161 protein-coding genes, 5 tRNA genes and 1 riboswitch (1 of these 167 cut by a window edge) are annotated in these 166,019 nt (G+C 66.6%); of the genes, 85 read left to right on the forward strand and 81 right to left on the reverse strand.

The genetic code is table 11. The features are described 5' to 3' along the window. On the reverse strand, positions 1 to 25 hold the beginning of the coding sequence (locus tag RDCOP1_RS14490) for a DUF3027 domain-containing protein (protein ID WP_072701739.1). The gene continues 1,022 nt to the left of window position 1, outside the view; only the first 25 of its 1,047 coding nucleotides appear in the window; it begins with the start codon at positions 23 to 25; the stop codon falls past the left edge of the window. A 62-nt stretch (positions 26 to 87) separates the two neighbouring features. On the opposite strand from RDCOP1_RS14490, the gene RDCOP1_RS14495 reads away from it, so the two are divergent. From RDCOP1_RS14495 to RDCOP1_RS14505, 3 genes are all read left to right on the forward strand, one after another. After that, positions 88 to 909, forward strand: coding sequence for a glutaminyl-peptide cyclotransferase (locus tag RDCOP1_RS14495; RefSeq protein WP_072701741.1), 822 nt, complete (start codon positions 88 to 90; stop codon positions 907 to 909). Between the two features lie 97 nt (positions 910 to 1,006). Beyond that, complete coding sequence (locus RDCOP1_RS14500; protein ID WP_072701743.1) at positions 1,007 to 2,689, forward strand: MFS transporter; 1,683 nt, start codon at positions 1,007 to 1,009, stop codon at positions 2,687 to 2,689. Beyond that, a complete protein-coding gene (locus RDCOP1_RS14505) occupies positions 2,686 to 3,180 on the forward strand; it encodes a DUF2771 domain-containing protein (protein WP_072701745.1) in 495 nt (164 codons plus the stop codon). Before RDCOP1_RS14500 ends, RDCOP1_RS14505 begins: the two co-directional genes overlap by 4 nt. Before the next feature lie 76 nt (positions 3,181 to 3,256). Here RDCOP1_RS14505 and RDCOP1_RS14510 read toward each other — a convergent pair whose 3' ends face one another. After that, a complete protein-coding gene (locus RDCOP1_RS14510; RefSeq protein ID WP_174555820.1) occupies positions 3,257 to 3,673 on the reverse strand; it encodes a cold-shock protein in 417 nt (138 codons plus the stop codon). 169 nt (positions 3,674 to 3,842) lie between these two features. On the opposite strand from RDCOP1_RS14510, the gene RDCOP1_RS14515 reads away from it, so the two are divergent. The 3 genes from RDCOP1_RS14515 to RDCOP1_RS14525 all read left to right on the forward strand — a co-directional run bounded on the left by RDCOP1_RS14515 (position 3,843) and on the right by RDCOP1_RS14525 (position 5,553). Continuing rightward, positions 3,843 to 4,085, forward strand: a complete 243-nt coding sequence (locus RDCOP1_RS14515; protein ID WP_072701749.1) for a hypothetical protein — start codon at positions 3,843 to 3,845, stop codon at positions 4,083 to 4,085. Further along, positions 4,082 to 4,474 (forward strand): YccF domain-containing protein, encoded by a 393-nt coding sequence (locus tag RDCOP1_RS14520; RefSeq protein WP_072701751.1) that lies wholly within the window; start codon positions 4,082 to 4,084, stop codon positions 4,472 to 4,474. The genes RDCOP1_RS14515 and RDCOP1_RS14520 overlap by 4 nt, the downstream gene beginning before the upstream one ends. Before the next feature lie 247 nt (positions 4,475 to 4,721). Beyond that, positions 4,722 to 4,955: riboswitch (cyclic di-AMP (ydaO/yuaA leader) on the forward strand. Positions 4,956 to 4,962: 7 nt separating this feature from the next. Further along, positions 4,963 to 5,553, forward strand: a complete 591-nt coding sequence (locus RDCOP1_RS14525; protein WP_072702022.1) for a transglycosylase family protein — start codon at positions 4,963 to 4,965, stop codon at positions 5,551 to 5,553. Between the two features lie 129 nt (positions 5,554 to 5,682). Here the strand turns inward: RDCOP1_RS14525 and RDCOP1_RS14530 are convergent, their stop codons facing one another. Beyond that, positions 5,683 to 5,871: a hypothetical protein gene (locus RDCOP1_RS14530; protein ID WP_072702024.1), complete on the reverse strand. Its 189-nt coding sequence runs from the start codon at positions 5,869 to 5,871 to the stop codon at positions 5,683 to 5,685. 60 nt (positions 5,872 to 5,931) lie between these two features. On the opposite strand from RDCOP1_RS14530, the gene RDCOP1_RS14535 reads away from it, so the two are divergent. Then, a complete protein-coding gene (locus tag RDCOP1_RS14535; RefSeq protein WP_072701753.1) occupies positions 5,932 to 8,214 on the forward strand; it encodes a helicase-associated domain-containing protein in 2,283 nt (760 codons plus the stop codon). Between the two features lie 61 nt (positions 8,215 to 8,275). Here RDCOP1_RS14535 and RDCOP1_RS14540 read toward each other — a convergent pair whose 3' ends face one another. Continuing rightward, positions 8,276 to 8,776, reverse strand: coding sequence for a hypothetical protein (locus tag RDCOP1_RS14540; protein WP_231922998.1), 501 nt, complete (start codon positions 8,774 to 8,776; stop codon positions 8,276 to 8,278). An 86-nt stretch (positions 8,777 to 8,862) separates the two neighbouring features. Between RDCOP1_RS14540 and RDCOP1_RS21365 the strand changes: the two genes are divergently transcribed. From RDCOP1_RS21365 to RDCOP1_RS14555, 4 genes are all read left to right on the forward strand, one after another. Beyond that, a complete protein-coding gene (locus RDCOP1_RS21365) occupies positions 8,863 to 9,078 on the forward strand; it encodes a hypothetical protein (RefSeq protein ID WP_143152198.1) in 216 nt (71 codons plus the stop codon). Positions 9,079 to 9,359: 281 nt separating this feature from the next. After that, positions 9,360 to 9,506 (forward strand): hypothetical protein, encoded by a 147-nt coding sequence (locus RDCOP1_RS21535; RefSeq protein ID WP_169848902.1) that lies wholly within the window; start codon positions 9,360 to 9,362, stop codon positions 9,504 to 9,506. An 89-nt stretch (positions 9,507 to 9,595) separates the two neighbouring features. Then, a complete protein-coding gene (locus tag RDCOP1_RS14550; RefSeq protein WP_072701757.1) occupies positions 9,596 to 11,254 on the forward strand; it encodes a DNA repair helicase XPB in 1,659 nt (552 codons plus the stop codon). 68 nt (positions 11,255 to 11,322) lie between these two features. Then, positions 11,323 to 12,009: a DUF3239 domain-containing protein gene (locus RDCOP1_RS14555; protein WP_072702027.1), complete on the forward strand. Its 687-nt coding sequence runs from the start codon at positions 11,323 to 11,325 to the stop codon at positions 12,007 to 12,009. An 83-nt stretch (positions 12,010 to 12,092) separates the two neighbouring features. On the opposite strand, the gene RDCOP1_RS14560 is transcribed toward RDCOP1_RS14555, so the two are convergent. Then, complete coding sequence (locus RDCOP1_RS14560) at positions 12,093 to 13,079, reverse strand: LLM class F420-dependent oxidoreductase (protein ID WP_072701759.1); 987 nt, start codon at positions 13,077 to 13,079, stop codon at positions 12,093 to 12,095. A 182-nt stretch (positions 13,080 to 13,261) separates the two neighbouring features. After that, on the reverse strand, positions 13,262 to 13,753 hold the full coding sequence (locus tag RDCOP1_RS14565) for an NUDIX hydrolase (protein ID WP_072701761.1): 492 nt from the start codon (positions 13,751 to 13,753) through the stop codon (positions 13,262 to 13,264). Between the two features lie 79 nt (positions 13,754 to 13,832). On the opposite strand from RDCOP1_RS14565, the gene RDCOP1_RS14570 reads away from it, so the two are divergent. Continuing rightward, a complete protein-coding gene (locus RDCOP1_RS14570) occupies positions 13,833 to 14,756 on the forward strand; it encodes a sigma-70 family RNA polymerase sigma factor (protein WP_072701763.1) in 924 nt (307 codons plus the stop codon). A gap of 42 nt (positions 14,757 to 14,798) precedes the next feature. Further along, entirely contained in the window at positions 14,799 to 15,215 is a 417-nt protein-coding gene (locus tag RDCOP1_RS14575; protein ID WP_072701765.1) for a VOC family protein, read from the forward strand. Between the two features lies 1 nt (position 15,216). Here RDCOP1_RS14575 and RDCOP1_RS14580 read toward each other — a convergent pair whose 3' ends face one another. Further along, complete coding sequence (locus tag RDCOP1_RS14580) at positions 15,217 to 15,807, reverse strand: carboxymuconolactone decarboxylase family protein (protein ID WP_072701767.1); 591 nt, start codon at positions 15,805 to 15,807, stop codon at positions 15,217 to 15,219. 117 nt (positions 15,808 to 15,924) lie between these two features. Here RDCOP1_RS14580 and RDCOP1_RS14585 point away from each other — a divergent pair, with 117 nt between their 5' ends. From RDCOP1_RS14585 to RDCOP1_RS14605, 5 genes are all read left to right on the forward strand, one after another. Beyond that, a complete protein-coding gene (locus tag RDCOP1_RS14585) occupies positions 15,925 to 17,118 on the forward strand; it encodes a pyridoxal phosphate-dependent aminotransferase (protein ID WP_072701769.1) in 1,194 nt (397 codons plus the stop codon). Between the two features lie 3 nt (positions 17,119 to 17,121). After that, entirely contained in the window at positions 17,122 to 18,126 is a 1,005-nt protein-coding gene (locus tag RDCOP1_RS14590; protein ID WP_072701771.1) for an AraC family transcriptional regulator, read from the forward strand. Between the two features lie 159 nt (positions 18,127 to 18,285). Beyond that, positions 18,286 to 19,176 (forward strand): ectoine hydroxylase, encoded by an 891-nt coding sequence (thpD, locus tag RDCOP1_RS14595; protein WP_072701773.1) that lies wholly within the window; start codon positions 18,286 to 18,288, stop codon positions 19,174 to 19,176. A gap of 315 nt (positions 19,177 to 19,491) precedes the next feature. After that, complete coding sequence (locus RDCOP1_RS14600) at positions 19,492 to 19,998, forward strand: hypothetical protein (RefSeq protein ID WP_072701775.1); 507 nt, start codon at positions 19,492 to 19,494, stop codon at positions 19,996 to 19,998. A gap of 118 nt (positions 19,999 to 20,116) precedes the next feature. Next, entirely contained in the window at positions 20,117 to 20,635 is a 519-nt protein-coding gene (locus RDCOP1_RS14605) for an RES family NAD+ phosphorylase (protein ID WP_231923048.1), read from the forward strand. A 127-nt stretch (positions 20,636 to 20,762) separates the two neighbouring features. Here RDCOP1_RS14605 and RDCOP1_RS22025 read toward each other — a convergent pair whose 3' ends face one another. The 4 genes from RDCOP1_RS22025 to RDCOP1_RS14630 all read right to left on the reverse strand — a co-directional run bounded on the left by RDCOP1_RS22025 (position 20,763) and on the right by RDCOP1_RS14630 (position 24,635). Continuing rightward, positions 20,763 to 21,515: a DUF2510 domain-containing protein gene (locus tag RDCOP1_RS22025; RefSeq protein ID WP_111731599.1), complete on the reverse strand. Its 753-nt coding sequence runs from the start codon at positions 21,513 to 21,515 to the stop codon at positions 20,763 to 20,765. Positions 21,516 to 21,678: 163 nt separating this feature from the next. Then, complete coding sequence (locus RDCOP1_RS14620; RefSeq protein WP_072701779.1) at positions 21,679 to 22,764, reverse strand: 3-deoxy-7-phosphoheptulonate synthase; 1,086 nt, start codon at positions 22,762 to 22,764, stop codon at positions 21,679 to 21,681. Between the two features lie 326 nt (positions 22,765 to 23,090). Then, entirely contained in the window at positions 23,091 to 23,414 is a 324-nt protein-coding gene (locus tag RDCOP1_RS14625) for a hypothetical protein (protein WP_143152199.1), read from the reverse strand. A 36-nt stretch (positions 23,415 to 23,450) separates the two neighbouring features. Beyond that, entirely contained in the window at positions 23,451 to 24,635 is a 1,185-nt protein-coding gene (locus RDCOP1_RS14630; RefSeq protein ID WP_174555818.1) for an acyl-CoA dehydrogenase family protein, read from the reverse strand. Between the two features lie 121 nt (positions 24,636 to 24,756). Here RDCOP1_RS14630 and treS point away from each other — a divergent pair, with 121 nt between their 5' ends. Further along, positions 24,757 to 26,595 (forward strand): maltose alpha-D-glucosyltransferase, encoded by a 1,839-nt coding sequence (treS, locus tag RDCOP1_RS14635; RefSeq protein WP_072701783.1) that lies wholly within the window; start codon positions 24,757 to 24,759, stop codon positions 26,593 to 26,595. Beyond that, positions 26,592 to 27,980, forward strand: a complete 1,389-nt coding sequence (locus tag RDCOP1_RS14640; RefSeq protein ID WP_072701785.1) for a maltokinase N-terminal cap-like domain-containing protein — start codon at positions 26,592 to 26,594, stop codon at positions 27,978 to 27,980. The genes treS and RDCOP1_RS14640 overlap by 4 nt, the downstream gene beginning before the upstream one ends. A gap of 64 nt (positions 27,981 to 28,044) precedes the next feature. On the opposite strand, the gene RDCOP1_RS14645 is transcribed toward RDCOP1_RS14640, so the two are convergent. Next, on the reverse strand, positions 28,045 to 30,471 hold the full coding sequence (locus RDCOP1_RS14645) for an ATP-dependent Clp protease ATP-binding subunit (protein WP_072701787.1): 2,427 nt from the start codon (positions 30,469 to 30,471) through the stop codon (positions 28,045 to 28,047). Between the two features lie 160 nt (positions 30,472 to 30,631). Between RDCOP1_RS14645 and RDCOP1_RS14650 the strand changes: the two genes are divergently transcribed. From RDCOP1_RS14650 to RDCOP1_RS14660, 3 genes are all read left to right on the forward strand, one after another. Then, positions 30,632 to 31,087: a MarR family winged helix-turn-helix transcriptional regulator gene (locus RDCOP1_RS14650; protein ID WP_072701789.1), complete on the forward strand. Its 456-nt coding sequence runs from the start codon at positions 30,632 to 30,634 to the stop codon at positions 31,085 to 31,087. 7 nt (positions 31,088 to 31,094) lie between these two features. Beyond that, the gene (locus tag RDCOP1_RS14655) at positions 31,095 to 31,517 is read left to right on the forward strand and encodes an organic hydroperoxide resistance protein (RefSeq protein ID WP_072701791.1); all 423 of its coding nucleotides are present in this window, start codon (positions 31,095 to 31,097) and stop codon (positions 31,515 to 31,517) included. A gap of 67 nt (positions 31,518 to 31,584) precedes the next feature. Next, positions 31,585 to 33,900 carry a DEAD/DEAH box helicase gene (locus RDCOP1_RS14660; protein WP_072701793.1) on the forward strand — a complete coding sequence of 772 codons (2,316 nt, stop codon included), beginning with the start codon at positions 31,585 to 31,587 and terminating at the stop codon, positions 33,898 to 33,900. Here the strand turns inward: RDCOP1_RS14660 and RDCOP1_RS14665 are convergent. After that, on the reverse strand, positions 33,887 to 34,783 hold the full coding sequence (locus RDCOP1_RS14665; RefSeq protein WP_072701795.1) for an oxidoreductase: 897 nt from the start codon (positions 34,781 to 34,783) through the stop codon (positions 33,887 to 33,889). The genes RDCOP1_RS14660 and RDCOP1_RS14665 overlap by 14 nt on opposite strands. Before the next feature lie 216 nt (positions 34,784 to 34,999). Between RDCOP1_RS14665 and RDCOP1_RS14670 the strand changes: the two genes are divergently transcribed. The 4 genes from RDCOP1_RS14670 (at position 35,000) to RDCOP1_RS14685 (ending at position 39,354) form a co-directional block, all read left to right on the forward strand. Beyond that, entirely contained in the window at positions 35,000 to 36,187 is a 1,188-nt protein-coding gene (locus tag RDCOP1_RS14670; RefSeq protein WP_072701797.1) for an RNA polymerase sigma factor, read from the forward strand. Between the two features lie 126 nt (positions 36,188 to 36,313). Continuing rightward, positions 36,314 to 37,036 (forward strand): GntR family transcriptional regulator, encoded by a 723-nt coding sequence (locus RDCOP1_RS14675; RefSeq protein WP_072701799.1) that lies wholly within the window; start codon positions 36,314 to 36,316, stop codon positions 37,034 to 37,036. A gap of 64 nt (positions 37,037 to 37,100) precedes the next feature. Next, on the forward strand, positions 37,101 to 38,612 hold the full coding sequence (locus tag RDCOP1_RS14680) for an NCS1 family nucleobase:cation symporter-1 (protein ID WP_072701801.1): 1,512 nt from the start codon (positions 37,101 to 37,103) through the stop codon (positions 38,610 to 38,612). Between the two features lie 4 nt (positions 38,613 to 38,616). Then, positions 38,617 to 39,354 carry an aspartate/glutamate racemase family protein gene (locus tag RDCOP1_RS14685; protein WP_072701803.1) on the forward strand — a complete coding sequence of 246 codons (738 nt, stop codon included), beginning with the start codon at positions 38,617 to 38,619 and terminating at the stop codon, positions 39,352 to 39,354. Here the strand turns inward: RDCOP1_RS14685 and RDCOP1_RS14690 are convergent. Together RDCOP1_RS14690 and RDCOP1_RS14695 are read right to left on the reverse strand one after the other, a co-directional pair. Then, on the reverse strand, positions 39,338 to 40,090 hold the full coding sequence (locus tag RDCOP1_RS14690) for an IclR family transcriptional regulator (RefSeq protein ID WP_072701805.1): 753 nt from the start codon (positions 40,088 to 40,090) through the stop codon (positions 39,338 to 39,340). The genes RDCOP1_RS14685 and RDCOP1_RS14690 overlap by 17 nt on opposite strands. Continuing rightward, entirely contained in the window at positions 40,087 to 41,490 is a 1,404-nt protein-coding gene (locus RDCOP1_RS14695) for an APC family permease (RefSeq protein WP_231922999.1), read from the reverse strand. The genes RDCOP1_RS14690 and RDCOP1_RS14695 overlap by 4 nt, the downstream gene beginning before the upstream one ends. A 519-nt stretch (positions 41,491 to 42,009) precedes the next feature. On the opposite strand from RDCOP1_RS14695, the gene RDCOP1_RS14700 reads away from it, so the two are divergent. The 8 genes from RDCOP1_RS14700 to RDCOP1_RS14735 are packed head-to-tail and all read left to right on the forward strand — an operon-like array spanning position 42,010 to position 48,423. Then, a complete protein-coding gene (locus RDCOP1_RS14700) occupies positions 42,010 to 42,585 on the forward strand; it encodes a MauE/DoxX family redox-associated membrane protein (protein ID WP_231923000.1) in 576 nt (191 codons plus the stop codon). Between the two features lie 43 nt (positions 42,586 to 42,628). Further along, complete coding sequence (locus RDCOP1_RS14705) at positions 42,629 to 43,228, forward strand: redoxin domain-containing protein (protein WP_072701809.1); 600 nt, start codon at positions 42,629 to 42,631, stop codon at positions 43,226 to 43,228. 30 nt (positions 43,229 to 43,258) lie between these two features. Continuing rightward, complete coding sequence (locus RDCOP1_RS14710) at positions 43,259 to 43,948, forward strand: methylamine dehydrogenase light chain (RefSeq protein WP_174555819.1); 690 nt, start codon at positions 43,259 to 43,261, stop codon at positions 43,946 to 43,948. Then, positions 43,945 to 45,258, forward strand: a complete 1,314-nt coding sequence (locus RDCOP1_RS14715; protein WP_072701811.1) for a hypothetical protein — start codon at positions 43,945 to 43,947, stop codon at positions 45,256 to 45,258. The genes RDCOP1_RS14710 and RDCOP1_RS14715 overlap by 4 nt, the downstream gene beginning before the upstream one ends. Continuing rightward, on the forward strand, positions 45,255 to 46,841 hold the full coding sequence (locus tag RDCOP1_RS14720) for a multicopper oxidase family protein (protein ID WP_072701812.1): 1,587 nt from the start codon (positions 45,255 to 45,257) through the stop codon (positions 46,839 to 46,841). The genes RDCOP1_RS14715 and RDCOP1_RS14720 overlap by 4 nt, the downstream gene beginning before the upstream one ends. 25 nt (positions 46,842 to 46,866) lie before the next feature. Further along, entirely contained in the window at positions 46,867 to 47,193 is a 327-nt protein-coding gene (locus RDCOP1_RS14725) for a cupredoxin domain-containing protein (protein ID WP_111731667.1), read from the forward strand. A gap of 14 nt (positions 47,194 to 47,207) precedes the next feature. Beyond that, positions 47,208 to 47,540: a cupredoxin domain-containing protein gene (locus RDCOP1_RS14730; protein ID WP_072702035.1), complete on the forward strand. Its 333-nt coding sequence runs from the start codon at positions 47,208 to 47,210 to the stop codon at positions 47,538 to 47,540. Positions 47,541 to 47,586: 46 nt separating this feature from the next. Further along, a complete protein-coding gene (locus tag RDCOP1_RS14735; protein WP_072701816.1) occupies positions 47,587 to 48,423 on the forward strand; it encodes a methylamine utilization protein in 837 nt (278 codons plus the stop codon). 88 nt (positions 48,424 to 48,511) lie between these two features. On the opposite strand, the gene RDCOP1_RS14740 is transcribed toward RDCOP1_RS14735, so the two are convergent. Together RDCOP1_RS14740 and RDCOP1_RS14745 are read right to left on the reverse strand one after the other, a co-directional pair. Continuing rightward, entirely contained in the window at positions 48,512 to 49,387 is an 876-nt protein-coding gene (locus RDCOP1_RS14740) for an oxidoreductase (protein WP_072701818.1), read from the reverse strand. After that, on the reverse strand, positions 49,377 to 50,387 hold the full coding sequence (locus RDCOP1_RS14745; RefSeq protein ID WP_084722630.1) for an alpha/beta hydrolase: 1,011 nt from the start codon (positions 50,385 to 50,387) through the stop codon (positions 49,377 to 49,379). Before RDCOP1_RS14745 ends, RDCOP1_RS14740 begins: the two co-directional genes overlap by 11 nt. A 147-nt stretch (positions 50,388 to 50,534) precedes the next feature. Here RDCOP1_RS14745 and RDCOP1_RS14750 point away from each other — a divergent pair, with 147 nt between their 5' ends. Both RDCOP1_RS14750 and RDCOP1_RS14755 read left to right on the forward strand, forming a co-directional pair. Next, positions 50,535 to 51,455 (forward strand): pseudouridine synthase, encoded by a 921-nt coding sequence (locus tag RDCOP1_RS14750; protein WP_072702036.1) that lies wholly within the window; start codon positions 50,535 to 50,537, stop codon positions 51,453 to 51,455. A 29-nt stretch (positions 51,456 to 51,484) separates the two neighbouring features. After that, positions 51,485 to 51,988 carry an SRPBCC domain-containing protein gene (locus RDCOP1_RS14755; protein WP_072701822.1) on the forward strand — a complete coding sequence of 168 codons (504 nt, stop codon included), beginning with the start codon at positions 51,485 to 51,487 and terminating at the stop codon, positions 51,986 to 51,988. Here the strand turns inward: RDCOP1_RS14755 and RDCOP1_RS14760 are convergent. Beyond that, positions 51,967 to 52,509 (reverse strand): flavodoxin domain-containing protein, encoded by a 543-nt coding sequence (locus RDCOP1_RS14760; RefSeq protein ID WP_072702038.1) that lies wholly within the window; start codon positions 52,507 to 52,509, stop codon positions 51,967 to 51,969. The two genes, RDCOP1_RS14755 and RDCOP1_RS14760, sit on opposite strands and share 22 nt — an antisense overlap. Before the next feature lie 189 nt (positions 52,510 to 52,698). Here RDCOP1_RS14760 and RDCOP1_RS14765 point away from each other — a divergent pair, with 189 nt between their 5' ends. From RDCOP1_RS14765 to RDCOP1_RS14775, 3 genes are all read left to right on the forward strand, one after another. After that, positions 52,699 to 54,237 (forward strand): CYTH and CHAD domain-containing protein, encoded by a 1,539-nt coding sequence (locus tag RDCOP1_RS14765; protein WP_072701824.1) that lies wholly within the window; start codon positions 52,699 to 52,701, stop codon positions 54,235 to 54,237. 92 nt (positions 54,238 to 54,329) lie between these two features. Then, the gene (locus RDCOP1_RS14770) at positions 54,330 to 55,322 is read left to right on the forward strand and encodes a zinc-binding alcohol dehydrogenase family protein (protein WP_197713492.1); all 993 of its coding nucleotides are present in this window, start codon (positions 54,330 to 54,332) and stop codon (positions 55,320 to 55,322) included. Between the two features lie 92 nt (positions 55,323 to 55,414). After that, positions 55,415 to 56,308 carry a universal stress protein gene (locus RDCOP1_RS14775; protein ID WP_072701828.1) on the forward strand — a complete coding sequence of 298 codons (894 nt, stop codon included), beginning with the start codon at positions 55,415 to 55,417 and terminating at the stop codon, positions 56,306 to 56,308. 78 nt (positions 56,309 to 56,386) lie between these two features. Here RDCOP1_RS14775 and RDCOP1_RS14780 read toward each other — a convergent pair whose 3' ends face one another. Continuing rightward, entirely contained in the window at positions 56,387 to 57,877 is a 1,491-nt protein-coding gene (locus RDCOP1_RS14780) for a bifunctional aminoglycoside phosphotransferase/ATP-binding protein (protein ID WP_231923002.1), read from the reverse strand. Between the two features lie 161 nt (positions 57,878 to 58,038). Here RDCOP1_RS14780 and RDCOP1_RS14785 point away from each other — a divergent pair, with 161 nt between their 5' ends. The 5 genes from RDCOP1_RS14785 to RDCOP1_RS14805 all read left to right on the forward strand — a co-directional run bounded on the left by RDCOP1_RS14785 (position 58,039) and on the right by RDCOP1_RS14805 (position 64,792). Further along, a complete protein-coding gene (locus tag RDCOP1_RS14785; protein WP_072701830.1) occupies positions 58,039 to 60,399 on the forward strand; it encodes a glycerol-3-phosphate 1-O-acyltransferase in 2,361 nt (786 codons plus the stop codon). After that, complete coding sequence (locus tag RDCOP1_RS14790) at positions 60,396 to 61,829, forward strand: HAD-IB family hydrolase (RefSeq protein WP_072701832.1); 1,434 nt, start codon at positions 60,396 to 60,398, stop codon at positions 61,827 to 61,829. Before RDCOP1_RS14785 ends, RDCOP1_RS14790 begins: the two co-directional genes overlap by 4 nt. Next, positions 61,826 to 62,950, forward strand: a complete 1,125-nt coding sequence (locus RDCOP1_RS14795; protein WP_084722631.1) for a lysylphosphatidylglycerol synthase transmembrane domain-containing protein — start codon at positions 61,826 to 61,828, stop codon at positions 62,948 to 62,950. Before RDCOP1_RS14790 ends, RDCOP1_RS14795 begins: the two co-directional genes overlap by 4 nt. Before the next feature lie 142 nt (positions 62,951 to 63,092). Then, positions 63,093 to 64,688 (forward strand): sodium-dependent transporter, encoded by a 1,596-nt coding sequence (locus RDCOP1_RS14800; RefSeq protein WP_072701834.1) that lies wholly within the window; start codon positions 63,093 to 63,095, stop codon positions 64,686 to 64,688. Next, positions 64,685 to 64,792, forward strand: coding sequence for a methionine/alanine import family NSS transporter small subunit (locus tag RDCOP1_RS14805; protein WP_072701836.1), 108 nt, complete (start codon positions 64,685 to 64,687; stop codon positions 64,790 to 64,792). Before RDCOP1_RS14800 ends, RDCOP1_RS14805 begins: the two co-directional genes overlap by 4 nt. 173 nt (positions 64,793 to 64,965) lie before the next feature. Here RDCOP1_RS14805 and RDCOP1_RS14810 read toward each other — a convergent pair whose 3' ends face one another. After that, a complete protein-coding gene (locus tag RDCOP1_RS14810) occupies positions 64,966 to 65,619 on the reverse strand; it encodes a TetR family transcriptional regulator (RefSeq protein ID WP_072701838.1) in 654 nt (217 codons plus the stop codon). A gap of 157 nt (positions 65,620 to 65,776) precedes the next feature. Between RDCOP1_RS14810 and RDCOP1_RS14815 the strand changes: the two genes are divergently transcribed. After that, positions 65,777 to 66,622: an LLM class F420-dependent oxidoreductase gene (locus tag RDCOP1_RS14815; protein WP_072701840.1), complete on the forward strand. Its 846-nt coding sequence runs from the start codon at positions 65,777 to 65,779 to the stop codon at positions 66,620 to 66,622. Positions 66,623 to 66,647: 25 nt separating this feature from the next. Then, positions 66,648 to 68,111: an FAD-dependent oxidoreductase gene (locus tag RDCOP1_RS14820; RefSeq protein WP_072701842.1), complete on the forward strand. Its 1,464-nt coding sequence runs from the start codon at positions 66,648 to 66,650 to the stop codon at positions 68,109 to 68,111. 34 nt (positions 68,112 to 68,145) lie between these two features. Here the strand turns inward: RDCOP1_RS14820 and RDCOP1_RS14825 are convergent, their stop codons facing one another. The 9 genes from RDCOP1_RS14825 to RDCOP1_RS14865 form a co-directional block, all read right to left on the reverse strand. After that, positions 68,146 to 69,714 carry a GMC oxidoreductase gene (locus tag RDCOP1_RS14825; protein WP_072701844.1) on the reverse strand — a complete coding sequence of 523 codons (1,569 nt, stop codon included), beginning with the start codon at positions 69,712 to 69,714 and terminating at the stop codon, positions 68,146 to 68,148. 62 nt (positions 69,715 to 69,776) lie between these two features. Then, the gene (locus tag RDCOP1_RS14830) at positions 69,777 to 71,036 is read right to left on the reverse strand and encodes a hypothetical protein (RefSeq protein ID WP_072701846.1); all 1,260 of its coding nucleotides are present in this window, start codon (positions 71,034 to 71,036) and stop codon (positions 69,777 to 69,779) included. Next, positions 71,030 to 71,581, reverse strand: a complete 552-nt coding sequence (locus RDCOP1_RS14835; protein WP_072701848.1) for a Cif family virulence factor — start codon at positions 71,579 to 71,581, stop codon at positions 71,030 to 71,032. Before RDCOP1_RS14835 ends, RDCOP1_RS14830 begins: the two co-directional genes overlap by 7 nt. Before the next feature lie 17 nt (positions 71,582 to 71,598). Continuing rightward, the gene (locus RDCOP1_RS14840; RefSeq protein WP_072701850.1) at positions 71,599 to 71,793 is read right to left on the reverse strand and encodes a ferredoxin; all 195 of its coding nucleotides are present in this window, start codon (positions 71,791 to 71,793) and stop codon (positions 71,599 to 71,601) included. After that, positions 71,790 to 73,163, reverse strand: a complete 1,374-nt coding sequence (cyp51, locus tag RDCOP1_RS14845) for a lanosterol 14-alpha demethylase (RefSeq protein WP_072701852.1) — start codon at positions 73,161 to 73,163, stop codon at positions 71,790 to 71,792. The genes RDCOP1_RS14840 and cyp51 overlap by 4 nt, the downstream gene beginning before the upstream one ends. Further along, positions 73,163 to 73,945, reverse strand: coding sequence for an SDR family oxidoreductase (locus tag RDCOP1_RS14850; RefSeq protein ID WP_072701854.1), 783 nt, complete (start codon positions 73,943 to 73,945; stop codon positions 73,163 to 73,165). Before RDCOP1_RS14850 ends, cyp51 begins: the two co-directional genes overlap by 1 nt. Next, on the reverse strand, positions 73,938 to 75,164 hold the full coding sequence (locus RDCOP1_RS14855; RefSeq protein ID WP_072701856.1) for a cytochrome P450: 1,227 nt from the start codon (positions 75,162 to 75,164) through the stop codon (positions 73,938 to 73,940). Before RDCOP1_RS14855 ends, RDCOP1_RS14850 begins: the two co-directional genes overlap by 8 nt. 3 nt (positions 75,165 to 75,167) lie before the next feature. Next, a complete protein-coding gene (locus RDCOP1_RS14860) occupies positions 75,168 to 75,740 on the reverse strand; it encodes a TetR/AcrR family transcriptional regulator (protein ID WP_072701858.1) in 573 nt (190 codons plus the stop codon). A gap of 80 nt (positions 75,741 to 75,820) precedes the next feature. Next, the gene (locus RDCOP1_RS14865; RefSeq protein ID WP_072701860.1) at positions 75,821 to 77,044 is read right to left on the reverse strand and encodes a cytochrome P450; all 1,224 of its coding nucleotides are present in this window, start codon (positions 77,042 to 77,044) and stop codon (positions 75,821 to 75,823) included. Positions 77,045 to 77,132: 88 nt separating this feature from the next. Between RDCOP1_RS14865 and RDCOP1_RS14870 the strand changes: the two genes are divergently transcribed. Further along, entirely contained in the window at positions 77,133 to 77,744 is a 612-nt protein-coding gene (locus tag RDCOP1_RS14870) for a TetR/AcrR family transcriptional regulator (protein WP_072701862.1), read from the forward strand. A gap of 32 nt (positions 77,745 to 77,776) precedes the next feature. Next, the gene (locus RDCOP1_RS14875) at positions 77,777 to 78,607 is read left to right on the forward strand and encodes an oxygenase MpaB family protein (RefSeq protein WP_072702045.1); all 831 of its coding nucleotides are present in this window, start codon (positions 77,777 to 77,779) and stop codon (positions 78,605 to 78,607) included. Between the two features lie 14 nt (positions 78,608 to 78,621). Here the strand turns inward: RDCOP1_RS14875 and RDCOP1_RS14880 are convergent, their stop codons facing one another. Further along, entirely contained in the window at positions 78,622 to 79,512 is an 891-nt protein-coding gene (locus tag RDCOP1_RS14880) for an SDR family NAD(P)-dependent oxidoreductase (protein WP_072701864.1), read from the reverse strand. An 82-nt stretch (positions 79,513 to 79,594) separates the two neighbouring features. Here RDCOP1_RS14880 and RDCOP1_RS14885 point away from each other — a divergent pair, with 82 nt between their 5' ends. The 7 genes from RDCOP1_RS14885 (at position 79,595) to RDCOP1_RS14915 (ending at position 86,010) form a co-directional block, all read left to right on the forward strand. Further along, positions 79,595 to 81,064, forward strand: coding sequence for an aldehyde dehydrogenase (locus RDCOP1_RS14885; RefSeq protein ID WP_072701866.1), 1,470 nt, complete (start codon positions 79,595 to 79,597; stop codon positions 81,062 to 81,064). A gap of 34 nt (positions 81,065 to 81,098) precedes the next feature. Further along, a complete protein-coding gene (locus RDCOP1_RS14890) occupies positions 81,099 to 81,848 on the forward strand; it encodes an SDR family oxidoreductase (protein WP_072701868.1) in 750 nt (249 codons plus the stop codon). Beyond that, positions 81,845 to 82,744 carry an NAD(P)-dependent oxidoreductase gene (locus RDCOP1_RS14895; RefSeq protein WP_072701870.1) on the forward strand — a complete coding sequence of 300 codons (900 nt, stop codon included), beginning with the start codon at positions 81,845 to 81,847 and terminating at the stop codon, positions 82,742 to 82,744. The genes RDCOP1_RS14890 and RDCOP1_RS14895 overlap by 4 nt, the downstream gene beginning before the upstream one ends. Continuing rightward, positions 82,741 to 83,112 carry a carboxymuconolactone decarboxylase family protein gene (locus RDCOP1_RS14900; protein ID WP_072701872.1) on the forward strand — a complete coding sequence of 124 codons (372 nt, stop codon included), beginning with the start codon at positions 82,741 to 82,743 and terminating at the stop codon, positions 83,110 to 83,112. The genes RDCOP1_RS14895 and RDCOP1_RS14900 overlap by 4 nt, the downstream gene beginning before the upstream one ends. After that, on the forward strand, positions 83,109 to 84,221 hold the full coding sequence (locus RDCOP1_RS14905; protein WP_072701874.1) for a TIGR03857 family LLM class F420-dependent oxidoreductase: 1,113 nt from the start codon (positions 83,109 to 83,111) through the stop codon (positions 84,219 to 84,221). The genes RDCOP1_RS14900 and RDCOP1_RS14905 overlap by 4 nt, the downstream gene beginning before the upstream one ends. Beyond that, positions 84,218 to 85,282 carry a phosphotransferase gene (locus RDCOP1_RS14910; protein ID WP_072702048.1) on the forward strand — a complete coding sequence of 355 codons (1,065 nt, stop codon included), beginning with the start codon at positions 84,218 to 84,220 and terminating at the stop codon, positions 85,280 to 85,282. The genes RDCOP1_RS14905 and RDCOP1_RS14910 overlap by 4 nt, the downstream gene beginning before the upstream one ends. Positions 85,283 to 85,344: 62 nt before the next feature. Beyond that, positions 85,345 to 86,010 carry a class I SAM-dependent methyltransferase gene (locus tag RDCOP1_RS14915; RefSeq protein ID WP_072702050.1) on the forward strand — a complete coding sequence of 222 codons (666 nt, stop codon included), beginning with the start codon at positions 85,345 to 85,347 and terminating at the stop codon, positions 86,008 to 86,010. Between the two features lie 17 nt (positions 86,011 to 86,027). Here RDCOP1_RS14915 and RDCOP1_RS14920 read toward each other — a convergent pair whose 3' ends face one another. From RDCOP1_RS14920 to RDCOP1_RS14955, 8 genes are all read right to left on the reverse strand, one after another. Beyond that, the gene (locus RDCOP1_RS14920; RefSeq protein WP_072702052.1) at positions 86,028 to 87,086 is read right to left on the reverse strand and encodes a glucosidase family protein; all 1,059 of its coding nucleotides are present in this window, start codon (positions 87,084 to 87,086) and stop codon (positions 86,028 to 86,030) included. 16 nt (positions 87,087 to 87,102) lie between these two features. After that, positions 87,103 to 87,834 (reverse strand): class I SAM-dependent methyltransferase, encoded by a 732-nt coding sequence (locus RDCOP1_RS14925; protein WP_072701876.1) that lies wholly within the window; start codon positions 87,832 to 87,834, stop codon positions 87,103 to 87,105. After that, on the reverse strand, positions 87,834 to 89,225 hold the full coding sequence (locus RDCOP1_RS21540) for a glycosyltransferase family 4 protein (RefSeq protein WP_084722633.1): 1,392 nt from the start codon (positions 89,223 to 89,225) through the stop codon (positions 87,834 to 87,836). The genes RDCOP1_RS14925 and RDCOP1_RS21540 overlap by 1 nt, the downstream gene beginning before the upstream one ends. Positions 89,226 to 89,268: 43 nt before the next feature. Next, a tRNA-Asp gene (locus RDCOP1_RS14935) sits at positions 89,269 to 89,342 on the reverse strand. 92 nt (positions 89,343 to 89,434) lie between these two features. Further along, positions 89,435 to 89,508: transfer RNA gene (locus RDCOP1_RS14940), tRNA-Phe, on the reverse strand. Between the two features lie 40 nt (positions 89,509 to 89,548). Then, positions 89,549 to 89,622, reverse strand: a tRNA-Asp gene (locus tag RDCOP1_RS14945). A gap of 54 nt (positions 89,623 to 89,676) precedes the next feature. Beyond that, a tRNA-Glu gene (locus RDCOP1_RS14950) sits at positions 89,677 to 89,749 on the reverse strand. A 110-nt stretch (positions 89,750 to 89,859) separates the two neighbouring features. Continuing rightward, positions 89,860 to 90,510 carry a TetR family transcriptional regulator gene (locus RDCOP1_RS14955; RefSeq protein ID WP_072701880.1) on the reverse strand — a complete coding sequence of 217 codons (651 nt, stop codon included), beginning with the start codon at positions 90,508 to 90,510 and terminating at the stop codon, positions 89,860 to 89,862. A gap of 307 nt (positions 90,511 to 90,817) precedes the next feature. Between RDCOP1_RS14955 and RDCOP1_RS14960 the strand changes: the two genes are divergently transcribed. Both RDCOP1_RS14960 and RDCOP1_RS14965 read left to right on the forward strand, forming a co-directional pair. Continuing rightward, positions 90,818 to 90,893: transfer RNA gene (locus RDCOP1_RS14960), tRNA-Lys, on the forward strand. 100 nt (positions 90,894 to 90,993) lie between these two features. Beyond that, positions 90,994 to 91,419, forward strand: coding sequence for a hypothetical protein (locus RDCOP1_RS14965; RefSeq protein ID WP_072701882.1), 426 nt, complete (start codon positions 90,994 to 90,996; stop codon positions 91,417 to 91,419). Between the two features lie 16 nt (positions 91,420 to 91,435). On the opposite strand, the gene RDCOP1_RS14970 is transcribed toward RDCOP1_RS14965, so the two are convergent. Continuing rightward, positions 91,436 to 92,080, reverse strand: coding sequence for a hypothetical protein (locus tag RDCOP1_RS14970; RefSeq protein ID WP_072701884.1), 645 nt, complete (start codon positions 92,078 to 92,080; stop codon positions 91,436 to 91,438). Between the two features lie 170 nt (positions 92,081 to 92,250). Between RDCOP1_RS14970 and RDCOP1_RS14975 the strand changes: the two genes are divergently transcribed. From RDCOP1_RS14975 to dusB, 4 genes are all read left to right on the forward strand, one after another. Next, the gene (locus tag RDCOP1_RS14975; protein WP_072701886.1) at positions 92,251 to 92,712 is read left to right on the forward strand and encodes a hypothetical protein; all 462 of its coding nucleotides are present in this window, start codon (positions 92,251 to 92,253) and stop codon (positions 92,710 to 92,712) included. Between the two features lie 84 nt (positions 92,713 to 92,796). After that, complete coding sequence (locus RDCOP1_RS14980) at positions 92,797 to 93,402, forward strand: DUF937 domain-containing protein (RefSeq protein ID WP_072702054.1); 606 nt, start codon at positions 92,797 to 92,799, stop codon at positions 93,400 to 93,402. Positions 93,403 to 93,612: 210 nt separating this feature from the next. After that, on the forward strand, positions 93,613 to 94,566 hold the full coding sequence (locus tag RDCOP1_RS14985) for an acyl-ACP desaturase (RefSeq protein ID WP_072701888.1): 954 nt from the start codon (positions 93,613 to 93,615) through the stop codon (positions 94,564 to 94,566). A gap of 161 nt (positions 94,567 to 94,727) precedes the next feature. Next, entirely contained in the window at positions 94,728 to 95,870 is a 1,143-nt protein-coding gene (gene dusB / locus RDCOP1_RS14990) for a tRNA dihydrouridine synthase DusB (RefSeq protein WP_072701890.1), read from the forward strand. Positions 95,871 to 96,425: 555 nt separating this feature from the next. On the opposite strand, the gene RDCOP1_RS21855 is transcribed toward dusB, so the two are convergent. Beyond that, the gene (locus tag RDCOP1_RS21855; RefSeq protein WP_231923103.1) at positions 96,426 to 96,767 is read right to left on the reverse strand and encodes a hypothetical protein; all 342 of its coding nucleotides are present in this window, start codon (positions 96,765 to 96,767) and stop codon (positions 96,426 to 96,428) included. Between RDCOP1_RS21855 and RDCOP1_RS14995 the strand changes: the two genes are divergently transcribed. Together RDCOP1_RS14995 and phoU are read left to right on the forward strand one after the other, a co-directional pair. After that, complete coding sequence (locus RDCOP1_RS14995) at positions 96,653 to 98,494, forward strand: LCP family protein (protein ID WP_072701892.1); 1,842 nt, start codon at positions 96,653 to 96,655, stop codon at positions 98,492 to 98,494. The two genes, RDCOP1_RS21855 and RDCOP1_RS14995, sit on opposite strands and share 115 nt — an antisense overlap. An 82-nt stretch (positions 98,495 to 98,576) precedes the next feature. Next, the gene (gene phoU, locus RDCOP1_RS15000; protein WP_072701894.1) at positions 98,577 to 99,284 is read left to right on the forward strand and encodes a phosphate signaling complex protein PhoU; all 708 of its coding nucleotides are present in this window, start codon (positions 98,577 to 98,579) and stop codon (positions 99,282 to 99,284) included. A 73-nt stretch (positions 99,285 to 99,357) separates the two neighbouring features. On the opposite strand, the gene pstB is transcribed toward phoU, so the two are convergent. The 6 genes from pstB to RDCOP1_RS15030 form a co-directional block, all read right to left on the reverse strand. Continuing rightward, on the reverse strand, positions 99,358 to 100,134 hold the full coding sequence (gene pstB / locus RDCOP1_RS15005) for a phosphate ABC transporter ATP-binding protein PstB (protein ID WP_072701896.1): 777 nt from the start codon (positions 100,132 to 100,134) through the stop codon (positions 99,358 to 99,360). A 50-nt stretch (positions 100,135 to 100,184) separates the two neighbouring features. Further along, positions 100,185 to 101,096, reverse strand: a complete 912-nt coding sequence (gene pstA, locus RDCOP1_RS15010) for a phosphate ABC transporter permease PstA (RefSeq protein ID WP_072701898.1) — start codon at positions 101,094 to 101,096, stop codon at positions 100,185 to 100,187. Between the two features lies 1 nt (position 101,097). Continuing rightward, positions 101,098 to 102,150 carry a phosphate ABC transporter permease subunit PstC gene (gene pstC, locus RDCOP1_RS15015; protein WP_072701900.1) on the reverse strand — a complete coding sequence of 351 codons (1,053 nt, stop codon included), beginning with the start codon at positions 102,148 to 102,150 and terminating at the stop codon, positions 101,098 to 101,100. 53 nt (positions 102,151 to 102,203) lie between these two features. Continuing rightward, positions 102,204 to 103,328, reverse strand: a complete 1,125-nt coding sequence (pstS, locus tag RDCOP1_RS15020) for a phosphate ABC transporter substrate-binding protein PstS (RefSeq protein ID WP_072702056.1) — start codon at positions 103,326 to 103,328, stop codon at positions 102,204 to 102,206. A 228-nt stretch (positions 103,329 to 103,556) separates the two neighbouring features. Further along, on the reverse strand, positions 103,557 to 104,465 hold the full coding sequence (gene mshD, locus RDCOP1_RS15025) for a mycothiol synthase (protein ID WP_072701902.1): 909 nt from the start codon (positions 104,463 to 104,465) through the stop codon (positions 103,557 to 103,559). Then, entirely contained in the window at positions 104,462 to 105,193 is a 732-nt protein-coding gene (locus RDCOP1_RS15030) for a winged helix-turn-helix transcriptional regulator (RefSeq protein ID WP_072701904.1), read from the reverse strand. Before RDCOP1_RS15030 ends, mshD begins: the two co-directional genes overlap by 4 nt. Before the next feature lie 185 nt (positions 105,194 to 105,378). Here RDCOP1_RS15030 and RDCOP1_RS15035 point away from each other — a divergent pair, with 185 nt between their 5' ends. The 7 genes from RDCOP1_RS15035 (at position 105,379) to RDCOP1_RS15060 (ending at position 109,392) form a co-directional block, all read left to right on the forward strand. After that, complete coding sequence (locus RDCOP1_RS15035; protein WP_084722646.1) at positions 105,379 to 106,161, forward strand: LmeA family phospholipid-binding protein; 783 nt, start codon at positions 105,379 to 105,381, stop codon at positions 106,159 to 106,161. Further along, the gene (locus tag RDCOP1_RS15040; protein WP_072701908.1) at positions 106,158 to 106,577 is read left to right on the forward strand and encodes a thioredoxin family protein; all 420 of its coding nucleotides are present in this window, start codon (positions 106,158 to 106,160) and stop codon (positions 106,575 to 106,577) included. The genes RDCOP1_RS15035 and RDCOP1_RS15040 overlap by 4 nt, the downstream gene beginning before the upstream one ends. 44 nt (positions 106,578 to 106,621) lie before the next feature. Then, the gene (locus tag RDCOP1_RS22030; RefSeq protein ID WP_358474330.1) at positions 106,622 to 106,708 is read left to right on the forward strand and encodes a putative leader peptide; all 87 of its coding nucleotides are present in this window, start codon (positions 106,622 to 106,624) and stop codon (positions 106,706 to 106,708) included. Between the two features lie 168 nt (positions 106,709 to 106,876). Next, positions 106,877 to 107,341: a DUF4395 domain-containing protein gene (locus tag RDCOP1_RS15045; RefSeq protein ID WP_072702058.1), complete on the forward strand. Its 465-nt coding sequence runs from the start codon at positions 106,877 to 106,879 to the stop codon at positions 107,339 to 107,341. A gap of 52 nt (positions 107,342 to 107,393) precedes the next feature. Continuing rightward, positions 107,394 to 108,227, forward strand: coding sequence for a sulfurtransferase (locus tag RDCOP1_RS15050; RefSeq protein WP_072701910.1), 834 nt, complete (start codon positions 107,394 to 107,396; stop codon positions 108,225 to 108,227). A gap of 2 nt (positions 108,228 to 108,229) precedes the next feature. After that, positions 108,230 to 108,535 (forward strand): DUF1416 domain-containing protein, encoded by a 306-nt coding sequence (locus RDCOP1_RS15055; RefSeq protein ID WP_072701912.1) that lies wholly within the window; start codon positions 108,230 to 108,232, stop codon positions 108,533 to 108,535. A 191-nt stretch (positions 108,536 to 108,726) separates the two neighbouring features. Then, complete coding sequence (locus RDCOP1_RS15060) at positions 108,727 to 109,392, forward strand: heme-binding beta-barrel domain-containing protein (RefSeq protein ID WP_072701914.1); 666 nt, start codon at positions 108,727 to 108,729, stop codon at positions 109,390 to 109,392. Here the strand turns inward: RDCOP1_RS15060 and RDCOP1_RS15065 are convergent. Beyond that, entirely contained in the window at positions 109,389 to 111,149 is a 1,761-nt protein-coding gene (locus tag RDCOP1_RS15065; protein WP_072702060.1) for a BCCT family transporter, read from the reverse strand. The genes RDCOP1_RS15060 and RDCOP1_RS15065 overlap by 4 nt on opposite strands. Positions 111,150 to 111,277: 128 nt before the next feature. Further along, on the reverse strand, positions 111,278 to 114,472 hold the full coding sequence (locus RDCOP1_RS15070) for a type I restriction endonuclease subunit R (protein WP_072701916.1): 3,195 nt from the start codon (positions 114,470 to 114,472) through the stop codon (positions 111,278 to 111,280). Positions 114,473 to 114,606: 134 nt separating this feature from the next. Between RDCOP1_RS15070 and RDCOP1_RS15075 the strand changes: the two genes are divergently transcribed. From RDCOP1_RS15075 to RDCOP1_RS15085, 3 genes are all read left to right on the forward strand, one after another. Beyond that, entirely contained in the window at positions 114,607 to 115,101 is a 495-nt protein-coding gene (locus RDCOP1_RS15075; RefSeq protein ID WP_084722635.1) for a hypothetical protein, read from the forward strand. A 38-nt stretch (positions 115,102 to 115,139) separates the two neighbouring features. After that, positions 115,140 to 115,841, forward strand: coding sequence for a DUF4352 domain-containing protein (locus tag RDCOP1_RS15080; RefSeq protein ID WP_231923003.1), 702 nt, complete (start codon positions 115,140 to 115,142; stop codon positions 115,839 to 115,841). A gap of 79 nt (positions 115,842 to 115,920) precedes the next feature. After that, entirely contained in the window at positions 115,921 to 116,526 is a 606-nt protein-coding gene (locus RDCOP1_RS15085; protein ID WP_072701918.1) for a DUF2510 domain-containing protein, read from the forward strand. A gap of 728 nt (positions 116,527 to 117,254) precedes the next feature. Here RDCOP1_RS15085 and RDCOP1_RS15090 read toward each other — a convergent pair. Continuing rightward, positions 117,255 to 118,043, reverse strand: a complete 789-nt coding sequence (locus RDCOP1_RS15090; RefSeq protein ID WP_072701920.1) for a PASTA domain-containing protein — start codon at positions 118,041 to 118,043, stop codon at positions 117,255 to 117,257. A 464-nt stretch (positions 118,044 to 118,507) separates the two neighbouring features. On the opposite strand from RDCOP1_RS15090, the gene RDCOP1_RS21545 reads away from it, so the two are divergent. Continuing rightward, positions 118,508 to 118,672, forward strand: coding sequence for a hypothetical protein (locus RDCOP1_RS21545; protein WP_169848905.1), 165 nt, complete (start codon positions 118,508 to 118,510; stop codon positions 118,670 to 118,672). A gap of 135 nt (positions 118,673 to 118,807) precedes the next feature. Here the strand turns inward: RDCOP1_RS21545 and RDCOP1_RS15095 are convergent, their stop codons facing one another. From RDCOP1_RS15095 to RDCOP1_RS15110, 4 genes are all read right to left on the reverse strand, one after another. After that, positions 118,808 to 119,749: an SMI1/KNR4 family protein gene (locus RDCOP1_RS15095; protein ID WP_072701922.1), complete on the reverse strand. Its 942-nt coding sequence runs from the start codon at positions 119,747 to 119,749 to the stop codon at positions 118,808 to 118,810. A gap of 197 nt (positions 119,750 to 119,946) precedes the next feature. Beyond that, entirely contained in the window at positions 119,947 to 121,074 is a 1,128-nt protein-coding gene (locus RDCOP1_RS15100) for a restriction endonuclease subunit S (protein ID WP_072701924.1), read from the reverse strand. Further along, positions 121,071 to 122,684: a class I SAM-dependent DNA methyltransferase gene (locus RDCOP1_RS15105; RefSeq protein ID WP_072702066.1), complete on the reverse strand. Its 1,614-nt coding sequence runs from the start codon at positions 122,682 to 122,684 to the stop codon at positions 121,071 to 121,073. Before RDCOP1_RS15105 ends, RDCOP1_RS15100 begins: the two co-directional genes overlap by 4 nt. 2 nt (positions 122,685 to 122,686) lie before the next feature. Beyond that, entirely contained in the window at positions 122,687 to 124,756 is a 2,070-nt protein-coding gene (locus RDCOP1_RS15110) for a hypothetical protein (RefSeq protein ID WP_072701926.1), read from the reverse strand. A 145-nt stretch (positions 124,757 to 124,901) separates the two neighbouring features. Here RDCOP1_RS15110 and RDCOP1_RS15115 point away from each other — a divergent pair, with 145 nt between their 5' ends. Both RDCOP1_RS15115 and RDCOP1_RS15125 read left to right on the forward strand, forming a co-directional pair. After that, positions 124,902 to 125,783 (forward strand): ribonuclease HI, encoded by an 882-nt coding sequence (locus tag RDCOP1_RS15115; RefSeq protein ID WP_072701928.1) that lies wholly within the window; start codon positions 124,902 to 124,904, stop codon positions 125,781 to 125,783. 50 nt (positions 125,784 to 125,833) lie between these two features. Continuing rightward, positions 125,834 to 126,361 carry a DUF2510 domain-containing protein gene (locus RDCOP1_RS15125; RefSeq protein WP_231923004.1) on the forward strand — a complete coding sequence of 176 codons (528 nt, stop codon included), beginning with the start codon at positions 125,834 to 125,836 and terminating at the stop codon, positions 126,359 to 126,361. A gap of 376 nt (positions 126,362 to 126,737) precedes the next feature. On the opposite strand, the gene cydC is transcribed toward RDCOP1_RS15125, so the two are convergent. The 5 genes from cydC to RDCOP1_RS15150 all read right to left on the reverse strand — a co-directional run bounded on the left by cydC (position 126,738) and on the right by RDCOP1_RS15150 (position 133,874). After that, on the reverse strand, positions 126,738 to 128,483 hold the full coding sequence (gene cydC, locus RDCOP1_RS15130; RefSeq protein ID WP_072701930.1) for a thiol reductant ABC exporter subunit CydC: 1,746 nt from the start codon (positions 128,481 to 128,483) through the stop codon (positions 126,738 to 126,740). Next, a complete protein-coding gene (cydD, locus tag RDCOP1_RS15135; protein WP_072701932.1) occupies positions 128,480 to 130,207 on the reverse strand; it encodes a thiol reductant ABC exporter subunit CydD in 1,728 nt (575 codons plus the stop codon). The genes cydC and cydD overlap by 4 nt, the downstream gene beginning before the upstream one ends. After that, positions 130,204 to 131,241 carry a cytochrome d ubiquinol oxidase subunit II gene (gene cydB / locus RDCOP1_RS15140; RefSeq protein ID WP_072701934.1) on the reverse strand — a complete coding sequence of 346 codons (1,038 nt, stop codon included), beginning with the start codon at positions 131,239 to 131,241 and terminating at the stop codon, positions 130,204 to 130,206. The genes cydD and cydB overlap by 4 nt, the downstream gene beginning before the upstream one ends. A gap of 12 nt (positions 131,242 to 131,253) precedes the next feature. Further along, positions 131,254 to 132,756: a cytochrome ubiquinol oxidase subunit I gene (locus tag RDCOP1_RS15145; protein WP_072701936.1), complete on the reverse strand. Its 1,503-nt coding sequence runs from the start codon at positions 132,754 to 132,756 to the stop codon at positions 131,254 to 131,256. A gap of 263 nt (positions 132,757 to 133,019) precedes the next feature. Further along, positions 133,020 to 133,874, reverse strand: coding sequence for an aminodeoxychorismate lyase (locus tag RDCOP1_RS15150; RefSeq protein ID WP_072701938.1), 855 nt, complete (start codon positions 133,872 to 133,874; stop codon positions 133,020 to 133,022). A gap of 54 nt (positions 133,875 to 133,928) precedes the next feature. On the opposite strand from RDCOP1_RS15150, the gene ygfZ reads away from it, so the two are divergent. The 4 genes from ygfZ (at position 133,929) to RDCOP1_RS15170 (ending at position 137,052) form a co-directional block, all read left to right on the forward strand. Next, entirely contained in the window at positions 133,929 to 135,059 is a 1,131-nt protein-coding gene (gene ygfZ / locus RDCOP1_RS15155) for a CAF17-like 4Fe-4S cluster assembly/insertion protein YgfZ (RefSeq protein WP_072701939.1), read from the forward strand. Next, on the forward strand, positions 135,056 to 135,712 hold the full coding sequence (locus tag RDCOP1_RS15160; protein WP_072701941.1) for an MOSC domain-containing protein: 657 nt from the start codon (positions 135,056 to 135,058) through the stop codon (positions 135,710 to 135,712). Before ygfZ ends, RDCOP1_RS15160 begins: the two co-directional genes overlap by 4 nt. After that, the gene (locus RDCOP1_RS15165) at positions 135,709 to 136,665 is read left to right on the forward strand and encodes an asparaginase (RefSeq protein ID WP_072701944.1); all 957 of its coding nucleotides are present in this window, start codon (positions 135,709 to 135,711) and stop codon (positions 136,663 to 136,665) included. Before RDCOP1_RS15160 ends, RDCOP1_RS15165 begins: the two co-directional genes overlap by 4 nt. 195 nt (positions 136,666 to 136,860) lie before the next feature. Further along, a complete protein-coding gene (locus RDCOP1_RS15170) occupies positions 136,861 to 137,052 on the forward strand; it encodes a DUF3073 domain-containing protein (RefSeq protein ID WP_072701946.1) in 192 nt (63 codons plus the stop codon). A gap of 253 nt (positions 137,053 to 137,305) precedes the next feature. Here the strand turns inward: RDCOP1_RS15170 and purM are convergent, their stop codons facing one another. From purM to purS, 14 genes are all read right to left on the reverse strand, one after another. Next, complete coding sequence (gene purM / locus RDCOP1_RS15175; RefSeq protein ID WP_072701948.1) at positions 137,306 to 138,379, reverse strand: phosphoribosylformylglycinamidine cyclo-ligase; 1,074 nt, start codon at positions 138,377 to 138,379, stop codon at positions 137,306 to 137,308. Positions 138,380 to 138,504: 125 nt separating this feature from the next. Beyond that, on the reverse strand, positions 138,505 to 140,091 hold the full coding sequence (purF, locus tag RDCOP1_RS15180; protein ID WP_072701950.1) for an amidophosphoribosyltransferase: 1,587 nt from the start codon (positions 140,089 to 140,091) through the stop codon (positions 138,505 to 138,507). A gap of 111 nt (positions 140,092 to 140,202) precedes the next feature. Continuing rightward, positions 140,203 to 140,589 (reverse strand): sterol carrier family protein, encoded by a 387-nt coding sequence (locus RDCOP1_RS15185; RefSeq protein WP_072701952.1) that lies wholly within the window; start codon positions 140,587 to 140,589, stop codon positions 140,203 to 140,205. Between the two features lie 11 nt (positions 140,590 to 140,600). Further along, positions 140,601 to 141,251, reverse strand: coding sequence for a CPBP family intramembrane glutamic endopeptidase (locus RDCOP1_RS15190; RefSeq protein ID WP_072701954.1), 651 nt, complete (start codon positions 141,249 to 141,251; stop codon positions 140,601 to 140,603). Next, the gene (locus RDCOP1_RS15195; RefSeq protein WP_072701956.1) at positions 141,248 to 143,023 is read right to left on the reverse strand and encodes an alpha/beta hydrolase; all 1,776 of its coding nucleotides are present in this window, start codon (positions 143,021 to 143,023) and stop codon (positions 141,248 to 141,250) included. Before RDCOP1_RS15195 ends, RDCOP1_RS15190 begins: the two co-directional genes overlap by 4 nt. Positions 143,024 to 143,025: 2 nt before the next feature. Next, positions 143,026 to 145,305, reverse strand: a complete 2,280-nt coding sequence (gene purL, locus RDCOP1_RS15200) for a phosphoribosylformylglycinamidine synthase subunit PurL (protein WP_072701958.1) — start codon at positions 145,303 to 145,305, stop codon at positions 143,026 to 143,028. Positions 145,306 to 145,372: 67 nt separating this feature from the next. Beyond that, the gene (locus tag RDCOP1_RS15205; protein WP_072701960.1) at positions 145,373 to 145,963 is read right to left on the reverse strand and encodes a Uma2 family endonuclease; all 591 of its coding nucleotides are present in this window, start codon (positions 145,961 to 145,963) and stop codon (positions 145,373 to 145,375) included. Between the two features lie 79 nt (positions 145,964 to 146,042). Further along, a complete protein-coding gene (locus RDCOP1_RS15210) occupies positions 146,043 to 147,341 on the reverse strand; it encodes a M18 family aminopeptidase (RefSeq protein WP_072701962.1) in 1,299 nt (432 codons plus the stop codon). Between the two features lie 289 nt (positions 147,342 to 147,630). Further along, entirely contained in the window at positions 147,631 to 148,245 is a 615-nt protein-coding gene (locus RDCOP1_RS15215) for a TetR/AcrR family transcriptional regulator (protein ID WP_072701964.1), read from the reverse strand. Between the two features lie 72 nt (positions 148,246 to 148,317). Further along, entirely contained in the window at positions 148,318 to 150,567 is a 2,250-nt protein-coding gene (locus RDCOP1_RS15220) for a cytochrome P450 (RefSeq protein ID WP_072701965.1), read from the reverse strand. A 20-nt stretch (positions 150,568 to 150,587) separates the two neighbouring features. Further along, on the reverse strand, positions 150,588 to 151,745 hold the full coding sequence (locus RDCOP1_RS15225) for a serine hydrolase domain-containing protein (RefSeq protein ID WP_072701967.1): 1,158 nt from the start codon (positions 151,743 to 151,745) through the stop codon (positions 150,588 to 150,590). Positions 151,746 to 151,790: 45 nt separating this feature from the next. Continuing rightward, on the reverse strand, positions 151,791 to 152,636 hold the full coding sequence (locus tag RDCOP1_RS15230; RefSeq protein WP_231923005.1) for an SDR family NAD(P)-dependent oxidoreductase: 846 nt from the start codon (positions 152,634 to 152,636) through the stop codon (positions 151,791 to 151,793). A gap of 180 nt (positions 152,637 to 152,816) precedes the next feature. Then, positions 152,817 to 153,494, reverse strand: a complete 678-nt coding sequence (gene purQ, locus RDCOP1_RS15235; protein WP_072701969.1) for a phosphoribosylformylglycinamidine synthase subunit PurQ — start codon at positions 153,492 to 153,494, stop codon at positions 152,817 to 152,819. Beyond that, positions 153,491 to 153,736: a phosphoribosylformylglycinamidine synthase subunit PurS gene (purS, locus tag RDCOP1_RS15240; RefSeq protein ID WP_072701971.1), complete on the reverse strand. Its 246-nt coding sequence runs from the start codon at positions 153,734 to 153,736 to the stop codon at positions 153,491 to 153,493. The genes purQ and purS overlap by 4 nt, the downstream gene beginning before the upstream one ends. 181 nt (positions 153,737 to 153,917) lie before the next feature. Here purS and RDCOP1_RS15245 point away from each other — a divergent pair, with 181 nt between their 5' ends. Further along, the gene (locus tag RDCOP1_RS15245; RefSeq protein WP_072701973.1) at positions 153,918 to 156,164 is read left to right on the forward strand and encodes a heavy metal translocating P-type ATPase; all 2,247 of its coding nucleotides are present in this window, start codon (positions 153,918 to 153,920) and stop codon (positions 156,162 to 156,164) included. A gap of 9 nt (positions 156,165 to 156,173) precedes the next feature. Here the strand turns inward: RDCOP1_RS15245 and RDCOP1_RS15250 are convergent, their stop codons facing one another. Further along, complete coding sequence (locus RDCOP1_RS15250; protein WP_072701975.1) at positions 156,174 to 157,088, reverse strand: LLM class flavin-dependent oxidoreductase; 915 nt, start codon at positions 157,086 to 157,088, stop codon at positions 156,174 to 156,176. Positions 157,089 to 157,092: 4 nt separating this feature from the next. Further along, on the reverse strand, positions 157,093 to 157,572 hold the full coding sequence (locus RDCOP1_RS15255; protein ID WP_072701977.1) for a carboxymuconolactone decarboxylase family protein: 480 nt from the start codon (positions 157,570 to 157,572) through the stop codon (positions 157,093 to 157,095). A 175-nt stretch (positions 157,573 to 157,747) separates the two neighbouring features. Here RDCOP1_RS15255 and RDCOP1_RS15260 point away from each other — a divergent pair, with 175 nt between their 5' ends. After that, the gene (locus RDCOP1_RS15260; RefSeq protein WP_072701979.1) at positions 157,748 to 158,392 is read left to right on the forward strand and encodes an MBL fold metallo-hydrolase; all 645 of its coding nucleotides are present in this window, start codon (positions 157,748 to 157,750) and stop codon (positions 158,390 to 158,392) included. 27 nt (positions 158,393 to 158,419) lie between these two features. On the opposite strand, the gene RDCOP1_RS15265 is transcribed toward RDCOP1_RS15260, so the two are convergent. The 7 genes from RDCOP1_RS15265 to RDCOP1_RS15295 form a co-directional block, all read right to left on the reverse strand. Next, positions 158,420 to 160,063, reverse strand: a complete 1,644-nt coding sequence (locus RDCOP1_RS15265) for an FAD-binding dehydrogenase (RefSeq protein WP_072701982.1) — start codon at positions 160,061 to 160,063, stop codon at positions 158,420 to 158,422. A gap of 59 nt (positions 160,064 to 160,122) precedes the next feature. Further along, the gene (locus RDCOP1_RS15270) at positions 160,123 to 160,827 is read right to left on the reverse strand and encodes a DUF2334 domain-containing protein (RefSeq protein WP_072701984.1); all 705 of its coding nucleotides are present in this window, start codon (positions 160,825 to 160,827) and stop codon (positions 160,123 to 160,125) included. A gap of 110 nt (positions 160,828 to 160,937) precedes the next feature. Next, positions 160,938 to 161,576 (reverse strand): 5,6-dimethylbenzimidazole synthase, encoded by a 639-nt coding sequence (bluB, locus tag RDCOP1_RS15275; protein ID WP_072701986.1) that lies wholly within the window; start codon positions 161,574 to 161,576, stop codon positions 160,938 to 160,940. Positions 161,577 to 161,581: 5 nt separating this feature from the next. Next, on the reverse strand, positions 161,582 to 162,076 hold the full coding sequence (locus RDCOP1_RS15280) for a glutathione peroxidase (protein WP_072701988.1): 495 nt from the start codon (positions 162,074 to 162,076) through the stop codon (positions 161,582 to 161,584). A 256-nt stretch (positions 162,077 to 162,332) separates the two neighbouring features. Further along, positions 162,333 to 162,602 carry a metal-sensitive transcriptional regulator gene (locus tag RDCOP1_RS15285; RefSeq protein WP_072701990.1) on the reverse strand — a complete coding sequence of 90 codons (270 nt, stop codon included), beginning with the start codon at positions 162,600 to 162,602 and terminating at the stop codon, positions 162,333 to 162,335. 72 nt (positions 162,603 to 162,674) lie between these two features. Then, positions 162,675 to 163,541 carry a sulfite exporter TauE/SafE family protein gene (locus RDCOP1_RS15290; protein ID WP_072701993.1) on the reverse strand — a complete coding sequence of 289 codons (867 nt, stop codon included), beginning with the start codon at positions 163,539 to 163,541 and terminating at the stop codon, positions 162,675 to 162,677. A 2-nt stretch (positions 163,542 to 163,543) separates the two neighbouring features. Then, the gene (locus RDCOP1_RS15295; protein ID WP_072701995.1) at positions 163,544 to 164,143 is read right to left on the reverse strand and encodes a rhodanese-like domain-containing protein; all 600 of its coding nucleotides are present in this window, start codon (positions 164,141 to 164,143) and stop codon (positions 163,544 to 163,546) included. A 281-nt stretch (positions 164,144 to 164,424) separates the two neighbouring features. On the opposite strand from RDCOP1_RS15295, the gene RDCOP1_RS15300 reads away from it, so the two are divergent. Continuing rightward, entirely contained in the window at positions 164,425 to 165,804 is a 1,380-nt protein-coding gene (locus RDCOP1_RS15300) for an MBL fold metallo-hydrolase (RefSeq protein ID WP_072702072.1), read from the forward strand. A gap of 82 nt (positions 165,805 to 165,886) precedes the next feature. Then, positions 165,887 to 166,019 (forward strand): DUF8730 family Cys-rich protein (locus RDCOP1_RS22060; protein ID WP_503826034.1); only part of this gene is annotated, 133 nt, incomplete at its 3' end.

Here is a 166,019-nt window from a genome sequence, read left to right on the forward strand (position 1 = left end):
AAGGCGCAGCACTCACGCAGCCCATTCTGCCGCACCAGCCCGGCGACGCGCCCCCGGGTAGCGGGAACCTGATGCCATGATGAGCGCGTGCGCCGCCTTTTCCTCTTCGCCACGCTCGCCCTGACGGCGTGCACAGCAACGGTGGGATGTGCGGACCGGCAGATCGCGGAACCGGGCCCACCGGCAGAACAGCTCCGGGTGGAGGTCGTCGCAACCCATCCGCACGACCCCGGCGCGTTCACCCAGGGACTCGAAGTGGACGGGAACGAACTGCTGGAAGGGACCGGCCTCGAAGGGCGGTCATGGCTTTCGGCCCGCCCGATCGACACCTCGGATGTGCCGGCGATGATCGCGCAGTCCGACCGCGCCCGCGTCGATCTCGACGACGATCTGTTCGGTGAGGGCATCACCGTCACCGGCGATACCGTCTGGCAGCTGACATGGCAGGACGGCGTCGCGCTCGCCCGCGACCGGGACACGCTCGCCGAACGCCGCCGGGTCGGCATCGACGGAGAGGGCTGGGGACTGTGCGCCCGCTCGGAGGATCTGGTGATGAGCGACGGATCCGCGGAGCTGACCTTCCGTGACCCGGTCACCTTCGCCGAACGCGACCGCGTCACCGTGCATCGCGACGGGCGCGCGGTGCCGCAGCTCAACGAACTCGAATGTGCCGACGACGGAACGGTCTACGCGAACGTGTGGAAGACCGATGAGATCCTCCGCATCGATCCCGCGACCGGGCGGGTGGAGGCGCAGATCGACGCGTCTGCCTTGCGCGACGAGTTACCGGACGGGGTCTCCGGTGACATCGACGTCCTCAACGGGATCGCACAGATTCCGGGCACGGACCGCTTTCTGGTGACAGGCAAGTACTGGCCGTCACTGTTCGAAGTGCGGTTCGTAGCGTGATCGCATACGCAGAGGCGGGGAGCGCGCCGCCACCGGTGGACGACCGGACCCCATGCCCGCCTGCACGCAAGGGGTCTCGTGGTGAAGAATCGGTGACGTGACCGAGCCGGACGAGCAACCTACCCCCGACAGGGCGGGCGGCCGTGCCCCGGGATCCCGGCATCCGGGGTACAGCAACTATCCGCCGCCTCGGCGTGTCTCGGGACGACGCACGCCGCTTCCTCCGCTTCACCCCGTCGACGACGCCGCCCGGCCACCGGCCGGAGCGAGGGCGGCGGACGCCCGGAGTACCGATCGGCCTTCGTCCGACGCGTCACCGCGGGCTCCGCGGATCCCCCGCAAGCTCACCGTCACCCGGGTCGCCGCGCTGCGCAGCCGGGAACTGACCCACAAGGGCATCGCGACCTTCAGGCGGGCCGCGACGGCGGACGGAGCAGACAAGTCGGGTCTGACCGCCCTGACTTACGCGACGATGGCGAATTTCGCCTCCGACGCGGCCATTGCGGTTGCGCTCGCGAACACCCTGTTCTTCTCGGCGGCGACCGGCGAGGACAAGACGAAAGTCGCCCTTTATCTGCTCATCACCATCGCGCCCTTCGCGATCATCGCCCCGCTGATCGGGCCGTTGCTCGACAGGCTGCAGCACGGGCGTCGACTCGCGCTGGCGACGTCGTTCGCGCTGCGTGCGGTGCTCGCGGTAACCCTCGTGTTCAACTTCGACAGCTGGGCGCTGTATCCCGCGGCGCTGGCGATGATGGTGCTGAGCAAATCGTTCGCCGTGCTCAAATCCGCCGTGACGCCCCGGGTGCTGCCACCGGAAATCGACCTCGTGCGGGTCAATTCCCGCCTGACCGTCTTCGGCCTGGTGGGCGGCACCATCGGTGCGGGCGCGGTCGCTGCGGCCGCTGCATGGGCGTTCGGTTCGTCCGGTGCGTTGTGGCTCTGCGCCGCCATCGCCGCTTTCGGCGCCTATCTCAGCATGCGGATTCCCGCGTGGGTGGAGGTCACCGAAGGCGAAGTGCCTGCGACGCTGTCGTACCGGGGTTCGGAGGCACCCACCGAGGTGCTCGACACGAGAACCGAAGTCATTTACTCCGGCAACGGCAAACGCAAGCAGCCCCTGGGCAGGACGGTGGTGACCGGACTCTGGGGCAACGGCACGATCCGGGTTCTCACCGGTTTCCTCACGTTGTTCATGGCGTTCGTCGCGAAAGCGCACACCGACCACGATCCGATCATGCAAGCGGCGACCCTCGGTCTGGTCGGCGCCGCGGCCGCGATCGGCAACTTCGCCGGCAATGCGACAGGCGCGCGGTTGATGCTGGGGCGGCCCGCGCTCATCGTCGTGCGTTGCGCCGCTGCCGTGGTGGTCGTGGCCGCAATCGTCGCCGCGACCGATCATGTGCTCGCAGCGGCGCTTGCGGCGTTGGTCGCCGCTTGCGCGAGCGCGCTGGCAAAAGTGTCGCTGGACGCGTCGCTGCAACAGGACCTGCCCGAAGAGTCGATCGCATCCGGATTCGGCCGTTCCGAAACCGTGCTTCAGCTCAGCTGGGTCTTCGGCGGCGCGCTCGGCGTACTGCTCCCCACCGAATTGTGGCTGGGTTTCTCCGTGGTCACGGTGATCCTGATCGCCGGTTTCGTGCAGACACTGCTCACATACCGTGGGGGGACGCTCCTGCCGGGATTCGGCGGACGCAGACCAGAACATGTCTCCACCGAGACAGGCACCGGACGGACCGTTCGTCCCGGTGGACACGCAACCGGAAATGGGAATCGATGAACCTGCAAGCTCGGACGAAGAAGACGATCGCACTGATCGCGGGGGCCCTCGTGGTCGTCGCGGCGGTCTTCACCGCGGTGGTGTGGAAGCTCGTCGACTCGGCCGAGCCCACGCCGCCCCAGGTCACTGCGTACGCAGCCGGGACCTCGGTGACGGCGAACCCGACGCAGTACTGCAACCTCTACCTCGAGGATTGCGTCGAGCAGGAGATCACGACGCTCGACGTGCCCGCGGGTTACCCGCTCCAGCTGTCGGTCCCCGCGGAGATCGCCGACGCGCCGTGGCGGCTCATCGTGGTGTACGGCGACACCGAGACCGGGCAGACGTACTTGGACGGCGTGATGTTCGAGTCCGGCGCGCAGCGCGCGGTCACCGTCCCGAGCGACCCGTCGATGCAGTTGCTCGGTGTCGAGATCCAGCTTCCGTCGGCTGTCGTCGACGAAGCGGGCGAACCGATCGCGCACGCCGTGTGGGCCATCCAGACCTTCTGACCGGAACTCGAAGCCCCGAACGACCGATGGCGCGTGGGTCCGGAATCCGGACCCACGCGCCATCGTGTTCAGCAGATCAGTGATCGAGCTCGCGGGCGATGGCTCGCATGACCTCGGAGATCGTCTGCCCGGCCTTGCGGTCCGGGTAGCGACCGCGCTGCAGGTTCGGCTGGACCGTCGCCTCGAGCAGCTTGATCATGTCTTCGACCATGCCGTGCAACTCGTCGGGCGAGCGCCGCTGCTTCTGTTGCGGTGCCGACTCCCGGCGGCCGGCGTTCTGGCGGAGTGTCGGCTGCTCGAGCAGTTCGACCTTGAGCGCTTGCGGGCCGCGGCGTCCGACGGCCATACCGAATTCGACGCGCTGCCCGGGCTTGAGCGCCTCGACGCCTTCGGGCAGCGCGGAGGCGCGGACGTAGACGTCCTCACCGTCGTCCTGGGACAGGAATCCGAATCCCTTTTCGACGTCGTACCACTTCACCTTGCCGGTTGGCACCGCGCTCACCCGCTCCTCGACAGCCGCGCCCCGTGGGCACGCGTGGATTGCACAACAACTGGACATGCACAACGCGCCCCGACTCGGATGGAGCGGGACGCGTAGACGATTGCCAGTGTACCCCGAGTCATTTGCCCGGTTCCGTTCGCAGAGGACTACCGTGGAAGGCGTGGGTACTTCTTCCTCCGCTTCCTCCAAAGCTCCCGGCAACGGCCTCCTCAAGGCCGCCGTTGCGTGTTTCGTCGTCGGTGTCGTCGCAGTCGTCGCCATCTTCCTGGTCCCTGCGCTGACGGACGGAACGCCGGGCCTGCTGCTGTATCTGCTCACGCTCGCGTGGCCGCTCGGTTTCGCCCTGGCTGTCGCATTCGCCCTGAAGTCGGGCCGTCGCGCCCGGGACGGAAGGAACACATGAGGATTCTGCTCAACATCATCTGGCTGATCTTCGGTGGCCTGTGGCTCGCGCTCGGCTACTTCGTGGCCGGCGTGATCTGCTGCATCCTCATCATCACGATCCCCTTCGGGATCGCGTCGTTCCGGATCGGCGTCTATGCGCTGTGGCCGTTCGGCAAAACGACCGTCGAAAAGCCCGGTGCAGGTGCCGCGTCACTGATCGGAAACGTCATCTGGATCCTCGTGGCGGGTATCTGGCTGGCGATCGCCCACATCACCACTGCAGTCGCCATGGCGATCACGATCATCGGCATTCCCCTCGCCGTCGCCAACCTGAAAATGGTCCCGATCTCGCTGATGCCTCTCGGCAGGGAAATCGTTTCGGTGGACGCACGCCCCCAGTACATGTGAGCTTTGTCACATAACGGTGCAGTAACGAACAAGGCTCGAAAGAGGATTAAGTCCCGCCGCCCGTGGCTACCTGCACGTTCGTTCCCGTGACCTTTTCATTACCCATTCTGTGACGCGCCCAGTCGCGCGTTATCAAATGGTGACACTCGACCATCGAACAGTTACGGTCATGACCGGTCGAACCGCCTGGCTCGGCCGGTCCGAATCCGCCGCGCCAAATTCCTGTCCCGCGGACTCGGAGGTCCCGACGAAAGATCCACGGGGACAGGAAACGGGGGACCCAACCGGTCTCCCAGGGAATCGCCCGGCTCGCCGAGCAATTTCCAGGAGGCCCGGGCCGACGCGCGAGCGACGGTCCTAGGGGTGAAGCCGTACCGCTCTTCAAGAGCATGCGATCCGTCACCGACGGAGAGCGACGGCCGGGCTACCTCTTCAGCCCGAACCCGACAGCTGACCTCGTAGGTGCGTACGGAGAGGAAATCACGATCATGAGCGGACGCCATCGCAAGCCCTCCAACACCGGTCGTACCGTCGCGAAGTTCGCGCTGACCGGCGCAGTCCTCGGTGTCACCGGCGTCGCCTTCAGCGGCACCGCTGCGGCAGCCCCCGATTCGGACTGGGACCGCCTCGCACAGTGCGAATCCGGCGGCAACTGGGCCATCAACACCGGCAACGGCTACCACGGTGGCCTGCAGTTCTCCCCGAGCACCTGGAATGCGTACGGCGGCAACGAGTACGCCCCCACCGCAGCGCAGGCCAGCCGCGAGCAGCAGATTGCTGTTGCCGAGCGCGTCCTCGCCGGCCAGGGATGGGGCGCATGGCCGTCCTGCTCCTCGAGCCTGGGCCTGTCCAGCGCCGCCACCCAGCGCGCTGTCGACGCGACCCCGAGCACGCCGGCTACCCCCGCTGCCCCGAGCGTCAGCAACGCCGTGCCGCAGCTTCCCGAGACCGCCGCACTGCCCGTCGAAGCCCAGAACATCATCGCCGGCTTCGAGCAGGGCGTCGAAGCCCTCCAGGACGCAGGCATCCAGCTCGACCCGAGCGTCCTCGACGCCGTCCGCGCCGTTCTTCCCCAGTAGTTTCCACAAAGTCGGCAAAAGAGCCCCGCACCGATGCCGGTGCGGGGCTCTTTGCTGTGCCGTGCGGGCGAACGAGTCGTCCACCTCCGGTACGCCCGGCCCCTTCCGGAGCCGGGCTCGATCGAAGAATCAGCGGTTGATGACCGTCCGGGGATGCGTGTAGGGCAGGTCCTCGACCGGCAGAGGGAAGTGCATGTCCTCGCCGTAGGGCGAGAGCGGGCCGGTGCGCGTGGAGGACAGCTCGGTGACCGCATGGTCTCCGTCCGCCAGCTCCGGCCATCCGCGGTCGACGTACTGTTTCTTCGAAGAGGTAGCCATGCCGCCCATTTTGGCAGGTGAGTTCGTGGTGGGCCACCTCAGGTCTCTAATCTGAAACGGATGACCTCGACCACCCCCGCGCCCGACACCGCACCGGACTCACTCGCCCGGTGGTTGTCGAGCCGACGCGACACCGAACTCGCCGCTGCACTGCACGCGCGACCCGACCTCGTCGTGCCGCCACCTGCGACGATGGCCGTCCTGGCAAGCCGCGCGCAGCAACGGGCATCGGTGTTCCGGGCCGCAGACGACCTGACGACCGCCGACTTCGGCATCATCGCCGCTCTCGCGCGCCTCGGCGCGGTCGAGGCGGCCGTGTCCCGCTCCGAGTTGCTGGGCGTGCTCGACGGCCGCATCCCCGTCAAGTCGACCGACCGGATACTCGGCAAGCTGCGGGGGCTGCTGCTCGTGTGGGGACCCCCCGAGAGTCTCCGGCTCGTCCCCGCCGCGGTGGACACCGTTCCGTGGCGGATCGGCCGCACCGGCGATTCCGACCTGCCGTCGCGGGAAGAACTCGAGGTGATGCTCGACGAACTCGAGCCCGCGCAGCGCGGCATCCTCGACACGCTTGCCCGGACGTCGCCGGTGGGGCGCACCCGTGACGCGGCTCCGGGCACTCCCGAGGACCGGCCCGTCCAGAAGCTTCTCGCCGCGGGACTGCTTCTCCGGGTCGACGACGAGACCGTGGAACTCCCCCATCGCGTGGGCCAGGCGCTCCGTGGCGACGCGCCGTTCGATCCCGGCTCGCTGACCCCTCCCCGCGCACCCAAGGCCGTTCGCGCACTCCCCGACGTCAACGCCACCGCCGGTGGCGCCGCACTCGAACTCCTCCGTCACTGCGAGGACCTTCTGTCGACGCTGAGCCGGCAACCCGCACCCGTTCTCAAGGCCGGAGGTCTGGGGGTACGGGAACTGCACCGGCTGGCGAAGACCGTCGGTATCGACGACCAGCATGCCGCGTTGCTCGTCGAGGTGCTTTCGGCTGCCGGACTTCTCGCCCGCGGAATCCCCGACCCTCCGCCCCCGGGCGATATCGACGACCACTGGGCCCCCACCACATCTGCCGATGCCTGGCTCACGGCCCCCACCGCCCACCGCTGGGCGGTTCTGGCGGGGGCGTGGCTGCAGACGCCCCGCCGACCGTGGATGGCGGGACGGCGCGACCAGGGCGACAAGCCGATCGCCGCGTTGTCCGACGAGGTGAAATCCACGACCGCGGTCCGCGACCGGCACCTGCTGCTGGAGGTGCTCGCCGACGTTCCCGGGTCCGCACCGGGCATCGCCGAGATACGGGCCACCGCAGCGTGGCGGCGGCCGCGCTGGGCGGGCCGCTTCGACCTCGACTCGGTGACCGAGACGATCCGGGAGGCCACCGCGCTCGCTCTGGTCGCCCACGGCAGCCTCTCCTCCGCCGGTAAGGCACTTCTGCACGGTGGTGACGCCGAGTCGGAGATCGCCGCGGCGCTGCCCGAGCCGGTCGACTACGTGCTCGTACAGGCGGACCTGACGATCGTCGCACCCGGCCCGCTCGTGCCCGAGCTTTCCGACCGGATGTCCCTCGTCGCCGACATCGAATCCGCGGGCGCCGCGTCGGTGTACCGCATCAGCGACGCCAGCGTCCGGCGCGCGCTCGACGCCGGAGTAAGCGCCGGCGATCTGCACGCACTGTTCGCCGCCCATTCCCGGACCCCGGTGCCGCAGGCGCTCACCTATCTGATCGACGACGTCGCGCGCCGGCACGGCCGTCTGCGCGCCGGAGTGGCGAGTTCGTTCGTCCGCGCCGACGACCCGGCGCTGCTCGCGGAGGTTCTTTCGGCACCTGTTGCGGCGACGCTGGCCCTTCGTGCCGTCGCCCCGACGGTCGCGATATCGCAGGCACCACTCGCCGAGGTGCTCTCGGAGTTACGCGCTGCGGGGTTCGCGCCCGCGGGTGAGGACTCGTCGGGTGCGGTAGTCGATCTGCGTCCCCGTGGAGCGCGGGTGACGGTGCCGCGCACCCGAGCTCGGTACGCGGGTCCCACGCCTCCGAACGACGAACAACTCGCGACTCTCGTGCGCACGTTGCGCGCCGGGGACCGCACGGAGTCCGCGTCGTCCGGCGCCTCCGCCCGCGGAGACGGCAGCCGTACCGGCGGTGCCGCGACGCTTGCGCTTCTGCAACTCGCGCTGCACGCACACCGCAGCATCACCCTCGGTTACGTGGATGCGCAGGGCGTCGCGACGCGTCGCATCGTCGATCCGGTGGCAGTCGGAGGTGGACAGCTCGAGGCCTTCGATCCGGCTACGGGGTCCGTTCGGAGTTTCGTGCTGCACCGGGTCACCTCGGTCGCGCTCGTCGACTGAGAGCCCGGCATCGGTCGAACGCTCGAAAGCCCGTGCATTCGAGACGGATTCGGCAAAGGTCCTAAACGGCGCCGGCGTCGTCACGGACGAGCACGAACGGTGACGCCGCGATCCGCGACCATGCACCGCCGGCGAACGTCATCCCGAGCAGCGTGCCGTCGTCGAGAGCGCGGAACTCGTCGCGAACCCACCGCCAGGGCACCGGCGCAGACTGTCGCGGGCCGGCGCCGTAGGACACGATCAGCGCGTTCCCGCCATCCAGCCAGGATGCGTCCGGATACGTTCGCGCCGGCAGGATGTCGCGCACGGCGCCGTCGGCGTTCCGCACCAGATTGACCGCGCCACCCGCGCCGTCGAAGCGCTTGCCGTACCAGCGCCGCATGCCCGCGAGAGCGATAGCGCGGGGGGCGACGACACGCAGGACCGCAGGACCGACGAAGACGGCGCGGTACGTCCCCCGTACCGCGTCCGGGGCGGGAGCCCGAAGCTCGGTGAACCGCGCGCGCAGTTGCCCCAGGGACTGCGGCAGTGTGTCGATCGCACTTGCCTGTTCACCGTGCACGAGATCCTCCTTCGCCCGGCCGCGCCCTGCGCGGCAAGTGTTCGCCGTCACAACCTACCGTCGCCCCGTTCTGCACGACAATCGCGGTGCCGATCGAGTTCTACGGCGCGACTGGCTTTTTTCCTGAAATCGGTTATGGTCTGGACTTGTCGAATGTTCGACCATTCCGAAAGGATCGAAAAATGGCCGACAAGGGCAAAAGTCTCAAGAAACCGTCGCAGTCCCTGAAGGAGCGTCGGGCAGAAAAGCGTCAGAAGCAGATCGAGGGGACCGAGTTCATCAAGAAGCGCAAGCGGTACTGAGCGCTCCCCTGCCCCCACGAACTCGGAACACGAAGTGAACACATCCTCAGCCACACTGCTCGATGACCTGTACGAGCAGTTCACAGCTCTAGCCGACCGCACAGGAGCCGATAGCTCCGCGCCTCCTTTCACGCACGGGTTCCGGTCGGCCCTTGCACGCGCACGACTGTTCGTGCTCGACGCACAGGCCCGCGAGTCGTCCCGGACCGTGTAATTCCGGAGTTTCCGGATAGTCGGCGAAAAAGAAATCGAAAGACGGGAACAGAAAAGTGAAAAGGACGATGGCGGCCCTGGACAGAATTCAGGAACGCCTCGAACACGAATTGGATTCTTCACCCGCGCTGTCCGAAAAGGACGCGGGTTACCGGGCCGGTATTTCCGAAGCGCTGGTGTGTCTGATGGAGGTTCGCCGCTCGCTCACAGGGTGAGCCCCACCGCTCCCGCGGCGCGTGGGTGGCGGACTGTGCCTCCGGTCAGGAGAATAGGAGAGTTCTACTCTCGATCCCAGGAGGCATTCGTGGCCGACGGACCCTTGATCGTCCAGTCCGACAAGACCGTGTTGCTCGAGGTCGACCACCCACGTGCCGCCGAAGCCCGACAGGCCATCGCGCCGTTCGCCGAACTCGAGCGGGCCCCCGAGCACATCCACACCTATCGGGTGACACCGCTCGCCCTCTGGAATGCACGGGCGGCCGGCCACGACGCGGAGCAGGTGGTCGATGCGCTGGTCAGCCACTCACGGTTCGCCGTTCCGCAGCCGTTGCTCGTCGACATCGTCGACACGATGGGCCGGTACGGGCGACTGCAACTGGTGAAGAGTCCCGTCCACGGCCTCACGCTGGTGAGCCTGGATCGCGCCGTGCTCGAAGAGGTGCTGCGAAACAAGAAGATCGCGCCCATGCTCGGCGCCCGCATCGACGACGACACCGTAGCGGTGCATCCCAGCGAGCGCGGCCGCGTCAAGCAGATGCTGCTCAAGATCGGCTGGCCGGCCGAGGACCTCGCGGGCTACGTGGACGGTGAGGCACACCCGATCACCCTCGACATGGAGTCGAACCCCTGGCACCTGCGCGACTACCAGGAGATGGCCGCCGATGCCTTCTGGGCGGGCGGATCGGGCGTGGTGGTCCTGCCGTGCGGGGCCGGAAAGACGATGGTCGGTGCTGCCGCCATGGCCAAGGCCGGGGCCACGACGCTGATCCTGGTCACCAACACCGTCGCCGGGCGGCAGTGGAAGCGTGAACTGATCGCACGTACCTCCCTCACCGAGGAGGAGATCGGCGAGTACTCCGGCGAGAAGAAGGAGATCCGCCCGGTCACGATCGCCACCTATCAGGTGATCACCCGCAAGACCAAGGGCGAGTACCGCAACCTCGAGCTGTTCGACTCCCGCGACTGGGGGCTGATGATCTACGACGAGGTGCACCTGCTTCCCGCACCGGTGTTCCGGATGACCGCCGATCTGCAGTCGCGGCGACGCCTGGGCCTCACCGCGACCCTCGTGCGCGAGGACGGCCGGGAAGGTGACGTGTTCTCCCTCATCGGCCCCAAGCGCTACGACGCGCCGTGGAAGGACATCGAGGCGCAGGGGTGGATCGCCCCGGCGGACTGCGTGGAAGTGCGGGTCACGCTCACCGACGCGGAGCGGATGGCCTACGCGGTCGCCGAACCGGAGGAGCGGTACAAGCTGTGCTCGACCGCACGCACCAAGATTCCGGTGGTCGAGTCGATTCTCGCGAAACACGCGGGCGCTCCGACTCTGGTCATCGGTGCCTACATCGACCAGCTCGACGAGCTCGGTGCCGCCCTCGACGCCCCCGTCATCAAGGGGTCGACGCGCAACAAGGAACGCGAGGCGCTGTTCGACCGGTTCCGTGCCGGCGAACTGGGTGTGCTCGTGGTGTCGAAGGTCGCGAACTTCTCCATCGATCTGCCCGAGGCGTCGGTCGCCGTGCAGGTGTCCGGAACGTTCGGCTCACGCCAAGAGGAAGCTCAGCGTCTCGGTCGGTTGCTGCGGCCCAAGCACGACGGCGGGCAGGCGCACTTCTACTCGGTGGTCTCCCGCGACACGCTCGACGCCGAATACGCGGCTCACCGGCAGCGGTTCCTGGCGGAGCAAGGGTACGCGTACCGCATCACCGACGCCGACGACCTGCTCGGACCGCAGATCGGCTGAGGCCACTCGCGCGCGCCGGGACGGTTCCGCCGGGTTGCGGCGCACCCGCGTCCAATATGCTGGACAACGTGCGCCGATTCGAGTTTCCCGTCGACCTGTCCCATGCCAAGGCCGTGAACCAGACACTCGCGGAGGTGCGCAGTCTGCGCCGGTCCGCGGTGGTCGTGGCTCTGTTGTGCGGCGCGGGTGCGGTGTGGCTGTTCGTCCTCGGAAACACCTGGTCGTACATCGTCGGTTCGGTACTCGTCGTCGCTGCGGCAACGTCGGTGTGGGTCGCGTTGTGGGCCCCCCGCAAGGTCGGGACGATCGAGGAGCTCTACCACGACAGTCCGCTGGTTCCGGCGCTGGTCGCGAGGACACGCGCCCGCGGGCTCACCCTCCTTGCACTGATCGATATCGCCAAACCCACCGAGGACGCGCCGGACGGCGCGCAGCGGCATCATTACGCCCTGGTCACCCGCGACGTCCAGGCGATCCCCGGACACCGGGCCAAGGTGGGCGAACGCGTGCCGTGCGTCGCCGTCCTGTCCGACCGCACCACCCGCAACAAGTCCGGCGTGTGGCAGATGGTCAGCCCCATGCCGATCGCCTGGGCCACCCGCGATGCGGCGGTCCTGGCAAAGGCCACCGCAGCGATCGACGAAGCGGAGTGGTCTCTGCTCAAGTCCAAGCTGTCGTCCGCGGACGAGATCAACGCCAGCGACGAGCGCCGCGTCGAACTGGACCTGAAAGAGCTTCCCCCCGGACTGCGCTGAGGTCCGGCCCTCGCTGCTCACCGATGGCACGATCGTCCTCTCCGTGCCCGGACGCGGAGAGGACGACGCGATCGAATCGCGCGCTACGCGAGGTGCGGAAGCACTTCCTTCTCGAGCAGTTCGATGCCTGTCGTGTCGTACGCCGCCTCGGGGAAGTAGAAGATCGCGTATTCCAGGCCCTGCTTCTGCAGCGCAGTGAGGTTCTCGACGATCTGCTCGGGTGTGCCCACCGCGGGCATCCCACGGAACGCACTCAGCGCGCCGTCCGCCTTCTCCGCACCGACGATCGGTTCGAGTCGTGCCCGCAGCGCGTCGAGCCTGTCCTGCACCTCGGCCTCGGTACGGCCGATCGCGACGTTGTAGTTCGCCGACCGCACGATCGCATCGAAATCCGTACCGACATCGGCGCAATGCTCCCGCAGGATTCTCGATTTGTGGGCGAAGCCTTCGGGGGTGCCGTCGAAGTTGGTGTACTGCGCGTATTTTGCCGCAATCTTCAACGTGACCTTCTCGCCGCCGCCGGCGATCCACAGCGGGATGCCGCCCTCCTGGAGAGGCAGCGGCCGCACGATCGCGCCGTCGACCTGGTAGTGCTTGCCGTCGAGGGTCGCCTTCCCCGTGGTCCAGGCCTGCTTGAAGATCTGCACCCCTTCGTCGAGGCGGCGTAGGCGTTCGCCGGCGGACGGGAAACCGTAACCGTAGGCGCGCCATTCCTGCTCGTACCATCCGCCGCCGATACCCATCTCCACTCGCCCACCGGAGATGATGTCGGCGGTCGCCGCCACCTTCGCGAGGTAGGCAGGGTTCCGGTAGCTCATCGCGGTGCACATCTGGCCGAGTCGCACCCGGTCGGTAACCGCACCGAACGCGGACACCAGCGTCCACGCCTCGTGGGTGGCTTCGTCGGTGGGTTCGGGAACGGTGTGGAAGTGGTCGTACACCCAGATCGATTCCCACGGGCCGCGGTCGGCGCGCAGCGCGAGATCGCGCATGACCGGCCACTGCTCGGCAGGATCGATACCGACGAGGTCCAATCTCCAGCCCTGAGGAACGAAAAGTCCGAAGCGCATGTGGGTCCTTCACTCGAATCGAGGGTCTGTGCCCCTTGTTACCCGGCCAAGTATTCAGCTACCCGGCCAAGTATTCAGCTACCCGGCCAAGTATTCCGGAACGGTGCGAGCGCCGCCCGCCGATCCGCCGGGCGGGAACGCGACGACCAGGTGAAGGATTCGTATCCCTCTGCCGGATAGCGTTATTCGGTTCTGTACTGCCGGCCCGCGTCGTCGAGCCTCGCCCGTAACGACACGAGGAGCGGACGTTGCCCCTTGACCAGCTTGGTCTCTGCATCGGACATCCCGATCCAGCGCGCGTCGTCGACTTCGGGGATCGTCAGCGTCTTCCCCGAGCGCGGCGGCCACTCGATTTCACACGTGTTGCTCCCGACGAACTCGAGTTCGGCCGACGTCTCGCCCACGTAGATGCTCACGACCTTGCCGGACGCCTGGCGATAGCGACCGAGCAACGACAACGGCACGTCCGGGGCGGGAAAGCCGCATTCCTCCTCGAACTCGCGCAACGCGATCTCCCGAGGCTCCTCTTCGAGGCCGTATTCGCCTTTGGGCACCGACCACGCCGCGGTGTCCTTGCCCGTCCAGTACGGACCACCGGGATGCACGAGCCACAGTTCCAGCAGTCCGGTGGCGTCGATGCGGTAGAGCAGCAGACCTGCGCTCGTCGCCGGCATCGCTCACCTCCCTGGACCGTCCGGTTCACACCCCCGGACTCCGGTCCGCGACGGTGATCCGGCTCGTAGCATCGAGAATATGCGCGCTTCCGGCCTCGCGGAATCATTCGAGCAACACCGCGTCCACCTCCTGTCGGTCGCGTATCGCCTGACCGGCAGTGTCGCGGACGCCGAGGATGCCGTGCAGGACTCCTGGCTCCGGCTCGCCACCGTCGACGCCTCGGAGATCGGCGATCTGCGCGCATGGCTCACCACCGTGGTGGGCCGGCTGTGCCTCGACAAGCTCCGGTCCGCAGCAGTGCGACGCGAGAAGTACGTGGGGCAGTGGCTGCCCGAACCGATCGTGACCCCGCTGTCCGGTACAGGACCGGTCGATCCGCTCGAACAGGTGGTCCGGAACGAGGACAACCGGCTTGCCGCGCTGATCGTCCTCGACGTGCTCCCACCTTCACAGCGCATCGCATTCGTGTTGCACGACGGATTCGGGATGCCGTTCGACGAGATCGCGCGCATGCTCGGTATCTCGTCGCCGGCAGCACGGCAACTCGCCTCCCGCGCTCGTCGCACCGTGGCCGATACACCGCCCCCGACGCCGGCCGCCGAGCACGACAACGCCGTCGCGGTGCTGATGGCGGCGTTCGCCGCAGGCGACATCGACAGCGTGATCGCGGCGCTGCACCCCGAGGCCAGACTGGTCGCCGACGCCGGCGGTACCACCTCGACCGCCCTCAACGTCGTGGTCGGTGCGAACAAGTTCGCTCGCTTCTTCATTGGGTTGACGCGCCGCTACGGGGCGGGGTCGTTCGCGGCGTTCGAACCGGTCCGTGTCAACGGTGAACTGGGGCTGCTCAACCACGGGCTGCGCGCGGACGACACCCACCGCGGATATCCGGCGCGGGTGACGGCGTGCACTGTCCGAGACGGCCGCGTGTGGGCCGCCTACGACCTCGCCAACCCGGAGAAACTCCGGCGCGGTGTCCTCGTGCCTTTGGGGCACAGCTGAATCCGCGCCCGGGCGCGGGCGACCACCCCTAGGCTCGGGAACATGGAACAACGCCTCAGCTTCGTGACTCTCGCCGTGGAGGACGTCGACCGGGCCCGCGAATTCTATGTGGACGGACTGGGCTGGTCCGCGTTCATCGAAGAACCCGACGAGGTCGTGATGATCCGTGTCGGCGCCCACGTGATCCTGTCGCTTTGGGCCCGAACGGAATTCGAATCGGAGGTGGGCCCGATCTCCCGCACCGGGGTTCCGCCCGTCACGCTCGCCCACAACGTCGCGACCCGCGGCGAGGTGGACGACGTGCTCGAGACGGCTCGACGGGCGGGCGCCGATCCGGTCGGCGAGGGCACCGAGCGTGTGTGGGGCGGCTACACGGGCTACTTCGCCGACCCGGACGGCTTTCGGTGGGAGATCGCCTGGAATCCCGGCTCGATCGCCGAGATCGTCGTACCCGAGTAACTCACTTTCCCGTCGCGTCGGCTTCGTCCGCCCACGGCACACGGCACGCATCGGTACTGAACCCCTGCTCGTGGATGCCGAGGGCCGAGTTCATGCGACCGCGCAGGTTCTCGAGCGCGATCTGGTAGGTCAATTCGACCACGCCCGCAGACCCGAATCTGCGTTGGAGATCGGCGACCTGATCGTCGGTCACCGTGGCGGCGACGTCACCGGTCATCGCGTCCGCATATTCGATCGCTGCCCTCTCGTCGTCGCTGTACAGGTCAGATGTCGCGTAGTCGGCGATGTGGGCGAGCCGGTCGGTGTCGAGACCGTCGAGCCGTTGCAGCATGGTTCCGAAGTCGATGCACCAGGAACATCCGAGCGTCCACGCGACTCGGTACACCGCGATCTCCCGTACGTTCGCCGGCAGCACCTTCGAAGCCCGCTCGACGAGCATCTCGTGCACCGCGCTCGCCCGCATCAGTGCGGGGTGGTGCGCGAGGACCGTGAAGGGTTCGGGAACCACCCCGAAGCGGCGCGCGGCATAGGTGTAGCTCGCGCGGGTCATCAGGTTCGCGTGCTCCGGAGTCACCGGTTCGATTCGTGGCATGACGTCCTCCTGGGTCGGTCGCGGCCCGGAACTCCTCGCCGGTTCCGGAAGAGCCGTTCTCGGGGGAGACGAGATAGCCGTCCCGAATGTGACGCGCCGGACGCTAGGCTTCACGGCGTGGCTGATTCGAGGAGACCGGGGGCAGTACGCACCGTCGCCCGGTTACGACCGTTCGCGTCGACGATCTTCGCCGAGATGACCGAACTCGCGGTCCGGCACGAGGCCATCAATCTGGGCCAGGGGTTCCCGGACGTCGACGGCCCCCCGGAAATGCTCGAAGTCGCACGGCAGGCCATCGCGGACGGTGTCAACCAGTACCCGCCGGGGTCGGGTATCCCGGCGCTGCGTCGGGCCGTCGCCACCGATCGTGCCGCCCGTTACGGACTCGAGCACGATCCCGACGGTGAAGTCCTCGTCACCGTCGGAGCGACGGAAGCGATCAGCGCGGCCATCCTCGGCCTGGTCGAGCCGGGCCAGGAGGTCCTGCTGACCGAGCCGTACTACGACTCCTACGCCGCGGCGGTCGCACTGGCCGGGGCGACGCGCCGGACCGTCGCACTGACTCGCGACGGGGCCGGTTTCGTCCTCGATGTCGACGCGTTGCGCGCCGCGATCACCGACCGCACGCGCATGCTCGTCGTCAACACGCCGCACAACCCCACCGGGACCGTGTACGACGAGGAGTCGCTGATCGCTCTCGCCGAACTCGCATGCGAACACGACCTGCTGGTGCTGTCGGACGAGGTGTACGAGCACCTGGTCTTCGACGGGCGGCGGCACATCCCGCTCGCGTCGCTGCCGGGTATGGCGCAGCGTACGGTGACCGTGTCGAGCGCGGCGAAGACGTTCAACGTCACCGGATGGAAAATCGGCTGGGCACTCGGCCCCCGCGAGTTGATCGACGGGGTGCGTGCCGCGAAGCAATTCCTGACCTTCGTGGGCGGGGCGCCGTTCCAGCCCGCCGTCGCCCACGCCCTGACCCACGAACAGGCGTGGATCGGCTCGATGCGCGACGACCTGCAACGCAAACGCACCTTGCTGTCCAGTGCACTGAAAGATGCAGGATTCGGTGTACTCGACTCGGCGGGAACCTATTTCGTGTGCGCCGACCTGACACCGCTCGGTTACCGCGACGGCATCGCGTTCTGCCGCGAACTCCCGGAACGGATCGGGGTCGCCGCGGTGCCGGTCAGCGTGTTCGTCGACGACACGAAGGCGTGGAACCACCTGGTGCGATTCGCGTTCTGCAAGCGGGACGACGTACTCGAGGAAGCGGTAGGCCGGTTGCGCACACTGCCCGAGGCCGTCTAGACCATGTCGCGGCCCACCATTCCGTCCGATTTCGTGTCGCGGGCGGTCCGCACCGGCGCCGACGCCGGAATCGACCTGCAGCCTGCCCTGGATGCGGCCCGCATCAGCCGCGCGGTCCTCGCACACCCCCATGCGCGGCTCACGCCGGCGCAGGTCAGCCGGTTCACGCAGATGGCATGGCAGATCACGGACGACGAATTGTTCGGGCTCGCACCGGGCCCGGTGCCTCGCGGAATGTTCCGTGTGATGTGCCTGACCTTGATCCACTCTCCCGACCTGTCTCGCGCGCTCAGCCGCATGGTCGAGGTCAACCACGTGGTGCGTTCGCTTCCCCAGTTGTCGCTGACCCCGGGTGAGACGACCACCTATCTCGATATAGCTCTGCCCGAGGTGGTCGACGAGAAGACACGCGTGACCGTCGACTTTTTGTTGATGCTCCTGCACCGGTTCGCGGCGTGGCTGGTCGGCGGCAGAGTCCGGTTGGAGTCGGTGATGATGCCGTACGCCGAACCCGACCACGTGCTCGCCCGGAGTTACGACGCGATGTTCGGCGTCCCAGTGACATTCGGTGCCGGGCGCGCAGCACTGGAGATCCACAATTCGGCACTCACGTCGCCACTCGTGCAATCCGAGGAATCACTCGACGAATATCTCCGTGACTCCCCCAATTTGATTCTCTCCGAACGGGACTACGAGTCGACCGTGTCCGCGCAGGTTCGTCGCATCTTCGAATCCGGGATCAACGGACGCACCGCGACGGCGGAGGACATCGCGGGGATGCTCACGGTGAGCCCACCGCACCTACGCCGATTGCTGCGCCAGGAGGGCACATCGCTCGGGCAGCTGCGTGAGGAAGTGCTCCGCGATCTCGCGATTGCCGGATTGCGACGCGGCGAGCCCGTCGACGACCTGTCGGCCCGCCTCGGGTTCTCCGAGCCGAGCGCGTTCCGGCGCGCATTCAAACGGTGGACGGGCAACACCCCCAGCACCTATCGCGCACACCGATGACGAGCCGCTTTCGCGACGACCGGCCCTGAGGAGTACACCCTCTCAGGTCGCCGATAACGGAATCTGCACGGCATCCGCCCAGCTTGCATAACCGCACGGGGAATGGGAACGTCGGAAGAAGTGAAACTCTGTCGACGCGGGAGAGGGTGAAGCTCCGTTATGTTCGCTGCGGTAAAGGACCAGTATCCGACCCGAAGCCGGACCACGTGTGAATCCTTCGAGAGACCGGATCCGGTTGTGTGGGGTGCGGCCACCGGCGGACCATTGGCCGCAGAGGCCGTCGCCGAATACGATCGCCGAGGATTCCATACCGCAGAAGCACTTCTCCCCGCGAACGACGTCGGAAACCTCCTGGAGGAGACGTCGCGACTCGGTCTCGAACTGGGTGACGACGAGCGCGTGATCCGCGAACAGGGTAGCGGAGATGTGCGTTCGGTCTTCGACGTCCATCTTCTCAGCGATCTCGTTACCTCCATCATCCGACGTCCCGAAATCGCCGGAATTGCAAGACAATTGCTCGGCTCCGAGGTCTACGTCCATCAGTCCCGCCTCAACGTCAAACCGGGATTCCGTGGCGGCCCGTTCTATTGGCACTCGGATTTCGAGACCTGGCACGCCGAGGACGGCATGCCGCGACCGCGGGCGTTGAGCATCTCACTCGCCCTTACCGAAAACTACGGCTACAACGGCGGATTGATGATCATGCCGGGATCGCACCGGACTTTCGTCTCGTGCGCCGGCGATACTCCGGAGAACTACTTCCGCGAGTCGCTCGTCACGCATGTGCCGCCGACGGGATCGCCCGACGAAGACCATCTCACCCGGATGGCCGCCGAATTCGGCATCTCGACCTTCACGGGATCGGCTGGTTCGGCAACGGTATTCGATTCGAACTGCATGCACGGCTCCAACGGAAACATCACCCCGTTCCCGCGCTCGAATCTCTTCGTGGTGTTCAACAGCGTGGAGAACACGCTCGTCGAGCCATTCGCCGCGCAGAGCCCGCGTCCGTCCTATCTCGGAAGCCGCGACTTCACACCGCTGCCCTGATCGGCAGACCGCTCGGGACCGTACCCGCGCGAACCGAGCGCCCGCCGTCCCTGGAAGATCCTCCTCGACCGGGTGCGTCGGGGCGATCTCCGCCGTCACCGCCGCCGTCGAGGGTGCAATCACGACCGCACTCGAACGAGCCCACATAGGTAACGAGCCCACATAGGTGGCAGCACACGTCGAAGGTCCCTGTTGATGGAGTGCTTGATCGAGGAATAACGCCTTGAGCGTCTGCCCGTAATGCCCGGCTGCCTATGGGTACCTACGTCAGGTTGACCACTTGACTTGACCTAATTGACCAAGGACGATCAAGGTATGAGCACGCCACTGAAGAAGGTCGTCGACGATCAGCTGGACGCCAGCGGGATGGCGGCGGAACAGCTCAGCATCGACGACGCACGGTACGTAGCCGAGGGTGTCAAAAATGTGCTGTCGAACCTCAAAGCGCGCCGAACTTGGGAAAAGCACATCGGCCCGATCCTGACCCATAAGCAGACCCTCGACCTGACCGGATGGACCAAGCAGGCTCTCAGCCAAGCGGTCAAAGACAAACGAGTACTGCGCTTGACGGCCAACGACGGCAGTGTCGGGTATTGGTCGGGAGGATTCACCGACACAGCCCCGTACCGTCCGATCCTGGGGATCAAAAACGTTCTTGGCGCGTGGGCTCACTCTGGCGTCGAAGCCTGGACCATTGCCTCATGGATGTCGAGCGCACAGCCGGAGCTCGACGGCCGGACACCTCGACAAGCCCTGCTCGACGGCGACACTGCAGACGTCGAGACGCTGGCCCGTGAAGCTTCGGGACGGCTCGCTTCGTGAGTGCTCCCCGCGCTCGGCAACATCTGAAACCACCGCCGTCCCCGGATGAACTCCGGGGACGGTTCCCGCGATCACCCTGGCCGCACACACGACGATCTACCGCAATCACGCCTCCGGCCTGGGGGCGTGGTGGTTCAGCAGTAACGGCGCCGGACGATTCGACCTCGCAGGATCCGAAGGGACCTGCTACACCGCTGAAAGCGAACTCGTCACTGTGCTCGAGACGTGGAGCGGGATCGACATCATCCCACGTCCGGACACCGCGAAGCGGGACATCTCGGCCGTGACCGTTGACAGGGATCTGCGCCTGGCCGATACAACTTCGAATCAGGCGATCCAGTTCGGCGTGACGGCGGAGATGTTCACTACCTCCGACTATCCGCTGACCCAGCAGTGGTCGAAAGCGTTGCGCAAAGCGGGATTCGACGGAATCCGATACTGGGCACGACACGACTTGGCCCACGTCGACGCATGTATCGCTGTGTTTGCGCCCAGTGGTGACCACACCAGCACCGCAAAGAAGCCTAGTGACTTCGGAGTACTCGGCACCGAGAACCTGCTCGACCGTCCGGATCTGTGGAAGGCATTGGAGCATGAGTCAGGGATTGTGGTCCTCGATATCCCTGGAAGCCTCTGACCACATGCGAGGCGTCGGAAACGGCCCATACGGTCTGTGGACATGACGTTGCAGCTTGCAGTCAGCTCAAGATAATAAACGTCGCTGACCGCTGCGATTGCGAGTGATGCGCGATGGGACGGGACGGTCAGTTACCCGATTGCCACCGGTCCCTGCCGTCGGATCCGGGAGCACACACCATCGGGACACCCTTGACCGTGATCCCCACAGCGCCCGGCGTGCTGCAGAAAGATCCGGGGTGCACGGTCCCTCCCGATTGCTCAGGCGGAGCAGGTGGCGGCGGCGTGTACTCCGGAGCAGGTGGCGGCGGCGTGTACTCCGGAGCGGGTGGCGGCGGCGTGTACTCCGGGGTCTGCGCTCGCGTCGGGGGCGTCCACGGTGCTCCACACAACCTGTCACCCTCGGCACCCATCGATTCCCTCCAGGCCGCGTCGCTGCAAGAGAACTCGAGGGACGCAGCGCTGGTAGGGGCTGGCGTGAATTCCGACATACGTTCGGATGTGCCAGGTGCTTGCGAAGCAGGAACTGTACTCGTAACAGGAGGGGACGTGGTGGTTTGGGGTGCGGTCGCGCTCGCCGAAGGAGTGACCGAATCAGATGTGCGCGTTTGGTCCGACTCCGGGTTCCGTGTCTCGTCCTCGCCGAAGATCGCCCCGAATGCTATGAATCCCACGAGGATGACCGCAACGATCCACGGCCACTTTCGGTGTTTCTTCCCTTTACCTCGGGACGGATCACCACCCTGAGTGGCGGCGGCGGAGCCTTGCGCAGGGGTTTGTGTACCTCTCGGCCTGATTCGGTCTGTCCACTGATTGCCATCCCAGAAACGGTCGATTGACGGGTCATAGGGATCTGGATGCCAGCCTGCAGGGGGATTCATCGTCGGTCCGTTCGGAAGGTGCGTTCCGTCAGGACTTCGCAAACGCCAACCGGTTTGTTACAGGCGGGGAGGAAAGACGGTGAGGCACCCTCGTGATCCTCCAGCGGATACCCGCGGTATCCGCTGGAGGACTTTCACCCTTCGGGCACGGTGCCGAGAGCGGTCAGGCGCGACGCGCCCGAACCGCCTCGGCGAGGCGGTCGAGCTGAACGACGGTGGTCGACCAGTCGATGCACGCATCGGTGATGGACTTGCCGTAGTCGAGCTTGTCGGCCTCACCCAACGTCAGGTCCTGGCGACCTGCCTCGATGAAGCTCTCCAGCATCAGCCCGACGATGCCTTCTTCCCCTGCTTCGAGGCGCTCCGCGATGTCGGTCACGACGTCGACCTGCTTCTCATGGTTCTTGCTGCTGTTTCCGTGGCTCGCGTCGATGACGACGCGCTCCGGCAACCCACCCTTGCGGAGGCGTGCCATCGTGTCGGCGACGGTCTCGGCGTCGTAGTTCGGGCCGGCGCTGCCACCGCGGAGGATGACGTGGCAGTCGGGGTTGCCGACGGTCTGGACGAGTGCGGCCTGTCCGTCGAGGTCGGTGCCGGGGAATACGTGACTGGCAGCCGCGGCACGGGTGCCGTCGACCGCGACCTGCACGTCGCCTTCGGTGGAGTTCTTGATCCCGACCGGCATCGACAGGGCGCTGCACAACTGGCGGTGCACCTGGCTCGCGGCGGTGCGGGCGCCGATCGCACCGTAGGTGACGAGGTCGGCGTAGTACTGCGGGAGGATCGGATCGAGGAATTCGCATCCGACGGGCAGACCGAGGCTCGACACGTCGAGCAGCAGCTTCCGGCCGATCCGCAGGCCGGTGTTGATGTCGTAGCTGCCGTCGAGGTGCGGGTCGTTGAGCAGACCCTTCCAGCCGAGCGTGGTGCGCGGCTTTTCGAAGTACACGCGCATCACGATGTGCAGGTCGTCGCGCAGTTCGTCGGCCTTCGCGGCGAGGCGCCGTGCGTAGTCCATGGCGGCGGCGGGATCGTGGACCGAGCACGGGCCGACGACCACGACGAGGCGGTCGTCGGTGCCGTTCAGGATGTTCACGGTATCGGCGCGACCGGAGCGCACGGTGGCAGCGACGACAGTATCGGGAGCGTATTCGGCGCGGATCTCCGACGGCGCGACCAACGGGCTGATCCGTACGGTGCGCTGCTCGTCGAGGTCGGTGGTGGAGATTCCGGTGGTGGCAGAACTCATCGGGTTGCGTTCCTGTTCTCGGTGAAGGAAGCCGACCCGGAAGAACCCTGAGATCCCGTCGAGCCGGTCTGTATCCGGCTCGTGGGTGAGAAAGTCAGCGCGCGGTCACGCCGACCGACCCACCCAGGGCCGGCCCGCTAAACCAAAAATAGGTGCGCTGCATAGCGACGGACTCTACCAGACGACTCCGAAACGGCTTTCGCGAGCGGCCTCCCGGTCCACCGCGCACGAACCTCGACTCACGGAGCCATGCCGGTATCCTGCTGTGCTGCAACGTAATACATGTCGATCCGGGGGACGGCTCCAGCCGTTTCCTCACGGTGCCCTCACCTGCCCCTGGGCCATCGCCCGTCGCGCAGGATGTCGCTTATCGTGTCGGCGAGCGGCCCGGGCTCGCCTGCGAGCAGGGCGAGGTGGATCGCTTCGAGGGTCGCGTTGCGTTTCCGGATGACGTCGGTCATGCACCCCTTGGTGAAATCACTGGCGAGGAGGGCGGCGTCCTGAATGTCGTACAACTCGAGGATTCGGGCGAGTTCGTAAACGCCCAGCTCCACCGTGCCCGAGAGCGAATCGGCCTCGGTGGCATCCGCGAGGCGGCGACGGATGCCGGCGAGAAGCACATCGTCGGCGGGAGAGTCGTCTCTGTTCACCACCGGATCCTAGATTCCCGGCGCCGGCATGCTCGCCTACCGCCACGGCACGCGCTCCGGGTCGCGCAGCATCCGGCGGGCCGTCGACATGCGATGCACCTCGTCGGGGCCGTCGTAGATCCGGGCGTACCGAGCGCGCCGGTACATCGCCTCGAGCGGTGTGTCCGCGGTCAGCCCCAGCGCGCCGTGCACCTGGATCGCCCGGTCGACGACGTCGTGGAGCATTCGCGCTCCCCAGAACTTGATGAGGCCGATCTGCACCCGGGCGTCGTCACCTGCATCCATGACGCGGGCGGCGTCCAATGTCATGAGGCGCGCCGCCTGGATCTGCGCGGCCGATTCGGCGACGTACCGCTGGATCTCCCCTTTGTCGGCGAGCACGGACCCGTGCGCGAAGCGGCTGTTCGCGCGGTCACACATCAATTCGAATGCGCGTTGCGCCTGCCCGAGCCAGCGCATGCAGTGGAATATCCGGCCGGGACCGAGCCGATCCTGCGCGACCAGGAACCCGTTGCCGCGCCCACCGAGCACGTTGCCCATGGGAACTATGACGTCGGTGTAGCGCACCTCGTAGTGGTCGCTGGGGTCGTACCCCATCGTCGGAACGGACCTGACGATCTCGAATCCCGGTGTATCGGTCGGGACGATGACAGCGCTGATGCTGCGATGGAGCGGTGTGGAGTCGGGCTCGGTGCGCGCGAACACCGTGCAGAAAGCGGCCTGCCGCGCACCGGTGGTGAACCACTTGTGACCGTTGATCACCCACTCGTCTCCGTCCTGCCGGGCGGTGGTCTGCACCAGCACCGGATCGGACCCGGCCACCTCGGGCTCGGTCATGCCGACCGACGGCAGGATCTCACCGGAGACGAGGCCGGGAACCCATCGCCGGCGCTGTTCCTCGGTGCCGTGTCGATGCAGCATCAGTGCGTCCTGCATCGACACCGATCCGACGGCGAGCTGACCGAACTCGGACCGGCCGATGATCTCGTTGAGATAGACGAAGTCCAGGAACGGAACTCCCCCGCCCCCGATCTCCTCGGGGTGCCCGAGCGCCCATAGTCCGAGTTCCTTCGCGCGCCTCTTCAATCCGTCCAGTGCTGCGGCGCCGTCGTCGTCCTGTCGCGACAACTCGGCCTCGAGCGGGATAACCTCGTCGTCGACAAACGAACGCATCCGGGTGCACAGTTCGGCCACCCGCCCCTCCGGCCGATTCGCAGTCATGGGCGCCAATGTATCCGCACACATGCGCCCTCACATCGCTTTCAGCTGGGCAGGGTGTGGAGCGCCCGCCGCCGGGGAACCCTGATGATCCGCCCTGCAATGTGACGAGCCCGGAGGTTTCATGCCAGCAGAAGGCCCAGCCGATCCGACCGCCCCAGCCGTGGAACACGAGCACACCTCGGACGGGCACATCGTCGAGACACGGTCGGAGGATTTCGCACATGCACGCAACCTTCCCGTCGACCCCGACTGGTTCAAGACCGCGGTGTTCTACGAGGTACTGGTGCGTGCGTTCAACGACTCGAACCACGACGGGACCGGTGACATACGCGGGCTGACGGAGAAGCTCGACTACATCGCATGGCTCGGTGCCGATTGCATCTGGTTGCCTCCGTTCTACGACTCCCCGCTCCGGGACGGCGGGTACGACATCCGCGACTTCCGTGCCGTATTACCGGAATTCGGGACGGTCGACGATTTCGTGACGTTCCTCGACGAAGCACACAAGCGGGGCATCCGTGTCGTAACCGACCTCGTCATGAACCACACCTCGGATACACACGCCTGGTTCCAGGAGTCCCGCAACGAACCCGACGGGCCGTACGGCGATTTCTACGTGTGGTCCGACACCGAGGACATGTACAAGGACGCCCGCATCATCTTCGTCGACACGGAGACCTCGAACTGGACGTGGGATCCCGTACGCAAGCAGTACTACTGGCACCGCTTCTTCTCGCATCAGCCGGACCTGAACTACGACAACCCCGAGGTTCAGGACGCCATGCTCGACGTCCTCCGCTTCTGGCTGGACCTCGGCATCGACGGCTTCCGTCTCGACGCAGTGCCGTACCTGTTCGAGCGCGAGGGCACCAACTGTGAAAACCTCCCCGAGACGCACGCTTTCTTGAAGAAGTGCCGCGCGGTGATCGATGCCGAGTATCCCGGCCGTGTCATGTTGGCCGAGGCCAACCAGTGGCCGACGGACGTCGTCGAATACTTCGGCGAACCCGAGATCGGCGACGAGTGCCACATGGCATTCCACTTCCCGTTGATGCCCAGGATCTTCATGGCGGTGCGTCGCCAGAACCGTTTCCCGATCTCGGAGATCCTCGCGCAGACCCCGTCGATCCCGCGCACCGCGCAGTGGGGAATCTTCCTGCGCAACCACGACGAACTCACGCTCGAGATGGTCACCGACGAAGAGCGCGACTACATGTACTCCGAGTACGTCACCGATCCCCGGATGCGGGCGAACATCGGCATCCGGCGACGTCTCGCGCCTCTGCTCGAGAACGACCGGAACCAGCTCGAATTGTTCACCGCGCTTCTGCTGAGTCTGCCCGGGTCTCCGGTGCTGTACTACGGCGACGAGATCGGTATGGGCGACAACATCTGGCTCGGCGACCGCGACGCGGTGCGCACGCCGATGCAGTGGACACCCGACCGCAATGCGGGTTTCTCCCGCGCTGATCCGGCGCGGCTGTATCTTCCGACCATCATGGATCCCACGTACGGATACCAAGCGGTCAACATCGAGTCGCAGCTCAACTCGACGAACTCGCTGCTGCATTGGACTCGCCGGATGATCCAGGTGCGAAAGCAGCATCCGGCTTTCGGCAAGGCCGCATTCACCGAACTCGGCAGCGCCAACCCCGCTGTCCTGTCGTATCTCCGCGAGATGGAATCCGGGCCGGATCGCAACTACAGCGACGTGATCCTCTGCGTGAACAACCTGTCCCGGTATCCGCAGGCCGTCGTACTGGATCTGTCGAGGTTCGCCGGGTGGATCCCGGTGGAGCTCACCGGATCCGTACCGTTCCCATCGATCACCGAGGAGGGCTACATGCTCACGCTCCCGGGACACGGGTTCTTCTGGTTCGCTCTGCAACCCGATCCCACGACGGAAGGTGCGGGCACACATCCTGTCAGCAGCGAAGCGGAAGCCGCGGTAAAGCCATGACCGAGAACGACAGCCGTTACCCGGGCGCCGACCTCGAAGCCGCTCTGGCGCGGTGGCTCCCCCGTCAGCGATGGTTTGCCGCCAAGGGGCACACCGTCACCGGTGTCCGGATCGTATTACGGCAGGCGCTCGCCGAAGGGCCCGGGTTCGGCGCCGAACATGTGCTGGTGGCGGTCGACTTCGAGGACACACCCGAGCAGATCTACCAGGTGCCGTTGGGCTATCGATCCCACCTGCCCGACGAACTGACCCCGTGGACGGTGGCGACGCCCGACGATGCCGGGCACAGCGTGTTCGTCTACGACGGTTTGCGCGATCAGGAGATCATCGGCCTGTACGCCCGGAGCTTGAGCAGCGGCAAGCCGAAGGGCACCGTCGACCTGCACACCGTCCCGGGGTCCGAATTCGAGATGGACGTACGTGGACGCCCGCTCGGTGCGGAACAGTCGAACACGTCGGTGGTCCTCGGGGAACGTCTCCTGCTCAAGATGTTCCGTCGGCTCACTCTCGGTATCAATCCGGACGTCGAACTGCACCTCGCGCTGAGCGAGGTGGGATGCCGGTCGGTGGCGCCACTTCGGGCCTGGATCGACGCCGACGTCGAAGGGGTCCGCACGACGCTCGCGATGGCGCAGGATTTCGCCGCCAACTCCGCCGACGGATGGGCGATGGCGCTCGGAAGCATCCGTGATCTGCTCATCGAAGGCGATCTGCGAGCCGACGAAGTCGGTACGGATTTCGCCGGTGAGTCGTATCGGATGGGTACGGCCGTCGCCGAGGTCCATTCGGATCTCGCTGCCGCACTGGGGGAATCACAGCGTCCCGCGTCCGGACTCGCCGCTGCGATGTCCCGCAGGCTCGAGGCTGCCGCCGCCGAAGTCGAGGAACTGGCCGAATTCGTGCCCGCGATACAAGCACGATTCGACGAGGCCGCCGCGGTCGGCCCTGTGACGGTGCAGCGCATTCACGGCGACCTCCATCTCGGACAGGTGTTGCGCACACCGGAACGGTGGTTGCTCATCGACTTCGAGGGCGAACCCGCGAAGTCGCTGGTCGAGCGGCGGCACCCCGACACTCCCCTGCGCGACGTCGCCGGGATGCTGCGTTCTTTCGATTACGCCGCGCACCACTCGGTGCGAGAGCGGGAACCCGACACTGCCACAGCGCAGCGCGAGTTCCGGGCGCGCGAATGGGCAGAACGCAACTCTGCCGCGTTCTGCGACGGATACGCCGCGTCGTCGGGATCCGATCCGCGGGACATCGGGGCGCTGTTGCGGGCATACGAGATCGACAAGGCCGTGTACGAGGTGGTGTACGAGGCGAGACACCGTCCGGCGTGGCTGAGGCTGCCTCTCAACGCCATTCGGCGGTTGTCGCAGGACTGAGCTCCACGTACACGAAGGGGCGGGTGTGTGCACTGCACACACCCGCCCCTTTTTCGGCGAACCGTCAGCTCACCTGCAACTCCAGTTCGTCGCCGGCGACATCGACCTCGACTCGCCCACCCTCGACGAGGGTGTCGTCGAGAAGAAGGTCCGCGATCCGGTCGTCGACGACCCGAGCGATGGACCGGCGCAACGGACGGGCACCGAACTCGGGCTGATGTCCGTGCCGGGCGATCCACTCCACGGCCTCGGGGCTGATGTCGATCTCGATGCCCTTGGCCTGGAGCCGCTTCCGGCTCTCGTCGAGCAGGAGATCGGCGATCCGGTGCAGCTGCTCGTCGTCGAGCCGGCGGAAGACGACGATCTCGTCGATGCGGTTGAGGAACTCCGGCCGCATCGATTCGCGCAGCCGCGCCATCACCTTGTCGCGCAGTGGCTTTTCTGCCGCCTCCGCGTCGCCGGTGGTGAACCCGATCGCTCCACCGCGGCTGGAAATGATGTCCGAACCCAGGTTGCTGGTCATGATGACGACGGTGTTCGTGAAATCCACCGTCCGGCCTTCACCGTCGGTGAGGCGACCGTCGTCGAGCACCTGCAACAGGGTATTGAACACATCCGGGTGCGCCTTCTCGATCTCGTCGAGCAGCACGACCGAATACGGGTTGCGCTTGACCTGCTCGGTCAGCTGTCCGGACTCCCCGTAGCCCACGTATCCGGGCGGGGCACCGACGAGCCGGCTCACGGTGTGTCGTTCGCCGAACTCGCTCATGTCGACACGCACCATCTTGCGCTCGTCACCGAACAAGACCTCTGCCAGCGCCTTCGCCAACTCCGTCTTGCCCACGCCGGTCGGGCCGAGGAACAGGAAGCTGCCCACCGGACGATGCGGGTCGCTCATGCCCGAGCGGCTCCGGCGGACGGAACGCGCGACCGCGCGCACCGCCTCGTCCTGACCGATGACGCGCTTGTGCAGCTCGTCCTCGAGTGTGCGGAGGCGTTCCTTCTCCACCCGGGTCATCTGCGTGACGGGGATGCCCGTCGCGCGCGAGACGACCTCGGCGATCAGTTCGGTGTCCACAACCGGCAGGTCCGAATCAGCCGACGTTCCGGAGTCGATGCGCTCCTGGATACGGACGATCTCGTCACGGACGCGCGAAGCCTTCTCGTAGTCTTCGGCTTGCACCGCGCGGTCCTTCTCGGCTTCGAGTTCGACGAGACGATCCCGTAGCTGTGCATCGTCGACGCGCGGAGTGTGCAGACGCAGCCGCGCACCGGCTTGGTCCACGAGGTCGATCGCCTTGTCCGGCAGATGCCGATCCGGCAGGTACCGCACCGACAGCTCGACTGCGGCGTCGAGAGCCTCGTCCGTGTAGCGGACGCCGTGGAACTCGGCGTACCGGTCACGCAACCCGTGAAGGATGGCGACCGTGTCCTGCCGGCTCGGTTCACCGACCGTCACCGGACCGAAGCGCCGCTCGAGCGCCGGGTCCTTCTCGATGTGCTTGCGGTATTCGTCGAGCGTCGTCGCACCGACGATGTGCAGTTCGCCACGGGCCAGCTTGGGCTTGAGGATGTTGCCCGCGTCCATCGCGCCGTCGTTGCCGCCACCGGCGCCCACGACGGTGTGGAGTTCGTCGATGAACACGATCAGTGAGCCCGACTGCGCGGTGATCTCGTCGAGCACCTTGGTCAGACGTTCCTCGAAGTCGCCGCGGTAGCGGGTGCCCGCCACCATGCCCGTCAGGTCGAGCTGGACGATTCGCTTGTCGCGCAGGTTTTCCGGTACCTCGCCGTCGACGATGCGCTGGGCGAGCCCCTCGACGATGGCGGTCTTGCCCACGCCTGCCTCACCCAGCAGGACCGGGTTGTTCTTGGTCCGGCGGGACAGGATCTCGAGCGTCTGCTCGATCTCCTCGGCGCGGCCGACGACGGGGTCGATGCCACCGCCGCGAGCACGCTCGGTCAGATCGACACCGAACTTGTCGAGTGTCGGGGTCGCGGAGTCGCCACCACCTGCCTCGGCCGGCGGCACCGGCTGGAGGGCCGTCTGAAGCGACTGCGGGGTGACGCCGAGGGATGCGAGCAACCGACCCGGGGCACGGGTCTGGTCCGCGGCGAGCGCGAAGAACACATGCTCGGGGTCGATGTAGGTCGAGCCCAGGGCGCGCGAGAGCTGATGCGCTTCGAGAAGCGCCGTCTTGACTGCACCGCTGAGGGCGGGCGCCGGAACACCGGAGTCCGGGTTGCTCTGTGGCAACCGCTGGTCCACGGCCTCGACGACTGCGGCCGGGTCGGCTCCGGAGCGGGTCATGACGGTGCGGGCCGGATCGGTTTCCGCCATGGCGCGGAGTAGGTGCAGCGCATCGAGGTCGGCGTCGCCACGTTCTGCGGCGAAGCGAGCCGCGACCGCCATCAGTTCCTGCGTTCCGCGGCTCATGAAGCGGGAGAGGTCGATTCGGCCGGGTCCGCCAGGCCCGAAGAATGCCGTCATTCCGAAGCCTTTCTCTTGACTTGAGCCTTACTCACTCAACTAACGTGCCGAACACTTCATCAATTCCGATGCCCGGGGGCAAATGATAGTGAGGTACGTCACCCACGACGAGAAGGCATTTCTATTGTGCACAACAGAACGGGGCGCTACTTTATTTCACGTGTCGGATCCATTCGCTCTCGATCAGCAGGTGTGCTTCGCGCTCTACCGAGCGTCGCGCGCCACCACCGCGATATATCGACCGCTCCTGGACCGACTCGGCGTCACCTACCCGCAGTACCTGGTGCTTCTTGCACTGTGGGAACGCGACGCGCGCGGAGTGCACGACCTGTGCGACGCGCTCGACCTCGACACCGGGACGCTTTCACCTCTCCTGAAACGACTCGAGTCGGCCGGGCTCGTCGAACGGAAACGGCAACGCGACGACGAGAGACGCGTCGTCGTCCACCTCACCGACGCCGGCAGCGCTCTCCGAAAGGAAGCCGAGGACATCCCCGGCTGCGTGGCCCGGGCCGGACGGCTCGAACTCGACGAACTCGTCGAACTCCGCGACACGCTCCACCGCCTGACCGCCGCGCTGCAGAACGCAGCCGGCGACATCTCCGAGGAAAGGTAGGACCGCCATGAAGATCCTGTACACCGCAGAAGCCCTCGCCACCGGAGCCGGGCGTAACGGCCACGCGCGCACCAGCGACGGCAAGCTCGACGTCGACCTCGCCATGCCCGTCGAGATGGGCGGCAACGGTGAGGGCACCAACCCCGAGCAGCTGTTCGCGGCGGGCTATGCGGCGTGCTTCCATTCCGCACTCCAGATGATCGCGCGGCAGGAGAAGGCGGACATCAGCGATTCGGCCGTCGGCGCCCGCGTCGGCATCGGCCCGACCGACGCAGGCGGATTCGGTCTCGCGGTCACCCTCGAGGTCACCCTGCCGAAGCTTTCCGCCGAGCAGGCACGCGAACTCACGGAAAAGGCGCACCAGGTGTGCCCGTACTCCAACGCGACCCGCGGCAACATCGAGGTCACTCTCGAGGTCTCCGAGGACTGATCGGCCGTCCCGCCGACCGGCCTCACCACGTGTCCACGCTGCGCCCGCGTAGCGTGGACACGTGCGTATGCAGGACGGGTCGCGGCTGGCGAAGTTCGCGGCCGAACTCGGATTCACCCTCGACGACTTCCAGGTCCGGTCCTGTCGCGCACTCGAAGACGATCGGGACGTGCTCGTGTGCGCGCCGACCGGGGCAGGCAAGACCGTCGTCGGTGAATTCGCGGCCTATCTCGCCCTCGAGAAGCGCCACACCCGGACCTCCCCGTCGCACGGAACGTGCTTCTACACCACGCCCATCAAGGCGTTGAGCAACCAGAAATACAACGATCTCGTCGAACGATTCGGCGAGGGCGAGGTTGGCCTCCTCACCGGCGACATCACTCTCCACCCGCACGCCCCCGTCGTCGTCATGACGACGGAAGTGCTCCGCAGCATGCTGCACTCCCGCTCCCCGCTCCTCGACGGGCTCACCCACGTCGTGATGGACGAGGTGCACTATCTGGCGGACCGGGAGCGGGGAGCGGTCTGGGAAGAGACGATCCTCTATCTTCCGGCCCAGGTGCGGCTGGCCAGCCTATCCGCGACGGTGAGCAATGCCGAGGAATTCGGAGAGTGGATCCGCAGGGTGCGCGGCGAGACGACGGTGGTCGTCGACGAGGTCCGGCCCGTACCGCTCACCCAGCACATGCTGGCCGGTGGCCGCCTGTTCAATCTCTTCTCCCCCACCACCGGCATCGTCGACGACACACTCGACCGCTACATCGCCCATCGGCAGCTTGCCGACGCGGCCCCTCCACCCGGCGGAAGAAGAGGCCGCAGACGCCGCAGCACCACGCCGGTTCCGGCCGGCGGCGACCGTCCGGAGATCGTGGCGCGGCTCGAAGCCGAACAGCTTCTGCCGGCGATCTGGTTCCGCTTCAGCCGTTCCGGGTGCGACGCGGCGGTCACCGAATGCCTCGACTCGTCGCTGCGTCTCACCGAGGCGGCAGAGATTCCGCAGATCCGGGAGATCGCCGACCAGCACACCGCTGCCCTTCCCCCCGCAGACCTCGACGCGGTGGGCTATTCCGACTGGATCGAGGGCCTCGAGCGAGGGTTCGCCGCCCACCACGCCGGCCTCGTACCGGCATTCCGGCACGCGGTGGAGGACCTGTTCTCCCGCGGGCTCGTGCGGGTCGTGTTCGCGACGGAGACACTCGCGGTGGGCGTCAACATGCCTGCCCGCACGGTCGTGCTCGAGCGTCTCGTCAAACCGACTGCATCCGGGCCGGTGCGCCTGACGCCCGGCGAATATACCCAGCTCACCGGCCGGGCGGGGCGACGCGGGATCGACGAGCAGGGCCACGCGGTGGTCCTGTGGAACCCTGATACTCTTCCCGCTGCCGTCGCCGGACTCGCCTCGACCCGCGCCTACCCGTTGCACAGCTCGCTTCGTGTCGGTTACAACACCTGCGTCAACCTCGTCGATCGACTCGGTCTCGAAGGGGCACGGAAACTTCTGGATCGCTCGTTCGCGCAATTCGAAGCGGAACGATCGGTGAGTGCGTTGTCCGATGCGGTGCGGGCGAACACGACGGTGATCGACGATCTCGAAGCGGAACTCGCCGATGCAGCAGGATTCGCCGAGTATCGGAGCCTGTACGAACGACTCACCGTCGCACGCACCACCGCCTCCGCCGAGACCGTCACCGCACTCGCCCGCGCGGTGCGCTCGCATCCCGGTCACCGCCGGGCGGACCGCGTCCACCTCCTGGCGACAGCGGGCCGGCTGGCCGAACTGCGTACCGACACCCGTCGCATGCGCGCCGAGATCGACGCGGTCACCGGGCGTCTGCGCGACACGTTCGATCGCACACTCGCGGTGCTCGAGGAACGCGGTTATCTCCACCTCGATCCGGCCGGAAAGTCCGCCTACGTCACGGACGAAGGCAGGAGACTCGGCCGGATCTACTGCACCAGTGATCTTCTCGTCGCCGAGTGTGTGCGGACCGGCGCGTGGGCGGGGCTCGAGCCCTGTGAACTCGCCGCGGTGACGTCGAGCGTGCTCGGGGAGAGCCGGCAGCGGAGCACAGGAGCCTCCGGATCCACCACTCCCGCGGTGGACGAGGCGCTTCGCGCCACCACGCGGTTGTGGGGTGAGCTTGCCGCGACCGAGGAACGACACGGGCTGACGGTGACTCCCGATCCCGATCCGGTGGCCGTGAAAGCCGTCCACCGGTGGGCTCGGGGGGACGGACTCGCGGCGTCTCTTCGCGTCGCGGCGGAATCCGGACTCTCGCCGGGCGATCTGGTACGCCGCTACCTGCGCACCCTGGATCTGGTCGACCAGACCGGCCTTTGCCGGCGCGACGCCCTGCCCCCGGTGTCGTTCACGTTGACGTGAGCGGGGTCTGCACGTCGCAGAGCCTCTCCGACAGCTCCCACAGACGCGAAGCGACGTACTCGTCGTGCGACCGCGCGTTGGAACTCACCTTCTTGGGGTGCCCGCGCATCTCGAACAGTCCACCCGGCCCGTAGAAACCGCCCGGCTCCGCGTCGGGCGACGTCGCGGCGTACAGCGACGGCAGCGCGCCCATCTTCGCGGACTGCCCGATCACCGGTGTCACGAGTTCGACGAGCTTTCCGTAACGGGACTCGCTGCGGTACTGCAGGTTCGTCGAGGAGTATCCCGGGTGTACCGCGATGGACTTCACCGGTGACCCGTGTGCAGCGAGGCGCCGCTGCAGTTCGTAGGCGAAGAGCAGATTCGCGAGTTTCGACTGGCCGTAGGCGGGCCACCGCTCGTAACGTCGCCGCTCCCAGTTCACGTCGTCCAGGTCGATCTTGCCGATCCGGTGCATGGTGCTGCTCACGGTGACGACCCGATCGGTGATGCGTCCGAGAAGAAGTGCGGTCAGCGCGAAGTGCCCGAAGTGATTGGTGCCGATCTGCATCTCGAATCCGTCGGCCGTGCGGCGGAACGGCACCGCCATCACACCGGCGTTGTTCACCAGTACATCGATCGTCTCGTGGGTGGCGGCGAGACCCGCGGCGAATTCGCGTACCGAGGACAGATCGGCGAGATCCAGCCTGCGTACCTGAGCGTTCTCCCCGATACCGTCGGCAACCTCCTGTCCCTTCGCGACGTCGCGGCACGCCAGCACCACTTGCGCGCCGGCGCGCGCGAGCGCCCGGGCCGTCTCGGCTCCGAGGCCGCTGTTCGCCCCCGTCACCACCACGGTGCGGTTGCTCTGATCCGGGATGTCGTTCGTTGTCCATGCCGCCATAACAGGCACCCTACGTACGTAGCGGCATCGGAAACAGGGGGTCACGGTGTTCCCGGCGAACCTGGCCGGACACCGTCGGGCGGGCGCGATCCACCGCGGCATCGCACTCTGTACCGGTGATCGTTCCCTGTCTGCCTTCCGACTCGTAGAGTGCACCGGGACGCGAGTCCCGCAGGGGCCGCACGGGGGCGCGGACGACAGGGGAGGTTTGCATCGATGGCGTACCGGAACGGGTCCAACGACCGCGAGGTCGGCGAGGCACTGCGGCAGGGAGATCCGGCCGCGACGAGGCGGCTGTACGACCTCTACGCGCCCGGATTGTTCGCGTACGCGTGTGGCTTCGTCGACGTATCGACCGCTTCCGACGTCGTGTACGACTCGGTCTGGATCGCGGCGCGGCGAATCGACGCTCTTCGGGACCTCGGGTTGTTGCGTGCCTGGGTCTACGCGATCGTCCGTTCCGAGTGCGCCCGGCCGGGGCGCGCAACCGGCTCCGTCGGCTTCGTACCCGCGACGGATCCTGCCGCGCCGCCACTTCGTCCCGAGGTGTACGCCGTCCGCGAGGCGGTGGGCAACCTCGGTGCGACCGAACGCGAAGTCCTGGAACTGGCGGTGCGACACCATTTCACCGCGCAGGACATCGACGCGATTCTCGGATCCGTGGCCGGTGACGGCCGCTCCTTCGCCCGCGCTCAGGAAGCGGTGGACCTGGCCGTGCCGACGGTCCCGAACGCCACCGGCTTGTTCGCGTCCCTGCCGCCCGTCCCCCTCCCCCCGCGCCTGCGCGACCGCGTGTTCTCGGCGGAGCCACTCGCCACCGAACTCGCCGACATGGGTCGGCGCATCGAACCGCTGAACCGGAACGGGTTTCCTACCGTTCGCCGTTCGCGCGGGAAGAGGTCGGCGATCGTCGTCGCCGCGATGGCAGCAGTTCTTGCGACCGCCGTCATCGCAGTGGCTGCCCAACCCGGCCCGGACTCCGCGGACCCGCCCGTGCCTCCGTCTTCGGCGTCGCGCCCGGTGACGCTGCCGCAGTCACCCGCGGCCGCCGTCACGGTCACCCCCACGAGCGAGACCACCACGAGCGAGACCACCAATCCGCCCACGACAACCGAACCGTCTCCCGAACCGATGACTCCGGTGGCCGAAACGACGGTCCCCCTCTTCGATCCGATTCCCACCCTCAGTTCCTCTTCCCCTTCCACCTCGACATCCACTTCGTCGCCACCGGCGGTGTCCAGCACCTCCACCACCGACGAAAGGACGCGTTACCCCCGGCGGACGAGACCGACGGACGACTCGCGGGAAGAGGAGAAGGAACGCGACCAGAGTCCGACCACCGCCGTCCCCACTCCGACCCGAACCGCGCCACCGACGACCACCGCGCGGGCGGCTGCTCCCTAGCCGCCCGGCACCGGGCCGACGTTCGACTCGGTGCCGTCACACGGGTGAGATGCGGCGGACACATTACGGGCCTACCGTCACGCCGTCGGCCACTCGTGTTCGCCGGGAAAGAGGGGAGACGCCGCCGTGGCGCCACGTCGCAGATCGGTGCTTCTCGACCGGCTCCGTGTGGACGCACCCGGACGACCACAGGACGCCATCCTCGACGAACTCCGGCGCGTCTTCCTCTCCGGCGCAGCGCCGCCCGGCACGCCGATACCGCTGGGCGATGTGGCGGAACTCTTCGGTGTCAGCCGCATCCCCGTACGCGAAGCGCTCAAGACCCTGATCGGGGAGGGACTGGTCACCCATCGGCAGAATCACGGATACATCGTCGCCCAGTTGACGGCCGCAGAACTGCGCGAGCTGTACCTCGTCCGCGAGACACTCGAATCCGCGTCCCTCGCGGCAGCACTCCACAACGCCACCCCCGAGGACGACCGGCTCGCCGAGCTTTCACACGAGATTCTCGAACGTGCTGTACGGGAACATGACTCGCACACCTATCACCGGGAGAGTCGCATCTTCCACATGACGCTCGCGCGTCCGTCCCGGATGCACCGGCTACTGCACATGCTCGAATACGCCTGGAACATCACCGAGCCGGTCCAGCCGATGGTCCACGTGAGCGACGCAGAACGCGCCGAACTGCACCACGAACACAAGGCAATGCTCGACGCCTTCCTCGCACGTGACACCGAAAAGCTGCTTGCAGCGTACGAACACCACAATCGGCGGCTCGACGCGGCGATCTCGACGCTTGCCGCGGACGCAGGCCTGCTGAGCCCGGAAGATATACAGTTCGGGTAATCCTGCGGCAATGTCGCGCGGTTAGCGTCGGTTCATCGAAATCGCTCACCGCACAGGAGAACCCATGACCGAAGTGCTGACACCGCGCGACGATGCACCCGTACCGGGCCCGTCCGCGGCCTACGATCCGCGGCTCACCAACGACGATCTGGCCCCTTTGAAGAACCAGCGATGGGGCTCGTACAACATCTTCGCGTTCTGGATGTCCGACGTGCACAGCGTCGGTGGTTACGTCACGGCCGGCAGCCTGTTCGCACTCGGTTTGGCGAGCTGGCAGGTGCTGGTCGCACTGCTGGTGGGCATCACCATCGTCTACTTCTTCTGCAACCTCGTCGCCAAACCCAGCCAGGTCACCGGGGTACCCTATCCGGTCATCTGCCGCAGCGTCTTCGGGGTGCTGGGTGCGAACATTCCCGCCATCATCCGGGGCGTCATCGCCGTGGCCTGGTACGGAATCCAGACGTTCCTCGCGTCGGCCGCACTGGACGTGGTGCTGATCAAACTCTTCCCCTCGCTCGCGCCGTACGCGGTCGTCGCGGACTACGGGTTCGCCGGGCTGTCCGCACTCGGCTGGGCCAGCTTCCTGACGCTGTGGGTACTCCAGGCATGCGTGTTCTGGCGGGGCATGGAATCGATCCGGCGGTTCATCGACTTCTGCGGTCCCGCAGTCTATGTCGTGATGTTCCTGCTCTGCGGCTACCTGATATCCCAGGCCGGGTGGAGTGCGATCGACCTGACGCTCGGCGCCGTCACCCACACGGGCTGGTCCTCGGTGCCCGTCATGCTCGGTGCGATCGCGCTGGTGGTCTCGTACTTCTCCGGACCGATGCTCAACTTCGGTGACTTCTCCCGGTACGGAAAGTCCTTCGGTGCAGTGAAGAAGGGGAACCTCCTCGGACTTCCGGTCAATTTTCTGGTTTTCTCGCTGCTCGTGGTGATCACCGCCTCGCTGACCCTTCCGGTCTACGGCGAACTGATCACCGACCCGGTCGAGACCGTCGCCCGCATCGATTCGACCTTCGCGATCGTCCTCGGCGCGCTCACCTTCGCGATCGCCACCATCGGTATCAACATCGTCGCGAACTTCATCGCGCCGGCGTTCGACTTCTCCAACGTCAGCCCCCAGCGGATCAGCTGGCGGGCAGGCGGCATGATCGCCGCGGTCGGATCGATTCTCATCACCCCGTGGAACCTGTACAACAACCCGGAAGTCATCCACTACACACTCGAGACCCTCGGCGCGTTCATCGGCCCGCTGTTCGGCATCCTCATCGCCGACTACTACCTGGTGCGCAAGCAGAAGGTGATCGTCGACGACCTTTTCACGATGTCCGAGAAAGGTGCCTACTGGTACCGCAAGGGATACAACCCCGCCGCCGTGGTCGCCACGGTCGTCGGTGCCGCCGTCGCGATGACCCCGGTGCTGTTCAACAGTGCTCCCGGCATGAGCACCGCGGCGCAGTACAGCTGGTTCATCGGGTGCGGACTCGGTTTCGCCGTCTACTACCTGCTGGCCACCCGTACCCGGTTTGCGGTGCACGTCCCCGAGCCCGCCCCCACGCAGGAAGCCGTCTGATCGAATGTTCCTCCAGGTCGTCAACCCGAACACCACGTGGGCGATGACCGCCAAGATCGAGGCGTGTGCCCGGGCCGTCGCCGGTCCGGGCACACGCGTCGAGGCGGTCAGCCCGGCGATGGGACCACCGTCCATCGAAAGTCACTACGACGAGGCTCTTGCCGTCCCCGGGCTTCTCGCCGAGATCGAGAAGGGTGAACGCGCCGGCGCCGACGGGCACGTCATCGCATGTTTCGGCGACCCGGGCCTCGACGCGGCCCGCGAGATAGCGACCGGACCGGTCGTGGGGATCGCCGAAGCCGCGATGCACACCGCGACGCTGCTGGGCAGAAGTTTCTCCGTGGTCACGACGCTCGGGCGCACGACCGGCCGGGCCTGGGATCTGGCAGAGCGCTACGGAATGCGCGGGAAGTGCCGGGGGGTACACGCGTGCGAGGTGCCCGTGCTGTCGCTCGACACCGATCCGGACGCGCGCAAGATCATCACGGAGGCATGTGCCGACGCGCTGTCCGAAGACGGATCCGACGTCGTCGTGCTCGGGTGTGCCGGAATGGCCGACCTGTGTACCCGGATCTCCGCCGATCTCGGTGTTCCCGTCGTCGACGGTGTCACCGCGGCGACGCTCGCGGTGCAGTCGCTCGTCACGATGGGACTGGCGACCGGAGGCAAGCGCGGCGAGTTCGCACCACCGCCCCCGAAACTCTATTCCGGTCTGCTGCAGGATTTCACAACAAGCCGGTGAGACGCCGTGATCCGTCGTGGAGGAAGGCCAGCTGCTCGTACTCTGCGGGCGACACGCGCAGAGGCGAACCCTGCAGGCAGAGCCCCCCGACCACTTCTGCCCCGTGGTTGCGAATCGGGACGGCCAGAGCCGACCGGCCCATCCTGCACTCCTGGTTCTCGAATGCGTGGCCGACGAGCCGGATCCTCGACAGCTCGGCTTCGAGCGTCTCGGAGTCGCACACGGTGTTGTCGGTCAGCTTGCGCAGTTCGAGCCCCACACTCATTTCGGTGTTGTGCGCGAGCATGATCTTTCCCAGCGCGTTGGAGTGGAGGTTCTTGGCAAGCAGGGCGATTCCGACGATCTCGTGATCGGGATCCTGGTCGACGAAACGCAATCGGCCACCCGCGAACGACGCCACGTGCAATCCGAAACGGGTGTGCGACCGGAGATCCTCGACCGTCTCGTGGAGGGTGGGCGAGGTATCCGTCTCCACCGCGGCCCGGGACAACTCGACGGTGCGTCGCCCGAGGGCGAAGCCGGACAGGTCGGGTACGCGCACCAGAAAGCCCTCCGCGACGAGCAGATTGAGCATCCGATACGCGGTCGTCGGTGCCACCCCGGCGAAGTGGGCGATCTCCTTCGCGGTGGCGCCGGGGCCGAGATGCGCCACTGCCTCGAGCATCCCCAGTGCCTTCCGTACGGCCTTGGGCTGCTGGCCGCCGAATCCCACTTCGGCGTCCGCCTGGGTGGTCATCGCGGGTCTCCCGGCAGCGGACAGGCCGATGCGAGTTGGGGCCGTCCGGCGTCGTCGAGCACCAGTTCGCCCGCGCCGGGCAACAGGTCGGCGGTTTCCGGGCTGTCGAAAGCACCCATCGTCGCGAGTGACGCCGGCCGGACCCGCTTCAGCACGGTCGCCCACACCACGCCGGCCAGCGCGACGACGAGCACGGCGGACGGTATCCCCCACTGCCCGTCGACGATCCCGGAGAACGTGAGATACCCGAGCAGTCCGGCTCCCACGCAGGCGATGCCCACCGCGATCACGGTGGTCGAGCGCGCATCCTCGCCGATACGCCGCAGGAACCGCAGACACGACACGGCGAGCAACGTGTAGGCACCGACCACGGCGACCTCGACGAAACCGTCGAACACGACCGAGTCGCCGAGGAAGATCAGCAGGTACAGCCACGCGCCGATCACCACCGCGGCGGTGAAGGCGATCACCGCGACGTACGGTGTGCGGAATCGTGGATGGACACGGGACAGGCGCCGCGGAACGGTGCCCTCGATGCCCATCGCCAGCAACAGCCGCGAACCGGCCTGCGCACATCCCAGGGCGGATGCGAACCAGGAGAAGGTCACACCGACTTTGACCGCCACCACCATCGCAGTGCTCGCTCCCGAGGAAGTGCCCTCGAAATACGCGGCCACGACCACGTCCGCGTGCCCGGTCAGTGCGGCCCATCCGGCGAAGACGAAAACTGCTCCGCACAGGATCGGGGTGACGAGTACTGCCCGGGTCACTGTGATCAGGGGGCGCCTGGCCTCGGCCCCGAAGAACGCCGCGCTCTCGAATCCCGCCATCCCGAACACCACGATCAGCGCCAGGAACGGCAACGTTGCGGCGGCGCCGGGTGTGACCGAGGAGGTGGGAGTACCGGAGTCGGTGACCATCAGTGCGCAGATGACCACCAGCGAACACAGTTCCACGACGAGGATTGCCCGCGTCGCGAGACGGACACCGCGCACCGCAATGGTCGCGACGACACCTGCGACGAGCACTGCGCACACCAGCAGCGGTACAGTCCCGGACACGGCACTGCCGAGAGCGGTGGCGATTCCCAGCAGGCTCACCGCCGAGTTGGCCAGAACCGAAATCGCGATACCGAGATAACCGAGCAGCAGGGCCGCGCCCATGGTGAGGGTGGCACGCCGGGGAAGTCCCTGGAACGCGAAGCTGTACAACGACCCCGCGGCAGCGAGCCGACGGGTGAACTGGGAGATGCAGAAGGCGACCGCGACGACCACCGCGGTGGTGCCGACGATCGCGCCCAGCCCCGCGACACCGGGATCGGCCGAGATGATCCACGACGCGATGAAGATCATTCCCGTCGCGGGGGCCACCGTCGACAACGATTGGCCGATCAGGTCCATCTGCGAAAGTTGACGTCGGTTCAGCGCCCGCAGGGGAGAAAACACCGGTGCGGCGGCCGGAGCGGCATTTCGGGAACGCGCGATCGCCGCTCCTAACGCACCACCGGTCCGCGACCCGCCACTGCCACGTCTGCCGCTCGTCACGGGCACTCCGATCGTCCGTCGGCCCGTCTTCGGACCCGGGCCATCCAGCGGAAACCGTAGAACGTCTGTGTTTCCTCTTGGTTTCTTCGTCTCACCAGCCCCACGAGTTTCAGGGTCGTCATGAATGTGACGGTGATGTAAATCCGAGTGGAAATCTGGACAGCGAACGGTGCCTTCACAATTGCCGCGCTTCCGCTCCGTGAGGTGGCATGCCTCACACGACGCGCGGATGACCAGCACGAACAGGCCGGAAACGACCCGAAGTCGTTTTCCACTCGGTGACCGCACAGTGTTTTCCTGCGCGAAGCAGAAGTGCCGCATCTGCTCATCAGGATTGGCCCGACGACAGAGAGGGCGTGATCCATGTTCTGGGCGATGGTCGCATCGATACTCGGTGGAACGCTCCTGCTCGCGGGCATTCCGAAGCTCCGCGATCGGGACGGGCTTCTGACCGTGGTGAAGGGATACCGGCTGCTGCCGGACCGGATGGAACGTGTGGTGGCGGGTTCGCTGCCGCTCGTCGAGGTTCTGGTGGGAACCGCATTGATCCTCGGGATCGCCGGTGTGTGGGCGGCCTCGGGCGCCGCACTGCTGTTCGCCGCCTTCACGTTCGGGCTGACCGTGAACCTGGCTCGTGGCCGGCGTGACCTCGACTGCGGATGCTTCGCGTTCTCCGCCCACGAAGTGCCACGCATCGGGTGGTTCCACGCGGCCCGCGCGGCATCGTTCGCCGTCACCGCACTCGTCCTCGCGGCGACCCACCCGTCGGGGATCGCTCCGCTCGAACAGCTCATCGGTGCGTCGGCCGGCTTGCTGATCGTGCTCGCCGTGGTCGCGGTCGTGCAGATCCGATCGGTCGTGCACTTCGGCCGCCGTCCCGTCGACGACTACCTGACCTCCGCCTCGATCAGATTGCGCGCAGTGAGCACCGAGTCGAAGTACGGCTCGTAATCCCCTCTCCGCCGACCCTTTTGCACAGATAGGACTGATTTCGATGACAACATTTCTCCTGGTGGCCGTCGTGGTGCTCACCGTGGCGGTCGCACTGCTGTTCCTCATGACCCTGGCGCTGGCCCGTGAGATCGGTCGTGTTCAGGTGCGCCTCGGGCCGCTGGGCGCGCGGATGATGGACACCGGCCCGAAGGTCGATCAGGCCGGCCCCTCGTTCGCCGGACTGGTCGATCACGTCGGGCGGTCGGTGCGCGTCGGAGGTCACCGCGACAAGGCGCAGCTGCTCATGTTCACCGCTCCCAGCTGCAGCACCTGCAAGAGCCTGCTTCCCGGTCTGCGTGCAATGGCCCGCGCGGAAACGGATCTCGACGTCGTCATCGTGTCCGACGGCACCCCCGAGGAACACCGGGAGTTCCTGGCCGGCAGCAACATCGGCGACGAACTGAGCTACGTCGACGCTCGCGACGTCGGAATCGCCTACCAGGTGGGCACCACACCGTACGGGGTGATCCTCGACGAGCACGGCAAGATCCGCGGTAAGGGCCTGTGCAACCACATGGCCCAGGTCGAGAGTCTGCTCAACGCTCTCGAGTCCGGCACTCCGTCCCTCCAGCACCTGCATGCGCAGGCGAAGTCTGCCTGACCCGTCCCGAGAGAGAGAAGGAGCCAAGCCATGGAAGAACACAACATGACCGAGAACCGATATCCGGTCGATGAGGAAACCGTCCGCGCACAAGCGGACTGGATGGCAGGCAAGGGCGGATCATTCGTCAGCCGCACGGGACGCAAACTGTCCGAGAGCACCTCTCGCCGTTCGATGCTCAGCAAGATCGGCCGATGGACGATGGGCGTGTCCGGTGTCGCGCTGATCAGCTCGCTGCCGGTCACCCGCAGCGCAATGGCACAGGACCTGCCGCCGGAGCCTGCGACGCCCGAGGTACCGGATCCGCAGTTCATCACGTTCGACGGCAAGGATCCGGCCGAGTGTGAGTACTGGCGCTGGTGCAACATGGACGGCACCTCGTGTGCGGCCTGCAATGGCGGCGGCGTGACGACATGTGCTCCCGGCAGCCGTCCGGGCGCCGAGTTCTGGGTGGGTTGCTGCACCAACCCGGATACCGGAAAGACCTACCTGATCGCCTATTACGACTGCTGTGGCGCACCGTCGTGCTCCAACGCTTTCTGCGGCGAACCCGACATGCAGGCCATCATGTACAACCCCGTCTCCGGCAGCTACGACCAGGAGATCATCTGGTGCGTCTCGGACGAGTCCCAGGCGTACACGTGCACGATGGCGCCCATCATCGGCGAGGACTGCCAGACCCGCCCCGCAGCTCGTCCGAAGGTCGGTGCCGGAGCATGACATCTCGATCCAGCAAGCGCTTTCCCCGTACCGCCGCGATCGCCGTTCCGCTCGCCGCCGCGATCGTTCTCACCGGATGCAGTTCGGACGACGAGAGTCCGGCCGCCGGCGAGGTCACCTATCCGACCGTGCCTTTCACGACACCCGGTGAGGGCATCGGTCTCGGTAGCGAGGACCAGGAAATCGGTTCGACCTTCCCGGAACCGGTACACGTCGCCGAGATCGAGCCGATCAAGTCGACGGAATTGCTCGCCGTAGCAGGCGGTTTCGGCAATCTCGAGCTCGGTGTCAACACCCTCGACCCTGTGACCGGCGTGGCAGGAAACCGCTTCGTCGTGGGCCCGGGCATTTGGGATCCGGTGATCCACGGCTTCGTCGGCGAGACTTCCGCCGACCCTGCCGTTCTCGCGGCCGAGGTGTGGCGTCCCCGCGGGTCACGCGGTGCCGCGGACTTCACCGTCAGCACCTACTCGGGCAACCTGCTCGAGCCCTCGGAGGTCGTCCTCCCCGACTACGCGCGTGTCCACTCGCGGCCGGGATCCAATGCGGTGACCTCGGACGGCAAGTACTTCGTGACCTGGGACGACGGCCTGTACGGCGTGCGGGTCGTCGACCTCGAGGCGAAGAAGGAGAGCGGGGCACTCCAGATCATCGGCTGCGGGCCGTTCACCTGGCTGGTCGGGCACGAGCTCTACAGCGTCTGCGAGGACACCCGGGAGTTGATCCAGATCTCGATCGACGATGCGGGTGTTCCCACCGAGACCGCGCGGGCCAAGGTCCTCCCCGACGATTTCGTCAGCAATCGCACAGTCACCTGGGCCGACGAGAGTGACCAGGCGCTGCTGGTGGGTGCGAACGGCGACGTGTACGTCCTCGATTTCTCGAACGGCCTCCCGTCGGAAGCGGTGACACCGATCGGAAATGCCGGCCAGGACTCCGGCCGGTTCGCGGGCAACGCCATCAACAACACCGGCACCCGGATCGCGATCGAGTACACCGACTCGGTGGTCCACCCCCACTCCGCTCGCGGTGGCGACGTGGTGAAGATCGACCTGTTCGACGCGGCCACGTTCGCACCCGTGAAGACCCTCGATCTGGCGGCGCTCGGGCTCACCGGCATCTCCAGCATGGCCTTCTCGGTCGACGGTGAGACGCTGTACGTCGTCGGCGACGGGCCCGAGGTGGAAGGCGAATCGGCACAGACGATCGTCGGAATCTCCGCCGAGACCGGCGACAAGGTCAGTTCGGTGGAAATCACCGGGACCGTCGACGACGTGAGCAATCTCTTGACCCCACAGGTGCTGGAATGATTCGTTCGGGCCCGACCCTCGACCGCCGCGGTTTCCTCCGCGTCGGCTCCCTCGGAGCCGGCGCGGTGGGACTCGGAGTACTGGGTCTCGGTGCAGCATCCTGCAGTTCGGGCTCGGCGGCGGACCCCGCTACCCCGCTGGACTACATCACCGCTACCGATCCCGAGATCGCGGCTGCGGAGCAGGCGCGCGGGTGGAACGGACGCGAAGTCACTGCCGCTCTGACGGCAGCGGTGGCCACCGTCGACCTCGGCGGACGACTCGTCGACACGTGGTCGTACGGCGGTCGTGCGGTGGCTCCCGAACTGCGGGCGAGCGTGCGCGACAAGATGCTGGTGTCCGTACGCAACGAACTCCCGACGGATACCACGGTTCACTGGCACGGCATCCGGATCCGCAACGACATGGACGGAGCAGCACCGGCAACTCAGGATCCGATCGGACAGGGCGGCGACTTCCTCTACGACTTCGTCGTTCCCGACCCGGGCACCCACTGGTATCACTCACACAGTGGGCTGCAGGCCGACCGCGGCCTTTTCGGGGCACTCGTGGTGGAGGATCCGAACGACACCTCCGGCGCCGACGTCGACGTCACGCTGGTCCTCGACGACTGGGTCGACGGCCTCGGGACGACACCCGAGGCAGTCCTGGCGGCCCTCAATCCCGCGATTTCGGGAGGCCACGGCGGGCACGGCGGGCACGGCGGCGGCGCACCGGCCGAACCCACTCCGGAGGAATCGTCGGTCGCGCAGGCACTGGTGAACGGGGGGCACGGGTCGTCCGTTCCTCTCGGGGGCATGACCCAGCACATCGGGTACCCGCTGCACCTGATCAACGGGCGGCCGCCAAACGACCCCGAGGTCGTCACGGCGGCACCTGGTAGCCGCGTGCGGCTGCGGATCGTCAACGCTGCCGCGGAGACGCCGTACCGGTTCGCGGTCGCGGGCCACGAACTCACTGTCATCGCAGCCGACGGGTTCGACGTCACCCCGGCGACCACCGACACGCTGATCATCGGGATGGCGCAACGCTACGACGTTCTCGTCACGCTGAAGTCGGGCGCATGGCCGGTGGTCGCGAAGGTCGAAGGGCGAGACGGATACGCGTCGACGGTGCTGCGCTCGACCGACGCCGCACCCCTGTCCGCCCCCGACGTCGGAGGCGTCCTGCCGGAACTCGGAGGGCGATTGCTCGCCGAGAGCGAATTGCGTCCGGCGGAGTCCGTCCGCTTGGAGACCCGTTCCCCGGACCGGGATTACCGAGTGGAACTGATCCAGGCCGGCGACCGCTACGTGTGGGGCATGGCCGGGGCCGACGCCGGGAAACTCGTGATGCGCCAGGGTGAACGGATCCGCATCACGATGGCGAACACCAGCACGATGTGGCATCCGATGCACACACACGGGCACACGTTCGCAGTACCGGACTACGGCGGACTCCGGCGCGACACCGTGAACGTGCTACCCGGCACCGAACTCGCGATCGAGTTCGACGCCGACAACCCTGGTGAGTGGATGTTCCACTGCCACAATGCCTATCACTTCGAGGCAGGGATGACCGCGAACCTGCGGTACATCCGATGAGAGGACAGCTGTGAAGAAACTGACAATGCTTGCCGTGGCGCTCGCCACCTCCGCCGCCCTGACCGCGTGCGGTTCGGAGGACACGTCCGACGAACCCGCCGTGGTCATCGACGTGGCGAACATGGCCTATTCGCCCGCTTCCGTCACGATCGAGGCGGGACAGACCGTGCAGTGGCGTTTCGACGACAACGGTCTCCCCCACGACGTCGCGGGTGACGGTCCGCTCGAAGGCCTGCTGCAGAGCGAGTTGCTCACCGAGGGCACCTACGAGTACACCTTCGACGACCCCGGCACGTACACCTACCACTGCACGCCCCACGCGTCGATGGTCGGCACCGTCATCGTCGAGTAGTGGAGCATTCGGTAATGCTGCGCCGCAGCCGAATCGGCAGCTGGGCGATCACAGGCGGGATCGCCGCGGCGACGCTGACCGGATGTGCCGGCGCGGACGTTCCCGATGCCGTGATCGAGATCAGCAACGTCCAGTTCAGTCCGATGGACGCCACCGTCGAGGTCGGCGACACCGTCGAATGGCGGTTCGACGACGGTGGTCTCCTGCACCACGTGGAATCACCCGGTGAGTTCGACAGCGGGATCACCGGCGAAGGCACCTTTTCGTACACGTTCGACCGTCCCGGCACCTACACCTATACCTGCTCGATCCACCCGTACATGACCGGAACGGTCACCGTCCGCTGAGAAACGAGCGGGACTTCTTACACAGCAACGACTCTGGAGGTTACCGATGACCACCGTCCTCACCCACGAACCGATCGCAACCGACTTACCCGACATCCGCCCGACGCTCTCGGGCGCCGTATCCACCACGGCACGACTCGGGCTGGCTGCCGGTGCTGCAGTAGCCGGCGCGGGCGTCGCGACGCTCGCCGCACCGACGACGGCGACGGCTCTGACCGCGGCCGTGGTCGGCGCCGGGCTCGTCACCTCACTCGCCGCGAACTGGTCCACCTGCGGAATGTCCGTGGCCGGCGTCGTCGCGGCCCCGAAGCAGCCCGGCCGCAAGGGAGCATCGACCCCGCTCCGACGACTGGGCTGGCACGCGCTCGGATCGGTGAGCACCGGTGCTGTCACCGGCGCCGTCCTCGGTGCACTCGGTTCGGTCACCGCCGCGAGCCTGTCGCCGTTGTGGCTGCTGTTCGGATGGGCCGTATTCGCCCTCGCCTACGGCCTCCACGAGATCGGCGTCTTGTCGATGCCCGCTCCCATGCGACGGCAGCAGTTGCCCCGGCACCTGCGGCGGACGATGGCGCCGTGGAAGGTGTCGTTGCTGTTCGGCGCGATCATCGGTCCCGGATTCCTCATCTTCATCCGGTCCAGCGCGTATTACCTGCTGGTGCTCGGCGTGCTCGCCGTCGGATCTCCCGCGCTCGGCGCCGCGATGTTCACAGTCGTTTCTCTCGGCCGGTGCATGCCGAGTGTCGCTGCGATCGCCCACACCCGCCGCGGTGGCTCGATGCCGGGCTTCCTGTCGGTGATGTGCGTCGTCGACCGCCGTGTGCAGGCCGTCACCGGTGCAGCCCTCGTCGGGCTTGCCGCATTCGCGGTCTTCTCGCTGATCTGACACGGGCGGCGATCCGACGCGATCCTCCCCCGACGCGTGTGCCCCGGTCCGGAGCGGACCGGGGCACACGCGTTTCGAGCCCGAGGGATCAGAGACCGAATCGGACGCCCGTGATGCACTCGGACAGCTCCCACAACCGGCGTGCCGTCTCGGGGTCGCGTGCCCGCGCGGAGCACCCGGCGCTGTGCGGCGATCCGTACAGTTCGAGGAATCCGTCGGGGCCGATGTAACCGCCCCGCAACCCCGGCTCGGTGGCGGCGCAGAGCACGGATTCGGCACCCCGTTCCGGGGTGCGCTGCAGAATCTTCTTGCCGAATCCGAAGAGCCGGTCGAACCAGGTACCGGTGTGGCTGCCCACGTTGGTGGCCGCATAGCCCGGGTGCGCGGCGAGCGACCGTACCGGAGACCCTGTCGCATCGAGTCGTCGCGCCAGTTCGAAACTGAACATCAGGTTCGCGAGCTTCGACTGGGCGTAGGCGGCCGCGCGGTTGTAGCGGCGGCGCTCCCAGTTCGGATCGTCGAGATCGATGCGTCCGAAGCGATGTGCGGCGCTCGAGACGGTCACGACCCGATCGGTGACGCGGTCGAGGAGCAGACCCGTCAGTGCGAAATGCCCGAAGTAGTTCGTCCCCATCTGCATCTCGAACCCGTCGGCGGTCCGCTGCAACGGCACGGCCATCACGCCGGCATTGTTGATCAGCACGTCGATAGTCTCGTGGGTCGCTCGCAGACCCGATGCGAACTCCCGCACCGACGCCAGATCCGACAGATCCAACCGGTGCACCGACGCCGTCGGCCCGATCTTCTCCGCGACCAGTTTGCCCTTGTCGACGTTGCGGCACGCCAGGACGACGTGCGCCCCGGCAGCACCCAGCGCCAAGGCGGTCGATTCCCCCACCCCGCCGGTCGGACCGGTCACCACGAAGGTGCGGCCGGCCGGCGAGAGGGACGGCTCAGGCGCCAATCGAGTTCTTCATCATGGGGAGCATCGCCCAGAGTTCGTCCTGCCAGTAGCCCCACGAGTGGGTACCGGCGACCGGGAACGAGAAGTAGGCGGTGTCGATGCCGAGCGTGGCGAGCCGCACCTGGAAGGCACGGTTCTGGACCCGAGCAAGGGACTCGAGGCCCATCGCGTTGGCGGTGTTGAAGACGCCGATCGCCGAGTCGGGGCGGTCGTGCTGGCCGGGCAACCCGCTCGATGCCGCGATCCACATGGGCAGTCCCCGCAGGTTCGGCGCGGCGACGAACGGATCGTGCCGCAGCCACGCGGCGTCCCACGGCGGACCCCACATCGCGTCGGAGTTGAAGCCGCCGGAGTCGAGCATCGCGACCCGGATCGCTTCGCGCATACCGGGCGCCGACAGGTTCAGATAACCGGACATGGACCCGGCGAAGGTGAACTGGTCGCGGTGGTAGGCGGCGAGGATCAGCGCCGCGTTGCCGCCCATCGACAAACCGACGACGGCGTTGCTGTTGCGGCTGATGCCGTATACGGCCGCGAGATGATCGGGCAGGTTCCGGGTGAGGAACGATTCCCACTTGTACGTGTACGGCTGGGCGTTGAAGTTGCTCGGGGCGTACCAGTCCGCATAGAAGCTCGACTGCCCGCCGACCGGCATGATCACGTTGACGCCGTGGTCGGAGAGCCAGGCGGCATTGGTTTCATGCTCCCAGCCGCTGACGTCGTTGGTGGCACGCAGGCCGTCGAGCAGGTAGACGGCCTTGTTGCTGCCGTTGTTCGCGCGCCAGATGCGGACCTTGATCTGGCCGACACCGCCGGGCGCTGCAACCCAGTCTTCGTGGAAGCGCGAATACGGGTCGGCGGATGCGGTGCCTGCGCTCACCCCGGTGAAGACGAGGGCGAGCGGGAGAACCACGGCCACGAGGAGACGGACGAGAGTACGACCTGGTCGCCGTCTCGCAGTTCCGGACGAGTTCGTCACACCAAGATCCCCCTTGCACATTAGTAACAACTGTCACTTCCGCCTCAGGCTAAATTGCGGGCGGAAGCCCGTTGAAGGCTTACACACAATCGTTATCCTGCAAAGCGGAAGCGTTATCCCGGCGACGCGGAACTTTGCCCGAGAGCACCACCGGCTACCGTGGAAGTCGTGCCCGACGTGCCCCTTCCCGTCCGCGACGGCCTGAACCCGTCTCGCCTCCGGCTCCCGGAAAACGGCAGGTGGACGACGGTCGCGGAGTACCTCCTCGAACGATTCCCGGACGATGCCCGTCGCGTCTCCGAGAAGATCCGTGCGGGCGAGGTCGTCGGCGGAGACGGCGTCGCAGTCACCGTCGACACCCCGTACCGCGCGCGCTCGTTCGTGTATCTCTACCGTGATCCGCCGATAGAAGCGCGGGTTCCGTTCGATATCGAGATCCTCTACCGCGACGACACGTTGCTCGTCGTCGACAAGCCCCACTTCCTGGCGACCACTCCTCGCGGATCGTGGATCACCGAGACCGCTTTGGTCCGGCTTCGCCGGGAACTCGATCTGCCCGAACTCTCACCCGTCCACCGCCTCGACCGGCTGACCGCGGGCGTCCTCCTCTTCACCGTCCGCCGGGAGGCTCGCCGGACGTATCAGATGATGTTCGATCAGCGTCTCGTCGAGAAGGAGTACGAGGCGATCGCACCGCGATCCTCACGACTCGAGTTTCCGCGGGAGGTGGCGAGCCGCATCCTCAAGGAGCCCGGCGTCCTCCAGGCACGGGAGGTGCCCGGGCCGGTCAATGCGGTGACGCAGATCGGACTCCTCGACACCGACGGGGACATCGCTCGCTACCGGCTTCGGCCCCGGACAGGAAAAACGCACCAGCTTCGGGTGCACATGAACTCGTCGGGCATCCCGATTCTGGGCGACAACCTCTATCCCGAGGTGTACGAGGTTGCGCCACAGGACTATTCGAATCCGTTGCAACTTCTCGCCACCGCGATCGAATTCGACGACCCCGTCACGGGCCACCGGACACGCTTCGCGAGCCGCCGAAACCTGTCAGCATGGAGGCACAACACACCAGGACCCCGTTGACGGTACGGGTTCACGTCTTGGAGGATCCCATGGACATCGGCTCCGTTTCGCGTACCTACGACGGCCGCGTCGCCCTGCGATTCCAGTGTGGCTTCCCATATTCACCCGACGAGGTGTGGACGGTGCTCACCGATCCCGAGCGCCTCCGGTACTGGTTCCCGGCCTGCGTCGTCGAGCTCGCCCCCGGTACACCTCTCGAGTTCGGTTCCTCCGATGACCAGGACGGGCGCCCGGGAGTGCCCGCCGGCCACGCCACCACCGGCAGCGTTCTCGTGGTCCGACGGGGCCATGTCCTGGAGTACCTGTGGGACTCCGAGATACTCCATTGGGAGATCACCCCGGACGGCTCCGGTGGGTGCTGGCTGACCCTCACCCACACCACGGACGACGAAGACGACGCCCTCGCGCACGGCGCGGGATGGCACGCCGGCTTCGAGGTGATAGAAGCCCAGCTCGAGGGCCGGCCGATCGACTGGTCACCTCGCGACCGGGTGGCCGAACTGGCCGAGCACTACCGTCGGCCGTCCGCCTGACCGGCCGTCACGGTGCCGTCTTCCTCCGCACCGCGCTCCGACACTCGGTCGACGATTTCGGTGGCAAACGATCCGATCGCGTCCCAGTCGCGGAAGTCACCGGCCCGGACACCGCACATGCGCGCCATCGCACGCTCACCGGCCCCGAGCCTGGACGGATCGAGCTTGCCCGTCAGCAACCGGTGTCCCCGGGCACCTGTGCGGTTCTCCACGGACGCGACCCCGTACGAGTTGTGCGCCGCGCGAATGCCCTTGGTGACCGGGACGGACGAGAACAGGAAGACGTCCCGGCGACGCAACGACTCCTCGTGCGCGCGCACGAACGCCCGTGCGGCGCGCAGCCACCGGAACCGATACACCGCGCTTCCGACCACGACGGCGTTGTACTCGTCGACGCTTCCCACCTGTTCGGGCGGCACCACATCCACTTGCGCACCGCGGTGCCGCATCGCGGCCGCCAGCGCCGTGGCGATCTCCGCCGTGGAGCCGTGTTTGCTCGCCGCCGCCACCAGAATCCTCATGCCCATCCTCCGCTACTCGCGAGTACGAACCATGATCACGTGACATATTTCGCTCGGCCAGGGCCGAAGGACCCTTCGAAAGCTCATTTCACGTCACACCTGCCCGCGATTTGCGACATACCGGACAGGTGGTGGCAAGGTGGGATGCGGGTACCCACCGAAGACCCGAACAGCAACAGGAGTCCATCGATGCCCCAACGCTCCGCCGTGTCCTCGGCCACGGAAACCGAACGGAAGTACACCGCCGCCGACTCCGGGTCGCTGCCCGACCTGGCGGGACTTCCTCGAGTCGCCGGGATCGACGTCGACACGGTGGAACTGTCCGCGCAGTACTACGACACAGCGGACCTGCGACTGCTGCAATCGAAGATCACCCTCCGGCGTCGCGAGGGCGGAGACGATGCCGGCTGGCACGTCAAACTCCCCGGCGGCGTCGACACCCGCACCGAACTGCACTTTCCGCTCGACGGTGCCGGAGCGTCGTCGGACGAGCCCCCCGCCGAATTGATGAACCTTCTGCTCGGAGTGCGACGGGGAATGCCGGTTTCCCTGGCGGCGCTTCTGACGACCTCGCGGCATCGCCACCGACTCCAGGGCAGCGACGGCACCTTGCTCGCCGAGGTCGTCGAGGACGACGTCGTGGCGGTGCGCGGCAGCGACGGTGCCGAAGTGAACTGGCGTGAGATCGAAGTGGAAATCGCTCCTTCTGCGGGCAGCCACGACATGGCAACTCTTTTCGAAGCCATCGAGCAGCGCCTCGCGGCCGGGGGGATCAGCCGGTCGTTCAGCCCGTCGAAGGTCCACCGCGTACTCGGCGATCTTCTTCCGGCCGCACCCGAACTCGCCGAGGGTGCCCGTTACCTGCGCGACTATCTCGTGCACGAACTCCACACGCTCGACCTGTCCGACATCGCCGTGCGCCGGAACGAACCCGACGCCGTCCACAGCATGCGCAAGGCGTCGCGGCGCATCCGGAGCGCCGTCCAGACCTATGCCGCCGATTTCGGCCTCGACGAGGCACTCGTCGACGAACTCCGCTGGTTCGGCCGGCGGCTCAGCCCGTCGCGCGACCTCGAAGTTCAATGGGAACGCCTGGCCGAGCGCGTGAGCGAGATCCCGGTCGATCCCTACCGCGAAGCCACGAAAACACGTATCGACGAATACTTTTCGGCCAAGAGCGAGACTGCCCGCATAGAAGCGCTCGCAGCGCTCGATTCGCAGCGGTATCTCTCGCTGCTGCATTCCCTCGACACGCTCGTCGACGAGTTGGGGAAAACCCTTCCGGCACGGCGGCGCAAGTCGGAACTGAATCCGGAGAAACTGGCACAGAGCGTCGCGGCGGTCGCGAAGAACGTCGACAAACGTGTTGCCCGGGTACTGAAGGCAGACGATCCACACGAACGTGACGAACGGATGCATCGTGCTCGGAAGGGCGCAAAGCGGATGCGGTACGCCATCGAAGTGATCGCACCTCTGCATCCGAAACGCACGACACGAATCCTCGCGAGATTCGACGACTTCCAGGACATGCTGGGCGAGTTCCAGGATTCGGTCGTCTCGCGAGAACACCTGCTGGACATACTGTCCGAACAGGGTCACGCCGCCGAGTCCAGCTTCGGCCTCGGAATCCTCTACCGTCTCGAGGGCGAAATCGGCCGACAGCAGGCCGCGCACCTCGAGCCCGCATGGAAAAAGGCCCTCCGATCGGCCGAGAAGCTCTGGGCATGAGAAGGTCCTCCGGCCCTGGTCCGGCACCCGGGCAGCGGACATGATGGAGGACAGGCGACACAGGAGGTAGCCAGATGGGCGTCCCCGGCACGATGCGGGCGTGGCGTGTCGAGTCTCCGGCTCCGATCGCGGCGCACCCCCTGAAACCCGTGCGCATTCCGATACCCGAACCGCAACCGGGCGAACTGCTCGTGCGCGTCCTCTCGTGCGGCGTGTGCCGAACCGACCTGCACGTCGCCGAAGGTGACCTTCCCGTCCACCGCCCCGGCGTCGTACCGGGGCACGAAATCGTGGGCGAGATCGTCGGCGGCGACCTAAGCGACCACCACATCGGAGACCGGGTGGGGATTCCGTGGTTGCGCAGCACCTGCGGACGCTGCCGTTACTGCGTCCGCGGAGACGAGAACCTGTGTCCTCGTTCGACCTACACCGGCTGGGATGCCGACGGGGGTTTCGCCGAATACGCCACCGTGCTGCGCGACTACGCACTCGCCCTGCCCGAGGGCTACACCGACGCGGAACTCGCTCCCCTCTTGTGCGCGGGCATCATCGGGTACCGCGCGTTGCAGCGCGCAGCCGTTCCCGAATCGGGGGTGCTCGGGGTCTACGGTTTCGGCGGCAGCGCCCACCTGGCCTCCCAGGTCGCGATAGCGCGCGGCGCGCGCGTGCACGTGATGACGCGCGGCGCTGACGCCAAGGCTCTGGCGCTCGAACTCGGAGCCGCCTCTGCCCAGGGTGCCTACGACAGCCCGCCCGAACCACTCGATTCGGCGATCCTGTTCGCGCCCGTGGGCGAGATGGTGCCGCTGGCCCTGTCCGCACTCGATTCCGGGGGAACCCTCGCGATCGCCGGGATTCATCTGAGCGACGTTCCCCCACTGAAGTATCAGCAACATCTGTTCAGAGAAAGGCAGATTCGCAGTGTCACCGCGAACACCCGGTCCGATGCGCGGGCATTCCTCGAGTTCGCCGGAGAACACAGAATGCACGTGACCACGACGCCCTACCCGCTCGAACACGCAGACCGTGCCCTCGCCGATCTGGAGGCGGGCCGATTCGCCGGAGCCGCGGTCATCGTGGCGTAGCGTGAGCCCGTAGTCGATCAAGGGTGCGGTCCGGCCGGACACGGCACCGCCCGGTCGTCACACGCACAAGAAGAACGAACAAGGAGACATCGATGAGCACACCGAGCAACCGCAACGCCGTCGTCGCAGGCGTCGACGGTTCCGAAACCTCGGCGGCAGCCGCCCGGTGGGCAGGCGCTCTCGCCGCACGTCTCGAGGCACCACTGCATCTGGTGCACTCGCTGCCCAGCGAGGGCATCTTCTACAGCGAGGCCGCAGTCCTGATCCAGTCGCAGATGTTCGAGCAGCTCAAGAGCGACGGTGAGACGCTCCTACGCGATCTCACCGCCAAGGTGCGTGCCGACCAGCCCGATCTCGAGATCAAGAGCTTCATCGGTCCCGGACCCGCCGCCACGTCGCTGCTCGAAGCAGCCGACGACGCGCGCATCGTGGTGCTCGGTGCCACCGGCGCCGGTGCCATCGAGAACTTCCTGCTCGGCTCAACCGTGCTGCGCGTCGCGAACAACGCGCCGTGCCCGGTCGTGGTGTGGCGCGGCGACACCGCCAACCCGCTGCCGGACGACCGTCCCATCGTCGTCGGTGTCGACGGAAGCGAATTGTCTTCCGCTGCTGTTCGTTACGCGTTCCAGGTTGCCTCGTTCCTCGGTGCGCCGGTCATGGCAGTGCACTCCTGGATCGGCGACGCCGCCCTCGGTGTGGGCGCCACTGCCGCGCTCGTCGACTGGGATGCCGTCGCCGAATCCGAGTCGGCTGTACTCGCCGAGGCCCTCGCGGGCCTGCAGGAGGAGTACCCCGACGTCGAGGTCCGGCGCGTGCTCGACCGCGGTCCTGCGGCACGGGTGCTGCTCAAGCATCTCGGCGACGCCCAGCTCGCCGTCGTCGGCAGCCACGGCCGCGGTCAGTTCCGGGCCGCGCTGCTCGGTTCGACGAGCCAGAACCTGCTCCACAAGGCTCCGTGCCCGGTGCTCATCGCCCGTAAGGCCTGATTCCCCGCCCCGACGCGGAGCCGCTCTTGTTCGTGCGGCTCCGCGTCGTCGCTTGTCGAGGGCACCCGCCGGCCCGGCTCACCAGGGCGCGAGGCCGAGTTCCCTCTCCGACCACGCGTCGTCGACGGCGCCGGGACCGGTCGTGTCGACCACGACCGCGGCGGGCCACTCGTCCCGGCGATCGAGTTGCGCGGCGAGCACGGCGGGCGTCGCGTCGGACGGGTCGTCGTCGCGTTCCGCGCGGGCGCGAATGCGGTCTACCAGCACCGCCGTATCCGCACGGCATTCGATTTCGACGACCTCGGCAGCTGCCGCGACCGCCACCTCCCGGGCGCGGACGCGTTGCACCTCCGACAGCCATGTCGCGTCCAGGACAACCGAGCGTCCGTGGGCGAGTTCGGCCGACGCCCTCGCCATCATCTCCTCGTAGGTCGCGTCGGTGTGCACAGACGAATACAGTCCGCTGTCGACGTCGTCGCCGGTGCGGTCCGTGGGGCCGATGCCCGCGAGTTCTTTGCGGATGACGTCACTGCGCAGCACCGATGCACCCAGATACCCACCGATCGTCCGGGAGAGCGTGGACTTGCCGGTGCCCGCGACACCGCCCACCAGCACGAGTCGCACCCGCGCGCGTTCGAGATGACGTTCGACCTGCGCCAAGAACTCCATCGCAACCGCGCCGGACGCCTCGTCGCCCTGCTCGTGCCGAAGCGCGGTCACCTTGGCGCGCACCAGCGCGCGGTAGGCGATGTAGTGGTGCACCAGCGAGCGTGGGGGCTCGTCACCGGTGGCGACCGCGTAGGAGTGCAACAGTTTCCGGGCGGCACCCTCGGCGCCGGCTCTTTCAAGATCCATTGCGAGAAAAGCGATGTCGAGAAGACCGTCGCCGTACCGGAGCTCGTCGTCGAATTCCAGGCAATCGATGATGCGGGGCCCGTCGTCGAGGCAGAAGATGTCGTCCGCCAGAAGATCCCCGTGGCCGTCGACCGCGCGTCCCGCCTCGATCCTCGCGGCGAACAGCGGGGCCCGCCCCTCGATGTAGCGGGTCGCGGCGGTCCGGATACGCACGACGGCAGATGCAGCCCGTATGCCCACCGGCAATCGTTCGAGGTGGTCGAGGCTCAGAGCCCACAGGTTCGAGAGGAAGTCCGCGGACGCACACCTGTCGATGGCCGCATCGCGGGGCGACGACGCGTGCAGTCGTGCCACCTGCCGGGCGACGGAGTCGAGGATCGGATCGATCTCGTCCCCGCGCCGGGCAAGCATCGCAAGCCGGCGGTCGTCGGGTAGCCGCACCATCTCGACGAGGTGTTCGCATACCTGCCCGTCGGGTCCGTGCACATCGGCGACGCCCAGATACACGTCGGGTGCCATCCGCCGGTTGAGGTCCACCTCGCGATGACACGCGCGCTCGCGCGCTGCCCGCGTCCGGTTGTCGAGGAAGCCCAGATCGAGCGGCTTCTTCATCTTGTGTACGCGATCGCCGACGAGAAAGAGCACCGACGTGTGGGTCTCCCGCACCGCGGCGTATCCGGCACCGTCGACTTCGGCCGAACCTGGCACAGCCACTCTCCCGTCCGCACGGTTCCGGATCCCCGCGCCCCTTCACAGTCTGGTCCCGACCGCCGCACGGTACACCTGTTCGTACCGGGTTTCTCCCGCAGATGCGCCGAGTAAACCCGCCTCGCCGGGGTACTTTTCAGATCGGAGGACCGAACGAACGGGGCGACATGAGGGACGACGGGAAAAGCGGCGCGCACACACCGGCACGTCCGACGGTGGTGGTTGCGGCGACGACCACCCCGATCGAGCAGAGACTCATCGCGGACTGGCTCCGGTCCGATCGTGTGCCCGCCGAATACCGTGCGGCCGCGCCCCCCGAGTCGCTCGACCTCGATTCGCGGATTCTCGCGACCGACCTGCTCTGCCGCACCGACGACCCGCTCGTACTGCCGGTCCGGGTGGTCTGGCTACCCGCCGAACGCGGCGGCGCGCGCCGCGTCCGATTCTCCGACGTCCTCGCACTCACAAATCCCCGGAATCCGAACCGGGTGATCCAGAAATGGCTCGTGGGGAGAGGCGCCGACCGATACCGGATCGTAGTGGCGCGGCCCGCGTCACTGAACGAACTGCGTGACCAGTTCGCTGCGGAGCACGGGTCCGACGCGGCCGAGGCAGCGAATCTGGCCCGCTACATCACGCGACGGGCGGTGGTGGCGCTCGAACGTGCCGAGCGCGCCGTGATCGGCGACCGCTACAAGGTGCCGAGACTCGTCGCCGAGCAGATCATGGATTCGTCGGCGTTCCGGCGCCGGCTCGACTCCCTCGCCTCCGACCTGGGCCTGTCCCGCAGCGAAGTGGACACACGCGCACGCACTGCGCTCGGCGAACTCGTAGCGGTGCAGTCGCGTCTGGTCAGCGACCTGTTCACCCAGGCGATGCGACCGCTGCACACATCCGCCTGGACGGTGCATGCCGACGAATCCGGATTGCGTGCCCTGCGGGGACTCAACCGGACACGCCCCCTGGTGTTCCTCCCGTCGCACCGCTCGTACGCCGACGCCCTCGTGCTCGGCAACATCCTCGCCGCCAACGAGTTCCCCCGCAATCATCTGATGGGCGGAGCGAACCTGACGTTCTGGCCGATCGGCCCGATGGCGCGCCGCACCGGAACGGTGTTCATCCGCCGCAGTTTTCACGACGACGTGGTCTACAAGGCCGCACTCGAAGAGTACTTCGCGTTTCTCCTCGGCAAACGGTTCAACCTCGAGTGGTACTTCGAGGGCGGACGCACGCGTACCGGGAAGCTGCGGCCACCGCGGTACGGGCTGCTCAACTACGTCGCCAACGCGATCCGCGGCGGGCGGGTCGAGGACGCGATGCTGGTGCCCGTCTCCATCACCTACGAGGCACTGGCGGAGGTGGCTGCGGTCGCCGCCGAGCAGACCGGGAGCGCGAAGAAACCCGAGGGACTGACGTGGCTGTTCGGGTACATGCGCAATCAGCAGCGCAGCGCCGGCAACGTGTACGTGCGATTCGGTGATCCGCTCTCGATGCGTTCGCGACTCGCGGCGAGCGGTGACCCCGATCTGTCCGGCGAACCCCCCGCCGACGACACCGAACGGTCCGACCGCCGCCGCAAAGCACTCCAGAAGGTCGCGTTCGAAATCGCCGTCGGAATCAACAACGAAACACCGGTGACGGTGAACTCCCTCGTCACACTCGCCCTGCTCGGTGTTCGCGACCGTTCGCTCACCCTCGAGGAGGTGCGCGCGGTGATCGCGCCGGTGCGGCACTATCTCGACCGGCGTCGTATCCCCCACGGAGAATTGAGGATTCTCGACATCGAGGGAGGACTCGACAAGGTGCTCGCGTCCCTCACCGACGCGGGGGTGGTGACCACCTACGCCGGTGGCGAGGAACCGGTGTATTCGATCCATCGCGGCCAGCACCTCGTCGCCGCGTTCTACCGCAACAGCGGCGTCCACTGGTTCGTCAACCGGTCCATCCTCGAACTCGCGGTGCTCTACGCGCACGACAGCCCGGGAGAAGGCGACCCCGTGCGCGTCGCGTGGGAGGAGGCCAAGCGGCTCCGGGATCTGCTGAAGTTCGAGTTCTTCTTCCCCGACCGGGACACCTTCGAAGCGCAGATGCGCGAGGAACTCGAACTCCTCGTACCCGAGTGGGGCGATTCGCTGCCCACCAAGGAACAAGCACTCACCGGGCTCGTCGAAACCGGCTTCTTCATGTCGCATCGAACGTTGCGTTCCTTCTTCGACGCGCAACTCGTCGTCGCCGAGAGACTCACGAAACGGGACCCGTCGCTGGAGATCGCGGAGGGTCCTTTCCTCGACGAGTGCGTGTCGGTGGGCCAGCAAATGCTGTTGCAGGGCAGGTTGCACGGTCCCGAATCGGTGTCGTCGGAGTTGTTCGCCTCCGCACTGGCTCTGGCGCGTAACCGCGGACTGCTCGACCGCGACGAGTCCGCGTACGAGAAAAGACGTACATTTGCGGCGCAACTGCTGGCAGTGGGTGAACGGATCGCGCTCGCCGAATCGCTCGACGTGTCGAACAGGAAGGCGCAACGGTGAACATCGAGACGGCACTCGAACGGGTACGCACCGGGCCGCAGGGCCCGGAGACCGCGGCGTTCTTCGACTTCGACGGCACGATCGTGCACGGATTCTCCGGTCTCCATTTCTTTCGTGACCGTCTCCTCTCCGGCAACGTCGGCGCAACCGAACTCGCGGCGGCCATGCTCAACGGCATGCGCGGTACGGAAACCGAGGACGACTTCGATCGGTTCGCCGCCACCGTCTTCAAGGCGTGGCGCGGCCACTCCGAACAAGAGTTGTACGACCTGGGCAACCGTCTGTTCATGTCCACCATCGCCGGCCACCTCTATCCCGAGGCGTGGCAACTCGTCGGGGCACACCAGAACGCCGGCCACACCGTGGTGATCGCGTCGTCGGCGTCCCGGTACCAGATCCAGGCGTGCAGCGACGCGCTCGGAGTGGACCACGTGCTGTACACCCCGCTCGAGGTCCGGGACGGTGTCCTCACCGGCCGTGTCGACGGCAGGTCGCTGTGGCGCAGCGGGAAGGCGCGGGCCGCCCGCGCTTTCATGGACACACACGGTATCGACAGCGACACGAGTTACTCGTACTCCAACGGTGGTGAGGACGCCGGTTTCCTCGCGGAGACGGCGAATCCCACGGCGACGAATCCCGATCGCACACTGCAGCGCATCGCGCTCGAAAAAGGCTGGCCCATATTGCGTTTCCGCCCTCGTGGCACTCCGGGGGCGAAGGAGCTCGTCCGCACCGCCGCGGCATACGGCGGGCTGATCGGCTCGGTATGGACCGGGCTCGGGCTCGGACTGCTCAACGGGAGCAGGAAGGTCGCGCTCGAATCCATCCTGAACCTCGGCCCGGAAGTGTCGCTCGCACTCGCCGGAATCGATGTGCGGGTCGTCGGACAGGCGAATGCGTGGGCAACCCGTCCGGCGGTCTTCATCTTCAACCATCAGAGCCAACTCGATCCGATGATCCTCGCGAAGGTGCTGCGCAAGGACTTCACCGGCGTCGCGAAGCAGGAGATCGCGCACGACCCGCTCTTCGGCCCCCTCCTGCGCTTCGGCGGCGTCACGTTCGTGGACCGGGGCAACACCGAGCGAGCCGTCGCCGCGCTCGGCCCGGTTGTCGAGACATTGCGCGAAGGAACCTCGGTGGTCATCGCGCCCGAGGGCACCCGTTCGCTGACCCCGGCGATCGGCGGTTTCAAGAAGGGAGCGTTCCGCATCGCGATCGAGGCCGGAGTCCCGATCGTTCCCATCGTGATCCGCAATTCCGGAGAGATGCTGTGGAAGCACTCCACACTCCTGCGGTCGGGCACCGTCGACGTCGCAGTGCTCGATCCGATCGACGTCGGAGACTGGTCCCCCGACGACCTCGGTGACCACATCGCCGAGGTCGAAGACCTCTACCGTCACACGCTCGGCCGCTGGCCGGTCGCTCCATGACCGACGACGAGAACCACGGCGACCGACCACCCGAGGACGCGGCAGACCACGAGAAGACCGACGGGACCGGCCACACGGGGGCGTTGACCCCGAACCGTCGCAGGAAGCTCAAGTGGATCGTCGGCGTGCTCCTCGTGGTGGTGCTCACCGTCGAGGTGATCCTGATCTGGCCGGAGTTGTCGAGCAGCGTCCGCGATCTCGGCGATCTGAAGTGGTTGTGGGTCGCGGCCGCGATCGTCGCCTCCATGGCGGAGATGTCGAGTTTTGCGCGCGTACAGCGGGCCCTGCTGTCCGCTGCCGGGGTGAAGGTGACCCAGCGCCAGTCGCTCTCGGTTGCCCTGGCGGCGAATTCGATGAGCGTGACACTCCCCGGCGGACCGGTGGTGGCGACCACGTTCACTTACCGCCGGATGCGCGTGTGGGGCGCCCCGCCGGTGGTCGCGACATGGCAGCTCGTCATGGCAGGTGTGTTGCAGGCAGCAGGTCTCGCACTGCTCGGACTCATCGGCGCCCTGCTGGTCGGAGCGACCAGCAATCCGTTCTCCTTGATCTTCTCCATCGGCGCACTCGTCCTGATCGTCGTGCTGATCCAGTACGCGGCCAGCAACCCCGGCTCACTCGACTCCATCGGCCTGATCGTGTTGCACAGCGTCAACCGGATGCGCAAGAAGCCGGAGCAGACCGGGGCCGGCGCGTGGAAGAAGATCGTGGACCAGATCGGCGCCGTCCAGCTCGACCGGCCTCACGCCGCGCGCGCCTTCGGCTGGTCGTTGTTCAACTGGTTGTGCGACGGAGCGTGCCTTATGTTCGCCGCATACGCGGTCGGGGGACACCCGAGCATCGCCGGGATCGCGGTGGCGTACGCGGCGGGTACCGCCGCGAGCCGGGCGATACCCCTGCTGCCCGCGGGTCTGGGTGTGATGGATGCGGTACTCGTACCCGCCCTGACGGCCAGTGGCATGAGCGGGGCGGAGGCGTTGTCCGCAGTCGTCGTCTACCGGCTGATCAGTTTCGTGCTCGTCGCTGTGGTGGGCTGGGTCGTGTTCGCTCTCCGCTACCGCGGTGCGTCCACCGACGACTCCGAGCCACCGCCGGACCTGCATCTCTGGCGCGACGAGTAGCTACTGCCGAGCGCGCTCGCCGGCGCACGCGCTGTGCGCCGGCGGTGACGGTGCGACGAATCCCACGACGCCGGGGCAAGTACGCTGCTCCAGGGCCACGCGCCAGCGTGACCCCATTCCGTCGAGTGGAGGGACGTCGTTCGTGGCACAGCAAGAGGGAGCCAAGAAACGGGAGGTCTGGTCCGGCCGATCGGTGTTCATCATGGCTGCCATCGGCTCCGCAGTGGGGTTGGGCAACATCTGGCGCTTTCCGTACATCGCGTACGAGAACGGCGGCGGCGCGTTCCTGATCCCGTATCTGGTCGCCCTGCTCACCGCCGGCCTCCCACTGCTGTTCGTCGACTACGCGATCGGACACAAGTTCCGGGGATCGCCGCCGTTGGCATTCCGTCGGCTCGCCCGCCGCGCCGAGTTCCTCGGATGGTGGCAGGTGCTGGTCTGCTTCGTCATCGGTGTGTATTACGCGGTCATCATCGCGTGGGCCGCGCGTTACACGTTCTTCTCCCTCAGCGAAGCCTGGGGTGACGACGCGGAGGGGTTCTTCCTCGAATCCTTCCTGCAGGTCGACGGCGATTCCTCGTTCGGAATGAGTTTCGTGCCCGGCGTCGCGTGGCCGCTGCTTGCTGTCTGGATCCTCACGCTGGGTGTTCTCGCCCTCGGTGTGCAGCGCGGTATCGGTAATGCGAACAGGTTCTTCGTCCCCCTGCTCGTGATCCTCTTCGGCGCACTGGTCGTGCGTGCGCTGACGCTCGAGGGAGCCACCGTCGGACTCGACGCCTTCTTCACACCCAACTGGTCCGCACTGACCGACACGAGCGTGTGGATCGCGGCGTACGCGCAGATCTTCTTCTCGCTCTCCGTCGCGTTCGGCATCATGATCACGTACTCGTCGTATCTCAAGCGCAAGACCAACCTCACCGGTTCGGGCCTGGTCGTCGGCTTCTCGAATTCGAGTTTCGAGGTCCTGGCCGGCATCGGCGTGTTCTCCGCGCTGGGCTTCATGGCTCAGGCGCAAGGCGTGGCGGTCGACGAGGTGGTCGCCGGTGGAATCGGACTGGCCTTCATCGCGTTCCCGACCATCGTCTCCGAGATGCCCGGCGGCCCGATCTTCGGTGTGCTGTTCTTCGGGTCCCTGGTCTTCGCGGGATTCACGTCCTTGATCAGCATCATCCAGGTGGCCGTCTCCGCGTTCGAGGACAAGACCGGTCTCGGCCGGGTGCCCGCGGTCCTGACCATCGGCGGTGTGTCGGCGATCGTGTCGCTGCTGCTGTTCCCGACCACCACCGGACTCAACACGCTCGACGTGGTGGACCGCTTCGCCAACCAGTTCGGCATAGTCGGTGTCGCCTTCGTGGCGCTCATCGTGGTCGCGTGGATGTTGCGGCGCCTGCCCGACCTGCGGGACCACCTCAATTCGGTGTCGTCCTTCAAGGTCGGCAAGGGGTGGCTGTTGTTCACCGGGGGCGTGACACCGATCGTTCTGGGATACATGCTGTTCAGCGAGATCCGCGACCGGCTCGCCGAGGGTTACGGCGGCCTGCCCGACGATCTGGTCGTCGTGTTCGGGTGGGGCGTCCAGGCCGCGGTGATCGTGGCGGCTGTCGCACTGTCGTTCGTCCCGTGGCGCAAGAGCATCGACCTGAGTTACGACCTCTCGGACGACCTACCCGCCACCACCGGTACCAGCGGCACGACCGACCCCGATCCCGTCACCGTCCCCTCCGGAGGTACGAAGTGAGCACATCCGCCATTGCCCTGATGGTTCTCGCACTGGTGACGCTGTGGGGCGGCCTCGCACGGAGCATCGTGCATCTGCGTAACCACCCCGACGAATCGGAGTGATCGGCCGGTAGCCCGGCGAACCTCGAAATTCCGCGCACAGGGGCGGCGCTTCCGACGGAAGCGCCGCCCCTGCCGCATTTCAGGTCGCACCGCGTTTCGGGTCGTCACCGCGTTCGAATCGTCGGGCTGCACGCAAGATCGCAGGAACGTCTGCCGACGCATCGCGCAGTCACTCAGCTCGCGCGCTGCAACCGTTCCAGGCGGTCGAACACCAAGGTCACAGCCGTATCGGTGTGTGCGAGCACCTCCCGCGTGCCCTGCCGGCCCGCGGCCCAGCTCACGAGGGCCGACATCCACACGTCGGCGATGATGTGCACGGCATTGAGGACTTCCTCGGTGACGGTGTCTATGCCGGCTGCCCGGGCGAACAACTCCGTCAGGACGTTCCCGAGGTGGTCGAGTTCGGGCGCGGACGAGGCATCGGCGAACATGGTCGCCCGCACCAGAGCGTCGTACAGACGGGGCTTGTCCTCGAGATGCTCGACCGATGCGCGGAACACCACCATGAGGCGGTCGTGGGGCGTTTCACCGGGAAGTTCGACGTCGGCAAACCGCCGGCGGGCGGCTTCGAACTCGAGCACGAGTGCAACCACCAGCAGGTGATTCTTCGACGGGAAGTAGCGGTACACGGTGCCGAGAGCCACTCCCGACCGATCGGCGACAGCACGCATCTGCACGGCCTCGTACCCGCCTTCGGTGGCGAGTTCTTTCGCCGTCCCGATGATGCGCATGTAGCGGGCTCGCTGGGCGGGCCGCAGATCTGCACCCGGCGTGGAAACAACCCGCTCCGTCGCGCGCGCAACCTCTGGGGTCCGCTCCTCCGCCATTACGTCACCTTCCGTTCTTCCTTGTCGAGGATAGTTCAGGCGCGGTCGCCCCCTTCCCACGCGCCTGACCACCCCATCTAGACAGGTGTCCGGAAACCCTTCCCTCGAGAGGTAGAACGCGTTACATTTTCTTCGTCATCCGACGAGAGGGGCCGCAGTGCGCCACGGAATCACCCTGTTCACCAGCGACCGGGGAATCCGACCCCAAGTTGCCGCGTCGACCGCGGAGAGCCGCGGGTTCGACAGTTTCTACGTTCCCGAACACACCCACATCCCCATCCGGCGCGAATCCGCCCATCCCGGGACGGGCGACGAAACGCTGCCCGACGACCGGTACATGCGCACCCTCGACCCCTGGGTCTCGCTGGGGCTCGCCGCTGCCGTGACCTCGACCATCAGTCTGGGCACATCCGTCGCGCTGCCCCTGGAGCACGACCCGATCACGCTGGCGAAGACCATCGCCACCCTCGATCACCTCTCCGGTGGACGGGTGGTCCTCGGGGCCGGATTCGGCTGGAACGCAGAAGAACTCGCAGACCACGGCGTGCCCCCGGGCAAACGCCGCACCGCCCTGCGGGAATACCTCGAGGCGATGCAGGCACTGTGGAACCAGGAGGAAGCCTCCTACGAGGGCACCTTCGTCTCCTTCGGACCGAGTTGGGCGTGGCCCAAACCGGTCCAGCAGCCCCGGCCACCGGTGCTCATCGGTGCGGGCGCGACCGAGCGGAACTTCGCTTGGATCGTCCGCTCGGCCGACGGCTGGATCACCACACCCACCGAACACGACCCCGTCGACAACGTGCACCGGCTCCACAAGATGTGGGCGGACGCAGGTCGCGCCGGAACCCCGAAGGTCGTCGCGCTGGCAGGACGACCCGACACCGAGCAGCTGAGCCGGTGGAGCGACGCGGGTGTGGACGAGGTCATCTTCGGCCTCCCCGACCGCACGGAGGACGAAGTCGTCGCCTACATCGACCGGCTCGCCGGCAAACTCGACCACTGATCGACGCACCAGAACGGGACCGACATTGAACACCGATTTGCATCCCCTCCAGGCCGACCGGATCACCACCTGGCACCACGAGGCCGACGTGGTGATCGCCGGATACGGCATCGCCGGCGTCTCCGCGGCCGTCGAAGCCGCTCGCGCCGGTGCGGAAGTGCTGGTCCTCGAACGCACCGGCGGCTGGGGCGGAGCCGCCTCCTTGTCCGGGGGCATCGTCTACCTCGGCGGCGGGACAGGCCTGCAGAAAGCGCTCGGGTTCGAGGACACCCCCGAGAACATGAAGGCGTTCATGCTAGCCGCGCTCGGACCCGGTGCCGACGAGGCGAAGATCAGCGAGTACTGCGAGGGCAGCGTCGAGCACTACGACTGGCTCGTCGCCAACGGCGTCGTCTTCAAGGAGAGCTTCTGGGGTGAGCCAGGCTGGGAGATCCCCGGTGACGACGGCCTGATGTATTCGGGCGGCGAGAACGCGGCACCCTTCAACGAGATCGCGACCCCCGCTCCGCGCGGCCATGTTCCCCAGATGGCGGACAAGCGCACCGGCGAGAAGGGCGGCGGGTTCATGCTCATGCAACCGCTGTCGCAGGTAGCCGAAAACCTCGGTGTCCGAGCCGAGTACGACGTCCGGGTGCAGCGCCTCATCGTCGACGGGGACGGCCGCGTCGTCGGTATCGCCGCCAAGCAGTACGGCAACGAGGTGTACGTCCGGGCACGTCGGGGTGTCGTCCTCGCAACCGGCAGCTTCGCGTACAACAAGGAGATGGTCTCGGCCTACGCGCCGCAACTCGACGGACGGCCGGGTGCTGCGATCGAGGAACACGACGGACGCGCGATCCGGATGGCCCAGGCACTCGGCGCGGACCTCGCCCACATGGACGCCACCGAGGTCGCGTTCTTCGGCGATCCGCAGTTGATGGCGCGCGGCATCCTCGTCAACGGCCGGGGAAACCGGTACGTGCCGGAAGACACCTACCCCGGCCGGATCGGTCAGCTGACCCTGCTCAAGAACGACAATCAGGCCTTCCTGGTCATCGACGAGGAGGCCTACGAACAGGGTTGTGCCGCTACCAGTTCGACGCCGTTCTTCCGTTTCCGCCCGAAATGGGTCGCGGAGACCGTCGAGGAACTCGAATCCGACATGGGGTTGCCGGCGGGCACGTTGCAGGCCACCGTCGAGGTCTACAACCGGCATGCGGCGGCGGGAACCGACCCGGTGCTCGGGAAGAAGAGCGAGTGGTGCGTGCCGATCGGGTCGCCGATCGCCGCGCTCGATCTGCGCAACTGCACCGCGGGCTTCACACTCGGCGGGCTGCGCACGACCGTCGACTCCGAGGTTCTGCACGTCTCCGGCGAACCGATCCCGGGACTGTTCGCGGCGGGTCGCTGCACGTCCGGGGTCTGCGCGTGGGGATATGCGAGCGGCACCTCGCTGGGCGACGGGAGCTTCTTCGGCCGTCGGGCAGGTATCGCCGCGGCCAAGGGCTGACGACCCAGGGCTGACGACCCAGGACCGCCCTGGTTCAGAACACCACGCCGGCGTCGCGGCGGACGATCTCGTCCGCCGCGTACTCGGCGAGCGCGGCGATCGTCATCGACGGATTGCAGGCCCCGGTCGAGCCCGGGATCTTCGCCCCGTCCACCACGTACAGTCCCCGCTGCCCGAGCACACGCCCCGCCTCGTCGCATACCGATCCCATCGGCGCTCCCCCGAGCGGATGGAACGTATTGACGTCGACAGAATTGATGTCGACCACGAGTGCGGCAGGGCCGGCGACCCTCCGGATGCGTGTTTCGATGGCCTGGGTCAGCGCACGATCGTATTTCTGATCCCAGTGCAGCACAGCATCGTCGACGGCGCTGTCGTAACGCCACCGGCCGAGGCCGGGCACGACCCCCAGCCCGATGACCGACGTGGTGCCGATGTCGGCCGGCCACGGCACCGGGCCGGTCACGATCATCAACGCACCAGCCGGGTCGGAATAGTCCTTCATCCCGACGCATGCCGGACCGCCCTGGAACTCCCCCGGACTCGACAGCGGCGTGGTCACCGAGAACACCCGGTCGCCGTTGTTGCCCCATCCCGTTCCCACCTCGTCCGGCAGGTCGGGCACGAGGCTCTTCCCCTGGGCCTTCATCAGCAACCGCGTCGTGCCTGCCGATCCCGCCCCGAGGAACAGTGCCTCCGAGAGGAGCCTCTTGCGTTCGAGAACCTTTCCGTCGGTGTGGATCCGGTCGACGTGGGTGACCCACGAACCGTCCGATGCCCGTTCGATATCGGTGACGCGATGCAACGGAGCGACATTCACGTTTCCGGTGTTCTCTGCTGCCGCCAGGTAGGTCACGTCCACCGAGAACTTCCCACCGTTGTTGACGCCGTAGATCACGTCGCCGGTGGTGTACGACGGTTTCAGTTCGCCGGTGAGTTCACGCCGGGCGAAGTCCCAGTCGATCGACATGGGCACGCGGAAGGTCTCGAATCCCTCGCGCGCGGCCCGGTCGAGGAACTCCCGAGACGACCGGTAGCGCACGTGGCCGAGCAGATCGTCGGGGATCTCGGCCACGCGCAGCATCCGGGCGACACGCGGGAAGTATTCGCGGTCGAGAAGGTCGTAGTCGATGCCGGCCGACACCGATTCCGCGAACCGTTCCGCGTCCGGTTGCAGCGTCATCCCGTGATACATCAGCGAACTGCCACCCACGCCGGCACCGCAGAGAATGTCGATCCCGTTGCCGCGCACCCGTTCCATCAGGCCGGTGTACGGCTCCGACGGAATCGGGGGCGCGCCGGTCATCACCGGCATCGGCGACAGCCACGACGCACGCCGGTCGGGTGCGAACATGCGGGGGAAGGTCTCCGCGTTCGGCCCGGTGGGCCAGCGAATCCCCCGCTCGAGCACGATGGTCTGCACACCGGCACGCCCCAGGTGCATCGCGGTGATGGCGCCGCCGAAACCGCTCCCGATCACCACCGCCCGGTGACGTTCTTCGGTCACCTCGGCTCTGGCACGCGGCACCGCCACCACCGTGAATGCGAGTGCTGCGGCGGCAGCGGTGCCCAGAAAAGTACGACGCGACAGAGCGGTATCCACATGATCTCCTGAACGAAAGGTTTCGATCGTGAAGAGCGGGAAAGCCTGGCAGAGCGCAAAATTCAGATGACAGTGAGCGGTAACGGAATCCCACGGTCGGCGAAGACGAAATCGGTACCCGAACTGAAACGCGTGACGGCCACTTCGCCACACTCCTTCGCCGGCGTGTCCTCGCGCACGACACCCACGACGAGAGCGTCCGGTGTCTCGGACTCCACACGCACGGAGAAATGTGCGTCGACCCCGCGCACGAGTGCGTCGAGGGCGCCCAGGTGGTCGGAGTCGACGAGCGTCGGCCATGCGCCGTCGACGTGGGCGCCGCCACGCCTGCGGATCTCCAGCGTCAGACCGTCGGAATCGTGACGGATGCTGCGGTCGACGTACTGGTACGGCGAGATCACCGGGTGGACGTCGAGGACGGCCGCGAGTCCCTCGAACGAACGCGGTGCTCCGAGCGCCCGCATGATGCGCTCCGAGGCGATACCGGCAATCCCGGTGAGTTGTTTCCTGGTGAGTTCGAGCGCCGACGCCTCGTCGGTGCGCTTGCGTACGCCCATCAGGAATCCGAGGGTCAGCATGTGCTGTTGCAGGCAGACTTCCTCGGCGATCCGGACCAGCGCGGACTTAGAGAAGTCCGCGAAACGCAGGTCTGCGAGCAGCGGGCCGGAATAGTCGTGCGCTCCTTCACCTTCACCGTCGATCTCGCTCAGCACTGTGTCCACGGCTGCGGTGCGCCCCAGGGCTTCGGTGTGAGGTTCCGTCCGCGGAGGCACATGTGACGGGTCGATGGTGACGGTCCACGCGCAGTGCGGATGCCTGTCCTCCGGCACCCGAGGCGGCCGGTGGATCGGCCGGACCTGCGCGTGCGGATTGGTGGCCAGTGCTGTCGCGTCGAACGTCGGATCCTCGATGTCGTGACACATGGCCTTGACGTACGCGTCGCCGAGCGGTTCGACGTCCATGAGTGCGCCACAGTGGTCGAGGTGGAACTCGCCGTGGTCGCGGTCGTCGACGCGGTACCGGAAGTCCATGAACTGAGGCGGTGCACCGATGTCGAGTTGCAGCCCCTTGAAGATCGTGACGACGTCGTCACCCTCGTACTTCAATGCGCGTTGCATCCGCCGGGTGTACCAGGGCGAGGAAGCCTGCCACTCCTCGATCGCGACCTGAGCCATCCCCTCGCGGCCGAAGGCAGAGATGAGATGGGCCATTCCCGAACGGTCGATGAGTTGTCCGCAGAGCAGCAACTCGGGCACCAGCGCTGCAAGGTCGGCGCGGGAGAGCGCAGCGAACGATCCGCCCGTACGCGCGGCGGTCACCACAGCGGAACCGGCGACTGTCCGACTCGGTACCAGCCGGGCAGCGGTGTCTTGGACGTGGATCGCTCGATCCGCTTGTTCATCCCGTCCGACAGTTTGTTGTCGGTGATCATCTGCATGAAGAGGTGGGAGACGTTTCCGAAGTCGAAGAAGTCACGCTGCCAGGACCACTGGAAGTTCCCGCCGTACCGGAACCAGCTGCCACCGATGCCCTGCACGATGTAGGGCTCGCCGTTCTCGCGGGTCTCGTCGGCGGTCTGCTTCCAGAAACCGATGACGTCGCCGGAACGGTCGTCGACGACGAACTGCTGGTACGGATACTGCCACCCCTCGAGGCCTTCCATCTCCTGCCCCAGTGCCAGGTCGCGGATCTCGTCCCGGCCGACCGCCATGAACTCCTGCTTGGGCCCGTAGTTCCATCCGTATGTGGCGTCCTCGGTGTACATCTCCGCCAGCGGCTTCCAGTTTCCCTCCGCCTCGGCACGCTTGTTGGCGTCGGTCCAGCGGGCGATCATCTCGTCGAGCTCGGCGCGGTCGAACGTTGCCATAGGGGCGTCTCCTGGTCTCAGTCTTCGACGATGCGAAGGGCTTGGGTCGGGCAGTACTTCACGGCGGCCTGGGTGTCGCTGCGCAACTCCTCCGGCACCGGGTCCAGCAGAATCTCTACTTCGCCGTGCTTTGCCACGGCGAACACATCCGGGGCCTCCATCGCGCACATGGCGTGGCCCTGGCACAGATCGAGATCGGCTTCGACTCTCACGGTCGGCCACCTCCGTCCCGGTTGCGGCGCCGGTACCGCACCGCGCACGGCTGCGCGAGCTGCACCACCATCTTCGAGTGATCGTTGCGGTAGGTATCGGACGGCTGCGCCAACTCGAACTCGTAGTCGCGCAGCAGGATCGAGAAGATCGCCTTGAGCTGCATGAGAGCGAAGGCGGCGCCGACGCACCGGTGCCGGCCGGCACCGAACGGAATCCACGTCCAGCGGTTGACGATGTCTTCCTGGTTGGGATCGATGTAGCGACCCGGGTCGAATGCGTCGGGATCGGGGAAGTCCTCGGGGATGCGGTTGGACACCGCGGGTGTGGCGCCGACGAGGTCTCCCCGGCGGATCCGGTATCCGGCGACCTCGAAGTCGTCGCGCGCGACACGCAGCAGCAGGATCAGCGGCGGATGCAGCCGCAACGTCTCCTTGAGAACCGCTTCGAGCACCGGGATCTGGCGGAGCGCATGGAAACTCACATCCGCACCGTCGGCGTACAGCGTGTCGAGTTCGTCCGTCACCTCGTGCAGGTATCCGGGGTGGCGCAGCAGTTCGATCAGCGCCCACGCGGCGGTGCCCGACGTGGTGTGGTGCCCGGCGAACATCATCGAGATGAAGATTCCGGTGATCTCGTCTGCGCTGAACCGTTCGGTTCCGTCCTCGTTCTTGATCGACACGAGGACATCGAGCATGTCGCGGTCCTCTTTGCCCTTCGGCGGATTCGCGATGCGCCCGGTCATGATGTCCTGTACGAGCGAGACGAGACCACGCCGCGCTTCGTCACGCCGACGGAAGCTCTCGATCGGCGCATACGGATCGACGAAAGCCAAAGCGTCGGTGCCTTTTTCGAGATCGTGGTAGAGCCGCGCGAAGCGGTCGTCGAGCTGGTCCCGGAACTTCTTGCCGATCAGGCACGCCGACGAGGTGTAGATCGTCAGCTCGGCGAAGAACTCGAGCAGGTCGATCTCGCCCTCGTCGCCCCAGTGCGCGATCATGTCCTGCACTTCCCGGTCGATCGTCGCGGCGTGGCCTTTCATCTGTTCGCCGCGAAGCGCGGAGTTGTGCAGCATCTCCTTGCGCCGCTCGGGGCTCGCATCGAACACGACACCTTCCCCGAACACCGGTGTCATGAACGGATATGCGGCCTGCTGGTCGAGTTCCTCGTCCGCGGCCCGGAAGAAGAACTCGTTCGCCTCGGCGCCCGAGAGCAGCACGACATTCTTGTCGGCGAGTTGGAAGACGCCCACGTTTCCGCATTCGTCCCGGACGCGTCGCATGAGTGCGATCGGGTCGGTGCGCAACTCTTCGAGGTGGCCGTGTTCTTGCTCGCCACCGGACACCCGCCTGGGTTCGGCGATCGTGGTCATCAGGAATCCTTCTTCAGTGGGGCCTCGGGTTGTACCTCGATGAGCACGATGTGGGCGCCCCGCGGAGCCGAGACGACCGCCACGGCAGCATCCGCGATGTCCGACGGCCGGAGGAAGTAGGGGTGGCGCGCGAGTCCCCACTTCTCCCAGTCCGCGAGTAGCGGTTCGAGGATTTCCACGGGCGCGCTCATCCCCGCCGCGGTCTGGGTGGGGCCCGGACGCACCACCGACGCACGCACTCCGGTGCCCTCGAGTTCCATGCGCATCTCCCGCGCCAGGGCTTCCAGACCGGTCTTGGCCGCGACGTAGGCGCCCATCCAGGGGCGTGCCACGTCGGCGCAGTCGGAACCGATCACGACGAAATCGCCGCGGCGTCGTTCGATCATTCCGGGAAGCACCCGGTGGGCCAGTCGCTGGGTGCCCATGAGATGCACGCTGACCTGGAACGCGAACCGGTCGGGGTCCATTTCGTGAGCGAGAGAGAAGTCCATGTCGCCGGCGCCCGAGACGACGATCTCGGTGGGGCCGAGCGCGTCCTCCGCGGCAGTGACGAACCGATCGACCGAGTCGGTCGACGACACGTCGAGATGATGAGCGAACGCTTCACCGCCCTCGCCGCGGATCTTCTCTGCGACGGCCTCGCACTCGTCGACGCGTCGAGCACCGAGAGCGACGGGGTGCCCGAGTTCGGCGAGCGCGTAGGCGGTGGCGGTGCCGATGCCGGACGACGCGCCGGTCACGATCGCCGGGCGCCGGCCGGGGTGGGGTTCGAATCTAGGCATGTCGATCGGTGACCTTCATGGGCAGGGCCGCGAAGCCTCGGACGTTGGTGGAGTGCACGCGTTCGCAGCGGTCGACGTCGACGTCGTAGTCGGTGACGCGCCGGGCGAACTGTTCGAGCGCGATGGTCGCCTCGAGACGCGCGAGGTGGGCGCCGAGGCAGAAGTGCACCCCGCCGCCGAAACTCGCGATCTTCTGGGAACTGTTGCGGCCGATGCGGAAGGTGTCGGCATCGTCGAACACTTCCGAGTCGCGGTTGGCGGACCCGATGAGCAGAAGCACCTTGTCGCCGGCGGGGATGGTGGAGCCGTGCAGTTCGATGTCCTCCGCCGCAGTGCGGGCGACGAGCTGGCTCGACGTGTCGTACCGCAGTGTCTCCTCGACCCATTCCGGCGTGCGCGAGGGATCGGACAATACTTGCCGCACTTCCGATTTGTTCTCGGCTCCCCAGAACATCGCGTTGCCGAGCAGCTTCGTGGTCGTTTCGTTCCCGGCCACCACCATGAGGAACATGAATCCGATGATCTCGTCGTCCGACAATCGGTCGCCGTCGATCTCCGCCCCGAGCAGAGCCGAGGTGAGATCGGCTGTTTCCTTCGCACGGCGCTCGGTGATCATCCGGGCGAAGTAGCCGACGAGATTCAACGAGGCGTCCATCGCGGCGACCGGCACGTCGAGCACGCCCTCCTCGCGGTGCACGACGAGGTCGGCGAGCCTGCGGATCTCGGCGCGGTCGGATTTGGGAACGCCCATCAGTTCGGAGATCACGTCCATGGGCAGCTTGCCGGCAACGTCCGAAATCCAATCGAACTCGCCTGCCGCCAAAGCCGGTTCGAGGTATTCGAGGGTGATTTCCAGAATGCGTCCCTCGAGATCGGCGACGCGGCGCGGAGTGAAACCTTTGGATACCAACTGGCGCATGCGCATGTGCCGCGGGTCGTCCATCGCGAGGAAGGACATGACCTTGTGCGCGTTCGGCCCGTACGCGGAGGGATCGAGCGAGACTCCGTTGGCGCTCGAGAGCCGCGTGCTGTCACGAAACGCGGCCACCACGTCGGCATGACGCGACAGTGCCCAGAACTCCAGTTCGGGGTTGTAGTACAGCGGCGCTTCCTCGCGCAGCCGGCGGTAGGTGGGATACGGGTCCTCGTGGAAGGAGTAGTCGTACGGGTTGAACGTCGGCGGGTCGAGCGATGAGGACTCCCGGGAGGCCTGAATCATGCTTCACTCCAGTAAAAGTCGGGCTGAGACTTCCAACCTGTCGGCGAGCTTTTCGTATGTCCCGTATCCCATGCCGGCGCGCACGAGGGCACCGGCGTAGAGAAGTTCGAGTGCTTCGAGTTCGTCGGGGTCCGCGCCCGGTCCGAGCGCGGCGGAGAGCCGCTCTCGAATGTCGAGCCCGATACGTGCGCGCAGATGCTCGACGTCCGGATCCTGACCGAGCAGGGCACTCGTGACGGCCGCCGCGAGTTCCGGTTCGTCGGCCATGAGCAGCGCGATCCCCCGGAGTACTGCCGCCACCCGATCCACACGGTCCGATTCGGCCGGACCGGCTGTGGACTCGACCGCGGGCTCGGTGGCGAGCCGCCGCCAGAACACCTCCGCAACGAGATGTTCCTTCGACGAGAAGTACGTGTACGCCGTTGCCGGCGCGACGCCCGCGCGCGAGGCAACCATCCGGACGGTCAGTCCTGCAAACCCCTCTTCGCGCAGCACCTCGACCGCGGCCTGTGTGAGCCGCTGGACGGTATCCGCCTGCCTCTCGGTCAGGCGCCGGCGAGTCGATTCGAGGTTCACATTTCTGGACACGTGTCTGGACATTACTACGGCAATACCCGTCCGGCAATGCCGACGACAGGCATTGCGCACCGAATTCGTCACCCGCGCGGGTAGATCCGGACGGGCATCGCCTTGATCCCGTTGATGAAGTTCGACCTCAACCGGCGCGCGGGCCCGGCAGATTCGACGCGGTCGAGACGCGACGCCAGAGTCTCGAACATCACGCGCAGTTCGAGACGCGCAAGATGCGCCCCGACGCAGAAATGGACCCCGCTCCCCCCGAAGGCGACGTGCGGGTTGTGTTCACGCCCGATATCGAAGACCTGTGCGTTCTCGAAGACCTCCTCGTCCCGATTCGCGCTGGGGTAGTACACGACGACCTTGTCGCCGCGCTCGACGGCCTGACCCCCGACCGACGCCGGACAGGTCGGGGTGCGGCGGAACCCCAGCACGGGGCTCACCCAGCGCAAGACCTCCTCCACCGCGCTGTCGATCAGTTCCGGCCGCTCCTGCAGTCGCCGCCACTGCTCGGGATGATCCATGAATGCCTGCATGCCGCCGGAGATCGCGTTGCGGGTCGTCTCGTTGCCCGCGATCACGAGCAACACGAAGAACATGTCGAACTCGACCTCCGACAAGGTGTCGCCGTTCTCGTCGGGACGAACCAGTTTCGAGATGATGTCGTCGCGTGGTTCGACACGTCTTCTGGCCGCAATCTCGTTGGCGTACAAGAACACCTCCGCTGCTGCCAGCTCCCCGTCCTCCTGGGAACTCCCGTACTCCGGGTCGTCCCAGCCGATCATCCGGTTCGACCAGTCGTACAGCTTGCCGACGTCCTCCGCCGGCGCGCCGAGCAGTTCGGCGATCACCTCGAGAGGCAGGGGCGCTGCCACCAGAGGAACGAAATCGACGACCATGCCGTCGCGGCCGGCCTCGATCACCTCGTCGACGATCCGGTTGCAGACCTCCCGGATGTGCGCTTCGAGGGTCTTGACCATCCGGGGCGTGAACCCGCGACTCACCAGCTGCCGCAGCCTGGTGTGGTCCGGCGGATCGAGATTGATGAGCATCGTCGCCTGCTTGAGGCGTGTCTCCTCGTCGAAATCATCGATCTGGGTCGTACCCAGCGCCGACGAGAAAGTCACACTGTCGCGGGAGACGGCCACGACGTCGGCATGCTTGGTGACCGCCCAGAAACCGGCGCCACCGTCCTCCAGCTGCCGAGGCACCGGACATTCGCGGCGCATCTGGGAGAAGTACGCGTGTGGAACTCCCTCGAGATAGAGGTCGGGGTTCTTGAGATCGATACGGGAGGTGGTCATGCCGTCACCCTCGTCGTGAATATCCGAATGTGTGTGACCTTCAAACTACAGGCCTTCGTTTGATGCGGAAGACCCTTAGAATAACTTCATGGCACGTGACAATTCCCGGCCCGTCCGGCGACGCACCCTCACGCGTGAGAAGGTGATCGGCGCTGCGCTCGGGATCGTCGAGGATGCCGGCTGGGAACAACTCACCATGAGCACCCTGTCGGGCAGTCTGGGGATCGCCGCAGCCTCCCTCTACAACCACGTCCGCAACCTCGACGACGTCCGCTCAGCGATCCAGGTCCGCGCCATGACCGATCTCGGCCTCCACCTCCGCGAGGTGGCGATGGGCCGCAGCGGGATCGACGGCCTGCGCGCCCTGATCGACGCCCACCGGGCCTGGGCGGTAGAGCACCCCCGCCTCTACCGGGCACTCACCGCGGCACCGGTGGACCGCGATGCGCTCGTCGGCGCGGCACTCGATGCCAACGTCGCCCTGCGGACGATGCTGTCGTCGTGCGGAGTGCCCGAGGACGAGTCGCTCGAGGTCGCCATCAGCATGTTCGCGGCGCTGCACGGGTTCGCGACGCTCGAAGGCAGCGGATTTCTCGGCAGCGAACCGGATCTCGACCAGATCTACGAGACCGTGGTGCGCGGGGTCCTCGCGAGCGTTCCCCTCGGAGATGCGCGCACGGGTCGAAACGAGCCGGTATAACTGGATTCAACCGTCGTCAGATGGAGGACCTCATGCCTGCCATCCGCTCCCTCGGGGATCTGGTCTCGCCGCTCGGCGGCACGATCAATGCGGCGAACGTGATCATGCAGTTGGCTCTCCCGAGCGTCGGACAGGGCGTGCTCGACAGCACCGTGGATTCCGGTCGCGCCGACCTGCATCCCCTCAAACGCGCCCGCACCACCGGCGCATACCTTGCCGTCGCGGCATACGGTAACGACGACGACCGCGCCTACGTCCGAGAATCCGTGCGGCGCATCCACGCTCACGTGGTGTCCCCGCCGGGCGCCGCTGTGGGTTACAGCGCCAACTCCCCCGCACTCCAGCTGTGGGTCGCCGTGTGTCTACTGAAGTACTTCGTCGACCAGCACGAATTGCTGCACGGACCGCTGCGCGAGGACGAGTTCCGGCGCGTGCTGCACGACGGCGCGACACTCGGCACCACACTGAACGTGCGCCCGGAGTCCTGGCCCACCACACGCGCGGAGTACGACGATCTCTGGCGGGCCGGAGTCGGCAGCATCTCCATGAACGACGACGTCCGCACCTACCTCACCCACCTCGCCGAACTCAGCTTCCTCGAAATCCGGCTGGGCCGCCTCGGCCGCCTGATCCACCGCGTGTTCGGACGATCGTTCGAGTTGATCACGCGCGGAGCCCTCCCCCCGGAATTCCGGGAGCTCATGCACTACGAGTGGACCGCCACCGACCAGCGCAGATTCGACCGTTACCTGGGCAACCTCCGCCGGGTGCATCGCGTCACCCCGGGACTGTGGGGCCTGCCGTGGAGGGTGTATCTGCTGGACATGCGACTGCGGCGGCGCCTCGGACTGCGCGTCTTCTGAAGTTCCCCCGCGGGTTATCGCACCGGAGCGCCCCGGACGAATTCGGAGATCTCCTCGGGTGTCCACGGCGGCGCCTCATCGTGATCGCGCCACGCGAGCAGAGCCGGCGTCTGCTTGCCGAACCGGCCGACGAAACACCCCGAACCCGCGAAGATTCCGCCGGTGTCCGGCGACAGCGCACTCGCGAGGTAGACGTAGAGAGGCGCGACGTACTCGGGTGGAGCAGGATTTCGCGAGGCCTCGTATGAGACGTCGTCGAGCAGACCGCGGTCGTGCAGGCGCGTGAGCTGCCGCTCGTAGTCGCCACCTGTCGACAAGCGCGTGCGCGCTCCCGGACACACGACGTTGGCGCGCACACCGTGTTCGCGCAGCTCTGCGGCAATCGCCATGGTCAAGCTGTTCACGGCACCCTTGCCGGCTGGGTATCCCGTCCCGCCGTAATCGCCCAGAAAAGCGAACGAGCCCGTGTTGACGATCGCACCACCGCCCTGCCCGACGAAGTACGGGGCGAGGACCCGGCAGGTGCGGAAGGTGCCCGTCAAATGGGCGTCGATCAGGTCGTGCCACTGCCGATCGTCGATATCGAGAATGGACGATCCGGCCGGCTCCGCCGTACCGGCGCAGTTGACGAGCGCTGCCACCGAACCGAATTGCGCGAGTGCCGTCTCGAGCAGCCGCTCCGCTACTCCCGGGGCCGCGGATGATCCCGCGACACCGACCGCCCGTACGCCTTCCGCGACCATCTCGGCGACCGTCGCGTCCACCGCGGCGGGATCGCGGCCGTTGACCACCACACCCGCTCCCCTCGCGGCGAACTCCCGCGCGACCGCCCGGCCGATGCCCCGGCTCGACCCGGTCACGATCACGCCCCTACCGGACAGCCCGGTCGAATCCGGCTCCCCCATAACGTTCCCCGTTCCGGCCATTGCGTCGTACATCTGCCCGAACTATAGTCCAGACACCTGTCCAGAACCGAGGGAACGTCTGATGACACTTCGCCCCACCGACAGCTCCACCCTTCTGATCGACGGCAAGCTCGTACCCGGCAGCGGCGGCACCTTCGAGGTGTTCGACCCGAGCACCGAAGAACTGCTCGGGCATGCGGCCGACGCCACCGCCGACGACATGGACACCGCGATCGCGGCCGCGCGTCGCGCGTTCGACGACACCGACTGGTCGCGCGATCACGCGTTCCGCGCCCGATGCCTGCGCCAGTTGCGCGACGCCCTGCGCGGCCACATCGAGGAACTGCGCGAGATCACCGTCGCCGAGGTCGGGGCTCCCCTGTTCCTCACGTCCGCGGCGCATCTCGAAGGGCCGATCGACGACCTGCTCTACTTCGCCGACCTCGCCGAGAGCTACTCGTGGAAACAGGATCTCGGCAATGCCGAGCCGATGGGCATCCCCACGCATCGCTACCTGCTGAAAGAAGCCACCGGTGTGGTCGGCGCGATCACGCCGTGGAACTTCCCGCACCAGATCAACTTCGCGAAGATCGGGCCGGCGCTCGCGGCAGGCAATACCGTTGTGCTCAAACCCGCCCCCGATACCCCGTGGTGTGCGGCGCTCGTCGGAAAGGTCCTCGCCGAGGAGACCGATTTTCCGCCGGGTGTCCTCAATATTGTGACGTCGAGCGATCATCGCCTCGGTGCGCAGCTCGCCGAAGACCCGCGGGTCGACCTGATCTCGTTCACCGGATCCACCGCGACCGGCCGCTCCGTGATGCGGGCCGCCGCCGAAACCCTCAAGAAGGTCTTCCTCGAACTCGGCGGCAAATCGGCATTCCTCGTGCTCGACGACGCAGACCTGCGCAGCGCATGCTCCATGGCAGCGTTCACCGTGTCCACCCACGCGGGCCAGGGCTGCGCCATCACGACCCGCCTCGTCGTTCCCCGCGACAAGTACGACGAGGCGGTGGCTGCCACCGCGAAGACGATGCGCAATCTGCGACCGGGCGATCCCCGCGATCCCGGCACCGTCTGCGGACCCTTGATCTCCGAGCGCCAGCGCGCGCGGGTCGAGAGTTACCTCAGGCTCGCCGTCGACGAGGGCGGCACCATCGTGGTGGGTGGTGGGCGACCGGCCGAACATGCGCGCGGATACTTCGTCGAACCCACACTGATCTCCGGTCTGGACAACACATCCCGGACCGCACAGGAAGAGATCTTCGGTCCCGTGCTCGTCGTGATTCCGCACGACGGTGACGACGACGCGGTGCGCATCGCCAACGATTCCCCCTACGGCCTGTCCGGTGCGGTGTACGGCACCGATCCCGAACGCATCGCTCGCGTCGTCTCGGGGGTGCGCACCGGCACCCTCGGCGTCAACGGTGGCATCTGGTACGCGGCGGATGCACCGTTCGGCGGATACAAGCAGTCCGGAATCGGCCGGGAGATGGGCGTCGCCGGTTTCGAGGAATACCTGGAAACCAAGCTGGTCGCGGAGCCCGCGAGCTGATCGCCGCACCCACAGAATCGAAAGGACCGACAGCATGGCCAGATTCACAGACCGTACGGCGATCGTCACCGGCGCAGCGCAGGGCATCGGGGAGGCCTACGCCCGCGCGCTCGCGTCCGAAGGCGCGAACGTTGTGGTCGCCGATCTGAACACCGAACTCGGTGTGCAGGTCGCCAAGCAGATCGTCACCGACGGCGGCAGCGCGACCTTCGTCCCCGTCGACGTATCCGACCCGGTGTCCACGGAGGCCCTGGCCGCGGCGACCGTCGAAAAATACGGCCGCATCGACCACGTGGTCAACAATGCCGCGATCTACGGCGGCATGAAACTCGATCTGCTCCTCACCGTCCCGTGGGACTACTACAAGAAATTCATGAGCGTCAACCTCGACGGCGCCCTCAACGTCACCCGTGCGGTATGGCCGCACATGTCGGCCGAGGGCGGGTCGATCGTCAACCAATCATCAACGGCCGCATGGGTATATTCCGGTTTCTACGGCCTCGCGAAAGTCGGGATCAACGGTCTGACCCAGCAGCTCGCCGTGGAACTCGGCGGGTCGAACATCCGGATCAACGCGATCGCACCCGGCCCCACCGATACCGAGGCCACCCGCAGCACCACGCCGCCCAAGATGGTCGCCGACATGATCAAGCGTCTGCCCCTCAAACGAATGGGTACCCCGGACGACCTGGTCGGCATGTGCCTGTTCCTGCTGTCGGACGAGGCGAGCTGGGTGACCGGGCAGATCTTCAACGTGGACGGCGGGCAGGTGATCCGGTCGTGAGCGACCCCGGGGGCCTCCGGATCGGGTACATCGGGCTCGGCAACATGGGCGCGCCGATGGCACAACGCCTGCTCGGCCGGCCCGGTGGACTCACCGTGCTCGACACCCGTCCCGAAGCCGTCGCCCCGTTCGTCGAGGCCGGCGCCACTGCCGCTACCGACACGGCAGAACTCGCCGCCGCCTGCGACCTGATCTGCGTGACCGTGCTCGACGACGCCCAGGTACGCGACGTCGTCGCAGGTACGGGCGGTCTCCTCTCCACCGCGCGCCCCGGAACGGTGATCGCGGTGCACTCCACGATCTCCGACACCACCGCCACCGAACTCGCGGCCCAGTGCGCCGAGGCCGGCGTCGACCTCGTCGATGCGCCCGTCAGCGGTGGTGCTCCCGGCGCCCGCAACGGCACCCTCGCAGTCATGGTCGGTGCGACGGACGAGGCGTTCGCGAAGGTCGCCGAGCCGTTCGGGCACTTCGCGGAGATCGTGATCCACGCCGGTCCGGTGGGTTCCGGTACCCGTATGAAGCTGGCCCGCAATCTTCTGCACTTCATCTCGTTCACCGCGGCGACCGAGGCACAACGGCTCGCGGAGGCGGCCGGGATCGACATCACCGAACTCGGCAAAGTCGTCCGCCACACCGATGCCATCACCGGCGGTGCGGGGGCGATCATGTGGCGCGACAACACATCCCAGCTCGGCGCCGCGGATTCGTGGTTCCCCATCTTCTCCCACGTGCGGGACCTCGGAGAGAAGGACCTGTCGCTCGCACTCGACCTCGGCGAGCGGCTCGGCGTCGAACTACCGCTCGCCACACGAGCATTGGCCGGACTCGGCGTCGGACTCGGCGTCGGTACCGGCAGCACCGCACAAGCCCACGCCAGCGAGGAGCACGCATGACCGACGAGACCCGCCGCCGCGGACTGGACATGATGACCGCGGTCTACGGCTGGGAAATGCAGGACGGGCCCGGCGACCACTTCGCGGTGACGGCAGATCATCTGTTCGCCGACATCTGGTCGCGTCCCGGGCTGAGCATCCGGGATCGGCGGCTCCTTCTGCTGGGCGCCCTCACGGCACAGGGGCTCACCGACGTCGCGGAGATCCAGATCGGTGCGGCTCTGCACAACGAGGAACTGGACGAAGAGCAGTTGAGAGAGATCTCGCTCTTCCTGTGCCACTACGTGGGGTGGCCACTGGGCACCAAACTGGATGCGACGATCGGGAGCGTGCTGCACAAGCGGCGGCGCGCATCCGACCGCTCGTGAGCATTGCCGGACGGGCCGGTTCGGCGCCCGAGTTCCCCGAACTCGGGTTCTATGGCCTGGCCGGGCACTCTCCCGAGCCGCGGGATCTGCTCGACGAGGTCCGCAGTGCCGAACGACTCGGCCTCGGAGCGGTATTCCTGTCCGAGCGCTTCGACACGAAGGACGCCGCGGCGCTCGCCGGAGCTGCAGCGGCGGTAAGCGAAACGATCGGAATAGGCACCGCTGCAACGAATCCGCACACCCGTCACCCGCTCGTCACTGCGACGATGGCGACCACCCTGCACCGGTTGAGCGGCGGCCGGTACGCGTTCGGCCTCGGGCGTGGGTTCGATGCCCTCTTCGACCTCATGGGCCTGCCGCGCGTCACGTCGGCGAGGCTCGAGGACTCGGCCGGGATCCTCCGCGCCCTGTGGAACGGTGATGCGGTCGCGGGACACGACGGCCCGGCCGGGTCGTTCCCTTATCTGCGCCGCATCTCCGACGGATCCGATCGCATCCCGATCCTCGCGGTGGCCCTCGGCGACAGGACGCTCGAACTCGCCGGTCGGATCGCCGACGGCGTCGTCCTGCACACCTTCTTCGCGGATGCCACCGTCGCCCGCGCCGTGAAGATCGTCCGCGACGCGGCGGACGCGGCCGGAAGAGACCCCGCGTCCGTACGGATCTGGTCGGTGATCGCCACGGTCGAGGACTCGATAGCCGAAGACCGGCAACTGCGCATGCTGGCCGGGCGTCTCGCCACGTACCTCCAGGGTTACGGCGACGTGCTGATCCGGGCCAACGACTGGGATCCCGCCGTCCTTCGCCGGTTCCGCGACGACCCCGTCGTGCGCGAGCACCATGGTGCGTTCGATGCGTCCGGCAACCCCGACGTTCTGCGGCACATACGCACCCTGCTGCCCGACGAGTGGCTCGCCGCGTCCGCCACCGGTTCGGCCCGGACCTGCGCGACACGCATCGCGGATCAGTTCGACGCGGGTGCGGACAGCGTGATTCTGCACGGCGCAACACCCACGGAACTCGCACCCGTCGTGGGAGCATGGCGCGAGATACGCAAACCCGACAGCGTCTCACGGCTGCCCGCGAATCCCGGATGGAGCGCTCGATGACCTCCCCTCTCCCCGAACCGGCGCTGATGCTCGACGTCGAAGACCTGACGCCGACTCGACTGGGAGAGGTCCTCGGAGGAACCGTGCGTTCGGTACGGACGGAGGAGATCGGGACCGGTCAGATCGGTCGGTGTCTGCGCCTCGAACTGACCGGCGACGAGATACCGGCTTCGATCGTCGCGAAACTTCCGGCGGCCGACGCGGCAACGCGAGCGATGCTCGCCGGTGCCTACCGGGGGGAAGTCCGGTTCTACACCGACATCGCGGACACCGTGTCGGTCCGGGTGCCCGTCTGCTACTACGCCGCCCTCGGCGACCACGGTGATTTCACGCTGCTCCTCGAAGATCTCGCGCCCGCGCAGCAGGGCGACCAGGTCGCCGGTTGCACGCCGGCGCAGGCACACGACGCGGTACGCAACCTCGCGGGTCTGCACGGGCCGCGCTGGTGCGACCCCGCCCTCCTCGGCCTGTCCTGGGTCGGCCGCACCGACGAGGCGGAAGCCCGGATGCTGGGCGAGTTGTACGGCCCGGCGGTCGAGACGTTCCTGGACGGTCTCGGTGACCTCGTGGTGGACGGCGATCGGGACACACTGCGGGCGTGCGTCGAGGTCACCGAACGGTGGATCAGTGCACGACCGGAGCGGTTCGCGTTGGTACACGGCGACTACCGGCTCGACAATCTTCTGTTCCCGTCGGACCCGGACACCGGCGTCACCGCGGTGGACTGGCAGACGCTGACGGTCGGGCTTCCCGCCCGCGACCTCGCGTACTTCGTCGGCACCTCGCTGGCACCCACGGTACGGCGCGAACACGAGTGCGACCTCGTCGCGACGTACCACCGGGCGCTGCTCGGTCACGGCGTCGAGAAGTACAGCCTGACCGATTGCTGGGACGACTACCGATTCTCGATGCTCCAGGGTCCCCTGGTTGCCGTCTTCGGATGCGCGTACGGCACGCGCACGGAGCGCGGCGACCGGATGTTCGCCACGATGGTGGCGAGAGCATGTGCCGCGATCCGCGACCTCGACAGTCTCACCCTGGCAGCCCGCACCGCCGGGTGAGAGGGCATCTCGGTAAGGTGGCGCACCTGACACCGCAGTTCGCGATCGAACGGAGAGCCCGGATGACCCGCACCACCCTTCCCCGCGAGGTAGTCGAACTGGCCGAGGCCACCCAGGGTTTCATGCCCGAAGACGAAGGAACCGCGTTGCACGACGCGGCCCTGCGGTACCTCGGCGAGGGAGTCGGTGTCGAGATCGGCACGTACTGCGGCCGCTCGACGATCTACCTCGGTGCCGCTGCCCGCGCGACCGGCGGCACCATCGTGACGATCGATCACCACCGCGGTTCCGAGGAGCACCAGCCGGGCTGGGAATACCACGATCCCGCGCTCGTCGACTCCCACACCGGGCGCATCGACACCGCCGGCAAATTGCGGCACACGCTCGCCGACGCCGACCTCGAATCGCACGTCGTGACGGTGATCGGCAATTCGCCTCAGGTGGCGGCATTCTGGCGCACGCCGGTGTCCTTCGTGTTCATCGACGGCGGCCACAGCAGCGAAGCCGCTCAGTCCGACTATGCGGGATGGTCACCGTGGGTGGAGGTCGGGGGTGCCCTGATCATCCACGACGTCTTTCCCGACCCGAAGGACGGCGGCCGGCCTCCGTACGAAATCTATTGTCGCGCACTGGAGAGCGGTGACTTCACCGAGAAGTCGGCGACGGGCACCCTCCGCGTGCTCGAACGCACCGGAGGAACCGTCGGAACCCTGCCCGGTCGTCGCTAGCGGGCAGGCACGGCGCGTCAGACCAGGACGGGGCAGTCCTCGGTGCACGGATCGCTACCCGCGTATCGGGTGGGCGTCCCCGCATCGCGGAACACCCCGTTCCCTCCCGTCGTGCGCGAGAGGGCATCGGCCGCCAGGATCACCGCCGCACTGGTCCACGAGCTGACTTCGACAGGCCAGCGCTTGCCGTCGGTGTAGACCAGGCCGGTCCAGTAGGAGCCGTCGGGATCGCGGAGATGCTGCATGTCCGCGAACAGTTCACGGGCACGCGCGCTGTCTCCGAGGCAATCGAGTGCGAGGACAAGTTCGCAGGTCTCGGCGCCGGTCACCCAGGGACGGTGATCGACGCAGCGTATGCCCAGCCCGTCGACGACGAAGTCCGTCCAGCGATCCCGGATCCGTTCGTGCGCCTCGGGTCCGCGGAGGGCGCCGCCCAGGATCGGGTAGTACCAGTCCATCGAGAACTCCGGCTTGGGGGTGAACACCTCGATGTGCCGTCGTAACGTGTGGCCCAACCGGAACAACGCCACTTCCCATTCGGGCTGCGGATCACCGACGAGATCGGCGAGACGCATTCCGCAGTACAAGCTTTGGTGAATACTCGAGCATCCCGTGAGCAACGCCTCGTCGAACATGCCGCCCGCGCCGCGTGCCCACGAGATCGAACCGTCGGCCAGTTGCATGTCGAGTACGAGATCGAGCGCACGCCGTACCGTCGGCCACATGCCTTCGAGGAAGCTCCGGTCACCGGTGACCAGGTGGTGGTGCCACACCCCCACCGCGATGTATGCGGTGAAGTTGCTGTCGATGTCGCCGCTTTCGGGCACTCCCCCGTCGAATCGCACCGGCCACGAGCCGTCCTGACGCTGCGTTCGGCGCAACCAATGGAAGGCGGCATCCGCTTCGTCCCGAAGCCCGGTCACGGTCAATGCCATTGCGGATTCGACGTGGTCCCACGGATCGGTGTGACCTCCCGGAAACCACGGGATCGCGCCGGACCGCTCCTGCATCGCCGCGATGGCATGTCCGGTCGCGAGGCACTGCTCCTCCGACAGAACTCCCTCGACAGAGGGCATCACCGGCACACGGGAACTACTGGGCCGCACCGGAGATACCCGGCTTTTCGAGATAGAACACGACGCTCTTGCCCATCACCGGGTCGAGCAGCCGCTCTGCGGTCCGGGTGATCCACGGACCCTTCATCAGATCCCACACCAGCATCCGGTGATACGCCTTGGTCAGCGGATTGTCGTTGTTGTCGACGCCGACCGCGCACTTGAGCCACCAGTACGGAGCATGCAGAGCGTGGGCGAATCCGGTTCCGGACACCTTCAGTCCGGCAGAGGTGAGTTTGCCCGCGAGCTCGTCGGCCTTGTAGATGCGGACGTGGCCACCCTCGACCTCGTGATACGCGTCGGACAGTGCCCAGCACACCTTTTCGGGGAACCAGCGCGGCACGGTGACCGCGGCGACGCCGCCCGGCTTGAGCACCCGCACCAGTTCGGCGATGGCACGCTCGTCCTCGGGCACATGCTCGAGGACCTCGGAAATCAGGACGATATCGAACGAGGAATCCTCGTAAGGCAGCGCGAGCGCGTCACCGACCTCCGCGCGGGCGAGGGTGCCCTCGGGGACCTGCCCCTCGAGTTCCATGGCGACGAACATGTCGGCGACCGCCTTCATATCCTCGGCACTGCGATCGAACGCCACCACGTCCACGCCGCGTCGATACAACTCGAACGAGTGCCGCCCGGCACCCGCTCCGATATCGATGGCGCGCTGTCCTGGTGCGATTCCCAGCCGGTCGAAGTCGACGGTGAGCATCAGTTCGTCCTTCCTTCGTGTGCGGCGACGGCCTGTTCGTACACGCGCGCGGTCTGCGCGGCCACCGCGGCCCAGCTGTACTTGTCGAGCACCCGTGCGCGCGCCTTGATCCCGAGGTCCTCGCGTGCGCCGGGATCTTCGAGGAGATCGGCCAGGGCGCCGGCCAACTGCGCGGCGTCACCCGGCGTGACGAGGACACCCGCGTCGCCGACCACCTCGGGGATCGCGCCGGCGCGACTCGCGACCAGCGGCGTTCCACACGACATCGCCTCCACAGCAGGCAACGAAAAGCCTTCGTAGAGAGACGGAACCGCCGCGACCTCCGCGGACGCGAGAAGCGCTGCCAGCTCGGCGTCCTCGATACCGGACACGGTACGCACGACGTCGCCGATCGCGAGAGCGTCAATGAGACGCTCGGTGGCTCCTCCCGGAGCCAGCTTGGACACGAGAACGAGCTCGACCTCTCGCTCCGTCCGCAGTTTCGCCACCGCCTCGAGCAGGGTCGGCACTCCCTTGAGCGGAGCGTCCGCGCTGGCGACACACACGATCCGACCCGCGACCCGCGGCGTGGACGGCGGTGCGAAGAGTTCGGTGTCCACCCCCAGCGGGATGGTGTGGATGCGTTCCGGCCGGATCCCGAAGGCGGCGCGGATGTCGTCGGCGGAGTTCGCGGACACGGTCAGCAGGGTGCCGATCCGCCGGGCCACCCGCTCCTGCATGCGGAGGAAGCCGTACCAGCGACGCAAGGTGATCTTCCGGCGCCACGTGCCGGCGGACGCAAGATCGAGTTCGCGGTCGCGGGTAATCGGATGGTGGATCGTCGCGACCAGCGGAAACCGCTCGGCGATCTTCAGCAGGCCGGAGCCGAGGGACTGGTTGTCGTGCACGACGTCGAAATCGCCGAGTCGCTCGCGCAGGAGCCTGGCCGCGCGCAGGCCGAACGTCCGGGGTTCCGGAAATCCTGCCGTCCACATGGTGGCGACCTCGAGAACATCGATCAGATCGCGATATTCGCCGGGACGGGGTGTCCGGAAAGGGTCCTCGTCCCGATACAGGTCGAGACTGGGCACCTTGGTGAGGGAAACGCCCGGATCGAGTTCCGGGTACGGCTGCCCGGAGAACACCTCGACCGTGTGGCCCTGCGCGACGAGTTCGCGACTGAGATGCCGCACGTAGACCCCTTGGCCCCCACAGTGCGGCTTGCTCCGGTACGACAACAGAGCTATTCGCACATTCCACCTCGGGTTGATTCGGACGGGCGTGGACCAGACGGGCACCTGACCGTCGGGTCGCGTAGAGCACCCTAGAACAAGTTCCGCCGTGTCACGATAGCGGCACGAACCGGATCGAGCCGACCGGCGGGATGCGAATGGGACCGCCGACGACAACACGACGAAGGCCCGGTATCCGTAGATACCGGGCCTTCGCCTGATGCGACCCTGACGGGACTCGAACCCGCGACCTCCGCCGTGACAGGGCGGCGCGCTAACCAACTGCGCCACAGGGCCATGCAGAACCCCGGGGGTTCCCATAGCAGGACCCACCGCATGCGGTGGGTCCGTCATATGTAATTGAGCGGTTGTTTGCCGGACAACCTCTGTGGCCAGGGCCGGGATCGAACCGGCGACCTTCCGCTTTTCAGGCGGACGCTCGTACCAACTGAGCTACCTGGCCGGACGGCACCCGAACCCGAATGCCGATCGTATGTGCTTTGCGACCCTGACGGGACTCGAACCCGCGACCTCCGCCGTGACAGGGCGGCGCGCTAACCAACTGCGCTACAGGGCCATACTTATTCAGTTCTTTCACCAAAGTACTGCACACTCCGACAGAGTCGAAGCGTACCCCCTACGGGATTCGAACCCGCGCTACCGCCTTGAAAGGGCGGCGTCCTAGGCCGCTAGACGAAGGGGGCCCGATCGGATCTCTCCGAACCGCACCCTCAACGGGTTTGGCGTTTCCGTTGGGAGCTTGGACAGCTTATGCCACGGCATTCGAGAATCACAAATCGCCAGGTCACACCCATTATTGAGCACTCGGGTGGGCACTGGGCCAACCACGCTCACGCCACCGTGCGAGCCACTCCTCGGACGCCGTCGCCTCCAGGGGAACCTCGAGGCAACTTTCGAACCGGGAGCGCACATCCACCCCCGGTGCAGTGAGGTCGGCGAGATAACGCTGACCGGCGAGAGACGAACCGACGGCGCCGACGAAACGCCGCAGATCCACCCCCGGCCGGAACAGCCCGAGCTCTCGGGCCTGCTCTGCCAACTGGTAGCCGGCCCGCCCCCACACGGCAGTTCCACGCAGACGCGCTTCGTCGACGAATTCCGGATCGATGACGAGACGGAACTCCGCTGCGATGACGACGTCGTTGTGGAGCGCCTCTCCCAGATCACAGATCATGCCGTGGAGTCGCTCGAAAGGATCGAGCTCCGTGAAGTCGACCCACCGGTCGACGATGGCCTGGTAATGGTCGAGCCCCTCCTCGAGGACTGCCCGGGCAAGGTCTTCCTTCGACTTGAAGTGGAAGTACATCGCACCCTTGGTGGCACCCGAATGTTCGAGGATCAGATTGATCGACGCCGCCGCGAATCCCCTCTTGGCGAATTCGGCCGCGGCCGACTCGACGATCGCGGCCCGGGTGCGCCGCGCACGCTCCTGCTGAAGTGGCATGGGGATTACAGCCTTCCGAGTACCTGTCGCCCCCCTCCGACAACTTTAGACTGCTCCGGCCCCTCAGGGCGGTGACTCCGGGCGAGAGCATCGCGTTCTCACGGCGTCGTCGGAGCACGTGTTCCGTCGGTGTCCCAAGAACACACCGAGTGGTATTCTTCGTCCGGCTCGGGTGCGAAGCAGGGGGTGAGCACCCGAGCCGTTTCGTGTTCCGGGCCGGTCGCCACGTCGGCGGGAGGGTGCCGGAACCCGGGACGGTCGGTCCGATACCATCGAGACGCTCGATGTGGTTACATTGTGCGCCCACGCCCCTATAGCTCAGTTGGTAGAGCTACGGACTTTTAATCCGCAGGTCGTAGGTTCGAGCCCTACTGGGGGCACCATGCACGACCCGGCGTCCGGATTTCCCGGACGCCGGGTCGTGCTGCTTTTCATGGGCACCGAGCCCGTAACGAATTTCGCGACAAATGGGATCAACGGGTCATGAGACTTCGCGTGCTTGCTCTCGCACCCGCCCTGGTTCTGCTCGCCGCCTGCGGAGGTGGCGACGGCGGCACCGCCGGCGCGGGGTCCCAGGTCGACTGGAACTACCTCCGTTCCCACCACGCGAACACTCTCGCGAACACCTCTTGCCTGAGCGATGCGACGACGTCTGCCGTGGACTGCAACCGCGAGCGCCATGAAGGCCTCACCGCCCTGCGCATCGATGCCGAGCGGCTCCCTGAAAGCGCGTCGAGACGCGACATGCTCGGCAGCATCGACCGCTGGCAGGAGAAGTACGCCGGTTACACCGGCGACGACTGCATGGGACCGTCCGGCACGCAAGGGGTCACGTGCGCGCTCGACGAGAGCCTTCTCAACATGACGATGGTGAACATCGAGTCCATCGCGAAGACGTCGGCGAACTGATTCTGCCCCGGGCCGTTCACCTGCCGGTTCGGTGGGAGCCCGGGGGCACGTCCTCCGGACCGGTACCCAACTCGTCGGCCGCCCGACGTCGCTCTCGCGCGCGCTGTTCCTCGAGTCGCTGCCGCTCGAGGTCCTCACGCACGTGGTGGAGGTCGCGGCCCCGCTTGCGGTAGCGGTCGACGGCGACGAAAAAAATCACGCACGCCAAGGCCCCGACGATCGCGCCCACCAATGATGCGCCCCGGAAACCCGGTGCATCGACATCGAGGATGCGCTCACCGGCGTGTGCGGCGTTGCTGCCACCGAGCACGATGCTCAGGGTCATGAGGTTGGGCAGCGCGATGACCAGCGCCGCCACGGCGAGAAGGATTTGCAGAGCCCGGTGGTGCTTCCATCGTCGGACCTGCCAGATACAAGCGAACAGGACGAGCGGGATCGCGGTGGAGAGAAGACCGAACGCGAGTCCCCACATAATGCCGCGGCCGAATCCACCCTCCGCGAGGCCGGCGATCCGTTGCGCCCACCATCTCGGGACGAATGCGGCGAGCACGAAATACGCAATGACGAGCACGGCCAGCGTGGCGACGACGACGAGCGTCTTCTTCGCCCACGGGGGCAAGCCCTGCCGTGCCTCCCCCGACCGAGTACTTGCGTCCGACATCCTGCGGCCCTCCCTGGGTCCTCGATAGACGCGCATCAGCCTACGGATCAGCCGACTTGCCGGCCGTGAATTCGCTCCCCTGCGTTTCCATCCGGTGACACAGCGCTTCTTTGGATACGGTGAGTCCGCAAAAACGGATTGTCTCGGTTCGTTTCGTTTCGGGGAGGAACATGCGCAGCTTCGTGGACCTGGGCCTGTTTCTGGCCGCAGTAGCACTGGGCATCGGGGCGGTGCTGCCCGTCGTCGGAGGTGTGCCGCCGACGCAGATACCGTTGTCGGGACTGCGTGACGGGTTCGCGAGCGGCGATCTGTCGAGCGTCGCCTCCCCCGGGCTACCGCTGTACCAGTCTCTTGCGGTGCCGCTGGCTGTGTCGGCCGTCCTGTTGTTGCTCGCGGCATTGTTCGACTCGGTCGTCACCGGGTGGGTCGGAACGATTCTGGGACTCGTCACGGCCATGGCGTTCTGGGTCCAGATCCTTTCTGCCCACGGCGAATACGTCCAGGAGAACCGCCGGACGGCGCTGACCAACCAGAACGGGACGGTGTTGTTGCTGAGCGGGATCCTGGTGGCCCTGCTGTGCTGTCTCGTCGCACTGCGCCGGCCACCGGGCGGCCGCAACACTTTCGACTGACCGGCCGCCACGCGCACCGCCCGAGTCGTTAACCTCGGCCGCACAGGCGGCCGCGACGGGACGCCCATGACCAGGCAGGTACTCATGGCAAGTCTCGACGAACTCCTCTCCCGGATCCCCATCGACAGCGTGGCCGAACGTCTCGGCGTCGACAGGCAGACCGCGGACACCGCGGTCCGGGCTGCGCTCCCCACCCTCGTCGGCGGGTTGGGCGCCAATGCCCGAAATCCGGAGGGAGCGGCCTCACTGATGTCGGCGCTCGACGAGCATTCCCGTTCGGGCCTGCTCGACGGCGTAGTGAACGTGGACAAGGTCGACACCGATGACGGCGGAAGAATTGTCTCCAACGTGTTCGGAGAGAAGAAGGACCAGGTCATCAGCACCCTGGGGACGGTGAACGGCTCCGGCGGGAGCACGCTCGTCGCCGATCTGCTCCCGATCCTCGCGCCGATCGTGCTGTCGTACCTGGCCGAACAGATAAAGGGCGCCGGCGCATCCGCCTCAGGAGGCGAACCTCGCGAGGGGGGCGCGCTCGGCGACCTTCTCGGCGGTCTGCTCGAGGGAGCATCCGGCCGCTCGGGCGGCGGCGGGGGCGGTATCGGCGACATCCTCGGCAGTGTTCTGGGCGGCAGTTCGGGCGGCGGACTCGGCGGTCTTCTCGGGGGTCTTCTCGGGGGCGGCAAGCGCTGAGGGCTCGCAGACGCGGACGTCGCCGGCACTCACGTCCGACGACATGCCCGGCTCGGCCTGTACGGTGACCGGCGGACGATTGTGATCGGCGACACCGATCGGCCCTGATCACGACAGGGCGTTGTACCGCACGACAGGCCGGTACGACATTTACCTACGGATCCGTAGGCTGACAGAGATCATGTGAAACCACAGGGAGGGTACGAAGGTATGACGCGAGTCCTGACACAGCTGGAGTTGCTGCGAGAGCTGGAGCCCGTGGCCGAAGCGAACGTCAACCGGCATCTCTCGATGGCGAAGGACTGGCATCCCCACGACTACGTCCCGTGGGACGAAGGACGCAACTTCGCCGCGATGGGCGGAGTCGACTGGGAACCCGAACAGTCGCAGCTCGGTGAGGTGGCCAAGGCCGCGATGATCACCAATCTGCTCACCGAGGACAACCTGCCCTCCTACCACCGCGAGATCGCCGAGGCGTTCAGCCGGGACGGCGCGTGGGGCACCTGGGTGGGTCGCTGGACTGCCGAGGAGAACCGCCACGGCATCGTCATGCGCGACTATCTCGTCGTCACCCGGGGCGTCGACCCCGTCGCACTCGAGAACGCACGCATGGAGCACATGACGAACGGCTTCGGTTCTCCCAACGAGACGGGCATGCTGCACTCGGTCGCGTACGTGACCTTCCAGGAGCTCGCCACACGCGTGTCGCATCGCAACACGGGTATCGCGTGCAACGATTCCGTCGCCGACAAGATGCTGCAACGCATCGCAGCCGACGAGAACCTGCACATGATCTTCTATCGCAACATCTGCGACGCCGCGCTGGACGTCGCTCCCCAGCAGACCCTGGAAGCGATCGTCGAGGTTCTCCGCACCTTCCAGATGCCCGGAGCGGGAATGCCCAATTTCCGCCGCAACGGTGTGCTCATGGCGAAGCACGGCATCTACGACCTGCGTCAGCACCTCGACGACGTGGTCATGCCGGTGCTGCGCAAGTGGCGGATCTTCGAACGCGATTTCGGCACCGGCGGCGCCCAGGCCCTCGACCAGCTGGGGACGCACCTCGAAGAACTCGAGCGTCAGGCCGTGAAGTTCGAGGAGATGCGCGACCGGTCGCTCGCGCGCGAGGCAGCCAAGCTCGAGCGCGCAGGCGCCCTGTCCTGAGTCCCGGCGCCCGGTAGGTCCCTGCGGATTCGGGGCCTACGTCGGCAAACGGTTATCCTGTGCCCGGTGCCCCTGTCGGTACCGGGCACAGCCGTCTTCCCGGTGAGATACCACGGGAGACCGCAATTTCACTGAAACACAACTCTTTCCAGAGGTTCCTTATGTCACCCCTTCGCATCGGCTCGCTCGAACTGAACAGCCCGGTCGTGCTGGCGCCGATGGCAGGCGTGACGAACGTCGCATTTCGCACACTCTGCCGTGAACTCGAACTCGAACGCGCCGGAAGCACCTCCGGGCTCTACGTGTGCGAGATGGTCACTGCACGCGCACTGGTCGAGCGGCATCCGGTCACCATGCACATGACGACGTTCGGTCCCACGGAAACACCCCGTTCCCTGCAGCTGTATACCGTCGATCCCGACACCACGTATGCGGCGGCGAAGATGATCGTCGACGAGAACATGGCCGACCACATCGACATGAACTTCGGCTGCCCGGTGCCCAAGGTCACCCGGAAGGGTGGCGGGTCGGCTCTCCCCTACAAGCGTCGCCTCTTCGGGCAGATCGTCGCCGCAGCGGTCCGGGCCACCGAGGGAACCGACATCCCGGTGACGGTCAAGTTCCGGGTCGGCATCGACGACGAGCACCACACCCACCTGGACGCGGGCCGGATCGCTGCAGAAGAGGGCGCGGCCGCCGTGGCCCTGCATGCCCGGACCGCCGCGCAGCGCTACTCGGGCAACGCCGACTGGAACGAGATCGCCCGGCTCAAGGAACACGTCACCACTGTCCCGGTGCTCGGCAACGGAGACATCTTCGACGCCGGCGACGCGGAGAAGATGATGACGCAGACCGGTTGCGACGGTGTCGTAGTCGGGCGCGGCTGCCTCGGCCGGCCGTGGTTGTTCGCAGAACTCAGTGCCGCGCTCAACGGGCGGGAGATTCCCACTCCCCCTTCCCTGGGAGAAGTGACGCAGATCATGCGCCGCCACGCAGAGCTTCTTGCCGACCATCACGGCGAAGATCGCGGCACACGCGAACTCCGCAAGCACATCGCGTGGTACCTGCGCGGCTTCCCCGCCGGATCCGAAGTTCGCAGCGGTCTCGCGCGAGTGTCCTCGCTCGCCGAACTCGACGATCTTCTCGGAAAACTCGACGCCGACGTGCCTTTTCCAGCTGACGCGGAAGGCCCCCGTGGGCGCCAGGGTTCGCCGAGCACCGTCGCTCTGCCCGAAGGGTGGCTCGACGATCCGGAGGACACCTGCGTCCCGGTAGGTGCCGACATCATGCACTCGGGCGGGTAATACTCCTTACCCTTCCCACCGTCGGCGCCTCCACATAGTGGAGCCGCCACCGGCCGCGTGTACCGCTTCGGTAACAGACGGTCAGTATCATGACGGGATCATTGCGCTCCGCCCGTTCGCGGGCGGGGCGCGCGAATGCGGTCGACCCGCGGAGAGGCAAGGCACCGGTGGACGAAGGGCACGACTCGGGCCTGCCCGACAATCGCGCTCCCTGGGAACGTCCTATCGCAGATCCGTCCAGCCGGGAAGTTCCGATCTACCGAGAGGCTCCACCGGCTCATCGAGAGATTCCGGGCGACCGGCGCCCCCGTAGCCGATCCCGTCACTCGGACGCCCCTGCCGCCGACCCGCGCCCCGCACATTCGGACGATGGGTATTCCGGCGGTGCCCACTCCGCGGAAGCCCGTTCCGAGCGCGACCACGGCGGAGGACGCCGCGCCGATTCCGGCCGCAATCGCCGTGCCGCCGCCGACGGCGACCCCGATCGGCTCACCGTTGCGGACCTCGTGGACAAGGTGTCCCGCCGGGACGGTCCGCCTCCCCCCGAACCGCCGGTCACAGCGTCGTCGTCGCTGCCACCCGCGCATCCCCGTGTCCCGTCGGCCCGCCCGGTGTCTCCACCGACTCCACCGACTCCACCGCCGCCTCCACCGCCGCCCGTGGGACGGCCGGTACCCCCGTCTCTCCCGTCTGTGCCCCCGGCGGTAACGCCGCCCGCAATGCAGCCGCCCGCAATGCAGCCGCCCGCGGTATCCCCGTCTCTTCCGCCCGCGCCCCCCGCGGTGCCCCCGCGCGCAGTGCCGCCTGTGCCGCCTGCGCCCCCTGCTCCGGCACGGAGTCCACAACCGACACCACAGCGACCGCCTGCCGTTCCCGTTCGTCCCGCGGGAGCGCCACCCGGCCCTCCCGCACCGCGGAGAGCCCCGCGCCCCCCGGTCGCGGACAATCCCACCGAGCTCATCGAGCCGGTCGATGACGAATTCGAAACCGACCTGCCGGACGCCGAAGACATTTACGAGGAGCCCGCCGATCTCCGGGACGGCCGTACGCAGGCCGCACCTCGGGCCGTCGGCACCGACGGGCTGACCCGGCTCGAATCGAGCAAGAGACGGAAGAACCGGAAACTGCGGGCCGCGGCCCGGACGGCCGTCGCCGCCTTCTCGGTGCTCGCCCTCGTCGGCACCGGATCGGTGTGGGGTTACGTGAAGTCGACCGAAGCGGGTTTCTCGCAGATTGCCGCGCTCGACACCGAGTCTTCCGACATCGTCGACGCGGCCGGGCAGACGGGTGACGAGACCTACCTGATCGTCGGAACGGACACGCGCGCGGGAGCAAGCGGGGCGGTCGGTGCCGGAACCACCGCAGATGCGGAGGGCGCCCGCGCCGACACCGTGATCCTCGTCAACATCCCCGCAGACCGCAGCCGTGTGGTCGCGGTGTCGTTCCCCCGCGACCTCGATGTGGAGCGACCGGTGTGCCGCGGCTGGGACAGCTCGACCGGCGACTACAGCTCGGACACCTACCCCGCGGCGGAGGGCGACAAGCTCAACGCCACGTATGCACTCGGCGGCCCGAAGTGCCTGGTGAAGGTGATCCAGAAGATGTCCGGTCTGAAGATCGGGCATTTCGTCGGCATCGACTTCGCCGGGTTCGAAGCAATGGTCGACAAGGTGGGCGGTGTGGAGGTGTGCACGCCGACGCCCCTCGAGGACGGTGAGCTGGGCACCATTCTGGACTCGCCCGGCAAGCACACCCTGAGCGGGAACAAGGCACTCGACTACGTCCGAGCCCGCTACGTGTTCACCGAGGGCAACGGCGACTACGGCCGGATCACCCGGCAGCAGAAGTTCCTGTCGTCCCTGCTGCGCTCCGCCTTGTCGAACAAGGTTCTGCTCGATCCGGGCAAGCTCAACGGCTTCATCGGCGCCTTCACCAGCGCCACATTCGTCGAGAACGTCAACACCGAGTCGCTGGTCAAGCTCGGTCGCTCCCTCCAGAACGTCGACGCGGGGGCCGTCACCTTCCTGACGGTGCCGACGGCGGGCACGAACGACTGGGGCAACGAGATCCCCCGGCTCGACGACATCGAATCGATCTTCACCGCCATCATCGACGACCTTCCGCTCCCCGGCGAGAAGCGCGAGGAGCCCCAGGACGACGCCGCTCCCGTAGCCCCTGAACCGATACCGGTCGCGCCGGGACAGACGGCTGTCGACCCGGGCACTGTGAGCGTGCAGGTCTCCAACGCGTCCGGCGAGTCGGGTCTGGCAGCACGGATCGCCGAAACTGTCGGAGCATACGGCTTCCCCGTCTACTCGGTGGGGAACTACACCAGCACCAGCACCAAGACGGTGATCCGATTCACGCCCGGTCAGGAGACCGAAGCCATGACGGTCGCCTCCTCTTTCCCGGACGCGGTGCTGCAGGAGGCTCCGCCGTCCGCACAGCTCGGCTCTCTCGTCGAGATCGTGCTCGGCACCAGCTTCGACGGCACCGTCGTCGCACCCACCCCCGCAGGAACCGAACTCGAGCCGGTGGCGATCGAAGCGTCGTCGAGCAAGGATGCCATCGAGCTGCCCTCCGACCTTTACATCACCAATGCCGGTGACGACCTGTGTAGCTGAGGGCTTCCCGCATCCGCCAGTTCACCCCCGGTTCACCCGATGCTCGTGACCTGTACTTTTCCGCACCGTAGGCTTTGCCGTTATGCGCGTCGTCTACAACGTACAAATGAGCGAACTCGGTGACCTTCTCGGAGAGATGGCCGGGCTCGCCGGACTTGCAATGGAGCGGTCCACCCAAGCTCTCCTCACCGCCGATCTCGGCCTCGCCGAGCAGGTGATCGAAGAGCACGACAAGATCACCGACCTCGCGGTGGTCTGCGAGGAGAAGGCGTTCCAGCTCCTCGCCCTCCAGGGGCCGGTGGCGGGTGACCTGCGAGCAGTGGTGAGCGGCATCCAGATCGTCGCCGATATCGATCGTATGGGTGCTCTCGCCCTGCACATCGCGAAGGCGACCCGTCGCCGGCATCCCAACCACGTCCTTCCGGACGAGGTCAAGGGATACTTCGCCGAGATGGGCCGCATCGCCGTCGCCCTCGGCGGAGCAACACGGGAGATCCTCGAAACCCGCGACCCCGAGCGCGCGGCGCGTCTGCACCACGAGGACGAAGCGATGGACGATCTGCATCGCCACCTCTTCAAGGTGCTCATGAATCCGGAATGGAAGCACGGCGTCGCAGCGGCCGTCGACGTCACGCTGCTGGGCCGCTTCTACGAGCGGTTCGCAGACCACGCGGTCGAGGTGGGACGCCGAGTCATCTTCCTGGTCACCGGAAAGCTCCCCACCGAAGAAGAGATCCGCGCACTCGGCACCAAGGTCGACAAGCTGACGGTGTACCCGACCGAATCCTGATCATCATCCGAACAAGGCGAAGCCCCGGCCGGGATTTCCGGCCGGGGCTTCCGTACATCACATGCTGGTCGGCTCAGCCGAAGCGGCCCGAGATGTAGTCCTCGGTGGCCTTCTGGGTCGGGTTGGAGAAGATCTTCTCGGTGTCGTCGATCTCCACGAGCCTGCCCGGCCGGCCCGTGGCCTCGAGGTTGAAGAACGCGGTCTGGTCGCTCACCCGCGCAGCCTGCTGCATGTTGTGGGTGACGATGACGATCGTGAAGTCCTGCTTGAGCTCCGCGATGAGGTCCTCGATCGCGAGGGTGGAGATCGGATCGAGCGCGGAGCAGGGCTCGTCCATCAACAGCACATCGGGCTGGACCGCGATCGCGCGCGCGATGCACAGCCGCTGCTGCTGACCGCCGGAGAGACCGCCGCCGGGCTTGTCGAGACGGTCCTTGACCTCGTTCCACAGGTTCGCGCCACGCAACGACTTCTCTGCGACCTCGTCGAGGAACTTCTTGTCGCGCATGCCCTGCAACTTCAATCCCGCGACCACGTTGTCCCGAATGGACATGGTGGGAAACGGATTCGGGCGCTGGAAGACCATGCCGATCGTCTTGCGCACACCGACCGGGTCGACGTCCGCGCCGTAGATGTCCTCGCCGTCGAGCAGCACGGACCCCTCGACGCGGGCGCCGGGGGTGACCTCGTGCATGCGGTTGAGCGAGCGCAGCACAGTGGACTTGCCGCAGCCCGACGGGCCGATGAACGCGGTGACGCTCCGCGGGGGCACGGAAAGCGTCACGTCGGCTACGGCGTGGAACTTGCCGTAGTAGATGTTGACGTCCTTGAGATCCAGACGCTTTGCCATTACAGGCTCCCTAATGGTGAATCGATGTCGTGAGAGAAGTTCATGGGTCGCTACTTCCTGGAGCCGACCTGCGAGTAATGGCTGATCACCTTGGCCGCGACGTTCAGCACCGCGATCACAAGAATCAGTGTGAGGGCGGCGCCCCAGATTCGTTGCGAACCGGCGGCGGTCGGGTTGTTCATCTCGGCGACCATCACGCCGGGAAGCGAACCCTGCTCGCCACCGAACAGATCGAAATTGATGAACGGCGCGTAGCCGACGAGGATCAGCAACGGTGCGGTCTCCCCCATGACGCGGGCGAGCGCGAGCATGATGCCGGTGATGATGCCGGCGATCGAGGTGGGAAGAACGATGCGTGCGATGGTCTTCCACTTCGGGACGCCCAGCGCGTACGACGCTTCACGCAGGTCCTGCGGCACGATGCGGAGCATCTCCTCCGTGCTGCGTACCACCACGGGCACCATCAGCAGGACGAGCGCGAGGGACACCGCGAAGCCCGACTTGGGCATTCCGAACGTGGACACCCACAGGGCGTAGATGAAGAGGGCCGCGACGATCGACGGCACGCCGCTGAGGATGTCGACCATGAAGGTCGTGATCTTGCCGAGCTTCGACCGGCCCGCGTACTCCACGAGGTAGATCGCGACGAAGACCCCGAGCGGAATCGAGATGATCGCGCAGACGAGGCCTTGCAGCAGTGTGCCGACCAGCGCGTGGTAGATGCCGCCGCCGGTCGACGAGGCTGTCAGCCCGCTCAGCGAATGGGTGAACCACGTCGCGGACATCAGGGCCGGGAGCCCCTTGGTGACGACTGTGGCGAGAACCCAGATGAGCGGCACGAGAGCGACGAGGACCGATAGGGTCACCAGCACCGTCGCACCGGCATCGGTGATACGGCGGCGGACGCTGACCCGCTGGAAGGTGGGTGCCTTGACGGGCGAGTCGAGGGTGGTGGTCGACATATCAGTCCCTCTTTCCTGCGACGACCATGCGAGCCGCGGCGTTGACCAAGAAGGTCAGTACGAAGAGCACCAGGCCTGCGGCGATGTAGGCGCCTGCCTGGATCTCGTTGTTGAACTCGGCGTACCCGAGGGCGATCTTGGACGCGATCGTCGCACCGCCGTCGAACAAGGACCACGAGAACCCCGACGACGTGGTGCGCAGGATCAGGTACAGCGCCATCGTCTCGCCGAGGGCACGGCCGAGGCCGAGCATCGAACCGCTGACGTAACCGGACTTGCCGAACGGGATGATGGTCGTCTTGACGACCTCCCAGCGGGTGGCACCGAGTGCGAGTGCGGCTTCGATGTGCGCGACGGGCGTCTGCACGAACACTTCGCGGCTGACCGCCGCGATCGTCGGCAGGATCATCACCGCCAGGACGATCCCCGCGGTGAAGATCGTGCCGCCGCCCATGATCGAACCGCTGCCCGTCGCGAACAGCGGGAACCAGCCGAACGTGGTGTTCAGCCAGGTGGCGACCGGGCGAAGGAACGGCGCGAGGACGAGGACGCCCCACAGCCCGTACACGATCGAGGGGACCGCGGCGAGCAGATCGATCACGTAGGCGAGCGGCTTCTTGATCCGGGCCGGGCAGTAGGTGGTCAAGAAGATTGCGATACCGAGGGCGACGGGCATCGCGAGGGCGAGCGCGAACAGCGAGACCAGCACCGTGACCTGGAACAGGTCGAGGACGCCGAAGGCCATGTCCTCGATGTCCTGGGTGATCCACTGGTCGCTCGTGAGGAAGTTGACGGTGTTGCGTTGCAGGGCGGGCACGGCACGCCACACGAGGAATACCGCGATCGCGCCGATGATCACCGAGATCAGGATCGCGGACCCGGTGGCCAGCGAACCGAAGATGCGATCGCCCGGCCGCACGACAGTCTTCTGCGTGCGTTCCGAGGGTGGTGTGGTGCTAATCGTTGCCTCCGTAGTACCGGGGTGACCGCCCGTTCCTGACCGGGTCGGGCCGTCCGACTCCGTCCGAGCCGTTGTCGTGGGCGCGTCACTCATATGCGCTCATATTCTCTCTGGGCTTGTTCATCGGGAACGGGCGGCCCACCGATCTACTCGGACGCGATGGCGTCGATCGACTCGGTCAGGCGCTCCTTGAAGGTATCCGGCAGCGGCACGTAGCCCTGTTCCCCGAGGCCGTCCTGGCCCTCGTTCGCCGCCGAGGTGAGGAAGGACTTGAGCGCGGCAGCGGTATCGGCGTCGTATCCGGCGGAGCAGACGATCTCGTAGGTCGCCAGCACCAGCGGGTACGTCCCCTCCTCGGTGGTACCGAAGATCGAGGACAGGTCCAGTGTCAGGTCACCTTCGCCGGAGGGCGAGAACCCGGCACCCTCGATCGCTTTGGCAGCGGAGTCCTCGGTGAGTTCCACCGGGCCCGAACCGTTGTCGAGCAGTGCCATGCTCAGGCCGTTCTGATCGGCGAACGACTTCTCGACGTAGGTGATGGACCCCGGCGAACCGCTGACCGCCTGCGCGACACCGGCCGAGCCCTTCGCGCCTTCGCCGACGCCGCCGGTGAAGTCGGACCCGGTACCGCTGGTCCATGCGCCGTCCGACGCGACCTCGAGGTACTGCTGGAAGTTGTCCGTGGTGCCCGACGAGTCGGAGCGCACGATCGGCGTGACGGCGGTGTCGGGCAGGTCCACTCCCTCGTTCAGCGCGGCGATCGCCGGGTCGTTCCAGGTGGTGATCGAGCCGTTGAAGATCTTGGCGGTGGTCTGCGCGTCGAGCACCAGATTGTCGACGCCTTCCAGGTTGTAGGCCAGCGCGACCGGGCCGAACACCAGCGGAAGGTTCCAGGCCGGGCTGCCCGCGCAACGCGTGAGCGCCTGCTCGGCCTGGTCACCCTTGATCGCGGAATCCGAACCGGCGAAGTCGATCTGGCTCGCGATGAACTGTGTGCGGCCGTCACCCGAACCGGTCGGGTTGTAGGCCACGTTGACCGTCTTGCCCTTCTGCGAGCACACGGCGATGTAGATGGCGACGAACTCGTCCATCGCATTCTTCTGCGCGGACGAGCCGGCAGCCGACAGGTTGGGCTTGCCCTCGCAGGTCGCGCGGGACGCGGAAGCATCGACGTCGATCGAACCCGAGTTGTCGTCGGATCCACACGCGGTGAGCGTGAGAGCGCCGACAGCCAATGCGCCCAGCAGGGCACCATTGCGCTTGAGGTTCACCTGTAGTCCTCCGGAGTTCACCACCGCTGACCGAAGGCAGCGGAATCGAGGCGCGGGTGATCCCTGCGCCGGGCCGTCGCAGCGACCCGTATGGAAAAACTAGGTGCTCCCGGTTGACTGAGGGACGACCGAAGGTGAACGGAGGATGAACAGACCGGATACACCTGGCAGGCTGTTGCGACCGTCACTCCGGCATTGCTCCGCCGCTGTGATGCGACACACGGGCGGTCAAGGTCGGGCGTAGGCGACGTCAACGTGGAAGCGCTCGAATCCCAGCTTGCCGTAGGTGTTGAGTGCGGCGGTGTTGTCGCCTTCGACGTACAGCAACACGGTGCGGAGACCCCGGTCGCGGAGATGATGCAGTCCGGCCAGGGTGAGCAGCCGGCCCAGTCCCCGGCCCTGTGCGGACGGGTCGATGCCGACGACGTAGACCTCGCCCAGCGCGTCGTCCGTCTCGGTGGCCGGATGCACCTTGGTCCAGTGGAAGCCCAGAAGGACGTCGGGCTCGGCGGCGTCGAACGCGAGGAACAGACCTTCGGGATCGAACCACGCCTCGGCGCGCCGTTCCTCGACATCTACTTCGGCCCAGCGTCCTTGCTCGGGATGCCATGCGAAGGCTGCTGCGTTGACCCGGAGAAGTTCCGCGTCGTCGCTCGGCCCGCGATAGGTGCGCAGCACGATCGAGTCGGGTACCTCGACGGCGGGAAGTGCGGGAACGTCCAGGGGGCGGCGCAGTTGCAGTAGTTCGCGTACCCCCGTCAATCCGAGTCGGTGCGCTACCGCGCGGGCGGCCGGGAGATCCCCGTGGGCCCAGACCCGGGCGCCGTCACCGCCGGCTGTCAGCGCGGCCTCGACCAGTTCGCCCCCGAGGCCCCGACCCCGGTGTCCGGGATCGACCACCACTTCGGCCATCGCGGGATGCTCGTCGTGCCCTGGCACGAGATTGGCGTATCCGACGACTACATCGTCGGAGACCTCGACGAGGTGCAGGGCGTCGCCGTCGCGGGTGAGCGAATGAATCACTTGTTCCGAGACCGGTGCGGTCCCGTCCACGGCGTCGGCTCGGCCGATGAGGTCGCGCACCGCCTGCGCTCGTTCGGAGGACGGACGACCGGAGAACTCGGAGACGATGCTCATTCGGCGAATTCTGCCTCGGCCTCTTCCGTTTCCACAGCCATACCCCCGCCTTTGTTGCGGGACGACGGTCGAACAGCCTTGTAACCGACGTTCCGCACCGTGCCGATCAGGGATTCGTACTCGGGCCCGAGCTTCGCGCGCAGTCGCCGGACATGCACGTCGACCGTGCGAGTGCCACCGAAGAAGTCGTAACCCCACACCTCCTGAAGGAGTTGCGCGCGGGTGAACACGCGGCCCGCGTGCTGAGCGAGGTACTTGAGTAGCTCGAATTCCTTGTAGGTGAGGTCGAGGGGACGGCCGCGCAACCGGGCGGTGTAGGTGCCTTCGTCGATCGACAGCTCGCCGAGCGTGATCTTGCCCGAGCTCTCGGTGCTGACGAGGCCGCCTGCCCGCCCGACGAGGAGACGCAACCGCGCATCCAGCTCGGCGGGGCCGGTGGTCGTCAGCAAGATGTCGTCGAGGCCCCATTCGGGATTTACTGCGACGAGCCCACCCTCGGTGAGCACCGCGATAACCGGAATTGCCGACCCTGTACTGCCCAGTAGACGACACAGTCCACGTGCTGCCGCGAGGTCGCTGCGGGCGTCGACGATCGCGATATCGGCAGAACTGGCCTCGAGCAGCGACGATACCTCCGTCGGGGCCGGCCGGACCGAGTGTGCCAGCAATGCCAGCGCCGGCAGGACTGCGTCCGGGTTCGGGTCGGAGGTCAGAAGGAGAAGCTCCACTGGGCCTCCAGTTCCTCGCGCTACCAGCGCGGATCAGGTGCGTAAACGACGTGCTACAGATTAACGCCCTATTTGTTACCGACATGTAAGCAGGACGTCGCAGGTAGAGCGATTCCCACATTCCGGACACGCTGCTCATGGGCGCGGGCGGCAAACCCGGGGCTTCGTCGGCCACAATGGTGGGCGTGCGCAAACTGATCTTCGGTCTCGTGGTCCTGCTCGGAGTCGCCGTTCTCACCGACTTCGGCGCGGCAGCGTGGTCCGAGTACCGCGTCTCCCGCGCGCTGCGCGAGGGCGGTGTACTCGAGTCCGATCCCGCGGTCACCATCCACGGTTTCCCGTTCCTCCTGCAGGCCCGCAACGGCCACTACGAGAACGTCGAAATCGTCGCCGACGGTGTCCACACCGACATGCTCGGGGACATCACCGTCGAAGCGAACCTCATCGGGGCGCATGCCGCCGCGGGCGAATTGCTCGACGGGTCGATCCGCACCGTGCCGGTGGACCTGCTGTACGGCCGCGTCATGATCGACGCGACCGAACTCGGGCAGCTTTACAACATCCCTGACCTGCAGATTTCTGCTCCCCCGGAGAGCAAGTCCGACGGAACGGGCGGGTCGGGAGGGTCCGGCCCGACGACGGCCGGTGGCGTCGTGCTCACCGGCACCGTGCCGATCGGGCCCGAGCCTGCGACGGTGAGCGTGCAGGCCGACCTGGTCCTCGACGGAGACCGCGTGCACATCGTGGCGTCGGACCTGTATTTCGGCCGGGAAGGACGCGCGGACTTCACCGTGCCCGACGCGCTGAAGCCGGTCGTGCTCGGCCTGTTCACCACGACGATCGAACCGCAGGATCTTCCGTTCGGCGTCAAGCCGACATTCGTGGAGGCACGCGGGTCGCGCATCGTCATCGAAGGCGAGGCCCACGACACCGTCATCGATCTCACCGAGGTACAGACCGCGCCATGACCGCACTCGCAGTACTGGTCCTAGTGATCGTGGCCACACTTGCCGTCGGGGTGACGATGCGCACACGATCCGGCAAGGTCCGTGCGACGGCGTCGGACGATTCCGCGCGCGGCGTCGACCCCGCCCTCACGGCGGTCGGGGTCGGCAACGGCGTACCCGTGATCCTGCATTTCTCCGCTCCCTGGTGCGGACCGTGCGCGTCGGTGCGACGCGTGGTCGCCCGGGTTCTCGAAGACCGGCCCGACGGCGCGCTCGACGTCGAGCTCGACCTGGACGACAATCCCGTTCCCGCAAGACAACTCGGTGTGATGTCGTTGCCGACGACGTTCGTGTTCGACGCTGCCGGGCGCGAGCGTTATCGCGTGTCGGGGGTGCCCGAAGTCGCCGACCTCCGCACCGCCCTCGCAGCGCTGTAGACCCGCTGGTCCTATTTCCCCGAATCTTCGGTTAAACTCCTCGCGTGCCCACACGCCAGGAGCTGATGCTCACACGACGCCGCGCAGTCGATCTGTGCCGCCTCGGCGCGTGTTGTTGTACCTGCTGCTGACCTGTAGCTACTGACCCCGCACCAGCGACCTCCGTTCCGTCGATCGACGGACCCCGTCCCGCCCGGTCACTGCTGCCGTCGTCACCGATGCGATTCCCCGCGGTCGTTCGCCTTTTCGGCGAACCCGAATTCCGCTCGACAATCTCGGATCACAGCAGGAGCACTCTCATGTCCGTTCCCGATTCCACCCGTACCGGTCACCAGGTCGACGTCCGCGGTCCACGCTTCGCCGCGTGGGTCACCACCGCCGTGCTGACCGTGGTGCTGCTCGTCGCGACCGCCTCGGACACCGTCGCGGGCATCGTGCTCGGTGTGCAGGCCGTCGTCTTCGCGCTCGGTGCAGCGTTCGGTCCGCGGCGCAGCCCCTACGGAGCAGTGTTCGCCCGCCTCGTCGCACCCCGCCTGAGTGCACCCACCGACGTCGAACCCGTTGCACCCCTGCGTTTTGCGCAGTTGGTCGGGTTCGTTTTCGCGGCGATCGGCACCGTCGCCTTTCTTCTCGGAGCCGGAACGGTCGGGATCGTGGCCACCGGTTTCGCGCTGTTCGCGGCTCTCCTGAACGCCGCCTTCGGATTCTGCCTCGGTTGCCAGATCTACCCGCTGGTCGCCCGGTTGCGTCCGATCGCCGCCTGATTCTCTTCACCGGCTTCACCCACTTCACGTACCACCACCGAAAGGACTATCCATGGCTCGCTCCGACGTCCTGGTCTCCGCCGACTGGGCAGAGCAGAACCTTCATGCACCGAAGACGGTGTTCATCGAGGTCGACGAGGACACCAGCGCCTACGACGGCGGCCATATCGAAGGCGCCATCCGGCTCGACTGGCGCAAGGATCTGCAGGACGGGATCCGCCGCGACTTCCTGAACCAGGAACAGTTCTCGGCGCTGCTGTCCGCCAGGGGTGTCGCCAACGACGACACCGTCGTGCTCTACGGCGGCAACAACAACTGGTTCGCCGCGTACGCGTACTGGTACTTCAAGCTGTACGGCCACCAGGACATCAAGCTGATCGACGGCGGTCGCAAGAAGTGGGAACTCGACGGCCGTCCGCTGTCGAAGGACGAGGTCACCCGCCCCACCACCGAGTACAAGGCGCAGGCGCCCGACAACTCGATCCGCGCCTTCCGCGACGAGGTCATCGCCGCGATCGGCACCAAGAATCTCGTCGACGTGCGGTCGCCCGACGAGTTCGCCGGCAAGATCCTCGCCCCGGCACATCTTCCGCAGGAGCAGGCGCAGCAGCGTGGCCACGTGCCCGGCGCCGTCAACATCCCGTGGAGCACCACCGCCAACGAGGACGGCACCTTCAAGTCCGACGAACAACTCACTGCGCTCTACGCGGAGAAGGGATTCGACGACAGCAGGGAAACCATCGCCTACTGCCGGATCGGCGAGCGCTCGAGCCACACCTGGTTCGTGTTGCAGGAGATCCTCGGCAAGCAGAACGTCAAGAACTACGACGGCAGCTGGGTGGAGTACGGCTCGCTCGTCGGCGCACCGATCGAGTTGGGAGCATAAATATGTGCGGAGCACCTGTTCAGAGCCAGAACCTGCCTGCGGGCGTGGATGTCGAGAAGGAAACGGTCATCACCGGTCGCGTCCTCGACGCCTCCGGTGAGCCCGTCGGTGGCGCGTTCGTGCGTCTGCTCGACGGCACCGACGAATTCACTGCCGAGGTCGTCGCCTCCGCTACCGGCGACTTCCGCTTCTTCGCCGCACCCGGGGACTGGAAGATCCGCGCGCTGTCGAGCACCGGCAACGGCACCTCGACCGTGAGCCCGACCGCTCCCGGCGTGCACAACGTCGACGTGACGGTCGCCAAGTAGCGCGTCCGGCACGAGCCACGAAGGGCCTCGCTCCCCGATCGCCGGGAGCGGGGCCCTTTGTCGTGGAGCGGAGGGCGTGCAGTCTAGAATGGCGCCGTGGTCATCTTCTTCGAAGTTTTGCTGGTCCTGGCAGCGGTGCTCATCACCTGGTTCGCGCTGTACACCATCTATCGCCTGGTCTCCGACGGGTCATGACGGACCAGTCGGACGGCGGCACTCGGCGTAGCGGCGACGAGGCGATTGCGCGCGCAGCAGAGCGGGCGCAGGTCACCTCCGAGCTGAACATCCCCGTCCTGTCGGGTCTGCCCGGCGCCGACGACACCGCGAATCTGCGGCACGGCGCCGATCTGAACCCTGCCCTGCTCGCGCTCCTCCCGCTGGTGGGCGTGTGGCGCGGCGAGGGTGAGGCACACGACCCGGAGACCGCCACCGACTATCCGTTCGGGCAGCAGATCGTCGTCGCGCACAACGGCGGCGACTATCTCGTATGGGAAGCCCGCTCGTGGCGTCTCGACGAGAACGGCGAATTCGTCGCCGAGGATCGCCGGGAGAGCGGGTTCTGGCGCGTCGCCGGCACCGGTGGCCCCGACAGCGACGATCCCGAAACCCTCGAGTTGCTGCTCACCCACAGTTCCGGTGTCGTCGAGTTGTACTACGGCACGGCGCTGACCCAGTCGTCCTGGGAGCTCGCCACCGACGTGGTCATTCGCACCCGTTCCGGTGAAGTCGTGGGTGGCGCGAAGCGCCTGTACGGCATCGTCGAGGGCGGCGACCTCGCCTACGTCGAGGAACGAGTCACCCCGGACGGCGACATGCGGCCGCGCATGTCTGCGCGGCTCGCCCGCCACGTCGGCTAACGAGCCGACTCCACTTCCTCGCCCGCGCGGATCTCCGCCCCGGGCGCCGATCCGTTGCCTGCGCCCGCCGAGGAGCTTTCACGCTCGTCTCGTCCGCCGTCGTCTCCGTCGGTCTCGTCCGGAATCGCACGTGTCACGACCACGACTTCCGGCGCCGGTCGGCTTTCGGCAGCCTCGAGGTCTTCGGCGGTGTTCACTTCGGTCCACTGCCGAGTTACCGGCTCGGGAAGCTCCCCGAGGTCCTCACGGATACCGCGCACCAGGCTGTACATCATCACGAAGCCCATCACGAAGAAGGGCAGACCGACCACGGTGATCACCTGCTGTAACGCGTCCAGACCGTCTTTGCCGGTCGCGACGAGCATGGTGGCAGCGACCAGGCCCATGAGCGCGGCCCAGAACAGACGCTGATGGATCGGGGCCTTCTCTTCTTTGCCTCCGGCCATCATGTCCAGCACCATGGCGGTGGAATCGACCGAGGTGACGAAGAAGATCACCACGAGCACGATCGCGAGTCCCGACACCAGGCCCGCGAGCGGGAAGTTGCCCAGGAACTCGAACAGCGCGCCGGGAATGTCGCCGGAGTCGACGACCCGTTCGACGAGTCCACCCTCGCCCTGAAGCTCGATGTGGAACGCGCCCATGCCGAAGATGCTGAACCAGACGACGGAGAAGAGCACCGGCAGAGCCAGCACACCCGCGACGAATTCCCGCACGGTCCGGCCACGGGAGATACGGGCGATGAAGATACCCACGAACGGCGACCAGGTGATGGTCCAGGCCCAGTAGAACACCGTCCAGGTGTTCTGCCAGCCGGAGTCGGCGAACGTGTCGTTCCAGAATGCAAGACTCGGAAGAGCTTCGGCGTAGATGCCGACCGACTCGATCATCCCTTTGAGCAGGAACAGGCTCGGGCCGGTGACGAGAACGAAGGCCAGCAACATCATCGCCATGCCGATGTTGAGGTTCGACAGCCGCTTGATGCCCTTGTCGAGTCCGAGAGCCACCGAGATGCCCGCCATGACGGTGACGACGGCGATGAGGGCGATCTGGATGATGCCGGATTCCTCGAGACCGAAGAGCTGCGCCAGGCCGGCGTTGATCTGCAACGTGCCGAGCCCGACCGACGTCGCGACGCCGAAGATCGTGCCGACGATCGCGACCACGTCGATCGTCTTGCCGATCGGTCCGTAGATGCGCCCGCCGAGTACCGGCGCGAAGATCGAGCTGACACGGGGTGGGAGCTTGCGCTTGTAGATGAAGTAGCCGAAGCACAGGCCGGGCAGGGCGAAGATCGCCCACGTGTGGAATCCGAAGTGGTAGAGCGTGAAGCCCATCGCCTCGCGGGCGGCCGCTTCGGACTCCGGAGCTGCCTCCTGAAGCGGGGGGTTCGCGAAGTGGGAGATGGGTTCTGCAACGCCCCAGAACATCAGGATCGAGCCGATCCCTGCCGCGAAGAGCATCGAGAACCACGCGAGCGTGGAGTGCTCGGGACGTTCCTCGTCACCACCCAGCCGGACGCGCCCGTAGTGCGTCAGCGCGATGACCACCAAGAAGATCAGGAACGTGGTGACGCCCAGGATGTAGAACCATCCGAGGTTGGTCATGATCCAACCGGAAGCGGTGCTGAACACGTCGTCGACCGTGGTGGTGAAGGCAACCGTGACCACGACGAACAGCAGAGATATCAGCGCGGAAGTGAAGAAGACACCCGGTGAGGTGCGAAGACGCAGTGCGTCATGGGCTTTTGTCAGGATCGGCACGTCAGGGGTTACCCCCGATTAGTCCGAATCTACACATGCGACGCTCGTCACCACCGCGACTGCGCCCCGGCGTCACCTGCGATGCGGGGAACTCAGCGGCACGCGGGCTCGCACCGACCCGGTCACGCCGCCATCGTCGGTGCGATCGCCTCCATCTGTTCGAGCACCAACTTGATTGCCCCGGTCTGCTTGTCCGGCGGGTACTTGTAACGCGTCAGCAGTCGCTTCACCTGTGACCGCAACTTCGCTTTGACGTCCTCGCGCACCTTCCAGTCGGTCTTGACGTCACGCCGCATGACGCCGACGAGTTCGCGCGCGATCTGGGCGAGAGTGTCCTCCCCCATCCCGTCCAGTGCCGATTCGTTCTGAGAGACAGCGTCGTAGAAGGACAATTCGTGATCGCCGAGAGGAGGATCGAAGCGTTGCCCACGCTGCGACTCGGCCTGCACTTCTTTGGCAACCTCGACGAGCGCTGCGATCACCTCGGCCGAAGTGAGTTGACTGTTGGTGTACTTGATCATCAGTTCCTGCAGTTTCTGTGAGAACGCCCGCTGACGAACCAGGTTGTGGCGTGCCACCTTGCGGGATTCCTCAGAGACCAGTTTACGCAGCGCCTCGATCGCCAGGACGGGGTTCTTCGCCTGCACGGCGCGATCGAGGAAGTCGGCATTGAGATCGGCGAGCGACGGCTTCGGCATACCTGCCGCGTCGTAGATGTCCAGTACCTCACCGGATTCCACCGATGCAGCCATGAGTGCGCGGAGAGCACGCTTGACATCCTCGGGCACCGCGGCGCCACTCGCCTGCCTGTCTGCGGCGTCGAACTTGGCCATGTACACGCGCACTTCTTCGAAGAAGCGCGCATCGGCCGCAAGTGGGCGGACCTCCTCGTGTGTACCGCAGATGGCCCACACGCGCGACAACTGTGACGCGTTCTCCCGGTATCGGGTTGCGAGCGTCTTCTGCCCTTCGCCGACCTTGTTCTCGGGGTTCTTCGGATCGCGAAGGTAGGCAACGGTTGCCAGCACCGCGTCCAGCCATCCGCGTGGCCCCGGTGCCCGGCGGCGTTCGCGCCAGTCGAAACCGTGAAGCATGTTGCCCAGGACCGTCATGAGGTTCTTGACAGCGTCCACCGCTTCTTCGACAGGCCGGCCGAGAGGTTTGGTGGTGCGGTCCGACGCGGTGTACTCGGCCAGTGCATCCGCAAGATTGTCGGCGACCGGCGCGTAGGCGACGAGCAGACCGTCACTCTTGCCGCGGAAGGTGCGATTGACGCGGGCAAGCGTCTGCATCAGCAACGCACCTTTGAGTGGACGGTCGAGATACAGCGTGTGAAGCGGGGGTGCGTCGAAACCGGTGAGCATCATGTCCTTGACGATCACCAGTTCGAGTTCGTCGTCGATGTCCTTGAGCCGCTTCTTGATTGCTGCGTTCTCGGAGTCGCGTCGCACATGATTGCTGACCGGCGGCCGGTCACTGGCGTCACCGGAATACACCACCTTGATGCGGCCGGCGGAAAGATCGTCGGAATGCCAGTCGGGGCGAAGCTTGGTGATCTCGCCGTAGAGATTGGCGCAGATCTCCCGTGTCGCGCAGACGATCATCGCTTTTCCGGGTGCAGTCGGGTTCTCCTCCGACCCCACGAACTTCGCCATCTGGGAGCGGCGATTCTCCCAGTGCGCGACGAGATCCTCCGCGAGCATCTGCAGCCTGGCCGGCGTGCCGTACACGGCGTTGATGACCGCCACGGACTTTTCGATGCGGGTGCGTTCGGTGTCGTCGAGACCGGCCGTGAGTTCGTCGGCCGACGCGTCGATCTGCTCCTCGGTGATCTCTCCCGCGAACGCCACCTTCACGAGACGGCTCTCGAAATGGACGGGCACGGTCGCTCCGTCGTCCACGGCGCGGGTGAGGTCGTAGATGTCGATGTAGTCACCGAACACGGCTCGCGTGTTGCGGTCCTCGAACGAGATCGGTGTTCCGGTGAAGGCGATGAGGGTGGCGTGCGGAAGCGCGTCGCGCAGGTGGCGCGCGTATCCGTCGAGATCGTCGTAGTGGCTGCGGTGCGCTTCGTCGACGACCACGATGATGTTGCGTCGTGCGGACAACTCGGGGTGGCTGAGCCCCGCTTCGCGTTCGTCGCGACTCTTCCCGAACTTCTGGAGGGTCGTGAAGTAGATGCCACCGGTGGTACGTCCGGAGAGTTCCTGGCGGAGTTCTTCTCGTCGGCGAATCTGTTTGGGCTGCTCGGGAAGCAGCTGCGAGCGGGCGAAGGTTTCGTAGAGTTGGCCGTCGAGTTCGTTGCGGTCCGTGATCACAACGATTGTCGGATTGGCGAGCGCTGGATGGCGGATCACCTGATTCGCATAGAGCTCCATCTCCATCGACTTTCCGGAGCCCTGCGTATGCCACACGACCCCGGCCTTGCCTCCGGAGCCCACGGCGACCACCGTGGATCCCACCGCTTTGGCAACGGCGAAGTACTGGTGCGGTTTGGCAATTCGCTTGACGAGGCCGTTCTCGCTCTCGTCGAACGCGGTGTAGTTGCGGAGAAGTTGCAGAAACCGCTCCTGGTTGAACAACCCGTACAGTGCGGTGTCGAGGGGATGGTGCTCGCCGCTGGGTTCGACGGGAGCACCGTCGTCGTCGACGTTCCATGGTGAGAAATGCTCGAAGGGCGTGAACGGGGTGCCGTAGGACGCGGTGATCCCGTCCGACACCAACGCCATCACTGCGTATCGGAAGGCCAGAGGAAATTCGCGCAGGTAGGTCTGGAGCTGGGCATGGGCGTCGGTGAGGCTCGCGTACTGGCTGCCTGCGTTCTTCAGTTCCACGACGGCGACCGGCATACCGTTCATGTACAACACGAGATCGAAGCGACGCTCGTAGTCGCTGCGGATCACGGTGACCTGGTTGGCGACGAACCAGTCGTTGTCGTCGGGCTCGACGGAAACGAGCCGGATGGTGGGGGTGACCTCGACGCCCGCGTCGTCGGTGTAGGAGATCTTGCGTAAACCTTCGGTCAGGTACTCGTGGACGGTCCGGTTCTCCGCGATGGCGTCGGTCGACCCGGCAGTCGCCACGAGTGCGACCGCATCGTCGACAGCGCCGGCAGGCAGTTTCGGATTCAGATTCACGATGGCCGCGCGCAAGCGTGAAGGGATGAGGAGATCGTCCCACGACGTGCGCTCACCCGAGCCGGGTGCGATCTCCGCACCGGGGATGTATCGCCATCCGAGCTCGCCCAACGTATCGAGGGCCATCTGCTCCCACGCCGATTCGGTGAGGCGGCCGGGGAATTCCAAAACGTCTGCCATGCACACAACTTAGAAGCTCCGGTGAGCGGGAGCGAGAGCATTTTCGATAACAGGGGTTATCGACGAAGAAATGGTGACTGATACCCGGTCCGGCGCACGATTCGAGCGTTCCGATTACCGAGCAGGAGATCGCCGTGACCCTTCAGTTCCTCCCCGCGACCAGCACATCCGGCCGTCGCACCGACGACCACGGCCACGGCACCCGTTTCTGGCCGGGATTCTCGGTGGGCGTGTGCGCCGCGACGGTGACCGGGGCGCTCATCGCGACCGGTTCCCTCGTGGCAGATCGCGTAGCGAGCGTTCCCCTGTTCGAGATCGGAGGCACCGTCACCCTCGTCGACGGCTCCACCCACAGCGACACACCGGGATTCGAATGCGAAGGCGACCGCGGGTACGACGACATCTCGCCCGCCGCCGCCGTTCGTGTGACCGCGGAAACCGGAAAGTTGCTTGCGGAAGGGTCGCTCACCCGCAGTGTGCGCGAAGGCGACTTCTGCACATTCTTCTTCACCGTCCCCGACGTGCCGCGCGGCGCGACGTTCTACGACGTGGAGATCTCCTATCGCGGATCGATCTCGTTCGACGAGAACGAGGCCCGATCGGGAGTGCACCTCACTCTCGGCCGTTGATCCGCATTCCCCGCCTCACCTACGAAACGAGACCTGTCATGACCATGCCCAACCATCCCGACCCGCAGATTCAGCAGCCGGCCCCGCAGTACCCGATGCAGCCGGCCGGCGGGTTCGCGCCTCCCGAGCCGAAGAAGCGCAAGAAGTGGCCGTGGATCGTCGGCGCGTTCGTTGCACTGTTCGTCGTCACCTCCGTGGCGGGCGGTGGCAACGAGGACGAGCCGACCGCAACGGCGTCGCGCGGTGCGGATTCGGGCAACGCCGCGCCCCTGGCCGAGTCGCCTGCCGCCGATTCGGGCAACGCCGCGCCTCCGGTCGAACCGCCTGCCGCCGAGGAATCCTCGGCAACGATGAACATGCCGGTTCGCGACGGGAAGTTCGAATTCGTCGTGACCGGTGTCGAGGCCGGGCTGACGTCGCTCGGCGACAATCCGTTCCTCGCGGAGGACGCACAGGGTCAGTTCGTGATCGTCACGATGACGGTCAGCAACATCGCCGATGAGCCGAAGGGGCTGAGCCCGAGCAATCAGAAACTGATCGACGCGCAGGGCCGAAGCTTCAGCCCGGATACGGCTGCGGCACTGAACCTCGACTCGGATGTGACGTTCTGGGACGAGATAAATCCCGGTAACACCGTCACGATGCCGCTCGTGTTCGACATGCCCGTGGACGCCGTTCCCTCGGCGATCGAACTGCACGACTCCATGTTCTCCGGCGGCGTCACCGTCTCACTGCGCTAGTTCCACCCCGAACCGCTGGTGCGCCCGACGAGGGGCCGGGCGCACCAGCCTTTTCACCCGTCCTGGAAGGACCTTTTCGATGTCGAACGAGAATTCTCCGGCACCTGCCGGTTGGTATCCGAATCCTGCTGGAGGACAGCGCTACTGGGACGGCGCGTCCTGGCTTGCCCTGCCCGATCCCGACGACGACCAGGACCCCACTCCGAAGCGGAAGATCCCCACGAAGGCGATCGTGGCCACGCTCATCGTCCTGGCGCTCGCCGCGGTAGGCGGTACGGTGACCTGGAAGGTCAACCACGACGCACAGGTCGCCGCACAGGTTGCTGCAGCGGAAGAGGCTGCCGACCTGGAAGCGGAACGCATCGCAGCGGAGAAGGCCGAACAGGAACGCCAGGATTCCGCTGAGCGCGCGTCGCGGGCGCGGAGCGTGTCGGGCATCGAATCGAGCATCGAGGAGATGGCGACCGACCACATCGCCGACGGCATGTACGAGGGTCCGGTGCTGTCCGTGACCTGCTCACCGGTCAACGGCGGTTCCACCGACAACCTGAACGAAACCACCACTGTATTCGAATGTTTCGTGGGGACCGAGGACCTCGGTAACGGACGTATGCGCGGTCGCACGTACCACGCGACGATGAACTGGACCAGCGGCGAATACACGTACGGGTTCGGAGCGCCGTAACCCTCCCGCCGAGCACAACTAGAACGTTCGTTCGAGTTGACGGTATCCGGCACTCATGGGAATATCCCTCCACCGACCTTGAAAATAGGTCGACCCCGGCAGGTGCTACCAACACCGAACCGGGGTCTGGGCACACGACAGAAAGAGCTGTCATGCACCGTAGGGTGGATTCTATCCACACGCCCCATAGAGGCGTACACCAGCAACAGGCCCCGAGCGCGTTCTCCTGCGCCGGCCCTCATCTCGCCTGGCCACCAGGTTCGTCAGCGACGTCCTGACCTTCACGCCCCTCGATCCTGCTCCGGCAGGCGATCGAGGGGCTCGAAGCGTTTTCCCGTCTGCATCGGTGTGAGCAAGGGCCGTTTCGGCAACCACGGCACACCGGGTAGGCGTCGTCGCTCGTCTCCCACAGTCCGACGTCAGCGCATCGACGCTGCGGACCCGGGTGCCATTCCCGCGGTCCGAAACCGACTGGGCGCCAGTATCCCTCGTCTCCACAGCTGGTGGTGGAGCACCCGATCGTGAGGGTCGACACGAACGACCGGGTCCAGTACACGCCACACGTCGTTTCCGACGTGGGGCCAGAAGTGCTGGCCGAGACGGTCTATCGGGGTATGGCGACCGGGCAGCGTTGGGGAAGGGGCCGAAGGCAAGCTCAGGGACCCGTAGGGTCTCCATACGGTCGAGGGCAGCCGCCCGCAGGGCGCCCTACTTCTGACGTAGGCATCTCAGCGACAGCCTGCGAACTCGACTTCCTTGACGACCGACAGCAAAGCCTCACCCTCGCCGACCACCGCGCCCGCAGAAGGTTGCTGTCCGACGACGATCCAGTTGCGGTCCTGCACCTGCATCCGGCCTTCACCCGTCGCATCGACACTTCTCGAATAGAACACGCCCGCAGCCTGAATCGTGTCCTGCGCTGTTTGAAGATCCATGCACTCCACATCCGGCATGACGGCGCTGGTGCCCGCGGCCGCTGCGTTCGCCGTTGTTGTCGATACTGCCGCGGGCGCGGACGTCACGACCGGAACTGTGGCGGCAGCACTCGTCGCCGACGGGGCCGGAGTGGTCGAGCCCGGCGTAACTCGCGCGGAGGTCTGCGGCGTCGTCGTCGCGTCGTTCCCGGACGGCGCGTCGAGCCCATCCGAGATGTCGCCGATGATCCCGATGAGCACGAACGCCGCTGCGACCAACGCGGCGATCAAGACTCCACGTCGCATTTTCGGAGGTGGCGACGGCTCCGGCGGGGGTGCGAACGCGGCCGACCGGTCGCCGGCAAGGAACGCCTGATGGCCCGCTTCGGCACGTGCCGCGAGCGCAGCGCGATCTGCCTCGACGCGTGCATGCCGGTCGCGCAAGGGTTTACCGATGGCCAAGTAACCGAGCCCGACGAAGAACAGCAGCTGGATGAGCGACTCGGCGACGTTACCGTGGATGATCTCGACGATCGCGAGCCACAACGTGACACCGGCGAACAGCCCCGCGAGAACCCTCAGATAGGGGACGACGGGCTTCATTTGCATTCCTCCAACTCGTGCGCACTACGCGGTGCTAAGTGCCTGACGCCCACTAGTCGGATTCGAGCATTCGGTTGTTACACCCGGGCTCGGCAGAGCGGGGGTTGGTGTCGAACGAATCGTCGGGAGTGGTACCAGAACGCCGGGACGTCGAAGAAATGGTGGGTTATTGCCCGGCTACCGGGCAATAACCCACCATCTTTGCCAAAGCACTCGCTACAACACGTTTTCCACGACCCTCTCCGCGTCGCGCACGCGGAGTTCGCCGGACATCAGAGGTGGGAGGAGGGTATCGCGCATCGCGACGAGGCTCATCGATTCCGAATCCACAGATTCCTGTAGCTTAATGTGACCAGAGCAAACGACACATCCCGGGGGATTTGGACCTGCGTGCGAGGTCGAAATGCGTCCCACTATGGCCGCAGGGTGCGTGCCGATCATGATCGAGACTTCAAGGAGGTGCGATGTCGCTACAGACACACGCGCCGCGCGCGTGGGCGAATGCCGTGCTCGCGGACGGTGCGGCCTGCATCGTCCATGTGGAAACCAGCGGGCTGGACAGGTCTGTCGAGATACATCGATTTCGTCACGGGGTCGTCAATGCCCAGGGACAGTGCACCGCACAGTGAAGATCGACAAGATACGCCACAGATTGACGAACAATGGGCGCGGCGGCGGTGCATGTCAATATAGGGATACATCGCAGTAGTGGTCGTTGCGGGGTTCGACCACATGAAGCGTGGTGGTCGAACCCCGCTAGGCGTTCACCTTGTGCGTGACCAGGTCAGACCTTCGCGGAGCTCTGGTCGGTACTTCCCCTGTAGCAGGGATTCGTCCGAAGTCAGGACGGTGATCACATCACCTACCATCACTCCGATCGACGGCCACAACGCCTCGGATCCCCCCATGCTGGTGCTGAATTCACTGACGCAGCCATTCAGCTTGCCGTCACGAGTATCCACGACCAAAACAGCACCGGTGTTGTCTTCGGCAATCGGGATGAATTGCGGAAGAAAGCGATCCGCCGGTGATCCCGCTGGACGCTCGGCATCGGCTGCGGCTGGAGGGATCTCTGCGTCCTGTTCCTCTACGAACTCCTCCGCATCGAAGAACAACTGCTGGACCTCGAGTACGCGATCCAGACCCAACAGCTCGAATCCAGGGACCAATTGAAGTCCACCGCTTTGCTGCGTGAACAGCATCCGCACTTCGGGCGTCCACCGCGTTCCCGTCTCACCCTCCACTCTCGCAACGTCCTGCAGGGATGCACCACTGTCTATAGAGACATCTGCGACCAAGCCTCGCAACGTCTGCCACGCTGTTGCGAAATCCACAGACTCAGCCCTGCCTCGGGAAGACGCCTCAGCCCGCCACTTGACCAATCGTTCAGGTTGGCCCAACGGCCGCTGCTTCTGGGATTGACGATGCGCCCGCTCCAGGGCTGCCTGCTCTACCATCTCGTCGAGCGACAGCGATCCGTCGAGACCGATGATCCTGTAGTAGTCGTCCTCGTTGTCGAGCTGAAGAGTTGCATTGCTACCCAGGGTCCTGCCGAACTTCTCGGCCCAGGCCCGCGCACTGGCTAGGGCATCACCGATGAAATCCCGCAGTGTGCTTGGGGATGTGCTGCCCTCCAGTGTCACGAGTCGTTGTTGGGAAACACCTTCCTGGATGGTATTGATGGTGATCCGCCAGTTTGTTGTCACGTGGTCGAGTCTCCTCAGCCGGCTGGAGGTGTTCCGGTGGCCGGCGACACGTAGAATGGGTCGTCCTTCAGGACACGATTCCAATGGTAGAACCAGCGAACGGAAGACCCTCGTACCAGAACGCCGGGACGTCGAAGAAATGGTGGGTTATTGCCCGGCTACCGGGCAATAACCCACCATCTTTGCCAAAGCACTCGCTACAACACGTTCTCCACGACCCTCTCCGCATCGCGCACGCGGAGTTCGCCGGACATCAGAGGTGGGAGGAGGGTATCGCGCATCGCGACGAGGCTCATCGATTCCGAATCCACAGATTCCTGTAGCTTAAGCAATGGTTGAACATCCGATGTAAACCTCTCGATCTCGCGGATCGAAGGCATCAAGACCTTTCTCTTTAGAGCCTGCGATCGATTCAATCCCGGTACGGCCGAATCTGAATTGAAGTCTGCCCAGTCGAGTGATCGCAGGAGGTAATAGCAATACTCCAACGTCACCCGCTCAGAATTTGGTCGCACAAAGAATGTGGTATCGATGGGAAAACACGGCCCATTGGACCAGTGAACAGCACCAATGGTCCCCTTGCGTCCGACGATTACCGCCGGACCTTCCAACAAGGACTCATTGTGCGAACCAACGACGCCGCCGCTGCCATAGACAGCACTCAGTCCATGAACCCTCTGCGAGGCAGGAAGAGCCTTCCCATATTCGAGCGAAAGCACTTCACCCATAAGTTCCGCGGGTGAATTAACGTTATCAAGTCGTGCAAATAGAGACGTAGCCAATGCGTCAGCAGTTGTGGCCAACTTGCGGTTTGCGGCGATCTTATCGTCGAGGGCGCCGAGGACCTCGGCGATCGCGCACTGCGTTTCAAGCCCCGGCAGTGGCGGAAGTTCGAAGGCTCTAATGTCCGCGACGTTCAGATGCGCAACCGTCGAACCTGCTGCACGCTCCAGGACTCGCCTCTGCACTACCGGAGATCCAAGAAGGTAAAACAAGAAGGTCGAGTTTACGACTTCAGGATTCGGACGCATAAGAACTGTGCGCTGCCCTGGCGCCACATTCTCCTCAATCGGAATTCTCACGAGCGGTCCAACTGGAGCTTCGCGAGCGAAGAGTAAATCACCGTGGCGAGGCGCCAACCGACGGGTCCACTTCATGAATGTCTCTTTGGAAATTCGGCGAGCTTGAGAAAAGTCAATCACACCGTCTCGCATTGCGGGCGTCCCGACGGCAAAAAAGTCGCCGGATTCGTCGATCGGAGCAGTTCTATGCTCGCAGTCGACGATATAATCGCAGGCTTCGTACAGGGGCACCGACTCCTTCATCCCACCCTCCCCAACTGCTCACGCACAACAGCCTGGAGCCGGGTCGACTCGTCGAACTGCTCGAACAGTTCCTTCGTCAACCGCGCAATCTTCTCCTCGATCGGCTCGCCGTCATCTTCGATCGCAGCCGCACCGACGTAGCGACCAGGGGTCAGCGCATAATCAGCCTCCTTGATCTCGGCGAGGGTCGCCGAATAGCAGAACCCCGCCTCATTCGCGTACTCGGCGCCCTTCGCGGATTCCGTTCCCCGCCAGGCATGGAACGTGCCGGCGATCTTCGCGATGTCGTCGTCCGACAACGCCCGCTCCGCACGATCGACCATGTAGCCGAGGTTGCGGGCGTCGATGAACAGCACCTGCCCACGACGGTCGATCGAACCCTTCACGCCCGCCGACTTGTCTTTCGCGAAGAACCACGTGCACACCGGAATACCGGTGCTGCGGAACAACTGGGTCGGCAGTGCCACCATGCACGACACCAGATCGGCCTCGACCAACCGCGCGCGGATGTCGCCCTCACCACCGGAGTTCGACGACATCGTTCCGTTCGCCATCACCACACCGGCACTGCCCTTTTCGGCAAGCTTCGAGATGATGTGCTGAATCCACGCATAGTTGGCGTTGCCTACCGGCGGGACACCGTACTTCCAGCGCTTGTCGTCCTCCCGGCGCGTCCAGTCCTTGATGTTGAACGGCGGGTTGGCCATCACGTAGTCGGCCAGGAGGTCCGGGTGCTTGTCTTGGGAGAACGTGTCTTCCCAACGGTCACCGAGTTGCGCGTTGATGCCGTGGATCGCGAGGTTCATCTTCGCCATCCGCCACGTGCGCTCGTTGTGTTCCTGGCCGTAGACAGCAATATCCGTCGCGTTGCCACCGTGGTGTTCGATGAACTTCTCGGCCTGGACGAACATGCCGCCCGAGCCACAGCACGGGTCGTACACGCGTCCGTTGTACGGCTCGAGCATCTCCACCAGCACGCGCACAACACCTGCGGGAGTGTAGAACTCGCCACCGCGCTTACCCTCCGCGCGGGCGAACTTCTCCAGGAAGTATTCGTACACCTCCCCCAGGAGGTCCCGGGCTCGGCGTGCGCCGTCACCGGTGAACCGGGTGTCGTTGAACAGATCGAGCAGCTCGCCGAGACGGCGCTGATCAATGTTGTCCTTGTTGAACATCGTCGGCAACGTGCCGGCGAGGGTGGGGTTTTCGTCCATCAATCCGCGCATGGCGGCGTCGATCAGCTGGCCGATGGTTCGGAATTCGACCCCGGACGATTCCTGGATGCCCTTTGCGTTCTGCGCAAGGTACTCCCACCGGGCTTCCTCCGGCACCCAGAAGACGGTGGAACCGAGGTATTCGTCGCGGTCGTCGATGAGCGACGCGACACCTTCCTCATCCAGCCCGTCTGCGATCAACTCGGCTTCGAGTTGCCGGCGACGCTCGTCGAACGCGTCCGAGACGTACTTGAGGAACACCAACCCGAGGATGACGTCCTTGTACTGGGACGCATCCATGGAGCCGCGCAGTTTGTCGGCGGCCTTCCACAGCGTGTCCTTCAGTTCCTTCATGGTCGACGGTGCTGTGTCCGTCGCCCTCTTCCTCGGTGGCATCTTCACTCTTCCTCTGGGACGTGCGGGTTGCGCGATGTGACGGACAGGACTCCGCGAGTCACGCCGTCGATCATTGTGTCGGTCAGTTCGTTCACGCTGTCGAGCAGGTTCTGGGCTTCGCGGCGTCGCGCGTCGAGTTCCCTCAGGGCTTCGCGGATTGCATCGACGCGAGCCGGGGCGATCGCCGGGACGGTCCAATCCTTCCATCGCCGTCCGGAGCGAATCGCACCCGATGGCTTCTCCACCTCCGCGAGTTGCTTCAGGTGCCGGGCGATCACTTCGGGTATGAGACCGTCGGCATCCGCGTTGCGAACCCGCAGCACCCGGGCCGGAGCGAGGACGAGGGAACCGCCGTCGCTGTCGACGGCGATTCCGAACCGCGGCGACGTGCAGAAAACGATGTCGCCAGGCTTCGTGCGTCGGCTGCCCGAGTATCTCTCGGCATGCACCAGTCGGTCGATCCCTCGGTCGCCGATTACTCTCTCCCCCAGCAATTCTGCGGGCCCTATCACCCGCACCTGTCCGCCGGTTTCGATATCGTCCGGGTCGACCCGAGTACCGGGAAGCAGCGCGAGCTTCCGCTGCGAGACGAGTTCGCCCGCGGTGGGCAGGACGGGCGCTTCCGAACGGTGGTGGGCGACCGCCACACGAAGGTCACCCCTGAGACTCTGTGCGTGGCGGTTCGCATCGTCGACCAGCGACGTCACCCGGCTTGCGACGTCGACTCCGCGCCCGGCGGGTCGCGCGGATCTGGTTGCGACGAGCCCTCGGGCGGTGTCGGCCAGCAGATCCGCGGTCCGGTGGACCGCTCCGAAGTGAAATGCGTGCGCGCGAACCGAATCCGCTGTGCCCATCGATGCGACGACATCGGACACGACACCGTCGATCGCAGCGTTGTCGAGAGCCCGATGGCTGATGTCGGCGAGCACCGTCCAGCGGTCCGTGGGTGCGATGCGCACGTCGGCCGCGCCCAGCACCCATAAGGCCATCGACGTTCCGGGCTTCGTCACGAGCAGGCCCTCCGGAAGCCGGATCGCCGCGCAGAGGCGGCCGGACTGCACAATCCCAGACCGGATCGACAGCGTGTGGCGGTCGGGCAGCGGATCGACGAGGACCGCTGCCGGCGCGATCACCACGGCGTAATGCTCGCCGCTCATCTGCACGGTGATGTTGTCGATCTCGGTGAGCACCTCGGCCGGCGAGGCCCCCAGCGTTGACGGCGACGGGTACTGGGTGAGGAACAGAGCGAGCCGATCGATCGAGAAATCTGCGTCGAACCCTTCGGCGGGTGCCGGGTGGCGTCGCCACCGATGCACCGCGAGACGACGACGCGCGAGCCTCGCAGACGGGGTGTCGGCTCGTCCGGTGATCGCGATCGGCTCGGTGTCTTCGGACAGTTCCTTCCGCAGGGCGACGAACAGATCGCTGCCGTCGACCGACGGGTCGACGAAGAACGCGCGGTCGTCGCACACCAGCGCCGTCGCCACCCGGGTGCACAACTCGATGGCACCGCCGGCGAGCGTCGAAGCAGCCAACTCCCGCATCGGAATCCGAAAACGCTGCGCCATCAAGGCTTCGAAGGCCCGCTCGGTGGTGTACGCAGCGTCGGCCATGCGGTCGGCGTGCCGGGCATAGGTGACGAGATACCCGCCGAGGGCCTCGAGTTCGCGATACAGATACGCGTCGTCGGGATCGACGTCGTCGGCCTCGTCGAGAATGTCGTCGTGGTCGAGATCGGTCAGCGGGATTCCGAGCTGCGATTTGAGGCACAGTAGCGCCGTGAGGCCCGTGAGCGCTGCGTCAGGGCCGGCGCCGGTGGGATGGTCGAGCGCGGCATGGATCGCCACGTCTTCGGCGAGGGTGTCGCTGTTGCCGAGCTTTCGCTCTCGAAGCCAGCCGACCACGTCGTCGGCAGCAAACTTCTCCTGTTGGGCGTCGATGCGGACGGGTTCCGGAAAGGGCCGGTCGGTGCCGGCGTAGCGGCTACGCCACACGGAGACGACCGGTCTTTTCACTCCCGCGAGCGATGCGATATCGCTCTTGGTGAGGAGGAGGGCCGGTTCGTCGGTCACGTTGCAGGCCCTTCCAGTAGTTGCGGCAGCACTCCGCCGAGTTCGTTCCAAGAATCTATCGGTGCGATCGGACACGAACATTACGCATTGCGATAACCCCCATTATCGGGGTATTGCTCGCCCTCCTCCGCTGGTCCCGCGCACGATGACGGCAGCCGATCACGAGGAGGAACACCACATGCTCGCCGCCATCCACATCCGCCAGATCCACGCCGGTCCCAAGCCGATGACCTGTGCTGCACTCGCCACCGACACCGATTCGGCACTGTTCCTCCGGGAGGGCCACGACCAGACCGACCGGAGTCTGGCCGGCCTCGAAGCCTTCGCCGCCCTGTACGAGCAGGCGAAGTGTTCTCCGGTTCGGCTCCATATCTCGGATGCCGGTCTCCGCAGCACCCTCGAAGCGGTATCGGACTCCTTCCCCGCCGTCGACTTCGTCGCCACCCCGTTCGGCCCGCTCGGCACTCTTCTGCGCCGGGCGTCCGACACCATCGGCGCACACGTCGTCACCCTCGCCGCCGAAGAAGAGGCGCGGCGTGACACCGAACGCGCCCAGCTTCCGCCCCTGGCTGTTGCCACCGATGCCTCCAAGGCCAGGAGATTTCGGGGAACCGGTCTCGGCTGCGTTTCCGAGAAGGGCGTCCACCGGATGCTCATGGCGCCCGACGCGCGCTCGATCCTGGAGGGCGAACTGCTCGCCATCGAGATGGCCACGACAAAGTTCCCCGACCGCGACCTGCACATCCTCACCGACAGCCGCCTCGCGATCGCTTGCCTCGCAGGCACATACAAGGGACGGCCCGCTGTTTCCGGGGTAGTCGACCGCATCCACCGCTCGATTCAGGGTCGATCGGTGCGATTCGACTGGGTGCGCGGTCACGACGGACACCCGCTCAACGAAGCCGCACACCGGCTCGCGGTAGCGGCACGGCGTTGCTACGACGCGAAGGTTTCGCCCGCAGTGGCAGCAGAGATCGCGAGAAACATCGTTGCGTCGCTCGACGAATCGCGCACGCTATCAGCATGAGCACGCCCGAACCGACCCCCGGTCGGTCCACGAATTCGAAAGGATCTCCCATGAATGCACCTGCAGGCTGGCACCCTGACCCTCAGAACCCCAGCATCGAACGTTGGTGGGACGGTCAGCAGTGGGCCGAGCAGACTCGACCTGCCCCCACGCTCCGGGCGTCTGCCGGCGACCGACGGTACACAGCCAATCTGATCGCTGCGCTCGTCGCGAGCCTCGGCATCATCATCGGCAGCCTCGGCCCGTGGGCGAGCTTCTTCGCGTTCACCAAGAACGGAGTGGAAGGCGACGGCGTCATCACGCTGGTTCTGGGTGTGATCGCTGCGGTTGCGTTGTTCGTGCGGCTCTCCCGAGGTTTGGGTGGATGGGCAGCACTTCGATGGGGTGTCCCCGTCATCGGGGTCGTCTGTGTGGCGATCTCCGTCTACGACCTGTTCGACGTCACCTCGATCACCGCCGAGTTCTTCGGAGAGCCCGTCGGCGTCCAGGTCGGGTGGGGATTGTGGCTGCTGCTGATTTCCTCTGCGGTGCTGTGCCTGACTTCCTCCAGCGTCGTGAAGCGCCCACGGAAGCCGTGATCGGGTTTTCCCACCATTGGTAACTCGCAGACGCGGAGACGCGGACTGCCCCACGCGACTCATGACGTTCGTCATCGAGCAAGGCCTTTGCCCCCCGCGCGATCGCCGCCGGAGAGAACTACCGCGTGGACGCCGACGAACTCCACCGGATCGCGATCAACTGAACGAGTAGGGCGGCGAAGCGTCACTTCGCTGACTGAGGAGGGTCCGATACACGAACGACCCCCGAGTCGTCTCGGCGAGCCGGTGAGAGCCGGAACTCGGCGAGCCCGGTGGGACTATCCGGGGACTCGGGGGTCGGGTGACTACCTGGTATTCGCCGGCCGCTCGCGGTCGGAGAATGCTGTGGTCGACGAGCGGCTAGCGGGTAGCCACCTCACATGTCCGAAGATAACTCAATTTCAGACCACCTCCTTCCTCGTGTACCAGCGAAGGTACGCCCGGCATCGGCGGTCGGCAACGTATTTTTCTCGACGTGCACCACGGCGTCCGCTGCGGTGTCCGGAGGCAGCTGATGCGTCACCACCACGACGGTGCGTGCCGGGTCGACGAGTCCGGCGTTGCGGTCCAGAAGGCGGCGTTGCAACTGCGCTCCGTCGTCCGCGTCGAGATGTTCGGCCGGTTCGTCGAGCAGCAGTATCTGCGCAGGTGAGAGCAGCGCACGCGCAAGCAGGAGTCGTCGGCGCTGGCCTCCGGAGAGTGCTCGCGCGCCCGAATCGAGCACGGTGTGGACGCCGTCCGGCAACGCTGCGATCCAGGGGCCGAGCCCCACTGCGTCGAGCATCGCGGACGCCTCCGCCTCGTCGATGTCGCCGCGCGCCACACGCAGGTTCTCGAGCACGGACGTGCCGAAGATGTGCGCGTCCTCGGCGAAGAACCCCACACGACGGCGCAGCGCTTCGGGATCGAGTTCGGCGAGCGGCACTCCGTCGAGCGTCACGCTTCCGGAGACCGGAGTGAGCAACCCTGCCAGGGTCATGAGGGTGGTGGTCTTGCCGCTGCCGCTCGCCCCGACCAGGGCCACGCGGGCACCGGGGGGCAGGTCGAGGCTCACGGGACTGGTAGCAGCGCCGCCTGGCCATCCGCTGCGCACAGCGTCCGCGCGCAGCCGGCCGGGGCCGTCGACAACCTTGTCGCCCCGCGGGACTGGCCGGTCGGCCCGGTCGAGCAGGTCGTCGATTCGCCGAGCCGCGATCCGCGCCCGCACGAGGGTCTGCGCGGCCGCGGGCAGCACCGAGGTCGCTTCGAACGCCGCGAGCGGAAGCAGCACGAGCACCCCGAGCGTGGTGGGGCTCATCGCGTCCGGACCGGAACCGAACACGGTGATGCCGATGAGCAGTGCCCCGAGGACACTCGCTCCGACCGCGAGCGGCGCGGCGGCGTCGGCGAACGCCGAGGGCACGGCGGATCGGTCGATCGCGCGCACTGCGGCGACACCCGACGAACGCGCGCGGCGCGTGGCACGGTCGAGTTGCCCGGACACCCGCAGTTCCGCGGCGTGATCGAGAACGGTGACCGCGTCGTGGGTGAAGCGGTTGCGCGCGGCATCGCTGTCCGTCTCCGCCTGCGTGGCGGCACGAGCAGACAGCCACGGAGCGAGCACCCCCGCGACGAGCAATGCGACGGCGAGCACGACCCCTGCGGCCGGGACGATCACCGCGAGGGTGACGACGGCGGCGAGAGAGAGCACGACCGCGACGGCGATCGGGACCAGCGCCCGCACCACGACGTCACCGAGCGCATCGACGTCTGCTCCGGTGCGGGCGAGCAGATCTCCACGTCGCAGTCCCGCCGACGCCGCGGGGTCTCCGTCGGCGAGACGCTGATACAGCCGCGCACGTGCGGATGTCATTCCCCGCAAGGCGGTTTCGTGTGTCGCGAGGCGTTCGAGGTACCGGAAGAGTCCGCGTGCGACGCCCAGTGCACGCACCGCGACGACCGCGACCGTCAGATCGAGCACCGGGGGCATCTCCCACGCCCTGATGATCAGCCACGCCGACAGTCCGGACAGCAGAAGTGCACTGCCGAGCGTCGCGACGCCCGCCAGAATCGCCCGGGCCACCCGGCGCGGTTCGAGTTCGAGAAGGGTCATTGCCCGGCGCAGGTCGGACGTAGCACTCATGACGCCACTTCCCGGTGAACCTCGACGATGCGGTCGGCGATGGCGAGCAGACTCGGCCGGTGAGCCACGACGACCACCGTGCGACCTTCGCGGGCGCGTGCGCGCAGGCCGTCGAGCACCGTCGCCTCGGTCTCCGGGTCGAGGTGCGCGGTGGGCTCGTCGAGCAACAACACCGGGCGGGGCGACGCGAGCGTGCGGGTCAGGGCGAGTCGTTGCCGCTGTCCCAGCGACAATCCGGTTCCGCCGGCGCCGACCACGGTGTCCCACCGGTTCGGCAACTCCGCCAGAACTGTGTCGAATCCTGTTGCTGCGCACACTCTGTCGAGCGCAGGAGATTCGGGGTCGACGCCAGTCAACCGAAGATTGTCCGCGAGCGGGCCCGGCAGCAGCACCGGGTGCTGCGGGAGCCAGGCCACCTCACCCCACCACGACTCGTCGCCCGTGACAGGGCGTCCGTCCACGGTGATGGTTCCTTCGGAGAGATCGGTCAGCCCGAGAAGGGCGAGCAAGGCGGTGGATTTCCCGGAGCCGTTCTCACCGGTCAGGACGGTGATCTCACCGGGTCGGCACACCGCGTCGAGTCGGTGCGGAGCGCAGCCGTCGCGACCGGCGACGCCCACTCCCCGGAAGACGATTTCGTGCCCGCCTGCGACGGGTTCGTCACGTCGTTCGTCCGGATTCGTTGCCGACGACGCGTGTTCGGTGACGGTTCGCCGCTGAGGGGCGACGGCCAGGATCGCGAATGCTCGTTCCGCTGCGGCGGTGCCGTTCTCCGCGGCGTGGAACTTGGCTCCGACGGTGCGGAGCGGGAAATATGCCTCCGGCGCGAGGATCAGAGCGATGATGCCGGCTTCCAGCGGCATTCCGCCGTAGACCAGTCGCATGCCGATCGTCACCGCGACGAGAGCCACCGAGAGCGTTGCAAGAAATTCCAGCACCGTGCCGGACAGGAACGCCACGCGCAGCGCCGACATGGTGGTGCGCCGGTGATCCTCCCCGAGTTCGCGCACCCGTTCGGCGGGACCTTGCTCGCGGCCGAGCGCGCGCAAGGTGGGCAGTCCGGCGACCAGGTCGAGCAACTGGGACGAGAGGGTGGTCATCGCGTCGAGCGTGCGGTCGGCTTTGCCCTTGGTGAGCAGTCCGATGAGGATCATGAAGATCGGGATCAGCGGCAGGGTGACGACGATGATGATCGCCGACGTGAGGTCGTGCAGGGCGATGACGACGATCGTGACCGGTGTGAGCACGACGGCGAGCACCAGCGCCGGCAGGTAGCCGGTGAGGTAGTCGCGCAGGCCGTCGAGGCCCCGGGTCAGGACCGTGGCGATCTCGTCGCGGCGCGGATCGAGTTCACGGGGCGGCAGCGTGGCGGCCGCGTCGAGAACTTCGCTTTCGAGTTCGGCGATGACCCGGCTCGCCGAACGGTGCGCGTACCGGGAGTGCAGCCAGGTGGCGACCGCACGAACGGCCACGGCCCCGGCGAGGACGGTGAGTTCGGTGCGCCAGTCGCCTAGGTTGCGAGCGTCGGTGGTGATGACCCCTGCCAGCACGGTGCCGATCATCAGTGCGCTGACGACCACCATCACGACGTCGACCAGCGACGTCAGAACCGTGAGGACGAGGTATCCGCGTGCCGATGCCGAGTAGCGCCACAGCCGGGGGTCGATCGGTCCCCGCCGGCGCTTCTCGGCGCCGGCGGGGACGGTGACAGCGGCAGCCGTCACTTCGTGCCTATCTTCAATCCGATGGACGGCGGGATGTGCGACGTCGAGATCCGCTGGCGGAACACCCAGTACGTCCACCCCTGGTAGAGCAGGACCACAGGCGTGACCGCCACGGCAGCCCACGTCATGATCTTCAGCGTGTAGGCGCTCGACGATGCGTTCTCGATGGTGAGCGACCACGCCGGATCGAGCGTGGACGGCATGACGTTCGGGAACAACACGGAGAACAGCAGCGCGATCGTCGCCGCGATGGCCACGGTGGTGAACACGAAAGCCCAGCCCTCGCGCTCGGCGGCGGCCAGCGCGACAACCGCGAGCAGTGCGGCCGCAGCGACTGCGACGAGGATCAGCGTCCACGTCTTGCCGTAGGCGAGCTGGGTCCACACCACGAACGCCCCCGCGACCAGAACGGTCGGGATGGACAGCCGGCGCGACAGCTTCACCGCGTCGGTGCGGATGTCACCGGAGGTCTTCAGCGCGATGAACACCGCGCCGTGCAACGCGAACACCAGGGCCGTGGTGGCACCGCCCAGGAGCGCGTACGGGTTGAGGAGCGCGAAGAAGCCGCCCACGTACTGCTTGTCGGCGTCGATCGCCACGCCGCGCACGATGTTCGCGAACGCCACGCCCCACAGCACCGCCGGCACCCAGGAGCCGAAGATGATGCCCCAGTCGCAGCGGCGACGCCATACCGGATCGTCGATCTTGCCGCGCCACTCGATCGCGCAGACGCGCACGATCAGCGCCAGCAGGATCAGCAGCAACGGAAGGTAGAACCCGGAGAACAGGGTTGCGTACCACTCGGGGAACGCGGCGAACAAGGCACCGCCGGCGGTGATGAGCCACACTTCGTTGCCGTCCCACACCGGCCCGATGGTGTTGAGCAGCACACGCCGACGGGTGTCCGCGCTCTCGGTCTTACCGCGGCCGAGCACAGGGAAATGCATACCGACACCGAAGTCGAAGCCTTCGAGGATGAAGTATCCCGTGAACAGAACCGCGATCAGGATGAACCAGACTTCTTGGAGTCCCATCAGAGATCTCTCCTAGTACGCGAAGGACAACTGCTTCGGCTGTGTGTCGTCGTCGGATCCGTCGTCGGAACCGGGTGGTTGCGCGTCGTGCGGCTGCGGGCCTTCCTTCGCGTACTTACGGATCAGCCAGAACCAGACGACACCGAGTGCCGCATAGACGGCGGTGAATGCGATCAGCGACGCCAGGACGGTAGCGGGGGCATGGTCGGAGACACCCTGTTCGACGGTGAGCCGGATCATGTCCACTCCCGTGGGGTTCGGGTGCACGACCCAGGGCTGACGCCCCATCTCGGTGAAGATCCAGCCCGCACTGTTCGCCAGGAACGGGGTGGGAATCGCGACGAGCGACAGCACCGAGAACCACTTCTGGTCGGGCACGCGGCCGCGTCTCGTCACCCACAATCCCGCGAGTGCGAGTGCGGCGGAGCCGGCGGCGAGGCCGATCATCGCGCGGAAGGACCAGTAGGTGACGAACAGGTTGGGGGTGTAGTTGCCCGGGCCGAACTGTTCCTCGTACTGCGCCTGGAGGTCTTCGACACCCTGCAGCGTCACGCCCGAGAATTCGCCCTGGGCGAGGTACGGCAGCACGTAGGGCACCTCGAGCACGTGGACGACGCCGTCACAGTTGTTGTGCGTGCCGAGCGTCAGAATCGAGAAGTTCGGGTCAGTTTCGGTGTTGCACAACGACTCTGCCGAGGCCATCTTCATCGGCTGCTGCTCGAACATCAGCTTTGCCTGGATGTCTCCGGTGACGAACAGGGCGACACCCGAGATGAGCATCACCACCAGGCCGAGACGCGTCACCGGGCGGAACAGTCCCCGGGCGTCGTTCTCGAGTCGCTGGGCTTCCTCCGGCTCGGACGACCTGATCTGCTTGGCACGTCGCATGTTTCGTACCATCCACCAACCGCCGATGCCGGCGATGAATGTGGCGGCAGTGAGGAACCCACCGGCCACGGCGTGCGGATATGCCGCCAGCGCGGTGTTGTTGGTGAGCAGTTCCCAGATACTCGTCAGCTCGGCGCGCCCGGTTTCCGGGTTGTAGGTCGCGCCGACCGGATGCTGCATGAACGAGTTGGCAACGATGATGAAGTACGCGGAGGCGTTCACACCGATGGCGACGAGCCAGATGGTCGCCAGGTGGACGAGTTTGGGCAGGCGCGACCAGCCGAAGATCCACAGTCCGAGGAAGGTGGATTCCAGGAAGAAGGCCACCAGGCCCTCGAGGGCGAGTGGTGCCCCGAAGACGTCACCGACGAACCGAGAGTATTCGCTCCAGTTCATGCCGAACTGGAACTCCTGCACGATGCCGGTGGCGACGCCGAGCGCGAAGTTGATCAGGAACATTTTCCCGAAGAACTTGGTGAGCCGGTACCAGTGATCCTTCTTGGTCACCACCCACATCGTCTGCATGATCGCGACCAGCGGCGCGAGACCGATGGTGAGCGGGACGAGGATGAAGTGATACACCGTCGTGATCCCGAACTGCCACCGGGACAGATCCAAGACATCCATTGCCACTCCGAGGTAAGGCCCGAATACGAGGAAGTCCGGATGCAGGGCGCGGGTCGCTCCTATTCCCGGACACATGGCCGCGCAGAAAGCACCACTCGGCCCTGTTACTACGAAATGTAGTAAAGGTTTCGGGGTCCGGCCAGCGGCCGTGTCGTCGGACACACAAGATCCATCTCACACTACGCCGCGAAGGTGGTTCTCTCCACGAAAAATTGGTGCAATTGTGCCTTTCGGCGCAGGTAGAAGGGCCTTTCTGCCTTCACTCAGGGCGCGGCGTCCACGGCCTTGTCGACCAATTCCTCAACCGTGCCGACGAGTGAACCCACCGACAGCGGGTGCCCGTCGAGCGTGTGCACCCGGGCGGCGCGCGCCACACTCGAAACAAGCCACACTCCGTCCGCCACGATCAGGTCGGCGGGACGCAACGGCTCGTAGCGCACGGAGAAGTCGTAGTCTCCCGCGAGGTCGAACAGCGCCCGCTGCGTGGTGCCCGGCAGGACACCCATCTCGGGGGGCGGAGTGAGAAGGGTGCGTCCCCGTGCGATCACGACCGTCGACCGGGGACCTTCGAGCACGTACCTCTCACTGCTCGTATAGATCACATCGTCGACGCCCAGCGCCTCCGCGTGACGCAAAGCCGCCATGTTCGTCGCATAGGACAAGGTCTTGGCCCCGACTAGCTGCCACGGGGCGGTCCGCGCGATGTCGACGGAGAATCCGCGTTCGAGTGTCACCACCGACACGCCCTCGCGGCGAGTCCGCTGCACCCGCTCGGGGACTTCGGTCACCAAGAGGAACGCCGTCGGCGAGCCGGCCCCTTCACGACCGCGCGTGTAGATGAGCCGGAGGATCCCCTCCCGGTCGCTGCCCCACTCCTCCGCAGCGAGGTCGACTGCTGCGCGCCACTCCTCGGGGTCGGGTTCGGGGAGGTCGAGGGCATCTGCGGACGCGGCCAGCCGGGCAAGGTGCAGTTCGACCGCGCATGCGCGTCCCCCGCGCACGAGCAGCGTCTCGAACACCCCGTCGCCCCGCAGGACTCCGATGTCGTCTGCGTGGACCAGAGGCGCATCGGGGTCCCGCGCCTCACCGTCCAGCGTCATCAGCACCCGGTCAGCCATGGTCTTACCCTAGCGAGTGGCGATCCCCCGGCGACTTCCCCATAGACTGGGAGCGTGACCGAGATTCCGATCGTGTCAAAGAGCCGTCTCCTCACCGTTCCCGATGCTGTCGCGTCACCCCCCGGTTCCCCCGACGAAGGCGTCGCCTGGCATTACGGCGATCCACTGGGTGAACAGCGCGCCGCACTCACCGGCGCTGCGATCGTCGACCGGTCCGACCGATTCGTCATCGCCGTCTCCGGTCCGGAACGGTTGTCGTGGCTGCACACCATTTCGAGCCAGCATGTCGCAGCGCTCCCACCCGGCAGCTCGGCCGAGAACCTCAGCCTCGACGTGAACGGCCGCGTCGAACACCACTTCGTGCTCACCGACCTGGACGACGTCACCTGGATCGACACCGAACCGGACCGCGGACCCGATCTCCTCGGGTTCCTGACCAAGATGGTGTTCTGGGCCAAGGCCGAACCGCGAGCCGGAAACGAACTGGCCGTCCTCTCACTCCTGGGGCCCGACGCAGGGAGCCCGGCGATACTCGGAGCGCTCGGCATCGACGCGCTGCCCGCGACGCCCTACGCCGCGGCCGCCTTGCCGGGCGGCGGGTTCGTCCGGCGCATGCCGTGGCCGACCGACGACTCCTACGACCTGCTGGTGCCTCGTGATCGCCTCGTCGAGATCTTCACCGCGCTCCAGTCCGCCGGCGCGCGCCCGGCGGGAACGTGGGCCTTCGAGGCGCTCCGCGTGGTCGCCCTGAGTCCCCGCATCGGCATCGACACCGACGACCGCACCATCCCGCACGAGGTGCGCTGGATCGGCGGGCCCGACGAGCACGGCGCCGTCCATCTCGACAAGGGCTGCTACCGCGGCCAGGAGACCGTGGCGCGCGTCCACAATCTCGGCAAGCCGCCGCGCCACCTCGTGCTGCTGCACCTCGACGGATCGGCGGACGGCCGGCCCGAGACCGGCGATGCCGTTACCGCCGAGGGCAGGACGGTCGGACGGATCGGCACCATCGTCGATCACTTCGAACTCGGCCCGATCGCGCTCGCCCTCGTCAAGCGCACGATCACGCCGGAGACACCGCTCGTCGCAGGCCCGTGCGCGGCGGCGATCGATCCCGACTCGATACCCGCAGACGACGCCGTGCAGGCCGGAAGGCAGGCCGTCGAGCGACTGCGCGGCCGGTGACCACCGGCCGAGTCGACGCCGTGTGTGTCGTCCATGCCCTCCGCGACACCGGGTTGCGACGCGTTCCGCTCACCGGCATCGACAAGCGTCCCGTCGGCGGTGCGGTCCACGTCGGCGAATCCGGCCTGGCCGGTGACCGCCAGTGCGACACCGCCTACCACGGCGGCCGGTACAAAGCGGTCTACGCGTACGGCGAAGACGAGGCGCTGCGCTGGGCGGCCGAACTCGGCCGGGACCTTCCCGTCGGGTGGTTCGGCGAGAACCTCCGGGTGAGCGGCCTGTCGCCCACCGACGCCGTCATCGGTGAGCGGTGGCGGGTCGGCGACGACGGACTGCTGCTCGAGGTGACCGGGCCGCGCACGCCCTGCCGCACGTTCCGCAACTGGTCCGGCGAACCGAACTGGGGGGCGCGGTTCACCGAGCGCGCGGACACCGGCGCATATCTGAAGGTCGTCACCGAAGGATCGGTGCGGGCATCCGACACGATCACCGTCGAATCCGTCCCCGGGCACGGCGTGACGGTCCGGGACCTGTTCACCGGGCGGGACCCGGAGCGACTCGCCACGATGCTCGAGCAGCAGGAAGATCTTCCGCCGAAAGTGGCGGAGAAGGCACGCCGGCGGATCGCCGGCCGGAAGGCGGAACAGCAGTGAGCGTGGAACTGGTCGAGGTCGTGCGCTCCGGATTCCGGGAGTGCGTCCACCGCGGGTCGTTGATCGTGCTCGACCCGCGTGGCGAGGTGGTGATCTCCCTCGGAGAGGTGCACACCCCGATCTACCCGCGCTCGTCGAACAAGCCGCTGCAGGCTGTCGCGATGCTGCGGGCGGGTTTCTTGCCGCGCACCTCAGCGGAACTGGCAATCGCCACGGCGTCGCACGAGGGTCAGGCCGACCACATCGAACTGGTCGAGGACCTGCTCACCGAGCACGGGTTCGACGAGCAGGCGCTGCAGTGCCCCGCGGATCTGCCCGGCAACGAACTCGCCCGCGCCGAGGTGCTCGCCGCCGGACGCGCGCCCCGCGCCGCATACATGAACTGCTCCGGAAAGCACGCGGCGATGCTGGCCGTGTGCGCCGCCCGGGGCTGGGACACCGAGACGTATCTCGACCCCGGCCACCCGCTGCAGGAAGGTGTCGTCGAGACCATCGCCGATCTGACCGGGGACATCGAGGAGACGGATCTGGGCATCGACGGGTGCGGTCTTCCGATCGTCCCGGTGCCGCTGATCAATCTGGCCCGCGCCTACGCGCGTCTCGCGATCGCGGAACCCGGCACCCCCGAACGCGCCGTGGCCGACGCGATCCGCGAGCATCCCTTCCTCATCTCGGGCACCGGGAAGGACGATCTGCGTCTGATGCGTGCTGTGCCCGGTCTGTTCTGCAAGGCGGGCGCCGACGGCGTCCACGCCGGTGCACTCCCGGACGGAACCGCTTTCGCTTTCAAGATCGACGACGGGCACGAGCGTGCACGACTGCCGCTCTCCGCAGCCCTCCTGCACCGGCTCGGCGCGGGCGACGCGGAGGTCCTCGCGACCCTCGCTTCGCAGCCAGTTTCGGGTGGAGGAGCGCGCGTCGGCACAGTTCGGGCCGTCCCGGGGGTGTTCTGAAGGGCACATTCGACGACGTTCGATCCTCATTGCTGCAGGTCGGGTCCGTTTGAGACGTAAAGGACACCGGCCCGGACAGGTGCGTGGAAGCGCAACCGACTTTTCCACGCTAAAGTGGGCCACAGGAAAATACTCAACTCACCGGGGCCGCCAAATTTCCCCAGGCCGCCCCGTCAAAGCGCGAGGGGGTTAGTCATGGGCCGCGGCCGGGCTAAGGCAAAGCAGACCAAGGTTGCACGGCAACTCAAGTACAGCTCGCCGTCCACCGACTTCGAGAACCTCCAACGAGAGTTGTCTGGTGGTGTAACCAACTCGCAGCGTGACGAGGTCTTTGCAGACCAGCGTTCCGGTTGGGACGACGATTACGACGACGATTTTCGTCGTTGACTCACCTTTCTCTCTGACGGAGGGGGCAGCCGAGAATTCGGCACCCCCTCCGTCAGTGGTGTAGTCGGCTTTTCATCGAGTGGGCCTCGGCGGTGGTGACACCGCGGCGGTCCACCCATTTTTCGACCCTCCCCGCCCACTCTGTCGCTCGGATCGATCGGGGCGGGAACTGTAGCCGTAGAACATATTTCACACAGACACGTCCGGTCCCCCACCCCGCAGGGTGAGGGACCGGACGTGTGTCTGTCGAGCCTCAGAAGCGCGGGTGGTCGCCGGCCAGGATCGCGCGATCGTCGGTGCCGTCCTGTGCCCGGCGGACCGTGCCGAGGGTCCAGCAATCGATGTGGCGGGCGGTCAGCACCGCGAGGGCCCGATCGACGTCCTCGGGAGCCACGATCGCCACCATGCCCACGCCCATGTTGAACGTCTTTTCCATCTCCGCGCGCTCCACGCGACCGCGCTGCGCGATGAGACCGAAGACCGGTGCCGGGCTCCACGTCGTGCGGTCGAGTTCGGCGACGAGACCCTTCGGCATCACACGCGCGAGGTTGGCGGCGAGACCGCCACCCGTGACGTGGCAGAACGTGCGCACCTCGGTCTCGGCAGCGAGCGCGAGGCAGTCCTTGGCGTAGATGCGGGTCGGCTCGAGCAGTTCCTCACCGAGCGTGCGGCCGAACTCGTCGACATGCGCGGTCAGGCTCATCTTGCCGATCTCGAGCAGCACCTTGCGGGCGAGCGAGTACCCGTTGGAATGCAGGCCCGAGGCGCCCATGGCGATGACGACGTCACCGGGACGGACCCGTTCGGGTCCGAGCAGCTTGTCGGCCTCGACGACACCCACGCCGGTCGCTGAGATGTCGTAGTCGCCGTCGGCCATCACACCGGGGTGCTCCGCGGTCTCGCCGCCGAGCAGCGCGCAACCGGCCTGGACGCACCCTTCGGCGATGCCCGCGACGATCTCGGCGACCCGCTCCGGGACGACGCGTCCCACGGCGATGTAATCCTGCAGGAACAACGGTTCCGCGCCGCACACCACGAGGTCGTCGACGACCATCGCGACAAGGTCGAGCCCGACCGTGTCGTGCTTGTCGAGCGCCTGCGCCACGGCAAGTTTGGTGCCCACGCCGTCGGTGGACGCGGCGAGCAGCGGCTCCTTGTAATCGCGCTTGAGCGCGAACAGGCCGGCGAACCCACCCAGACCGCCGAGCACCTCCGGGCGCGTGGCCCTTTTCGCGTGCGGCGCGAACAGTTCGATGGCACGGTCACCGGCCTCGATGTCCACGCCCGCCGCGGCGTAGGAAGCTCCGGGGGTTGTCTCCTCGGTCATGGGATGTCGGCTCCAGCCTCGAGTTGTCGATCTACTGATTTGAAGGTGGCCGGTATCCGTCACGGGACATGCTGAACGCACGCCGAACAGTGCCGACCGCGGGACTTACGGTACCCGACCAGGTTCTACGGACGACTCAGAACGTCTGCGTTGACGTTCTCGAGGACCGTCGGGGTCGGGGAATCGGTGTCGACGACGCCGTCGAGAGCGTCCTCGAGGACCGCATGCCCGTGGGGTAGCGGGATCGGGTAGTGGCCGTCGAAACACGCCGCGCACAAACGCGTTGCGGGCTGTTCGGTGGCACCGATCATCCCGTCGATCGAGATGTAGCCGAGCGAGTCGGCTCCGATCGACCGCCGCACCATCTCGACCATCAGGTCGTAATCGTGCTCGTCGTCGTTGTCACGATCGCGGGTACCGCCACCGTTCGCGATGAGTTCGGCCGGCGACGCGAAATCGATCCCGTAGAAGCACGGCCACTTCACCGGCGGCGACGCGATCCGGACGTGGATCTCGAGGGCACCGGCTTCGCGGAGCATGCGGATGAGGGCGCGCTGGGTGTTGCCCCGCACGATCGAGTCGTCGACGACGACGAGGCGCTTGCCGCGGATGACCTCACGCAGCGGGTTGAGCTTGAGCCGGATCCCGAGCTGGCGGATCGTCTGGCTCGGCTGGATGAAGGTGCGGCCCACGTAGGCGTTCTTCATCAGGCCCTGGCCGTACGGCAGGCCCGAGCCCTGCGCGTACCCGACCGCGGCAGGCGTGCCCGACTCGGGTACCGGGATGACGAGGTCACCGTCGACCGGGTGCTCCTTGGCCAGCCGGCGACCGATCTCGACGCGCGTCGCGTGGACCGACCGACCGGCGATGGTGGAGTCCGGGCGGGCGAGGTACACGTATTCGAACACGCATCCCTTGGGCTCGGGCGCGGCGAACCGCGACGAGCGCACGCCGTTCGCATCGATCGCGAGAAGCTCACCGGGTTCGATGTCGCGGACGAACGATGCGCCGACGATGTCGAGGGCCGCTGTCTCGCTCGCAACCACCCAGCCGCGATCGAGGCGACCCAGGCACAGAGGCCGGATGCCCCACGGATCACGCGCCGCGTAGAGGGTGTGTTCATCCATGAAGGTCAGGCAGAACGCGCCCTGGAGGGTCGGCAGCAACTGCATGGCCGCTTCTTCGACGGTGCTGTCCCGTGCGCCGTGCGCCAGCAGCGCCCCGACGGTATCGGAGTCCGAGTTCGCCGCGCCCGGACGCTTCGGGTCGAGTACGCCGAGCCGGCGGCCGCGCTCGGCCAGAACCGCCGTGTTCACGAGGTTGCCGTTGTGACCCAGAGCGACACCGGATCCGGACGCGGTGGTCCGGAAGATGGGCTGCGCGTTCTCCCACGTCGTCGAACCCGTGGTCGAGTACCGGCAGTGCCCGATGGCGATGTGGCCGGGCATCGCGGCGAGGGTCTGCTCGTCGAAGACCTGGCTCACGAGACCCAGGTCCTTGAACACGAGTACCTGCGAACCGTCCGCGACGGCGATGCCGGCGGCCTCCTGACCGCGGTGCTGCAGGGCATAGAGGCCGTAATAAGTGAGTTTGGCCACGTCCTCACCCGGAGCCCAGACTCCGAAGACACCGCACTCCTCGCGCGGCTCGTTCTCGGGTTCGTCGGCGGCGAGAAGATTACGTGTGTGAACCGACAGATCGGCACTGGTCACGGAGGTGCTCCCTGAGGCTGGACAAGGGCGGGGCGGTTTCATTCTACGGGCCACGGGACGGGACTCCGACCGTCGTCCCCGCTTCGACGTCCGGACCGCACGATTCGGACATCACAAACGCAGCAACGGCAGCCAGTGCGCGATCTCCCCGGCTCGGCTTCCCGATGCGTCGATCGCCCCGGCCGCGACCGCCTCGTCGAAGGTGAGCCGGCCCACCGCGAGACGCAGCCACGTGAGCGCGTCGGTTTCCACCACGTTGGGAGGTGTCCCCCGGGTGTGCCGGGGCCCCTCGACGCATTGCACCGCGACGAACGGCGGCACCCGCACCTCGACGCTCGAGCCCGGTGCGATCTGTTCGAGGGTGCGGGCGCTGAGCCGTACCGCGGCCGCGAGGTCGGCGCGGGTGGGCGTCGCGTCGTCGAGACCCGACAACCACGGCTCGACGCGGCCGAGGGCGGTTCTCAGCTCGGCGGGATCGACGGTTCTACGCGGTGCCATGTCCCCGGAGCCTAATCACGACGCTCGTGGGTGCCTTTCGCTGCCCGGCCGGTCGCCACCCGGACCGCGACGGCGCCGCCCACATTGACGGCGAGATGAGCCAGGGCAGGTGCGAGCACGCTGCCGCTGCGGCCACGCAGCCACGCGAACACCAGACCCGACAGGCCGGTCACGACGACGGTGCCGGCGACGCTGTCACCCTCGATCATCGCCGGGCGGACGTGCCACAGGCCGAAGACCAGCGCTTGCGGGACAGGACCGATGAGAGCTGTCAGCATGCTGCGGAACAGCAACTCTTCCGCGAGGACCGTGCCGACAGGGATGTGCACGCCGATCCACTCGTAGAAGTCGGCGCGATTCCCCCGCACCTCGTCGACGAAGTGCGTGCGCAATCCGGGCACCGTCACGGCGACGACATACCCGGCCGCCACTGCCGTGGCGGCACCGATGCCCCAGCGCAGTCCGTCCCGGACGCGGGCGGGATCGAATCCGAGCGCAGCCGCGTCCACTCCGGATGCCCGGGTGAGGAGCACCGCCCCCGTTCCCGCCGCCGCGGAGAGCATCCCGCGACCGCGAGGTCCCGTCCGGACAGCGGGCAGCGCGGCCCCGAGCGCGAGAGTCGCGGCGGACGCGACCACGCCCCGCCACGTTCCCGTCGTCACTTCTCGGGTCCTTGTTCGGATCGCAACTCTTCCAGTGCGACACGTGCCCGCTCGGTATCGGCATCGGTCCACCCGGCCGGCCGCGCGACAGCCAGCCAGCCGTCGAGCACCGCCGTGCCGTAGTTGTGTCCGTGCCCGTCCGGAACTCCGGCCGCATTCGTCAGATCTGCGGACACCTGCCAGAACGTGACGAACGGAAACCAGCGCATCTGCGGGAGACGGTCGGGTCCCGGCGGCTCCTCGAGCCAGTCGGGCCGGGCGAACAGCAGGTCGGGCGACCACCACACCACCGGGTCCGACGTGTGCTGGATATAGAGCACGCGAGGTGCGAGCCACGACGAGTCTGGTTCCGGAACGGAATCACCGCCACCGGCGAAGCGCACGACGAGGCCGTCCGCGTATACGGGCAGCACCTCGGGCGTGCCGGGATCTCGCCGGTCGACGATCTGCCGCCACAGGCGATTCGAGTTGGGCGGCCCCACCCACAGCACCCCGTCGACGGTCGAGCGGATCTCCCCGATGCTCTCGAACGCCCCCTCGCCGGACTGGGTGCCCAGGCTCTCCCCGTAGATGTACAGTTTCGGGCGGTCGTTCTCGGGCAATTGCGACCAGCGCTCGTGCACCCGGTCGATGAGCAGTTCGCCTGCTGCCGCGGCCTTTTCGCGGTCGGCCAGGAACGAGATCCAGCTCGGCAGGTACGAGTACTGCCATGCCACCATCGCGAGGTCACCGTTGTGGACGAGTTCCATCGCCTGCGCAGCGGTCGGATTCACCCACCCCGTTCCGGTGGTGGGAATCAGCGCGAGCACCGATCGGTCGAACGCGCCGGTCCGTTCCAGCTCGTCCACGACGAGATCTGCTCGCGCTTCGGGTGTTTCGGCGGAGTCGAGCCCGACGTACACGCGGATCGGATCCAGTGCGGGGGTGCCGCTGATGGCGCTCAGCCTGTCGGAATCGAGTCCTCGAGAGACGAAATCCCGGCCTTGGTAACCGAGCGACTCCCACGAGGCCTGCGAGTCGGGACTGCCCGACTTCGTCGGATCGGTCGGCTGAACGGTCCCCTCGCGGGTGGTGTCGTCTTTCAGGCTGAACGCCTGGTTGGTGAAGAAATACGCGCCGCGCAGCAGTACACCGTCGATGAGCATGAAGGTGGCGAGCACGACGACCAGCACACCGAGTGTGCGGGCCAGACCCAGCGGTACGCGGGCCCGCCGGATCAGCTGCCCTGCGACCCAGCGTCCGACGTCGTGCCCGAAGCGCCAGAGGCCGACCAAACCGGCGAAGACGCCGAGACTGAGCCCGAGGGTGCGGAGGTATCCGCTGGTGGTGGTGCCTTCCGCTCCCATCAGTGCCGCCAGCTGACGCTGGTCGTCCACCGCGAGGACGAGGGCGACGAGAGCAGCGATGATTGCCGCGACCGGCACCGCCACCTTCAAACCCCGGGTGACGGGCAACGGCGGCGGCCACCATCGTCTGCCGGCGAGCAGGAAGCGGTGGACCGCCCAGCCCACCGCGCACCCGACGCCGTAACCGATCGCGGCGTTGATGCCGCCGACGATGCCCTGGAACAACCAGTCCCGGGGCAGCAACGACGGCGTCAACGACCAGCAGAAGAACAACGACGCGAAGGCGATACCGGTGAAATCCAGACTCAGCCGTCCCCACACCCGTACGGGAAGGGGATAGCGCTCACCGAAGTCGGTGACCGCAGCGATGATTCGGCCCCTCCGGGCCGCGATCGCCGCCAGCCGATCGACCTGGCTCGCCGGCATACCTACCCGAACAGAGCCGGGAGGGTGCCTTCCCACACCTCACGAAGTTCGTCCATCGGGATCGAGAACTGACCCTGGATCTCGATGGAGTCGGACCCTTCGTCGACGACACCGATACGCACCCACGGCATGTTGCGCGCGGTGCACATCCCGGTGAACCGGGACTCTTCGGTGCGCGGCACGGCGACGAGCACGCGGCCGGCGGACTCGGAGAACAACGTGACGAACGGATCGGCGCCCTCGGGCAGGAGAATCCGGCAGCCCGTCTCACCTGCGAGAGCCGCTTCGACGACGGCCTGCGCGAGACCACCCTCGGACAGATCGTGGGCAGCCGAGATCAGTCCGTCGCGCGAACCGGCGAGGAGGATCTCCGAGAGCAGGCGCTCCCGCTCGAGGTCGACCTTCGGGGGCACGCCACCGAGATGATCGTGCTCGACCTGAGCCCAGATCGAACCGTCGAACTCGTCGCGGGTCTCCCCCAGCAGGATCAGGGTCTCCCCCGGTTCGAGTCCGAGGCCGGTGGGAATGCGGCGGTGCACGTCGTCGATCACGCCCAGTACGGCGACGACCGGCGTCGGCAGGATCGGGGTCGAGCCGGTCTGGTTGTAGAAGCTGACGTTGCCGCCGGTGACCGGAATCCCGAGCTGCGCGCAACCGTCGGCGAGACCACGCACGGCCTGCTGGAACTGCCACATGACACCCGGGTCCTCCGGCGAACCGAAGTTCAGGCAGTTCGACACGGCCTTGGGGGTCGCACCGGTGGTGGCGACGTTGCGGTAGGCCTCGGCCAGCGCGAGCTGCGCGCCCGTGTACGGATCGAGCTGGGTGTACCGGCCCGACGCGTCGGTGGCCAGCGCGATACCGCGACCGGTCTCCTCGTCGATGCGGACGACGCCGGCGTCGGCGTTCTCCGCGAGCACGGTGTTGCCGCGGACGTAGCGGTCGTACTGCTCGGTGATCCACTTGCGGCTGCACAACGCCGGCGACGCGAGCATCTTCCGCAGCGTGGCCTCGAGTTCGGCGGCCGTCTCGGGGCGCTTCAGACCGGCGGTGGTGTTCGCGACCAGCGCGTCCTGGCTTTCGGGCCGCTGGACGGGACGCTCGTAGACCGGGCCTTCGTGGGCGACGGTGCGCGGCGGCACGTCCACCACGGTTTCCCCGTGCCAGTTGATGACGAGGCGGTCCCCGTCGGTGACCTCACCGATGACGGTCGCGAGCACGTCCCACTTCTTGCAGACCGCCATGAACGCGTCGACGTTCTCGGGGGTGACCACCGCGCACATGCGTTCCTGCGACTCGGACGAGAGCACCTCGGCGGGCGTCATTCCGGTGGCGCGCATGGGGACGCGTTCGAGATCGATGTGCATCCCGCCGTCACCCGCGGCAGCGAGTTCGGATGTCGCACAAGACAATCCGGCGCCGCCAAGGTCCTGGATCCCGACGACCAGCTTCTCGCGGTACAGATCGAGGCAGCACTCGATGAGCACCTTCTCGGTGAACGGGTCACCGACCTGCACGCTCGGCAGCTTCTTCGGCCGGCCACCCGCGCTGTCGTCGAAGGTCTCGGATGCGAGCACCGATACGCCGCCGATTCCGTCGAGACCGGTGCGTGCGCCGAACAGGATGATCTTGTTGCCGGTTCCGGACGCGAACGCCAGGTGCAGATCCTCGACGCGCATCGCGCCCGCACACAGAGCGTTGACGAGCGGGTTGCCCTGGTAGGAGGGGTCGAAGACCGTCTCGCCACCGACGTTGGGCAGGCCCAGCGAGTTGCCGTAACCACCGACGCCACGCACGACACCGTCGACGACGCGCCGGGTGTCGGAATGAGCCGGGTCGCCGAACCGCAACTGGTCCATGACCGCGATCGGCCGTGCTCCCATCGCCATGATGTCGCGGACGATGCCGCCGACACCGGTGGCCGCACCTTGGTACGGCTCGACGTAGGACGGATGGTTGTGGGATTCGACCTTGAAGGTGACGGCCCAGCCGTCTCCGATGTCGACGACGCCTGCGTTCTCACCGATGCCGGCGAGCATCGAGGCTCGCATCTCGTCGGTGGTGGTCTCGCCGAAGTACTTCAGATGCACCTTGGACGACTTGTACGAGCAGTGCTCGGACCACATGATCGAGTACATCGCGAGTTCGGCATCCGTGGGGCGACGCCCCAGAATCTCCTTGATGCGCGCGTACTCGTCTTCCTTGAGTCCCAGCTCCCGGAAGGGCTGGTCGACATCAGGGGATTCGGCGGCGTGGGTGACGGTATCCACGTGCGGTGACACTGGGCGTCGGGTCCCTTCACTCTGGGATCGAAAACAGCAGGCCGGGCGGGCACTGCCAGGGGCCAGTCTATCGGGGCGAAGGCTCGACAGGGTCCACCGGTGCGGGCACGAGGTCCGTCAGCGCGAGGGTGACGTCGGAACCCACCGCTTTCAGGGTGGTCGTACCGATGCGATCACCGTCGTAGCGGTACCAGCCGTCCTCGAGCGCGAACACCGCCATCATCGGCGGTCCGTCGAGATCGACGATCCAGTACTGCGGCACTCCCGCCTCGGCGTACTCGGAGAATTTGGTGACCCGGTCGGTGCGCGCGGTGCCCGGCACCGTGATTTCGACGACAAGCCGCACCTCCCCGACGGGAGCGCGATCCGGGTCGGCGTCGACGAGCGACCGGTCGACGACGATGACGTCCGGCACCCGCACGGTCAGCGGGTTGTCGGAGACCAGCACCTCGACGCCTCCGAGCACGCACAGGTCGTCGGGTAGCTGGTCGTCGAGCTGCATCGCCAGCATCATCTCGGCGTGATCGTGCCGGGATCCCGGTGGCGGAGACGCGATGAGCACGCCTTCGCACACTTCGATGTGGTGCTGCTCGTGGTCCGGCAGCGCAACCCAGTCGTCGAGGGTCAGCAGGTGATCGGGGTACGTCGGGCTGCTCACGCCAGCACTCCCGTTCGTTCGGGCCGGACAGGTCCACCCCAGTCTGTCACCGGCGGACGCGGGTGGTGTCGGGAACAGCTCAGGCTGTGGGCGTCAGGAACGCCGCGAGCGCATCGGCGTAGCTCCTCACGTCGGCCGCACCCATGAGTTCGCGCGCCGAGTGCATCGCGAGCTGGGGTGCGCCGACATCGACGGTGGTCAGCCCCGTGCGCGACGCGGTGATGGGCCCGATGGTCGAGCCGCACGGCAGGTCCGCGCGATGCACGTAGCGCTGCAGCGGGACGCCCGCTTGCTCGCAGGCGAGCGCGAACGCGGCGGCGCCGGCCGCGTCGGTCGCGTAACGCAGGTTCTGGTTGACCTTGAGCACCGGTCCCCCGCCGACCGCGATCCGGTGGGCGGGTTCGTGACGGTCCGGATAGTTGGGATGGGTCGCGTGGGCCATGTCCCCCGAGGCGACCACCGATCCGGCCAGAGCTCGCAGGTATTCCTCGCGTCCGTCACCGCGGACCAGTGCAATGCGCTCGAGCACGGTGTTGAGCAGGTCGGAGAAGGCTCCCCGGTCGGACATGCTCCCGACCTCTTCGTGGTCGAACAGGGCGAGCAGCGGCACCGGTCCCGACTGCGCGGCCACGTGATCGGCTGCGTGGAGCATCGCCTGCAGCCCGGCGTAGCACGTGGCCTGGTTGTCCAGGCGCGGTGCGCTGACCAGATCACGGTCTGCGCCGACGAGCGAACTCGGGGCCAGATCGTGTGTCATCAGCTCCCATCCGAGCACGTCGCCTGGCTCGACCCCCGCGTGCTCGGCGACGTATGCCATGAACGAGCGCGGCTCGGTGCCGATGCCCCACACCCCGCTGAGGTGCCGCTGCGGATCGAGGTGAACGCCCTTGCGGTCCTCCGACAAGTGGATCGCGAGTTGCGGCACGCGCAGGACGGGGTCGTCGATGCGGGCCAGCACGTCGGTGGTCCCGGACCCCGATCGCACGGTCAACCGTCCGGACACACCGAGGTCACGATCGAGCCAGGAGTTGAGCCATGCTCCGCCGTACGGCTCGAGGCCGACGAGCCGCCACCCTGCCGAGATCAGGTCGGGATGCTGCTTCACCCGCAGGTTGGGGCTGTCGGTGTGACCGCCGACGATGCGGAAGGGCCGTGCCGGGTCGCCGTCGTCGCCTTCGGTGCTCCACGCGACGAGCGACCCTCCGCGGATGAGGAAGTAGCGTCCCGGCTCGGCGGGCCAGGGCTGCGATTCCTCGAGTTGGACGAAGCCGGCCTCGCCGAGTGCGGCGGCTGCCGTCGCACACACGTGGAACGGAGACGGCGACAGGTCGACGAAATTACACAGGCCGGGGGCATCCGCTCGCGTCATCGAAGGCATGCCTGCATCCTCGCACCTCCGGGGACCGGCGACGCGAGAGACCGTTCGGCGCGGGGTGCGCGTGACCTTTTCGGCGCTTTCCCGCGACAAAACCGGGCGAGCCGGGCACACTGATGGTCGGCACTACCACCGATGAGGACGGCGGTGCCGGCTCGGGACTCGATCGGGGGGTTGAGCTCCGGGTTACACGGACGAGGGATCTCGTCGCCGATCGGGACGGCGATGGGATCCCTCGTTCCGTGTTCCAGCTCCGCGTGTTCCAGCTCCGTGTTTTCCAGCTCCGTGCGGGTCAGTCCACGCGGGTCAGGCAGTACAGCCACTGCTCGGCGAGCACCGAGATGAGCCGCTCGAAATTCTCGTCGTGCCCCTGCACCAGGGCGAAATGGAAGTTGCGGTCGGTCGACATCAACATCGACGTCACATGCAACCGCGCCCTCAGACGCGCGTCGTCGCTCGACTGCCGCCCCAGCAGGTTGTCCATACCCGACGCGACACGGCGCAACATGGCGAACCATTCGTCGGACACGAGAGGCTCGTGGGAGAGCGCCTGCTCCATGCTGGCGAACTCGGCCCGGTGCGCCCGCCAGAACAGCGCGTGCTCGTTCAACCAGGCCGTGACTTCGCCGAGCGACGGGTCCTCGAACGCGTCGAGCCGCCGGTAGGCGTCCCGGATCGGCTGTTCGAGCGCCGACATGTGCCACTGCACGATCTCCGCCTTGGACCGGAAGTGCAGGTAGAACGTCGCGCGGGACACGCCTGCGGCCTTGGCGATCGCCTCTGCCGTGGTGGAGGTGTATCCCGATTCGACGAACAGTGCCCGCGCCGATTCGATTAGTGCCTCACGCGTCGCGCGTTTCTGCTCGACCCGCGTCATCTTCGGCACAACCGCCGTTCTCGGTGCCACTCGCCCTCCCGCATCTCGTCGCACGAAACCCTACCGGTCCCGCCGCCGGAATCCGTTCGAGTTTTCGCACGGTCAGGCATCGAGCACGAGCTTCGAGCACCCCTTCTCCGCGCGCGAGACACACATCATCATCGTCTCGTTCCGCTCCTGCTCACCGGGGGTGAGGATCGAGTCCCGATGGTCGGCGCGTCCCGCAAGAATCCGGACCTCGCAGGTGCCGCACGTCCCTTCCTTGCACGACGACAACGCCTCGATACCGATCTCCTCCGCCACGTCCAGCACCGATTTCCCGGCGGGCACCGTGGCGGTGATCCCGGATCGGGAGAAGTCGACGTCGAACGCCACGTCCGGTTCGGTGCGCACAATCTTCTTCGCGGCGAAGCGTTCCGTAACCAGCGACCCGACCGGCCAGTGCGCGCTCGCGGCTTCGATCGCCTGGAGGAGCGGCTCGGGACCGCAACAGTAGATCAGCGTGTCCTCGGTGGGCTCGGCGAGCAACGCACGCAGATCCAGCAGACCGGTTTCGTCCTGTGGGCACACGGTGATCTTGTCGCCGAACCGCTCGAGTTCGGAGAGAAAGGCCATCGACGCGCGGGTGCGGCCGCCGTAGAGCAGCTCCCAGCGGGCACCGTCGGCCTCGGCCTGCGCGATCATCGGCAGGATCGGGGTGATGCCGATTCCTCCGGCTACGAAGACGTACCGCGCGGCGGGGCGGAGACGGAAGTTGTTGCGGGGGAAGCCCACCGTGACGGTCGCGCCGTCCCGCAGCCGGTCGTGTACGTACTGAGATCCACCGCGCGAATCCGGTTCGCGGAGCACACCGATCCGCCAGCGGGTGCTGTCCTGCGGAGACGACGACAGCGAGTACTGTCGCAGCAGAGCGTCGTCACCGTCGCCGAGCCGAACTTCGATGTGCGCGCCCGGCTTCCACGTGGGCAGTGCGCCGCCGTCGGGGTGGCCGAGGGTCAGCGACACCACCCCGTCGGATTCGTCGCAGCGCTCGAGCACCGTGAGTTCCATGTGCCGGGCGGTCTTGGTTTTCGCCCGCTCGATGTCGGCGACATCCCAGGTCACCGGCAGGGTCCGGCGCACCGGAAGCAGCGCGATCGGCAGGAAGTCGAGGGGAACCTCCGCCGCGGGACGCAACGACGGGAGCCGTTCGAAGAGCACCTTCAGTGCCGTCGCACCCTGGACCCGCGCGAGTGCCTGGCCGAGGCAGGTGTGCCGGCCCTGGGTGAACGCGAGGTGGTTCTCGGGTTCGGGGCGGTGGATGTCGAACTCGAACGGGTGCGGGCACCGCGCCGGGTCGGTGTTGGCGCTGGCCAGCGCCAGCCACACCATGTCGCCCTTCCGGATGTGCGCGCCGCCCAGTTCGATGTCCTGCTGCGCCTGACGCGCGGCGAACGGTGACGACGGCCTGCGTCGCACGGTCTCCTCGAACACTCGCTGCCAGAGTCCGGGATCCTCGATCGCCTCGGCGAGGGTCTCCGGGTTCCGCGCGAGGAACAACACCGCGTTGGAGACCGCCTGGGTGGTCGAATCGACGCCGGCCATTGCGAATTCGGTGAGATGCACGGCGATCTGGGCAGCCGACAGCATCCGGTTGCCGTCCTTGTCGTTCACGATCGCCATATCGGAAATCAGATCGGCGCCGGGGTTCTCACGACGCTCGTCGATGATGCGACGCAGTACGAGGGTCGCATCGATGTAGCGCTGCCAGACCTGGGTTCGCAGCGGCTCGGCCATCGGTTCGGCAGCCGACGCGAGGATCATCGCGAAGTCGTCCCGGAGTTGGCGCATCATCGCGTCGTGCTCGTACCCGAGACCCATGTGCGCCATGATCGTCTGCGTGGTGAGTTCGAGCGCGTAGTCCGTCACGAGGTTGCCGGAGCCGCGTGCCTCGAAGCCGTCGACGACGCGGTGTGCGCGCGCCTCGATCTCCGGCTGCAGTGCCTCCATGCGTTCTTTGGTGAACCCGCGCTGCGCGACGAACCGGTGGTCGGTGTGGCTCGGCGGATCGGATCCCACCAGCATCTGTGTGATCAGGTCCGGGGGCACGATCGCCCGGAACTGTTCGGGGACGTCGATGGTGCCGCTGTTGCCGCCGGAGGTGAACCGCTGCCAGTCGGCGAGCACCGTCTCGACGTCTTCGCGGCGGTTGACGATCCACGCGTTGAGGTACGGGTAGAAGAACACGGGCGTCTCGTCCCGGAACTTCGCGAAATGTGCTGCGGGGTCGGTGAAGTAGTCGTCGCTCAGTGCGTCGAAACCGTGCGCGACAGGGCACCGGGAAGCGGAGGGAGCTTCGGGCGTAAGGGTCATGTCAGGTCTTCCCGGAGGAGTCAGAGGGCGGCCGCGGCGGCCATGGTGGAGAGCTTCTGGAATCGCGCGACGTTGTCGCCTTCGTCCATGCAGCCGGCCGACAGGAATACGAACGTCATGTCGAGTTCAGGGTCGACCCAGAACAGGGACGACCCGGCACCGTAGTTTCCGAAGGTACGAGGTGAGGTGAAGGGTCCGAAGAACGATGCGTGGGGACCCGTGCCGGACAAGGAAAATCCGAGACCGAAGTTTCCGGGCGGGGTTTCCCATCCGCGACTCGCGGCGATGCCCGCGTAGAGATCATTGGGCATGTCACCGGTCTGCAGGGTCGTGGCGTGGTCGACGACCACGGGAGCGACGAGGTGCTGTCCGTTCACTTCGCCCTTGCGGCGGAACATCTCGGCGAAGGCGAAGATGTCCTCCGCGGTGCTGACCGCACCGACCCACGGGATCTCCGCGGCCTCGGTGATGGTGTCGTTGAGGTTTTCGATGTCCGCCGGCGACAGCCAGCCGTTGTCGGGTACGTATGCCTTGAGCGGCACCGCGTCCGCGCGCCAGGCGTCGGGCATGCCGAACGCCGTCCGCGTCATCCCGAGCGGCTCGAAGACGAGATCCCGCGCGAGGTCCCGGAAGTGTTCGTAACCGTAGGCACGACGGACCATTTCACCCATGAGGGCGTGGTTGATCGACGGCGCGTAGTTGAGGTTGGTCCCGGGTTCGTTGACGACGTCCACGGAGCACAGCGCGTCGATCACGTCGGCGAGTACCCCGAAGCGCTCCGGTCCGAGGCCGGGATTGGGGGTGGCGGGCATTCCCGAGCGGTGTGTGAGGAGGTGGTGGAGGTTGATGCGGTCCTTGCGCACCGAGCGGAAGACGTCGGTGCCGAAGAACTCCGGGATGATGTCGACGACCCGTGTCGATAGCGCGAGCTTGCCTTCGCCGAGGGCGCGGTACGCGAGCGTGTTGGTGAACGCCTTCGACATCGAGAGGATGCGGAAGACGCTGTCCGGGCGCAGGGCTGCGTCCGTGGCTCGTTCCGCGTAACCGATCGTCTCGTGCACAGCGATGTCGCCGTGACGGGCAACGATGATGTTGACGCCGTCGTAGTCGCCGCGGTCGATGTCGCGGCGGATCTCGTCGGTGAGCCGGGTCAGTGCGGTGGGGTCCAGAGCGGGCATGGTGGCGGTCCTGTTTCTCTCGGTGCGGCGGGGATCAGCGGTGGGTCACATGACCAATCCGCCGGACGGCGAGAACGTCTGACCGGTGTAGTAGGAGCCCTCTGCACCCGCGAGGAACAGCACCGTCTTGGCGATCTCCTCGGGGGTGGCGGGCCGCTTGATGGGCTGCATCGAAATGAGGAAGTCGGAGAACTCCTCGTCGCTCTGGCGGAACAGTGGCGTGTCGACGGCCCCGGGCGCAAGAGAGTTGACACGGATGTTGAAGGGAGCCAGTTCGGTCGCAGCCTCCCGGGTCAGGCCGAGCACACCGGCTTTGGATGCCGGGTAGTACGCGGGCATCGCCACCGACATCAGCGCGGCGGCCGAGGAGAAGTTGATGATCGCGCCGCCGCCTGCCTTCTTGAGCAGCGGCACCGCGGAACGCATCGTGTAGAAGGGGCCGTACAGGTTGATCTTCAGGACGCGGTCGAAATCCTCGTCGGTGATGGTTTCGTAGAACTCCGGGTTGTGCTGCCGGCCTTCCTTCATCGCCTCGAAGCCCTTGTAGTTCTCGGCGTTGAGGGCGTCGAGCGCCGCCTTGTTGGGAGCGTTGACGCCTGCCGCGTTGACGAGCACGTCGAGCCGGCCGTGCTCATGCTCGACGGTGGCGAAGGCTTCGCGCACGGCGGCACTGTCGGCGATGTCGAGGGGAACGGCGTGGGCTCCGGGGAGCGCCGCGAAGTCGCGAGCGAGGTTCTCGGCCGAGATGTCGGCGCCGTAAACGACGGCGCCCTGGTCGGCGAATGCCTGCGCGGTGGCAAGACCCATGCCCGACGCGGCACCGGTGATGAAAACGACCTTGTCCTGGAACTGCATACGAATCTCCTCGGGGATGTGCGGCAGCTGGCTCACTCGACCTCCGCCACCGGTGACGCAGAGCATGACACTTTGGGTAGACGTATGTCTAGTGAAACTTTTCCGCCGCAGGTGAGGATAGGTATTTCGACGAGAGAACGACCGGAACGAGAGGCCCGACCAACAGAAAAACCCCCGCCGTCCGATGGACGGCGGGGGTTTCGGTGGATCAGGAGATCAGGCGTTGACCACGGCGTCGAGCGCGCTGTAGAACATGCCGAGCCCGTCGTCGCTGGGTCCGGTGAGCGCCTCGGTCGCGTGCTCGGGGTGCGGCATCAGGCCGACGACCCGGCCGTTCGCCGACGCAATGCCCGCGATGCCGCGCTGCGATCCGTTCGGGTTCTCGCCGACGTAGCGGAACACGACCCGGCCCTCGCCCTCGAGTTCGTCGAGCACTTCCTGCGAAGCCTGGTAACGGCCCTCGCCCGACTTGAGCGGTACCAGGATCTCGGCACCCTGCTCGTAGCGCGACGTCCACGCGGTGGAGTTCGATTCGACCTTCAGCCACTGGTCGCGGCACACGAAGTGCAGACCCGCGTTGCGGGTCAGCGCGCCGGGCAGCAAGCCCGCTTCCGCGAGCACCTGGAAGCCGTTGCAGATGCCGAGGACCGGCATTCCGCCGCGCGCCGCCTCCACGACCTTGGTCATCACGGGAGCGAACCGCGCGATGGCTCCGCACCGCAGGTAGTCGCCGTAGGAAAACCCGCCGGGCACGACGACAGCGTCGACACCCTTGAGGTCGGCGTCACCGTGCCACAGGCTCACGGCCTCGCCGCCGGCGAGCTTCACGGCCCGGGCTGCGTCGATGTCGTCGAGCGTGCCGGGGAACGTGATGACCCCGATGCGTGCGTTCATGCGTCACCGTCGATCCGGCGAACCGCCCAGTCCTCGATGACGGTGTTTGCGAGGAGTGCTTCGGCGATCTTCTCCACCTGAGCGTCGTCGACGCTGCCGTCGACCTCGAGTTCGAATCGCTTTCCCTGGCGGACGTCGGTCACGCCCGCGAAGCCCAGCCGCGACAACGCGCCGGCAATGGCCTGACCCTGGGGGTCGAGAATCTCGGCCTTGGGCATGACTTCGACGACGACACGCGCCACGTGCTGCTCCTCGGTAGTAGTGCTGGCGCCCAGGGAACGGACACCGGACCCATCGAAGTTTACCGGCTCAGGCCCTCTTGTCCGGAACCGGCCGCTGCCTCGCCGGAGACCGTGCGCGAGGAGTAGCGGCCCCATACCCCCTAGGGGTATAAAGGAGGGACGACATCGAAGGAGCATCCACATGACCACCGCTGACACGACGCGTGACGTCGAACTCACCATCGGTGGGATGACCTGCGCCTCCTGCGCCGCGCGCGTCGAGAAGAAGCTCAACCGCATGGAGGGCGTCACCGCGTCGGTCAACTACGCGACCGAAAAGGCGAAGGTCAGCTACAGCGGCGACATCACGCCCGAAGACCTCGTCGCGACCGTCGAAGCCACCGGCTACACCGCGGCAGTGCCCGCACCTCCGCAGCCCCGGGACGCTGCCGCCGAAGACACCGGACCCGAGTCCGACGAAGCAGCGCAATGGAAGCAGCGCCTGACGGTCTCGGCCCTGCTCACCGTCCCCGTGGTCGCGCTGTCGATGATCCCGGCCCTGCAGTTCGACAACTGGCAGTGGCTGTGCCTGACACTCGCGTCGCCGGTCGTCGTGTGGGGCGCCCTCCCCTTCCATCGCGCCGCATGGACCAACCTGCGGCACGGCGCCGCGACGATGGACACGCTCATCTCCGTCGGCGTCATCGCCGCGTACCTGTGGTCGCTGTGGGCGCTGTTCTTCACCCACGCCGGCATGCCCGGCATGAAGATGACCTTCGAACTGTTCGCGTCCGGCGGCGGTGAGGAGCACATCTATCTGGAGGTCGCCGCGGCCGTCACCACCTTCATCGCCGCCGGCCGGTGGTTCGAAGCGCGGGCGAAGCGCCGCTCCGGCGCTGCCCTGCGGGCGCTGCTCGACATGGGAGCCAAAGACGTCGCGGTGCTGCGTGGCGGCACCGAAACCCGCATCCCGGTGGACCAGCTCGCCGTCGGCGACGTGTTCGTGGTGCGTCCCGGCGAAAAGATCGCGACGGACGGCGTCGTCGAATCGGGTTCGTCCGCCGTCGACGAGTCGATGCTCACCGGCGAGTCGATGCCCGTGGAGGTCGCGCCCGGCCACGCCGTGGTCGGTGCGACCGTCAACGCGGGCGGGCGCCTCACCGTCCGCGCTACCCGCGTCGGCTCCGACACCCAGCTCGCCCAGATGGCGCGCCTCGTCGAGGACGCGCAGAACGGGAAGGCGGAGGTCCAGCGCCTCGCCGACCGGATTTCCGCGGTGTTCGTCCCGATCGTGATCGGGCTGTCGCTGCTGACCCTCGCCGCGTGGCTGTTGTTCACCGACGATCCCGTCTCGGCTGCCTTCACCTCGGCGGTCGCGGTGCTGATCATCGCGTGCCCGTGCGCGCTGGGTCTCGCGACGCCCACGGCGCTGCTCGTGGGCACGGGACGCGGGGCGCAACTCGGCATCCTCATCAAGGGCCCGCAGATCCTCGAATCCACGCGACGCGTCGACACTGTCGTTCTCGACAAGACCGGAACCGTGACCACCGGCGAGATGACCGTCGCCTCCGTTCATGTGGCGCCGAACGAATCCGCCGACGAGGTATTGCATCTCGCGGGGTCGCTCGAACACGCATCCGAGCATCCGATCGCGCGTGCGATTGCCGACCACGCCGCACAGACGCGTCCGTTGTCCGGTGTCGAGAGCTTCGAAAACCACGGCGGGCGCGGGGTTTCCGGTGTGGTCGACGGACGTGCCGTGCTCGCCGGGCGGCTGGCCTGGTTGCGCGACGAATGGTCGCCCACACCGCCGTCCAGCCTCCGACACGACGCGCAAGCGGCGGAATCCGAAGGCCGGACACCGATCTGGGTGGCCTGGGACGGTGCGGTACGTGCGGTCGTCGTGGTGTCCGACACGGTCAAGGACGGTTCTCGTGCGGCCGTATCCGAACTCCGCGAACTGGGTCTTCGTCCCGTGCTGCTCACGGGAGACAATCGCGGCGCGGCCGAGGCGGTCGCGCAGGAGGTCGGCATCGACGAGGTCATCGCGGAAGTGATGCCCGCAGACAAGGTGCAGGTGATCGAGCGGCTTCAGTCCGAGGGCAGGGTCGTCGCAATGGTCGGAGACGGCGTCAACGACGCGGCAGCGCTGGCCCAGGCCGACCTCGGGCTTGCCATGGGCACGGGAACGGACGTCGCCATCGAGGCGTCGGATCTGACCCTGGTTCGAGGCGATCTGCGCGCCGCCCCCGACGCCATCCGTCTCGCGCGGGCGACACTGCGCACCATCAAGGGCAATTTGTTCTGGGCGTTCGCCTACAACGTCGCTGCCCTGCCGCTCGCCGCGCTGGGTCTGCTCAATCCGCTGATCGCTGGTGCGGCAATGGCATTCAGCTCGGTGTTCGTGGTGAGCAACAGCCTGCGCCTGCGAAGGTTCGCGCCCCGCTGACACAACCCGCTATTCCGGACGAGCCGAATCCTTCTCGCCGCGTTCGGCGCCGACGAGTTCGCGCACCCGCGGCGCGACCTCGGCCGCGAAGCGTTCGAGGTCTGCCGAGTCGTCGCTCGCAAGAACGAACGTGCTCGTTCCGTGCTGCAGAGTCAGATCGGCCAACTGCTCGGCCCACACCCCTGCCGGGCCGTGCAGGAACGAACCGTCGGCAACATCGGCGAAAGTTCCGGCGATGTTGTACAGGCGGCGGATCTCTGCAGGATCCCGTCCGGCATCGCGAGCGGCGTCGTCGACCCGCGCACTCATCTCTCCCAGGGCGTCGGGCCCGGCGGCGAACGAACTCGGCAGCCAGCCGTCGGCGAGCCGTCCGGTCAGTCCGAGCATGCGTGAGCCGTAGGCGCCGACCCAGATTCCGAGATCGTGTGCAGGGGCTGGGCCGCGTTTCGCACCGGACAGCGAGTAATACTCTCCGTCGACCTTCGCCCCGCCCTTGTCGTCCGACCACAAGGCCCGAATCACCGCGATCGCGTCGACGAGAGCGGTCACCGCCTCGCCCGCGCTGCGCTGCGGTCCTCCGTTGGCAGCCACCGCATCCCAGAAGGCACCCGCACCGAGCCCGAGTTCGACCCGGCCGCCGCTGAGCCGGTCCAGCGACGCCGCGCTGCGCGCGAGGATCACCGGTCCGCGCAAGGGAAGGTTCGCGACGTTCGGCGCGACCGTGACGGTCGTGGTGCGCGCCGCGATCCAGCTGAGCAGCGTCCAGGTGTCGAGGAAGCGCGACTGGTACGGATGGTCCTGAATCGTCACCAGGTCGAGCCCCGCACGTTCGGACACCACCGCGAGGTCGACCACGTGCGCCGGGTCTTCAGCGGACGGCGTGAGGAAACTACCGAAACTCAGGGGCTGTCCGTAGTCGGGCACGGCGTCACGACCCTTCCGCCGTGGCGCGTGGCGTGTGGCTGCTGACGATGGAAACGCGATTGAACGCGTTCATCGCGACAGTCACCCAGGCGATCGCGGAGAGTTGCTCGTCGGTGAGGTGCCGGCGCGCCTCGGCGTAGTCGAGTTCCTGTTCGCGGGTCGAGGGCAATACTGTCAGCGACTCGGCGAGTGTGAGTGCCGCGCGCTCGAGGTCGCTGAACGACTCGGTGTCGCGCCAGGCGGACAGAACAGCGAGCCGCGTCGTCGAGACGCCCTCCTTCAACGCGGCGCCGACGTGGATGTCGAGGCAGTAGGCGCAGCCGTTGATCTGGGAGACCCGGATGTTGACCAGTTCGACGAGGGACCGGTCCAGACCCGCCTCCGCGACCGCCTTCCGCACCGCTTCGGCGACCGCGATCTGCGCTCGGTAGACGGACCGGTGTTGCTTGTCGATCAGGACGCGGGATGCCCCGGTTTCGGTCATTTCTGCTCCTCGGGCCGGTCGGTCATCCGTCGTACTCGGTGACACTGCGAAAACTCGGGGCACTGCGAAAGTCATTGCCGGGCAGGCACTAGTTGACTGCGCAACCATAACACCGAGTTCGGGCGCGCACCGGGGATCGAGCGACTGTCGCGGTCGCGAACGGCATACTCGGTGCATGCGACTGACCCACTTCGGCCACTCCTGCATCCTCGTGGAACACCTCGGGAAGAAGATCCTTTTCGACCCGGGAAATTTCTCTCACGGGTTCGAGGGAATCACCGGCCTCGACGCCATCCTGATCACACACCAGCATCCCGACCACGCCGACCCGGCGCGCCTGCCGGCACTGCTCGACGCCAACCCCGGCGCGGCCCTGTACTCGGATCCGCAGTCGGCAAACCTTCTCGAAGGCGATTGGTCGCCGGTGCGGCCGGGCGACCGGTTCACGGTCGGCGACCTGACGATCCGGGGCAGCGGCGGACGGCACGCTGTGATCCACCCCGACCTGCCTGTCATCGACAACACGGTGTTCATCGTCGGCGACGCCGAGAACCCCGCGCGGCTGATGCACCCGGGGGATTCGCTGTACATCCCCAACGAGAAGGTGGACGTGCTCGCCCTCCCGGCGGCAGCACCGTGGCTCAAGATCTGGGAAGCCGTCGACTACCTCCGAGCTGTGAACCCCCGCCTGGCAGTGCCGATCCACCAGGGCATCATCACCGATCAGGCAAACGGCATCTTCTACGGCCGGTACTCCGACATGGCACCCGAGGGCACCGAGTTCCGCGTGCTCGAACACGAGAGCGACGTCGAGGTCTGATCTCCCGGCGGCGGGTGGCGGGCGGGGTTACCGCGCCGCCGCACGCCCCGCAGCGCGGCCGGAGAAGATGCATCCACCGAGGAACGTGCCTTCCAGCGAGCGGTATCCGTGGACACCGCCACCACCGAAGCCCGCGACCTCCCCGGCTGCGTACAACCCTTCGAACACCGATCCGTCCGCGCGCAGCACCCGCGACGACAGGTCGGTCTCGAGGCCCCCGAGCGTCTTCCGGGTGAGAAGGTGCAGCTTCACCGCGACCAGCGGCCCGGCCTTCGGATCGAGGATCCGGTGCGGCGACGCGATCCGGGCGATTCGGTCCGGCTTGTAGGCGCGGGCCGCGCGCATCGCGGCGACCTGCAGGTCCTTTGTGTACTTGTTGGTCATCTCCCGATCGCGCGATTCGACGACGCCACGCACGGTTTCGTAGTCCAGCGGCGTCTCGGGGGTCAGTTCGTTCATCCCGGCCACGAGATCGGCGAGGTTGTCGCGAACGACGAAGTCGACCCCGCGGCGCATGAACGCATCCACCGGGCCGGGAGCGCCCGAGCGTATCCGCTGCAGGAGCAATCCGATGTTGCGGCCCGTGAGGTCGGGATTCTGTTCCGAGCCGGAGAGGCTGAACTCCTTCTCGATGATCTTCTGGTCGAGCAGGAACCACGTGTGGTCGTGCCCGGTGCGGGTGATGTGCTCGAGCGTGCCGAGCGTGTCGAATCCGGGGAACAGCGGGACGGGCAGACGCGCGCCGGTGGCGTCGAGCCACAGCGACGACGGTCCCGGCAGAATGCGGATGCCGTGGTTGGGCCACACGGGGTCGAAGTTCGTGATGCCTTCGGTGTAGTGCCACATCCGGTCGCGGTTGACGATGTGACCACCGGCGTTCTCGGTGATCTCGAGCATTCGGCCGTCGACGTGCGCGGGCACACCGGTGAGCATCCGCTTCGGGGGTGCGCCCAGACGCGCGGGCCAGTTCTTCTTCACGAGGTCGAAGTTGCCGCCGATGCCCCCGGACGTGACGATGACGGCCCCCGCGGCGAACTCGAACTCACCCACAGCCGTCCGGGACGATGCCACGCCGCGAGCGGCGTCGGTGGGCTCGAGGACGGTGCCCCGGACGCCGGTGACCGCTCCATCGGTGATCACGAGATCGTCGACCTGGTGACGATGCTCGAGCCTGACCAGTCCCCGCTCGACACCCTCCCGGACCTTACGGGCGAAGATCTCGACGAGCGCCGGGCCGGTGCCCCAGGTGATGTGGAACCGCGGTACCGAATTACCGTGTCCGGCAGCGTCGTAACCGCCACGTTCTGCCCAGTTGACCATCGGGAAGATCTTGAGTCCGCGCTGCTTGAGCCACGCGTGCTTCTCCCCTGTCGCGAACTCGACGTACGCCTGTGCCCATTTGCGCGGCCAGCGATCGTCGACCTCGCGGTCGAAGCCCGCGGTACCCATCCAGTCCTGGAGAGCCAGCTCGTACGAATCCTCGATCCCGAGACGACGCTGCTCGGGGCTGTCGACGAAGAACAACCCCCCGAAGGACCAGAACGCCTGTCCCCCGAGGTTGTTCGCATTCTCCTGGTCGATCAGGAGCACCTTCCGGCCGGCGTCGACGAGCTCTCCCGTCGCTACGAGTCCCGCAAGGCCCGCCCCCACCACGATCACATCTGCGTCCATGCCGCAAACAGTACCGAGCGAGAGCGCCGCACGGGACAAACAGTCGCCGACGCAACTCTTCAGACGGCCACACGCCTCTTCGGAGCACTCCTCCGGCTATAGACGGTGGGCTCCGCGCCGTGGCGCAGTGCCACATCGATCGCGGCGAGGACTGCCCGCCGGAGACCGGGCGCGGCCAGGGTCGGGGCGGAGACGGCAAGCCGGAACAACTCCCCCCGTCGCGTCACCCGCTGTGACTCGGCGACCACGGCTCGGCACCACCAATGCCCCGACGGAGCACCGTCACCGATGCCGTACACTTGAGATTTCATCACGGCGTCGACGCTCAGATCACGGATAACGTTGTGTTCCAATATCATCCGGAATCCAACCTGCGGAAGCGCTGCGACGGCCCCGGCCGACGCGCGCCACCGGGGCGGGGCGAAGAGCCGGGTGCGCAGCCCGGTCTCCTCGAGGACCCTGTCTGCGGCGAGCAGTCGCAGGCGTGCCTCGTGCCGTGGCAGGCGCGCAAACTCGGGGTGCCGTCCGACAGCCGACGAGGGGTCGTATCCGTGCAACACGATGGCGTCTCCCCCTTCACGCCGTTCGAGCAACCATTCCTGGGTGCCCGGATCGCTCAGCAGCGTGTAGCGCCCTCCGAGTCGCGGCGCCACGCACAGGGACAGCGGTACCCCGCGAACATCCATCTCCCGCGCAAATCCTTCGACGACCTCCCGGGTGGTGTCCCTGATTCCGGTGAGCGACACGACCAGTTGTCCGTTCACGATTCCACCGTCGCACCCGGAGGTGAACGCCGGACATCACCCGGTTGAAGACTGCCCGGCCGCCCCGGGTCGGCACCGTGACGGCCGGCAGGAGTTCACGCAGTCACGGGCTACCGCAGGGATTCGAGGTGGACCGCCTCGTCGAGCGGACGCCCCTGCCGCCAACCGAATCGTTCGAGGTCGGGAACCTCCTGCAGACGCGAGACCGGGCCGACGCACAGCCATGCGATCGGACGGACGGGGTCGTGCGCGCCGACGAAATCCCGAAGGAACTCTTCCTCGTAGAACGACACCCATCCGACGCCCAGCCCCTCCGCCGTGGCCGCGAGCCACAGGTTCTGGATGGCCAGCACCGCCGAGAACAATCCCGACTCGTCGACGGTATGCCGCCCGAGGATGTGCTTTCCACCGCGCGCCGGATCGTAGGTGACCACGATGCCGGTTCGCGATTCGGTGATGCCTTCGACCTTGATCGGGTCGAAGGTGCGTCGCCTGTCCTCGGGGAGGGACTCGGCGAACGCCCGGCGGCACCCGGCGACGTGTTCCGCGAACGCGGCCAGTCGCTCCGGGTCGCGGACGACCACGAAATCCCACGGTTGGGTATTGCCCACGCTCGGTGCGTGATGCGCAGCGGCGAGGACGCGGTGGAGTACGTCCTCGGCGATCTCCTCACCGCTGAACTCGGCACGCACGTCGCGGCGCATGCGGATGATGTCGTACAGCGCGTCGCGCGCTTGGGCCGTGAACATGATCGTCAGGCCGGCACGACAGCTTCGATTGCCTCGATGACCTCGGGTGCGTCGGGTTCGGTCCGGGGCCGGAAGCGTGCTGCGACGGTGCCGTCCGGTGCGATCAGGAACTTCTCGAAGTTCCACTGGATGTCGCCGGCTTCGCCGGATGCGTCGGGGTGCCTGGTGAGCTCGGCATACAGCGGGTGCCGGTTGTCGCCGTTGACCTCGATCTTCTCCATCAGCGGGAAGGTCACCCCGTAGGTGGCGGAGCAGAACTCCTGGATCTCCTCGGCGGTGCCCGGTTCCTGCCCCATGAACTGGTTGCACGGCACACCGATCACGATGAGCCCACGGTCGGCGTAGTCGTTCGCGAGCTGCTCGAGCGCACCGTATTGGGGGGTCAGACCGCACTTCGACGCAACGTTGACGACAAGGAGAGCGTGCCCCTCGTAGGCCTTCAGGCTTGTGGGCTCACCCGAAAGGGTGTTGATGGTGATGTTCTGCAGTTCGTTGGTCATGCCTACAAGCTAGCCTGCCCGGTGTTCAGTGCCCGGGAACAGCGGCGCCGGACGGCATCCCGGCAGTTCGTCCGCTTCGGTGACCGCGCGTTACAGGCGTTCCACCGGGTGGGGCAGGTCCGTTCGGACCGCACCGCGGGCCGTCCGTCGACTTCGATATGTGTATTCCAGTCAAGGAATACTTCGGGGCGCGCGGGGTGCCGACACCTCCCCCAGGGAGGACTTCAGGCATCGAAACCCTGCAGCGCCTCGGTTCTTACGCGAGTGCGAGGAAGAGCTTCTCGAGTTCCGCCTCGGTCATCGGCTCCTTGTTTCCTTCGGCCGTCTCGGTGAGGCACTCGCGCAACCCACTGGCGACGATCTTGAAACCGGCGCGGTCGAGCGCTTTCGACACCGCAGCAAGCTGCGTGACGACGTCCTTGCACTCGCGCCCCTGCTCGATCATCGAGATCACCCCGGCGAGCTGCCCCTGGGCGCGGCGCAACCGGTTGAGTACCAGTGCGATGCTTTCGTCGTCGCCGACCATGTGGATTTCCTTTCACGTATGTCTCGCCATCGTACCCCTAGGGGTATCGAAACTGTGGAACGCACGCCGCCGTCACGCAGGGGCGGCGGCAACTCGCCTCCATCGCCGCAACGGGCAATGCGCCGAACGGGTGCACGCATACGTGGTACCACCCGCAATCAGAGTCAGCACCGCCGCGGCGATCCCGACCACCGGGTGGAGTTCCTGCGCGAGGATCACCGACGACATCAGCAGAACGAACCAGCCGAACCCCTTGCGCAGGGCATCGGGGTCGACCATCGAAGTCAAACGGCCACCGATCAGGCTTCCGACGACCGCGGCCCCGGTGACCATCGCCGCAAGGCGCCAGTCGATCTGCACCGCGGAGAGGTAACCGCCCAGGCCCGCGAAGGACTTCATGGCGATCACGATCAGTGATGTGCCGACGGCAATGGGCATCGGGAGACCGCCGAGCAGAGCCAACGCGGGCACGACGAGGAATCCGCCCCCGGCACCGACCAGACCGGTGACCAGACCGACAACGACGCCGTCGATCAGAATCTTGCCCACCGGCATGGAAGAACCGTCACCCGCTGCGGCCTTGTTCTTGCGTCCGCGCAGCATCGCGACGGCGGTGGCGATCATCATCGCGGCGAACGCGAGCAGCAGGATGCCGCCGGGAATGAAACGGGACAGCAGTCCGCCGGCATAGGCGCCCACCATTCCGGCCAGACCGAACAGGATGCCCGTCCGCCACTGGACGCGGCCTGCTCGAGCGTGGGAGATCGCGCCGACCGCGCTGGTGACGCCGACGACGAGCAGGGAGGTGGCGATGGCTTCTTTGGCATCCATTCCCGCGACGTAGGCGAGCAGCGGGACGGTCAGAATCGAACCTCCGCCGCCGAGCAGGCCGAGGGTGACGCCGACAAGGACCGCCAGTGACACGGTCAGCGCGATCATGATCAGTTCCCTTCGGCCGGTGCGGTTTTCGACTCGGTCAGCTGCGCGACGATCGTCTGCGGATCACAGCCGGCGCCGCGGTTGTAGGGGAGCTTGGACAACACCGCGCCCATGGCGCACGTGTTCGACAGTGCCGCGAAGGTCAGACCGCCACCGATACCGGCTGCGAGCCACTTGAGCCGAGGAACCGCGATGCTGCCCAGGACGGAGGTCAGCACCAGCGACCCCGCGACGAGCCGAACCTGACGTTCGAGGTCCCAGCGCTGGGCACCGCGATTGACCGGCAGGCCCTGCGCGTCCCAGGCTGTCATCCCGCCTTCGAGGATGTGCACGTTGCACAGCCCAGCAATGCGCAGAGTCTCCTCGGCCTGGCTGGCCCGCTGCCCGGACCGGCATACCAAAACGATGTCCTCGTCGAGGTGGGCAAGGAATTCGTCGCGGTGTTCCCGCAGCAGGTCCAGGGGCACGTTGTATGCGCCGGGGATGTGCACGGTTTCGAACTCTCCGGGCGTCCGCACGTCGATGACGCGCACGTTCTTTCCTGCGTCCACCAGTTCCTGGAGGGCGATCGGGTCGAGGGTTTCGGGGCCGGGCGTACTCATGGAGAGCCTTTCGGTTCGGGTTCTTCGTCGGAGGGTGCATTCTGAGCGTTGTACCCCTAGGGGTATTATCGCACCGAGCGTACACATACCCCGATGGGTATATCCAGCGACTCGAAAGTGTGGCCGCACACAGCAGCGATTGCCGTCGACGTACATCGAGGCGCGAGAGCGTCACCGTGGAGGACACATACCCTGGGGGGTACTTGACATACCCTAGGGGGTATATGCCAATCTGTCTACATACCCCGCAACACCCCACGGATCCCGCAATGGAGGACCCCATGATTCTCGAGCAGTACTACATCGAGTGCTTGTCCCACGCGTCGTACCTCATCGGCGACGAAAGCACCGGACGGGCAATCGTGGTCGATCCCCGCCGCGACATCACCGAATACCTCGACGACGCCGCGAAGCACCACCTCACGATCGAAGGCGTCATCAACACGCATTTCCACGCGGACTTCGTCTCCGGGCACCTCGAGCTGGTCGATGCGACCGGCGCGTGGATCGGCTTCGGCGAGGCCGCCGAGACCGACTACCCCATCCGACGGTTACGCGACGGAGAGCGAATTTCCCTCGGCGACGTCCAGCTCGAGATCCTCTCCACACCGGGACACACCTGGGAGTCGATTTCGGTACTGGTCCGCGAGCATCCCGACGCCGTTCCGTCCGCCGTCCTGACCGGAGACTCGCTGTTCATCGGCGACGTGGGCCGGCCCGATCTGGTCAACCTCGGTGACGGATCGACCAGCGACCTGGCCCGGGCGATGTACCGCACGGTGCACGAGAAGCTGCTGACCCTGCCCGACGAGGTCACCGTCATGCCGGCACACGGCGCCGGATCCTCGTGCGGCAAGAACCTCTCCACCGAATTGACCTCGACGATCGGCGAGCAGCGACTGACGAACCCCTCGGTTCAGCCGATGAGCGAGGACGCCTTCGTCGCGCTGATCACCGAAGGCCAGCCGGCCGCGCCTACGTACTTCTCGGCGGATGCCGCCATGAACAAGCGGATCCATCCCCTGCTCGCGCAGGATCACACCATCCCGGAGTTGAGCCCGGCGCAGGTGAAGGCGGAACTCACCGCCGGCACCCGCGTCCTCGACGCGCGCAGCGTCGACGACTTCGCCGACGGGCACCTGCGCGGATCGGTCAACGTCGGTTTCGACGGTCGCTTCGCCGAGACCGGTGGCATGGTTGCCGAGGTCGGCGAGCGGATCGTGCTGATCACCTACCCCGGCGAGGAACAAGAGGCAGCGCTGCGTCTCGCCCGCATCGGATCCGACAATGCGATCGGTTACCTCACCGTCCCGCAGGACGGTTCGTTCCCGGCCGAACTGGCCGACCTCGTAGAGCCCGCGCATCGCACCTCCGTCGAGGAACTCGACGGTTTGCTCGCAGCCGAGGCCGTCACCCTCGTCGACATCCGCAACCCGGGTGAGCGCGAGCAGGGAACGATCCCCGGCGCAGTGGCAATTCCGTTGGCACAGTTGCGTGTTCGCCTCGAGCAGGTCCCCACCGGTAAGCCCATAGTGGTGCACTGCGCGGGTGGATGGCGCTCGAGCGTCGCAGCCTCGCTGCTCCGCGCGCAGGGCTTCGACAACGTCTCGGACCTCGTCGGCGGTTACAACGCCTGGGTCGAGGCCCACGCCACCGTGTGACCGTCCGGTCCCCGGGCCGGCACCACCGGATAAGAGGACCCCGCCCACGCGCAACCGCGCTCATACCCGAGGAGAATTCCCCATGTGTTACCCCGTCGCCTGCCCCACCTGCGGAAAGACCGGATGGGACGGCTGCGGACAGCATGTCGACGCCGTCATGCGCTCCGTTCCCGCCGCCGACCGTTGCACGTGCGGCCAGGACGCCCCGGCGCCGG

The sequence above is a fragment of the Rhodococcus coprophilus NBRC 100603 genome, assembly GCF_001895045.1.
Taxonomy (GTDB): Bacteria; Actinomycetota; Actinomycetes; order Mycobacteriales; family Mycobacteriaceae; genus Rhodococcus; species Rhodococcus coprophilus.

Coding starts and splice junctions, on each gene's coding strand:
- RDCOP1_RS14975 (WP_072701886.1), top strand. CDS start 92,251: ATGCGCAGCTTCGTGGACCTGGGCCTGTTTCTGGCCGCAGTAGCACTG.
- RDCOP1_RS14535 (WP_072701753.1), top strand. CDS start 5,932: ATGACCTCGACCACCCCCGCGCCCGACACCGCACCGGACTCACTCGCC.
- RDCOP1_RS15295 (WP_072701995.1), bottom strand. CDS start 164,143: ATGAGTACGCCCGGCCCCGAAACCCTCGACCCGATCGCCCTCCAGGAA.
- RDCOP1_RS14925 (WP_072701876.1), bottom strand. CDS start 87,834: ATGCTCACCGTCGACTTCGACCGGCTGGGAATCGCACCAGGACAGCGC.
- RDCOP1_RS15070 (WP_072701916.1), bottom strand. CDS start 114,472: ATGGCAGACGTTTTGGAATTCCCCGGCCGCCTCACCGAATCGGCGTGG.
- RDCOP1_RS14855 (WP_072701856.1), bottom strand. CDS start 75,164: ATGATTCAGGCCTCCCGGGAGTCCTCATCGCTCGACCCGCCGACGTTC.
- purM (WP_072701948.1), bottom strand. CDS start 138,379: ATGACCGAGGAGACAACCCCCGGAGCTTCCTACGCCGCGGCGGGCGTG.
- purQ (WP_072701969.1), bottom strand. CDS start 153,494: ATGAACGCACGCATCGGGGTCATCACGTTCCCCGGCACGCTCGACGAC.
- RDCOP1_RS14850 (WP_072701854.1), bottom strand. CDS start 73,945: ATGCCTAGATTCGAACCCCACCCCGGCCGGCGCCCGGCGATCGTGACC.
- RDCOP1_RS14730 (WP_072702035.1), top strand. CDS start 47,208: ATGCTGCGCCGCAGCCGAATCGGCAGCTGGGCGATCACAGGCGGGATC.
- RDCOP1_RS14795 (WP_084722631.1), top strand. CDS start 61,826: ATGACCGACGACGAGAACCACGGCGACCGACCACCCGAGGACGCGGCA.
- RDCOP1_RS14900 (WP_072701872.1), top strand. CDS start 82,741: ATGACCGACGAGACCCGCCGCCGCGGACTGGACATGATGACCGCGGTC.
- RDCOP1_RS14835 (WP_072701848.1), bottom strand. CDS start 71,581: ATGGCAACGTTCGACCGCGCCGAGCTCGACGAGATGATCGCCCGCTGG.
- RDCOP1_RS15300 (WP_072702072.1), top strand. CDS start 164,425: ATGATTCTCGAGCAGTACTACATCGAGTGCTTGTCCCACGCGTCGTAC.
- RDCOP1_RS14505 (WP_072701745.1), top strand. CDS start 2,686: ATGAACCTGCAAGCTCGGACGAAGAAGACGATCGCACTGATCGCGGGG.
- RDCOP1_RS15100 (WP_072701924.1), bottom strand. CDS start 121,074: ATGAAGGAGTCGGTGCCCCTGTACGAAGCCTGCGATTATATCGTCGAC.
- RDCOP1_RS14705 (WP_072701809.1), top strand. CDS start 42,629: ATGACAACATTTCTCCTGGTGGCCGTCGTGGTGCTCACCGTGGCGGTC.
- RDCOP1_RS15045 (WP_072702058.1), top strand. CDS start 106,877: ATGTCCGTTCCCGATTCCACCCGTACCGGTCACCAGGTCGACGTCCGC.
- RDCOP1_RS14530 (WP_072702024.1), bottom strand. CDS start 5,871: ATGGCTACCTCTTCGAAGAAACAGTACGTCGACCGCGGATGGCCGGAG.
- RDCOP1_RS14885 (WP_072701866.1), top strand. CDS start 79,595: ATGACACTTCGCCCCACCGACAGCTCCACCCTTCTGATCGACGGCAAG.
- RDCOP1_RS14920 (WP_072702052.1), bottom strand. CDS start 87,086: ATGCCCTCTGTCGAGGGAGTTCTGTCGGAGGAGCAGTGCCTCGCGACC.
- RDCOP1_RS15280 (WP_072701988.1), bottom strand. CDS start 162,076: ATGACCAACGAACTGCAGAACATCACCATCAACACCCTTTCGGGTGAG.
- RDCOP1_RS22025 (WP_111731599.1), bottom strand. CDS start 21,515: ATGAATCCCCCTGCAGGCTGGCATCCAGATCCCTATGACCCGTCAATC.
- RDCOP1_RS14560 (WP_072701759.1), bottom strand. CDS start 13,079: ATGCGCTTCGGACTTTTCGTTCCTCAGGGCTGGAGATTGGACCTCGTC.
- RDCOP1_RS14865 (WP_072701860.1), bottom strand. CDS start 77,044: ATGACCACCTCCCGTATCGATCTCAAGAACCCCGACCTCTATCTCGAG.
- RDCOP1_RS14875 (WP_072702045.1), top strand. CDS start 77,777: ATGCCTGCCATCCGCTCCCTCGGGGATCTGGTCTCGCCGCTCGGCGGC.
- RDCOP1_RS14970 (WP_072701884.1), bottom strand. CDS start 92,080: ATGTCGGACGCAAGTACTCGGTCGGGGGAGGCACGGCAGGGCTTGCCC.
- RDCOP1_RS15185 (WP_072701952.1), bottom strand. CDS start 140,589: ATGGCACCGCGTAGAACCGTCGATCCCGCCGAGCTGAGAACCGCCCTC.
- RDCOP1_RS15055 (WP_072701912.1), top strand. CDS start 108,230: ATGTGCGGAGCACCTGTTCAGAGCCAGAACCTGCCTGCGGGCGTGGAT.
- RDCOP1_RS14715 (WP_072701811.1), top strand. CDS start 43,945: ATGACATCTCGATCCAGCAAGCGCTTTCCCCGTACCGCCGCGATCGCC.
- RDCOP1_RS14985 (WP_072701888.1), top strand. CDS start 93,613: ATGACGCGAGTCCTGACACAGCTGGAGTTGCTGCGAGAGCTGGAGCCC.
- RDCOP1_RS15145 (WP_072701936.1), bottom strand. CDS start 132,756: ATGGATGTCTTGGATCTGTCCCGGTGGCAGTTCGGGATCACGACGGTG.
- bluB (WP_072701986.1), bottom strand. CDS start 161,576: ATGTTCACGGCCCAAGCGCGCGACGCGCTGTACGACATCATCCGCATG.
- RDCOP1_RS15105 (WP_072702066.1), bottom strand. CDS start 122,684: ATGCCACCGAGGAAGAGGGCGACGGACACAGCACCGTCGACCATGAAG.
- RDCOP1_RS15085 (WP_072701918.1), top strand. CDS start 115,921: ATGTCGAACGAGAATTCTCCGGCACCTGCCGGTTGGTATCCGAATCCT.
- RDCOP1_RS15150 (WP_072701938.1), bottom strand. CDS start 133,874: ATGGCTGACCGGGTGCTGATGACGCTGGACGGTGAGGCGCGGGACCCC.
- RDCOP1_RS14710 (WP_174555819.1), top strand. CDS start 43,259: ATGGAAGAACACAACATGACCGAGAACCGATATCCGGTCGATGAGGAA.
- RDCOP1_RS15060 (WP_072701914.1), top strand. CDS start 108,727: ATGACGGACCAGTCGGACGGCGGCACTCGGCGTAGCGGCGACGAGGCG.
- pstC (WP_072701900.1), bottom strand. CDS start 102,150: ATGAGTGACGCGCCCACGACAACGGCTCGGACGGAGTCGGACGGCCCG.
- RDCOP1_RS15220 (WP_072701965.1), bottom strand. CDS start 150,567: ATGACCCTTACGCCCGAAGCTCCCTCCGCTTCCCGGTGCCCTGTCGCG.
- RDCOP1_RS14525 (WP_072702022.1), top strand. CDS start 4,963: ATGAGCGGACGCCATCGCAAGCCCTCCAACACCGGTCGTACCGTCGCG.
- pstB (WP_072701896.1), bottom strand. CDS start 100,134: ATGGCAAAGCGTCTGGATCTCAAGGACGTCAACATCTACTACGGCAAG.
- RDCOP1_RS14700 (WP_231923000.1), top strand. CDS start 42,010: ATGGTCGCATCGATACTCGGTGGAACGCTCCTGCTCGCGGGCATTCCG.
- RDCOP1_RS14685 (WP_072701803.1), top strand. CDS start 38,617: ATGTTCCTCCAGGTCGTCAACCCGAACACCACGTGGGCGATGACCGCC.
- RDCOP1_RS21535 (WP_169848902.1), top strand. CDS start 9,360: ATGGCGGCCCTGGACAGAATTCAGGAACGCCTCGAACACGAATTGGAT.
- RDCOP1_RS15260 (WP_072701979.1), top strand. CDS start 157,748: ATGCGACTGACCCACTTCGGCCACTCCTGCATCCTCGTGGAACACCTC.
- RDCOP1_RS14660 (WP_072701793.1), top strand. CDS start 31,585: ATGCAGGACGGGTCGCGGCTGGCGAAGTTCGCGGCCGAACTCGGATTC.
- RDCOP1_RS14965 (WP_072701882.1), top strand. CDS start 90,994: ATGAGACTTCGCGTGCTTGCTCTCGCACCCGCCCTGGTTCTGCTCGCC.
- RDCOP1_RS14630 (WP_174555818.1), bottom strand. CDS start 24,635: ATGACTGCGAATCGGCCGGAGGGGCGGGTGGCCGAACTGTGCACCCGG.
- RDCOP1_RS14565 (WP_072701761.1), bottom strand. CDS start 13,753: ATGCCGGCGACGAGCGCAGGTCTGCTGCTCTACCGCATCGACGCCACC.
- RDCOP1_RS15115 (WP_072701928.1), top strand. CDS start 124,902: ATGACGGCAGCCGATCACGAGGAGGAACACCACATGCTCGCCGCCATC.
- RDCOP1_RS15125 (WP_231923004.1), top strand. CDS start 125,834: ATGAATGCACCTGCAGGCTGGCACCCTGACCCTCAGAACCCCAGCATC.
- RDCOP1_RS14755 (WP_072701822.1), top strand. CDS start 51,485: ATGGACATCGGCTCCGTTTCGCGTACCTACGACGGCCGCGTCGCCCTG.
- RDCOP1_RS14770 (WP_197713492.1), top strand. CDS start 54,330: ATGCGGGCGTGGCGTGTCGAGTCTCCGGCTCCGATCGCGGCGCACCCC.
- RDCOP1_RS15255 (WP_072701977.1), bottom strand. CDS start 157,572: ATGACCGAAACCGGGGCATCCCGCGTCCTGATCGACAAGCAACACCGG.
- cydC (WP_072701930.1), bottom strand. CDS start 128,483: ATGAGTGCTACGTCCGACCTGCGCCGGGCAATGACCCTTCTCGAACTC.
- RDCOP1_RS14765 (WP_072701824.1), top strand. CDS start 52,699: ATGCCCCAACGCTCCGCCGTGTCCTCGGCCACGGAAACCGAACGGAAG.
- RDCOP1_RS14720 (WP_072701812.1), top strand. CDS start 45,255: ATGATTCGTTCGGGCCCGACCCTCGACCGCCGCGGTTTCCTCCGCGTC.
- mshD (WP_072701902.1), bottom strand. CDS start 104,465: ATGAGCATCGTCTCCGAGTTCTCCGGTCGTCCGTCCTCCGAACGAGCG.
- RDCOP1_RS14620 (WP_072701779.1), bottom strand. CDS start 22,764: ATGAGTTCTGCCACCACCGGAATCTCCACCACCGACCTCGACGAGCAG.
- RDCOP1_RS15225 (WP_072701967.1), bottom strand. CDS start 151,745: ATGCCCGCTCTGGACCCCACCGCACTGACCCGGCTCACCGACGAGATC.
- RDCOP1_RS15090 (WP_072701920.1), bottom strand. CDS start 118,043: ATGAAGCCCGTCGTCCCCTATCTGAGGGTTCTCGCGGGGCTGTTCGCC.
- RDCOP1_RS15040 (WP_072701908.1), top strand. CDS start 106,158: ATGACCGCACTCGCAGTACTGGTCCTAGTGATCGTGGCCACACTTGCC.
- cyp51 (WP_072701852.1), bottom strand. CDS start 73,163: ATGACCACGATCGCCGAACCCAGGCGGGTGTCCGGTGGCGAGCAAGAA.
- treS (WP_072701783.1), top strand. CDS start 24,757: ATGCCAGCAGAAGGCCCAGCCGATCCGACCGCCCCAGCCGTGGAACAC.
- RDCOP1_RS15050 (WP_072701910.1), top strand. CDS start 107,394: ATGGCTCGCTCCGACGTCCTGGTCTCCGCCGACTGGGCAGAGCAGAAC.
- RDCOP1_RS14570 (WP_072701763.1), top strand. CDS start 13,833: ATGCGCGCTTCCGGCCTCGCGGAATCATTCGAGCAACACCGCGTCCAC.
- RDCOP1_RS14775 (WP_072701828.1), top strand. CDS start 55,415: ATGAGCACACCGAGCAACCGCAACGCCGTCGTCGCAGGCGTCGACGGT.
- RDCOP1_RS15285 (WP_072701990.1), bottom strand. CDS start 162,602: ATGGTCGGCGACGACGAAAGCATCGCACTGGTACTCAACCGGTTGCGC.
- RDCOP1_RS14880 (WP_072701864.1), bottom strand. CDS start 79,512: ATGGGGGAGCCGGATTCGACCGGGCTGTCCGGTAGGGGCGTGATCGTG.
- RDCOP1_RS14690 (WP_072701805.1), bottom strand. CDS start 40,090: ATGACCACCCAGGCGGACGCCGAAGTGGGATTCGGCGGCCAGCAGCCC.
- RDCOP1_RS14870 (WP_072701862.1), top strand. CDS start 77,133: ATGGCACGTGACAATTCCCGGCCCGTCCGGCGACGCACCCTCACGCGT.
- RDCOP1_RS14760 (WP_072702038.1), bottom strand. CDS start 52,509: ATGAGGATTCTGGTGGCGGCGGCGAGCAAACACGGCTCCACGGCGGAG.
- RDCOP1_RS14665 (WP_072701795.1), bottom strand. CDS start 34,783: ATGGCGGCATGGACAACGAACGACATCCCGGATCAGAGCAACCGCACC.
- RDCOP1_RS15195 (WP_072701956.1), bottom strand. CDS start 143,023: ATGCCGGCGAGCCAGGTCGATCGGCTGGCGGCGATCGCGGCCCGGAGG.
- RDCOP1_RS14695 (WP_231922999.1), bottom strand. CDS start 41,490: ATGGACCTGATCGGCCAATCGTTGTCGACGGTGGCCCCCGCGACGGGA.
- dusB (WP_072701890.1), top strand. CDS start 94,728: ATGTCACCCCTTCGCATCGGCTCGCTCGAACTGAACAGCCCGGTCGTG.
- RDCOP1_RS14680 (WP_072701801.1), top strand. CDS start 37,101: ATGACCGAAGTGCTGACACCGCGCGACGATGCACCCGTACCGGGCCCG.
- pstA (WP_072701898.1), bottom strand. CDS start 101,096: ATGTCGACCACCACCCTCGACTCGCCCGTCAAGGCACCCACCTTCCAG.
- RDCOP1_RS15080 (WP_231923003.1), top strand. CDS start 115,140: ATGACCATGCCCAACCATCCCGACCCGCAGATTCAGCAGCCGGCCCCG.
- RDCOP1_RS15170 (WP_072701946.1), top strand. CDS start 136,861: ATGGGCCGCGGCCGGGCTAAGGCAAAGCAGACCAAGGTTGCACGGCAA.
- RDCOP1_RS14725 (WP_111731667.1), top strand. CDS start 46,867: ATGCTTGCCGTGGCGCTCGCCACCTCCGCCGCCCTGACCGCGTGCGGT.
- RDCOP1_RS14955 (WP_072701880.1), bottom strand. CDS start 90,510: ATGCCACTTCAGCAGGAGCGTGCGCGGCGCACCCGGGCCGCGATCGTC.
- RDCOP1_RS14810 (WP_072701838.1), bottom strand. CDS start 65,619: ATGGCGGAGGAGCGGACCCCAGAGGTTGCGCGCGCGACGGAGCGGGTT.
- RDCOP1_RS14915 (WP_072702050.1), top strand. CDS start 85,345: ATGACCCGCACCACCCTTCCCCGCGAGGTAGTCGAACTGGCCGAGGCC.
- RDCOP1_RS15265 (WP_072701982.1), bottom strand. CDS start 160,063: ATGGACGCAGATGTGATCGTGGTGGGGGCGGGCCTTGCGGGACTCGTA.
- RDCOP1_RS15245 (WP_072701973.1), top strand. CDS start 153,918: ATGACCACCGCTGACACGACGCGTGACGTCGAACTCACCATCGGTGGG.
- RDCOP1_RS14580 (WP_072701767.1), bottom strand. CDS start 15,807: ATGCCACGAATCGAACCGGTGACTCCGGAGCACGCGAACCTGATGACC.
- RDCOP1_RS14980 (WP_072702054.1), top strand. CDS start 92,797: ATGGCAAGTCTCGACGAACTCCTCTCCCGGATCCCCATCGACAGCGTG.
- RDCOP1_RS14520 (WP_072701751.1), top strand. CDS start 4,082: ATGAGGATTCTGCTCAACATCATCTGGCTGATCTTCGGTGGCCTGTGG.
- RDCOP1_RS21545 (WP_169848905.1), top strand. CDS start 118,508: ATGTCGCTACAGACACACGCGCCGCGCGCGTGGGCGAATGCCGTGCTC.
- thpD (WP_072701773.1), top strand. CDS start 18,286: ATGTTCGCTGCGGTAAAGGACCAGTATCCGACCCGAAGCCGGACCACG.
- RDCOP1_RS14670 (WP_072701797.1), top strand. CDS start 35,000: ATGGCGTACCGGAACGGGTCCAACGACCGCGAGGTCGGCGAGGCACTG.
- RDCOP1_RS14600 (WP_072701775.1), top strand. CDS start 19,492: ATGAGCACGCCACTGAAGAAGGTCGTCGACGATCAGCTGGACGCCAGC.
- RDCOP1_RS14785 (WP_072701830.1), top strand. CDS start 58,039: ATGAGGGACGACGGGAAAAGCGGCGCGCACACACCGGCACGTCCGACG.
- RDCOP1_RS14575 (WP_072701765.1), top strand. CDS start 14,799: ATGGAACAACGCCTCAGCTTCGTGACTCTCGCCGTGGAGGACGTCGAC.
- RDCOP1_RS15210 (WP_072701962.1), bottom strand. CDS start 147,341: ATGCCTTCGATGACGCGAGCGGATGCCCCCGGCCTGTGTAATTTCGTC.
- RDCOP1_RS14745 (WP_084722630.1), bottom strand. CDS start 50,387: ATGTGCAAGGGGGATCTTGGTGTGACGAACTCGTCCGGAACTGCGAGA.
- cydB (WP_072701934.1), bottom strand. CDS start 131,241: ATGGGACTCCAAGAAGTCTGGTTCATCCTGATCGCGGTTCTGTTCACG.
- RDCOP1_RS14910 (WP_072702048.1), top strand. CDS start 84,218: ATGACCTCCCCTCTCCCCGAACCGGCGCTGATGCTCGACGTCGAAGAC.
- phoU (WP_072701894.1), top strand. CDS start 98,577: ATGCGCGTCGTCTACAACGTACAAATGAGCGAACTCGGTGACCTTCTC.
- RDCOP1_RS14645 (WP_072701787.1), bottom strand. CDS start 30,471: ATGACGGCATTCTTCGGGCCTGGCGGACCCGGCCGAATCGACCTCTCC.
- RDCOP1_RS14590 (WP_072701771.1), top strand. CDS start 17,122: ATGTCGCGGCCCACCATTCCGTCCGATTTCGTGTCGCGGGCGGTCCGC.
- RDCOP1_RS14735 (WP_072701816.1), top strand. CDS start 47,587: ATGACCACCGTCCTCACCCACGAACCGATCGCAACCGACTTACCCGAC.
- RDCOP1_RS14655 (WP_072701791.1), top strand. CDS start 31,095: ATGAAGATCCTGTACACCGCAGAAGCCCTCGCCACCGGAGCCGGGCGT.
- RDCOP1_RS14640 (WP_072701785.1), top strand. CDS start 26,592: ATGACCGAGAACGACAGCCGTTACCCGGGCGCCGACCTCGAAGCCGCT.
- RDCOP1_RS14890 (WP_072701868.1), top strand. CDS start 81,099: ATGGCCAGATTCACAGACCGTACGGCGATCGTCACCGGCGCAGCGCAG.
- RDCOP1_RS15290 (WP_072701993.1), bottom strand. CDS start 163,541: ATGATCGCGCTGACCGTGTCACTGGCGGTCCTTGTCGGCGTCACCCTC.